Raw genomic sequence first — 177037 nt, 5'->3', positions numbered from 1 at the left:
GTGCAGATGGGGGATAACTTCTACCTTGACGCGATCAGCACGGGCAGTGGGCCCATCCTGAAGATTTCCGGCTCGCCGGTCAGTGCCATTGCATGTGGCACCTGGGCGCCGATCGCGGCCGAGCAGACCGCCGGCGGATATTATGTGGCCTGGAAGGACTCGGTGTCAGGTCACTACACTGCCTGGAGCACGGATAGCAATGGCAACTATATCAATAATATCGTTCCTGAGGTGACGGGTACGAATGCGTCGTTTCAGTCGCTGGAGACTACCTTCCAGCAAGACCTCAATGGTGATGGCAGCATCGGTGTCCCCGTCAAAACTGTTGAGATGCAGGGCTCCACCAAGTTGGTGCAGATGGGGGATAACTTCTACCTTGACGCGATCAGCACGGGCAGTGGGCCCATCCTGAAGATTTCCGGCTCGCCGGTCAGTGCCATTGCATGTGGCACCTGGGCGCCGATCGGGGCCGAGCAGACCGCCGGCGGATATTATGTGGCCTGGAAGGACTCGGTGTCAGGTCACTACACTGCCTGGAGCACGGATAGCAACGGCAACTATATCAATAATATCGTTCCTGAGGTGACGGGTACGAATGCGTCGTTTCAGTCGCTGGAGACCACGTTCCAGCAAGACCTCAACGGCGACGGCACTATCGGGATTCCTGCAGCGCCTGCTGTGGCCGACGCATCATCCCTACCAGATTTTTTCCCGCCTCCTCAGGAAGGTTTCGCTTTCCAACCTGAGATCAAGCCCATTGGGCAGTTCGAGGCGCGTGGCTCAATCGACAGCCGATCGCCGGATTTTTCAAACGACCTGCCGGGCGCCGGATTTCACTTCGATCTGCAAGCGTTCTTCTCTGATCATGGGTCTTGGGAAAACCAGCAGAGTGATCTGGCCTTCTCCCATGTTGATGATGCCAGCCTATCCCACATGACCGAACTTCTGACGCGAGCGTTCCTGATTCACTAAAGCGCGATGCGATTAGGATGAATCGTCATCTGCGCTTTAGCCTCTGAGCATGATCTTTTCGGAAAACCGCTGCACACTTTTCCGGATCACGCTCTAAGCTGAAGGGTTCACATGCCAAGCGGGGCTCGATCTGCGCTCGAGTTCCGCTGCGTCGCATTCCCTTGGCTGTTCAACGGGCGCCACATTTGCCAATCAGGCGAGTTCGAGGATACGCTTGAAATAGGCGATCGTCTCCTTAAGGCCGTCCTCGAGCGCAACCTTTGGCTCCCAGTTCAGTACTGCCTTCGCCTTGCTGAGGTCGGGCTGGCGCTGACGCGGATCGTCCTGCGGCAGCGGCTTGAACTCGAGCTTGGAGCGCGAGCCCGTGAGCTTGATGACGTTCTCGGCGAGCTCGCGGATCGTGAACTCGGAATTGTTGCCGAGATTGATCGGGCCGGTGACGTCTTCCCCAGTCACCATCAACCGCATGATGGCCTCGACGAGGTCGTCGACATAGCAGAACGAGCGGGTCTGGCCGCCGTCGCCGAACACGGTGATCGGCTCGCCCTTCAGCGCCTGCACGATGAAGGACGACACCACGCGGCCGTCATTCGGCTGCATGCGCGGGCCGTAGGTGTTGAAGATGCGCGCGACCTTGATCGGCAGGCCGTGCTGGCGCCAGTAGTCGAAGAACAGCGTCTCGGCGCAGCGCTTGCCTTCGTCGTAGCAGGAACGGATGCCGATCGGGTTGACGTTGCCCCAATAATCCTCGGTCTGCGGATGGATCAGCGGATCGCCATAGACCTCGCTGGTCGATGCCTGGAAGATGCGCGCCTTGAGCCGCTTGGCGAGCCCCAGCATGTTGATGGCGCCGTGCACCGAGGTCTTTGTGGTCTGCACGGGATCGCGCTGGTAGTGGATCGGTGAGGCCGGGCAGGCCAGGTTGAAGATCGCGTCGACCTCGATGTAGAGCGGGAAGGTGACGTCGTGCCGCACCGCCTCGAACAGCGGATTTGCGATCAGATGGGCGATGTTGCGTCGGCTGCCGGTGAAATAATTGTCCGCGGACACCACCTCGGCGCCGGCATCCAGCAGCCGCTCGCAAAGGTGCGAACCGATGAATCCGGCGCCCCCGGTCACGAGGATGCGGCTGTTCCTGTAGTTTTCAAACGGCATGATCGGTTCCAGATTGTCCGCGGCGGGAGCGCCGAGTGGTATCGGCAACGGCCGGACTCGCCAATAGCGAAATGGGGTTGGATGGAGGTGTCAAAATACCTCTACTGTGCATGGGGTTGTTTTGTTTCTTCAATCGGCTCCCGCCATACCTCTAGAACTCCCGCCGCTTCAGCCAGGCCCGAGCCCCCCAATGGGCAAAGCACCAGGCCGATCGCGGCAAAGAGAGCTGCTCGACATTGCGATAGATCTGCCAGACCCATTTGGCCGAGCGCAGCGGGCGACTGGAGACCGAGGAGCCTCTGACCCGGTAGCGCGCCAGATCCTCGTTGAGGCCGTAGGCGGTATGGCCGCGCTTGAGGATCGAGAGCCATAGGCAGAAATCGTCGTAGCCCTCGTTTTTCATCGCCACGGGACCTGCAATCTCGCGGTCGACCATCGCGGTCAGCGTCGCGATCGCAGTGTTCTTCAGGAGCTGCCCATAGGTGAGCGAGACCGGCACCCCGATCAGCCGTCCGGCCACCGTGTTGGTCTCGTTGATGCGTCGAAAGGCGGTGTAGCTGAGGGCGGCCTGCTTTTCTTTCGCGAAGGCGAGCTGCCGCTCGAGCTTCTCGGGCAGCCACAGATCGTCGCTGTCGAGGAAGGCGAGATAGCGGCCCGTCGCCTGGTCGATCGAGGCCTGACGCGCCAGCGCCGGCCCGCCGTTCTTCGCCTGTCGGATCAGCTTGACGCGCGGATCGCGTACGCCGATGCCGGCGATGATCTCAGGGGTCTTGTCGGTCGAGCAGTCGTCGGCGATCAAGAGCTCCCAATCGGTGAATGTCTGGCTCTGCACCGAGCGGATCGTCTCCTCGATCAAGCCTTCGACGTTCCAGGATGGCGTGATGATCGAAACGAGCGGCATGGCGGGTCCGTTCAGTTCGCGCGGGCAGGCGCGGCGGTTGCGGCACGCAAGGAGGCCGCAAACGTGTCGAGCAGCTTGGTGTCGCTGACATAGAGCTCGCCCGGATAAGACCGTCGCCAGGCCGACTCGAAATAGGGTGCGCCCTTGGCGGGATCGAACGGCCCGGCGGTGAGCGCCGCGCGCAGCCGTGCGGGGACATCAGCCAGACGATCGACCGCATAGACCAGCGGGCAGGAGCGGTAGAACGCGTCGCCCATCACCACCACGGGCTTGCCGAGCAGCAGCGCTTCGGCGCCGGACTTACTGTTGACGGAGACGACGGCAGCGGCGCGATCGAGCACGGTGTAATTGTTGGTTTGCGGAGGCAATAGCACGAAATTATCGAATCGTCGCGCGAGCTCGAACAGGCGGGCGGCTGAGATTGCACCGATCTGGGCAGGATGCTCCTTCACCACCAGCACATGCGAATCCGGGATCGTGCGCAGCAGGAAGTCGACGGTTGCGACCTGGTCGAGATAGTCCGGCGAGCGTAGCGTCAGCGCCATATCTGCCGGCACGTGGAACGGATAGTAGACGAAGGGCTTTTCGGGAAGCGGCTGGTAGAGCTTGCGCAGCCGCGTCGCGTTGAGCGCCATCGCAGCATGCACCTGGGCGTGACGCAGATTGTGCCCGAATTCCTGGTGTTTGCCGAGCGCGAACTGGTCCCAGAGCTTCTCGACGAGACGGTTGGCGTTGCGCAAATTGACGACCTTCTTGAAGGCCGCCGAATAATGATGCTGATCCTTCTTAGGAATCACGATCGCGCGCTGCGTCAGCGTGTCGTCAAGATAGGCGCGTACGTCAGGGGAGATGGATTCTGCGGGCTCCGCCATCATATCGGGAGCGGAAAAGCTGTCCGGCGTGAAGTACATGCGGCCGCGAAAGAACGACGGCTCGATGAACCAGTTGCGGATGTTGCGGCGCCGTGCCGCGTAGAAGCTTGCGATCACCGAAAGAAAGCCGCCGAGCTCCTGCACGAGCTCGGCGCGCTTGCCTTGCCGCTCCAGCCGGTCGAGCAGCGTCTCCATCGCGTTGGCATAGATCATGAAGCGCCGGCGTAAGGCGGCAGTATCGCGGATGCCGAAGGTGAAGCGCTCATGGCTGAACAGAAAATTGGTCCCGTCCAGCCCGTAGGCCGCGACACGCGCATCGAACGCGCCGCGATCATCGGGCGAGGGGCCGGCCTCGAGGCTTTCGCGATACATGTTCGTGACCGGCACGCCCTCGGCCGCCGACATCTCGGCGCTGCGATCGTCGAAGGCAAGCAGCTCGACCTCATGACCCGCCGCGCGCAAGCGTTGCGCAACCGGAATCCAGAACCGCGTCTGGTATTCCGCGAGAGTCGTGATCAGAATTGTCTTGTCGGCGGGCATAACTGGGGCAGGGTTACTCTGTTGCGGTTTCCGCATATAGGAGCCTTTGCGATAGCTCAAGGGAGATTGAACGGGGTTCCGCCATTGAATCGTGGTAAGAGTGCCATAGACCCGGCTGTCGGGAATCCCGGACAGGAGACTGGCTCGAACTCATGGATAAAGTGGTCGTCTTTCGCGTCGATGCATCGGTCGAGATGGGGCTGGGTCACCTGACGCGGTGCCTTACGCTTGCCAACGCACTCGCAGGCAGGGAGGTCAGGTCATACTTCCTCATGCGCAGTCATGCTGCAGGCCTTAGGCATATGGTCGCGCGGGCGGGACACGCGGTCCGGCTTCTGCCTGACCCGGCCGAGCCGGCCCCCGAGCCAGGCGATCACGCCCTCCCGCACGCGCATTGGCTGCCGACGACACGGCAAAAAGATGCTGAACAGACGTGCAGCGCCCTCGCGGAGATCGGTCGGGTCGAATGGCTCATCGTCGATCACTACGCGCTCGATATCCGATGGGAACGCGCCTGTCGGCGCGACGGTTTGCGCATTCTTGTCATCGATGATCTTGCTGACCGCGACCATGATTGCGAGATGCTGCTCGACCAGAACCTCATCTTCCAAATGGAGGTGCGCTATCGTGATCGCGTCCCAGCTGCCTGCGTGCAGTTGCTCGGGCCGGGGTACGCGTTGCTGCGGCCGGAGTTCGCCGAGCAGCGCGCACTCCTCACCCCGCGAAACGGTGAGATTAGCCGCATCTTAATTTGCTTCGGCGGCTCCGATCCGACCAACGAGACCGCGAAAGCGCTGACGGCGATTGCGATCCTTGCAACGTCGCAGCTTGCTGTTGACGTCGTGATCGGCCCGTCCAATCCGAACAGAGATTCGGTCCATGCGCTTTGCCAACAAATGCCGAACGTGGCGCTGCATCCAAGCGCGAGCAACATTGCGGAGTTGATGAGGGGTGCCGACCTGTCGATTGGAGCGGGAGGCGTAATGAACTGGGAGCGCTGTTGCCTGGGGCTACCCGTGCTGGCCCTCGACATTGCAAAAAACCAGGTGCCGTCTCTGACGAGGTTGGCAAAGGAGGGAGCGCTTGTCCATCTCGGTTCCGCGGCCAGTGTATCGGCAGATGATATTGCCGCCGCGGTGAAAGCGCTCGCGGCGGATCGGGCACGGACCAGGCGTCTGGGCGAAGTCGCAGCGACGCTCGTCGACGGCGACGGAGCGGAACGGGTCTGTCGCGCGATTTTTCCCTGATTTGCAAGGCAAAGCAAGTCCGAGATCCGGTCGATTCGGTTGACTAATTGGCGATGCGCGCCTATGTGGGTGCTGCTTTCGGGCTCGCATTGGGGCGTATTCGAGTACGTTCGGCTTTGAAACGAGGGCAGGTTTTGGCCAAACAAGCGAGGGGCTGGGTCGCTGCCTTAGTGCAGTGGCGCCGCGACCCGTGGCTATCAGGAGCAATCGATGACGGGCACGATCGCAATTGCTGGACGCCTAATCGGCCGGGCGCACCAGCCGTTCATCATTGCGGAGATGTCGGGCAATCACAATCAGTCGCTTGATCGAGCGCTGACCATCGTGGAGGCCGCGGCGAAAGCCGGCGCCCACGCACTGAAGCTGCAGACCTACACCGCCGACACCATGACCTTGGATCTGGATCACGGCGAGTTCGTCATCGATGATCCGGACAGTCTGTGGAAGGGCAACTCGCTGCACAAGCTTTACGAGCAGGCCTACACGCCGTGGGGATGGCACAAGCCAATCTTCGAGCGGGCCCGTGAACTCGGAATGATCCCGTTCTCGTCCCCATTCGATGCCACTGCGGTAGATTTCCTGCAAGAACTCGGCGTGCCCTGCTTCAAAATCGCCTCGTTCGAGAACACAGATCTGCCGTTGATCCGCAAGGTTGCGTCGACTGGCAAGCCGGTCATCATCTCGACGGGCATGGCGACGGTGGCGGAGATAGACGAGGCTGTGCGCGCCGCACGGGAAGCTGGCTGCAAGGATTTGATCCTCCTGAAATGCACCAGCACTTATCCGGCTGTTCCTTCTGATACGAACCTTCTGACGATCCCGCATATGCGTGCGCTGTTCGGTTGCGAGATCGGATTATCGGATCACACGTTCGGTATCGGTGCCAGCGTGGCCAGCGTGGCACTCGGTGCCAGCGTGATCGAGAAGCATTTCACGCTCGCGCGCGCTGAGGGCGGGGTGGACTCGACCTTCTCCATGGAGCCCGATGAGATGGCCTCGCTGGTCGTTGAGACCGAGCGCGCCTGGATGGCGCTGGGCGAGGTCCATTATGGGGTGACCGAGAAGGAAAAGGACTCGCGAACCTTCCGCCGCTCGCTCTACGTAGCCGAAGATCTCAAGGCAGGAGATGTCCTGACAGAGGAGAACCTGCGGATCATTCGCCCTGGTCTTGGATTGCCGCCGAAGTATTTCGCGACCCTGATCGGCAAGCGCATCGGACGCACCGTACGCAAGGGCACGCCGATGAGCTGGGATCTTCTGACGGCCATCGACGATCAGGTTGCCGAGCCGCGAGAGGCCGTGCCGAGGAACGTCCGTGCCTGACCAGTCGCATGTCTGTCTGATCGTCGACAATCCGCTACGCGATCTCGAGGGTTTGGTTCTGCTTGGGCGGGAACTCGCTACTCGAGGTGTGCAAGTCACGCTCGTTCCAATGTACGAGCAAGGATCCGATGTTCCGGCGCTCAAACCGGATCTGGTGTTGTTGAACTACACGCGGCCGAACAATGCCGACTTAATCAAGCTCTACAAGCGAGCAGGTATACTGGTCGGTGTACTGGATACTGAGGGGATTGGCGGCCACAATGCCGACCAGTTCGCCACGCTGGTCAAGAACGCAGGCTCGACCGCTCTGCTCGACCTCTACTGCGTGTGGGGGCAGGCGCAACGGGCGGCCTTTCTCAAGCACGGGACCGTGCCTGCGCATATCCTTCGTGCGACTGGATGTCCGCGTTACGATTTTTGTGCGGGGCCATGGCGCGCGGCACTGTCAAGGCCGGCTGCCAGTGCGGGCTATGTGCTCCTCAATACGAATTTCCCGAGTGTGAATCCTCAGTTTTCAAACGGGCCGGATGACGAGGTGGAGACCATCGTCAACGCAGGTTATTCTAGGGACTACGCAAATCAGGTCATCATCGAAGCCCGACATGCCTATCGATCGACACTCGAGATGTCGATGAAGTTGGCGGAGCGTTACCCCGACGTGCATTTCGTGCTGCGCCCGCACCCATTTGAAAACATCAGATCATACGATGCATTGGGCGTCTATCCGAATTTTGAGGTGCGGCAGGAAGGTACGTCGATAGAGTGGATCAACGGGGCGCGCCTGCTGATTCACCAGAATTGCTCGACAGCCATTGAGGCGATGATGTTGGATGTCGAGCCGCTGAGCATGGAATGGTTCAATACGCCCTCCTTGCGTGTTCAGGCAGCAGCACAAGTGAGCCGGCCTGTCGGGTCAGAATCGGATCTGATCGCGCTGGTAAAGCAGGGGCTGGAAGGGCGGATGCCACCGGTTGCCGAGGAAACCCTGCAGCTCCGCCGCCAGATCACCAGTGATCTATTTACAGCTGTCGACGGCGCAAGTTCGATCCGTGTTGCCGATGCTATACTCGAAACTATCGCGGCGGCCCGTGGCAAGGTGCGTGTCGGCACCCTGCCGCGACTTTCGTCCCGCGGCCGCGCAGTTGCCATGACCCGAGCCGCGCTGGGATACAAGGCAAGCTCCGCCATACGTCGTCGTCTTGGCTCGGCGGAGATCGAGCTACGCCGTCAAAAGAAAGCGTTCACAGTTGACGCGGTCGGCGCCGTACTTCAGAGGATAGATGCTGTTGCTGCGGACGGACGACAATTTTTTGTCCGCGAGGTCGTTGGTGACACGCGATGGATGGCTCGGGTTATCAGCGGTGCCAGCCTGCAATTGATCGAAGCGAGCTGACGCGCTTATCGAGAAAATGCAGTGCTACTTTAAGGGCCGACACCTGCCAGAAATGCCTTGATACTTTTACGAGTAACCGATGCCAAAATACCAATGCGTTCCCTCCTTGTATGGCCATTCAGCTGATCCGATGCCCACCATCGCGGAGATCGAGAAACACTATCGAGAATCCTATTATCAAGACCCGACAGGGCAATACAAGAAGGAGTATGATCAAGCGGAGCTGGACTATTTCGACGATCGCGCAAGCGTCGCATTGGACTTCGCGACGGCTCATGGCGTTTCCAAGGGAAATGCGATTGATCTCGGGTGCGGGGAAGGGTTCTTCCTGAAGTCGGCGCATCGACGCGGCTTCAGTATTTTCGGTGTGGACCACTCTCTCGTGGGCATTGAACGGCAAAATCGCGATCTGATCGAAAATAACGTGGACCATTTCCATGCCGGGGACATTGGATCTCAGCGCTACTTCGAACACGTTTCGTTTGACCTGGTTTATTGCAAGAACGTCATCGAGCACGTCATTGATCCAGACATCATCATGACGCGCGTCGGCTCCTACCTATCTCCCGGAGGGCTGGCAATTATCGAAGTTCCGAACGATTTCTCGACGCTTCATTCGATCATATTCGGCGATGTCAGCAAGGAAGAGCTTCCGATCTTCGTGCCACCGGTACACCTGCATTATTTCACGACCAAAACGCTACCTGAGCTTGGCAGGCGCAACGGCTTCTCCGTCGTCGATTGCTTTGGCGACTACCCAATTGATCATCTTTTGATGGAAGAAGCTTTCAACTACTACAACGACAGAAAGCTTGGTCCATTCGCGCATTCCTTGCGACGAAAGTTCTTTCGCTATGCATGTAGCGTCGACGTCGAAGCCAGGCTCGCGTTGTTCAGGTCGATATTCGCGGCGGGATTGGGTAGGGATATTTGTATCGTGGTGCGGTGGCCCTGATCTACCGGTCCTGAAACGCGCCTCCGTCAATCGATGATGATTTCATCCGCGCATCGGTACATCCGTTTGCCAGGAGACGGTGGATAATATGGTCCGATTGGAAGCCCACGTGAATCGAGCAAGGACCAGATGAAGTCCTGAAAGCCGAGTTTGTGACGGAAACGGACCGTGCTCGAAAAGCGCGGATTGATCTCAAACACTTTTGGGCCATCGGCCGTCAGTCGAAGTTGCACGTTAATCGAGCCATTGAGCTTAATCGCGTCCGCGATGCCATGGAGTTGTAGGCGGAACGGCGTACTGTCCGCGACCACGGCTGCGCCGGTTAGTCCGCCCTGCAGCCGACGGCGGAGCGCGATCATACGGGTTTCGCCCGAACGGCTGCGGTACAGGCCACAGGTATATTCCTGGTCGCTCGGCAACAGCAACTCCTGCCACAAGTCGCCGGCCCGTGTTCGCGTGGCGATTTCGACGTCTTCCTCCGTGTTGACCTGCTGCAGGTCTTTGCTGCCTTGGCCGCGCCTTCGCTTTAGAATGCACGGCAATGCGATGGGCGGCGCTTCTCCGACGATGCGGGTCCAGGGGACCCCAAGTCCGTGCTCGGCAAGTCGATTGAACGTTGCATATTTGTCGAGACCAGTTTCGACGGCGAGCGGGTTTGCGGCCAGAACCTGTACGCCGGCGAAGGCATCAAGGTGGCCAGCTGCCAGCAAGACTGCGATCTCTGCTTCCGACATGGGTGCGATCACATCCACGCGGTGGTCAACGACGATTCGTTGAAGTGCTTCGAGATATGAATGGTCGTTTGCCCGCGGCGCCACTTCGCATACATCGAAGAAGGCGAGCCCCGCGTGATCGGCATGGATGTCGCAGCCGATGAGCCGGCGCACGACGCCTGCTTCACGCGCAATGCGACACAGAGCCAACGCGATATCGCCGCCGCACCCAGTTATCAGCATCGTATCATAGATCATCTCGCGGCCCTGTCTTTGTCGAATCGGCTGTCGGATTGCTTCGCTCGAGCACCTCCGCAAGATAGGGCAGATGAGGATCGCGTCGACGCGCTTCTTCGGCGAGAGGACGCGTGTCGTACGGTGTGCGCTTGATCTCCATGGCGCGCGTTGACGTGTCGATGCTGCACCAGCACGCAAACCCTCCGCGGTCGCGCGCCTGACCCACTGAGCCAGGATTGAGGAGCACGGGGCGTGCTCCGGCATTAAGCATGGGATAGTGCGTGTGTCCCATCAGCACGAGATCCGCACCGGCTACTCGGCAGGCGTCCAGTGTGGCGGCGCTCGAATCGGGATAAACATACTCATCGGGATCGCGTGGCGAGCCGTGGCACAGCTCCAGTGCAAGGCCTCCCAGATGAATTGTCGCCCGGTCGGGCAAGCGGATCAACCAATCGCAATCTTGCGGCTCGAGCGTTGCTGCAGCTAAATCCAGCGCGCTGCCGTATCGTTCTTGGTATGTCTGCATGGCGCGGTCGCTCCTGAGAGCTTCGGCGAACATCCGTTCGTGATTGCCTCGGATCGCAACGAAAGGCCACTGCCGCAACTCTTCAAGCACTTCGCTTGCGGCATAGTAATAGCCAATGAGATCTCCCAGCACGATCAGATACTGAATACCGCTCTTACGCGCCTCGACAAGTGTCGCACGTAGAGCCCCAGCATTGCCGTGGATATCGGCGAGCACCGCAATCTTCATAGCAGCCCGGCTCGCGCAAGGATTTCACGGGCAACATCGCGTGGATGCCGTAGCTTGGCTTCGGCCTCGAAGCTCAAAAACATGTGTCGCACCGGCAAGGCCTGATCGGCAGCACTCCGTAGCACGATTTGCATGTCGGTGTTCAGTACGCCTGGATCGATGTGCTCGACAACAACGTCGAGTCGCTCGGCGGCGAAGCAATCAAAGATCATCGCGGCCGCGGCCTTGCTTGCGCAGTATGAAGCAAGTCCGGGCAACGCACGGTGCGCCGCTCCCGTGCTTATGTTGAGGACACGCAACCTGATCCCCTGCGCGTCGGCCACCGCGAGCAGCTTGCGCGCCAGGATCGCCGGCGCAAGGGCATTGACTTCGAAGGCCTTTACCAGCGCGCCGGAATCGATGAAGCCCAGCGTGCCGATCGGCTCGACCGTACCGGCATTGCTGATCAGGACGATCTCATCGACGGTTTGCGGCAAAGCACTGGCAAGATCGATTTTATCGAGGCTTGGCAACTCGGAAAAGTCCGCTGCCACGAAGGTGCAAGCGTTCTTGGCTGCGGCGGCCTCATGCCGCGGATCTAGACGCCGACCTAACGCCATCGGTCGTGCGTCAGCCGCAATAAGCAGGTCGAGCAATTCAAAGCCAAGACCACGTGAGGCTCCAGTAACGATGATCGCGCGCTGTTGCTCCATGAGGATCTTCTCTTCTTACATCCTTCGGTATTCACCGATAGGAGCTGCTTTGCAAGACTCGGTCGGGGGTGTCGCCAACGATCTGCGAGTGTCGCGCAAGAAGAAGGTGACCTGTGACTTCGTTCGCCCGCCGCCCCGGGGCAACCCGTCGCGGGGCTGTAAGCCAAATCGGGGTCAAACCATGCGTGCTAAATAAGTAGTATAATACCGTAAGCGAGCTGCGGAGTTGGCCGAAGGTGAGCACCTTGGAACGCAAGGCGAGAGGGTTCTAATCATTGCGGGCTCCCCCCGAATCCGGAATGGTGAATGACCTGCGTCTATGCTAGCTGCGGGCCCTTAATAAGCCGATGGCGAGGCGAATTGACGATGCTGCAACGTTTCTTGCAGAACACGGCTATTTCGGCTGTGGCTTACGGGTTTGCAGGCGTATTGGGGCTGCTGGCCGTCGGCTTGATTGCGCGGTCTTACAGTCTCAGCGTGCTGGGTCTAATTGTGCTCGCGCGGGCGTTCCTGCCGGGTGGGTTTTTGTCATTATTGGACTTCGGGTTTTCGGAAACGGCCACTCAAGCGATTGCGCGAGGGCGAGTCGGCGATTGGCGCGCCGCGAGTGAGAAGGTTTCGCTACTAACTGTAATCGCGGCGGTGACTGGAACCATTTCAGGCATTGCACTCTGGATTTCGAGTGAGTCGCTCGCGGCAATTTTCAAGGTTGTACCCAATGAGGTTGAAGCGTTCAATTCTATCCTTGAAGTTACTGCGCTGGTGCTTCCAATCGCCTTCTTGGGCCTCGTTACGGAAGGAGCGCTTAAGGGATTTGAGGAGTACGGCTGGTTACGGTTGACGGAAGTCGCGACCAACGTACTTTACGTCGCTTCGATCTATCTAGCCATTTGGCGCGGGGCGCCGTTTGAACTAATTGCGTACTCATACCTCGCCACCACGATCATCGCGAAATATTTGGTGCTGGCAGTTGTCGTATGCAGGCTTGCACTCCCGACGCCGCTACGGTTCGTCGCATGGGGAGGCGCTAGTCGCAGGGATATCCTTTATCGCAGCTGGCTAATGTTCAACGGCAGGATAGTCGGCGTGTTGCAGCATACAGCGGCACCGCTTGCTATTGGCATTCTATTCAGTCCTGCAGAGGTTGGGACTTTTGATCTGATTACGCGACTGCCTCGCTTCTTAAAGGCGATCATGGCCCCCCTTTACTCTGCAATCCTTCCGATTTCTGCTCGCATCGAAGAAGCGTCGGATTCGCGGCGCCTTCAAATCCTTGGACGGAATAGCCTAGTCTTTCCCGGTGCGATTGCGTTGCCCGTTCTGATTGTGATGGCTCTTTTGTCGAAGCAGATACTGTATCTATGGGTCGGGCCGCAAAATGCCGAGCGATGGCAATGGCTAGCGCTCTCGCTATGTGTTCCTGCGACGACCATTCTGCTTGGAGGAGGACAGGCCGCGCTGATGGTCAGATCGGACTTCCTCCGCTACAACACCCGGCTCTTGTACCTGCAGGTCCTGACCCAATATCTCTTGATAGGAATGACGCTCCTTTGGTTCCAGGAGCGTGCGTTCATTTTTGGATGGGCTGTCTCGCACATCTTATTCGTGCCAGTGTTTGCGCACTACATGCTGTCTGAAATGGACCTCCGTGGCTCTCTATTTTGGAGGCAGCTGGTCAGGCATGCGGCCGTGGCAGCTATACTTGCAGCCCTTGTGGTCGCGTGCAAATATATCCACTACCCTGGTAATCTTGCTGAACTCGTTATATTCGGCGCACTGGGCTGTTTGGCAGCCTGGAGCCTAAGCTTTATGATCATTCTAACGAGGGATGAGCGACTGATGCTCGGGCGATTTGTGCGAATAATGACGAACCGGTGAACTCTCTGGGGCAGCGTATGAGTTACGACCTGGATGCACCTGTGCAATGCCAAGTTGCTTCCTTTTGCTTTCCTAGCGTAAACAGACCTCGGGCGGGCAGGGCGACTAAGTCGTTGAGGGAGAAGAGATGTTAGTGAAGAATCCCAGGCCCATCAAGCGACGAGATGAATAGCTATGGAACTTGAAGTTGCCGAAGCGGTCGCGAGGGGATATCCCCCGTCGGTCCTGTACCTCCGCAACGATGATGTCGTTGAGACCGAGGTTTGTGCGTTCAACTATTTTTCCACATTCTTGAAGGGGTCTCGGGAAGCTCAGGTGCATGTGTGGTTGTTCGATAGGGACGGGACCCAGGTCGGGCACTTCGACGAAGAGCTCGGGTTGGATGGCCAGTTGCAGTTGAAGACCTCTCAATTGTGCTCGAGCATTTCCGGGACCGTAGCGGTCACTTTGATGCCGAAGGGCGAGGCAAAGGTCCGACCTGGAAAGAGAGTCACAACCGGGTATTATGCGCAGTACTATTCCCAGCAGGGCGCGATCAGTTTGTCGCATGAGCGAGAGCCGGTCACCTTGACAGAGTTCCCGACGCCGGCTTGGGCGCAGACATATCTGTCAAAGTTCGTCGAGCAATCAGGCGTCATCGTCATCAATCCCTGCATGGCACCGGGATGCGACGGTATGGGGACGGCGAGGTTGATTGCGCTCGATGGTGCTGTCCTTGCTGAGCAGAAGCTTCCTAAGATTCGACCGATGGGAGCTCGCCGCATCGATACACTTGAGCTTTTCCCGGTTGCCCGGCAACTTGTCGGATCTGCAGTTGCGTTTGCTCTTGAGATCAGCGGTGTCAACCTGGCAAGTCCATTCAGCTTCTACCAGTTCGCGAATGGCAAGTTCAGCTTGCATCATTTCTAGGATAGCGCAGTGAGCCGATTTCCGAAGCCGCCTTGGAAGCCCTACGAGCCGCGATTCATTCTCCCGACTTTCGCCGGGCTTGAATGCAGGCTTGGACTCTCTATACCGATCTGGTACCGGCCATTGACTCTGCGTTACATGCGGGACCTCGTTGCAGGCAGCTTGAAGAAGAAATTTGTCGAGTCCTTGAAGGATCTGGGGCCGGAGTTGACGAGTCTGGTCGCATCGGGATTCAGCCGGAAGCTGCGGTTCAGGCTGCACATATTGTCTCGCAGCGGCGACTATTTGACATCCTACGAGGTCCCATCAGCCTACGCGCCGAGGGCATCCTTTGAGATTGATCTGTCGAGGCTTCTGGCGGATCTAAAGCTGCCCGATGATGACTATCTCGTTGTTGCAGTGATGTCGCGGGGGCGGATGGACGGTAATCGCTCTTCGCCGGCTAGTTTTTCAATGACCTACGTCGATCAAGACAATGTGGCGATCTATCGGACAGGCGCATTCGCGCGGCCGTTGAATGAAGGTCGACTTAAATCCCACATCGGGTTCACCGGTATCAATCCGAAGGTGATCGCGACGAATGATGTGGTGAGCAGCCTTATGCTGATCAACCATTCTTCCGACCCGGAGTACGCCTTTGCGGCGAGCCCGAAAACTGTCTTGATCCGCGGGGACGGAGAACGGCTCGAAGGTGATTTTGGGGAAATCTCTCCGTTGGGTGCCCGTGAGATGTCTATTGCGGACATCTTTGGCAACAAGGTATTTGATTTCCTGAAGCCGTTTGGCGGCAGGGGGACGACCGTCACCACCTGCCTAGGTGTCACGCTGGCAAGTCTTCATCTGCAACGCTCAAATGACAATCGTCGAACCCTCCTAGGGATCGAACATTCCCGGCCCGCTCATATGAATCTTGCCGGGATTTTGCAGCATTGATCGCTTTGATCCGGTATCGTCCAAAACAGCAGTCGCCATTCCGGCGAACCATCTTCTTGCCTCTTTGGATGCCCCTTTTGGGATCCCCGGCTTTGGAATTCGTGTTCGCGCAATGGTTGTCGGAATGACAGGGCGCGCGAACGGTTCGGGTGCGGCTAGCGGAACGTTCGTCTCCGGCCTTTTTCCGAGCGCTATGGATGCTCAATGCTCCATATGTGTCTTATCGGACCTCAAGCGGTCGGCCAGGGGAATGGCTATGTCTATCGCGCATGAGCCGGAGACAGAGAGCTTCAACCCTTGAGCACGGAGTTCGTGATGTTTGCGCCACTGAGCGTGATTGCTGCCGGCACGATGCTGGCTGCGATGGCTTGGGTTGCGTTCAGGTGTCCGGCGCTCGCGATGATCTACTTCTTTCCACTTTTTGCGTTTGCAGGACGGCTTGTCTCGGTATTGTATGTCGATTTGTTCGGGCCGGTTTTCTCAGAGCAGTTGGAAACGGAGATTGGACCCGGCACGGCTGCGGTTCCGATTGCAATCTCACAGGGTCTCGTGATCGCAGCAATGCTGTTCTCGTTCCGCGGCCGGCGAGTGCAGAGACTCGTTGAGGCGACATCGCCGGTTTTACCGCCCGGAACACCTGTTCGGATCTCCGAACTGGCTTTTTGGTCCGTGGTTTTGTTCATGCTCGGGCTGTGGATTGAACTTGTGGTGAGGGGGCCCATCCCGCTATTCGTCGCGATGGAACGTTACGACTATTCCCAGCAATATGGTGGGCCCTTGCACGTACGTCTTATCGAGTGGGGAAACATGCTGGCATTCCAACTCGGCTCATTCTTCGTAGCGCCGGTGTTGAGCGGCAAGTCTTTTGATCGCAGATTCGCGTTTCTATTCGCGACCATGCTCTTGTACCTATTTCTGGTAGGGCACCGTTTCTCATCATTTTACGCCTCTACTTCGTTCTTTTTGATCCCGATCGGCGCTGTTCTTTTCATCGAGCAGGCATCCAGCCGATCCAAGGGCAAGCTATCGGGGGCTTCAGTCTTTCGCAAAATCGGAATTGCCGGCGGCGTTCTATTGGTGATGACGGTCATGGCCCTCGCTTATTCCTATGTTTTCGTTCGCGGATTCGAGGGGGCTACGCTGACTTCCAAGCTGTCGCAGCGGCTGTTGGTTCAGCAAGGTGAGATGTGGTGGGCGACGTTTGAGCGTGTGTTCGTGCAAGGTAGCTGGGACGGAGCTCTGGCCTTCCACAAGCTCTTCATCAACCCATTCGACCCGACCCGAAACTCGACCATGCAGTTTCTCATGGAACAGGCGCTGCCGCTTGAGCGCGCGCACTTCATCTTGCAGCAGGGCTCCGCCTATACTGGGGGCTGGCCTGAACTCTGTTTTGAACTCGGCGGCCCAATCGGCGGGTTCTTGCTGGTTTTGCTTTCTGCGATCGCATTTTCGGAGTTCATGTTTCTGCTCACGCGCTGTATCGTCCAGGAACGTTTCGTGACTTGCGTCTTCCTTACGCCGTTACTTTATGCGATGTCGATCGGTGTCGTGACGGGTATGGCGAATTCCTTCATTCAGTGGACCTTTGCGACAAAAGTTGCAGTCGCGTTGATCGTCTACGTAACCGAGGAAAGGTGGCGATCCAGCATGACACCGGATCCGCAGCCGCTTCGTCCAATTTACTGATTTCAGCTGGTTGGAGCCCTGAGAAATGAGCGAGCAGCGAATCTTGAACTTCGACCCGTACTTGGGCGGCTTGCTGCTGTTCTTCGTTCAGGCTGTCCGCAAGCGATGGTTGCTGCTGGTTGGCATGACGGCAGCAACAATCGTGCTAGCTTTCCTCGTTGCGAGCCGATTTCCTCCGGCGTATGAAGCGCAGGTGATCGTGCGGGGCGGCCGTCTCGACGGCGCCGAACCGATGAATTTGCAAGCTCTCGTTTCACAGGTCAATTCGTCGTCCTTCAAGCAACGTGTGGCGCAATCGATGGGCTTTCCGGACAAAGCTGACCGAAGCACTCGATTGATCTCCTCAAGCCTAGCGGCGCGGCCCGAAGGGGCGGATGCAATGCTGATCAGCGTCCAGGCCGCTGACGCCCAGGACGTGCAGCACGCGCTCGCCATCATCGTGCGTCTGTTGAATGAAGATCGGGAAGGAGTTCGTGCGTCGTTCTTTGCCAGTATCAATGCGCAGCTTGCCGCCATCGACGCGCACGTGAGCGATTTGCTTCAGACGCGGGAAAGGGTGGAGACACTGGTGAAGACGACGTCCGAGTCGAACTCCAGTGGTTCCGACGCATCTGCTCTACGCGCGGTTTGGCTGCTCAACCTGATGCAGCGTACGGGAGAGAGACTGGCTGCGTTGAGGGCTGAGCGGCTCGCGCTTGAGTCGCGGCTTGGCTCGTGGCGAACTTATCCCGCAGCTTTGATCGACGGTGCCTTCGTCACGCCCAGGCAGGTGTCGCCCCGACCGATCATGGCGATGTTCGTTTTCGGCGGGCTGACGCTCCTGGCGGGCTTGCTATATGCGCTCATACGCCAATCGCGGCCCGACTCTCCCAATCCCGTCCCGGGCGCAGACAAAACGCTCAGCCGAGGGGAGAGCGCCCCGTGCTGACGCAAGCTGTCATACTCGTTGGCGGCCTCGGGACCCGGCTGGGCGAGCGGACTCGCGCGGTCCCCAAGCCGCTGCTGGACGTCGGCGGCAAGCCTTTCCTAGAGTATATCCTCGATCAGGTCTCGCGCTATCCCACCATCGAGAAAATATTACTTCTGGCGGGACACCGTGCCGAGCAGGTGGTCGAGCGCTATCATGGCAGAACATGGCGTCGTGCTGCGGTCTCGGTGATATGTGAGCCAACGCAATTGGGCACCGGTGGGGCGCTGAAGCACGCGGCCGCTAAGCTGGAGCCGCAGTTCCTTCTCCTCAACGGTGACTCATTCTTTGACTTCAACCTGCTCGACCTCGCAGCCTTTGGCTCCGCGACGATGGTCCGAGTTGCCCTGAAGAAGGAGCATCCGGGCGATCGCTACGGCCGTGTCCTGCTTGAGCGGGGCAGCGTCAGGCGCTTTCAGGCACCGGGAACGCAACCGAACGGGCCGATCAACGCGGGTATCTATCGCATCGACCGCAGAATCCTCGATCTGATCGACCAGCTGCCGTGCTCGCTCGAACAGTCGGTGTTTCCCCGGCTGATCGAGATGGGGCAGTTAGAAGCAGCCGTCTATGAGGGCTTTTTTATCGACATCGGCATTCCCGAGGATCTGGAGCGGGCCCAGCGCGAGTTTCCAGCAAGAATGCGTCGCCCCGCCGTATTCTTCAGCGATGACGCGCTGAGCGTCGACAACGCGCATGTGCAACGGATCCAGGATTTCAACTGGATTTCCGGAGCGCGTGAAGCCATCAAGCTGTGCAATGATCGGGGCTATCTCACCTTCGTTGTGACCAACCAGTCGGGCGATGCGAGTAATTGTTATGGGGGCGATGCGGTTCATAAGCTCCACGACCGGATGAGCCACGAACTCGCAAAGATCGGCGCCCACATCGACGAATTCCAACACTGCCGGTACCATGAAGATGGAGCTGTGGAGCAGTGGCGTCGCGCCAGCGACCGGCGCAAGCCGGGCATGATCCTCGATTGCTTCGCCGCCTGGCCGTTGCAAATCGAATCGAGCCTCCTGGTCGGCAATCATTCTCACGAAGTCCAGGCGGCGGTTGCAGCCGGCATTGCGGGGCATCTGTTCAAGGGCCGCAATCTCGAGACATTCATTCGGCTGCTGCTCGGCAAGGGTCGGGATCAGGAGGTCGCCGGCGTCAGATCCCTCTGAGGGCGCGGAACATGAGTTCCGCTTGGTCCCAGTCCTCCAGCGTGTCGATGTCTTGTACCAGCACACGCGGGAGCACTATGCCAATAGATCTCGGCGAGAACACGGGAACGTCGTCGAGGAAGGCGCGCGCGGTGCCCCAGTAAAACTGTCCCGCGTCGTGGAAGGCCGGCTCGAGATCCTGGGAGCGGGTCAGACGGTGTTCAGGATAGAAGGCGTCTACCCGTCCTGTGCTCGTGATGCGCAGGGCCCTCTGAATCGGAAATGCGTAGCTGGTGACGGAAAAGGCAAAGGTCGCGTCCGAGCGGGTGAGGGCGTCGTGCCCCTCGCGCAGATAGCGCGGCTGAATCAGCGGAGCGGTGGCGTAGATGCAGCAGGCGTGGCTGATCTGACTTCCTCGTTCGAGAAACCAAGTGACGGCATGTTTGACGACTGCATTGGTGCCGGTGAAATCGTCGGCAATCTCCCTCGGCCGAATGAACGGCGTCGTCGCGCCCAGTTGGCGCGACAGGGCTGCGATCTCCTCGTCATCCGTGGACACGATGATCTCGTCGAACAGGCCGCTCTCGCGCGCTGCATCGATCGAGTACGAGATGATAGGTTTACCACAGAACGGACGGATGTTCTTGCGGGGAATCCGCTTGCTTCCGCCGCGCGCCGGAATGACCGCGATCTTCACGAGAGGATCTTCGTGAGTGCGCTGACGACGGTGTCCTGTTCTGCTTCCGTCATCTTCGAAAACAGCGGCAACGTAATGGCGTCGTGGTAGTAGCTTTCAGCTTCCGGAAACATGCCGGTGCGGAAGCCGAGGCGCTGATAATAGGGCTGGGTGTGCACCGGGATATAGTGCACGTTGACGCCGATGCCGGCGGCGCGCAATGCTTCGAAGACCTGACGTCGGGTGAGCTTGATCTCGTTTCGCCGCAGCCGGATCACGTAGAGGTGCCAGGCGGAATTTGTGTCGGGGTGTTGCCAAGGACAGGTCACCGGCAGCCCAGCGAGCAAGGTATCGTAGCGCGCGGCAAGTTCACGCCGGCGCGCGACAAAGGCGTCGAGGCGGGCAAGCTGGCTGGCGCCAAGTGCAGCCTGAATGTCGGTCATGCGATAGTTCAGTCCGAGCTCGATCTGCTCGTACGTCCAGGGGCCATGCCGGTCTTCGTTGGAGCGATCCGCTTCAGGCGGATCAGTCTGGACGGGGCGTACAATGCCGTGGGTGCGCAGATAGGCAAGTCGCTCCCCAAGCCTTGAGTCATTGGTGAGCGCCATGCCTCCTTCGCCGGTTGTGATGATCTTCACCGGATGGAAGCTGAAGATTGCAATGTCGCTGAGCTGCGCTGCTCCGATCTTCCGCCCCCGATATTCGCCGCCGACCGCGTGCGAGGCATCTTCGATGATGCGGAAGCCATAACGATCAGCGAGCGCGCGGATCTCCGCCATTTCGCAGGACTGGCCCGCGAAGTGGACGGGGATCACCACCTTAGGCAATTTCCCTTGGCTGCTTGCCTGCGCCAGCTTCTCCGTGAGTGCAGCCACACTCATGTTGTAAGTGCGCGGATCGATGTCGACGAAGTCGACGCTAGCACCGCAATAGAGCGCACAATTGGCCGACGCTACGAACGTGTTCGGGACGGTCCAGAGGATGTCGCCCGGACCGAGATCAAGGGCGAGACAGGCGATATGAAGCGCTGCCGTCGCATTCGAGACCGCGATCGCACTGCCAGCACCGCAGTATGCCGCCATCGCCTGCTCGAAGCGGGGCCCGGCCTGTCCTTGGGTCAGCCAGTCCGACTGCAGCACCTGCGTGACTGCGTCGATGTCCTCGGCGGAAATGTCCTGGCGCCCGTAGGGGATCATTGCAGAGCGATCTTGTTGAAGTCCCGGATCTCGGCGGGATCGAGGAAGTGGTCGTTTCGACCAGAATTGTACTCGAAGCCATCGGGAACCGGCTCGCCGCGTTCGCCGATCTGGTTCGTGAGATAGTCCACATCGCGACGGAAGAATTTGATCGTCGGCTTGATCACGAAATGATCGTGAAACTTCACCGTCAGATGCGAATCGTCGGTCGGGCACATGACCTCATGGAGCTTTTCGCCCGGACGGATGCCGATCATCCGGGTCGGCAGCGTTGGGGCCATTGCCGCAGCCAGATCCGGAATACGGACGGAAGGGATCATCGGAACGAAAATCTCGCCGCCCGACATGCGCTGGAAGCTCTTGATCACGAAATCAACGCCCTGCTGCAACGAGATCCAGAACCGCGTCATCCGCGGATCGGTGATCGGCAGATGATCCGTCCCTTCGGCGATCAGCTTGTTGAACAGCGGTACGATCGAACCGCGCGAACCGACGACGTTACCGTACCGCACCACGGCAAAAGCCGTACGATGGCCGCCAGCCATGTTGTTGGCGGCAATGAACAGCTTGTCCGAGGCCAGCTTGGTCGCGCCGTAGAGATTGATCGGCTGCGCAGCCTTGTCCGTGGAGAGCGCGATCACCTTCTCGACGTTCGCCGCGAGCGCGGCTTGAATCACGTTCTCCGCACCATGGACGTTGGTCTTGATGCACTCCATGGGATTGTATTCGGCGGCCGGCACCTGCTTCAAGGCAGCGGCGTGAACGACGAAGTCGATCCCTTCCATGGCCGAGCGGAGGCGCTCACCGTCACGGACGTCGCCGATGAAATAGCGCATTGCAGGCTGATCGAACTCCTGCTGCATCTCGTACTGCTTCAGCTCGTCGCGCGAATACACGACGACACGACGCGGCTTGAAGTCCCTCAGCAGGCAGCCGACGAACTTCTTTCCGAACGATCCTGTGCCCCCAGTGATCAGAATGGCTTTTTGATTGAACATGCTCGCTCTTGCGCCGGATCGTTGTCTGGAGTGGGGAGAATGCCGCTGGTTACCATACGCTCCTGCCGCCGTCCATCACCAGGTTCTGGCCTGTCATGTAGCTCGATGCATCCGAGCAGAGGAACTGCACGGCCGCACGGTATTCGTCCACTTTGGCCATGCGGCCCATCGGAATCAGGCGGGTCAGTCGTTCGACGAAGGCCGGGTCCTGGTTGTTGAACACGCCCCCGGGCGAGATCGCGTTTACGCGCACGCCGCGCTCGGCCCAGTAGGTCGCCAGGTATTTCGTCAACCCGATCAATCCGTGCTTGATCACCGAGTAGGTCACCGGCTTCACCGGCTGCTCCTCCTCGCGTGTCACCTGCGGCTGGCGGTACAGCCGCTGGTCCGGCGCGATCACGCCGAGATCGGAGGCGATGTTGAGGATCACGCCGCGGCCACGCGATGCCATTGCGCTGCCGAACACCTGGGCGCACAGCATCGCGCCGGTCAGGCCCACGGCGATCTCGGTCTGCCATTGCGGCACCGGAAACGCTTCGAAGCGGGAGGAATGCATCACGCCGGGTGCGGAGGTCACCTTGGGGTCGATCGCCGCGTTGTTGACGAGGATGTCGATGGAGACGCCGCGGCCGGAAAGCTGCTCGTGCGCAGCGTGCACCGAATCGAGTGTGGTGACGTCGATCGCAAGCGCGATCAGGTCGGCGGATGGCGCAGTCTGCTCGAGTGCGGCAACGGCGGCTTCGGCCTGCGCAAGCCCGACTTCGGTAACGACGACGCGCGCGCCGGCCTCGGAGAGTGCGACGACATGCTGCCGGCCGAGCAGGCCGCCTGCACCGGTCACGAGAGCTGTGCGGCCGGTCAGGTCATAGCGTGAGGACGGGCTTGCCATCGGGAGCTCCTGTTCAGCTGCGCAATTGGCCGCCGTCGGCGACCATGACGCTGCCGGTGATGAACGCCGCGCGCGGCGAGGCGAGAAACGAGACGAGGTCGGCGACCTCTTCCGGCTTCCCCAGCCGGCGCAGAGCCACCTCGCGAACAAGCATGTCCTCGACTGCGGCCCTGTTCTCGGCGAGCTTGCGCGCCCAGGTGCCGTCCGCTGCGAGGATGTTGCCGGGCGCGACCGCATTGATGCGGATGCCCTCGAGCGCCAGCGGTCGCGCCAGCCCGCGCACGGTCGCGTTCAGCGCCGCCTTCGCGGCATAGTAGGTGACGGGCGCGCCCAGCGCCGCCATGCCGGCGATCGAGGAGATGCAGACGATCGACCGGTCGCCGCTGCCGCGCGCCATCAACGGCCGTGCGGCCTCGATCATGTTGGTCGTGGCGAAGAGATTGAGGTCCATCACCCGCGACCATTCCGCAGCATTTTCCTGCCCGGGCGGCACGGAAGCGCCGCTGCCGACGTTGCAGACGAGGATGTCGAGGCGCCCCCACTGTCGTTCGACCTCGTGCAGCAGCCTTGCTGCGGCGGCCGCATCGGTGACATCAGCCACATGTACCGACGTGCTGCCGCCGACCGCACCCCGCGCGGCATCGAGCGCGTCTGCGCCGCGCGCCGCGAGCGCTACTCTGGCGCCTTCTGCGGCGAGCGTCGTCGCGATCGCGAGCCCGATCCCACGGCTGGCGCCGGTGACGAGCGCGACGCGATCATCCAGCTCGAGCTTCATCGCGTGGCATCCTCGATCCAGCGAACCGTCATGTCGCGATATTTCGCCAGCGCGCCGGCGTGGTCGTCATCGCCGGCCCGCGCGGTTTGCAGGATGTACTGTCCCTTGTAGCCGGAGCGCTCGATCAGCCGGATCGTCTTGGCGAGATCGGCGTTGCCGGTGCCGAGCGGCACGGTGGTGCCCCCGCGCACACGGTCCTTCACATGGACATTGAGAATGCGGGGCGCGTAGGCCTCGATCTCCTCGGCGCTGTCGTAGCCCAGCGAGGCACTGTTGCCGCTGTCGTAGTTGATGCCAAAGACTTCCGCCGGAAACGCCTCCATGAAGCGGGCGAGGTCGCGCGGCGGCAGATCGGACTCGAAGACGATCTTGACGTTCTGTCTCACCAGCTGTTCGCGGCGGGCGATCAGCACCCGCTTGAGCGTGTCGCTCTCGCTCTCGCGCTCGATCTTGCCGTTGTCGACCAGCGGGACCACGATGAACTCGATGCCAATGCGGCTGCAGGCGGCAATCAGGAGATCCAGATCGTTGACGAGGGCATCGCGCACGACCGCATCGACTTTCCAGAACGGCGCCTGCATGAAGCAATCGCCGGTCAGGCTCGGGATGCGAACGCCGTTCTCGCGTGCCAGCGTCTGAATCTCCTGTTGTCCCTGCTCGGTCATCAGCGGGTTCTCGCGCAGCCGCTCCTGGTCGATGGTCCATTCCATCCGCGTCAGGCCGAGCGCGTTAGCGCGGGGAAATTCCTCGCGCCATTCGTTCCACGGGAATGCCTGGATCTTGCCGTCGACCAAAGCCGACAGCCGTCCCTGCATGAAGCCGATGCGTTCGAGCGTTGCGGTCACGATGTGCTATCCGAACTGATGGAGAGGCCCTTGGCGATCCAACCGCCGTCGACGAAGATTTCCTGGCCGGTCACATAGGCGGAGGCTGCCGAGGCCAGAAAAACGGCGGCACCAACCATGTCGGCGGGCTGACCCCAGCGGCCGAGCATGGTGTGGCGGCGCCGATCCTCATGCATCACAGGATCGGCATGGCTCTTCGCGGTCATCTCGGTCGCGACGTAGCCCGGCGCAAGCGCGTTGACACGGATGCCGTCCGGTGCGTAGTCGGCAGCGAGAGCGCGTGTCAGCCCGGCAAGCCCCGCCTTCGCCGCGACGTAACCGGGATTACCAGGAAAACCGCGCACCGAATTGATGCTGGTGACGTTGACGATCGCCGCCGAGCCCGCATTCTTCAGGAGCGGATAGGCGGCGAGGATGGTGGCGTAGACGCCGGTGAGATCGGTTGCGACCGTGGCGCGGAAGCGTGCGAGCTCGCTTTCGCTGCCTTGGGCCGGAAGACTGATGCCGGCGGCATTCACGAGTGCGTCGATGCGATCGCTTTTTGCGGCGATGGTGCGAAATGCGGCTTCGATCGCGCCGTCGTCGGAGAGGTCGCAGGCAATCGCGGGCACGCCCTGCGGCGCGGTTCCGGATCGGCTGAGGCCGAACACGGCGGCTCCGGCGTCCTTCAGGCCGCTTGCAATCGCCGCGCCAATGCCGCGCGAGGCGCCGGTGACCACCGCGATCTTGCCTGCGAGAGAGAAGGCGCTGAGATCAGGCATAGCCGTAGCTGCGCATGATGGCGGCGCAAAGCTTGACGTCCTCGGGGCGGTCGATCTGGAACATCTTGTGACGATCCATCACGTGGAAGCCGATCTTGCCGCCGAGACGATTATTCTGCTCGCGCAGGAGGGATGGGATGAGGACGTAGAACGAGCCGTTCTCGAGGTACCGCTTCTCGATCTGCTGCCGCATACGGCGGTTGCGATGATCGTAATTGATCGGCTCCGGGCCGCTCGCGCCGATTCGCCAGTTGAAATAGTCCTCGACCTCGCAGACCGACAGCAGGCTGTCGAGATGGTCGCGATCGAAGGTTGCGAGCGCGTTCTCGATGTCGCTGGGCTCGCGGATCGGCGATGTAGCCTGAAGCGCGACGACACGCTCGAACCGGCCCATTTGCGCTTCGGTCGCATCGAGAGCATGTAGCCAGGCGGATTCGGAGGAGGCGAGGTCGCCCGAAATGTCGTCCGGACGCCGCACGCCGATGGCTCCTGCGACCTCGGCCGCGGCGAGAATGGCGTCGCTGTCCGACGAGACCGCCACCACGTCGACCCCGCGTGCGGCGCGGGCCTGTTCGACCGTCCAGGCGATCAGGGGCTTTCCGCAGAGATCGAGCAGGTTCTTGTGCGGGATGCCCTTGGAGCCGCCGCGCGCGGCGATCACGGCCAGCGTCTTGCGCGCCATCAGATGTGTCCCTCCAGACGCTCGAGCGCGGTCCAGAAGCCTTCGCCCATGTTCTTGTGGCCCTGCCATATCTCGGGAATGAATGACGCCGCCGGTGCATGCTTGCGCAGCACCTGTCCGATCTCGTCGAAATCGATTTCGCCTTCGCCGATCTGGAGACCTTCGCCGTCGAGGCCTTTGGCGTCCCCGAAATGCAGATGCGCGGTGTGCGGCCCGAGCTGGGCGAGGCCTTGCGCGAAGTCGAAGCCGAAGTGATTGGCGGCGAGCTTGGTGTGGGAGATATCGACGCACATGCGCAAACCATGCTTGGCGCAGAACGCGGCCGATTCCTCCGGGAAGATGAAGATGTTCTGGTGGCGCTGGCCGCCGAAATGCCAGGGGAACGGCGCCATGGTCTGCGGCGTCAGCTCGACACCGTCCATGTCGAGCTCGGTCAAGCTCTGCGCGAAGATGCGGTAGCGCTCGGCTTTCTCCTCCGGCGGCAGCGGCTCGTCCATGGTGAAGCCGCCGATATTGGCGACGATGGGCGGGCGCTTGGTCTTGGGAAAGAACTTCTTCAGGCCGCGCGTGATGTCGATCACCGCCTGGGTTTGCTCCAGCGAATAGCGCCGCAGCGCCTCGTCGGGGGTTGCGAGGTCCATCAGCTTGGAGCCGGCAAACAGCTCCGGCGCATGCACGACGAAGCCGAGATCATAGGTGCCCGACAGATAGGCCGCCGGATCGCGCTCCATGTCGCTGTAGCTGAGATGGAATTCGATGATGTCGGGCTCGCAAATCTCCAGGAAACGCTCGGTATCGTGATAGCGCACCGGCACGCCCCAGGGGCGGTCGAACTGGTAGCGCCGCGCCTTCGCGGCGCCTTCATTGAGATCGCTCCGGAAGAAATAGTCGTCGGCCGCCATTGTCCGCGTCAGCTTGCGGCCGAGCAGCGCCGGCATCTTCAGCGGCGACAGGCCCTGTCCCGGGCTCTTCACGGCAATGTCGCTCTCGGCGATCACGGTGCCGGCCGGCAGGTCGCGCGCGGCCACCAGGCTCTTGGCGAGGTTTTCGCGGTTGATCAGCTCACCCTGGCTCAGCGCGCGCTGGGCGAGCTTCTCGCCGCGCGCCGCTTCCACCTCGCGAATGCCGGAGACGAGCGCCTTGAACTCCTCCGGCTCGAGACTTGCGGCATGGTCCGGACCTTCCATCTCGCGATCGAGCGTGATGTGGCGCTCTATGACGACGGCGCCGAGTGCGACGGCGGCCGTCGAGACGGCAATGCCGCGCTCGTGGCCGGAATAGCCGACGACCGGATGGATCTCGCGCAGCGTTTCCATGAAACGCAAATGGATGTTGTGGAGTGCGGCCGGATAGGTGCTCTGGCAGTGGAGGAGCACATAGCTGGCATTGCGGTCGTCGAGGAACTTCGCCGCGGCCTTGATCTCGTCCGTCGTGCTCATGCCGGTCGAGACGATCAGCGTCTTGCCGGTGGCTGTGAGGCGGGCGAGCAGCGGCAGGTTGGTGAGATCGGCCGAGGCGACCTTGTAGGCCTCGACGCCGAAGCTTTCGAGCACAGCGACGCTCTTCGCGTCCCAGGGCGTGCAGAGGTACTCGATGCCCTTGGCTGCGCAATATTCGGCGATCTTCTTCTGCTGAGCGGTCGGCAGCTCGAAGCGGCGCAGAAGATCGAGCGTATATTCGACGGCGAGGTCGTCGTCTTTCCCGGACAGACTCGAGGCACGATAGACCTCGTCGAGCTTGCGCATCTGGAACTTGGCGCAATCGGCTCCGGCCGCGACCGCGGCGTCGACCAGCGCAATGGCGCGCTCGAAATCGCCATTATGGTTGTTGCCGATCTCGGCGATGACGTAGCAGGGTTCGCCATCGCCCAGAAGACGGTTGCCGATGCGGACCGGAGCAGGTTGTTTGGGCGATGTCATCAACATTCTCGTCTCATATGCGTCAGGCAAGTTGGGCGGGAACACGCGACTTCCACGTCCGCAGCCCGTTCTCCTCGAACATGATGCGCGAACAGCTGTGCCCCTGCTGTTCCAGCGCCGCGATCAGCTGGTAGCGCTCGAACGGGCGGACGAAGAACATGAAGTAACCGCCGCCGCCGGCGCCAAGCAACTTGCCGCCGACCGCGCCATGCTGCTTGGCAAAATCATAGATCGCGTCGATCGCGTCCGACGAGATCTTGGAGCTCAGCTTCCGCTTGGCGTGCCAGGCCTCGTCGATCAGCCGGCCGCATTCCAGCAGCTGGCCGCGCAGCAGATGCCGCCTTATGTCGCGCGTCACTTCCTTCTGCTTTGCAGCTGCGGCGACAGCGTCGCTGGTCCCGTGCTGAGCCTTCTGGTCGCGGTGAATGGCGCCGGAATCGCGCCCCGAGCCGACGTAACAGAGCACCAGGCTCTCCTCGAGCTCGGCGATGATGTTGGGATCGAGGCGAAGCGGCACGATGGTGTTCTGGTCGGAGAAGAACTCCATGTGATTGAATCCGCCGAACACGGTGGCGTACTGATCCTGCCAGCCGCCGGGAATGTTGAGCATCAACCGCTCGGCCTGGAAGGCCATCTCCGCGATCTCGTGGCGGTCCCACTGGTCGCTGCGAAATTCGTTGAAGCAGCCGATGATCGCCGACGAGACCACCGCGGAGCCGCCGAGTCCCGATCCGACCGGGAAGTCGGCGGACACTTCGAGCTCGAAGCCGTAAGTCGGCTTGATCAGGCGCACGACCGACTTGATCAGTGCGAGATCTCCGCCCGTTCCGAGCTCTGCGAGATTGTCGGTCTCGACCGTGCGGCGGAAGTCGTGCGAGTAGATCCGGATGCTGGGATCGCTCCGGCGCCGCAGCGTCGCGTGAGCGTACATCTTGATCGTGGCGCTGATGACTGCGCCTCCATCATTCGCCACGAAGTAATGCGTCAGGTCGGTGCCGCCGCCGGAGAAGCTGATCCGCACCGGCGAGCGGGCGCGCGCGAACACCTCGCTCTCTTCCGACAGGTTGAACAGCTCGCGGCTGAACACGTCGACCAGCCGCCCCTCGCCATCGAGGATCGGCACCACATGGACGCGCTGGTCGAGCAGTTTGAGGATCTGCTCGCGCGGACCGCCGCTCGGCGCCCAGACGAAGTCGCGATTGATGCAGGACACAACCCGGTCCTGGATCGTGATGCCGGTCAGCATGCGCCTTCGGATGTCGCCGTCCGTTACGGCGCCGACGATCCGCCCACTCGCGTCCTGCGCGAACAGGATGCCGAGCATGTTCGCGTTCAGGCGCCGGAAGGCTTCCTCAATGGTCTCTGTCTCGGCGATGGTGACGAGGGTTCGATCAAGCACGTTTTGGGGTCCAGAAAGGGCCGATTCCGGCCATATCGCAGCGGGGTCTGGTAATACGGGAGCGGCCGGGACGATGCAAGGTTCCTGCGCCCAGACGGTACTCGCCAAAATGACAGGCTTTAGATCGCTTCGGCGGCGCGGTAGCCCATTTTGCATCGTTGCAGTTTTTTTAGAAGGCCTGGAAAGGCGTCCACGTGACCGTATATGGTCGAGTCGAGCCCGGACAGGACAACGGTGCCGCGGCTGTCCCGGATCGAGCTGAGTGCAGTTGCGCACGGATCCCTCCGTCGCTAGGACTTCGAAGCTGACCGCGCCAGACTTGGCTTGGCCTTGATGCCGTGCCCGCAGGCTTCCTTGGCGTCCTCCGGCATGAGTGCCTTCACGGCGGCTTTAGCTGCCTCATGCTGTCCGTGCGCATCTCGGGTTCCAGATAAGTAGCCGCCAGCTCTGTCCATTGATTGGACGTGGACATGTCCACCACTCTGACGGCCTCCAGCCTTGGGCGCGGCGTTTCGATGTTGAAAAGGGCGGGTCGTTCACCGTTCTGGACGCACCGCCAGAACTTCTTCTCGGCGGTCAGGAGAAGATGCTGGTAGAGCGGGTCGTTTTTGTCGCAAGAATCGCTCTGGTCCTCGCGCGCTTACACCAATGAGACGGTAGGCTGACAGGCATGAAATGACAAAACGAAGCCAATTGTAACCCGAACCGCAAAGATCTGGACTGCAGATGGCGCGGCATAGAAGTCGCTCCTAGCCAAGCGCAATATGTTGAATTGAAGCGGTGGTTGTCGGAATATTGGGGGGAGTCTTCCAACGTGGGGTCAGTGAGCTTTGAGGCGTCCGGCAATTTTCTTTGATCGTGATGGCGTCCTCAATGAGGATGATGGCTATGCTTTTGATCCGGACAAGATCCGATGGGTGGAAGGAGCCCAACAGGCGGTAAAAGCGGTCAATGACGCCGGGTATTTTGCTTTTGTCGTAACAAACCAATCAGGAGTCGCGAGGGGATTTTATGAGGAGCGGCATGTTCGCGATTTGCACGAGTGGATGTCGCGTGAACTTGCGATCTTGGGTGCGCACATCGACGCGTTCGAGTTCTGCCCTCATCATCCCGAGGGGCTGATTGAGCGGTACCGGATCAATTGCAATTGTCGTAAGCCGCAGCCGGGAATGATTAGAGCCCTGCTCAAGCGGTACCCAGTGGATATCGATGCAAGCTTCATGGTCGGGGACAAGCAGAGCGACCTTGCTGCGGCGCAGGCGGCCGGCATCGCCGCCTATCTGTTCAATGGGTCTAATCTACATACCTTTATTGCGCCGATGTTGACAGCTAGGTCCCATGATCCTCGGCATCAACCGATATCGCATCCCGGAGACGAGAACTGAGGATGAGTGTGATCGACTCTTGCTGCAATAATCCAAAGGAGGAAAGTTGGCGTCAAAGCGACAAATCGAAGCCAATCGCGCAAACTCCGCGAAAAGTACGGGGCCGCTAACAAGTGTGGGAAAAGCCAAATCGAGCCGCAACGCATATCGGCATGGTTTATCGCGTTGGCATGATTCTGATTGTTCTGGTCTCGCCGGGTTCGATGCAGTTCTCGGGGAGGAGTTCAAAGGCGCGGGTATGGAGATAGCACTTCAAGGTTCAAGCCAGGAATAGACAGGATCGCCCGAACCGGCGTCGATCCCGGCCGGCCCGTGAAGTTGCTCACTGGCGCGATTCAAATCTGAGATAGGCGACTGAGCTACTTTGGTCAGCATTCTTAGTTGGCGACCACAGTATCAGGCGTCTATCGGCCGGCGACCCGCAGGGTATCGGGAAAGCCGAATTGGAGGTTGCAACGTTGGACATGACAGTCCACTCAGCTGCCCCTCATGCGGATCTTGTATTACCGAGATGGGCTTCACCGTGAAAGGACGTGGACCTCCCGACAGATTGCTTGGACTGGTCGGGGGCGGGCTCATTTGTAACGCAAGCCCGTCGTCGCAAGTAGACCTTTGTTTCGCGAGTTTTTTCAATTGAATAGAAAGGACTTTCAATCGGAATTGCGGGCTATATGCTTGGAGCGGTAGGAACCGCTGCGTTGGTTTAGAGGTATGCCCAAAGAGGTCCTCATAACACTGTGGTCCTTGGCTGCTGCATGCGTGGTGGCTTTCAGCCTAGCCGCACTCGTGTCATCGCACTAGGATTTGCACGTGCGCTTCCTTCAGGTCGTTCTGGTTGTATTTTTGCTGGCCGGCCCCGGGGGCGCGTTCGCCAAAAGCACGCCGCACGACGCAAAGCCTAAATCGCAGTGCCTCGTGCGTGCGTCCGAACTGCCGTCGGGAACGCCAAGAGTGGTGTGTCCGACACGCAGCTCGCCAGGAGGTTTTTGCGTCTGTCCCAAATTCTCGGAGGACGGCCAAGCCAACGGATATTTTGTTGGTACGGTAAGATAGCATCCGCGTAAGGCAGGTCCTCAGCGAGAGCTAGCCACGGCCGCAAAAAGGGGGCGCCTGATCATCTCCATCTTGCACGCTAAGCCTGCAAATTGCGATTTCCTCGCTTCGGATCTAGATCAAGTGTGCTGCCCGCGAAGAGCCTTTGATTCGCACCCAAAGGGAACAAACTCCGCTGCAGACATCTCTCGCCGAGCGCATCTGGTAAGCTGTTCCAGCGGTTTTTTCTCGATGCACCCTCCTGCAGGCCTATCGAAAAACCGAAATCTAACTTGCATCGTCGGGCAAAACAGTGGTTCATAGGGTGCTGGTCCGCCAAATGGAGCCCAGCCAATGGCCGACGAATGCAAGAGTTTGTCCGATCTGCCCGAAGTAGCCAAGCTTAACGGAGAATTCCGAAGGAATTATGGAAAGGTTCTCGGAGCCTTCCTGTACCTGCGCTCGATTAGCGCCGCCCGTGGACGTTCCTGGTTTTGGACAGCACTGGTTTCGGCCGCTTGCTCGACGGCGCTGGCTTGGCTTGGGAGGCGAATCTTGTCGTGAGCAGCCAAGGTGCTGCTTTGATAGCTTGGCCGGACCCCATGATCGATTTTGCTGAACTTGACGCACACAACTCTGGCGTGAGGCAAATGAGATTGCAACCACCTCGGTGGTCGCCGCTCAGCATAGCACGGCGGCTCGCCGGATTTAGCGGGGGCACTTGCCCGCATGCGTTTTTAGCTCGTGCCCCAGTCTGCGGCTCAAGATGGAGGCGTTGGAGGCCGAGCGGCGACCGGTTGATTGTTGGCCGGCAGGCTGCTCGTGGAGGTATACCGAAGCGCGAAAGGCTAGTTGCGATCGCGGCTCATGGCGGCGAAGTCACGCGCGGCAAGCTCTAGTTCAAGGTCGGTGATCCGCTCGAATATTCGAGCCGCGATCCGCTCCGACTCCTCCCGCGTCAGGGATCGGATGCCTACCGACGTGAGTTCGTCTCGTAGGATCTTCGCAACAATCGACCTAATACCCATAGTATGCTTTTCCTAAATGCGAACATCAAAGCCCACCCCCGAGCGCCCAGACAAGGTCTTAGAATGCGGGTTGCGCTCATCAGCGCTGCCGGTGGATGTTTGTGGTCTTGGAATGCGCTGCTTTCTGCCGCTTGCTTCTTGGCTTTGATGCGGCGTGAGGGGTAGAGTCCGGACCTGTCAATTGTCGGGTAATGGCTTGAACGAGGCCATTGATGGTCTTGAAACGTCTAATGCCTCTCCGCGCTCTCGCGGCTTCCGAAAAGCGGATTGTGCGTTTCACTTTGCCGTCGGTCGGCAACAATACGTAATCGAGTACTGTCTTGTTGTGCTCGGCCAAGCGGATCGCGGCGATCCAGCCGTCAGGGAGGCATGCCTCGCGCTCGATGCTCCAGTGCGGTGCATGGGTCGGCTTTTGGGGCGGTGTGTAACGGGCAGCCCTAACCGAAAGACAGGCCGACCCGTTCACGCGCAGGCAGTGGCTCCAGCCGCCTGAACTGATGCGTCCGCCTGCCGCCTTGATCGCAGCAGCGGCCTGGTCGACGAGCTTTGCCCTAAGCTCGGACCAGACAGGACGGGCGTCGAGAAATTCGTAATTTCGCTTCGGGGTATAGCCGAGCAATCGATAGAGATTTCGAAAATTGCCGAAATGGGTTTGGCAGGTCGCAGAGCAGGGCAGTCCCGGAGTTCGATCGATAATGGCCGGCGTCAAGCGGCCCTCTGTGAGAAGAGTTTTGCGCAGACGAGCCAACATCTCCGCCTCAGACAGATCAACGCGCCGGTTCTCTATGATGTTTCTTGCGGCGAAGAAGACGTCGCGATCAATGATGGGCTCGATGCACCCCTCGCTTCTGATCCATTGTTCGGGCGGGTTCTTCACCGCCGCCTGTCTAAGCTTTTGGGACTTTCGGTTGAAGATCAGATTTCCGATATAGCTCTCGTTTCTGAGAACAGCGCCCACCGCAGCCCGGGTCCACGCCGCGCCGGTACTCGAGACCAGCCCTTTCTGGTTGAGCTCCCACGCGATGACTGTCTCCGACTTAACCTCCAGGAACCTTTCGAACATCCACTTCACGGCCGCGATTTCCAAGGGGTCACCTGGTCGAATGCGGATGTGGTCGGTCAGAAGGTACTTCCGTTCCCCCTTTTTCATCACTCGTCTGGTTTGCATCCTTTCGTCGACGAGCTCCCGCACGAGCCCGTAGCCGGCACGTCCGCAGGGCTTGTAGCCCAGCCGCGCAAAGCGGCATTGACCGGCGTAGACCTTCGCTGACAGCTCGCGGCTATACTCGGCGGCCATTACGCGCTTGATGTTCTTGACGATGCTCGCGAGCATGCTTCCATCGTTCTCGAATTGCTCCGCGCAATATGCGACCTTGATGCCCGCGCGCCGACAAACGAACTCATAATGCGCGCTTTCGTCCACGTCCTGGAAACGGCCCCATCGGCTCACGTCGTAGATCAGCAGGTGACCAAAGTCGGCCTGGTTGCTTTCGACATCCTCAAGCAATTGCAGGAGACCGGTCCTCTTCTTGATAAGCAGCCCGCTCTCGCCCTCGTCCTTGTAGGTTCGCACCAGCGTGAGATTATGGGCGTGGGCGTAGGCCGCGATGACGGCCGCCTGATTTTGAATCGAGTACTGCTGGCGGTCGGTTGACATGCGGACATATTGCGCTGCCCGTATGCAGAGGAGCGATTTTGGCAGATGAGCTTTGTGAACGATGAGTGCGTTACTCATTTTCACCTCATCAGCACGCGAGCCACCAACACATAGAACAGCTTGAGCTGTCGCTCTTCAAGGATGAAACTCTTACGGTGTGGGTTGGATTGCTGCGCTTGCGAATGGCGTTCGTGGCTCTGATCCGCGCGATCAGCCGGTCAAGATGCGCCCGGTCCGCCTCGCAATGCGAATGTGCGTTGCGTGGCGCTTCCCGAATTGCTTGCTCCTGCCCCGGTCTCAGTGGCGTTGACGATCTAGCTCGATCTCCTTTAGAAGCGCCGCCGACGCATCGGTGCGCTTACGAAGCGCTGATGCCTGATCTCGCGCAGCAGCAACGTGCGTTTGGTTTGTGCGGCGTTGAGCAGGCCTTCGAACAGCACCAGGACCTCGCGCGCCTGGACGTAGACTTCGGTGGTGACGGCGTCTTGATCGAAACCGTAGGCGGCAAGCCGGGCCTCGATCTCGGTCGCAGCGATCGGGTCAGTGCGCCAGCTCAGGGCATTTTGCTGCGTGTAGTATTCGGCCTGGAGTTCGAAGGCGGGATCGATCCCGACCATGTCGATGCGCCGCAGCGCCGCTTCGATCGCCTTTTGCCGATAGGTCTCGAGCAATTTGTGCCGCAACATGCGGTAGCGTTGGATCTCCCAAGACAGTTCGGCGACATCGATGGCGAGCAGCCATTCGATGGCGGAGCGCGGCGCAAGGTCGGCGAAGATGGCCTGTCGCAGCGCCAGGTAATGGTCGAGATGTTCGCCGGGCAGCAGCAGGGGCGGCGGCGCCAAGGCCGCAAACTCGACCGGTAGCGCCGTGACGGTCAGTTCGCGCGGGGTTTGGAACAGGCCGTTCATGGCGCGACCTCCGAACCAAGGTTTGCGGCCAGCGGCGCGGTGGCGCCGGCCGGACCATGGAGCGGGCTCGCCGCCCACAGCGCGTGCGCGAGCGGCAGTGGGGCGATCTGCAGGTTGGCCCACCACGCCCGTTCGTTGCCGTGCCGATGCAGCTCCTCGTGATGGGCGCGGCACAGCGGCACCGTGAACTCATCGCTGACCTTGCGCCCGAGCGCCCGGGGCTGGGCGAAGGTCAGGTGATGGGCGTCGCACGGGGTTTGCCGGCACACCAAGCAGGGCTGCTCCCGGACAAACAACAGGTGCACCTTGCTGCGCTTGCGGGGCGGCTCCTTGGGATGGGCGAGGGCGGTCTCGGGCAGCGCCGGCTGCAGCGCGGCCTCGGTGTCCGCAGCAGACGCCGCTGGCCGGCCTGGGGCGCCATCCAGGAGGGCGGGTTGATCGGCCTGAGTCCGGGCCGCGCCCTCCAGCTTGGCCTGATAAGCGGCCTCGACGCGGCGGGCATCCGGCTCCTGCAGGCTGTTCTTCAGCGGCAGGCTCGCCATGGCCCAGCCGAGCAGATCGGTGCTGGCGGGCAGCGCTTCGAGCTGGCGCAACAGCTGCTCCCGGAGTGCGGCGGACTCGCCCGGCCGCAGCACCGGCGCACGGTTGAGCAGGCCCTTGGCCGGCTTGGGCGTCGCGCCAGCGCCGGCTTGCGGCCCCGGCGGGCTGGCCACCGCGTCGGGAGCGTCCAGATCGTCCTCGCCGGCAATTCCGACCAGCGCGAACAGGGCGTAGCGTCGGGCGTAGGTCAGCGCTGCGCCCATGCGATGCGGCGCCTCAATGTCCCGTGCGGCGCAGACCGGCCAGTCCGAGGAGATCCACTCGCCGGAGGAATGGACGAGCAGGGTGGTGAGGTGGACGTGGCCGGAGATAGCCTCGACCCGGGTGGTCTGGATGATGGCGATCTCCTGCTGGCTCAAGCTCTTGCGCACGATGTCGAGGCCGCTCGCCAGCGACGCGTAGCGAAAGCTGCGGTCGTTATCGCGCAGGAACGGCGAGCGGATCTGAGCGGTCAGGGTCTTGTCCGGGTTGGTCAGTGCGGCTTGGGCGCGGGCCAAGGCCGCTGCGATCGAGCCGATATGCTCACTGGCCTGATGCATGGACGGCCTCCATCTCAACCGGATCAAAGCTAACGGCGCCGGCCTTGGAGCGCTTGGCGCGAACGCCGTGGCCGAACGCCTCTTTGGCCTCCTCCGGCAGCAGCTTCTTGAGTTCGGTCTTGGCCAGTTCGTGCTCGGCATGGGCGTCGCGGGTGCGCAGATAGATCGCCGCGCACTCGGCCCACAGATTGGACGCGGTCATATCGACCACCTTGATCGCGGCAAGCCGCGGCCGTGGGGTCTCGATCCCGAACAGCAGCGGCGGCTCGCCGCTCTGCACGCAGCGCCAGAACTTCTTCTCCGCCGTCAGCAGCAGGTGCTGGTAGAGCGGGTCGGCATGCACGGTGATCTCGACCCATTTGCCGCCGCCGGTGATGACCGAGAGCACCGCCGAGCGCGCCGCGACCACCCACATGTTGTGCTGCAGCTGCGCCATGTGCTTCTCGGCCGCCGCCTCTTCGGTAAAGGCCCAGGGCAGCATGAACTTGGCCTCGAACACCGCGCCGGTCGGGGCGACGATGCCGTCGAGCGTGGCCGCCATCCAGCCATGGACGGAATGCCGCACCCGCTTCTGGATGTCGGTGATCGCGTGCCCTGTGGCCTGTTGGTACCAGCTGCGGTTGAGCGCCTCGGTGGCGATGCCGAGCTGAACCACCAGGTTGCGGGACAAATCTTGTGGCGCGACCTCGTCGCGCTTTTCCCGCCACAGACGCAGGAGCTCGTCCTGGTCCTGGCCCATGATGATGCGCGCGTCCGAGCCGCCGATGAAGGCGCGCCGGTCGTGGCGGTGAAAAGCGATGTTGGCGTGGGGCGCCGCAGCGCCGTCGGTTGCAATCGTGGTCACCGGTCTCTCCTTGGTTGACGCGGCTGGCCGCCGCACCACCAAAAGCCCCGCACCGGCGAGGAGAGAGACCGGGGCCAACGGCCCACGGCCCGGTGCACTGATTAACGCTCCTTTTGCGCCGGAATGCCAGTCCTTTCTGCAGCAAATTTGCTGTTCCTTCGGCGCAGAAACCCTTGATGTTTCAGGAGGTTGGAGTGAATTTTCGGGTGCCGCAACCCGCCCCGCCCGAGGAGCTCGGACATGACGTCAGTTCGACAAATCGAAGCCAATCGCGCCAACGCCACACGCAGCACGGGGCCGAAAACGGCGGGTGGAAAGGCGAGGTCCAGCCGCAACGCGCTGCGCCATGGGCTGGCGCGGAGCACGATCGGCGATCCGGCCGAGGCCGCGAATTGTGCCGGCGCGATCGCCGCGGGGCTCGGGCCTCAGGTCACGCGTGATGCGGCGATGGCGCTGGCGCGGTCCAAGCTCGCCTTGCTGCGGATCCGCAGCTTGCGGCAGGCGATGATGGCCGCGCTGTTGGCCGCCCCGACTCCGGCAGACCTAACACGGCTTCACGGGCTGGAGCGCTACGAGCGGGCCGCTTTGGTGCAGCAGAGGCGGACGCTCCGCTTGCTAGGTTTGGCACGCGAGTGAGGCAAGGTCGGTTGGCTTCGTTCTGGAAATTGGCCGCACCGCCTCGACGGCTGCGGCAACGCTCCTCGACGCGCACCGAAGGTGATGGGCTTAGCGCCTGGGCTGCTTCGGCGGCGAACCACGCGCCGACAGAAAGTCGCGGAACAGCTTCACGGGATCAACGCCCAGCGCTTGGGCGATCGCGACAAATTCCACGACATCGATCCGCCGTTCGCCGCCCTCGTATTTGGCGATGAAGGATTGCGGCCGGCCGAGCTTCTTGGCCAAAGCATGCTGGCGGATGCCGGCCTTCTGTCGCGCTGCGACAAGAAGTTCGATCAGGCGGGCATGTTCCGCGGATCTCAGGGATTTCTGCATGGCCGCCGGGGCTGGGACTGGGCGGCAGGCAATTTGATCCCAAGATTGGATTATCCCAAAAAAGGATAGTAGCGTCGTGCCCCAGCGAGGCACCTCACGGGACAGGCGGCATGGCACCGACGCGAGAGAACAGGGAAGCTGCCGAACGACGGGCCGCCTTGCAGGTGCAGACGAGCCTGGCATCGCACCTGCCCAACTGCCGCATCGAGCTCGGCCAGAGCTTGCTCTATAAGATCGAGGTTGCGCCCTCGGGCGAGGTCAGCCACCGAGATGGCGACAGTCCCATGCGCGGGCAGTACGCGTTTCAGACCGACGTTCTGATTTCGAAGCCATGCGGATCACCCAAGCAAATGGTGCCGCTGGTTGTGATCGAACTCAAAGCGACCTCGTTCAGCTCCCACGATGTCGTGCTGTATTCGGCCAAGGCGGCCAAACACAAGGCCATCTATCCTTATCTGCGCTATGGCTTTGTGGTGATTGGTCTCGAGGCACTGGGACGACGGTTTCTGATTCACAACGAGGGATTTGATTTCGCCATGGCCGTGCCGGACGCCGCGGCGATCGAAACCGCTCTCGTTCCTTTGGTGCGGCGGCAGCTGAAAAGCGCGCAGCGTCTGGTCAGTTTGACCAGCTCCGGCCGTATCCAATTGCGACGCTATGAGGAGACGATCGACATCGAGGCGTGACGCAACCTTGAGCCAAGCGGGGGGGCGGGTGCCTGCCGATCCGGGTCTGGCCTGCGATCTTCAATCGTAGGGACCTCCAAAAATTGGCAGCCCCGCCTCGATCCCGGGCTCCGACCATGGGTCCGACGCCCAATACAGGAACTGGCTGAGGCTATCGACCTGATCATCATGCCGGCCGTTGGGGAAGGCGAGGGCCTCGTTGAGAAAATCCGCCAGCCACGGCGCCTCGCCTGGGAGCACGACCTGGCCCGCCTCGATCTTCGCCGACTGCGCCGCCAGCCGGTCCTGCTTGTCGCCCTTGGGTACGATGCCGATCGGCGGGGGCATGCCGTGCGGTGGAGCAGTCCGGAGATCCTGCAACAGCGAAAGACCAAATCCGGCCTTCTCGATCAGGATCGTATCGGCGCCAAACTCGCGCGCCAGCTGCGGGATTTTGCGGCGCAGGTCGGGGTAGGCAAGGCGGGCGCGAAAGACATCGAGCAGATAATATCTGCTCCTACGCTTGAGCCAGGTGGTGCATACGGAATAGTCGTTGCTATCGCCAATCGCGGCCGCCACGTCCCAGCTGTGAACGATGCGGTCGCCAGGCTGCTGCACCGGGCACTGGTCATAGGTTGGGAACCACTCGCGCTTGAGGGCATTGCCGCCATCCGGAACTGGCTGCTGCAGGTATTGCGCCGCAAATCGTTGACTGCCAATCTCGCGCTTGATCGCCTCGAGAACCCGGGCGTCCTCGCGTTTCGGCTGGAGCGGCTCGCCGCGGCGCCAGTGCTTGACCCGGCCCGGTCCTAGCGGAATGGTGCAATCGTCCGGCGCGATGGCCGGCAAATTGAGGTGGCACCAGTCTCCGGTTCGAAGCAGGTGGCCGGACAAATCGTCGGGGTGCAAGCGTTGCATGACCAGGATGATCTGGCCCGATTGTTTATCGTCCAGACGCGACGCCAACGTACCTTGGTACCAATTGATGATCTTGGCCCGCGCCTTCGCCGAAAGGGCCTCATCCGCCTTGTGCGGGTCGTCAATGATGATGAGGTTGGCTCCGCGGCCGGTCAGTGAGCCCTCGATAGAGGTGGCGTAGCGACAACCGCCCTGCGTCGTCACCGCCTCAAGGCCGGTGTCCTTGGCCAGCCGCATGGCCGGAAAGGTCCGTTGGTACCAATCGGAATCGATCACCATCTTGAATTGCCGGTGCAGCTCAAGGGCCAGTTCGTTGGAGTAACTGACGACGACAATCCGGCATTCCGGATTATGGCCGAGCAGCCAGGCGGTATAGGCGACCGACACGCAGATCGATTTCAGCGCCCGCGGCGGCATGTTGACGAGGAGGCGCTGGATCTTGCCTTGCTGCACCTGTTGCAGGTGGTAGGCGAGGGACTCGATGTGCCAATTGTCGACATAGGTCGCGTCACGCGAGATGGTGTTGAAGCATTTCCAGACAAAGGAGCGGAAATCCGTGCGCAGTAACGCCGAGAAGACATGGGCGGTCATGATGCATAAACCTCGCTCTTGCGTCGGACATAGGCGTCGAGAATGGCTTGGTCGTCCGCTTCCAGCGCCGCATCGATCGCGCTGCTTGTGTCGTTGTATTTTTCTCCAAGGCGAACGAGTTGCTCGTTGGCCCGCTGGTTGCCTTTGAGCCCCTGCACGCGCATCGTCTCAAGGATGGCCCGCTGGGTTGTGACGTTGCGGACGCGTCCGTTCTTGGTGATTTTCACCGGACTCTGCAGCGTGGCCCGGACATCGGATTTGAAGTTGCGCGTTCCCTTCGGGCGGCCCTTGGGATTGCCGGATTGCCCTGGCTTAAATTGGCTATGCTTGGGTGGCTTGCCGTAGCCCACCCCGCCGCTGTCGGCACGAAGGTCCGCAGGACGAATGCGTTTGACCATGAGGTGTCTCCGACCGGTCAGTTTGAATTCGAGGCGGCGTTGGCAGAAAAAGGCCGGCCGGTTGCGGCGTAATAGGCCGTCTGCCCGGTTAAGCGCTGCCAGCGCTCGACCGTCACATCGACGTAGACTGGGTTCAGCTCCAGCAGCCGCGCGCGCCGGCCGGTCTTCTCCGCCGCGATCATCGTCGTGCCCGCGCCCCCAAACGGATCCAGAATGATGTCGCCCGGTTTGGAGCAGTCGCGGATGGCGTCGGCGACCATGGCGACCGGCTTGACGGTGGGATGTAGAGCGAGCTTGCTTTTCGTCGTCCCGCTGAGCGCGCTCTGGCTCACGTAATTCCAAACATTGGTTCGGTTGCGGCCATGACGGCCGAGCGCGATGTTGTTGATGTGCGGCGCGGTGCCGACTTTATAGACAAAAATGAACTCGTGCTGCGAACGGTACAACGAGCCCATGCCGGCATTGCTCTTGTTCCAGACGCAAATGTTCTTCAGCTCTTTGAAGATTGTGGCGCCCGCGGCAAGCAATTCCGGTGCATGACGCCAATCCATGCAGACGTAGTGGATGGCGCCATCGCGGGAGGACATTGCGACGTGGCTCAGGGCTGTCTCCAGGAAGGTCTGATACTCACGCGGTGAAAGCTCGCCCTTGGCCATAGGAAAGTCGTGGCGGGTCACAGACGTCGTCACGTGGCCGCCGATCTTCACGTTGTACGGAGCGTCCGTGAATCCCATTCCGGCCTGCTCTGCTCCGAGGAGTTTCGCAACGCTGTCAGGATGAAGCGCGTCGCCACATAAGATAATGTGGTCGCCGCATATGATTCGGTCGCCGACCTGACACCGGGGAGCAGCCTGCTCGTCCACCGATGGAAGTTCGTCCTCCTGATCGAGACCATCGTCGTGGAGGAGTGTATCAATCTCGGCGATCTCGAATGCGGTATCTTCCACCGTGATGTGAGGATCCGACTGGAAGATCTGGGCTAGCTCCTGCTTGAGCTCGGCCTCATCCCAAGTGGTGTAATCGGGCAGTTTGTTAAGCATCACCCTCAGCGCACGCTCTTTGGGCGCGGACAGAGCCGAGACGCGTACGACTGGAAAATCGCTATATCCGAGTTGCTTGGCAGCGAGCAGCAAAGCCCAGCCGTCGATCACGCTGTCGTCTTGACCGACCAGAACCGGCAGCACGACCCCATAGGTTTGCAGGCTATGCGCGATCTTTTGAATCTGTGCCGGCGAGTGCCGACGGATCTGGCGCCCACGCGGCGGCTTTAGCTCGGCGAGCGGCTTTAGGAAGGTCTTCAACTCGGGTGCGGGCTGCTTAAGTCTGTTTGCGGTCGGCATTCCGTCTCTCCACTGGTCGCAATTTGATTTGCGCGAGGATAAGACCGACGAGAGGCCGTTGTCGCTGAGCAGCTAAAGCAACGCCGTTGCTGCCGTAGTTGCACTGACGGAAGTGATGCTGGCAGAGGCGGACGCGCAGCTTGCGGACGCCTGATAGCGCATTCGCCGCCTGGTTCGAGCAGCGATCCAACGCCGATGGCGCTGCCGCGCTGGTGGTTTGCGTCAGCTAACGGGTCTGATTGAGGCAAAGCCGGACCGGCAGGAGGACAGGTCCGGGGGTACGGGCGCCGGTCGGCTAATCGCTCGCGGGAAGAAGCGCGTCGAGCAGCAACAGGGCAAAACGCGATGCCTTACTTGCGTCGGCCAGCGGCTCTCAAGGCCGTGTCACGCGACACTTCGAACCCACGTTGTCGTTTCAGCCAGCTGTTGAGTTGTCGATCCAGCAGATCGTTGGGTAACTCATGGGCGGGAGGCACGCCGTTGGGCCAAAGGGCGTCAATGGCCTTTTTCGCGGCCGTGCGCTTGGGGTTTTCGCGGAGTTTTCGCTTCGGCTGGTTCTCGGATCCTCGCGGGCTCGGACTCATCGTTGGTCCGATCTGGGGCAATATCTGCTCCGTGACGCTTCTGCTCGACACCTCAACGCTCGCCAATTGCCACGGCCCATGGTGATGGCGCGGCACGTCGCGGAGAAACCAAGGCTTAAATGGCCGCGACTTCTCCCAGTCAAAGTCCTCGGGCGTGAGGTCGGTCGGAATGCGAAGCTGTTTTTTGCCGACGACTTGGGTTGAGGTCGTGGGTCTGATCTGATGTTTCCGCAATTTGGCGCGGATTTCGATGACGTCATCCGAGATGGCGTCACAAAGAGCCGATCGGGCCTGGTCCTGCGAGCAGTCGGTCGCCTTCATGAGCCGCTCAGCCGCTGCGGACAGACTTTCCCACGCCGAGGTGTAGAGCACAGCGATGACTCCTCAATCCTATGATGGGCGGACGGCCGAGTAGCCGCCACCCAGCTGATGTGACGGGTGATGACATTTCGAGGGTTGTATAACTAACGTCAGGTGACGGAGAATCGTTGCAGTTGCGAACGGTGGCGATTCGCATCGCTCTAACTAATCCGTATTGGCGATACCCTGATACCATTGTTGGATCTGACATGTGGGCTCGCAATTGGAGCGCCGCTGGCACAGCAGCTGTGCTCGGCGTGTCCGGGTGCCACGTGCCGCAAAGCTTGGTGCTGCAATGGTTGTTTGGCACTCGGCGAGGTTGTTGGCGAGTTCAACGAGGCTCCGATTTGACGGAGAACCGTCGCGCCAACAGCTCCATGCGATTGTCGCGCCGCTTCCGCGGAGGATAGGGTTCGGTGCTCACGCGCGAGAGCGGCCCAGCCATGCCCCCAGCAAGAGCGCCAAGCACTTGCCAACGTTTCATACTGGGGACGTCGGGACCGCGCTAGCAACCTAGAGACTAGAGACCGGCAGATTCGCTGTTCCAGGAGCGCGCCTTCCCTGATGACTTCCGAAAATTTTCCCTGATCCAGTCTTTTCGCTCCGGCACCGCAACGCCTTATTTTCAAGGCATTTCTCGGCGGTTTCATAGCCGATCACAGGCTCGAGCGAACGTGTTTTCCCTGCAGAATTCGCTGTTACCAGGGAAATTGGGATTTGGGCTTACCGCTCGTCCGCGATGACCTTGCCGTCATTCGGCAGCGTGCCGGGACTGACCAGCTCGACGGCTCCGCCGAGTTTCGTTACCGCGCGCAAGCTGGCCGCAATTTCGTCGCGCAGCGCCTCGCTCGCGGTCGCGGCTTCCGCTCTCAACGTCATGGCGTCGGTCTCGCCTTGGCGCGTGACGACGAGGCGAAGTCTTCCAAGACCGGCGTGGCGCTTGCCGATCTCGGCGATCTGCTCGGGCCGGACGAACATCCCCTTGATCTTGGTAGTCTGGTCGGCGCGGCCCATCCAGCCCTTGATGCGCATGTTGGTACGCCCGCACGGGCTCGTGCCGGGCAAAGCCGCGGTGAGGTCGCCGAGCGCGAGCCGGATCCAGGGATGGTGCGGATCGAGCGAAGTCACGACGATCTCGCCGACGTCGCCCGGCGCGACCGGATCGCCAGTGCCGGGCTTGACGATCTCCAGGATCAGGTCCTCGTTCACGACCATGCCTTCGCGTGCCTCGGTCTCGAAGGCGATGAGGCCGAGATCGGCGGTGCCGAAGGCCTGGTAGGCGTCGATGCCGCGCCCCTTGATCTCGGCCTGCAGCGAGGGCGGAAACGCTGCGCCCGAGACCAGCGCGCGCTTGATCGAGGAAACGTCACGACCCGAGCTTGCCGCAGCATCGAGCAGGATCTTCAAAAAATCCGGTGTGCCGCTGTAGCCGACCGGTCGGTAGGCCTCGATCAGCTCGAATTGCTGTTCCGTGTTGCCGGGGCCGGCCGGGATCACCGCGCAGCCGAGCGCGCGCGCCGACGCGTCGAAGATGAAGCCCCCAGGGGTGAGATGGTAACTGAAGGTATTCAGGACGATGTCGTCGGGGCGAAACCCGGCTGCGAACAGCGCCCTTGCGCCGCGCCAGGGATCGGCCTGTCGCCCTTCCGGCTCGAAGATCGGGCCTGGGGAGGTGAAGAGGCGGGCGAACGAGCCGGGCGCCCCCGCCACGAAGCCTCCGAAGGGCGCAGAGGCCTTGTGCAGGGCGGGCAGTTCCGACTTGCGCAACACCGGCAAATCCGCCAGAGCCGCCCTGGAGGTCACGGCGGCGGGATCGAAGCCTTTGAGCCGCTCGGCATAGGCCGGGGCGGCCATCGCGGCCCGCAACACCTCCGGGAGACGGGCGAACAGGTCGGCCTCGCGCGCGGCTTGCTCACGCGTCTCGCGGGCGTCGTAATGGGCGGTCATGGCTGTTCTTTCCGTGTTGGCATCCGTTGCGCGCCGCCACCGGCATGGCTATCAGACCGCCATTGGCGAAGCTTGAAAGGGACCCGATGGCGGACGAAGGAATCATTGCGGCGGCCGAGGCGTCGAACGTTGTTGCGCGCCTGAAGCGCCGTATGATCGACGAGGCGCTGCCGCTGTGGTCGACGGTCGGGTGGGATCACGCCGTGGGCGGCTTCATCGACAGGCTGCACCGCGACGGTGCGGCGGATGCCGACGCGCCCCGGCGCGTGTTCGTGCAAGCCCGTCAGATCTGGTGCTACGCCAAGGCGGCACAGATGGGCTGGTATCCCGAGGGGCGCACGATTGCGCTGAAGGGGCTGGAGCACCTGCTGGCCAAAGCAAAGGCGCCCGATGGCCGGCCCGGCTATGTGCACCGGCTGACGCCGGACGGATCGGTGCTGGATGCCCGGCGCGATGCCTATGACCACGCCTTCATCCTGTTTGCGCTCGCCGGCGTCTATGCGCTCGACCAGGATGCGCAGGTCCGCGCCGAGATCGATGCACTGCTCGCCTTCCTCGACGGCCACCTGCGCTCGCCGCATGGCGGCGTTCACGAAGGCCTTCCGGTCTCGCTGCCGCGCCGGCAGAACCCGCAGATGCATCTGTTCGAGGCGATGATCGCGTGCTTCGAGGCGACCCACGATCTGTCGTTCCAGAACCGTGCCGGAGAATTCTTCGCGCTGTTCCTCGCCAATCTCTACGACAAGCAGAAGCACGTATTGTCGGAGTATTTCGAGGAGGACTGGTCGAAGATCGAGCCGGTCAGCGTCGAGCCGGGCCACCAAGCGGAATGGGTCTGGCTGCTGAAGGGTTTTGAACGGATCACAGGCTGCCCGACCGGCCAGCGGCGTGCGGAACTGCTTGAGACCTCGCTGCGCTATCGTGACGAGGCGACGGGCTGCCTCGTCGACGAGGGCGACGCAAGCGGCAATATCCGTCGCAGCACGCGCCGGCTGTGGCCGCAAACCGAGATCGCGAAGGCGTGGATCGCGCAGGCCGAATCCGGCGAGGCGGGAGCGGCGGACGAGGCGCGCGCGGCGCTGGTGCGGCTCGAACGGCATTATCTCAGCCATCCGGTCAAGGGCGGCTGGTACGACCAGTTCGATCGCGACGGCAAATCGCTGATCGACACCATTCCTGCTTCGTCGTTCTATCATGTTCTCTGCGCGGTCACGGAAGCCGAGCAGGTGCTCGGCTAGGCTCCTTGTGGATCACAGCCAGCGCTTGCGCCGCTTGAAGCTCTTGAGGTTCTTGAAGCTCTTGCGCTGGTCGCCGGCGCCGCCGAGGTAGAATTCCTTGACGTCCTCGTTGTCGCGCAACTCGTCGGCGCTGCCGTCGAGCACGACCTTGCCCTGTTCCATGATGTAGCCGTGGCTCGCCACGGAGAGCGCAGCGCGTGCATTCTGCTCGACCAGGAGGATGGTGACGCCGAGATCGCGGTTGATCTTCTGAATGATCGAGAACACCTCCTTCACCAGCAGCGGTGACAGGCCCATCGAAGGCTCGTCCATCAGGATCATCTTCGGGCGCGCCATCAGCGCGCGGCCGATCGCGAGCATCTGCTGCTCGCCGCCGGAGAGATAACCGGCAAGGCCGGTGCGCTCCTTCAAGCGCGGGAAATAGCTGAAGACCATGTCGAGGTCGGCATCGACCTCGCGGTCCCGGCGAGTGAAGGCGCCGAGCTTGAGATTCTCGAACGATGTCATGTCGGCGACGATGCGCCGGCCCTCCATCACCTGGAAGATGCCGCGGCGAACGATCTTGTCGGGGTCGATGCCGTTGATCCGCTCGCCCTCGAACAGGATCTCGCCGCGCGTCACCTCGCCGTCTTCGGTCTTGAGCAGCCCCGAGATCGCCTTGAGCGTCGTCGACTTGCCGGCGCCGTTGGCCCCGAGCAGCGCCACGATCGCGCCCTTGGGCACGTCGAGGCTGAGGCCGCGCAGCACAAGGATCACGTCGTCGTAGACGACCTCGATGTTGTGCACCGCGAGGAGGGGCGGTGCGGGGACGATGCTTGGCGAGGGACGAACGGCTTCTGCGGTCTCGGTCATAATTTGTTACTCCGCTGTCGTCGCCCAGCTTGACCGGGCGACCCAGTATTCCAGAGACGCCGGAGATTCATCGAGAAGCCGCGGCGTACTGGATCCCCCGCCTTCGCGAGGGATGACAGTTGTGTGAGGGGCGAAAGCGGGGGCTCACCACCCCAGCCATTCCGGCTTGCGCGGCAGTTCGATGGTCTTGACCTTCTCGAGCTTGATCGTGCCCTTGGCCATGAGGTCGTTGAGATCGCCATCGGTCGCACCTGAGACCTTGGTGCGATAGAGGTCGACCTTCAGCGTGCCGCGGTGGTCCTTGTCGGTCCAGGTCGAGGGATTGCAGACGCCTTCCATCCCGGCCGGCACCCAGTCCTTCTTCTGGTAGAAGCCCTTGGCGACGTTCTCCCCGGTGGCGCCGCCATTCTTGGCGGCCCAATCGAGCGCTTCCCTGGTGTAGAGCGCGCTACAGACGCCGGCAATGTAGTGCACCGGGCGATAGGCCTTGCCGCTCGCATCTGACATTTTTGAGATTTCCATCACCGTCTTCATGCCCGGCGCGTTGCCGCCCCAGGTCACCGCCGTGCGCAGGGGGAACACGACTCCGTCGGCCGCGTCGGCCGCTGTCTTGGCGGCATTCTCATCCATGCCCCAGACATTGCCGAGGAACTGCACGTCCACGCCGGCGGCCTTGCAGGCCTTCAGCACGGAGATGTTGGAGGCGGCGGTGTTGCCGAGATAGGCGTAATTGGCACCGGAGCTCTTCAGGCTGAGGCACTGCGCACTGTAGTCGCCGGGCGTCAGCGCGAACACGATCGGCGGCAGCACTTCGAAGCCGAGCTCGTTGGCGATCGCCTCGCCGGCCGCCTTCGGCGCATTCGGATAGGGATGATTGCCGCCCATATGGACGAATTTCGGCTTGCCACTCTTGCCCTTGGCCTTCCAATCCTCGGCGGCCCAGGTCACCAATGCGCGCATCGCATCCGAGTAGCTGGGGCCGTAGAAGAAGTTGTAGGGGGCGGGCTTGGCCTTTCCGCTCACGCCTTCCGGATCGGTCAGCGCCGCCGCGTAGGAGGCGGAGACATAGGGAATCTTGTCCTGTGCGACGAAGCCGGTCAGCGCTTCGGTGTCCGCGGTGCCCCAGCCCATGATCGCGGCAACCTTCTCGCCACCAGACCATTTCTTGTAGAGCGCGATCGCGCGCGGCACCTGGTAGCCGTAGTCGTTGGTGTCGAGATTGACCTGCTTGCCGCCGACACCGCCGTTCTTGTTGATCCAGGCAAACGTGTCGGCCACGGCTTGGCCATAAGGCGTGCCGACGTCCGAGGTCGCACCGGAATAGTCGGCGAGATGGCCAACCGCGATCTGCGCCTGCGCGCTGGCCGCAAAGCCTGCGATCGCAAACGCGAGGGAAGCGGTGCTCAAAAGGGATCTTGTCTTCATGGGTTGGTTCCTCCTGTTATCGTTAAAGTGAAGTCGCCCGCGCTCAATGCGAGAACGGGTAGAGTTTCCAGTACGCCTTGATCTGCCTCCAGCGATGCGCGAGCCCGTCAGGCTCGAACATCAGGAACGCGATGATGATCACTCCGATCGCGATCTCGCGCAGGAAGGTGATGTTGGTGTTGAGCGACAGCGCCTTGTCGATCGCGCCGCCCTTCAAATGCAGGCTGATCCATTCCATCGACTCCGGCAGCAGCACGACGAAGGCGGTGCCCATCAGCGTGCCCATGATCGAGCCGGTGCCGCCGATGATGATCATGGCCAGGAACAGGATCGAGCGCTCGATGCCAAAGCCTTCCTGGGAGACCACGAGCTGGTAGTGCGCGTAGAGCGCACCGGCGATGCCGGCGAAGAAGGCAGCAAGGCCGAACGACAATGTGCGGTACTTGGTGAGGTTGATGCCCATGATCTCGGCGGAGAGATAATGGTCGCGGATTGCCACCAGCGCGCGGCCGTCGCGCGTGCGCATCAAATTGGTGACGAGGATGTAGCTTGCGAGCACATAGGCCAGCACGACGTAGAAATACTGCCGGTCGCCCCGCAGCGTGTAACCGAAGATCGAGAACGGCTCGGCGCTAGCCGGTACCGAGCCGCCGGAGAACCATTCGGCGCGGGAGAAGAAGTCGAGCAGGATGTATTGTGCCGCGAGCGTCGCGATGACGAGGTACAGTCCTTTCAGCCGCGCCGCGGGGATGCCGAAGACCAGTCCGACCAGCGCCGTCACGAGCCCCGCGAGCGGGATCGCGAAGAACACCGGGATCGGCGCACTGTTGGAGATGTAGGCCGAGGTGAAGGCGCCGAGCAGGAAGAAGGCGGCGTGTCCGATCGAGATCTGGCCGGTGAAGCCGACGAGGATGTTCAAGCCCAGCGCCGCGATCGAGAAGATGCCGATCTGGATCAGGATGCTGAGCCAGTAGCCGCTGAAGAATTGCGGCGCGAGGCAGAGCAGCGCGACACCTGCTATCGCGAAGTTGCGGCTGGTGGTGGTCGGAAAGATCGTGGTGTCCGCGGCGTAAGTGGTGCGAAAATCACCAGCGGGGATGAGGGCAGGGCCGGCCATGGGTCAGATCCGCTCGATGTCGTGGGTGCCGAACAGGCCGTAGGGCTTGATCATCAGCACGATGATGAGGACGTAGAACGGCGCGATCTCGTAGAGATTGCCCCAGTGCAGATATTGGCTGTCGACATATTGGGCGACGTTCTCCAGCAGCCCGATGATGATGCCGCCCAGCACGGCGCCGCCGACGGAATCGAGCCCGCCGAGGATCGCCGCCGGAAACACCTTGATGCCGTAGGCAGCAAGGCCCGAGGACACGCCATTGACCACGGCGACGACGACGCCCGCGACCGCCGAGACGGTCGCCGAGATCGCCCAGGCCATCGCGAACACGCTCTTGACGGAAATGCCGAGCGACTGCGCCACCTGCTGGTTGAACGCCGTGGCGCGCATCGCAAGGCCGTACTTCGATGCGCGGAAGAACCAGGCCATGCCGATCATCATCGCGACCGACACGACGAGGCTCATGACGTAGACGGTCTGGATCTGGAGTCCGAACAGGTTGACCGACTGGCTTTCGAACACCCGCGGGAACGGCTGCGGATTGACGCCGAACATCCATTTTAGCGTCGCCTGCAGCACGGTGGAGAGACCGATCGTCACCATGATCACCGAGATGATGGGCTCGCCGATCATCGGCCGCAGGATCAGCACCTGCACCGCGATGCCGAACACGAACATGAACACCAGCGTGATCGGCATGCCGATCCAGAACGGCACCTGGTATTTTGCAAGCAAGGCCCAGCACACCCAGGCGCCGACCAGCAGCAATTCACCTTGCGCAAAGTTGACGACCTGCGTCGCCTTGTAAATCAGCACGAACGACATCGCGACCACACCGTAGAGCGTGCCGACCACGAGGCCGTTGACCAGGAGCTGGATGAGGAAGGCGGTGTTCATATCGGGTGACTCAGCTCGTCATTGCCGGGCTTGACCCGGCAATCCATCGATGCGGAAGGAAGACTGTTCGGAAGAGGATGGATGCGCGGGTCAAGCCCGCGCATGACGACTATCTGTATCACTCCGCAGCCTCCGCCATGTGCCCGTGCCCGCCGAGGTCCACCACGCGCAGCGTCGTTCGCACCCGCTGCGTGGTGCCGTCCTGGAAGCGGATCACGGTGTCGACGGGGATATCGGAATCGCCGCGGTAGATGGCGTCGATAATGCCGGCGTATTTCTCGTTGATGACGCCGCGGCGCACCTTTCGCGTCCGGGTGAGCTCGCCGTCGTCGGCGTCGAGCTCCTTATAGAGCAGCAGGAAGCGCGAGATGCGCTGGGCCGGCGGCAGCGTGGCGTTGACGGTCTCGACCTCCTTCTGAAGCAGCGCGTAGACCTCGGGCCGTGAGGCGAGGTCGCTGTAGGTCGTGAAGGAGAGGCGGTTCTTCTCCGCCCATTTCGAGATGATGGAGTAGCGGATGCAGATCATTGCCGCGAGCGCGTCGCGGCCGGCCCCAAGCACCACGGCTTCGGCGATATAGGGCGAGAATTTCAGCTTGTTCTCGATGAACTGCGGCGAGAAGCGCTCGCCGCGGGAGGTCTCGGCGAGATCCTTGATGCGGTCGATGACGACGAGCTGGTTGTCGGCGTTGAAATAGCCGGCATCGCCGGAGCACAGCCAGCCGTCCTTGATGTCGGCGACGCTGGCTTCCGGGTTCTTGTAGTAGCCGAGGAACATGTTGGGATGCCGTACGACGATCTCGCCGACACCGTGGATGTCGGCATTGTCGATGCGGATCTCGACGCTGTCGGCCATCGGCACGCCGGTGGTATCGGGATCGACCTTGCCCTCGGGATGCAGCGTGTAGGCACCGAGCAGCTCGGTCTGGCCGTAGAGCGTGCGCAGCGGCACGCCCATGGCCTGGAAGAACTTGAAGGTGTCAGGACCGAGTGCCGCGCCGCCGGTCGCGGCCGAGCGAAGGCGGGTGAAGCCGAGCCGGTCGCGCAGGGCGCGGAACAGGATCGCGTCGGCAAAGGCTGAGCGTTTGCCCTGCTCGAGCGCGGCAAGACCAGACTTCATGCCGACATCGAACAGGCGCTGCTTGAAGGGCGTTGCGTCCATCACCTTGGCGCGGACATCGGCGGCAATGGATTCCCAGACGCGCGGTGCGAACAGCACGAAGGTCGGTGCGATCTCGCGCAGATCGTTCATCATCGTGTCGGGCTCTTCGACGAAGTTGATCTTCATCCGGCAGAGCAGACCTTTGCCGAGCACGTAGACCTGTTCCATGATCCAGGGCAACGGCAGCACCGAGACATATTCGTCGTCGGGACCCTTGGGGTCGAATGCGAGATAGGTCGCACAATGGCCGAGCACGCGGCCGGCGGCGAGCATCGCGAGCTTGGGATGCGAGGTGGTGCCGGACGTGGTGCAGAGGATCGCGACGTCCTCGCCGTTGGTGGCATCGACCAGTCTGTCGTAGAGCTCCGGCTCGCGCGCGGCGCGGGCACGGCCGAGCTCGGCAAACTTCTCCGCCGACATCAGGCGCGGGTCGTCGTATTTCCGCATTCCGCGCGGATCGGAATAGATGATGTGCTTCAGCTTCGGCACCCGCTCGGCAAGGGTCAGCAGCTTGTCGACCTGCTCCTCGTCCTCGGCGAAGACGAGCTGCGCCTCGCCATAGTTGAGAAGATAGGAGGCTTCCTCGTCCAGCACGTCGCGATAGAGCCCGAGGCTGAGGCCGCCAATGGCATGCGTCGCCACTTCTGCCGCGACCCAGTCCGGCCGGTTGTCGCCGATGATGCCGATGACATCCCCGCGACCAAGGCCGAGCTCGACGAGACCCAGCGCGAAATCACGCACCCGGGCCTGATAGTCGTTCCAGGTGAAGATGCGCCAGAGCCCGAGATCCTTCTCGCGCATTGCGATCTCGTTGCCGTGCTCCCTGGCATTGAGCCGGAGCATCTTCGGATAGGTGTCGGCCTGCGCGACGCGAGCTGCATAATCCATCATGCCGCGCTCTCCTGCGCCGCAGGGGCATCATCGGGATCGACCAGCACCTCGTCCTCTTCGCCGAGATAGGCGCGCTTGACGTGGGGATCGGCGAGCACGGTCGCCGGATCGCCATCGGCGATCTTCTTGCCGAAATCCAGCACCATGACGCGGTGGGAGATGTCCATCACCACGCCCATGTCGTGCTCGATCATCACCACCGTCATCCCGAACTCCTCGTTGAGATCGACGATGTAGCGGGCCATGTCCTCCTTTTCCTCGAAATTCATGCCGGCCATGGGCTCGTCGAGGAGGATCAGGCGCGGCTCCAGGGCCATGGCACGGGCGAGCTCCACGCGCTTGCGCAGGCCGTAGGAGAGGGTGCCGGCGGTGGCCTTACGCACCGACTGCAGATCGAGGAAGTCGATGATCTCCTCCACCTTGCGGCGGTGCTCGAGTTCCTCCTTGCGCGCCCCGGTGAGCCAGTACAGCGAGCCCGTGAGGAAATTGTTCTTCAAGAGGTGATGGCGGCCGACCATGATGTTGTCGAGCACGCTCATGTGGTGGAACAGCGCCAGATTCTGGAAGGTGCGGCCGATGCCGAGCGAGGCGCGGGCATTCGGCGTCAAGCCGGTGATATCGCGGTCCTTGTAGAACAGCTGGCCTTCGGTCGGCTTGTAGCGGCCGGAAATACAGTTCACGATCGAGGTCTTGCCGGCGCCGTTGGGGCCGATGATCGAGAACAGCTCGCCTTCCCTGATGGCGAAGCTGACGTCGGTCAGAGCACGGACGCCGCCGAATCGCAGGGACACGCCGCGCACTTCGAGACTGGTAGCCACCAAACGAATCCCTCCCGGTGATGGCGCTTGACTGGCGCTCTTCGTCCGTTCCTGTCAGGCGATCCTAGTACGGTCGTGCCGGCCAGACCATGCAGCTATTGGTCTCGACCGGACCGGCGCCACCTTCGTTCCCGCGAGGGATCAAAAGCCGCATCGCCCGAGGTGGTCCTCAATAGGGGAAAGCGCTATTTTGAAATGTCTCCGGCCTGACAATTCTGCGACAAAGTTTGTCGGGCCGAGCGGGTCTTCATCTTTCGTCGGATGGATGGCCGAAGCGATTCTGTTGCAGTGCAACAGCGGCATGGGAGTGACAGAACGGTGCGGCTGGCTTCGAGATCATGATTTCAGAGGATCATCTGAAGCGCATTGCCGCCTGGTCGCGCGAGCTCACACCAGCCGAGATCGAGGTCGCGCGTGCCGGAATCACGGAGCGGTCCTACGGCACCGGCGAGAGCGTGTTCATGCGCGGCGATATCTTTGCCTATTGGGCCGGCATGGTGGGCGGCCTTGCCCGTATGGGCGGGGTCTCGCGCGACGGCAAGGAGACCAGCCTTGCCGGGCTGACGGCAGGGGCCTGGTTCGGCGAAGGCAGCGTGCTCAAGAACGAGCCGCGCCGCTACGACGTGGTCGCGCTGCGCGACAGCCGCGTCGCGCTGATGGAACGAAGCGCCTTCATGTGGCTGTTCGAGAACAGCGTCGGTTTCAACCGCTTCCTGGTGCGCCAGCTCAACGAGCGGCTGGGCCAGTTCATCGGCATGCTCGAGGTCAACCGCACGCTCGATGCCACCGCGCGCCTCGCCCGCAGCATCGCCTCGCTGTTCAATCCGATCCTCTATCCGGAATCGACCGCGCATCTGGAGATCACCCAGGAAGAAATCGGAGCCCTTTCCGGCATGTCCCGCCAGAACGCCAATCGCGCGCTGAACCGCCTGGAGAAAGAGGGGCTGCTGCGACTGGAATATGGCGGGGTCACCATCCTGGATATCGAGCGGCTGCGCGGGTATGGGGATTAGAAGTCTCGTCATCGTGCGTTGGCGGGCGCGTGCGCCGGCCACAGGTCGGCGCGCCAGCGGATCGCGATCGCCAGCATCGCGACGAAGCCTGCGACGGCATAGAGCGAGCCCGTCGCGGAATAGCCGATGACATCGATCAGGCTGCCGGCCGCGAGCAGTCCGATCGGCAAGCCGTAGATCACCATCATGCGCACGCCCATGACACGACCGCGCAGGTGTGCGCTCGCGGTGCGCATCAGGATGACGGCAGCCGAGATCATCGACATGCTCTGGGCGGTGCCGGCGAGGACGAGGCAGGCCATCGCCACCGGCATCGTCCGGACCTCGACGAACACCAGCAGCATGGCGTACCAGGCCAGCGTTGCGCCGATCAGAAGCCGCGCGATGCGCACGCCACTGACCAGGCTGAGCGTGATGGAGCCGATCAGCGAGCCGACGGCGAAGCTCGCCGAGAGATAACCGAGGCCGGTCTGGTCGGTATGAAAGATCTCCCGCGCAATGTAGGGCAACAATCCGCCCGTGTAGGGAAATGCGGTAAGATTGGCCAGGAAAGCGACGCACAGCGCCGCGCGCATTCCAGGGCCGTTCCAGGCATAGACGATCCCCTCTTTGAGGTCACCAAACAGCCGCGAAACGGTATGGCTGTTCGCGGGAAGATCGCTCGTCGTGACGGTCCTTTTCGGCCGGGTCAGGCAGAGCATGAGCAGCGCTGCCGTGAAGTAAAGGCAGGCGATCGCCACATAGACGAGGCCGATACCGAGGACGGCGAACAGCCCGGCGCCCGTCAACGCTCCGGCAATGCGCGCGCTGTCCTGAGTCGTGCGCGCAACGCTGATGGCGCCCACCAGCTGCTCGGCCGGCATGATCTCGGCCAGCAGCGCGCCGCGAACGCCGAGATCGGAGGGGCGGATCAGGCCCATGATCGTGACGATGATCATGACGCTCAGCGGCGACAAATGACCGCTCAGCGCCAGGACCATGATGGTCGACGAGAGCGCCGTATAGGCAAGGCGCATCGCGACCAGGAGATCGCGATGACCCATGCGGTCGCCGATCATGCCGAACGCGGGCGCGACCAGTGTTCCGACGAACTGGAGTGAAGCGAGCACGGTGAGCAGCAGCACCGAGCCGGTCTCGACCAGGATGTACCAGCCGAGCACCAGCGTCTCGACCTCGAACGCCCAGGAGGTGAGCAGGTCGGACGGCCACTGGAAGCGATAGTTGCGGATGCGGAATGGCGCGAGCGCGGAAGGTCGTACGGCTGTGCTCAAGATGCGATGACGGGTTTCACGGCGATTCCCTGCCCTTCTTATTCGTTCTTCTGTTCGTGAGCGTAGTACCGGCGACGCGCGTGTCAATTGACGCTACGGCATGCCGCCATGCTTGCCGACAATTTGCGCTGCGCCATGAATCACTGCGCGCTGCGGGCGGCTTTCGATCGCCAGTGCACCCGCAGCATTGCTTCGCGGTCCAATCCGCGACGCAGGGGGTAGACCAGTCGCAGCCGCTTGCTCTTCCGGTGCGCCGAGCCCATTCTGGTCCGCATCCTGGGCCCATGAGGTCGGGCCCAGCGGATAGCGCCATCGCGGCTCTCGCGAGGTATTGGGCCATGAACTGCTCGGGTTGCGGTTTCGAGGTTCAGAGCGGCTTTGCCTTCTGCCCGCACTGCGGCACGAAGCAGCCGAGCGCGTGCCCTGGTTGCGGTTTTCCATGCGCACCTGATTTCGCGTATTGCCCGAAATGCGGCACTCTCGTCGCTGCGGCCGCCAAAGGCGGCGGGCAGGCAGCGGTGCGGACGGACTCGACGGCGGTCCCAACGAGCTCCTCTTCGCCACCGCTCGTGCTCACTCCCGAGGCGCAACACGCATTTCGACCGCCGTCGGACAAAATCGATAGCGAAGCGAACCGCCGCACCATCACCGTGCTGTTTGCCGACCTCAGCGGCTTCACTGCGATGAGCGAGCGGCTCGACCCCGAGATCATGCAGACGCTTCAGAACGAATTGTTCGCGGAGCTGACGGCCGCGGTGCAGAGCTTTGGCGGCTTCGTGGACAAATTCATCGGCGATGCGCTGCTCGCACTGTTTGGTGCGCCAGCCGCGCACGAGGACGACCCGGAGCGCGCGGTTCGCGCAGCCCTCGACATGATCATCCGGTCGGCGCGACTTAGCGAGCGCGCGAAAGCCTATGCCGGTTCGCCGCTGCTGCTCCATGTCGGCATCAACACCGGACACGTCGTTGCGGGCGGGCTGGGCGTGGGCGTTGCCAAATCCTATTCGGTCACCGGCGACACCGTGAATACCGCCCAGCGACTGCAGTCGATGGCGCCTCCGGGCGAGGTGCTGGTCGGACCGTTGACCTACCGTCTGACGCGGCATGCGTTCGCCTACGATTCGCTTGGCGAGGTCTCGCTCAAGGGCAAGATGGGGAGCGTTCTGGTCCATCGTCTGAAGGGACCGCTCGAGACGCCCCGTGCGGCACGAGGCCTCGACACGCTGGGCCTCGATGCGCCGCTGATCGGACGTGACGCCGAGCTTGCGCGCGTGATCGGCAGCCTCGATCGCGCGTGCGGCGGCGCGGCCCAGCTGGTGCGGCTGGTCGGCGAGGCCGGCATCGGGAAGACGCGCCTGGTGAGCGAATTCGTCGCCCGTATCGGCGAGGAGGATCGCTTCGCAGGCGTGGCGATCCGGCAGGCGGTCTGCTCGCCGCTCGGCGAACGCGGTCGCCGCTGCTGATCATCGTCGAGGATCTGCATTGGGCCGATGCGGTGTCGCTCGAAGCTTTACGGTTCCTGATGGACCGGCTGGAGCGCTCGCGGCTGATGCTGCTGTTCACACATCGGCCGATGTTGGAGCTGGACCAGTTCGGTTCGAGCCGGATTAGTCACACCACTCTTCGGCTGGCTCCGCTTGGCGACACTGACGGACGAAGGCTGCTCGCGGCGTACTTCAGTCACGGCCTGCGTGAATCGCCGGGACATTTGTTCAGTCGTATCCTCGAGCGCGCCGGCGGCAATCCGCTTTTCCTCGAGGAGATCATCCGCGGCCTCATCGAAGCCGGCGCCCTCGTACGTGATGGCGCGCAGTGGCGGATGACGTCGGATGAAGCCGCCGCCGAAATTCCGGCGAGCATTCAGGCGTTGTTGCTGGCGCGCCTGGATCGGTTGCCGCATCAGGTGAGGCACCTGGCCCAGGAAGCCGCGGTGATTGGCCCGCGCTTCGATGCGGCCGTTCTCGGTGCGGCGGCAACCGAGCCGGCAAGGGTCGAGCCGGGGCTCGAACTTCTGTGCGACGCCGAGATCGTCGAGGAGGTCGCAGGCTCGAACTCAATTTCGCTGCGGACCTACCGCTTCACGCAGACCATGCTTCAGGACGTGATCTATCAGAACCTGCTTCTGCAGCGCCGGATCGAGCTCCACGGACGGATCGGCGCCGCGCTGGAGCGGCTCTATGGCGTCGAGCCCGAGCGGCTCGAAGATCTCGTCATGCTTGGACACCATTTCAGTCTCAGCGCAAGCAAGGCGAAAGGCGCGCGCTATCTGCGCGCGGCCGGCGATCGCGCACGCGCGAGCTATGCCAACGACGATGCCATCCGCTTCTATCAGCAGTCCCTCGCCGTGCTGCTCGCCGGCAGCGAACGGAACCCGGAATGCCTGGTCCTCTATGAGCGGATCGCGGATCTCTGTCGCGTAGCTGGCCGCCGAAGCACGGCCGAGGAGCACTACCGACGCGCCCTCGAGGAGCATCGCACGGCCGGGGATCGGATCAGCGAAGCGCGAATTCTTCGCAAGCTCGGCCGCTTGTTGTGGGACGCCGGCAAGCGCACCAGCGCGGAGACGCATTATGCCGAGGCGGCCGAGCGGCTTGGCGGGACCGACGCGCCGATCGAGTGGGCCCACCTCCTGGAGGAGCGCGGCCGTCTCGCGTTTCGTGTGGGGGATCACGTCGCCGCCGCGAGGTGGGCAGACGAGGCGCTCGGCTTCGCGCAGTCCGCGCCGGCGAACGGAGACGAGCAGGCCGGGAGCGAGGCGGCACGCGCCATTGCGGAGGCGCTCAACACCAAGGGGGTTGCGCTGGCGCGGCTTGGGCGACACCAGGAGGCGGTGCGCGAGGTGGAGCAAAGTGTCGCGGCAGCCGAAGCCGCCGGCCTCCTCAACGTGGCGTGTCGCGGCTACACCAACCTTGGCGTGCTCTACACGATCGTTGACCCGGCGAAAGCGATGGAGGTTTGCAGGCGCGGGCTCGATGTCGCGCGCCGTATCGGCGACCTCGGCTTCCAGGCGCGCCTGCTGGCCAATTTTGCTGTCGCCTGTTGCACCTTCACCGACAGATGCGCCGAGGAAGGAGTGCCGGCCGCCGAGAAGGCGATCGAAATCGACCGTGCGCTCGATCAGCGAGAGCATCTTCCGGTTCCCCTAATCGTGCTCGGGCAGATCCATCAATGCCACTTCCGCCCTGACCTCGCGGCGCGCTGCTACGACGAGGCCATTGAGGTCGCGACCGAGACCGGCGAGCCGCAGCAGCTGTTTCCGTGTTATGATGGTCTTGCGACACTGAGCCTTGATCGAGGCGACATGCCCGAGGCCGAGCGGTATTTCGCGTTGGCCCGTGATGTCTGCGCCCGGCACGACCTCGATCCCGCAGGGCTGATCGTACTGCCATTTCTTGACTAGCCAATGTGAGGGAGTTCAACCATGTCAGACCGCCACGTCGATGCACCACTTCAGCCAGGCGATCGCGCACCGAACATCGTGCTGGACGCCATCACGCGCGAAGGAAAGATCGCGCTCGAGGATTATCGCGGGCATAGTCCGATACTGGTCGGCCTGTTTCGTGGCCTGCACTGCCCGTTTTGCCGGCGCCATATCGCCGCGCAGGCACAGCTCGACGGTGTGTTGCGCACGAAGGGCATCGAAAGTCTTACGGTCGTCAATACGCCGATCGACCGGGCGCGGCTCTACTTCCGCTATCACCCCTTGCCCAATTTGCTTGCCGCGTCCGACCCCGACCGGATCTCGCATCGCGCGTTCGGCCTGCCCACCATCGAGTTCACGGAGAACGAGACCGAGTGGCCGCGCAAGGTGGGTATGGACGTGGTCATGAGCATGAACGTCGACATGCCCGGCGAACTGCCTCGCCCGATGAACCGGCCGGCGGCCGCCGAGTACCTCAATAACAAGGACGGTTACGAGATGACCGAAGCCGATCAGCGCATGGCGGCGGCTGGCACGGGCCAGCTGTTCGGCCAGTTCCTGCTCGATCGGGAAGGGATCGTGCGCTGGACGTTTACCGAGGTCCCTGACGGCGGCCAGCGCATGTTCGGAGCGCCGAGCCCACAGGAGCTGATGTCGGCCGCCTCGCAGGTGGCGAGCTAGGCGTCGCCGTCCGGCGACGAACCTGCCACGTGCGGCCGTTTCTCCGCGAGGGCGAGCGCCATCGCCGAGATCAGCGGGCGCATGAAATAGTGGTCCTCCACCGGCGAGATATCAGTGCGCAAGCCATGCGCGGCGAGCTCGCCGGAGACTGCGGGCCCCACTGAGGCGATCAGCGTCCGCTCGAATCCGGCGCGCAGGCGCGCTTCGAGGCCATGCGCCCTCGCGGTCTCAATCAGGCGGCGGACCTGACCGAGATTGGTCAGTGCGATGGAATCGATCCGCCCCTCAGCCATGGCTTCGATCGCGGCCACGATGTTGGCGTCCGCCGCCTTGGAATCGTAGACATAGGGCAGCACGGTATCGACCGCGGCGCCCTGCGCCGAGAGCGCGCTGGTCAGCGCGCTGTGGTCCTTGTCGGGATAGAGCTGCAAGCCGAGCCGGCGCCCTTTCAGGTCGATCTTCGCAAGCATCTCGATGACGCCCTCCGTCGTCGGCTTCTCCGTCGTCTGCTGCGCGTCGAGAGAGACCTCGCGCAGTGCCCTGCCGGGTTTCGGACCGCGGGTGAATTTTCGCGATCTGGCCAGCGACGTGACCAGGGCCTGGTCGAGCCCGCGGGTGCGCGCGAGCTTCATAATCCGCCGCAGGCCTTCGCCGGTCATCAGCACGAGGTCATCGAAGGGCTTGTCGATGGCGCGGCGGATCCAGGCCTCGACCGGGGCGGGGTCCGGCGCATCCTGGATGGTGAACATCGGGCATTGCACGACCTCGGCGCCTTGTTCGGCCAGCAGCTTCGAAAACTGCGCTTCCTCGCGCGTTTCCAGGATCAGGATGCGGGTGCCGTTCAGGCGGTCGGGCATGGGTATCTCCGGTCAGACAATCGCAATCGTCCGTTCATCCTGACTCTCCGCGTGGGATTGGCGCAAGGGCGGGGTCGGTGCTAGAGCAGGGCGCAATCGCGGATAGTTCCGCTGCACAAGCCTTCATCAAGAGCTAAGCCTGTTCATCAAGATGCCCGACCATCAATATGTCCTGACCCTGTCCTGTCCGGATCGTCCCGGCATCGTCTCGGCGGTGTCGACGTTTCTCGCTCATAATGGACAGAACATCCTCGACGCCCAGCAGTTCGATGACGTCGAGACCAAGAAGTTCTTCATGCGGGTGGTGTTCACAGCGGCCGATCTTGCCGTGGAGCTGTCGGCGCTCCAGACCGGCTTTGCCGCGATCGCCGAGCGTTTCGGCATGGAATGGCAGATGCGCGACCGCGCCGCGCATCGCAAGGTGATGCTGCTGGTCTCGAAGTCCGATCACTGCTTGGTCGACATCCTCTATCGCTGGCGCACCGGCGAATTGCCGATGGTTCCGACCGCGATCGTCTCCAACCACCCGCGCGAGATCTATGCCGGGCTCGATTTCGGCGGCATCCCCTTCCACCATTTGCCCGTCACCAAGGAGACCAAGCGCGAGCAGGAGGCGCAGATCATGGACCTCGTCGGCAAGACGAAGACCGATCTGGTGGTGCTCGCCCGCTACATGCAGATCCTGTCCGACGATCTCTCGGCAAGGCTGTCGGGGCGCTGCATCAACATCCACCACTCGTTCCTGCCGGGTTTCAAGGGCGCCAAGCCCTATCACCAGGCCCATGAGCGCGGCGTCAAGCTGATCGGCGCCACCGCGCATTACGTCACGCGCGATCTCGACGAGGGCCCGATCGTCGACCAGGACGTCGAGCGCATCAGCCATCGCGACACGCCGGAAGATCTGGTCCGCAAGGGGCGTGACATCGAGCGCCGCGTGCTGGCCCGGGCCATCCGCTACCATCTCGATGACCGCGTCATCCTCAACGGCCGCAAGACCGTGGTGTTCGTGGATTGACGGCATTGTCATTCCGGGGCGCCTCGAAGAGGCGAACCCGGAATCTCGAGATTCCGGGTCTGGTCCTTCGGACCATCCCGGAATGACGATTGTTTCTCACCGCACCGCACCAGCCGACGTCGTCCCCGTCGCGCCCTTCTGGCCTTGCTCTTCCTTCTCGCGATCGCTCGCCGGCATCAGCCGCTTGCGCTCGCGTTCCCTCATATAGGCGTCGTACTGCGGCGTGCCGGGTCGCGGCGGCGCATCAGCGGGCAGGCCGCCGGCCCATTGCGGGACGTAATCGCCCATGCCGGCGGAGAGCTTTTCGTTGACCGTCCCGCAGCCTGCGAGATTGGGAGCGAGCAGGGCGAGTGCGGCGGCGATCGAAAGCGAGCGGGAACGCATGAATATCTCTGGTCGTGCCCCGATCGGGCGCGGATGCTGGAGCCCCGGATCGGCGTGAGCGGCGAACCATAGCTCTCAATATGTAAAATTGGCCTATTCGAGGGTGCGCGAAGCTGTATACAAAGATGGTACTATAATAAGTAAAATTAGCGCTTGATAGGGTACCTGCAGTTGGTACGGTATACATCGCGTATTTGTCGTTCGATTGGCGTCGCCGGGTGGCTCGTCGCGAAGGCATTTGAGAATGTCCAGATTCTGCAAATGAGAGGCGGAATCCTCCATCCAAGGTGTGGTGCAGTCCTCCTAGACTGGCGCATCGACAAGCCATCGCCCTGCCGAGCGTCACAGGGCTTTTTCGTTGACAGGACCATTTTATTTGTACAATCGTACAAATCTCTCTCCCCGCCCTCGTTGAGGCAGATCACGCGGCTTGCGCCGAATGGTCGCCCAACGTTCGATTGACAACGGGGTTGTAGAGGACGCCATGTGGCCGCACGGCATGGCTTGTCCGTGAGTGGAGCGCGGCAAGGACCGGGTACTCGGTCCGGCGCACAAGAGGTGAGGAATGAAGGGGAGGGACATCTGATGTTCGAACGCAGGATTTTTTCACGCACCGCAGCGGTCGTTGCTATCGCGGGCCTTGCGGCCGTCGTGCCCGTCAAGGCGGAAGACACGGTCAAGATCGGGCTTATCCTGCCGATGACCGGCGGCCAGGCCTCGACCGGCAAGCAGATCGAGAACGCGATCAAGCTCTACATGCAGCAGAAGGGCGACACCGTCGCCGGCAAGAAGGTCGAGATCATCGTCAAGGACGACGCCGCAATCCCGGACAAGACCAAGACCGCCGCTCAGGAGCTGATCGTCAACGACAAGGTCAATTTCATCGCCGGCTTCGGCGTGACACCGGCCGCACTCGCCGCTGCGCCGCTCGCAACGCAGGCCAAGATCCCGGAAGTCGTGATGGCGGCGGGCACCTCCATCATCACCGAGCGTTCGCCCTATATCGTGCGCACCAGCTTCACGCTGGCGCAGTCTTCGACCATCATCGGCGACTGGGCGGTGAAGAACGGCATCAAGAAGGTGGCGACGCTGACCTCGGACTATGCGCCCGGCAATGATGCGCTGAATTTCTTCAAGCAGAACTTCACCGCGGGCGGCGGCGAGGTGGTCGAAGAGGTCAAGGTGCCCTTGCAGAACCCCGACTTCGCCCCGTTCCTGCAGCGCATGAAGGACGCAAAGCCGGACGCGATCTTCGTGTTCGTGCCGGCGGGCCAGGGCGGCAACTTCATGAAGCAATATGCCGAACGCGGCCTCGACAAGGCCGGCATCAAGGTGATCGGGCCGGGCGACGTCACCGACGACGACCTGCTCAACAACATGGGCGACGCCGTGCTCGGCACGGTCACCGCGCATCTGTATTCCGCGGCGCACCCGTCGCAGATGAACAAGGATTTCGTCGCGGCTTACAAGAAGGCCTTCGGCAACCGTCCGGGCTTCATGGCCGTGGGCGGCTATGACGGCATCCACCTGATCTACGAGGCGCTGAAGAAGACAGGTGGCGACACCGACGGCACCAAGCTGGTCGAAGCGATGAAGGGCCAGAAGTGGGAGAGTCCGCGCGGCCCGATCTCGATCGACCCCGAGACCCGCGACATCGTGCAGAACATCTACATTCGAAAGGTCGAGAAGGTCGACGGCGAGCTCTTCAACGTCGAGTTCGCGACCTTCGAGGCCGTTAAGGATCTCGGTAAGACCAAGAAGTGACGCGCGAAAGCGCGTCATCCCCGAGCGCGCTTAGCGCGCATCGGGGATCTCGAGATTGTTGAACGAGATTCCGGGTTCAGCGCTCCGCGCTGCCCCGGAATGACGAGTAATTACCAAGGTTCAGCCGCTTCCAATGACCGCAATCCTCACCAACTTGTTCGATGGCGTCGCCTACGGCATGCTGCTGTTCGTGCTCGCCTGCGGGCTCGCGGTCACGCTCGGTCTGATGAACTTCGTCAATCTCGCCCACGGCGCCTTCGCGATGGCCGGGGGCTATGTCTGCATGGTGCTGGTCAACCGGATGGGCTGGCCGTTCTTCGCCGCCCTGCCGCTCGCGTTCGTCTCCTCGGCTGCCATCGGCATCGCGCTCGAACGCATGCTGTACCGTCATCTCTACACCCGCAGCCATCTTGACCAGGTGCTGTTCACGATCGGCCTGACCTTCATGTCGGTTGCCGCCGTCGATTACATCCAGGGGTCCTCGCGGGTCTTCATCAATTTGCCCGCCGCGCTTCAGGGCCAGTTCGACCTGTTCGGAGTCGGCATCGGCCGCTACCGGCTGATGATCATCGTGATCTGCGGCCTGCTGACCATTGCGCTTCAAATGGTGCTGGCGAAGACGCGTTTCGGCAGCCGCCTGCGCGCGGCCGTCGATGACCCCCGGGCCGCGAGCGGTCTCGGCATTAACGTGCCGCAGGTGTTCGCCTTCACCTTTGCCTTCGGTTGCGGGCTCGCCGGCCTCGGCGGCGCCCTCAGCGCCGAGATCCTCGGCCTCGATCCGTATTTCCCGCTGAAGTTCATGATCTACTTCCTGATCGTGGTCACCGTCGGCGGCTCGTCCTCGATAACAGGCCCGTTCCTCGCCTCGCTGCTGCTCGGGATCGGCGACGTCGCCGGCAAATATTACGTGCCGAAGATGGGCCCCTTCGTGATCTACACCATGATGATCGTGATCCTGATCTGGCGCCCGAACGGCCTGTTCGGCCGCACGGCCGCGCGTTGAGTTCGCCGATGAGCACTGCTTCCGACGTCGGCTATCATGCCCAGCGCCAGGCGCGCTGGCACTACGGCGAGATCGCCTTCTGGCTGATCGTGCTAGCCTGCGGTTTCGCGTTTCCGTCGCGCTATCTCATCATGACCGACATCCTGCGCCTCGCGCTGTTTGCGATGTCGCTCGATCTCATCCTCGGCTATGCCGGCATCGTGTCGCTGGGCCATGCCGCCTTCTTCGGCGTCGGCGCCTATGCCGCGGGGCTGCTGGCGCTTCACGGCATCGTCAAGGAGCCCGTGCTGGCGCTGATCGTCGCCGGCCTTGCTGCCATGGTGCTCGGCTTTGCCACCAGCTTTCTGGTGATCCGCGGCGTCGACCTGACGCGCCTGATGGTGACGCTCGGCATTGCGCTGCTGCTGGAAGCGCTGGCCGAGCGCTTCTCCAATATCACCGGCGGCACCGACGGCCTGCAGGGCATCGAGATGCAGCCGATCTTCGGCGAGATCCCGTTCGACATGTTCGGCAAGACCGGCTTCTTCTATTCGCTGGCCGTGTTGTTCCTGCTGTTCCTGTTGGCCCGCCGCGTCGTGCATTCCCCGTTCGGCCTGTCGCTGCGCGCCATCAAGAACAATCCCCTCCGGGCCGCCGCCATTGGCATTCCTGTCAACCGTCGCCTGATCGCGATCTACACGCTGGCCGCGTTCTATGCCGGGATTGCGGGAGCGCTGTTCACCCAGACGACCGCGATCGCCTCGCTCGACGTGTTCGCGATGGAGCGCTCGGCGGACCTGATGCTGGTGCTCGTGATCGGCGGCACCGGCTATCTCTACGGCGGGCTGATCGGCGCGGTGATCTTCCGCATGCTCCAGGAATTGTTCTCGACCATCACGCCGCAATACTGGCAGTTCTGGATCGGCCTCGTGCTGGTCGTGATCGTGCTGGTCGGCCGTCAGCGCCTGCATCGCTGGGTGCTGTATGTGCCGAACCTGATCATCAGGCAGATTGCGGGCCGTAAGGCGATCGTCGCCGTGCCGGAGAGCGATTCATGACCATCGCGCTCGAAACTCAAAATCTCGAAAAGCAGTTCGGCGGCCTGCGCGTCACCCGCGATCTGTCCCTGAAGGTCGAGCAGGGCGCCCGCCACGCGCTGATCGGCCCGAACGGTGCCGGCAAGACCACGGTGATCAACCAGCTCACGGGCGTGCTGAAGCCGAACTCGGGCCGCATCCTGCTCGAAGGCCAGGACATCACCGATCTGCCCGTGCACAAGCGCGTGCTGCGTGGACTGTCGCGCACCTTCCAGATTAATCAGCTCTACCCGGACCTGACTCCCCTGGAGACCATCGGGCTCGCGGTCTCCGAACGTCTCGGCCATGGCGGCGACTGGTGGCGGCGGATGGGCACGCGCAATGACGTCAATGGCGAGATCGCCGATCTGCTCTCGCGCTTCCACCTGCTCGACGTCATGAACGAAGCGACCGTGACGCTGCCCTACGGCAAGCAGCGCCTGCTCGAGATCGCGGTCGCCATTGCGGCCAAGCCGCGCGTGCTGCTGCTCGACGAGCCCGCCGCCGGCGTGCCCGAGAGCGAGCGCCACGATATTCTCGCCGTCGTAGGCAGCCTGCCGCGGGACGTCACCGTGCTCTTGATCGAGCACGACATGGACCTCGTGTTCTCCTTTGCCGATCGCATTTCGGTGCTGGTCTCGGGCGCGCTCCTGACCGAAGGTCCGCCCGAAGAGGTCGCGCGCGATCCGCAGGTGAAGGCGGTCTATCTCGGCGAGGAGGCGGTCGATGTCTGACCTGCTCGCGATCGATTCACTTCGTGCCGGCTACGGCGAGGCGGTGGTGCTGCCGAAGATGACGCTCCGTCTCGCCGAAGGACAGGTTCTGGCGCTGCTCGGACGCAACGGCACCGGCAAGACCACGCTGATCAACTCCATCGTCGGCGTCACGCGCCGCTTCTCAGGCTCTATTGCGCTTGCCGGCACCGACGTCACGGCGATGCGGCCCGACCAGCGGGCGCGCGCCGGCATCGGCTGGGTGCCGCAGGAGCGCAACATCTTCCGCTCGCTGACGGTGGAAGAGAACATGACTGCCGTGGCGCAGCCCGGTCCCTGGACGGTCGAGAAGGTCTACGAGATGTTCCCGCGGCTGAAGGAGCGGCGGAGCAATTTCGGCAACCAGCTCTCCGGCGGCGAGCAACAGATGCTGGCGATCGGCCGCGCACTTACCCTCAATCCGAAAGTCCTGCTGCTGGACGAGCCGACCGAGGGCCTTGCGCCCATCATCGTCGAGGAACTCTTGAAGGCGATCGGGACCATCACCCGGTCCGGAGGTATTTGCTCGATCATCGTCGAGCAGAACGCCCAAAAGATTCTGGGGCTGGCCGACCGCGTTGTGATATTGGAGCGCGGAACGATCGTTCACGACGCTCCGAGCGCCGCGCTGAAGACCGACCCCTCTGTCCTGGAGCGCCATCTCGGCGTCGCCGGGGCGAGCGCCCACTAAGATGTCCAGGGAGTGACACATGCAGCGAACCAAAGCCCCCTTCCGCGCCGACGAAGTTGGCAGCCTCCTGCGTCCGCCCAAGATCAAGGAAGCCCGTAGCCGGCTGGAAAAGGGCGAGATCTCGGCCGACGATCTGCGCAAGATCGAGGACATGGAGATCGAGAAGGTCGTCCACAAGCAGGCCTCGATCGGGCTGAAGCTCGCGACCGACGGCGAATTCCGCCGCTCCTGGTGGCATTTCGATTTCCTGGCCAAGCTCACCGGCTGCGAGCTGTTTCACCCCGATACCGGCATCCAGTTCACGGGCGTGCAGACCCGTCACGATGCGGTCCGCGTCATCGGCAAGCTCGACTTTCCCGACAGCCACCCGATGCTGGACCACTTCCGCTTCCTGAAGAAGGTCGCCGACCAGGCCCACGTCACCGCCAAGATGACGATTCCCTCGCCAGCGGTGCTCCACTTCCGAGGTGGCCGCAAGTCGATCTCCAAGGACGTTTATCCCGATCTCGAACCTTTCTACGAAGATCTCGGCAAAACCTACCGCAAGGCCGTGAAGGCGTTCTATGACGCCGGCTGCCGCTATCTCCAGTTCGACGATACCGTGTGGGCCTATCTCTGCTCGCAGGACGAATTGCAGAAGGCACGCGAGCGCGGCGATAACCCGGATGGCCTGCAGCAGATCTATGCCCGCATCATCAACTACGCGCTGGCGGAGAAGCCGGCCGACATGGTGGTGACGACCCACGTCTGCCGCGGCAATTTCCGCTCGACCTGGATTTCTTCGGGCGGCTACGAGCCGGTGGCCGAGACCCTGCTCGCCGGCACCAATTACGACGGCTACTTCCTCGAATACGATTCCGACCGCGCCGGCGGTTTCGAGCCGCTGCGCTTCCTGCCCAAGGGCAATAAGGTCGTTGTGGTCGGCGTCATCACCTCGAAGTTCGGCGAGCTCGAGAAGAAGGACGACATCAAGCGCCGTCTGGAAGAAGCCGCCAAGTTCGCCCCGCTGGAGCAACTCGCGCTCTCTCCGCAATGCGGCTTCGCCTCGACGGAAGAGGGCAACATCCTCTCCGAGGAGGAGCAGTGGGCCAAGCTCCGCCTCGCGGTCGAGATCGCGAAGGAAATGTGGGGCAATTGAGGCTCACGCGGCGAGCCTCGCTCGTGTCCCGGACGCGCTGCAACGCTCTTGGCGTTGCTGCGCTGAGCCGGGACCCATGCTGCTAGACTTGCTCTTCGGTGATGTGGGCCCCGGCTCTGCAGCGCACCGCTGAAGAAGCGCTGCGCCCGCGGCACGAAACCATCTCACTTCTCCGCCAGATAGACCTCGCCCAGCAGCGACGAGTTCGACCACGGCACCTGCTTGTTCTTCGTGGTCGAGACCACCTCAGCCCGCACCCGCGTGAGCATCTGCTGCACCTCCAGCCCGGGCGTGCCGATATGGCGCGACAGCGCGGCGGAGAACGGCGAGTTGGCGCCTTCGCCGTCGAGCGCCACCTGGCCCGGCGCGGTGGCGAATGCGATCAGCGTGCCGGCCCCCAATGTCGCGCCGGTGCCGAGACTCGTCGGCGCGGCAAGGCCCGAGGCGCCCTCGATGCCGCGATTGTTTCCGGCAGATGCGACCTGCTGCGCCATCGGGTTGTTGCGGCAGGCATCGAAGATCAGGATGTTGGTGCGGACCTGGTCGTCGAGGCCGGCCATGATCGTGTCCATGTCGATCATCGCCTCCGTTAGGCTCGCGCCAGGCTTGAGCGCGACGTCGACCGGAATGAGATAGTTGCGGCCGTCGACCTGCACGCCATGGCCGGCATAATAGACCACCGCCACCTGCGCCCGCGCGGCCGCGCGCAGAAAGTCGCGTGTCACCTTCTGCATCGCGGCGCGATCGAGATCGACGCCCTCCGACACGCTGAAGCCGATGTCGCGCAGGCTCTTGGCGACCGCGCGCGCATCGTTGGGGGGATTGGGCAGCGCCTTGACATGGGCATAGGCGCCGTTGCCGATCACCAGCGCCATGCGCGTGCCGCGGCCGGCCGGGGCCGGCGACTGTGTCGGTGCCGCGTCGGTCTGCTGCGGAGCTGGGGCGGAGGTCGGCTGGGTCGTCGGTGAGGGCGCATCGCGCGGGATCGGCGCGCTCGCGTCCGTCAGCAGCGACAGGCGCACGCGTGCCGTGGCCTGGTTGGCCTTGCTGCCAGCGTCAGACGCCACGATCGCAAGCGTCGCCTTGTAGTCCTCGCCAGCGCGGGCGTAGTCGCCCTTGGCCTCATAGGCCAGCGCGCGATGGATGTAGCCGGAGATCAGCACGCTGTTGGGCGGCGTCATGATGTTGACCGGCGGCTTCTCCTTGGCGAGCCGGATCGCCTCGCTGCCGTCGGCGATGGCGCGATCGAGATCGCCCTTGGCGCGCCAGATCGCGGTGCGATTGATCAGCGGCTGCGGCAGCGAGGGATCGAGTCGGATCGCTTGGTTGATGTCGGCGATCGCGCCGTCGAGATCTCCGAGCGCTTCCTTGGAGATGCCACGGTTCTGAAACGAGAATGCCGATTTCGGATCGGCCTTGATCGCCATGTCGTAGTCGGCAATGGCCTTGGCATAATCCTGCTTGCCGCGCCAGGCGTTGCCCCGATTGTGGAAGATGGTGCCGCTGGGCGGGCCGAGCCTCAGCGCATCATCGAAATCGCTGATCGCGATATCGTACTCGCCCTTGTCGTAATAGGCCGAGCCCCTGAGGTTATAGACCGCCTGGCTCGGCTGCAGCCGGATCGCTTCCGTCGCATCGGCGATGACCTTGGCGTAGTCGCCCTTCTTGTTCCAGCCAACCGCCCGCCAGAAATAGACGGTGGCGAGTTGCTCGCCCTTGAAGACCTTCAGCGCGATGATCTTGGTGCAGGCGTCGACCATCTTGTCCGCCGGCGTGGTCTCGGTGGTGCAGAGCGGGCCGAGTTGGTTGCGCGGCTGCGCCACCGCCGGCCCCGACCAGTGCGCAAGAATGAGCAGGCAGAGCGTGGCGAGGAGGCGGCGCATAGTGGTGTCTCATGCAAAAGCAGGGGGTGCTTTTTAGTTGCCCGGCCAGCCGCAGGGGTTCAGCGCTCCCCGCGAGCACCTCGGCCCGCATCCGCTATTCCTTGAGTGGGCAGAATTTGCTAAGACGTGGGTCCCAACGCCTCCGCCCACCACCATCCCACTCATGAAGAACGACGAAATCCTGAGCCAGATCACCGAGTTCTGCCGCAAGGCGGACATGGCGGAATCGACGTTCGGCCGGCGCGCGGTGAACGATGGGAAGCTGGTGCATCGCCTGCGCGAGGGAAAGCGCATCACCGTCGACACGCTGGAGCGGATCCAGGCCTATATGGCGGCGTCGATGGCCGGCGGCGTACCGCCGCCGCGGGGCCTTCAGGTGCCCCCCGAAAAGCGCGATCCGCGCGGCAATTTCCGCTTCTTCGAGAACCGCCAGAAATACCTGCTGTTCGTCCACACCTGCAGCGAAAAGCGGGTGATCGCGGATCGCGTCGCGCTGGAGCTTGCCTCAATCCATCCGCGCCCGCCGGCGCTGCGCCTGTTCGATGCTGGCGTCGGCGACGGCACGGTGCTGGCGCGGGTGCTGCGCGCCACGCACCAGCGCTTTCCGCACATGCCGTTCTACGTCGCGGGCAAGGAGCTTAGCCTGGAGGACCTGCGCCTGACGCTGGAGAAGGTGCCGGACCGCATTTTCGAGCACCCGGCATCGGTGTTCGTGTTCACCAACATGTTCTACGCGGAGGCGCCCTGGCTGACGCCGGCTTCGCCTGCCGCCGCGGCCGCAACCGTCTGGCACGAAGTGCCGCTCCGCGGCGCTTCGTCGGGCGAGTTCGAGCAGCAGATCGCGGAGCTGAGGCCTTTTCTGGAGCAGAACTGGCGCGCTGCGATCAGCCCGCGCACGGCCATGCCGCTCTACGAGCGGCCGGTCGTCCTCGTGCTCTATCGCGAGGACCACAGGTTCCTGCTGGATTCGACCATTCCGCGGCCGGGCCAGACTGAGGCCAATTTCGACCTCGTCATCGCATCCCAGCCCTACCGGGCCCTGTCATCGGTCAATTTCCGGGCCAAACGGATCATTGCACCTCTGGCGCGGGCGCTTCGGCCGGGCGGCAGGCTGATCGGAATCCACTCCCACGGACAGGATCCGGGCATGGAAATGATCCAGGCGATCTGGCCTGGAGAAAATCCTTTCTCCGTCAGCCGTCATGAGCTACTGCGTGCGGTTAGGTATGAACTTGGATCGGTGGGCCGCGACTTAAATTTTAATGCATACGCGGATAACCGTTCGATCTTCAGGTATGATATGGAAGCGCTGCCCAACGAGGTCACCGGCACCATCGGGACCTCGACGGCCTTTGCAGCGTGGAATGCGGCGGTGTATGTCGCTCAGATTGAGGACGACCGATTGGCGGAAATGACTCAAAACGGCCGCACTCTGGATGCCGCCAGGGACGTGCTGCGAAAGTACAATGGGCTCTGGTTTCTCGACGAATCCTACGTCATCTCGCGCCGGCGTGATTGACATCATCAAAAGTAAACATCGCAAACGCCCGCCGGTTAGCGGCGGAACAAGGGGTTACTGATGCGCGCGTCCTATCTCTTCACCAGCGAGTCCGTGTCCGAGGGCCATCCGGACAAGGTCTGTGACCGGATCTCCGATGAGATCGTCGACCTGTTCTACCGTGAAGGGCCGAAGGCGGGCATCGACCCCTGGCAGATCCGCGCCGCCTGCGAGACGCTCGCGACCACCAACAAAGTAGTGATCGCCGGCGAGACCCGCGGCCCGAAGTCGGTGACCAACGAGCAGATCGAGAGCGTCGTGCGCGGCGCGATCAAGGACATCGGCTACGAGCAGGAAGGCTTCCACTGGAAGACCTGCGACATCGAAATCCTCTTGCATCCGCAGTCGGCCGACATCGCCCAAGGCGTCGACGCGCTGCAGCCGGGCGAGGTCAAGGAAGAAGGCGCGGGCGACCAGGGCATCATGTTCGGCTACGCCACCAACGAGACCCCCGATCTGATGCCGGCGCCGATCTTCTACGCCCACAAGATCCTGCGCCTGATCTCCGAAGCCCGTCACTCCGGCAAGGAGAAGGTGCTGGGTCCCGACTCCAAGAGCCAGGTCACCGTGCAGTACGAGAACGGCAAGCCGGTCGGCGTGCGCGAGATCGTGGTCTCGCACCAGCATCTGGTTCCGGACCTCACCTCGAACCAAGTCCGCGAGATCGTCGAGCCCTATGTGCGCGAGGCGCTGCCGAAGGACTGGATCACCCCGAAGACGATCTGGCACATCAACCCGACCGGCAAGTTCTACATCGGCGGCCCCGACGGCGATTCCGGCCTGACCGGCCGCAAGATCATCGTCGACACCTATGGCGGTGCGGCCCCGCATGGCGGCGGCGCGTTCTCCGGCAAGGATCCGACCAAGGTCGACCGCTCCGCGGCCTATGCCGCGCGCTATGTCGCCAAGAACATCGTCGCCGCCGGCCTTGCCGACCGCTGCACGCTGCAGCTTGCCTACGCCATCGGCGTGGCGCGTCCGCTGTCGATCTACATCGACACCCACGGCACCGGTAAGGTTTCGGAAGACCAGCTCGAGAAGGCCGCCGCCAAGGCAATGGACCTCACCCCGCGCGGCATCCGGACCCATCTCGATCTCAACCGGCCGATCTATGCGCGCACCTCGGCCTACGGCCATTTCGGCCGCACGCCCGATAACGAGGGCGGCTTCTCCTGGGAGAAGACCGATCTCGTCGAGCAGCTCAAGCGCGCGCTCTAGTCCTTGCGTCATTCCGGGGCGCCGCGACAGCGGCGAACCCGGAATCTCGAACCTTACGAATTCCGGGTTCGCTCGTTTGACGAGCGCCCGGAATGACGAGCCCAACAAACAGGAACCCCCCATGAACGCGAAGCCCGGCTTCACCGATTACATCGTCAAGGACATTTCGCTCGCCGATTTCGGCCGCAAGGAGATCTCGCTCGCCGAGACCGAGATGCCCGGCCTGATGGCCACCCGCGAGGAATACGGTCCGAAGCAGCCGTTGAAGGGCGCGCGCATCGCCGGCTCCCTGCACATGACCATCCAGACCGCGGTGCTGATCGAGACGCTCGCCGCGCTCGGCGCCGACATCCGCTGGGTCTCCTGCAACATCTATTCGACCCAGGACCACGCCGCGGCTGCGATCGCCGCCGCCGGCATTCCGGTGTTCGCCGTCAAAGGTGAGACGCTGACGGAATACTGGGACTACACGGCCAAGCTGTTCGATTGGCATGGCGGCGGCACGCCGAACATGATCCTCGATGACGGCGGCGACGCCACCATGCTGGTGCATGCCGGCGTCCGTGCGGAGAACGGCGACACCGCCTTCCTCGACAAGCCTGCTTCCGAGGAAGAGGAGATCTTCTACGCACTGATCAAGCGCCTTCTCAAGGAGAAGCCGAAGGGCTACTTCGGCGAGATCGCCAAGAACATCAAGGGCGTCTCGGAAGAGACCACCACGGGTGTGCATCGCCTCTACGAGATGGCCAACAAGGGCACGTTGCTGTTTCCCGCCATCAACGTCAATGACAGCGTCACCAAGTCGAAGTTCGACAACCTCTACGGCTGCCGTGAATCGCTGGTCGACGGCATCCGCCGCGGCACCGACGTGATGCTGTCGGGCAAGGTCGCGATGGTCGCCGGCTTCGGCGACGTCGGCAAGGGCTCGGCCGCCTCGCTGCGCCAGGCCGGCTGCCGCGTCATGGTCTCCGAAGTCGATCCGATCTGCGCGCTGCAGGCGGCGATGGAAGGCTACGAGGTCGTGACCATGGAAGACGCCGCGCCGCGGGCCGACATCTTCGTCACCGCCACCGGCAACAAGGACATCATCACCATCGAGCACATGCGCGCGATGAAGGATCGCGCCATCGTCTGCAACATCGGCCACTTCGACAACGAGATCCAGATCGCGTCTCTGCGTAATCTGAAGTGGACCAACATCAAGCCGCAGGTGGACGAGATCGAGTTCCCCGACAAGCACCGCATCATCCTGCTGTCGGAGGGCCGTCTCGTGAACCTCGGCAACGCGATGGGCCATCCGTCCTTCGTGATGTCGGCTTCCTTCACCAACCAGACGCTGGCTCAGATCGAGCTGTTCGCCAACAACAAGGACGGCAAGTACGACAAGAAGGTCTACGTGCTGCCGAAGACGCTCGACGAGAAGGTCGCCCGCCTGCACCTCGCCAAGATCGGCGTCAAGCTCACCGAGCTGCGTAAGGATCAGGCCGATTACATCGGCGTCAAGCAGGAAGGCCCGTACAAGTCGGACCATTACCGGTACTGAGACGCGGCGTCCGTCAGGAACGCAAGAAGCCCCGGGTGATCCGGGGCTTCCTTGCCGACAGCATGCGCGAGGCTGAATCCCTCGGCGAGACTACGCGGCGAGCACCTTAATCGTCGTCCTGAACACGTCCTTGTTGGGATTGACGACAACGATGACGAGTTCGCCGACGTTGCGGACGTCCTCTTCGAGCAGGGCGATCTTGCCCTCGGTTGCGCTGGATTTCTTGAAAGTTCTGTCCTTGCCGTTGACGGTCGCCTTGGTTTCGGTCTGGAAGCCGCTCCCGGTGACAGTCAACTCTTCCGGCTTCCCCTGGGTCAGCTTGGCCGGGGCAACCTTGAGCTCGGCGTCTCTCGCGGTGAGAGGGTTGTCGCGCTCGACGGGCTTCTTCATCGCGAAGACAGCGTCGAACACCGCGGCAAGCTTGTCCGTTGCCTGTTTGGAGAACATGCCCGCCAATGCTGCGAAAGCGGCCATACCGTAGGGATTCAATTGCAGAGTAGAATTGGTCGGCGCCGGCCCGCCCGGGGCCGAAAGAGTCGGAAGAAGAAGACCGCCTCGGACAATGAAGTAGAAGAGCACGGCGAGCGTCATGCCGATCGGCACGCGCAAGATCATGAACCACAGCCAATTCGTGCTGAGCTGGCGGTTGCCCACGTAGTCCCCGAACGACGTCATTGTGTGCGTGAGGCTGCCGAGTGCCCCGGCGACCATCACGGTGAACAGCATCTGCTTGTCGGGTTCCCAGGAATGACGCGAGAGGAAGATATGGAAGCTCTTGAATGAGTGGCCGTCGGATTCAAGGACAGGCCATGTCGCGACGAGCAGATAGAAAAATACGACGGTTATGATGAGGTAGAGCGCACCCATCAGGTTGACCGTGTGGATAGCGGGAGGCGTGATCAATTCAGCCTTAGCGTTACCGTGGTCGGAAGCGCCATCCGCGGTGAGATCTGTCATGACAACCTCAATCTGAATGAATTTGAAAGAGCAGCCTGAAATAGCTCTCGTTATAGTAGATATATCGCTTCGATGCAATTGCTGCCTCTGTTGTCGCTGTGATCGGGCTCTGGCCCTTCCAAGAAGTTTGCCGCGCTGCACCCGATCTGGCGAGACAGTGCCTTGTGGATTGACTGGCCAAGGAGCAGGTCGGACAATTCGCGCCGGCGGAGGAAGTCATGCAACAAGAACATTTCGACGTGCTGATCGTCGGCGCCGGCCTGTCCGGCATCGGCGCCGGCTATCATCTGCAGACCAAGTGTCCGGCCAAGAGCTACGTGATCCTGGAGGGGCGCGATTGCATCGGTGGCACCTGGGACCTGTTTCGCTATCCCGGCATCCGCTCCGACAGTGACATGTTCACGCTCGGCTATTCGTTCAAGCCGTGGACCGACCCGAAGGCGATCGCCGACGGGCCGCAAATCCTGAACTATGTGCGCGAGACCGCGGCCGAGAACGGCATCGACAAGCACATCCGGTATCATCATCGCGTCAAGCGCGCGGCGTGGTCGACGCCGGACGCGCGCTGGTCGGTGGAAGCCGAGCGCAGCTCTGGCGAGGGCGCGGCCGAGTTCGTGCGCTTCACCTGCAACTTCCTGTTCATGTGCTCGGGCTATTACAAATACGAAGCGGGCTACACGCCGGAGTTCAAGGGCGTGGCGGATTTCGCCGGCCGCATCGTGCATCCGCAGAAGTGGACCGAGGACATCGACTACGCAGGCAAGCGTGTCGTCGTGATCGGCTCGGGCGCGACCGCGGTGACGCTGGTGCCGGAGCTCGCCAAGAAGGCGGGCCAGGTCACCATGCTGCAGCGTTCGCCGACCTATGTGGTGTCACGTCCGGCGCAGGATCCCGTCGCCAACAAGCTGCGCCGCAATCTGCCGGCGCGGCTCGCCTATCATCTGATCCGCTGGCGCAACGTGATGTGGGGGATGTTCTTCTTCCAGCTCAGTCGGCGCCGGCCGGCGAAGGTCAAGGACCTCATCCTGAAGGGCGTGCAGATGGCGCTCGGCCCGGACTACGACGTCGCGACCCATTTCACGCCGCGCTACAATCCCTGGGATCAGCGGCTGTGCCTGGTGCCCGACGGCGACCTCTTCAAGGCGATCCGCGAGCAGCGCGCCAGCGTCGTCACCAGCGAGATCGACACCTTCACGCATGACGGCATCCGCCTCAAGGACGGCCGCGAGCTCGCAGCCGACATCATCGTGACGGCGACCGGGCTGGTGCTCCAGGTCGTGGGCGGCCTCGAGGTCAGCGTCGACGGCCACCCCGTGGATTTCGCCAACACGCTGACCTACAAGGGCATGATGTATGCCGACGTGCCGAACATGGCCTCGGCCTTCGGCTACACCAATGCGTCCTGGACGCTGAAATGCGACCTTACCTGCGAATATGTCTGCCGCTTGATCAACTACATGGACCGGCACAATTTCCGCCAGTGCATGCCGCACAATGACGATCCCACCATCACCGCGCAGCCTTCGCTCGATTTCACCTCGGGCTACGTGCAGCGCTCGATCGCCAAAATGCCGAAGCAGGGCTCGAAGCGTCCCTGGCGGCTCCATCAGAATTACGCGCTCGACATCGTGTCGTTGCGCTTTGGTCGGATCGACGATGGCGTGATGCAGTATTCGTGATCTCCGTGTCTTACGGGGAACCCGCCGCTTGCTTGAGGCGAATCGCGACTTGCGGTAGTGTATTTTCGCGGTGTGCAACTTTGTTCCGACCGCGTCCGAATTCCGCTTCGCTGCCATGGAGGGACGGCAGGACATGTACGTCCTCACTCTGGTTACGCAAAAGGGCGGCAGCGGCAAGAGCACGCTGGCCGCCGGACTTTCCGTCGCTGCGCTGAGGCACGCAGAGCGCGTCGCACTCATCGAAGCGGACGCGCAAGGAACGATCTCGAAATGGAAGGAGCGGCGAGAAAGCCGCTATCCTGTCGTCAATTGCGTTGCCGATCCCGCCGAAGTCGAGCCGGTGCTCGCGCGCCTCGAGGCGGACGGGACATGGCTCGCGATCATCGACACCCCCGCTACGAACAACAGCCTGTCGATGGAGGCGATTGCCAGGGCCGATCTGTGTCTGATCCCGGCGCGCCCTAGTCCGGCTGACATCGAGGCTGCCATCCCGACGCTGATTGCCATTCGCAAACTCAATCGCCGATTTGCCTTCGTGCTCAATCAGACGCCGCCGCGCGGCGGCCGGCTCAGCGAGGCCGCGACCTCGCTGAATTCGCTCGGCCTGCTGGCGCTTCCCTTCATCGCGCAGCGCAATGATCACCAGGATGCGCTCGGGGCAGGATTGGGCGTGAGCGAGTTTGCTCCGACGGGAAAGGCTTCGGCCGAAATTTCCGCCCTGTGGAGTTGGGTCGCTCAGCATCTGGGCATGGAGCCGATGGATCATGAGCAAGACGCGGTCAAGATCGCCTGCTAACGATGCGCGCGCCAAGCGGCGTTCACTCGTGGAACTGACGGCGGCGGCGAGCCGGAGCGCCGAGAAAAGCCTGCTGGGAATGTCCACGAGCGTGGAGGTAAGTTCTGGGCAAGATCGACCGTCCGTCGAACAAGCAGCGGCGCCGGCCTCGATTAGTGCGTCGGCCGCATCTGATGCGATAAGAGCGCACGTAGAACGTGCCAACGATTCCGACAATGCCGTCGACACCATCGATATGTCGGTGGAGATCGCCAAGGACATGCAGACCCGTGTCTTGGAAGGCCTGAAGCTCAGCATGCACGCCGCATTGGATTACACGAAGAACCTTACCCGCACGCAGCGGCCGACCGACGAGGACGCGAATGCGGCTGAAACAGCTGCCGGCGGAGGCGAGAAGCTGGACCCGCGCGGATCTGCAGCCGAGTGCCGTGCGGTTGTCCTCGAACTGATGAAGGTCAACGCGGGCGCGACCCTTGCGTATGTACGGGAGGTGGGGCAGGCGAAAACGCTGTCCGAATTCGTCGAACTGTCGAGCTCGCATGCGCGAAAGCAGTGCGAGCTGGTCCTCAAGCAAACCGAAGTGCTGAAATTACTTGCTCAGAACGTGGCCAAGCCTCGACCCGAATAGTTCGCGCGACAGCAGTGCCGAACCTGCCTCTCGCTCCGGCCGTTCAAGGACGGCCCTCGAATGGCCATGGGACCTGAACGGTTAACGGCGAATTAACTGAGCGGACCTAGCCTGTCTCGGCCGGGGTTACTCGCAAGGCCGAGGTGAGCCCAATGGAAGCCCAGAGAATAGCGGTCGACGCCGTCGTCGCGCTGACCGATTGCGACCGCGACGCCGTCATCGCCTTCATCCGCCGGCTTTACCTCGCCGGCGTCACCGACCCCAAGCGCCTGACCTTCAAGGGCCTGCAGGCCCTGTCGCGAGCCTGATTCGGCTCGGTTCGGCCGGTTTTGGCCCCAGTTCCATCCCCTTTGCTCTCCCCGGCGTGATTGCAACCCACCGGTGAATATCTTGCCGCTCGGGCCGGGTCGGGCTACACGACACCTCGGCTGGGTCACTTGGGATTGGGGAAATGCTGAAACAGCTTTTTGCGCCGCAGCTCGTCATTTTGTATGTGCTTGCGGCCTCGACCATTTACGTTCACTTCCGCGGCAAGCAGCGGCTGCGCTTCGCGCGCCAGCTCGGCGATCACTCGACCTATCTCGCACCTTACAATGTGCTGATGTATGCGGGCTCGGCGGTGCCGAACAAGCCGGTGATCTCGGTCGATCAGTTTCCGGAGCTGAAGCCCCTCAGCGAGAACTGGGAGACCATCCGCGACGAGGCCGTTCGCCTGTTCGATGAAGGTTTTATCCGCGCGGCGGCGAAGAACAACGACTGGGGCTTTTACTCGTTCTTCAAGAGCGGCTGGAAGCGGTTTTACCTGAAATGGTACGACGACTTCCTGCCCTCGGCGAACACGCTGTGTCCGAAGACGGTGGAGCTGCTCAAGTCGATCCCGAGCGTGCATGGCGCGATGTTCGCGATGCTGCCGCCGGGCGGCAAGTTAGGGGCGCATCGTGATCCCTTCGCCGGCTCTCTGCGTTATCACCTCGGCCTGGTCACGCCGAACTCGAACAAGTGCCGGATCCTCGTCGACGGCGTCGAATGCGTCTGGCGCGATGGCGAAGCCTTCATGTTCGACGAGACCTTCATCCACAGCGCCGAAAATGCGACCGACGTCAACCGCATCATCCTGTTCTGCGACGTCGAGCGCCCGATGAAGTACGGCTTCATGACCGCGATCAACCGCTGGGTCAGCCATCACATCGTCAAGGCGTCGGCGACCCAGAACGTCGATGGTGAGCACGTCGGCGTGCTCAACAAGGTCTTTGGCAAGCTCTACGAAATCCACCTCGCCAGCCGCAAGGTGAAGGAGTGGAACCGCAACGTCTACTATACGCTGAAATATTCGCTGACGGCGCTGATCCTCGGCCTGATCGTTTGGTCGGCAGTGCGGTGATCGGCGCGTCGCGATGAGCTCCTTGCCGACCGCGAATGCTGAGACCGTACAGTTCTTCCGTGAGTGGCTGGACACCTTCGCCGGCTATGTCCGCGAGGTCGATTACGCCTCGGCGCGGCCGCTCTTCCATCCGGACGTGCTCGCCTTCGGTACCCATAACGACGTCATCCCCGGCCTCGATCAATGGGTCAAGACGCAATGGGACAACGTCTGGCCGAAGACGGCCGACTTCCGTTTCGTCCTCGAGCAGATGTCCGTTCTGGCATCACCGGACGGCATGATGGCAACCGTGATCGCGCCATGGACGAGCACGGGCTATCGTCCCGATGGCAGCACGTTCGCGCGCCCGGGCCGGGCGACGATGGTGTTTTCGAGGAACGGCGATGGCTGGCTGTGCGTGCATTCGCACATGTCGCTCAATCGTGGTGTGCCGCAGGCGAGCCACGCCAATCGGCCGGTGAAGGCCTGGTAGCTCGACGGCGTGCACGATCGACATGCAAAAGGCCCCATTCAGGGGCCTTTTGAGTCCGAGCTGCAGCAAGCCTTATTCCGGCTGGCCGATCGAGACCTTCAGCGTGCCGATGCCGTCGACGCCGCATTCGAGCCTGTCGCCGGGTTGGAGCTGAGACACGCCGGCGGGCGTGCCGGTCATGATGATGTCGCCGGCGGCGAGCTTCACTTGCTGGGAGAGCTGCCAGATGATCTCGGGCACGTTCCAGATTAATTCGGTGAGGTCGCCCTTCTGCGCTTCCTTGCCGTTGACCGTCAGCCAGATCTTGCCCTTGGAGGGATGGCCGATCTTCGAGGCCGGCTGCAGCGCGGAGCATGGCGCCGAATAGTCGAACGACTTGCCGATCTCCCACGGGCGCTCCTTCTTGCGCGAGGCGATCTGGAGATCGCGCCGGGTGAGGTCGATGCCGACGGCGTAGCCGTAGACGTGGTCCAGTGCCTTGTCGGCGGGAATGTTCAGTCCGCCGCTCTTCATCGCGACGACAAGCTCGACCTCGTGATGCAGATCCTTGGTCAGCGGCGGATAGGGAATGGTGGCGCCGTCGGGCACCAGCATGTCGGCATGCTTGGCGAAGAAGAAGGGCGGGGCACGCTCGTCATTGCCCATCTCGCGGATGTGCTCGAGATAGTTGCGGCCGACGCACCAGATGCGGCGCACCGGATAGCGGCCGCTCTCGCCGACGACGGGAAGCGAAGCCTGGGGCGGAAGCGGGATGACGTAGGAGGCGGCATTCATGGAGCGGTCTCGCTGGTCTTGGGGTGAAGAAAACTCTAGGCGGTTGCACTGATCGGCGCCAGCCCGACAGGGCTGCTGTCGTGTTGCTGCAGCCGGAAGAACGAAGCATAGCGGCCGCCGCGGCGGAGCAGCTCGTCATGGCGGCCCTGCTCGACGATCTCGCCGCCCTCGACCACCAGGATGCTGTCTGCGTGCATGATGGTGTGCAGGCGGTGCGCGATCACGATGGTGGTGCGGTTCTGGCAGAGATGCTCGATCGCCTCCTGCACCTGCCGCTCGGATTCGGAATCGAGCGCTGCGGTGGCTTCGTCCAGGAGGATGATCGGCGCGTTCTTGAGCAGCGCGCGCGCGACCGCAATGCGCTGGCGCTGTCCGCCCGAGAGCTGCGTGCCGTGCTCGCCGACCGGCGTGTCGTAACCGAGCGGGAAGCCCATGATGAAATCGTGTGCGCAGGCGGCCTTCGCCGCTTCGACGATCTCGTCCTCGCTGGCCCCCGGCTTGCCGAAGGCGATGTTGTTGCGGATCGTGTCGCGGAACAGATAGACGTCCTGGCCGACATAGGCTGTCTGGGTGCGCAGCGATTTGCGCGAGACCGACGAAATCGACTGGCCGTCGATCACGATGTCGCCTTGCGTCACCTCGTAGAAGCGCAAGAGCAGCGCCAGCACGGTGGACTTGCCGCCGCCGGAGGGGCCGACCAGCGCGGTCACCTTGCCGGGCTCCGCGACGAAGCTCATGCGGTTGAGTACGGTCTCGCCATTGCGATAGGAGAAGCTGACGTCGCGCAGCTCGATGCGGGCATCCGTCAGCTCCAGCGCCGGCTTGTCGTCGTCGGAGTGCTCGCTCGCGGGGCTGTCGACGACCTCGAGCAGCATGCGGGCGCCGACGAGCTGGCTGTTGAGATCGATGTTGAGCCTGGCCAGCCGTTTGGCCGGCTCGGTCGCCATCAGGAACGCGGTCATGAACGAAAAGAACGCGCCGGGTGTGGCGTTGAGCGCGACCACGGCATAGCCGCCGTACATCAGGCAGCCCGCGACCGCAAAGCCGCCGAGCATCTCCATCAGCGGGTTGGAGCGGTTGGCGACGCGCGCCATCTTGTTGGCGTTGCGCTCGACGATGGCGATGTTCTCGTCGATGCGCTTCTGCATGGTCTCTTCGAGCGTGAACGCCTTGACGGTGCGGATGCCTTGCAGCGATTCCTGCATCGTCTCCATGATGTCGGCGGTGCCGGTGAACTGGTTGAAGGCGAGACCCTTGATGCGCTTGACCAGCTTGCGCAGCACCAGCATCGCCGGCGGCACCGCGACGAGGCCGATGAACGACATCAGCGGGTCCTGCCATACCATCACGCCGATCATGGCGAGCAGCATCAATAGATCGCGCCCGATCGCGTTGACCAGCATGTTCAGCACGTCCGTGATCGACTTGGCGCCGGCGGTCAGCCGCGCGAGAAATTCAGAGGAGTGCCGCTCGGAGAAGAAGCCGACGCTTTCGCGCATCAATTTTGCGAACAGCTGGCGCTGGTTGGTGGCGAGGATGGCGTTGCTGATCTTGGTCAGGATCACCATGTGGCCGTAGGTCGCCACGCCCTTGACGAACAGCAGAGCGACCGTCAGCCCTGAGAACATCGCGATGCCCGGGATGTTCTTGTCGACGTAGGCCTGGTTGATGACCTGGCCGAGGACGTAGGTCGCAGCAGCGGTCGCACCGGCCGCGAGCGCCATCAGCGCGAAGGCCACGAGGTAGCGTCGCCAATAGACGATTCCCTGTTCCGTGATCAGGCGGCGAATCAGGACCGCTGCCGCGTAGGGATCGTCGGTGATTTTCTTTGGAAACTGAGCCATCCGGTGTCCATTGACGGCGCAGGACAAAGCCTGCCCGCGCGTCAGGGATCGATGGGCCTCTGTGCCCGCTCAAGCCGGGCTTTTCAAGCCCAATTAAGGGCTTGCGCTTGGGATGATTCTAGGCCGAGGCGGCGTGACGAAGCTCGCCGTGACGCTCGCGGAACAGCTTGTCCTCCCAGGCCAGCGCATGGGCTGCGATGGTCTCGAGGTCGTCATATTGCGGCCGCCAGTCGAGCAGGCTGCGGATGCGGCTGGTGTCGGCGACCATGGTCATGATGTCGCCGGGCCGGCGCGGGGCGTATTGCACGGCGAAGCTGCGGCCCGAAACCCTTCGCACCGCGTCGATGGTCTCCAGCACCGAATAGCCGCGGCCATAGCCGCAATTCAGCGTCGTCGAGGCGCCGCCGCTGCGCAAATAGGCCAGCGCCGAGCGATGGGCCTGCGACAGGTCGGTGACGTGGATGAAGTCGCGGATGCAGCTGCCGTCCGGGGTCGGATAGTCGGTGCCGAACACGTCGATCTTGGCGCGCTGGCCGGTGGCGGCCTCGACCGCGATCTTGAGCAGGTGCGTGGCGCCGACGGTGGCAAGGCCGATGCGCGCCTGCGGATCGGCGCCGGCGACGTTGAAATAGCGCAAGGTCACGTATTGCATGCCGTAGGCGGCAGCAACGTCGTGCAGCATGATCTCCGTCATCAGCTTCGAGGAGCCGTAAGGCGACAGCGGCCGCGTCGGCGCGTGCTCGGGCACCGGCACCTGGTCCGGATTGCCGTAGACCGCAGCGGTCGAGGAAAAGATGAAGCGGCCAATGCCGCGCTTGACCGCCACGTTGAGCAGGTTGCGCGCGGTCGTGAAGTTGTTGCGGTAGTAGCCGAGCGGATCGCGCATCGAATCCGGCACGACGACGGAGCCTGCGAAATGGATGATGCTCTCGATGTCGTGCTGGGAGATCACGCCTTCGAGCAGGTTCTCGTCGCCGGCATCGCCGATGAACAGCGGCACGCCTTCAGGCAGGTAAGCCGAGAAACCGGTGGAGAGATCGTCGATCACGACCACGTCCTCGCCGGCTTCCGCCAGCGCAAGGACCGTGTGACTTCCGATGTAGCCGGCGCCGCCGGTGACTAGCACAGTCATGATCTCACCCGTCTTCGATCAACGCGCAAGGCTAGCGCTTGCGTGGTGAAGAGGGGGTATCGGCAGCCCTGAACTGGTCACTATGCTTAATGTTGCGTATAGGGACCTTGTGAATTGGAGCGTGTCGTGGCGAATTCCCAAGGCGATCTCGAGGTGATCGTGCCAAATCTGCACAGGCGCTATTCCGGGGTCACCGCGACCAACCGGATGGTGGCGCCGCGGCTGGCAAGGCTGTACCGCGCCGCCTGGTTCGGCTCGGATGCGCCGGAGGGGATCGCGCGCCTCGGCATTGCCGATTTTCTCAAGCTCTGGCGCCGCAAGGCGCCGCTGATCTGGCACGCGCGCCGCAATAACGAGATGATCGCCGGCGTTGGCTTGCGCGCGCTCGGCTGGCCGCTCAAGCTCGTGTTCACCTCGGCGGCGCAGCGGCATCACAGCTGGATCACGCGCTGGCTGATCCGGCGCATGGACGCGATCATCGCGACGTCAGATCTCTCGGCCTCGTTCCTGAAGGTGAAGGCGACGGTGATCCCGCATGGCGTCGACACCGACGCGTACGCGCCGCCGGCCGATCGCGCCGCGGCTTTTGCCGAAACCGGCCTGCCGGGACGCTACGCCATCGGCTGCTTCGGCCGCGTGCGGGCGCAGAAGGGCACCGATCTGTTCGTCGATGCGATGTGCCGTCTGTTGCCGCGCTATCCGGATTTCACCGCTGTCATCGTCGGGCAGGTTACGGCCGAGCAGACGCCCTTTGCGAGCGACCTGAAGAAGCGCATCGAAGCTGCCGGCCTGCAATCGCGCATCGTCATCACGGGCGAGCTGCCGATCGAAGCGGTGCAGCGCTGGTATCAGCGCCTGACGATCTACGCCTTCACCTCGCGCAACGAAGGCTTTGGGCTGACGCTGATCGAGGCGATGGCGGCGGGTAGTGCGCTGGTTGCCGCACGCGCCGGCGCGGCCGAGCTCGTGGTCGAGGATGGCGTGAGCGGCGTGCTGATCCCGACGGGAGATGCCGACGCGCTGGCGGCAGCGCTCGAGCCGCTGATGCGCGATGTGGCCGCGGCGAACGCGATGGGTGAGCGCGGGCGGACGCGGGTGCTCGAACGATTCAGCCTCGATGCCGAAGCGGCGCGCATCGGCGAGGTCTATCGGTCGCTGCTGTGAGCACGGCTCCTGGGGCGCAAAACAAAAACTGCGAAAACAACCCCATGCACAGTAGCCGGGGTCAGCAAAATCAAGGACTTGGCCGGAGGGTGATCGACTACGGATTTTTCGAATCGATTTTGACTCGTCGGGCAAATCACTGGCAGAATGCCATCATTGGCGCGAGCCGCGATCGCCTCAGCTCTTTGCCCTCGCTCCTGCCTCCCCCAGCACCCGCTCCGCAATCCCCACCACCTCCGCCGCCGCAATATTCCGCATGCAGCGGTGATCGTTCACCTTGCAGACCGTACTCTGGCAGGGCTGACAGGACAGCGCTTCCTTGTCCTGCACCAATGTCGCGGCGAGGCCGTTCAGCGGGGCCCAGAGATAGGGGCTGGTGGGACCGAAAATGCCCATGGTCGGCGTGCCCAAGGCGGCTGCGATGTGCATCAGGCCGGAATCGTTGGAGATCGCAACGCCGGCGGCGGCCATGGCGAGGACGCCGTTGCGCAAGTCCGTGCCGGTGAGATCGCGGACGCCGGGGCCGCCGGCGGCGACGATCTCCTGGGCGAGGCCCTTTTCGGCGGGGCCGCCGACCACCCAGACCTCGAGGCCGCGCTCGACCAGCAGGCGGGCGGCTTCGGGATAAGAGGTCCAGCGCTTGGAGACGCCGACCGAGCCCGGGGCGAGCGCCACCGCGGGGCCGGCGCCGAGACCATTGGCCTCGCGCCAGCGGGCGATCTCCTCGGCCGGGACGCGCAGTTGCGGCACCGGCCATTCCGCCGGCAGGGGCGCGCCGTCGGGCTGGGCGAGGGCGGCGTTCTTGTCGATGAAGCGGGACAGCTTCTTCTCACCCCAGCGCCAGCGGTTGAGCAGGCCGAACCGGAACTCGCCGACGAAGCCGATCCGTTCAGGAATACCGGCGAGCGCCGGCGCGATGGCCGCCTTCCAGGTCCGCGGCAGCACCAGGGCAGTGCCGTAGTTCCGTTTCCGCAGCAGCTCGGCCAGGCCGAACTGGCGTGCGATCGCCAGCCGGCTGCGCGGCATGTCCCAGACGATGCCGGCGCGGACCCCGGGCATGTAATCGACCAGCGGGGCGCACAGGGACGTGGTGAGGAGATCGACCGGCCGGTTCGGCCAGCGCTCCTTCAGGACCCGCACGACAGTGTGATTCCGCACGAAATCGCCGATCCACATGTAGGGAACGATCAGGATCGGGCGTGTGTCGTTCCGGTCTGCATCACTGCCAAGTTGCGAATCAATATTCATTCGTTATGAGGGCCGAGCGCGTGCCGATGTGGCGGTTCGGTTAGCTGTTCCGGGCCGGGACGTAAAGCCGGCAGAACAGCAATCCCAAAACCGCTTACACTTTGGCGGATCATGCGCTAGGGCAGGATCGGGCACCGAAAATCGGGCAGGTAGGTGAAATGTTGCTGGTGACCGGCGGGGCCGGTTTTATCGGATCGAATGTCGTGGCCGTGCTGAACGAAGCCGGTCGCAGCGACGTCGTGATCTGCGATCTCCTCGGAACCGAAGGCAAGTGGCGCAACCTCGCCAAGCGGCAGCTTGTGGATATCGTTCCCCCGGCCGAGCTGATGGACTGGCTGAAGGGCCGCAAGCTGGAGGCCATGATCCATCTCGGGGCGATTTCCGCGACCACAGCGACAGACGGCGATCTCGTCATCGAGACCAATTTCCGCCTGTCGATGCGCCTTTTGGACTGGTGCACGATGAACGCGGTGCCTTTCATCTATGCGTCTTCTGCCGCGACCTATGGCGACGGCACGGAAGGCTTCGACGACGATTCCTCACTGCCGGCGCTGAAGAAATTGCGGCCGATGAACCTCTACGGCTGGAGCAAGCACCTGTTCGATCTCGCGGTCGCCGGGCGCGCAGCGAACGGCGATCGCCTGCCGCCGCAATGGGCCGGCCTGAAATTCTTCAACGTGTTCGGCCCGAACGAATATCACAAAGGCTCGATGATGAGCGTGCTGGCGCGGCGCTTCGACGATTTGAGGGCAGGCCGCGCCGTGCAGCTGTTCAAGTCGCATCGCGAGGGCATCGAGGACGGCGATCAGCGCCGCGATTTCATCTATGTCGACGACGCCGTGCGCGTCGTCCTGTGGCTGCTCGCGACGCCGTCGGTGTCCGGCCTGTTCAACGTCGGCACCGGCAAGGCGCGCAGCTTCAAGGATCTCATGCTGGCTGCCTACGCGGCGCTCGGCACCGGGCCCAACATCGAATACGTCGACATGCCCGAGCAGATCCGGGGCGCTTACCAGTATTTCACCCAGAGCGAGGTCGATCGTCTGCTCGGCGCCGGCTATAACGGCGGCTTCACGACGCTCGAGGACGCGGTGAAGACCTATGTCGGGGATTATCTCGACAGGCCTGACCGCTTTCGCTGAGGCCTTTTCGACCATGCCGACGCCCATTCTCGATTTCGATTCCCTTGCGCAAGCCATCTCAGGCCGTACGGTGCTGTGCATCGGCGATATCATGCTGGACGAGTTCGTCTACGGCGAGGTGTCGCGGATCTCGCCGGAAGCGCCGGCGCCCGTCATTGCCGCCCAGCGCAGCGAGACCCACGTCGGCGGCGCCGGCAACGTCGCGCGCAACGTCGCTTCGCTCGGCGCGCGCTGCATCTTCGTCGGCCTCATCGGCGAGGACGACGCCGGTACGCGGCTCGAGGCCGCGCTCAATGATCAAGCCGGCATCGAAAGCGTGCTGGTCCGCGACGCCTCGCGGCCGACCACGCGAAAAGTCCGTTTCGTCTCCGAACATTTTTCCACGCACATGCTGCGCGCGGATTGGGAGCAGGCGCTGGCTGCGTCCGACGACGTCGAGACGAAGTTGATCGACGCGATCCTGCCGCAGATCGCGCGCGCCGACATCGTGCTGTTGTCCGATTATGCCAAGGGCGTGCTGACGGCGCGCGTGATCCGCCACACCATCGATGCCGCGCGCAAGCTCGGCAAGCCCGTCATCGTCGATCCCAAGAGCCTGAACTGGGCGATCTATCGCGGCGCCACGCTGCTCACGCCCAACCGCAAGGAATTCTCGGAAGCGACCCGCAGCCGCGCCGAAACGGTGCAGAGCATCGTCGAGGCCAGCGAGGACGTGATGCGGCTCGCCGATTGCGAGGCGATCCTGGTCACCCAGGGTGAGCACGGCATGACGCTGGTGCCGCGGAATGGCGGGGCCGTTCACGTGCCGGCCGTCCCGGTGAAGGTGCGGGACGTCTCCGGCGCCGGCGACACCGTCGCCGCTGCGCTTGCGGTGTCGCTCGCGGCCGGCGCGGACTGGGACACGGCGCTGCGCATGGCCAATGCCGCCGCCGCCGTCACCGTCGGCAAGCAGGGCACCGCCAGCGTGAGCGCGGCCGAGCTGCGACGCAAGATCCTGCCGCATGCCACGCTCGCCGCCGAGGAGAAGATCGTGCTCGATCCGGCCGCACTCGACGCGCAGCTCGCCGAATGGAAAAGGCAGGGCCTGCGCGTCGGCTTCACCAACGGCTGTTTCGACATCCTCCATCCCGGCCACGTCAAGGTGCTGACCGCGGCGCGCGCCGCCTGCGACCGCCTGATCGTAGGGCTCAACAGCGACGCCTCGGTGCGGCGGCTGAAGGGTGCCGATCGTCCGGTCCAGGACGAGCGCGCGCGTGCCGAGGTGCTCGCCGCACTGGAGGCCGTCGATCTCGTCGTCATCTTCGCGGAGGACACGCCGATCGACCTGATCACCAGGATCAAGCCCGGCGTGCTGGTGAAGGGCGGCGACTACACCCGCGAGCAGGTGGTCGGCCACGAGGTGGTCGAAGCCGCCGGCGGGGCGGTCGTGCTGGTCGACATTCTCCAGGGCTTCAGCACGACGGCGCTGGTGCATCGCGCCAGGGGAGGGAGCAAGTGACGGCGCTCGCACGCGAAACGACCAACGAAATGTTGCATCGCCGCCTGCGCAGCCCCGCGGCCTGGCGCGAGACCGTCGATCTGTTTGCGATCCTGACCGCGGCCTCGCTGCCCTGGTCGACCTCGCTCGCCGGCATCTTCAACGCGCTGATGCTGCTCTGCATGGTGCCGTTCCTCGACGTCCGCGCGTTCCTGCAATCGCTGAAGCGCCCGATCTGCATCGCGCCGATCGCGCTCGTCGTTCTTGCGCTGCTGGGGACGCTATGGTCGGACGCGCCCTGGGGTGCGCGCCTCTACGCAGTCAATCCGACCGTCAAGCTGCTCGTGCTGCCGGTCCTGCTCTATCATTTCGAGCGCTCGCCGCGGAGCAAGTGGGTCTTCGTCGCCTTCCTGGTGTCCTGCGCGCTGTTGTCGGTGATGTCCTGGCTGGTCGCCTTCTATCCGAACCTCACGCTCAAGACCGATGCCGCAGAGCGGGGCATTTTCGTCAAGAACTACATCGACCAGAGCCAGGAATTCACGCTTTGCGCGGTCGCGCTCGCCTATCCGATCGTGATGCTGTTGCGTGAGAAGCGCTATTGGCTCGCCGGCCTGCTGACGGCACTGGCGCTCAGCTTTTTCGTCAACATGGTCTTCGTGGTGGTGTCACGCACCGCGCTCGTCACCATTCCGATCATGTTCGGCGTGTTTGCACTGCTTCACCTCAAATGGCGCAGTATCGCGCTCATCTCTGTCGCTTTGCTCGTCGGCGCCGTTCTCGCCTGGCACGCCTCGCCGTATTTGCGCCATACCGCCGAGAGGTTTTCCGACGAGTATACGCGTTACATGGAAAGGGGCGAGCCGAGCTCGGCGGGCCTGCGCATCGAATTCTGGCGAAAGTCGCTCGGCTTCTTCGCGGAGGCGCCGATCGCGGGGCACGGCACCGGGTCCACGCGCGGATTGTTCGAGCGCGTCGCGACGCCCGCAGGCCAGTACAAGGCGTCCGCCGAAGTGATCGGCAACCCACACAACCAGACATTGAACGTCGCCGTGCAATGGGGGCTGATCGGCGTCGCAGTCCTCTATGCGATCTGGATCCTGCATCTGCTGCTGTTCCGGGGCGACGGGCTTACCAACTGGATCGGGCTCCTGGTGGTGGTGCAGAACGTCTTCACCTCGCTGTTTAACTCGCATTTGTTCGACTTCCACGAGGGTTGGATGTACGTCATTGGCGTCGGCGTCGCCGGCGGAATGGTGGTCCGGGAACAACAGCTCGGGACGAAGATGGGGAAGCCGGTTCCCGAGGGGCCACGCGGCTGGCAAGTCTTGTCCAGATAGGCTATCAGCGCGGTCAGGTTGTATTCAATCGGGGTTTCATCGGTCGGCGGATGACGCGTCTTTCGCATCTCACCAAGCGCAATTTCCTCATCGCGCTCCACGACCTGCTCGCGACCACGGCGGCGCTTTTTGCCGCCTTCTATCTGCGATTCGAGGGCGGCGACGGCTTCTTCGAGCGCCTGCCGCTGCTGTTCCAGATTCTGCCCTACTTCCTCGCCTTCAGCGTGATCGTCTTCTTCGTCCTCAACCTGACCACGACGAAATGGCGCTTCATCTCGCTGCCGGATGCGCTGAACATCATCCGCGCGGCGACCGTGCTGACGGTCGCCCTGCTCGTGCTCGACTACATCTTCGTTGCCCCCAACGTCCGCGGCGCCTTTTTCCTCGGCAAGGTGACGATCGTCCTCTACTGGTTCCTCGAGATCGCCTTCCTCAGCGCGCTGCGGATGGCCTACCGCTACTTCCGCTATACGCGGGTGCGCCGTGATGCGAGGATCGGTGATGCTGCGCCGACACTGCTGATCGGCCGCGCCGCGGATGCCGAGGTGCTGCTGCGCGGAATCGAGAGCGGGGCGATCAAGCGGATCTGGCCGGTCGGCGTGCTGTCGCCGTCGAGCGCCGACCGCGGCCAGTTCATCCGCACCGTGCCGGTGCTGGGGGGCATCGACGACGTCGAGGACGTCATCGCCGACTTCGCCAAGCGCAACAAGCCGATCGCGCGCCTCATCATGACGCCGTCGGCGTTCGAGCCGGAGGCCCATCCGGAATCGGTCCTGATGCGTGCGCGCAAGCTCGGCGTCATCGTCAACCGGATGCCCTCGCTGGAGAGCGGCGACACGCCGCGGCTCACGGCGGTTGCGGTCGAGGACCTCCTGCTGCGGCCGAGCGAGAAGATCGACTATGCGCGCCTCGAGGCCCTGATCAGGGGCAAGGCGGTGCTCGTCACTGGTGGCGGTGGCTCGATCGGTTCGGAGATCTGCGAGCGCGTCGTGGCCTTCGGCGCCGCGCGGCTCCTGATCGTGGAGAACTCGGAGCCGGCGCTCTATGCGATCTCCGAAGCGCTCGCCGCCCGCCAGGCGGCAGCCGCGATCGAGGCGCGGATCGCCGACATTCGCGACCGTGAGCGCATCATGCGCGTGATGGCGGAGTTCAAGCCGGACATTGTATTCCACGCCGCGGCGCTCAAGCACGTTCCGATTCTCGAACGCGACTGGAGCGAAGGCGTCAAGACCAACATCTTCGGCTCGATCAACGTTGCCGATGCCGCGGTGGCGGCCGGCGCCGAGGCGATGGTGATGATCTCGACCGACAAGGCGATCGAGCCGGTGTCGATGCTCGGCCTGACCAAGCGCTTCGCGGAGATGTACTGCCAGGCGCTGGATCACGACCTCGCCGCCGGCGCGCGCGGGGCCAAGCCGCCGATGCGGCTGATCTCGGTGCGGTTCGGCAACGTGCTGGCCTCGAACGGATCGGTGGTGCCGAAGTTCAAGGCCCAGATCGAGGCCGGCGGCCCGGTGACCGTGACGCATCCCGACATGGTTCGCTACTTCATGACCATCCGCGAGGCCTGCGATCTCGTGATCACCGCGGCCACGCATGCGCTCGGAACCCAGCGTCCCGACGTCTCCGTCTACGTGCTCAACATGGGCCAGCCGGTGAAGATCGTCGATCTCGCCGAGCGCATGATCCGCCTGTCCGGCCTGCAGCCCGGCTACGACATCGACATCGTGTTCACCGGCATGCGCCCGGGCGAACGCCTGCACGAGATCCTGTTCGCCTCGGAGGAGCCGACCCGCGAAATCGGCGTCGCCGGAATCATGGCGGCGCAGCCGAACGAACCGCCGATGCAGACGCTGCGCAAATGGATCGTGGCGCTGGAGCAGGCGATCATACGCGACGATCGCGCCACCATCAGGACCATCCTGAAGGACGCCGTCCCCGAATTCGGGTCGACCGCGGCCTGATCATTGTTGTGCAATTTCGCGCTCGAGGATCAACGATGAGCGAACGTAAGCCAGTCGTGCTGGTGACGGGAGCGAGCGGCTTCATCGGCCGTCATCTCGGGCAGGCGCTGGCGTGCGAGGGATGGTCGGTCCGCCCCGTGGTCCGCAAGCGGCAGGGCATCGACGGCGAGGTCGTGATCGAATCGATCGGCCCCGACACCGACTGGCGGGCCGCGCTCGAGGGGGTGGAGGCGGTCGTCCATCTTGCCGCGCGCGTGCATCACAGGCGCGAGGAGCATGCAGCCCAGCTCTACCAGGATGTCAACACCGCCGGCACCGTGCGCCTGGCGCGCAGCGCGGCGATGGCGGGCGTGCGCCACTTCATCTTCATCAGCACCGTGCTGGTGCATGGCCGCAGCAACGAGGGCAGGGCCCCGTTCAGCGAGAACGACGTCCCGACGCCGCGCGGCCTCTACGGGACGTCCAAGGCCGCGGCCGAGGCGGGCCTGAGGACGCTCGCGCGCGAGAGCGACATGAAGATCTCCGTGATCAGGCCGCCCATGGTCTATGGCGCGAGTGCCAAGGGAAGCTTCGCTCTGTTGATGCGCGCGATGAACCTTGGGGTGCCGCTGCCGTTCGCCGCGATCCGCAATCGCCGGGCCTTCCTTGCCGTGCAGAACCTGTCGTCCTTCATCCTGCATCGGCTCACTCATCCAGATGCGGCCGGCCATTTCGAGATATTCCTGCTCGCCGACAGCGAGCAGTTCTCAACGCCCGAATTCATCGCGCGTCTGGCGAAGGCGTCCGGCAAGAGCCCGCGACTGTTCGGCATGCCGCCGGGCCTGCTCAGCGCGCTTTTCCGCGTGATCGGCCGGCAGGACATGCATGACAGCCTGATCGGCTCGCTCGAACTCGACGTCTCCAAGGCGCTCGCGACCGGCTGGCGGCCGGAGGTTTCCCTCGACGAGGGGCTGCGGCTCGCCGTTTCGGCTCAAGTCACCTGAGCGCCGGCGAAACGCCGCAGGACGAATGCGACGGCAGCCGCCCCTGCGATGAGGCAGACGATCGTGATCGCCATCGAGCCGGAGCGAACGGTGGCGATGGCGAGCACTGCCAGTAAGAGATTGAGCGCGAATGCCTCGCCGACCACGCGCTTCACCGTGAACCCGTTGTCGGTCGCACGCTGATAAAAGTGGGTGCGGTGCGCCGACCAGAACGGTTCGCGCCGGATGATGCGCCGAAACAGCGTGATGGTGGAATCGGCAAGATAATAGGCGGGCAACAGCAGCGCCGCGGCCGGCTGCCCCCGAAACGCAAGCTCCAGAAGGCACCAGCCGAGCAGGAGGCCGATCGGCAGGCTGCCGACATCGCCCAGGAAGACTTTTGCGACCGGACGGTTGAACGGCGCAAAGCCGAGCACGGCGCCGCACAGCGCGGTGGCGATCAGCACGGCTGGCCATGAGAGATCCCCGAGCATTCCCAGCAGCAGCAGCGCAGCGGTGACCGGAACGACTTCCGCCACCGTCATCAGGTCGAGCCCGTCCATGAAGTTGACGAGGTTCACGAACCAGACGCCGGCAAGGACGATGAGGCCGCGCTCCAGCGCAAGCGGCAGCGCCGGCACGATGCGCGCGGTCTCGGGAGCGGTGAACACCACGGCGCCGACGCAGGCGGCCTGCAGCACCAATCGCACCAACACGGGCAACGACACGATGTCGTCGGCGAAGCCGACCAGCGCGATCACGAGGGTCGCAGCGACCAGGGCCGGCGGGATCGCGACATTGGCGGAGGCCCCCCACAGCGAGGCAACGATCAGCGTCGCGGCGATCACCGCGATGCCGGCGCCCTGCGGGGTCGGGACGCGATGGGAGGACCGCGCATTCGGCCGCGCCAGCGCGTAGCGCTGCAGCAGCGGGCGGCTGGTCCAGGTGACGAGCGCCGAGATCAGCGCGGCGGCCGCAACGCCAAGCAGCAGGGCCGCGCCCGCGAGCGCATCGGCAGCCGAGCTCACTCCGGCACTCCGATCGGGGCCGACCCTTGCGCGGCTTTCTCGGCGCTGAGGATCCAGACCAGGCCGCCGACTGCGCCGACGATGAAGTACACGGCGCCGAACAGCAGCGAGATGTTGACGCCCTCGTTGGCGGCAAGTCCCGCGAAGCCGAACGCAAGGCTCATCGTGGCCTCACGCACGCCCCAGCCCGCGATCGAGATCGGCATCATCGTGATCAGCATCACCGGCGGCACGAGCAGAAAGACGTCGCTGAAGCGAACCGGGGCCGCAATCGACTGCACGACGCACCAGGCGATGAAGACGGCGAGCACGTGAACGAGGATCGATAGGATTGCGATGACGGGGCCGCGGGTGCGGCTGAAGATCACGCGATTGGCGATGACGGCGCAGGCGTGGATGTGATGCGTTGCCCACCAGGTCTTCAGCCAGCGCCATTTCAGGGCGCCGAAGATCAGGAAGCCGATGCCGCCGGCGAGCGCCAGGAGGTCGACGAGCAGCAGCGCCGAGCGCCCGTGCGGATCGGTGATGAGGGTGTAGCTCCAGGGCAGGCTGGCGACGATCAGAATCGCGAGCGCGATGAGGCCGATGGCACGGTCGACGAAGATCGAGTAGGTCGCCGTGCGCCAGCCGGCGCCGGCGCGGGCGACCAGCCACAGCCGCACCGCATCGCCGCCGATCGCCGACGGCAGTGTCTGGTTGAAGAACGAGCCGATCACGTTGTATCGCATGGCGCGGCCGAGCTCGAGCGGCGCGCCGCAGGCGGCGCTGATCTCGCGCCAGCGCAGCACGCCGACGAAGATCTGCAGGAACGCGACTGCGATCGCCACACCGATCCAGACCAGGCTGCTCACGGTGAACCGGGAAAACAGCTCGGACAGGTCGACCTTGCGCAGCGCCAGATAGAGCAGCGCCGCGGAAATCAGGATTTTGGCCGTCGACAACAGGATTCGGCGCATCTCGTCCGCATGAACAGGGTTTGCGAGGATTTGAGGCAACCCGACGCGAGGCGCCGAATTCGGCCGCTTTGGTATGGTTTTGGCGCCGATCTTGCAATAGCCGTCATTAGAGCCGTCATTAGAGCCGTCGTTAAGGACGCCACGACGAGACCTCGCGCAGGAGCGGTGGGCCTATTGCGGCCCCGTCGAGGTGGCGGCTAAACAGGATCGGGCGAGCGATCCCCAGGGAACAGGATGACGGATCAGGCGATTTTGGTCACGGGTGCGGCCGGCTTCATCGGCTTCCACGTCGCCCGGCAGCTGCTGGGCGAAGGCCGCGCCGTCGTCGGGCTCGACAATCTCAACAGCTATTACGATCCGGCGCTGAAGAAAGCGCGCCTTGCTCTGCTCAGGGACGAGGCCGGTTTCTCGTTCGTCGAGGCCGATCTCGCCGATCGCGAGACCATGGCGACACTGTTCGCGCAACATCGTTTTGCCAAAGTCGTCCATCTCGCCGCGCAGGCCGGCGTGCGCTACTCGATCGAGCAGCCGCAGACCTACGCCGATTCCAATCTCGTCGGCTTTCTCAACGTGCTGGAGGGCTGCCGCAACAATGGCTGCCGTCATCTGGTCTACGCCTCGTCATCCTCCGTTTACGGCGCCAACACAAAACTGCCATTTGCGGTTGCGGACCGCACCGACCATCCCGTCAGCTTCTATGCCGCGACCAAGAAGGCGAACGAGGTGATGGCGCAGTCCTACAGCCATCTCTATCGCCTGCCGGTCACGGGGCTGCGGTTCTTTACCATTTACGGACCGTGGGGCCGCCCTGACATGGCCATGTTTCTGTTCGCGAGCGCCATCATGGCCGGCAAGCCGATCCGGATCTTCAACCATGGCAAAATGCGCCGCGATTTCACCTATATCGACGATGTGACGCGCGTCGTGTCCAAGCTGATCGATCGCGTGCCTGCGGACGATCCGGCTGCCGCAAATGCGCCGTTTAAGCTCTACAATGTCGGCAATCATCATCCGGAGGAACTGATGCACGTCGTCGGTCTTCTGGAGCGGGAGCTGGGCCGGACGGCGATCAAAGAATTGCTGCCGATGCAGCCGGGAGATGTGCTGGAAACGTTCGCGGATGTCGAGGATCTGATGCGCGACACCGGCTTTGCACCGTCAACGCCGATCGAGCATGGGGTCCATAAATTCGTCACCTGGTATCGGGACTACTTCAAGGTTTGAGATCACGATGGACAAACGCATAATCCCCCTGATCATGTGCGGCGGTGCCGGCACGCGGCTGTGGCCCGCTTCGCGCGAGGTTCGGCCCAAGCAGTTCCTGCCGCTGTTCGGCACGCGCTCGACGTTCCAGGACACGCTGCTGCGCGTGTCCGATCCCTCCCTGTTCGACCGGCCGATCGTCATCACCAACGCGTCCTATCGCTTCATGGTGCTGGAGCAGCTCGCCGAGATCGGCATCGAGGCCGACGTGCTCCTCGAGCCGATGCGGCGCGATTCCGGCCCTGCGATCGCCGCCGGCGCGGTGTTTGCGCAGAACCGCGCCAGTGAAGCGATCGTGCTCGCGCTCGCCGCCGATCACGTCGTGCAGAACAATGCCGCCTTCGTCGCCGCCTGCCGCGAAGGCCTCACCGCCGCGAATGCTGGGCGCATAGTCACCTTCGGCGTCAAGCCGGAGCGGCCGGCGACCGAATACGGCTACATCAATCCGGGCGAGGTGATCTCGGGCGAGGTGCATGCGGTCGCACGCTTCGTCGAGAAGCCGGATGCGGTGAAGGCCTCCGACTACGTCAATTCGGGCTATCTCTGGAACAGCGGCAACTTCATGTTCCCGGCGAGCGTGCTGCTCGACGAATATCGCAAGGTGGACGCGGCCAGCGTCGAGGCGGTCACCAATGCAGTCAACAATGCCGGCCGCGATCTCGGCTTCGTCACGCTGGAGCCCGAAGCGTTCGGCGCGGCCAAGGCGATCTCGATCGACTATGCGGTGATGGAGAAGACTTCGCGCGCCGCCGTGGTGCCGGTGTCGTGCGGCTGGTCCGACGTCGGCTCCTGGCATGCGGTGTGGGAGCTGTCGGAGAAGGACGCGCTGGGCAATGCCGCGCACGGCACCGCCGTGTTCGAGGACTCCCGCAACTGCAACGTCACCACCGATTCCGCGCTGGTCGCGCTCGAAGGTGTCGACGATCTCGTCGTGGTCGCCACCGCGGACGCGGTGCTGGTCTCGCGGCAGAAGGATGCCAACGGGCTGAAGCGCCTGGTGACGAAATTGAAATCGGTCGCGCCGAAGGTCACCGAGGAGCATCTCAAGGTGCACCGGCCCTGGGGCAGCTATCAATCCGTCGACAATGGCGAGCGCCACCAGGTCAAGCGCATCGTGGTCAAGCCGGGCGGGCGGCTGTCGCTGCAGAAGCACCATCATCGCGCCGAGCACTGGATCGTGGTCCGCGGCACGGCCCAGGTCACCGTCAACGAGACGGTGAAGACGGTGCACGAGAACGAGTCGATCTACATCCCGATGGGCGCCGTCCACCGGATGGAGAATCCGGGCAAGATCCAGCTGGAGCTGATCGAGGTCCAGACCGGCTCTTATCTCGGGGAAGACGACATCATCCGGATTGAAGACGACTATCAAAGGTCGTAACCACCAAGCTCCGAATCACGCGCCCCGGGCCGAGAAACGGTATCTTTTTCGGCCTAAGGCCCGGGGAACGTGTAACTTTTTGAATCAAATCGTGTCCGGCCCGCGAGGGCGGCATTCGCCACAAATGTGGCGTCCGTGCTAGAAGCGGCCCGGGGATTTGGGTTGAATCGGGGTTTGCTCAGATGAGTTCCAAAGGGTCTGCACCGGCAAGAGCCGGCTTGCGCGTCGGTGTCATTGGTGCCGGCGTGATGGGCAGCAACCATGCGCGCGTGCTCAGCGGCCTGCCGGGCGTCAGCCTCGTCGGCGTCGTCGATCCATCGCCGGCACATCGCACGCGGGCCACCGAACTCGCCAATTGCGAAAGCTTCGAGACGCTCGACCAGCTGTTCAGCGCCGGGGTCGATGCCGTCACCATCGCGGCGCCGACCCATCTGCATCACGAGGTCGCGCTCGCCTGCATCGCCAACAACATCCACGTGCTGGTCGAGAAGCCGATCGCATCCACGGTGGCGGAGGGCCGCGAGATCGTCGCCGCCGCGCATAAGGCGGGCGTCACGCTGATGATCGGCCATGTCGAGCGCTTCAATCCGGCGGTCGCCGCGGTCAAGCAGGCGATCGCGGGCGAGGACATTCTCTCCATCGCGATCACCCGCGTCGGCCCGTTCCCGCCGCGCATGTCCAATGTCGGCGTCGTCATCGACCTTGCCGTGCACGACATCGACTTGATCCGCTGGTTCACCGAATCCGACATCGTCGAGGTGCAGCCGCAATTGTCGAGCGCGGTCGCCGAGCGCGAGGACATCGCGCTCTTGCAGTTCCGCACCGAGAGCGGCGTGCTCGCCCACATCAACACCAACTGGCTGACGCCGTTCAAGGCGCGCAGCGTCACGGTGGCAACGCGCGGCAAATACGTGATGGGCGATCTCTTGACGCGCCAGGTCACCGAATGCTTCGGCTTCAAGCCGGACGGCAGCTACTCGATGCGGCATCTTCCGGTCGGCCATGACGAGCCGCTCCGCGCCGAGCTGATCGCGTTCCTCAAGGCGGTGCGCAACGGCGAGACGCCGGCGGTGACGGGCGACGAGGGCGTTGCCAGCCTCGAGATCGCCACGCAGTGCCTGGAGACGCCCTCGCGTCCTGCCGCCGCGTCACCCGCGCGCAAGGGGCCGCGCCGCGTCGCCGGCTGATCCCTTTCCATGTCGACCGCTCAAACGTCACAAGGCGCCAAGAATCAGGTCATGAACCAGCACTTACGTTCCGAACCCATTCCCTTCATCGACGTCGCCTCGCAGCGCCGCCGGCTTGGCGCCTCGCTCGATGCCGCCGTCAAGCGCGTGATGGACCACTGCCAGTTCGTCAACGGGCCGGAGGTCTTCGAGCTCGAGAAGCAGCTCGCGGCCTATTGCGGTGCCAAGCACGCGATCGGCTGCGCCAGCGGCACCGACGCCATCCTGATGGTGATGATGGCGAAGAATTTCGGGCCCGGCGATGCCGTGCTGTGTCCATCCTTCACCTTCATCGCGACCGCCTCGCCGGTGGCACGGACCGGCGCGACGCCGGTTTATGTCGACGTCGACGAGACCACCTTCAACATGAGCCCGGAATCGCTCAGGCGCGGCATCGCCACCGCCCGCAAGGCCGGTCTCAAGCCCGTCGCCGTGATTCCGGTCGACTTGTTCGGCCAGCCCGCCGATCACGACGCCATTGCCGAGATCGCCCGGGCCGAAGGCCTGTTCGTGCTCGACGACGCCGCGCAGGGCTTTGGCGCGAGCTACAAGGGCCGCAAGCTCGGCACCTTCGGCCACGCCACCGCGACCAGCTTCTTTCCGGCAAAACCGCTCGGCTGCTTCGGCGACGGCGGGGCGATCTTCACCGACGATGACGAGCTCGCCGCCACCTTGCGCAGCATCCGCGTGCACGGGCAGGGCGTGGACAAATACGACAACGTCCGCCTCGGCCTCACCGGCCGGCTCGACACCATGCAGGCCGCGGTCCTGATCGAGAAGCTGAAGATCTTCGACGATGAGATCGCCGCCCGCAACAAGGTCGCCGAGCGCTATGCGCGCGGGCTGTCTAATGTTGTGACCGTGCCGCGCCTTGCGCCCGGCAACACCTCGGTCTGGGCGCAGTACACCATTCGTCTGCCGAAGGGGACAGACCGCGACGGCTTTGCCGCCGCGCTGAAGACCCAGGGCGTGCCGACCGCGATCTATTACGGCAAGTCGATGCACCAGCAGACCGCCTACAGGCACTATCCGGTCGCCGAGGGCGGATTGCCTACTTGCGAGAGCCTGTCGCAGGACGTCATCAGCCTGCCGATGCATGCTTATCTGACCGAAGCCGACCAGGAGCGAATCATCGCCGCCGTCCGCGGCGCGCTCGCCGGCTGAAGGTGCTTTCTTCACCTCTCCCGCTTGCGGGAGAGGTCGGCGCGTCCGGGCGATGCGAAGCATCGTCCCGCGCGCCGGGTGAGGGCTCTCTCCTCTGGGGGAATCTTCGTCGTCGAGACACCCTCTCCGCCCCTCCCCCGCAAGCGGGGGAGGGGGCGCACCTATGCTGCGGCTAGCACCTAGACCTAATCCTGCCATGCTCTAAAACAGTCCGCATGCTCGGACGCATCTTCACGGTCGGTGGTTACACGCTGCTGTCGCGGCTGACGGGATTTGCCCGCGACATCATGCTCGCGGCGATCCTCGGCGCCGGTCCGGTGGCCGATGCCTTTTTCGTGGCGCTGAGGCTGCCCAATCATTTCCGCGCGATTTTCGCCGAGGGCGCCTTCAACGCCGCCTGGGTGCCGGCCTATGCCCATGTCCATGGCGAGAAGGGCGAGGCGGCGGCACACCTGTTCGCCGACCGCATCTTCACGCTGCTCTTGGCCTCGCAGGTGGTGCTGCTGATCGTCGCCTGGCTGTTCATGCCGCAGGCCATGAGCATTCTCGCGCCCGGCTTCAGCGACGATGCCGAGCAGCGCAAGCTCGCGATCGAGCTGACCCGGATCACCTTTCCCTATCTGCTCTTGATCACGCTGGTGACGCTTTACGGCGGCATGCTCAACGTGATGCAGCGCTTTGCCAGCGCCGCGGCCGCCTCGATCTTCCTCAACGTCGCCATGATGATGACGCTGGCGGTTGCCGTCTGGTTTCCGACCGCGGGCCATGCCGCGGCCTGGGGCGTGCTGATCTCCGGCTTCCTGCAATATTTCCTGCTCGCCGGCGATCTCGCCCGTCATGGCGGCCTGCCGCGCTTTGCCCCGCTGAAGCTCGACGAGGACGTCCGCGGCTTCTTTAGGGCACTAGGGCCGGCGACGCTGGGCTCGATGGGGACGCAGGTCGCGCTGTTCGCCGACACCATCATCGCGACGTTCCTGCCTGCGGGCGCGCTGTCCGCGCTGTATTACGCCGACCGCCTCAACCAGCTCCCGATCGGCGTGATCGGCATCGCCATCGGCACGGTGCTGCTGCCGGAGATGTCGCGGCGGATCACGGCCAACGACCATGACGGCGCGCTGAAGGCGCAGCGCCGCGCCTTCGATTTCACGCTGCTGTTCTCGATCCCGTTCGTGGCTGCGTTCATCACCGTGCCCGATGCGATCATGCGCGCGCTGTTCGCCCGCGGTGCGTTCTCCAAGGCCGATGCCGCAGCCGCCGGTGCGACGCTCGCGGCCTATGCCATTGGCCTGATCCCGTTCGTGCTGATCCGCAGCGCGGTCGCGACCTTCTACGCGCGCAAGGACACCGCAACGCCGGTCCGCGCGTCGCTGACGGGCATCGCGGTCAATGTCGCGCTGAAGGTCGCCTTGATGGGATCGCTGGCCCAGATCGGCCTGGCGCTGGCCACCGCCGTCGGCGTCTGGACCAATCTGCTGCTGGTGCTGTTCTTCGCCGTGCGGCGAGGCTTTCTCGTGCCGGACCGCGCCTGGCTTATGTCGCTCGGCAAATTCCTGCTGACCGGATTGATCCTCGCCGCGGCGTTCTGGCTGATTGCGCGCTTCAGCGGCCCTGCGCTGGGCGCGATGCACTTCCGGGATGAAGCGACGCTGGTCCTGCTCGCCGTCGGAGGCACGATCGTCTACGCGCTTGCGATCCTCGTGTTGTTCGGACGCAAGTGGCTGGTCTCGCTGGTGCGCGGCTAGGGTCGCATCCAGATTTATCCACCTACCGCTGCCTCCACGGCGGGCATCGGCGACCGGAATCCTTCATAAGGTCCGCCGATCGTGATACGATTTTCCGATATTCGGGTGCCCTGCTCACGAGACGAGGCAGCTACCATGCCATTCCGCTCACCCTGGTCCACGCGGATCGACGAGTTCGCCACCAGCAACGCCGACCTGCTCATCCTCATCGGTCGTGTCCTGCTTGCATGGGTCTTCGTTGGAAGCGCCTATGGAGCACTCACCAACTTCAGTGGCTCGGTGAGTTATTTTCGGTCGCTGAACCTCCCGGTGCCCCAGCTGTTCACGACGATCAACGTCGTGCTGGAAATCGTGATATCGGTTGGCTTGATACTCGGCATCGGCACGCGCTACTGCGCAATTTTGACGTTTCTGTTCGTATTGTCGGCCACTGCGATCGCACATCGTTACTGGGAGTATCCCGCCGGTCCGCAACAGATTGGCCAGTACAATAACTTCTTGAAGAACATCTCCATCATGGGAGGCGCTCTGTTGATCCTGGTCACCGGAGGAGGCCGGTTCTCCCTCGACCGGAGGGTGGGACGCTAGAGCATGATTCGGAAAAGTGCTTAGCGGTTTTCCGAAAAGATCATGCTCAAACAATGACCTAAAGCGCGATGACGATTCATTCTAATCGCATCGCGCTTTAGCAGCTTCACTGCACCCGCTGAGCCACGAAACAGTGCGGCCGCAGGATGCGCGCGGCTGGTCCGTTCGCTTCACGCCAGCAACAACGTGACGAGCAGTTCTTCCAGTTTGACAGCTGCCAAGCCGCGCCGAGGCCGTTTTGCGTCACTTCGTCCTGAGCCTGAAAGCAACCGCAATCAGATGGCCGAGGTGTTTCGAGAGGGGCTTCAGGTGTTCACCTAGGATCCTGGAGAAGAGCATCAGCCACGTCGCGAGCGCGGCACACCACAACAGGCTTTCCAATGCTTCGGGCATGAGGTCACCCTTCCAAACAATTACTTGAAATGCGACGAGTGTGGCCGAACGGGAGCCGTGCGACAAGCCCTCCAGAAAGTGGCAAGCCGCCGAAATGCTCGGAAGCGCGTTAGCTCAGCGGAAGCAGCGAATTGAAGGCGAACGGGCTATCGTGCCGCCATTGTGCGCGGCGCCGACAGAGCTGCCTACATAATGGGCGGACGCGCATATCACGGGTCGCGACTGTCGCCGTTCGGTCAGCCGCCGCTCTAAACGATCGCGCGCCTCAAGCGCTCTTCGCGGAGCTGGTCCGTTGTGCGCGGTTGGCGCAAACCTCCTTCGTCGTGTCAGCTTGAACGACGAATTGGCCGGCGTGACGGTTCGCCTCGAGGATGCAAACAGGCTCCATGCATCTCTTGATTTTGCGACGTCGTCGTGCTACAGGCGCCTCATGATCAAATCCGTGCGCAACGTTAACCACTCGGACATGACCCGCTTCGGCTGGGCCGTGGAAGGAGTCGCGCGCTAGGAATTCGACGACGACATCTTTTCCACCAGGCCCCGCCGGCATCGGACGGGGCCTTTTCATTGGCCACGCTCCCTGCCGGCACAACAGCAGGAGCGTCCGATGCCACCACAATTGACGAAGATCTCATCCGAGGCCGAGCACGATGCCGCGGAGCTTCGCCTCGACTTCTCCATCGCCTTGAGTCGGCTCGGGCGATACTGGCGCGCGTTTTGGGAGCAGTGCCGGAGCGCACGAGTCACCCTGCACGATCTGAGCGACAGGGAGCTGATGGACATCGGCCTGACGCGTGGCGAGATCGACCACATCGCGCCTGAGCGCGCTATCGAAAGGCTGCGAGATCGGACGATGGATCTATGGAGGCGCAGTGGGATGTAACTTTTTAAGGTGGGCGGCGTCTTCGCGGCCGATCCTTCGAGACGCCCGCCTTTGGCGGGCTGCTCAGGATGAGGTCTTGTTTCGCGGCGCAATCTGGACGGCATGGTGACGGGGGCGCGGCGCTTTCCCCGCCCGCGACCCATGCGCATGCCTAAACCCGTTTGCCTTGCCACTTTTTCCACGGCAATATGGCCCGCAAAACAACCATGAGAACGGGATAGACAATGGCGGCTCCCATCAAGTTCGGCGTTGGCCAAAGCGTGCTGCGCAAGGAGGATGACGCGCTCATCCGCGGCAAGGGCCGCTATACCGACGATTATGCGCCCCAGGCCGCGCTTCGCTGCCTGGTGCTGCGCTCGCCGCATGCGCATGCCAAATACACTATCGATGCGGGCCGCGCCCGCGGCTTGCCGGGCGTTGCGCTGATCCTGACGGCGGACGACGTCAAGGATCTCGGCAATCTGCCCTGCCTGTTCAACCTCGAGACCGATCCGTTCACCGGCCCGCCTTACCCGATCCTGGCTAGGGGCGAGGTGCGTCATGTCGGCGATGCCGTCGCTTTCGTGGTCGCCGAGACCATCGACCAGGCCCGCGACGCGATCGAGGCGATCGAGGTCAAATGGTCGCCGCTGCCCGCCGTGACCGGCGTCGTCAACGCCGTGAAGAAAGGCGCGCCGCAGGTCTGGCCCGACAAGCCCGGCAACGTGCTGTTCGACGTCTCGATCGGCGACAAGGCGGCGGTGGAAGCCGCCTTTGCCAAGGCGCATGCGGTCGCCGAGATCTCCATCGTCAATCCGCGCGTGGTTGCGAGCTTCATGGAGACGCGGGCGGCGGTCTGTGAATACGATGCCAAGCGCGACCATCTGACGCTGACGGTCGGCAGCCAGGGCAGCCACCGCCTGCGCGACATCCTGTGCCAGAACGTGCTCAACATTCCCACCGACAAGATGCGGGTGATCTGCCCCGATGTCGGCGGCGGGTTCGGCACGAAGCTGTTCCCCTATCGGGAATATGCCCTGATGGCGGTCGCCGCGCGCAAACTGAAGAAGGCGGTGAAGTGGGCGGCCGACCGCTCCGAGCACTTCATGGGCGATGCGCAGGGCCGCGACAACGTCACCACCGCCAAGATGGCGCTGACCGAAGACGGCAAGTTCCTCGCGATGGATTGTGACCTCATGGGCGACATGGGCGCGTATCTGTCGACCTTTGGGCCCTACATCCCGCATGGCGGCGCCGGCATGCTGCCGGGCCTCTACGACATCCAGGCCTTCCACTGCCGGGTGCGCACCATCTTCACCCACAGCGTGCCGGTCGACGCCTATCGCGGCGCGGGCCGGCCTGAAGCTGCCTATGTCATCGAGCGCCTCGTCGATGCCTGCGCGCGAAAGCTCGACATGACGCCGGATGCCATCCGCCGCAAGAACTTCATCCCGCCGAAGGCGCTGCCCTACAAGACCGCCACCGGCAAGGTCTACGATTCCGGCGATTTCGCCGCGCATCTGAAGCGCGCGATGGAGATCGCGGAATGGAAGGAATTTCCCAAACGCGCCAAGCTCGCCAAGAAGCAGGGGCTTATCCGCGGCATCGGCCTTGCGAGCTATGTCGAGATTTGCGGCGTCATGGGTGAGGAGACGGCCAACGTCCGCCTCGATCCCAATGGCGACGTCACCGTGCTGATCGGCACGCAATCGAGCGGGCAGGGCCATCAGACCGCCTATGCGCAGATCGTCGCGGAGCAGTTCGGCCTGCCGCCGGAGCGCGTGCATGTTCGCCAGGGCGACACTGACGAGATCGCGACCGGCCTCGGCACCGGCGGCTCGGCCTCGATCCCCACGGGTGGCGTCTGCGTGGAGCGTGCTGCGGGCGATCTCGGCAAGAAGCTGAAGGAGCTTGCAGCGCAGGCGCTGGAGGCGAGCGCGGGCGACCTCGAGATCACCGACGGCGTGATCCGGATCGCCGGCACCGACCGCTCGATCTCCTTCGCCGATCTCGCCAAGCGACCCGGCGCCGATCCGTCGAAGCTGAACGGCAGCGCGACCTTCGCCAGCGCCGACGGCACCTATCCAAACGGCACGCATCTGGCGGAGGTCGAGATCGATCCGGCGACCGGCATCATCAAGATCGTCAACTACGTGATCGTCGACGATTTCGGCAAGACGCTCAATCCGCTGCTCTTGGAGGGCCAGGTGCATGGCGGCGCCATGCAGGGCATCGGCCAGGCCTTGATGGAGCAGGTGGTGTACGGACCGACCGACGGCCAGCTCATCACCGCCACCTACATGGACTACGCGCTGCCGCGCGCAGCGGATGGCCCGGCCTTCGTGTTCGAGACCCACAATGTCCCCTGCAAGACCAATCCGATGGGCGTGAAGGGCGCCGGCGAGGCCGGCGCGATCGGCTCCTGTCCGGCCGTCGTCAACGCCATCGTCGATGCGCTCTGGCGCGAATACAAGATCGACCACATCGACATGCCGGCAACGCCCGAGCGGGTGTGGGTTGCGATCAGCGAGCATCACCGCCGTCACAGCCTCTAAACCCGATCTCCGCGGCACGGGAATAAACGCGCCGCGCGGGGTTCTACCTATGATGGGTCCCGGCTTCCCGTGAAGCCGGCGAAGTCTCATTCCCTGAACGTCTCGAGAGCCGGAGAAACGAACCAATGAAACGGACGATGATTGTCGCGGGCGTCCTCGTGCTGGGCGCGGGTGCCGTGATGGCGCAACAGGAGATTGCCATCCAGCAGGACAATCTGATGCGAGCGATCGCCAAGAATCAGTATGGCGTCCTTCAGAAGATGAGCAAGGGCGATATTCCCTTCGACAAGAAGGCTGCCGATGAGGCCATCGCCAACATCGAGGCCGATGTTGCCAAGATCGCCAAGACTTTCGAGGTCAATCCCAAGCAGGATGTCGTCAACGCGACCTATGGCTCCTCCCCGAAGGTCTGGCAGAACAAGGCCGATTTCGATTCCAAGATCCAGCCGGTGCAGAAGGCGATCGCCGACGTCAAAGGCAAGATCACCAATGTCGCGAGCCTGAAGGCCGCCTACACGGCGATCAACGACCGCTGCAATGATTGTCACGAAACCTATCGCGTGAAGTTGAAATAACGGGGCGCAGTTAAGTTTGTAGCCCGGATGGAGCGCAGCGCAATCCGGGAAGACTGCGTGACTTGATGGACTTGTCCCGGATTGCGCTGCGCTCCATCCGGGCTACCGAAATCAAGCAAGGGCGGTTGCGAAAGCAGCCGCCCTTTTTCTATCTGCAAGGTCTGACGGATCGGTGCCGAAGCAGTTATCTTCCCATCAACGACCGCGGCGTTAAGGCGATAAGGCGCATCTTTTCCCCAACTGCCTCATGACATCATGGGAGCCAACGCGCGGCGAGCACCTGAATCAACAGCGAGACAGGCCATGGCAAAACCGTTCCCGTCCAAGACCCATATCGGCAATCATATGTTGCATCCGGAAACCCTGATGCTGACCTATGGCTATGATCCGCAATTGTCGGAGGGCGCGATCAAGCCGCCGGTGTTCCTGACCTCCACCTTCGTGTTCAAGACCGCCGAGGACGGCCAGGACTTCTTCGATTACGTCGCCGGCCGGCGCGAGCCGCCGGAAGGCATGGGCGCGGGCCTGGTCTATTCGCGCTTCAATCATCCCAACAGCGAGATCGTCGAGGACAGGCTTGCGATCTACGAGCGCACGGAGAGTTGCGCGCTGTTCTCCTCCGGCATGGCGGCGATCGCAACCACGATCCTCGCCTTCGTTCGTCCCGGCGATGTCATCCTGCACTCGCAGCCGCTCTATGGCGGAACGGAGACGCTGCTGACGAACACGCTCGCGCGTCTGTCGATCGGCGCCGTCGGCTTTGCCGACGGCATCGATGAGACGGCCGTCAAGCAGGCTTCGGAAGAGGCGATGCGCAAGGGGCGGGTTTCGATGATCCTGATCGAGACGCCTGCCAATCCGACCAACGGCCTTGTCGACGTCGCGATGATCCGCCGCATCGCCGAGGCCATCGGCAAGGCGCAGGGACACACGCCGATCATCGCCTGCGACAACACGCTGCTCGGGCCGGTGTTTCAGCGGCCGATCGAGCACGGCGCGGACCTGTCGTTGTATTCGTTGACCAAGTATGTCGGCGGTCATTCCGACCTGATCGCGGGCGCGGCGCTCGGATCGAAGGCGATCATGAAAGGCATCAAGGCGCTGCGCGGCGCCATCGGCACCCAGCTCGATCCGCATTCCTGCTGGATGATCAACCGCTCGCTCGAGACGCTCAGCCTGCGGATGGAGAAGGCCGACGCGAATGCGCGGCTCGTGGCGGACTTCCTGCGCGACCACCCGAAGGTCGCCAAGGTGCACTACCTCGGTCACCACGAGCAGGGCTCGCTCTCGGGGCGCGTGTTCGCGCGGCAATGCCTCGGCGCGGGGTCGACTTTCTCGTTTGACATCGTGGGCGGCAAGGAGGCGGCGGTAAAATTTCTCAACGCGCTGCAGATCCTCAAGTTGGCGGTCAGCCTCGGCGGCACGGAGTCGCTCGCAAGCCTGCCGGCGACGATGACCCATTCCGGCGTTCCCGCCGACATCCGCCAGAAGATCGGCGTGCTCGATTCCACGATCCGGCTGTCGATCGGCATCGAGAACCCGTCGGACCTGATCGCCGACCTGGCGCAGGCGCTGAACGCGGCTTGAGCACGGTCAGAGTCGTAGATCGTGTAGCCCGGATGGAGCGCAGCGAAATCCGGGGGGCCTGTCCGCACGCGCAGGCTCCCGGATTGCACCAACGGGCGGCGCTTCGCGCCGACCGTTGGCTCCATCCGGGCTACGAAGTTCAGCCGCCTTGGAATCGAAAAGGCCGAACGCTCCCTCCTTGCGTCCGGCCTTTCCGCGACGAAGCCTGCGTTTTCGTTTTTACTTCGTCACCTGACCGCGGATCTCGCCGCCCGGGTTCGCGGCGGTATGGATGTTGATGTAGTACTTGCCGCCGAGCAGATCGGCGGCCTGCGCGTCCGTGAGGGTGGCTTCCCCCTTGACCGGGCTCGAGGCTGCATTCGGGATCGGGACCGCGACGCCGGCGTTCTTGCCGGCTTCGGCCGGCCCGTGGAAATGCGCGGCGGTGGCGGGGCCCGAGAGACCGGAATAAGTGACGGTCCAGGACAGCTTCTTGCTGGCGGCGTCATAGTCCAGGTCGGCCGTTCCGGTGGCGCTGCTGGTGTTGGCGGGGACTTCGGATTTGCCGTCTAGCGTCGCCTTCAGTTTCTCCGCGCCCGCGGGGGCGGCGAACGCAACGGCGGCTCCGAGTGCCAGTATGGCAAAAACGGCTTTGGTCATGGCTCTCTCCCTGTTGACGCCTGATTGCTCTTCAAACAGTGCGTCATGCGGTTTATTCCGGCATTACAGCCGGACCGCCTAAAATATTCGTGGTTGGATCGGGGACGGCATGACCCTTAAGTTCGCGCGCTCAACATGGAACGATTGAATGCTGCGACGAATGCTTCTTGCCGCCCTGATCGCCGCCGCCGCGGCGTTCGCCCTGCATTGGTGGTTGACCGCGCCGGCCGCGCTCGCCTTGCCGGCGCCGACCCGCAACCCGAATCTTGCCAACGGGCAGGCGTTGTTCAACGCCGGCGGCTGCTCGTCCTGTCATGTCACCCCCAATCAGCCCGATCGCCTGCGGCTCGGCGGCGGGCTGGCGCTCGGCTCGCCGTTCGGGACGTTCTACGCCCCCAATATTTCTCCCGATCCGGCCGACGGGATCGGCCGCTGGAGCGAGGCTGATTTCGTCAATGCCGTGATGCGCGGCATCTCGCCTGCGGGCGCGCACTATTTCCCCGCGTTTCCCTACACGTCCTATCATCTGGCAAGCATCGAAGATGTTCGCGACCTCTTTGCCTACCTGAAGACGCTGCCGCCGGTGTCGGGCAAGGTGCGCGACCACGCGCTGCCGTTGCCGTTCAACATCCGCCGCAATGTCGGCATCTGGAAATTGCTGTTCATGGACTCCGCGCCGTTCGTCGCGGACGCTGCGCGCTCGCCGCAATGGAATCGCGGGGCCTATCTCGTGAACGGTTTCGGCCATTGCGCCGAATGCCACAGCCCGCGCAATGCTCTCGGCGGCATCATCGCCGGCCAGCGCTTTGCCGGTGGGCCCAATCCGGAAGGTGAGGGCTGGGTGCCCAACATCACGCAGAAGCGCCTTGGTGAATGGAGCGCGAAGGATATCGCCTATTTCCTCAAGACCGGCGAGCTGCCGGACGGCGACAGCGTCGGCGGCGCGATGACGCGCGTGATCAAAAATACCTCGCAATTGTCGGACGAGGATCTCGCGGCGATGGCGGAGTACCTCAAATCGCTGCCGCCGGTCGACGGACCGACGCCGCCGAAACGCAAGCAGGGCTGAGCCGCAACGCTAAAGCGCGATGCGATTAGGATGAATCGTCATCGCGCTTTAGGTTATTGTTTGAGCATGATCTTCTCGGAAAACCGCTACACACTTTTCCGGGTCGTGCTTTAGCCGGTGCCGAACGCCTTGAAGGTGATGATGGTGAGGGTGTCCTGGATGCCCGGCAGCACCTGCACCTTCTCATTCACGAAGTGGCCGATGTCGGTGTCCTTGTCGACGTAGAACTTCACCAGGAGGTCGTATTGGCCGGCCGTGGAGTAGATCTCGGAGGCGATCTCGGCTTCGGCAAGCGCATTGGCCACCGTATAGGACTGGCCGAGCTTGCATTTGATCTGAACGAAAAAAGGAACCATCGCAGGCACTCCGAAAGCGGATTCTTCCGGCTAATAGGCCAAAACCGGCCGGATTTAGCAAGCGAACTTGGTGGACCGGCCGAAGCGCATTCGGGCGCGACGCTAGGACGGGACCACTGCTGCGGCCAATGCATCCCTCAGGCGCTGGGCGAGCTCGACCTTGCGGTAGGGCTTGGTCAGGACGATCGCTTGCGCCTGCGCGCGACCCTGCTCGACCAGCGTCTCCAGCGCGTAGCCCGAGGTGAACAGGACCGGCAGCCCGGGACGCACCCGCCGCGCCTGATTGGCGAGCTCCCAGCCACTCATGCCGCCGGGCATCACGATATCAGTGAACAGCAAGTCGATGCCGGGATCGCTCTGCAGCTGCCGCAGGGCATCCCTGCCGTTGACCGCGGCAACGACGCGATATCCGAGCGCTTCCACCCTGCGAATGACGGAGGAGCGGACGAACGGATCGTCCTCGACGATCAGGATCGTCTCGTAGCCTCGCGGCGCCGTGTCCTCGCCGTCGGGAAGTTCGGCTTGCGACCTGCCGGTGTTCGCGCGCGGCAGGTAGATCCTGACCATGGTCCCAAGGCCAGCCTCGCTGTAGATCGAGACATGGCCGCCCGATTGCTTTGCAAAGCCATAGACCATGCTGAGGCCGAGGCCCGAGCCCTTGCCGACCTCCTTGGTGGTGAAGAACGGCTCGAACGCGCGTGCGGCGACCTCGCGCGTCATGCCTTCGCCGTCATCGGTGACCGCGATCAGGGCGTAGCTGCCGGGGGCGACCTCCGGATGAGGGGCACCGTCATCAGCGTCGATCGTGACCAGGTCCGTGGCCAGCGTGAGGTGGCCTCCCGACGGCATGGCATCCTGCGCGTTGAGCGCGAGATTCAGCACCGCGGATTCGAGCTGGGCGCGGTCGGCAAAGGCCAGGATCGTGCCGGGCCCGGAGCTCGTCCTGATCTCGATGTCTTCGCGCAAGGTGCGCTTGAGCAGCTTGAACATGGAATCGAGCAGGCTTCGGCAATCGATCGTCTGAGGCCGCAGCAATTGGCGGCGACTGAAGGCGAGCAGGCGCTGCGTCAGCTCGGCGCCCCGTTCGCCCGATTGGCAGATGTCGTCGGCAAAGCGCCTGAGGTCGGGACTCGCCTTGAGCTGCTCGCTCAGGTGCTCGGCATTGCCGATGATGACGGTCAGCAGATTGTTGAAGTCGTGCGCGATGCCGCCGGAGAGCTGACCGACCGTCTCCATCTTCTGCGCCTGCTGAAGCTGCTGCTCGGTCAGCTTGCGCGCGGTCAGGTCGTGGACGATCCCGACGAAGATCAATTCGCCGTCCTGTCGTGCCTCGCCGACCGACAGGTCCATCGGAAACGTCGTGCCGTCCTTGCGCAGGCCGACGGCCTCGCCGCCGGTCGCGAAATGCCGCCCCGGGCGCTCGGGCGCCGCATCCGCCTCGGGCATCAGCATGCCGACGTTCTGGTTCATCACCTCGTCGGCACGATAGCCGAACAGGCGCTCGCAGGCCGGATTGAACAACAGGATGCGGTCCTGTGCGTCGAGCAGGATGACGCCGTCGACCGCGGTCTCGACGATCGCGGTGAGGCGCGCCACGCTCTCGCGCATCGCGCGCTGGGCGTCGCGGACCTGCTGCAGCAGCAGCGTGGCGTCGCGGCTCCTGATTTCCTCCTCCTCGAGCGCGGCCTGGACCTGCCGCAGCTCGAACGGCGAGGGGATCGTCAGGATCTTCGGCAACAGCGGCCAGAGCGCAGCGGCGGTAAAGACCGACGCGACCGCCGTGGCCGCCTTGACGATGCCCTCGATGCCATAGATCGGAACCCACAGCGTGTAAATCGACAGCACGTGAGTCAGGCCGCAGGCCAGGATGAAGATCGCGAATGCCCAATAGACCCAGCCGAACTTGAGGTCGCGCCGCTTGGTGACGAGGATGGCGAGGGCAAACGGGATCGAGAAATAAGCGGCGGCAATACAGGCGTCGGAAACGACGTGAAGCCAGATCAGCTCGGGCTCCCACAACAGGCAGATGCCGTGCGGCGAAAACATCGACGAATCGAGGAGACGTTCGAAGAAGGCCCACATGGTTCCCACCCCAGGAGATTCTTGTCCAGGTGGCTGTCCGGGCGGCCCACAACATGGGGTCGCTGGACGGTTCCACCACCTGACGTCATGCATCACCGGCGAAGCACGCTAAGGTACGCGACTATACCAAGGGTCCGGCGCCATTGCATTTTCAAGCGCGCATGATTGCGGGCCTTGGCGGCGCTGTGTCCGACTGATTCGCAAGGCGCGCAATTGATTCGCGAATCAGGCTTTGGCGGCGGCCCGGCGCGCTTGCTGACGTTCCACGGTCGCGCTAGGACAGGCCATGGCGGCGTCCTCAAGCACATGTCTCCCGCGATGACGACCCCGGTCGCACTCACCATCGCCGGTTCCGATTCGAGCGGCGGCGCCGGCATCCAGGCGGACCTGAAGACCTTTGCCGCACTCGGCGTCTACGGCGCCTCCGCGATCACGGCGCTGACGGCGCAGAACACGCGCGGCGTGACCGGCATTCACGCGGTGCCGGTCGGGTTCGTCACCGAGCAGATCGACGCGGTGTTCTCCGACCTCGACGTCGGCGCGGTGAAGATCGGCATGGTGGCCCAGGTCGCCAGCATCGATGCCATCGCGGCCGCGCTGTCGCGCTGGTCGCCGGGGCGTGTCGTGCTCGACCCCGTCATGGTGGCGACCACCGGCGACCGCCTGCTCGCCGCTGAAGCCGTCGATGCCCTGCGCACCAGGCTGATGCCGCTGGCCACCGTGATCACGCCGAACCTGCCGGAGGCTGCGGCCCTGCTCGACGAGCCGGTGGCGGCGAGCGAGGCCGAGATCGAACGTCAGGGACGACGCCTGCTGGGACTGGGCTGCCGCGCCGTCCTGATCAAGGGCGGGCACGGCGAAGGCGCCGAGAGCACCGACTATCTCATCACTGCCGAGACCGCGATCGCGCTCGCCGCGCCGCGCGTGGCCACCCGCAACACCCATGGCACCGGCTGCTCGCTGTCCTCCGCCATCGCGGCGGGGCTGGCCAAGGGCGATGGCCTGGAAGACGCCGTGCGCAACGCCAAGGCCTGGATCAGCGCCGCGATCGGCGCCGCCGACAGCTTCAGCGTCGGCCACGGCTACGGGCCGATCCATCATTTCCACAAGTTCTATTGAGGCGGGGGTCCTGCGGAAGCGTGGCCGTTCATCTGTTCAGCACCACCTGCGTAGGGCTAGTTCACCCTCCCCTGGAGGGGGAGGGTCGGCTCACATTGAGCGCAGCGAGATGTGAGACGGGGTGGGGTGACGGTCTTTCCGCGGATACAGTGCCCGTGTGGAGAGATCACCCCACCCCGCTCGCGCTGCGCGCGATCGACCCTCCCCCTCCAGGGGAGGGTAAGAGTTCAACTTGGCCTTTGGGGTCTTGCGCCCCTGCGGCGCGATGTCGCCTGATTGTCGCATGCGACTGATATTCGCGGGAGGGCGAGGCAAGGCGTGATTCGTATTTGAAGGTGCCTCAAGGGTTCAATCGGTCATCCCCCTGTCACGGGACATTGTTACAGGCTGGCGCATGGGAAGTTACGATGTGAGTGACGAGAGCCCGGAGCGGCGCTTTCGCACGTTGTTCATCTCCGACGTCCATCTCGGAGCCCGCGGTTCTCAAGCCGATCTTCTGCTCGATTTCCTGCGCTACCATGATGCCGACACGATCTACCTGGTCGGCGACATCGTCGACGGCTGGGCGCTGAAATCGAGCTGGCACTGGCCGCAATCGCACAACGACCTCGTCCAGAAGCTTTTGCGCAAGGCGCGCAAGGGCGCCAAGATCATCTACATCCCCGGCAATCACGACGAGTTCCTGCGGAACTATTACGGCACGCATTTCGGCGGCATCGACGTGGTCGAGAACACGGTCCACACCGGCGTTGACGGCAAGCGCTATCTCGTCATCCACGGCGACATCTTCGACCTCGTGGTGCAGAACGCGCGCTGGCTCGCCCATCTCGGCGACAAGGCCTACGACTTCGCGATCCAGATGAATCGCCTCGTCAACTTCTTCCGCCGCCTGTTCGGTGTGCCCTATTGGTCGCTGTCGCAATGGGCCAAGCAGAAGGTCAAGAACGCCGTCAACTATATTGGCGCGTTCGAGCAGGCGCTCGCCGCCGAAGCGCGGCGCCACGAGGCCGACGGCGTGATCTGCGGCCACATCCACTACGCCGTGATCCGCGACGAGGCCGGCATCCGCTACATGAATTGCGGCGACTGGGTGGAGAGCTGCACCGCCCTGGTCGAGCATGACGACGGCCATTTCGAGATCATCACCTGGGCGGATCAGTTGAAGAAGCCCGCGCAGGTGCCGCAGGTCGCGGCAAGGGCGGCCTGATGCGCATCCTGGTCGCGACCGACGCCTGGCACCCGCAAGTCAACGGTGTGGTTCGGACGCTGACCAAGCTCGCTGACGCCGCCAAAGGGCTCAGCATTGAGGGTATTGGCGTCGAGTTCACGTTCCTGACGCCGCAATCGTTCCGCACCTTTGCGATGCCGAGCTATCGCGACGTGCGCCTCGCCATGCCGCGCCCGGCCCGGATCGCCAGGCTGATCGAGGAAGCGCGTCCCGACAGCATCCACATCGCGACCGAAGGGCCGATTGGCCTCATGGTCCGCCGCTATTGCCGCCAGCGCAAGCTGCCGTTCACGACCAGCTTCCATACCCGCTTCCCCGAATATGTCCGCGCCCGCGTGCCGGTGCCGGGTTCGCTGATCTGGCGGGCGCTGCGGCGCTTCCACAGCGCCAGCCGCGCCGTGATGGCAGCGACGCCGGCGCTCGCACGCGAACTGACCGAGCGCGGCTTCGACAATGTCGTGCTGTGGCCGCGCGGCGTCGACACCACGTTGTTCCGTCCCCGCGTCATCGATCTCTGCCTGCCGGCACCCGTGTTCCTGTCGGTCGGCCGGGTGGCGGTGGAGAAGAATCTCGAGGCGTTCCTCGACCTCGACCTGCCCGGCACCAAGGTGGTCGTCGGGGACGGCCCGGCGCGCGCCTCGCTGGAAGAGGCCTATCCCGATGCGATCTTCCTCGGCGAGAAGCACGGCGAGGAATTGGCGGATATTTACGCGGCCGCCGATGTGTTCGTGTTCCCGAGCAAGACCGACACCTTCGGTCTGGTCCTGCTGGAGGCGCTGGCGAGCGGCCTGCCGGTCGCGGCCTTCCCCGTGAAGGGTCCCCGCGACGTGATCGGCGATGCGCCGGTCGGCGCGCTCGATCACGATCTGCGCAGTGCCTGCTTCGCCGCACTCGACATCTCCCGGCAGGACTGCGTCGCTTTTGCCGCCAATTACACCTGGGAAGCCTCGGCGCGCGTCTTCATCGGCAGCATTTTGGCGGTCGGGGCGGTGCTGCCCGGCCGGACCGGCGCGGAACAGCCGCGCCAGGTCGCCTAGAGCTATCTCGATCTGATGGATCGAAATAGCTCTAGATTCTTGTTTTGACGCGTTTTCTTCACGCGAACCGGGATCCACTTCGCTCGAAAACGCTATGGGGGGAATCCTCTCGCGGAGGTGTCTTGCCCGGGCCTGATCGGCCGCGATAACATTCCGCCATGACCGAACAGGCCCTTCCGGTCGGCCCTGCCGACATCGATGCAGCAGCGCGCGTAATCGCGCCTTACGCCATCCGCACCCCGCTGTTGTCCTTCCCCGTGCTCAACGAGCGCGTCGGTGCGAAAGTGTTCTTGAAGCCGGAGATGCTTCAGCGCACCGGCTCGTTCAAGTTCCGCGGCGCCTTCAACAAGGTGTTCTCGATCCCGCAGGACAAGCGCGCCGGCGGCGTCGTCGCGTTCTCCTCCGGCAACCACGCGCAGGGCGTGGCGGCGGCGGCAAAAATCCTGGACATGCAGGCCACCATCGTGATGCCGGCGGATGCGCCGCTGTCGAAGCGCGAGCGCACCAAATCCTACGGCGCCGAAGTCGTGCTGTACGACCGCGACAAGGACGACCGCGAGGCGATCTCGCGCGGCATCGCCGAGAAGCGCGGCGCGACGCTGGTCAAACCTTATGACGATCCCTTCGTGATCGCAGGGCAGGGCACCGCCGGCCGCGAGATCGCCGAGGACATGGCAACGCTCGGCCTCAGCCCCGACATCGTGGTAGCGCCGGCCTCCGGCGGCGGCCTGATCGCGGGCGTCGCCACGGCGGTGAAGGCGCGCTATCCGCAAGCCGAGATCGTGGTCGCCGAGCCCGAGGCCTTCGACGATCACGGCATTTCACTCAGCGCAGGCCATCGCGAGCCGCATCCACCGGCCGGCCGCACCATCTGCGATGCGCTGATGGCCTTGATGCCCGGCGAGATGACGTTTGCGATCAACAGCAAGCTGCTCGCGCGCGGCGTCACGGCTTCCGATGCCGAAGTCGGCGCGGCCGTCGCCTTCGCCTATCGCGAGCTGAAACTCGTGGTGGAGCCCGGCGGCGCGGTGGGTCTTGCTGCGCTGCTTGCCGGACGCCTCGACGTGACGGGGAAGAACGTCGTCATCGTGCTGTCCGGCGGCAATGTCGACGCCGATCTGTTTGCCGAGCTGGTGGCCTAGTCGTCATTCCGGGGCACGCGTAGCGTGAGCCCGGAATCCATTTCTCCACCGTCTCTGCTGCACAATGGATTCCGGGCCTGCGCCTCGCGGCGCATCACGGAATGACGAGGTTCAAGCGCTGACATAATGAAGGGGCAGAGCAATAACGCTTCCGCCCCTTCTGCGTGTTTGTTGATCTTGAGATCGAACTATCCGCTCGCTCGGTGCAACCTCTCTCGCTTGCGGGCCCGCTTGCGGGAGAGGTCGGCACGCAGTGCCGGGTGAGGGCTTTTTCCTCTTGGGGATTGTCCCGTTGTGGAGAGACCCCTCTCCCCAGCCCTCCCCCGCAAGCGGGGGAGGGAGCGCACCGTCTTCGCGGCGATCAGTGCATGAAGCCGCGGTGGTTGTTGCCGCCGCCCATCGGCGCCTGGTTCATCGACTGCCGGAAGTTGTTGTTGCTGCTGACCATGCGGTTCGGCGTCGTGTTGAGCTGCGGACGGTTGGTCTGCACGTTGGTCTGCACGTTAGTCTGTACTTGCACCTTGTTCACGGGGATAGTGTTGGGCTTCACGATGCCGGTGTTGCCGGTGTTGACGCGGATCGGCTGGTTCTGCGTCTGAACGTTGACCGGCTTCACGTCGATCTTCGTGCCGCCTTTACCGACATTCACCGGCATGCTCACGATCTTGGGCGGAACACCGTTGGGTGTGCCGGCATTGTTGCCGCCGTTCTGCGGATTGTTGGTCGCCGGCAGCGTCACGATCTTGCCGATGCCGACCTTGCCGTTGATGGTATTGGTCGGCGCGGGCAGGGTGACGATCTTGCCCGGGGTCTGCGACGGCGTGCCGTTCTGCTGGTTCGGCTGGTTGTTGCCGGCAGGCAGGGTGACGATCTGACCGCCATTGCCGAGCTTGCCGATGACGTTGCCGTCGAGCGGCTTCTGCATGACCGGGAGATTGCCGTTCACCTGCGCGCCGTTGCCCTGCTGCATCAGCGGCATGTACTTGGGCTGGCCGAGATTGCCGATCTTGATCGTCGGAGCGATGTTCTGCGGCGCCAGGAACTTGGTCGCCTGCATCAGGGGGATCTGCTTCGGCTGCGCCTGCAGCTTCAGCGCGACCTGCGCATAGGGGCTGTTGCCGTAGCTGTCGTAGAAGCTCTTGTAGGCGAGCGGCGAGTTGGCGAGCACCGCCTTGTGCCAGGCCTGCGAGATCAGGAGGTTCTTGAGCAGCCAGCGGATGTGGTCGCACAGCGGGTCGTGCGGATACATCTGGATGAACTCCTGATAATATTCCGGACGGCCCTCGGACACGACGTAATCATATGCCTGGCGCGTCGAGCGGCTCGGCAGATTGGAGGCCATCTGCACGACCGGCGTATTCACCGGCGCGCGGTTGGCGGCAATTGCAGTGTCGCCGAAGAAGGTGAAGTCGCTCGTCAATGACGAGCTCTCCCACGGAATCTGCGCGCCGCTGGTGGTCTGGTTGACCTGCAGGCGCACGCGCTTGAACAGCTGCTCGATCGGCACGTTGGGCTCGCGCGCGATGTTCAGGAACGCCTGCGTGTAGGGGCTGTGACCATTGGTGCCGTCGAGCGCCTCAGTGCCCGGCGCCGTCGAGTAGCCGACGATCGAGCCGTTCGGCGCATCGACGATTGCCAAGCCTCGGCCCGCGTCGTTGACTTCAGGGAACGGGTTGTTGCGGCAGGCATCGAGGATGACGATGCGCATCCGGCTCGGGATCGTCTCCAGCGTCGACATCACGTCGACCAGGCGCAGCGAATTGTTGACGAGCTCGGTCGGGCTGGTCACCTTGGCGTCGACGGGCACGAGATAGTTCTCGCCGGCGAGCTGCACGCCGTGGCCGGCGTAATAGACCATCGCCACCGTGTTCGGACCGCGCGAGGCGACCTTGGCGGAAAAGTCCTGGACGACGCGGAGCATGTCGTTCTGGGTCAAGTCGGTCGCGGCGACCACTTCGAACCCGGCGGAGTTCAGGAACTGCGCCATTGACTGCGCGTCATCGTCGGGGTTCGCAAGCTGCGGCGCGTTCTGGTACTTCGCATTGCCGATCACCAGCGCCACCCGCTGCTCCGGACCTTGCAGCGCGGTGGGGGCAGGCTGCACCGGGGCAACTTGCGCGGAAACGGGCCCGCAGGCGAAGCCGAACAGGCTTCCCAACAGGCTCGCTGTCATGAAGAAGGGCTTTAGGCGGAACATGGCGTGCTCCTTTGGCACTCATCTCGATGCGAGATTGGTTGCGCGCAAGCTTGGCAGCGTTCGACCCTTGCGGTCCGTGATCCCTGTCACCATGGTCGCCTCCGTGATCTGAATCACGCTCGGAACCTGCTATGGTGAGCGATGGGAGGGAAGTCCGTCACATGCTGAAATCGATCGATCCGATCCTCACCCCCGATTTGCTCTGGCTGCTCGCCGCGATGGGCCATGGCGACGACCTCGTCTTCGTCGATGCCAATCATCCCGCCACCCGCATCGCGCAGAGCACCTCGTCGCAACGCCTGATCCAACTGCCGGGCATGACGATGGAGGTCGCCATCCGCGCCATCATGTCGGTCTATCCGCTCGACGATTTCGATCCCGATCCGGTGCGTGTGATGAGGCCGGTCGACGATCCCGACCGCGTGCCCGAGGTGCAGCGCGCCGTGCTCGCGGAGATCGAGCGGGCCGCTGGCCGGCCGGTCACGCCCGCCAGGCTCGCGCGTCCCGATTTCTATCGCGCGGCAGCGGCAGGCTTTGGCGTCGTGCAGGTCGGTGACAGCAGGGGCTATGGCTGCTTCCTGATCAGGAAGGGCGTGATCGGTTAGGGGCTGCGTTCGATCGACGCAACGTATGATGCAAAGCGGCCTGCCTCTTCGTGTGCGATGTTTCCACGCAAGGCGGACGTTGCCAGCACTCGAATTTGAATGGCCTTCGAGCAGGCGAGCGTCTATCGTCGATCCATGTCTCGCCTTCTGTGTCTCTTCGTTGCTGTCGTCCTGTCGCTGCTGCCCGCTGTCGCATCCGCCGAACCCGTGCAAAAGCGTCCCAAGCCGGTCTGGCATGGCTACGGCTTTCTGCCGGGCTATCGGCAACCGCTCAGCAACAGCATCCCGCTCTACAAGCAGAAGGACGCGATGCGGCGCCTGTCGCGCGCCGACCGGCGCCATTGGTACATCGACCCGGTTCCGCAATATTATCGCTGGGACGGCGAGTGGCACTATTTCGGCCGCCCGGGCTTCAACGGCGGCCGCTACAACGGCGGCAGCTTTGGCCCGTGCTGGACGCGCACGCCGATCGGTCCGATCTGGAATTGCGGGTGAGTGCGCTGACGGCGCCTACGTGTCATTGCGAGCGCAGCGAAGCAATCCAGAATCCCTCCGCGGAAAGACTCTGGATTGCTTCGCTGCGCTCGCAATGACGACGTGGAGAAAGTGCGCGCGTCGTTTCGCTCGCCCGTGCCCCGGACGCAGCGCAGCGCTTCCCCGGCGATGCGAAGCATCGTCCGGTGCGGTGCGCTGCTGAGCCGGGGGCCATGTTGCAGAGGAGTTCGTGGCTCTGGGGCCCGGATCTTCGCTTCGCTCGTCCGGGACACGGGCGCCGAGCCCTTACGAGAAGAACGCGATCTTCTCGGCTTGGGTCATGCGGCGGATCGGGGCGAGCGGGTCGTTGGCCGGTGCGCGGGGTTTTTGCAGGATGCCGCTGGCGAGGATGGTGGCGCCCAGCGATGTGTCGGACATGGACGCGGGCATGGACGCAGGCAGGGGCGAGGGCATCGGCAGCGTCGCGGTCGGGGCTGCCGCCGATGATGCTGCGGCTGCCATGGCCGGCGCCTGCTGCTCCATCACTTCGGCGGCGGCTTCCGCAATGGCGTCGGTGAGGCGCGCGAGCGAGTCCAGCGCGATCGGCGCATCCGCGGCGGGCTCTTCGGCGATGGCTGCGAGGACCGGCTCGGCTGCGGCCGGCTCCGGATGCTCGGTGGCAATGGGCGCGACGACATCCGCGTGCACCGGCTGCGGTGTTGCGCCCGCCATCTCGACTGGCTCGATGATTTCGTCGAAGTCGGGATCGGGCGCGGCCATCTCCATCGCGATGGCCTCGAGGATGGCTTCGTCCTCGGCCTCGGCTGCGGCATCGAGCGAGAACTCCTCGCTTGCGTCCGTCAAGGCCTCCGGCTGAGCGGCCGGCTCATCAAACGCGACAGCTTCGAGCTCGGCATCATCAGGCGCGACGTTTTCAAGCGCCGCGCTTTCGGCAGGCATCTGGTTTTCGGCCGCGATTTCCCGTGCGGCGCCTGCGTCCATCGCCTGCTCGGCCATGACGGCAGTTTCAGCGACGGCCGCAGATTTGACGGCTGTAACGAGTTCCGGAGCTGCCGCGAACTCTTCGCGCGTCTCCGTAAAAGCCACGGGTGCATCGCCCGCCATCGCCGCTGTCGCCGTCTCGACGGGCGAGGCTTCTGCCACCGATGACGGCGCCTCCTGCGCCGGAGCGGGCGCGGCCTGCGGCGTTGCCTCGCCGTCGAGCTGCTCGACGCGGTCCTTCAAGAGATCGAACGCAGCCTTGAGCTCGATGCGGGGATCGAGGGTCGAGATCTGCCCGCAGGCGGCCTCGATTGAGGCCAGCTGCGAATCAATGAGGTCGCAGATTCGCCCGTCGGCGCCGATTTCGCGCCAGCGCCAGGAGATCTCCTTGATGATGCGCACCCCGCGCGGGATCGGCGCGAGACAAGCCTCGATCGCGCCGGGATCGAATGCGGCGAGTGCGATCGTCTCGGCCTCGCGGATGGCGCGGCGGATCTCGACCAGCGCCTCGGGCAGGCGGTCCTCGACGACCGGTTGCCGCTGTGCCGCAAGGGTTTCCTCGATTTTGGCGACCGCATCCAGCACCATGCGCGTGTCGGCATTGCGGTTGCGCTTGGCATACTCGCCGAGGAACCAGCGGCCGCGCGCGGTCTCCATGAAGGCTTCGCGGATCGCTTCGTAATCCTGCTCGTTCGGCGCGGCCGCGCGGGCAGACATGGGCGAGAGGGCGAATGCTTCGTTGGCCATGACAATCTCGTCGCGCAAATCAGTGCGCGTTACTGTAACGATCACCACGATATCGACCGAATCGCAATTGGTTTGATGCAGTCCGAATCACAAATCCCCATCGCGGTAGCGACGAAGCGGCGATTCGCCGTGAGCCTCGCCGTGTTCTATTCGGCCTTCTTTGCGGTTCTGGGCACGCATATGCCGTTCTTCCCGGTCTGGCTGAATGCGATCGGGATCGACGCGGCCTGGATCGGCATCATCAACGCGCTGCCGGCGATCACGCGTTTCACCACGCTGCCGCAAGTGACCGCCTTTGCCGAAAAGCGACAGGCCATTCGCGCCGCCATCATGGTATCGGCGCTGGCGACCGCGATCGGATTTACGGCGATCGGCCTGCAGCAGCAGCCGCTGGTGCTGTTCCTGTTCTACGCGCTGACCTGCATGATGTGGACGCCGACGATGCCGCTGACCGATGCCTATGCGCTGCGCGGCGTCGCCCGCTACGGGCTCGACTACGGACCGCTGCGGCTGTGGGGGTCGGCGGCGTTTGCCGCCGGCTCGCTCGCCTGCGGCTATCTCGTCGACGTCATTGCTCCGCGCGACCTGATCTGGGTCATTGTGGCCTGGGCCGTCGTCGCGGTCGCAGCCAGCCTGCTGCTGCAGCCGCTCGACGATCTCAGGCGGAGGACGCCGGAGCGGCACGCCGGCAAGCCGCTGCTACGCGATGCAGCCTTCTGGGCCGTGATCGCATCGGCGGCGCTGATCCAGAGCAGTCACATCGCCTTCTACACCTTCTCGGCCATCGCCTGGCAGCTCCATGGCATCAGCGGGCTGACCATCGCGGTGTTGTGGACGCTGGGCGTGATGGCAGAGATCGTCGTGTTCGCGCTGTCGCCGCGCTTCTCGCTGCATCCGTCCACGCTGATGGCGATCGGCGGCGTGATCGCCGTGCTGCGCTGGATCATCACCGCGAGCGAGCCTCCGTTGGTGCTGCTCGCGATCGCCCAGCTCGGCCATGGCTTCAGCTTCGGCCTCACCATCCTCGGCACCATGAACCTGCTGGTGCAGCGCGTGTCTTCGCATCAGATCGCGCGCGGGCAGGGCTATTACGCCGCCTGCAACGGGCTTTTGGGCGCGGCGACCTCGATCGCATCAGGCGCGATCTATGCCCGCATCGGCGACGCCGTCTATTACGTCATGGCCGCGATGGCCGCTGCCGGTGCCATCCTGATCTGGTCGGCGCGGCATCGCCTCACCGCTCAGCCCCAGAGCGAAGCGTCCGGCGGGTAGACCAGGCTGCCGTCATAACGCAGGCCGTGGTCGCGGTCGCGCGCCAGCAGCAAGGGACCGTCGAGATCGACCAAGCGCGCCTGCGGCGTCACCAGCATCGCCGGCGCCATCGAGAGCGAGGTCGCGACCATGCAGCCGATCATGATCTCGAAGCCGAGCGCCTGGGCAGCATCGGCCATGGCCAGCGCCTCGGTGAGGCCGCCGGTCTTGTCGAGCTTGATGTTCACGGCGTCGTAGCGTTCGCGCAAGGGCGCGAGCGAAGAGCGGTCATGCACGCTCTCGTCGGCGCAGACGGCGAGCGGGCGCCTGATGCGCGCCAACGCTTCGTCGCGGCCTGCCGGCAGCGGCTGCTCCACCAGGGTGACGCGGGAAGCGGCGCAGGCAGCGAGATTGGCTTCGAGATTGGCCTCGGTCCAGGCCTCGTTGGCATCGACGATCAGTTCGGCTTCAGGGGCGGCCTTGCGTACGGCCGCGATGCGCTCCGGATCGCCGTCGCCGCCGAGCTTGATCTTGAGCAGCGGACGGTGTGCCGCCCTAGCGGTCGCGGCGGCCATGGCCTCGGGATCTCCTAACGAAATCGTGTAGGCCGTGGTGCGCTCGGTAGGCGCCGGGCGGCCCAGCAGGTTCCAGGCGCGCAAGCCGGCCGCCTTGGCCTCGAGGTCGATCAGGGCGCAATCCAGGGCGTTGCGGGCCGCGCCTGATGGCATGGCGGCCTGGAGGGCCTCTCGGGTCAGCCCGCCCGCGACCGCCTCCTGCATGGCCTGGATCGCGGCCAGCGTCGCCTCCGGCGTCTCGCCGTAGCGGGGATAGGGCACGCACTCGCCGCGGCCGGTCAGGCCGTCCCGGCTGACCTCCGCCACGACCGTGGCGGCCTCGGTCTTGGCGCCCCGGCTGATGGTAAAGCTGCCGGCGATCGGGAAGCGCTCGATTCGCGTCGCCAGGGAAGCAAATTTCATGGAAGTCATTTTGAACTCTGGCGAAATCTGAACCTGCTGGTTACCTCTAGCAACTAACATTAACCCCTTGGGGATACCTTCTCTGGGTAAGGGCGCGTGCGCAACCATCTGATTTTCTCCGCCCCGGCACGGGAGCGGACATGAGTGGCGATCCGAAGCTGGAACGGATTGCCAAGGGCAACGCGCTGGCATTGTGCGCCACCGGCACCTGGACCGCGAGCTTTGCGCCGGTCCTGGAGCGGATGGTGACTGAGGCCGAGAAGCTCGCAGGCACCCCGCAAAGCATCTTCATCGACGTCTCCGAGGTCGCCAAGCTCGACACGTTCGGCGCCTGGCTGATCGAGCGGTTGCGCCGCAGCCTGACCAAGGGACCCGTCGAGGCGCAGATCGCGGGCCTCTCCGCCAATTATTCCAGCCTCGTGGACGAGGTGCGGCGGGTCAGGGCGACCGCCGTGGTCGACAGCAACCCGATCACCATCTCCGGCATGCTGGAGCAGATCGGACGGGCCGTGGCCGGCGTCGCCGGCACGGTGGCAGGCCTCGTCGACATGCTGGGCGCCGTGCTCGCGGCGTGGTTTCGCGTCCTGGTCCATCCGCGCTCGTTGCGCCTGACCTCGACCGTGCACCACATGGAGCAGGTCTGCTGGCGCGCGGTGCCGATCATCGTGCTGATCACCTTTCTGATCGGCTGCATCATCGCGCAACAGGGCATCTTCCATTTCCGCCGCTTCGGCGCCGACATCTTCGTGGTCGACATGCTCGGCGTCCTGGTGCTGCGCGAGATCGGCGTGCTCCTGGTCGCGATCATGGTCGCCGGCCGCTCGGGCAGCGCCTACACCGCCGAGCTCGGCTCGATGAAGATGCGCGAGGAGATCGACGCGCTGCGCACCATGGGGTTCGACCCGATCGAGGTGCTGGTGCTGCCGCGCATGATGGCGCTGGTGCTGGCGCTGCCGATCCTGGCGTTCCTCGGCGCAATGGCCGCGCTCTATGGTGGCGGTCTGGTGGCCTGGCTCTATGGCGGCGTGCAGCCCGAGGCGTTCCTGCTGCGCCTGCGCGATGCCATCTCGATCGACCATTTCATCGTCGGCATCGTCAAGGCGCCGGTGATGGCCGCCGTGATCGGCATCGTCGCCTGCGTCGAAGGGCTCGCCGTGCAGGGCAGCGCGGAATCGCTGGGGCAGCACACCACCGCGTCGGTGGTGAAGGGCATCTTCTTCGTCATCGTCATGGACGGCGTCTTCGCCATCTTCTTCGCCTCGATCGGGATGTGACGATGGCTGGCGAGATTCAAAATCCGATCATCCGCGTCCGCGACATCACCGTGCAGTTCGGCGCAACGCGCGTGCTGGACGGGCTCAACCTCGACGTCAAGCGCGGCGAGATTTTGGGATTTGTCGGTCCGTCCGGTGCCGGCAAATCCGTGTTGACGCGAACGATTATCGGCCTCGTGCCGAAGGTCGCGGGCTCGATCGAAGTGTTCGGCGTCGACCTCGATTCCTCCAGCGCGTCGCAGCGGCGCAATGTCGAGCGGCGCTGGGGCGTCTTGTTCCAGCAGGGCGCGCTGTTCTCCTCGCTGACCGTGCGGCAGAACATCCAGTTTCCGATGCGCGAATATCTGCGCGTCTCGCAGCGGCTGATGGACGAGATCACCATGGCCAAGCTCACCATGGTCGGCCTCAAGCCCGAGGTCGCCGAGCGTTTCCCGTCCGAGCTCTCCGGCGGCATGATCAAGCGCGTGGCGCTCGCCCGCGCGCTGTCGCTCGATCCCGACCTCGTCTTCCTGGACGAGCCGACCTCCGGTCTCGACCCGATCGGCGCCGGCGATTTCGACGAGCTGGTCCGGACCCTCCAGCGCACTTTGGGGCTGACGGTTTTCATGGTAACGCACGACCTCGACAGCCTTTACACAGCTTGTGATCGCATCGCCGTTTTAGGGAACGGTAAGATCATTGCCGCAGGGTCGATCGCCGACATGCAGGCCTCGCAGCATCCCTGGCTGAGGCAGTATTTTCATGGCAAGCGCGCCCGCGCGGTCATGGGTTGAATAGCTGGGTTGAGTAGCCGGAGCACCTGATGGAAACGCGGGCGAATTACGTTTTGATCGGCTCGTTCACGCTGGCGGTGATCGCCGCGGCGATCGGCTTCGTGCTGTGGTTTCAGTCGCTGCACACCACCAAGCAGCGCAGCCCTCTTCGCGTCGTGTTCGAGGGGCCGGCGGCGGGCCTGCGCAACGGCGGCAGCGTCAATTTCAACGGTATCAGGGTGGGCGAGGTGGTCTCGGTGAAGCTGGACAACCCGCGGCGGGTTGTCGCGCTCGCCATGATCGAGAACAACGCCCCGATCCGCAAGGACACCCTGGTCGGCCTGGAATTCCAGGGCCTCACCGGCGTTGCCGCGATCTCGCTCAAGGGCGGCGAGGAGGCTGCGGCCCCGCCGCCGCTCGACCAGGACGGCATCCCGACGCTCACGGCCGACCCCAACAAGCTGCAGGACGTCACCGAGGCGATCCGCGCCACGCTGCAGAACATCAACAAGATCGTCGCCGACAACCAGGAATCGGTGAAGAACTCGCTGAAGAACCTCGAGACATTCACCAACTCGCTGGCGCGCAATTCCGAGAAGATCGACGGCGTGATGGCCAAGGTCGACGGCGTCATGTTCAAGGCCGACAACCTCATGCTCGGTCTCAACACGCTGGCCGGCGGCAAGGATGGCGGCGAGCTGTTCCAGGCGGTGAAGTCGATCCGCGAGCTCGCCGAGGATTTCGACAAGCGCTCCGGTGCATTGATGGCCGATGGCCGCCGCACCCTCGGCGACATCAGCCGCGCCGTGAACAATTTCGACCGCAACCCGACCCGCGTCCTGTTCGGCGCCAGCAATTCATCGCAAGCAGCCCCGCCGCCCGAGCCGCCGAAGCCGGCGGCAGCGCCGAGACGGCAGTAGGCTCCGACCCTCCTAGCTTCCGCTCATCCCGTGTACCGGTATCCATCGGAAGTCGATATCATTGGCTTCGATCACCCATACGAACGCTTTGCATTGGGCGCGATAAGCCCACTCAATCTCGTGGATCAAGTGGCCGCGATCCGAGATACGAAACTCGTCGTAGCGCCAATCGCCGTGCGACGGCGCATCTCGCGAAAGCTTCTGGAGTGAGTAGGCGTATACGGTCGGATATGTGATCTCGATGTGCCCGTCGTGGTAGGCGCCGAGTAGACGCAGCGCGATCGAGCAGGATCGCTGACGAGGCTGAGCGCTGGGCTTTTCCGATATTTGCAGCGATTCTAGCCAAGCATCGTGGGGGCAGCGGTGGTCTCGCGAATTGTAGAACCAGTTGGAGGTCGCAAGTTCGTAGGCGCGAGGCGGGAAAGCGGTTTGGTTTTCGGCCAGATAGGCTTCGTACCGTTCGAATGCGCGTTCTGCTGCGGGATATTCGTCGTCGCGCCCATCATCCGAGAGAATGAAGACCATCGGCGGTTCCTGTTGGTTGACTGAACCTTGTAGCCTCGATTGAGCGAAGCGACGCCTCGCCCAAAGCAAAAACGGAGGCCGGTGAGGCCTCCGTTTTCCTATTTGTATCTATCGGCGTCTCACCCCAGCCGCCCCGCCGCGTGGGCGAGCAGGGTGTACACCAGACCCGTCTCCGAGATCAGGTGGCTGCGTAGCTCCTGTGGGCCGCGGCCGTCGCGGGCGACTTCGTCGAGCAGGCGCTCGAACTCGGCGACGTAGCGGTCGACCGTGCCCTTGAAGTTGCGGTCGGCGCGGTACTTGCGGGCGACCTCGTCGAAGGCCTTCTGGCCGGCGGGCGTGTAGAGGCGCTTGGTGAAGGCCTTGTTCTCGCCGCGCTGGTAGCGGTCCCACATCTCGGCCGCGAGGTTGCGGTCCATCAGCCGGCCGATGTCGAGCGACAGCGATTCCAGCGGATTACTGCCTCCTTGCGGAGCCTGCGGCTGCGGCGCGAGGGCCGCGCGGCCACGGGGAGCCTGACCGGCCGGCGTGCCCTGACTGGCGTCGGTGCGGTTGAGCAGATCCGACAACCAGCCGTCGCGGCCCTGGTCATTGTTGGCGGGCGCGACCGACGGCGCTTCGGTGCGGCGCGCGGCCGGCAGGCCGAGGTCCGGCGGCGGCAGCGTCGAGGCGCTGCCGATGTCGCGCATGCGGGTCTCGGGAGCGCGGCCGCCGACGGCGGCCAGCACCGGCTCGTCCTGGCGCTGCACGCTGGCGCGGCCCGCCGTGGTGACGTCGAGCCCGCGGCCGTGCTGGGCCACAATGCGGTTGAGCTCGGCGAGCGCCTCGATCTGGTCGACGATCACCTTGCGCATCTGCGCCGTGCTCTCGGCGGCCTCCTGCGGCATCTCGAGCACGCCGCGGCGCAGCTCGTTGCGGGTGGCTTCGAGCTCGTTGTGCATCTCGAGAGCCATCTGCTTCATGCTGGCGACGAGGTTGGTGAACTTCTCGGTCGACTGCTTGAACATCGCATCCGCCTCGTCCGTGGTCTGGCGGTAGATGTCGTGCATGGCCTCGATGGTCTGCCGGTGCTCCTCTTCGGATGCCGCGCGCACCGCCTCGAACTGGCGGGTGATCGCGGCCGAGCCGGCGCCGGCGGTCTCGGCGACGACGCGGGCGATGTCGCGGGCGCGCTCTTCGGCCGCGGCCAGCGATTCATCGAGCAGGCCGGTGAAGCGCGACAGCCGCTGGTCGAGATCGGCCGTGCGCAGGTCGATCGTGGTGACGAGCGATTCCAGCGCCTGCTTGCGCTCGGCGAGCGAGGCGGTGGTGTTCTTGTTGCTCTGCTCGACGACCTGCGCGGCCTCGACCAGCGCCTGGCCATGCTTGTCGAACTGGACCGACAGCTCGCCGAGATCCTGCAGCGCCTTCGTGGTCTTGCTGTTGAAGACGTTGAGCTGCTCTTCCAGGTTCTGCGTCGCCGCGCCGTTGCGCGAGGTGACGTCGTTCATCGCCGAGACGAAGTCGGCGACGCGGGTCACCAGCGCCCGCTCGAGCGAGTTGAGGTTGTCGTGCGCACCAGTCAGCACCTCCTGCAGCAGGATGTTGCCTTCGCGCAGGCGCTCGAACAGGGCGACGGTGTCGGTACGCAGGATCTTGCTGGTCTCCTGCATCTCCGTGACCGCCGCGATCGAAACCTGGCGCGACTGGTCGATCGCCGAACGCGAGGACTGCTCGAGGTCCTTGAGCGACTTGGCTACCGCGCTGGTGGCGACCTCGCTCGCCGCGTTGATGGTGCGGGCGACTTCCGAGCCGTTGCCCATCATGGTCTGCGAGAAGGCCTGGCCGCGCGTCTCGATCGACTTCAGCGCGTCGGAGGTGACGCGGTCGATGTCGAGCGTGAGCTGGCTGGTCTTCGAGCCGATCGCATCCACCAGCGCGCCGCGCTTGGCGTCGATCATGTTCGACAGACGGTCGGCCTGCTGCTGCACGTAGGTGACGATCTCGTCGGTCTTGCCGGTCATGGCCTGGCCGAAGCTGGAGCTGGCGGCGAGCACCGAACGCTCGACGTCGGCCGAGCTCGACTTGACGCGCGAGCTCGCCTCGTTGGAGGCGGAGATCAGCGCGTTCTGGGCGTTGAGCGCGCTGGTCTGGATGTCGTTGGTCGCGTTGGCGGTGGCCGCGCTCAGCGTGCGCTCGATCTCGGTCGAGATCGTGCGGATCTGGCTCGCGGCGTCGGCCGAGGTCGAGGTCAGCGAGATCTGGGCCTCACGCGCGCTGTTGAGGATGGTCGAGGCAGTGTCGGCGCCGACCGCGGTCAGCGTGCGCTCGATGTCCGTCGTCAGCGACTTGATCTGGCTCGCCGCATCGGTCGAGGCGGAGATCAGCGTGCCCTGGGCCTCGCGGACGCCGCTGGTGAGCGCCTCGATGGTGGCGCCGCCGGCGGTCGCCAGCGCGCGCTGCATTTCGGCCGCGAGCGAACGGACCTGGCTGGTTTGTTCCGCGGAGACAGCAAGAAGCGTGCTCTGGGCGTCGCGGGCGCTGGTCGTAATCGTCTCGGCGGTGGACTGGCCGACCTGCGAGAGCGAGCGATGCACTTCGGCCGCGAGCGACTTGACCTGGCTCGCCGCGTCCGAGGATGCCGTCACCAGCGTGCTCTGGGCCTCGCGGGCGCCGCTCATGATGGTCTCGGCCGTCGAGGTGCCCGCCATCGTCAGCGAGCGCTGCACGTCCGAGGACAGCGCCTTGATCTGGTTGGCGGTCTCGGTCGAGGCCGCGATCAGCGTGCTCTGCGCATCGCGGGCGCCGGCAGTGATCGACTCCGCCGTGGCGGTGCCGGCCATCGACAGCGAGCGCTGCACGTCGGCGGTGAGCGTCTTGACCTGGCTCGCCGCATCCGAGGACGCGGTGACGAGGGTGGTCTGCACCTCGCGGGCGCCGGCCAGGATCGAGGCCGCCGTGGCCGAGCCGGCCGCCGACAGCGTGCGTTCGATGTCGGCCGCGAGCCCCTTGATCTGGTTGGAGGTTTCGCCCGAGGCCGCGACCAGCGTCGACTGCGCTTCGCGGGCGCTGGTCAGGATCGAGTTCGCAGCGCCGGTGCCGACCGCGGTCAGCGCCTGCTCGACCTCGGCCGAGGTCATCTTGAGCTGGGCGTTGACGTCGGAGGAGACCGTCAGCAGCGACTGCTGAGCGGTGCGCGCGCCGGTCTGGATCGTCTCGCTGGTGTTGACGACGAGGTTGGTGAGCGAGCGCTCGGCGTCCTCGACATGCGAGCGGATCGCGGTCGAGATCATCTCGGCGCGGGACATCATGTCCTCGCTGGCCTGGCGACCGCTGCTTTCGATGCGGCCGGCAACGGCCTCGACGCGCGAGCCGAGCAGGTCCTCGAACTGCGCCACGCGCACGTCGATGTCGCTGGCGACCGAGCCGACCTTGGTCTCGATGGCCTGCTGGATCTCCTGGAAGCGCGCCGTGACCGTGTCGGTCAGATGCGTGCTGCGGCCGTCGATGATCTCGGCGACGCCGGTGATGCGGCGGTCGACCGCCTCGATCGCCTGCGCGGTGCCGTCGGTGAGCGTCGAGGTCAACAGCGTCAGTCGCGTGTCGATCGACTGCACGGCCTGCGATGCGCCGTGGGTCACGGCGGTGGTCAGGTAGGTGAGGCGGGAGTCGATGGACTCGAGTGCCTGCGTCGCATTGCCCGTCAGCGTCGTCGTGAGGTGCGTCAGGCGCGTATCGATCGTCTGGATGGTCTGCGATGCGCCGTCGGTCAGGGTGCTGGTGAGTTGGTTGAGGCGCGCATCAATGGTTTCGATGGCCTGCGAAGCGCCGCCGGTCAGCGAGGAAGTGAGGTAAGTGAGGCGGGAGTCGATCGACTGGATCGCCTGCGCGGCACCGTCGGTCAGCGACGTCGCCAGCGTGTTGATGCGTCCGTCGATGGTTTCGGTCATCGACTTCGCGCGGCTGTCGAACGACTGCTCGAGCTCGGCGACGCGGCCGACGAGCCGCTCGTCGAAGGTCCTGATGTGGCCTTCGATGGTGCCGTCCAGGCTGGCGATCTTGCCGTTCAGCGAGGCGTCGATATGGCCGACGCGTTCGCCGATCGTGGTCTCGAACTGCGCGAGGCGCTGGTCGAGCACCGCCGTGATCTGGCCGCCGTTCGACGTGAAGCGGGTGTCGAAATCGTCGACATAGGTCTTCAGCGTCTCGGCGATGTCCTGCGTGCGCTGGCCCATGCGCTCGACGATCTCGCCGCCGAAGGTCTTCACGGTGCGGTCGAACTCGGAGATGTGGCGGGTGATCAGCGCGCCCAGCGTGCCGGAATCGCGGGCGAACTTCTCGACCAGCTCGGTGCCCTGGTTCCTCACCAGCTCGTCGAACGCGCTCATCTGCAGCGACAGCGAATCGTGCGCGGTCTCGGTCTGGCTGACGACCTTGGCGACCAGGGCGTTGACGGTGGCGTCGAGCGCCTCGCTGGCCTTGTCGCCGCTCGTCATGATCTGGCCGGCGAGGCGGTTGCCGGCGTCGTCGATCTTGGCGGAGAGGTCGTTGGAACGCAGCTCGAGCTCGAGCAGCAACGAGTCCGACGAGTTCTTCAGGCTATCGTGCACCTGCTCGGTGCGCTCGGAGATGCCGTCGACGATCGCGGCGGAGCGCTGCTCGAACTCGCCGGTGATGCGGTCGATGCGCTCGTTCAGCATCTCGTGGACGCGGTCGGCGAGGTCGACAAACTCGTCGTGGACGTGGCCGGTCTTGAAGTTGAGGCTGGTGGTCAGCCGCTCGCTGGCGTCGAGCACGGCGCGCGTGGTCTCGTTGCTGGCTTCCTCGAGGCGGTCGAGCAGATCGCCGCCGCGCTCGCCGAGCGCCAGGATCATGTTGTCGCCGGCATTGCTCAGCGCCTGGGTGATGTGGGCGCCGCGCTCTTCCAGAGCGCCGGTGATGGACTTGGCCACCTCGTCGACGCGGGAGGCGATCGCGTCCGAGATCAGCGCGATGTCGTGGCGCAGGTCGATCTGCACGCCGGAAATGGCGCTGCGGACCTGCTCGGCCTGGCCGACCAGGTTGTCGCGCTGATGCGCGATGTCCTGGAGCAAGGCGCGGATGCGCACCTCGTTGTCGGAATAGGCGCGTTCGAGCGCGGCGACCTCGTTGGCCACCAGCGTCTCGAGCTCGCCGGCGCGCGCTATCGCACGCTCGATGCCGTCGCCCATCGCCGCAACCTCGCGGCGGATGGCCTGGCCGACGGTGACCATGGAATCGGCGGCCGAGCCTTCCGGCTCGGAGAAGCGGATCGCAACCTGCGCCATCGCCTGCGCGATCATGCGCATTTCCTGGCCGCGCCAGACCAGGCTGGCGAGGAAGTAGAACAGCATGATCGGCGCGAAGAACATCGCGACGAGGCCGGCGATCACGAGCACGCCGCCGCTCTGGCCCATGGCGGCCTGGATCGAGGGCAGGAAGCCGACGGTCAGCGCGGCGCAGGCGGCGAGCCAGATGCCGGCGAAGATGGTGGCGAAGGTGTAGACACTGCGGGCAGGGCGGCCCTTCTGCAGCGCCTGGAGCAGCTGGCCGATGGTCTCGCGGTCGTCATTGGCGGCGCGGCGCGCGGTGCGCGGCTCCTCGATCGGGTCGAACACCGTCGACCGTTCGTTGGCGGCGGGGCGCGGCTCGAAGCTCGGCTCGTCGAAGACCGGGGGCGCGGCCGGCGGCACCGGGGGCGCCGTTTCGTTGCGCATCGTGGCGTTGCGGCTGGTATCGGCCGCCGTGTCGCTGATGTTCAGGGCTTCCTGGATCGCAGAAAGCGCAACTTCTGTAGGGTCTTTGACCTTTTTCGGAGTGTTCGCCATGTTCAGTCCGAGCCCTCGTTACTTGTACGCGTCCCCCCGCGAGCCCTGCGCACGGCGCAAGCCCACAGACCGGATCATGCCGCTTGCGCGGATCTCCGAGCCGTCCCCACCCGGACGGCTTGTCCGCCAATTTCTGCAACATCCTATTGGCAGAGCGTCGCGAATGAAATGCCCGCGATTAAGACATTCTTAATCATCGTTAACAGGATCGCGCCGTAACGCCTTAGCAATCAACGCAATTCTCAGTCGGACCAGGCCAATTACGGCAACTTTTCGTCAATAAACGGGCGGATCTGCGTCAAATCCCCCAAACATTTCGTTAACCATTTCCATGCTTGGGTGAGAGGAACCTGACCGCCGGACCGGCGGCCGTCGCGCGATGCCGGGGCCTGCGCCATGACGCCTGAACTGCAAGGGATGGACTGGATGCCTTCGCCCCCGCTTGCGCCCATCGACTGCCCGCTCGACCTCGATCACCTCTCCCGGATGACGCTCGGCGACGCTGAGCTGGAGCAGGAAGTGCTGGCCATGTTCGCGGAGCAGGCCGCCCGTCTGCTCGCGACGATGACGGCATTGCCGGCAGAGACCGGCGCGCTCGCGCACAAGCTCAAGGGCTCGGCGCGGGGGATCGGCGCCTTTGCGGTCGCCGATGCCGCTGCCAGCCTGGAGACTGCGATCCGGACCGGCCATGGCCGGCCCCACGCCTTCGCCGCGCTGAAAGAGGCGGTGGCCGAGGTCCGCGCTGCCATCGCAGCGATGCTGAAGCGTTAAGCCGATACGGCCCGAGCTGGGCTCTAGTCGCTTGTTTTGACGCGTCTTCTTCCCGCAAAGCAGGGATTCAATTCGTCACAAAACGCTATGGCGCCGGGCTGACCGACCCGTTATAGGACAGCCGGGACCCTCCTTCATTCAAAGCACCGCGGCAGCACGAGCACACATGGCCAAGATTCACTTTGTCGACCACAAGGGCGAAACCCGCACGGTGGAAATCGAGAACGGCGCAACCGTGATGGAAGCTGCGATCCGCAACAGCATTCCCGGCATCGAGGCCGAGTGCGGCGGCGCCTGCGCCTGCGCAACCTGCCATGTCTATGTCGACGAAGCCTGGCGCGAGAAGGTCGGCAGCCCGACGCCGATGGAAGAGGACATGCTCGACTTCGGCTTCGACGTGCGCCCGAATTCGCGCCTGTCTTGCCAGATCAAGGTCTCCGACGAACTCGACGGCCTCGTCGTGGCGACGCCCGAGCGCCAGGCCTGATCCGTCTCCGAGTAGATTATGAAAGTAGACTAGATGCTCGGCGGCGCGACCTCGATGCCGCGCTTGTGCCAGGGTCTGAGCTTCTCGATCACCTCTGCGGTCAGCGGCGCCGGTCGCCGCGTGGCCTCGTCGAGCAGGACGCCGACCGACGTCGCCGACGCGATGCACGTGCCGTTCGAGAACACGACCTGCTCGAATGTCACCGAGGTGCGCCCGAGCTTGACCACGCCGAGGCCAAGCTCGATCGTGCCCGGCCAGTGCAGCTCGGCGCGAAAGTGCATGTCGAGCCGCACCATGATCCAGGCGAGCCCCGGCGGGGTCAGCCCGTATTCGGGAAGCTTCATCAGCGTGACACGGCCGGTCTCGAAATAAGTGGCGTAGACCGCGTTGTTGACGTGCTGGTTCGGGTCTAAGTCGCCGAACCGGACGTTGTCGCTGAGGCGAAACGGAAAGTCCTCGAGGCGCGGGGTCGTGTCGAGGCGGGCTGGTGCATTCACCGATTGATCTCCGTCATATCCATCCTCGTTACAGCCCAGTTATTCTGGCCCGGCAAGTGGGCGCGGCTGCGGGGCGATCCCGCTTTTATGCCTTCCCTGTTCCATCCCCGTTGGCTAGACAGGCAGGGTCACCTCTGCCCAACGGGCGCCGTCCAACCGATAACGACCGATAAAGAGACGACATGAGCGACGTGATCAAAACCGATGTGCTGATTATTGGCGCCGGCCCGTGCGGTCTGTTCGCCGCCTTCGAGCTCGGCCTTCTCGACATGAAGGCGCATTTCGTCGACATCCTCGACAAGGTCGGCGGCCAATGCGCCGAGCTCTATCCGGAAAAGCCGATCTACGACATTCCCGGCATTCCGCAGGTTTCGGGGCAGGGACTCACCGACGCGCTGATGGAGCAGATCAAGCCGTTTCACCCGACCTTCCATCTCGGCGAGATGGTCGAGACCGTGGAGAAGATCGGCGATCCCTTGTTTCGCTGCACCACCGATGCCGGCAAGGTGTTCGAATGCAAGGTGGTGGTGATCGCGGCCGGCGGCGGCTCGTTCCAGCCCAAGCGTCCGCCGGTGCCCGGCATCGAGGCTTATGAAGGCACCTCGGTGCATTACGCGGTGCGCAAGATGGAGACGTTCCGCGACAAGAACGTGCTGATCGTCGGCGGCGGCGATTCCGCGCTCGACTGGACCCTCAATCTGCATCCGATTGCCAAGCGCATCACGCTGCTGCATCGGCGCGACGAGTTTCGCGCCGCGCCCCACAGCGTCGAGCAGATGCGCGCGCTGGTTGCCGGCGGCAAGATGGATCTGCGGCTCGGCCAGGTCACCGCGCTCTCCGGCGCCGACGGCAAGCTCACCGGCGCGACCGTCAAGGGCAACGACAACAGCGTCACCGAAATCGCCTGCGACACCATGCTGCCGTTCTTCGGGCTCACCATGAAGCTCGGCCCGGTCGCGAACTGGGGCATCGCGCTGGAAAACAATCTGGTGCCGGTGGAGACGTCCGCGTTCGAGACCAATGTATCAGGCATCTTCGCCATCGGCGACATCAACACCTATCCCGGCAAGATCAAGTTGATCCTGTGCGGCTTCCACGAGGGCGCGCTGATGTCGCAAAAAGCCCATCGCTACGTGTATCCGGAGAAGCGGCTCGTGTTCCAGTACACGACCTCCTCCTCCAGCCTGCAAAAGAAGCTCGGTGTCAACTGACGGAAGCCTTGCGGGGCAGCGATGCCCCATGTTTCTGGTGCTGGAACCGTTCGCGAAATCGCCGTAGTCTGCGGCCATTCCGGTCGTGGAATAGCAAGGTGATCTGATGCGGAATTTCTCCAGTTCTCGGCTGCTCTCCTTCGTCGTGCTCGCATTGTCGCTCGCGGCGGTGAGGCCGTGCGCCGCGCAGACCGCCGAGCCCACGGCGGCGGGGCTCTGGCAAAAGGTCGAAGACGGCAAGACGGTCGGATGGTTTCTCTTCATCGACCGCAACGGCGTCTTCGAAGGCGTGATCGCCAAGACCTTCCCGAGGCCGACCGACAATCCGAACGAGGTCTGCTCCAAGTGCACCGACGATCGCAAGAACGCGCCGGTGCTCGGCATTTCCTTCGTCCGCAACATGAAGCGCGAAGGATTGAAGTACGAAGGCGGCAACGTGCTCAATCCGCGCGACGGCCAGATCTGGAAGGCCAACATGCGGGTCAGCCCCGACGGCCAGACCCTGACACTGCGCGGCTATCTCGGCATCGCGCTGCTCGGCAAGGACGAAACCTGGACGCGCCTGCCGGATGCCTATATCGCCCAGGTCGATCCGGCCATCGTCGCAAAATACTTGCCCGCGCAGGCTGCAGCCGCCAAGCAACCGGCGCCCGCGGCGAAGAAGGGCGGCGCGATGATGGCGCCGGCAAAGCAGTAAGGGCGCAAGCCGCGCGCTGCGCGGCCTCAAAAGCTCTCGCCCTGGCGCAGGGTCTCCAGCCTGTGTGGCCACCTTCGCCGATGAGCGAACGCGCCTCGGACCCCCTCCAGTAGTTCCCCGGAATGCGCGCTGGCGCCGGATTTGCATAGCTGTCGGCAAAGCTGCTGGGGGAGCGAGTCGCCGTCTCCACGCCTGCCGCGCACCATGCGGACGGCGGACGGTAGCGTTTGCCCCGCGGTGATCACTTCGACCGCGGAGACCACATGAGACCTGCAAAACAGTGTGCCGCCGTGCTGCTGGGGCTGACGGTTCTAACGCATTCGGCGCTGGCGCGCGACGACGGCCGCTTCGCCAACTCGCCCCTGAAACCCTGGTTCGAGAGTCTGCGTAGCGAGTTCGGGCAATGCTGCTCGGATGCGGACGGCTACGTCATCGCCGACGTCGATTGGGAGTCCGATCGCGGTCGCTACCGCGTGCGCATCGACGACGAGTGGGTCGTGGTGCCCGACGGCGCGGTGATCACCGTGCCGAACAAGATCGGCCGCACCATGGTGTGGAAGCACTATATCGACGGCCATCCGCGCGTGCGCTGCTTCATGCCGGGCAGCATGACGTAGACGCCCGTCATTCGCGTGAGGTGGAAGAAGCCGTCATGCCCGGGCTTGTCCCGGGCATCCACGTTCTTGGTGCCGCCGAGTGAGACGTGGATGGCCGGGACAAGCCCGGCCATGACGTGGTGGAAAATTCAGCGCGCAAGAAGTGATCGTTGTCGGTTGACGAGCCAAGCTTAGTGCGCCTGGCTATTCGAACCCGTGCTCGCGAGCTGCTTGATCCGCGGCGACAGCACGGAGACCTGCACGGGCGAGGCCGGCATGCCGGCGACGATCATTGCAGGGCTCGCAGACTGCTCCTCGACGCCGGCGCCGCCGAGCACCTGCACTTGCGTTGTCGTGATCGGAAACGACGTCACTTCGTAGCGGGGAAGCTCGCTGGCGAACGCGGCGGCCGAGCTCGCAATCATGGCGCCGGCAACGGCAATCATCGAGAGAACACGCATTGGAAAGTCTCCGGGGAAGATGTCAATCGATGGTTTGGTCGCCGCGATGGCGGCACAGGTTCGCTCGTGTGCGAACATTCCCGTTGTCTTCGGCGCAGATATTGATTGCTTGATGCGAAGGGACGAAACGCGGAAGAAGTTTTCCGCGCCAATGTTTCCGGACGGTTTCGCGGAAGGCGCCGATGGGCACCGCTCAATGCTCTTGCAGATCGAGCTGCGGAGATCTCGCCGGCGCGGCGGCCGCGGCAAAGCGCAGGCGCATCGTCGTGCCGCAGCCGGGCGCGGAAGCAACGATCAGCTCCCCGCCATGGGCCGCCATGATCTCGCGGACGATCGACAGGCCGAGACCGGCGCCTTCACCTGCGGCACTCCCGGTCTGAAACGGCTCGGTCAGCCTGTGTTCGGCGCCACCGGGCAGGCCGGCACCATCATCGTGAATCGACACGCCATCGCAGCCGATCGTGGCGACGATGCGCCGCGCGCCATGGGCGTGGATGAGCGCGTTGCCGACGAGATTGGCAAGTGCACTGCGGATCGCAGCGTCCACGCCCTGCACCACGAATGGACCCCTTCCATCGTGCTCCAGCGCAAGCTCGATCCCGGCGTCCAGCGCCGACGGGCTGAAATCGGCCAGCACGTCCAGCGTGATCTGGGCAAGATCGATCGGCCGCTTCTCGATCGCATGATTTTGCAATCGTGCCAGGTCCAGCATGGCCGAGACCAGCGAGGTCAGCCGGCGGACGTCGCGCACCAGCTCGGCCTTCAGGGTCGGATCAGGCACATCGTCGATCTTGGCGCGCAGCAGCGTCAGTGGCGTGCGGAGCTGATGGGCGGCATTGCCGAGGAAGCGGCGCTGCATCCTGATATAGGCGTCGATCTCGGCGAAAGCGCGGTTCAGCGCCTCCACCAGGGGCTTCAACTCGCGAGGGACCTCGGACAGCGATATCAAACCTTGTGGCGCCGAAGGATCGATCGCGAGCGCGCGGCGTGCCACCCGCTCGATGCCGCGCGAGACGAAACGGGCGGCCAGCGCTGAACCGATCGCGACGGTCGCCGCAAAGGCCAGCGCCACCAGGGTGATCGAAAAGATCCTGTTGATAAGGAAGTTCCCGGCCATTCGTCCGAAGCGGACCTGAGGCTCGCCGACCATCGTCGTGAGCTGCAAGGAGCCCCTTTGCGCAACGGCGAGACAGAACGTGCTCTTTTGGTCGTGTGTGCTGAAGACGGACAGGCCGACCGGCCCGCGATAGGGAAAGGCGAAGGGGAGAGGCGGCCGGTGCTCGCCACCGTACTCGCTGACGAGATCGCCCATGGACACGACGTACCAGAGGTTTGGACTATCCGCCTTCAATTCCTCGAGGGCGGGAGTCGGACGTATCGTCAGGTTTTGCCCATCGATATCTGTGGCACGATCGAGAACGGCGGCCACGACCCGGCAGGCCCTGAACTCGCGTTCCTCCAGCGGGTACCTCGAGACGAAGATCACGACCATGATCACGAAGATCGTCGTCGCAGCGATGCCGAGCGACAGCGCAAAGGTCCTAGCGATCGACTTCATTGCGGCGTCGCCAGCCGCAGGATGTAGCCGATGCCCCGCATGCTGCGGATCTCGACGTCGCCGCCGAGCTCGGCCAGTTTCTTGCGCAGGCGCGAGACCTGTGCCTCGAGCGTGTTGGACTCGATCTCGTCGTCGAAGCCGTAGATCTCCTCGATCAGCGCGGCGCGGGTGATGACGCGGTCGCGCCGCATCAGCAGCGCCCCCAGGATCAGCGCCTCGCGCCGGCGCAGCAGGATCCTGGTGTCGGCGACGACCGCCTCGTTGCTGCCGAGGTGCAGCTCGACGTTGCCGAGCGACAGCACCGATGGAGCGAGCGGCCGGGGCCGGCGCAGCACCGCACGCACCCGCGCAAGCAGCTCCTGCGGCTCGAACGGCTTGCCGAGATAGTCGTCCGCGCCGCCGTTGAGCCCTTCGACGACATCTTCCTTGGCATCCTTGGACGTCAGCATGATGATTGCGGGCCGTTTCGGTGATTGGCTCAGCGCCGTGACCACCTGGAGTGCATCTCCGTCGGGCAGCATCCGGTCGACGATCGCCAGATCATACTTGAAATTGTCCAGTGCCTGGCGGGCATCGGCGATCGAGCCGACGAGGTCGACGATGCCGTGCAATTGCCCGAGCAGCCGGCTGACATAGGCACCGATCTGTGGTTCGTCTTCGATCACGAGGGAGCGCACGCGGCTCGTCCTTGACTCTGCTGGGTAACAAACCCTGACCGTGACGCTCCCTGGCCGAATTCTGACGTTTCGGCTCGTGCGCGAGGGTTCCCTTTAAGGCAGCGAGCTTGGCGAATAAAAGGCAGGAACGGGTGAGCGCGCGGGCATGGCCGGTCAAGTTTTGAGCGCGTGATCGCGGCCGTGCAATGTTGGGGCAATCTTGATCCGGTGACGCGCCTTGTTGGCGCCGGACGTATCCCCGAGGCATGGATCGCTCCTTGCAATCTTGGGGCAATTTTGCCGGACCAGATGCTGTGGCTCCTAACCACATCAGTCGACTCGGCCTGCAAGGCCGGTCCGGGGCCCCGCAATGAATGATTTCGAAGAAGCCGCTCTCCGCCTCACGGCGATTATGCGGCGGACGACCGCCTGTCTCGCCACGCTCGGTGCGATCATGGCAACTGCGCCATCAGTATCGGCGCAGACCGCGTTCACGCTGCCAGCGCCGCCATTCGAGCTGCCGATGCTGCCCTCGCCATCCGGAAACTGGACCGTCATGGTTGGCATCGGCGGCGAATACAGGCCTGACTTCGTGGGATCGAACAACGGGAAGTTTGTTCCGATCCCGATCTTCTCCATCCGCCGCGCCGGATCGATCGACCAGTTCCGTGGACCGCGCGACAGTGCCAGCATTGCGCTGCTCGACATCGGCAATTTTCGCGCGGGCCCCGCGTTCAAATACGTCGCCTCGCGCAAGAGCAGCAAGTATGCGGAGCTGACCGGGCTCGGCGACGTCAAGGCCGCCTATGAGCTCGGCGGCTTCGTCGAGTACTATCCGGTCGACTGGCTGCGCCTGCGCAGCGAGTTGCGCCAGGGCATGGGCGGTCATACCGGCACCGTGGCGGATGTTTCTGCGGACGTCATCGTGCCGCTGATTCAAAGGCTCACGATCTCCGCCGGCCCGCGCTTCACCTGGAAGAGCACCAAGGCCACCGCGCCGTATTTCGGCATCGATGCCGTGCAGGCGCTGGCATCGGGGTTGCCGACATACAATGCCAGGGGCGGCGCGCACTCGGTCGGCTTCGGCAGCCAGATCTCCTACCGCATCAATCCGCAGTGGGAGGTCCACGCCTATGTCGAATACGAGAAGCTGCTCGGCGATGCCGCGGATAGCCCGCTGGTGAAGCTGCGGGGATCCTCGAACCAGACCACCGTCGGTCTCGGTGCGTCCTATTCGTTCGATTTCAGGATCCGATAGACCATGCGCGGCAAGATCATAATTCTCGCCTGCGCGATCGCTTGCGTCGCGCTCGGCGCCGCCGCGGCGTTCGAGACGCGTGCGGGCCGGCTCCAAGCGATCAAGACCGTCGGCATCATCTCGGCCATCGGCGAGGAGATCAGCCTGACGCGAGCCGGCCTGACCGGGCTCGACAACGTCGCGCAGACCGCCTCGATCAGCGCATGGGGGCTGGACGAGCTGATCGTCCAGCAGGCGACGAAGCTGCTGAGCGGACGGTTTCATGTGCAGCCGGTCAGCTACCGCCGCGCGGCCTTTGCCGCGATCAGGGATTCGGCGGTCGCGCCCGTCAATCTCTTGCGCAGCGATCCATTCAAGGAGCTGGTTCGCAGCGATGTCACGCCGCAGGGACTGGATGCGTATATCGTCATCACCCGGGCGAGATCGAAGCTCGGCAACGGCCGCAACGTCGAGGGCGTCGGGCTCGCCGAATATCGGACGCTGCTTGCGGATTACGGGCTGATCCACGCCCTGTACGAGGTTCGCCTCATCGAGGGCAAGTCGTTCGACGTGATCGAGAAGCGAGCGGCCGCGCCGCTCGACAACACCGGAACGGTGCGGATCGCCGGCCCGAGCGGGCCGATCGAAGCGACGTTCGACGGGGCGGGTTCGAGCGAACGGCTGCGCGCAGCGATCGCGGACCTCATCGCCCGCAGCCTGCCGCTCACGCTGGGCGACATGCACCTGATCGAGGGCCAGTGACGGTTCTGTTTTGATGCGTTTTCTTGAGGCGAACCGGTATCCACTTCGCTCGAAAGCGCTCTAGGTCACCGGCGCCGGATTGAACAGCGTGAGGTCGTTGTGGATGCCCCAGCGGTCCGACCACGGCTTGGTGCGGCCAGAGGCGACGTCGAGGATCAGGCGGAACAGGTCCCAGCCGGTCTCCTCGATGGTCTTCTCGCCGGTTGCGATCTTGCCGGCATCGAAATCGATCAGGTCCTTCCAGCGCCGCGCGAGCTCGCTGCGCGTTGCGACCTTGATCACCGGTGCTGCCGCAAGGCCGTAAGGCGTGCCGCGGCCGGTGGTGAAGACTTGTAGCGTCATGCCGGAGGCGAGCTGGAGCGTGCCGCAGATGAAGTCAGAGGCGGGCGTCGCGGCGAACAGCATGCCCTTTTGCGTCGCCTTCTCGCCGGGCGAGAGCACGCCGGTGATGGCGGAGGAGCCGGACTTGACGATCGAGCCCAGCGACTTCTCGACGATGTTGGCAAGGCCGCCCTTCTTGTTGCCGGGCGTGGTGTTGGCGCTGCGGTCGGCGCCACCGCGGGCGAGATAGGAATCGTACCAGGCCATTTCGCGCACCAGCGCGCGGCCGACGTCCTCGTTGATGGCGCGCCGGGTGAGCAGCTGGATCGCGTCGCGCACCTCGGTGACCTCCGAGAACATCACGGTGGCGCCGGCGCGCACCAGGAGGTCTGCGGCGAAACCGACGGCGGGATTGGCAGTGACGCCGGAGAAGGCATCGCTGCCGCCGCATTGCAGCCCGATCACGAGATCGGACGCCGGGCAGGTCTCGCGCTTGCGGGTGTTGAGCACCTTCAGCCGCGCCTCGGCCTGGGTCATGATCGCCTCGACGATCGCGCCAAAGCCGTCGAAAGCCTCGTCCTGCATGCGGACGATGGCGTTATCCACGCCTTCCGGCACCAGGCGTTCCGGCGCGAGCTTCTCGCAGCCGAGGCCGACCACCAAAATCTCGCCGCCGAAATTCGGATTGAGCGCGAGGTTCTGCAGGGTGCGGATCGGCACCACCGCGTCGGGCGCGGTGATGGCGACGCCGCAGCCATAGGCGTGCGTCAGCGGCACGACGTCGTCGACGTTGGGATATTTCGGCAGCAGCTCGGCGCGGATGCGCTTGACCGCATATTCCATCGTGCCCTTGACGCATTGCACGGAGGAGGAGATGCCGAGGATGTTCTTGGTGCCGACCGAGCCGTCCGGATTGCGATAGCCCTCGAAGGTGAAGCCTTCGAGCGGCGGCAGCGGTGCCGGTACGGCGGTCGAGATTTCGAGCTTGTCGAGCGCAGGAGCGTCCGGCATGCGGATGCGCGCCTCGTCCACCCATTCGCCGGCCAGGATCGGCGACAGCGCGTAGCCGATGATCTCGCCATAACGGACGATCGGTTCGCCTTCCGCGATGTCGACCAGCGCGGTCTTGTGTCCCTGCGGCACGAAGGCGCGCAGCGTCAGGCCGCTGGCAAAGCGCGCGCCAGCGGGTAGCCCGAAATCATTGACCACGATCGCGACATTGTCGCGCTCGTTGAGCTTGATGTAGCGGGGCTGCTCTTTCGCTGCGACGTCCTGGTCCATCTACGCCTGCCTCAAGAACGGAAGAAGTTTCGTTCACCTCTCCCCGGAGGGGAGAGGTGGGCACCTGCGCCGCGGCACGAACATCGCTCGTCAGCCCGGGAACGTATAAGCCGTCTTCACCGTGGTGTAGAACTCACGCGCGTAGGAGCCCTGCTCGCGGGCGCCATAGCTCGAGCCCTTCCGGCCGCCGAACGGCACGTGATAGTCGACGCCGGCGGTCGGCAAATTGACCATCACCATGCCGGACTCGCTGTTGCGCTTGTAATGCGAGGCGTATTTCAGGCTGGTGGTGCAGATGCCGGAGGCGAGGCCGAACTCGGTATCGTTGGAGATGGCGAGCGCCTCTTCGTAATTCTTGGCACGAATGACGGCGGCGACCGGGCCAAAAATCTCCTCGCGCGCGATGCGCATGTTGTTGTTGGCCTCGGTGAACAGCGCTGGCTGCAGGTAGTGGCCGGGGTTCTCGCGCTTCAGCAGCTCGCCGCCGAACGCGAGCTTGGCACCTTCGTCCTGGCCGATCTTGATGTAGCGCAGGTCCTGGTCGAGCTGGTTCTGGTCCACCACGGGACCGATATGCACGCCGGCCTTGAGCGCATCGTCGACGGACAGGCTGTTCAGGCGCTCGGCCATGGCGGCGACGAAGCGGTCGTGGATGCCTTCGGTCACGATCAGGCGAGACGAGGCGGTGCAGCGCTGGCCGGTCGAGAAATAGGCGCCGTTGACGGCGACCTCGACCGCGGTCTTGAGGTCGGCGTCGTCGAGCACCACCAGCGGGTTCTTGCCGCCCATCTCGAGCTGGAACTTCTTCATGGGGTTCGAGAGCACGCAGGCCTGCGCGATCTTGCGTCCGGTCTGCACCGAGCCGGTAAAGGAGATCGCTGCTACGTCCGGATGCTCGAGCAGGGTCTGGCCGACCACCGAGCCGGAGCCGACCACGAGGTTGAACACGCCGGCGGGAATGCCGGAACGGGTGATGATCTCGGCGAGCGCATGTCCGGAGCCCGGCACCAGCTCGGCCGGCTTGAACACCACCGTGTTGCCGTAGCAGAGCGCGGGCGCGATCTTCCAGGCAGGAATCGCGATCGGGAAATTCCAGGGTGTGATCATGCCGACGACGCCGACCGGCTCGCGGGTGAGCTCGACGTCGAGGCCGGGACGCACCGAGGCGCCCTTCTCCCCGATCAGGCGCAGCGCCTCGCCGGCAAAGAACGCGAAGATCTGGCCGGCGCGCGCGACCTCGCCGATGCCTTCCGGCAGGGTCTTGCCTTCCTCGCGGGCGAGCAGGCGGCCGAGCTCTTCCTTGCGGGCGAGGATTTCAGTCGAAATCTTGTTCAGCGCGTCGTAGCGCACCTGCGGGGTCGACTGCGCCCAGGCGGGGAAGGCGGCCTTGGCGGCGGCGATGGCCTTCTCGGTCTGCGCCTTGTCGGCCTTGGCGTATTCGCCGACGAGATCGTTGGTGTTGGAGGGGTTGATGTTCCTGGTGACGCCGGAGCCGTCGACCCATTCGCCGCCGATGAAGTTCTTCAGGATCGCTGTCATCTTTTTCCTCCAGGGGAACGTTTCTAACGCACGAGGCAGGGACGCTTGTCGTCAAACGTCCAGCCGGGGATCAAGTCCTGCATGGCCATAGCGTCATCCCGCCCCCCAAGTCCATGCTTCTTGTAGAGCTCGTGCGCGGCCTCGATGGCGGCGCGGTCGATCTCGATGCCGAGCCCGGGGCGGTCCGGGACGGCGATCTTGCCGCCCTTGATCTGAAGCGGCTCCTTCGTCAGCGCCTGGCCGTCCTGCCAGATCCAGTGCGTGTCGATCGCGGTGACCTTGCCGGGAGCGGCGGCGCCGACATGGGTGAACATGGCGAGGGAAATGTCGAAATGGTTGTTGGAGTGCGAGCCCCAGGTCAGGCCGTTGTCACGGCAGGTCTGGGCCACGCGCACCGAGCCTTGCATCGTCCAGAAATGGGGATCGGCCAGCGGGATGTCCACGGCCCCGAGCCGCAGCGCATGGGAGAGCTGCCGCCAGTCCGTGGCGATCATGTTGGTGGCCGTCGGCAGGCCGGTGGCACGGCGGAACTCGGCCATGATCTCGCGGCCGGAGAAGCCGGCCTCGGCGCCGCAGGGGTCCTCGGCATAGGCGAGGATGCCGTGCATGCCCTTGCAGAGGCTGATCGCCTCATCCAGCGACCAGGCACCGTTCGGGTCGAGCGTCACGCGTGCGTTCGGGAAACGCTTTGCGATGGCCGTGACGGCCTCGATCTCCTGCTCGCCGCGGAGCACGCCGCCCTTGAGTTTGAAGTCGGCGAAGCCGTAATGGTCGTGGGTAGCCTCTGCGAGCCGCACCACGGCCTCGGGCGTCATCGCCTCCTGGTGGCGCAGGTTGAACCAGTCGGGCTTGCCGGTCTCGCCGGTGACATAGTCGAGCTTCGACTTGCGGCGGTCGCCGACGAAGAAGAGATAGCCGAGTGTCTCGACGCTGGTGCGCTGCTGACCTTCGCCGAGCAGGGCTGCGACAGGCAGACCCAGATGCTGGCCGAGCAGGTCGAGCAGCGCGGCCTCAACGGCGGTGACCGCATGGATCATCACGCGAAGATCAAAAGTCTGCTTGCCGCGCCCGCCGGCGTCGCGGTCGGCGAAGGCGGTGCGGATGTCGGCCAGGATGTTGTTCATCGCACCGACCGTCTTGCCGATCACGAGGTCGCGGGCGTCCTGCAGCGTCTGCCAGATCTTCTGCCCGCCCGGCACCTCGCCGACGCCGGTGTGGCCGGCATTGTCGGTGAGCATGACGATGTTGCGGGTGAAGAACGGCGCATGCGCGCCGCTCAGGTTGAGGAGCATGCTGTCGCGGCCCGCGACCGGAATGATCTGCATCGCCGTGATAACAGGTGCGCCGGCGACTGACACGCCGGCGACTGACGCGCCGGGAATCTCGGTCTGGGCCATTGCACGCTCCTCCCTGTTGTCCAGTTATTCTGCAGCCTGTTGTGACGATCGTGCGGCGGGCAGCTTCTGCACCAGCGCGGTCAGCTCCGCCAACTCCTGCTCGGTGAGATCGGTCAGCGGCGGACGGACCGGGCCGGAATCGCGGCCGATCACCTTCATGCCGGCCTTGATGATCGAAACCGCGTAACCCTTCTTGCGGTTGCGGATCGCGATCAGCGGCAGGATGAAATCCTTCAGGCCGGCCTGGATCGTGGCGTGGTCGCGCTTGCGCACCGCGGCGTAGAAGTTGGTGGCGAATTCCGGCACGAAGTTGAACACGGCCGAGGAATAGGTCGTCACGCCCATGTCGAGATAGGGCAGCGCGAAGGTCTCGGCGGTCGGCAGGCCGCCGACATAGGTGAGGCGGTCGCCGAGCTTGGTGTAGACGCGGGTCATCAGCTCGATGTCGCCGATGCCGTCCTTGTAGCCGACGAGGTTCGGGCAGCGCTCGGCAAGGCGCGCGAGCGTGTCGGGCTGCAGGATGGCGTTATCGCGGTTGTAGACGATGACGCCGATCTTCACGGCGGCGCAGACGGCCTCGACATGGGCGGCAAGGCCTTCCTGCTCGGAATGGGTGAGGTAGGGCGGCAGGAGCAGGAGGCCATCGGCGCCGGCCTTTTCCGCACCGATCGCGATCTCGCGGGCGACGGCGGTGCCGTAGCCGGTGCCGGCGAGCACGGGCACGCGGCCCTTGGTCTCGTCGACGGCGACCTTGACGACCTCAGGAACCTCCGATGGCGTCAGCGAGAAGAACTCGCCGGTGCCGCCGGCGGCGAAGAGACCTGCGACCTCATAGCCGCACAGCCAGTCCATGTTGGCGCGGTAGGTCGCCTCGTCGAAGGTATAGTCAGCCTTGAACGGCGTGACGGGGAAGGACAGGAGGCCCGATCCGATCTTCTGGGCCATTTCCTGCGGGGTCATCTTGCTCATGGGCGCTCCCTTGTCGTGTTGCGGAGGACGCAAGCAGAAGCCGCACGTCCATGCGCCGTGGTTTAGGAGACGGTTCGATGCGCGTCCAAGCCAAAGCCTATATCGACCGATGCGGATTGAGCATCAATCCTCCGCCAGCTCCGCGGAGGACAATTCGCCGGCGATTTTGACCAGCGCCGACAGCAGCGGGTTCTCGTCCTCGCGCCGCCACACCATGAACAGCTCGACGGGCACGCGGGTGCGCAGCTTCAGAGGACGCAGGCGGACGTCGGAGATCTTCAGGCTCGCTGCCGCCGCCGGCACGATGGCAAGGCCGAGGCCGGCGCGCACCATGGCGAGGATCGAGTGGATCTGGCTGAGATGCTGGACGTAGCGCGGCAGCACGTCGGCGCGGGTGAACAGCGCCACCAGGAGGTCGTGGAAGTAGCGGCTCTCATAGGGCGAATACATCACGAAGGGCTGGTCGTCGAAATCCTTGATGGTGATGCCGTCTGCGTTTGCCAGCGGATGCTTCTTCGGGATCGCCGCGAGCAGCGGCTCGGCGACGACGCGGCGGCTGGCAAGCTCGGGCCGCGCGATCGGCGGCCGCAGCAGCCCGGCATCGATCTGGCCGGAAGTCAGCGCCTCGAACTGGTCGCCCGACACCATCTCCTTCAGGGAGAAGTCCACCTCTGGCAGCTTGGCGCGACAGGCGGCGATGAGCTCGGGCAGGAAGCCATAGGCCGCGGCCGCGGTGAAGCCGATCTTGAGCGAGCCGGTCTTGCCGAGCGCGATGCGACGGGCGACCTGCGAGGCGCTTTCGGCAAGCTTGAGGATGCGCCGCGCCTCCGGCAGGAAGCTGCGCCCGGCCGGGGTCAGACGCACCGAGCGGCTGGTTCGCTCGAGCAGCGGCGCGTCGATGATGTGCTCGAGCACCTGGATCTGCCGGGATAGCGGCGGCTGCGTCATGTTCAGCCGCGCGGCGGCGCGGCCGAAATGCAATTCCTCCGCCACCGTGACGAAACAGCGGAGCTGGTTGAGGTCGAACATCGATACATGCCTTAGATGGATAAGGCGTTTCCCTGGCATTTCTAGCATCGATCACCCCCAAAACAAAGACGGCGGCTTTGGGGGCCGCCGTTGAGTTGCCTGGTCAAGCTCCTACGGGAGCCCTCAGGAGGAACAGTCTGATGCGCGACCGCCTCACGTCCGCTGCGGACACCACTGCGCTCATTGCGCGCCTCTCTCAAATCTCGCCCGTTTCCCCGACACGAGTCCTAGAGGCGCGCGCGGCGGAGTGTCCAAGTTCAAGGCAGCATCGATCGATGCCGTTTTTGGATTGATGGAACGGCAGGAGTGGCGGCACGATGCCGGCGCGTGAGAGAGGGTGATGCGGCGAGATGATTCCACCCACACCGCTGTCATTCCCCGCGAAGGCGGGGAATCCAGTACGCCGCGGCGTCTCGATTCAATCACTGCTGCCGCGGAGTACTGGGCGGTTTCGCCCGGTCAAGCCGGGCGATGACAGTGAGGGTGTGGGAAGTGCACGCCACAAAACTCGTCATTGCGAGCCCAGCGAAGCAATCCAGAATCTTTCGGAGGAGGGACTCTGGATTGCTTCGCTGCGCTCGCAATGACTGTGGAGAGGGCCGCGTTTGCTTCTACTGCTGTGCGCTGGGCAGCAACCGCGGCAAAAATCCGCGCGTCACGTTCGGCGGCACGGCATCCAGCCCGAGCGCGGCGCTCGCCGCTGGCAGTGCCGCATCGGCCATCGCGGCGTGGCCCTCGGCGCTCGGATGCACTGCGCCGCCATAGACGGCGGAGAGCACGCCCCAGGTCGCGTCGTGAATGTCGGTCGGCTGGCTCGCCGCCGGCAGGCCTTGCGGATAGGTCATGGCGGCGAAATAGCTGTCGTTGGCGTCCCGGATCCAGCGTGCGCGGGGCAGGTAGGCGCGGTACTCCGAGGCGCCGCGGCCGCACAGCATCGGCTGACTCGCCGCGCTGACGATATCGGGATCGAAGCTCTGGCCGTTCTCGGCAAAGCAGCTGCGGTCGAATTCGGGATCGTTGCCGGAACGGGCGCAGAAGCCGTGGTCGGCGAACGCGGCCTGGTGGGCGTCGACGAACGTCATGCGGTCGGCTTCGGGATCGCGGCACAGCGCGCCGCGGGTGCAGGTGGCGAGCCCCTTCAGCTGTGGCAGGAATTCGGCGTCGACGAAGGCGGAGACGCGGGCGAGACGCTGCGGATCGGTGTTGAAGGACGGGTGGATGTCGAAGCCGGCCCGGCCGCCGCGGCAGGGCGCCCCTCCGTCCGCGAGCGCTGGATTGGCGTAGGAGACGTAGACCACGTGCGAGAGGTCGCCGCCGACCAGCGGCTTCAGCGCCTCGCGCAGCTTGACGAAGCTCTGCGGCAGTTCGCGCTGGAGCGCATCGCGGGAATCCTCGACGCTCGCCATCACGCCGGAGCGGCGGAACAGCGCGCGCTCTGTCGCAGTGTCGACGATGACGTCCGCGACGAGACCGGAGAAATAGACGTCGTTGGCGCCGACCGAGAGCAGCACGAGATCGAGCGTGCGCTCGGGCTGGCGCTTCCTCGCCGCGGTGACGGCTTCCCGCAGCTCGGCGACTTGCGCATTCACGCTGGTGCTGCAGACGCCGGTCTTGCCGGGTGGGCATTCGCGGGCGCGCTGGGAGCCGAGCAGTCCGTCGCCGATGCTGGCACCGGTGCAGGCGAGCGGCAGGAAGGTCACGGCGATGTGGGTGTAGCGCACCGCGAGCGCCAGCGCGGTGCGCGCCTGATAGCTGTAGAGCGATCGATGGCACGGCGCATTGAACCAGAGCGCGCTGTAGCGTTGCCAGTTGGCGAGCGTGTCCGGCGCCTCGCAGGCGCGGCCGCCCTTGAAGCCGTGGCGGCTCGGCCGGTAGTACTGCGCGCTGGCGGTGCCGAGATAGGAGCGGAAGCAGAATCCTTCGTCCGACAGCGCCAGCGGCCGGTCCGGGTTGCCTTCGCCGGAAGCGATGCTGTCGCCCAGACCGGCGATGAAGATGTCGCGGACCTGGATCTCGGTCTGGACCCGCTGGGTCGGATCGGAGCCGGCGGAGACATCGACGGTCGCGACCGTCGGCTTGCCGTAGCGGACGCGCAAATTGATCGGCTCGGCGCAGTCGAAGGTCGAGGTCTGCGGCCCGTCGCCGTCATCGAAAGACCAGGCGCAGGTGGCGCCGACCGGCACCGCGCCGGTCAGGCGCACCGTGACCGGATGGTCGATCGGCGTGATGTAGTTCTCTTTGACATTGTCGCGGGTGCAGGGCTGGTTGACCCGGCCCTGCAGGTCGATGCAGAGCCGGTTGACCATGTTGCGGGCCCAGCCGCGGCCCTCGCTCTGGAGCTCCAGGGATTGCTCGGCGGCGAGAATGCTGCGGTTACGCGCGTTCTCGACATGGAGCAGGAAGTCGCGCTCCTCGCGGAATAGCCGGAAGCGGTTACGCACCTCCCAGCTGATCTGCATGGTGCCGGCGTCCTGCGCGGCGGCACGCTCGGGCAAAGCAAGGATGCCGGCAAGCAGCACGGCGCCGGCCGAGAGGGTGCGAAGGAATACGGAAATCATGGCCCGCGTCTTCAACGGCAAAGTTGAGGCGGAAATAAGAGAGGATTGCGCCCCGGCCTGCAACCTTTGCCTGACGATTTCCGGCGGCGCCCTTGGCGGCTCAGCGCTTGCTGGCCTGCCGCAGCAGTCGTTCGCGCTCCATCGGCGCCACCTCCTTGGGCAGGTTGGCCTGCGCGCAGGCCTCCGCCAGCCGCCGCCGCTCCTGCCACGGCGCGACCACATTCATCCAGAGCTCGCGCGTGCCCATGATGGAGATGGCAAGGCCGAACGGGATCACGAAATAGAGAATACGGAACACCAGCAGCGTCGCCAGAAGCTCCTCGCGGCTGAACTGGGGCAGCGCCACCAGCATGGCGGCATCGAACACGCCGATCGAGCCGGGCGCGTGGCTGGCAAAGCCGATCAGGGTCGCCAGGATGAACACGACCGCAAGCGACATGAAGTCGATCGGCGGATTGGCCGGCATCAAGAGGTACATTGCCGTCGCGCAGAAGCCGAGATCGACGACGCCAATCAGGATCTGCACCAAGGTCAGCGGCGCCGAGGGCAGCACCACCTTCCAGCCTTTCTGACCGAGCTCGCGGCGCTTCTCGCCCATGCAGAGCCAGACCAGATACGCGCCGATCGATGCGAGTCCGCCGAGGGCGATCAACCGGTTGAGCGAGGAGGGGAGCTGATCCATCGAGGAGGCCGCATCCGGATGGATGGCCATGCCGATCGAGAGCACGAAGATGTTACCGAGCCAGAAGGTCAGGCCCGACAGGAAGCAGATCTTCGCGACGTCGATCGCGTTCAGCCCGTAGTCCGAATAGATCCGGAAACGGATCGCGCCGCCGGTGAAGACCGTGGCGCCGATGTTGTGGCCGATCGAGTAGGACGTGAAGCTGGACAGCGCCGCGATGCGATAGGGCACATGCTTCTTGCCGATCGTTCGCAGTGCAAAAAAGTCATAGAAGGTCAGCGTGCAGAACGCAAAGAAGACGCAGACCGCCGCCAGCCCGATGTTGCCGCGCGGAATCTCGGTCAATGCGGTCAAGATGACCCCGGCATCGATGCCCTTGAGGGTCCGCACCAGCGTGGTGATCGCGAAGGCGATGATGAAGACGCTCGCGGCAATTCCGAGCCGTCGCCAGCCGATCCATCTCTTGAAGCCGCGTTTCAGCGCGGGCAGCAGTCCGTGCATTCATCCTCCCGGCGGGGGGCAAGACCGATCGGGCCAGGCATTGGCCGGTCGGGTGCGATCATGGCCAAAGGCAGGCATTGATCGCTCGGCATGATCCAGCTCATTTAAGGCAAAAACAGTGGCTTGTGCAGCCCTTGACAACAATAGGTTCTGCGTCGGACCGGCCACTTCTGTCATATGCGGTTCACATCGGCGGCGCGTTAAGCATATGAGTCGCGAAACCGCCCCGGCACGCGCGTTTCGTATGTCGGCATGATTTCAGATGCCGGCGCGGTCCGCATTGTTCCAGCGCAAGCGATGCGGTCTTTTTGGAACGTCGATGCCGCGCACTCGTTGTGGCCCCATCAGCAACCGAACATGGCGGAATCTGCGGCTTTTCGTGCGAGCCGGCGCCTCCGTGTTCCCAAGACGGAAGAGGATCGGAACGATGGGACTGTTCACAAAGGACATCAAGACGATGAACGATCTGTTCGTGCATCAGCTCCAGGACATCTATTACGCCGAGCAGCAGCTCACCAAGGCGCTGCCGAAAATGGCGAGCAAGGCCACTGATCCGCAGCTGAAACAGGGCTTTTTGACGCACCTCGAGGAAACCAGGCAGCACGTTTCGCGGCTGGAGGAGGTGTTCAAGATGCACGGCGTCGCCGTGAAGGCGGTCGACTGCCCGGCCATCGACGGCATTATCGAGGAAGCCGACGACACCGCCGGCGAAGTCGCCGACAAGGCGGTGCTCGACGCAGCCTTGATCAATGCGGCGCAGGCCGCGGAGCATTACGAGATCGCCCGCTACGGCAGCCTGATCGCCTGGGCCAAGCAGCTCGGCCGCAATGACTGCGCCAGCGTGCTCGCCAAGACGCTGGAGGAGGAGAAGGCGACCGACAAGAAGCTGACGACACTTGCCGAGAGCAAGGTGAACCTGCGCGCGGCGAGCTGAGACGAGGAAATCATGAGCGCTGCGCGAGGTCCGCGCGGCGCTTTTGCTTGCCCACCTCCCACTGTCTTGTGCTGCTTCGGAGCGCCGTGGCCAGGATCAGCAATGTGAGCGAACTCGCTCATCTTCCATTCACCACTTCCGGAGCAGCTTTGTAGCCGGTTACCGATCGTCCACCACTGTCGGCTCAAGTGCGGGTCGATAGGGGCTGGCAATGTATCAAGTTTTCTACTGTCTAACCGACGAGCATGACTGGCGACTGGTCGCCCTTGGGGGCGCAGTGTGCCTGCTCGCCAGCGCTGCGGCGATCAGCCTGTTTCAGCGCGCACGCGCGACGCACGGAGCCGCGCGTCTGGCCTGGATCGCCTTGGATGCGGCCGTCAGCGGATGCGGCATCTGGGCGACGCATTTCATCGCGATGCTCGCCTACGGCCCGGGGAGCGCCGGCGCCTACAACATCCCGGTGACAATTCTGTCGTTGATGCTTGCGATCTCCTTGACCTTCGTGGGCCTGGGCATCGCCGTGGCGTCCTCGCGCCCGGTGTGGATCGTCGTCGGCGGCGCCATCGTCGGCCTGGGTGTCGCGGCGATGCATTACACCGGCATGGCGGCGCTGGAGATGCCGGCACGGGTGGATTGGATCGGAAGCACGGTTGCCGCCTCGGTGCTGTTCGGCGTCGTCTTCGCAGCGCTCGCGCTATTCGTCGCTGCCCGAGGTGACGGCATTCGGCCTGCGCTGAGTGCGACTGCTCTGCTGACGCTCGCGATCGTCGCGCATCATTTCACCGCGATGGGCGCGGTGCTGCTGACGCCGGACCCGACGCTCGCGATCAGCGGGCTCTCGATCCCGCCGGCCTCGCTGTCGTTCCTCACTGCCAGCGCCGCCGTCGCGATCATCGCGATTGCGCTCGTGGCCGCGCTGCTCGACCGCCGCGCCAAGGGCGAACTGGGCCGTCAGCAGATCGTGCTCGACAGCGCGCTGGAGAACATGTCGCAGGGGCTGTGCATGTTCGACGCCGACGGCAAGATCATCCTGTTCAACGAGCGCTATGCGACGATGCTCCGTCGTACCGACGTGCCGCTCACCGGCCGCTTGCTGGTCGACGTGCTCAGGGAAGAGCAGGCCAAGGGCCTGTGGCAGGGCGATGCGGACGAATTCTTCGCCCGCCTCGTCGCCGACGCCCGCGAGGGCCGCACCACGACCGACGTCGTCAACCGGTTCGGCCGCTCGATCCGGGTCGTCAACCAGCCGATGCAGGGCGGCGGCTGGGTCGCGACGTTCGAGGACATCACCGAATGGCTGGAGGCGCAGGCCAAGATCTCGCACATGGCGCGCCATGACGCGCTGACCAGCCTGCCGAACCGGGTGCTGTTCCACGAACAGCTCGAGCAGGGGCTGCGCCAGACCAGGTCGGGCGACCAGCTCGCGGTGCTTTGCCTCGATCTCGATCACTTCAAGGACATCAACGACTCGCTCGGCCATCCCATCGGCGATGCGCTGCTCAAGGAGGTCGGCCGCAGGCTCGAGGCCACCGTCGGCGAACAGGACACCGTGGCGCGGCTCGGCGGCGACGAGTTCGCGGTGGTCCAGATCGGACGCTCCGAGGAGATCGCCGCGCGATCACTTGCCGGGCGCCTCGTCGAGGTGATCTCGGCGCCTTACCAGATCGACGACCATCAGATCGTGATCGGCGTCTCGATCGGCATCTCGCTGTCGCCGCAGGACGGCAGCAATCCGGACGAGCTGTTGAAGAACGCGGACCTGGCGCTCTACCGCGCCAAGGCGGACGGCCGCGGCACCTATCGTTTCTTCGAGACCGGCATGGATGCGCGCGCGCAGGCGCGGCGCCTTCTGGAAATGGATCTGCGCGCGGCGCTGCAGCGCGACGAGTTTCAGGTCTATTACCAGCCGATCCGCGAGGTCGCCAGCAGTCGCGTGGTCGCCTTCGAGGCGCTGCTCCGCTGGAACCATCCGCAACGCGGGCTGATCGCGCCCATCAGCTTCATCCCGCTCGCCGAGGAGACCGGGCTCATCGTTCAGCTCGGCGAGTTCGTGCTGCGCTCCGCCTGCACCGATGCGGCCACCTGGCCCGACGATGTCGACGTCGCCGTCAATTTGTCGCCGGTGCAGTTCAAGAGCCCGAACCTGATCGCATCCGTGACGGAGGCGTTGGCCGCCTCGGGACTCGGTGCGCGCCGTCTCGAGCTCGAGATCACCGAATCCGTTCTGCTCCAGAACAGCGAGGCGACGCTGACGACCTTGCACGAGCTGCGCGCCATGGGCGTGCGGATCTCGCTCGACGATTTCGGCACCGGCTATTCGTCGCTGAGCTACCTGCGCAGCTTCCCGTTCGACAAGATCAAGATCGACCGCTCCTTCGTGTCGGAGTTGGCGACGCGCGACGATTCCATGGCGATCATTCGCGCCGTGACCGGCCTCGGCCGCAGCCTCGGCATCGTCACCACGGCGGAAGGCGTCGAGAACGACGCGCAGCTCGAGCTGCTCCGGCGCGAGGGCTGCACCCAGGCGCAGGGTTATCTGTTCAGCAAGCCGCGGCCTGCCTCGGATGTCGCGATCATGCTGGAACAGCCGCGACTGCGCGCCTCGGCTTGAAAGGTCAGCTTCGGCGCAGCGCGAAGTGCGCGCCGCAGAACGCCATCACGGCGCCGAGGCAGAGGGCGGCAAGCCCTGCGAGCACGCCCGAGACGGTCGGAATCGGGCTCGGCGCCGACGCCGCCTGACCCGCTCCCGCAAGCAGGAGCACGCCGACCGCGATCAGGAATTGCCGCATCCGCTGCGGGATCTGTCCGGAGACGGCGCTCTGCATCAGGCTCGCCGTGAAATAGCCGCCGGAGAAGCCGACCGTGGCGATCAGCCACCAGGCGATCGCAGCGCCCGCCGGAATGAACTCGTGCGTGTCGGAGCGCCAGAGGCCGCCGAGGTCGAGACCGTAGCGCGCGCCCAGCATGTGTACCGCGAGCGCGAGCAACACACCGGAGATCATTGCGGCGCCGAGAATCAGGTGGCGCGGAAAAAAGGTCGTCTCAGCCATGCCTCGCTTGTAGGATGGCCGGGGGCGATCGCGCAAGCCGATCGCCGATGGGATCATTGATCGACATGCCGGGAGCTGAAGCTGGCTCGGCCACGAGCTACGCCTACAAGGCCTCGCTGATCGGCTCGGCACATCGATTCGAGCTGACGGAGCAGGGGCTGTCCTGGCACATCGCCGGCCGCTCCTCGCTGTGGCGCTATGACGAGATCTCGGCGATCCGGCTGTCGTTCCGCCCGGTGTCGATGCAGCAGCACCGCTTCCGCGCCGATATCAGCCGCGCCGGTGGTGGCCGCATCGCCATCCTGTCGACGAGCTGGCAGACCGCGGCACTGATGGCGCCGCAGGACAACGGCTTTCGCGATTTCCTGATCGAGCTGCATGCGCGGATGGCGAAAGCGGGCAGCCGCGCCGAATTGTCCGGGGGCCTCAGCCGCAAGACCTATGCAGCGGTGCTGGCGTTCCTGGCCGTGCTCGCAGTGGCGATGGCGGGGCTCCTGATCCGTGCGCTTCTGACCGGCGAATTCGCCGGCGTGCTGTTCATCCTCGGCTTCGCCGCGCTGTTCGCCTGGCAGGTCGGCGGCTTCGTCCGGCGCAACCGGCCGCAGAGCTACAGTTTCGACCGCGTGCCGGAGGCGCTGTTGCCCTAAAGCGTTTTCGAGCGAAGTTGGGTCCGGTTCGCGTGAAGAAAACGCGTGCCCTACTCCGTCGAATCGAAATCGTCCTCCTTGGTGCCGAGCAGCGAGACGATGGTGCGCAGGCCGGAGTCGAGCTGCTCGGGCGAGGGTGGGGCGAGCGCGAGGCGCACCGCGTTCGGGGCATGACCGTGCGCGATCGCGAAGGTCGAGGATGGCGTCAGTGCGATGCCGCGCCGCGCTGCCGCCGCGACGAACGTCTGCGAGCGCCAGTGCGGCGGCAGCGTCAGCCAGAGATGATAGGCGCGCGGATCGGCGGCGAGCTGGTAGCCGGCGAGCAGCCGTGCGGCGGTCTGCTGGCGGCGCGCGGCGTCGATGCGTTTCAGCCGGGTCAGTTCGGCGACGGTGCCGTCGGCCATCAGCCGCTGCCCGGCCGCGAGCGCGTAGCCCGAAGCGATCCAGCCCCCGGTGCGCACCGCGCCCATCACGCTTTCGCGCATGTGAGGTGGCGCGACCAGCATGCCGAGCGCGAGCCCCGGCGCGACCTTCTTGGACAGGCTGTCGATCACGAAGCAGCGGTCGGGCCCGAGCGCCGCCAGCGGTGTGTCGTCGGCGAGGAAGCCGTAGACGGTGTCCTCGACGATGGTGAGATCGAGCTTCTCGGCGACGCGCATGATGTCGGCGCGCCGCGTTGCGTTCATGGTGACGCCGAGCGGGTTCTGGATGATGGGCTGCAGATACAGGGCCGACAAATGCGCCTCGCGATGGGCCTTCTGGATGGCGTCGGGCCGCGCGCCGAATTCGTCCATGGGAATCGGGACCAGCGTCACACCGAGCCGCGCGGCGATGCTCTTGACGTAGGGATAGGTCAGCGCCTCGACGCCGCAGCGGCCGCCGGTGGGCACCAGCGCGGCAAGCGCGGCCGCGAGCGATTGCTTGCCGTTGGCGGTGAAGAAGATCTGCTCGGGCTCGGGCGCAAAATCCTTGCGCGCGAGATAGGCAGCGGCGGCAACGCGCGCACTCTTGGTGCCGGTGCTGGTCGAAACGCGCAGCGCGGATTCGAGCGCGTCGATGCGCTCGAGCCCCGCGAGGCTCTTGGCGATCATCGCCCATTGCTGCGGCAACAGCGGGTAATTGACCTCGAGATTGATGCGCGCGTCGGCCGGCTCGCGCATGGTCTCGACTTCGCGCCTGACGTCGCCGGAGATGAACGTGCCGCGCCCGACCTCGCCGACCACGAGGCCGCGGCGGAGCAATTCCGTATAAACCCGGCTCGCGGTCGAGACCGCGATGCCGCGGTCATAGGCAAAATTGCGCTGCGGCGGCAGCCGGTCGCCGGGCCTTAACGTGCCGTTAGTGATATCGGCCGCAATGGCATCGGCAAGCTTCACGTACTCGAACTTGGACATATTGCACCGAGAGCAATGTTTTGCTTGCTCCGAGGAGTGTACTGGAGCATTTAAGTTCCATCAAGTTCCGCGATTGAGCCGAGGAGAGCAAGAGCAATCCGACGGCAAATGAGGTGCAGGCGTCCACAAGCGCCCGCGCCAACGGTACCTGCTTCGCCGCGCGGGACGAAAGGCCGGAGAAGAAGAATGACCACGATCTCGCAAACTGCCGGGCGGACTTTGCGCCCATCCTCGTCGGGCGGATTTTTCAGTGCACTCGCCCACGGCGTCACCGCGCTGTTCGACCGCCTGGAGCGCCGCTCCGCCGTCAAGACGCTGAACGAGCTCGACGACCGCGCCCTGCGCGACATCGGCATCACGCGCAGCCAGATCGAGGATGCCGTGTACGGGCAGTTCAAGGCCGAGCTGTCGCGGTATCTGTGAGCCGTTCCTATCGCTCGTTGCTTCCGTGTCCCGGACGCGGCGCAACGCTCTTGGCGTTGCGTCGCAGAGCCGGGACCCAGGAGCCACAGCGCGTGCTGCCACATGGGCCCCGGCTCTGCAGCGCTTCGCTGAAGTAGCGCTGCGCTGCGTCCGGGGCACGAGAGCGGTGTTTTCATAAACAGCTGTCCAACGTCGTCATTGCGAGCCAACAGGTCCGCGCGGCGCGCGGCCCATCACAGGCTCCGCGAAGCAATCCAGACTGTCGCCGCGGAAAGATTCTGGCTTGCTTCGCTGCGCTCGCAATGACGGAGTGTGGGGAGACGACGCCGTTCCTCAAATTCGTAGGATGGGTAGAGCGAAGCGAAACCCATCAACGCTTTCCGTGTTGAATCCTGATGGGTTTCGCAAGTGCTCTACCCATCCTACACGCTCTCTGCTGTCGCGGTATTTGTGAGCGAATGCGGGATCAGGCGATCGCGACCTGATCCCACGCTCCGCCGAATGCTCGATCGTCTTCAGTTCTGCTCGGTTTGCGGTGAGGCCTTGAGGCACTGCGTTGGCGTCCATGTCGGACGTCCAGTCGCTGCAGGCGTGAAGCAACGTTGCTCGTGAATGCAGCAATCGCTGCCGCTGCCTGTTTGACGGCGAACAGGATCGTGGTGACGCGGCTCATCACGCCGAGCAGGATCAGCGCCGAGAAGATGTCGATATAAGCGAGGAAGTCGCCGACCAGCATGAGTTCCGGGGGAATCGGAATCCTGTGATAGTAGGCAAGCACGATGATCGCGACGGGGACGACGGCGATCACCTTCCGCACCGTCAGTCGATCCAGCTGCTCCGCCAGCTGGACGACCAGCACCTCCCATAGCGCATCACTGATCGCGAGCGGGACCTCGTAGGTCCATCTCCGCCACCATTGCTTCATGGCATTGCTCCGAGTTCAATGCCTTACCACCAGCACCGAGCACTTGGCGTAACGCACGACGTGGCCGGCGTTGGAGCCGAGGAAATAGGTGCGCATCGCCGGCCGGTGCGAGGTCATCACGATCAGGTCGGCCTTCATGTGCGCGGCTTCCTCCAGGATCTCGTGGTAGATGCCGCCCTGGCGCACCACGCTGGAGATGCGGGAAGGCTCGATGCCGGATTCGCGGGCGACGATGGCGAGGGCCTCTTCCGAGGTCTGGCGCTGCTGCTCGTCGAAATCGGCCGGGACATATTCGGCCAGCATCACCGGCGTCATCGGCAGCACGTTGAGCAGGCGTACATTGCCGCTCCAGGTCTGCGACAGCGTCGCTGCGGTCGCGATCGCCGGCTTGGCGAGATCGGTGTCGGCGAGGTCGATGGGCACGAGGATGGACTTGAACATCTGCGCCTCCAGTCTTCCGGCCAGGAAGTCTAGAGCGATTTACGTTGCGATGGAATCGGAACGGGGCTCTAGCTTCCTGTTTGGACGCGTTTTCTTTACGCGAACCGGTACCCACTTCGCTCGAAAACGCTGACGTGAACCAGGCTGGATCGACCGGTCGAGACGGCGCCCGCGCGTCTCTAGCCCGATCGAAGCAGCTTGGGGCTCACGAACAGCACGAGCTTGCCGCGGCGGTAGGCCACGTCATCCCAATCCTTGACGTCAAAGTCGAAGATCGCAAGCCCTGCGGTGGGCAGGTTGTGGGCGAGCGCCTTGGCGCCATGGTGATGATCGCCGCCGCCGATCAGCATCAGGGCGACCTCGTGCATGCCGGGATTGTGGCCGATCAGCAGCAGCCGCTTCGGATCGGCCGGGGCAGTTGCGGTGCGAATGGTCTCCAGGATCTGCGCGGGATCGGCGCCGTAGAGCTCCGGCAGGACCTCGACCTGCGGCGCCGGGACGCGGTCCTTCATGGCCTTCCAGGCGATGTCCCAGGTCTGCCGGGCCCGCACGGCGTGCGAGACCAGCACGGTATCGGGGAAGGGGGGATGGGCGGCGATCCAGTCGCCCATCTGCGCGGCATCCCTGTGGCCGCGGTCATCGAGCCGGCGGTCCTGGTCACGGCCGCTCGGTGCGTCGGTCTCGGTCTTGGCGTGACGCAGCAGCATCAAACGGCGCATGGCATTCTCGAATCGTTACGCGTCCAGGATAATCTACAGGCGCCGGTTGAGGACAAGGTGACAAGCGCCCGCACAGTCCTCTAAGAAAACTGCATGAGCGAGACTTTCACAAGCGTGCCCCAGCAAGAAGCCGGCCTTCGCGATCGCATGCGGCTGTCGTTCGATCTCGATGCCGACATTTGTGTGATCGGGGCGGGCCTTGCCGGGCTTTCCATCGCGCTGGAGGCGGCCCGGCTCGGGGCCAGCGTCGCGGTGCTCGAGGGCCGGCATATCGGCTGGAACGCCTCGGGCAACCAGCTCGGCACCGTGATGCCGGGCTTTGCGCTGCCGCTTAACGACCTTATCGAGCGCATCGGCTTCGAGGACGCCCGCGAATTGTGGGCGCTGTCGAAGGAGGGCGCCGAGTTCGTCCGGGCCATTGCCAGCGAAGAGAACATGCCGGGGATCGGTCTCAGCGCGGGCGTGCTGGAGGTCTCCAACGTCGATGCCGGCGACCGGCTGATCAGCCGGTTGCAGATGCTGAACGAGGATTTCGACACCGAGGTCGAGGGCTGGCAGGTCGACCGCGTGCGCGAGGCGCTCAAGACCGAGCATTACTTCCACGGCGTGTATTATCCAAAAGCGTTCCAGGTCGACGGCCGCAAATACGTGCACGGCCTTGCGGCGCTGGCACGGCGGGCAGGCGCCCGCATCTTCGAGGACACGCCGGTCGTCAGCATCGATCATTCCGGCATCCGCAAGCGCATCGTCACGCCCTCGGCGCGGCTGCGCGCGAGCCAGATCGTGCTCGCCGGCAACATTCATCTCGGCGCGCCCTCGAAGCGCTTGTCGGAGACGTTGCTGCCGGTCTGGCGCTATGCCGGCGTGACCGCGCCGCTCGGCGAGCGCCTGCACGAGATCATCGCCTTCAAGGAATCGGTGATGGATTCCGACGGTGTCGACCATTTCCGGATCGTCGACGGCGACCGGCTGATGTGGGAGAGCCCGGAGACCACCTGGGCCGCGCGTCCGCAGCGCTTCGCCGGCGCCGTCAGGCGGCGGATCCGGACGATCTTTCCCGAGCTCGGCAATGTCGAGGTTACCGAGATGTTCGGCGGCGCCACCGGCCACACCGTGCACGGCATGCCGCAGATCGGCCAGTTGCGCAAAGGCCTGTGGGTGGCGAGCGGGTTCGGCCGCCAGGGCATGAACACCTCCGCCATGGCCGGACAGATGATCGCGCGCAGCATTTTGTGGGGCGATGAGCGCTGGAAGCTGTTCTCGCCATTCGAGCTGGTCTGGGCGGGCGGCGCCGCGGGGCGCGTCGCCGGGCAGCTGGTCGGGATCTGGGGCAGGGCGAGCTCCGCCGCCGCAGGTGCGCTCGCGCGCTATCGCGAGCGCGCCAGGGTCAAGGACAGGCAACGCGAGGCCCGCCTCGCCGAAGCCAACCGCGCCGCCGGCACCAGTCCTCGCCGTGCCGCGCCCGGCGCGCGGCCGCGGCCGGCGCCGAAGGCTGCGGTCGAAGCCGCGGAACCGGTCGCGCACGATGACCGCGTCTCGCAATAAGTTGAGCGAAATTCCGCCCGGACGTGTAACGTCGGCCGACAGAAGCCCGTATCTCAGGCCATGGACTTCCCGCCCACGGAGAATGACATGCTTGACCGCCGCATCCTGCTCACGACTGTCGCCGGCCTGTTCGGCCTTTCCGCCTCCCGCTGGCTGCGAGGAACACCTGCCGAGGCCGGCGAGAAGGCCGCGGAAAAGTTCGAGATCACGAAGACCGAGGCCGAATGGCGTGCCCAACTCACGCCGCAGCAATATGAGATCCTGCGCAACCACGGCACTGAGCGGCCCGGCTCCAGCCCGCTCCTGAAGGAGCACCGCAAGGGCATCTTCGCCTGCGCTGGCTGCGACCTGCCGCTGTTTTCGTCCGAGACCAAGTTCGAGAGCGGCACGGGTTGGCCGAGCTTCTATGCGCCGATCGAGGGCAATGTCGGCAAGACCGAGGACCGCACCTACGGCATGGTCCGCACCGAAGTGCATTGCCGGCGCTGCGGCGGCCATCTCGGCCATGTCTTCGACGACGGCCCGAAGCCGACCGGATTGCGCTATTGCATCGACGGTTTCGGGCTGGTCTTCCACCCGGCTGCGGCGTCGGCGACGTAGGCAATCAAGCCGTCATTCCGGGATGGTCCGAAGAGACCAGACCCGGAATCTCGAGGTTCCGGATTCGATGCTTTGCATCGCTCCGGAACGACGCTCGCCCCGGCAATTGTTGCCGGTCCCGGCAATTGTGCCCCGGTCATCAGGCCGGGGCGTTTTCATTAAGTCGTTGATTTCCTGAAGATACCAGCATTGGCATAGGCCTTGCGACGTCTCTTTCCGATTGCGGCCATGGTCGACCGGCCGCCGAGATCGGATTTGGAGACAAAGTTATGGGTATCTTCGATGCAATGAACACCTCGGTGGGTGGCCTGCAGGCGCAGTCCTTCGCGCTGCAGAACATTTCCGGCAATATCGCGAACTCATCCACCACCGGTTACAAGGGCATCGGCACCAGCTTCGTCGACCTCATTCCGGACTCCTCGGTCCCGAGCAAGCAGGTCGCAGGCGGCGTGACGGCCAACGCCAAGGCCACCATCACCACCCAGGGCACGATCTCGTCCTCCAGCGTCGCCACCAACATGGCGATCACCGGCGACGGCTTCTTCTCGATCCAGAAGGCGAGCGGCGTCGTCGACAACGTGCCTGTCTTCACCGGAGTGACCTATTACACGCGGCGTGGCGACTTCCAGCTCAATGCCAACGGCAACCTCGTCAACGGCGCCGGCTATTACCTGATGGGCGTCACGGTCGACCCGAAGACCGGCAACCCGACCGGCAGCGTGGCGAGCGTCCTGCAATTCCAGAACAACTTCATCCCGGCGCAGGCGACCACCTCGATCCAGTACGCGGCGAACCTGCCGACCCAGCCGAACACGGTGGCGAAAACCACGGCCTCGAGCGGCACGCTGCTGGCGGCCGGCGGACTCAACCCGTCCGATTTCGCCGCCAACCCACTGCCGGTCGGCACGCCGCCGGCGCCCTACGCCAATGCGACCGTGTCGGGCGCGGCTGCAACCGGCAACATCCGCTCGGCCTATTCGTCAACGACGGCCACGGGCACGGTTGCGCTCCAGAACAATTCGTCTGCGGTGGCGTCCACCACCACCTCGCTCGACAACACTGCCGGCACGCATCTCGCCTCCAGCATTCTGACGGCATTGAGCGGCCAGACACTGACCATCAACGGCAACACCATCACGTTCAACGCCGGCACCACGGTCTCCACCGTCGGCAGCAACACCACGATCGGTCTCGGTGCGGGTACGACGGCGACAGTGGCCGACATCCTGAACGCGATCCAGACTGCCGGCGGCGCCGGCGTCACCGCTTCGCTCTCGGTGAGCGGCAATATCCAGATCTCGACCGGCACCGGCACCGACGTGGCGGTCGGCAGCGGTACGGCCGCCACCGCGCTTGGCATCAGCAGCGTGACGCGCGGCGGCAACGTGCTGTCCTCGCCACCGATCTCGGGCGCAACGGTGCTGAGCGGCACGGCGACCGCCGGCGGCGCCCAGGTGCTCACATCGGGCTTCTCGGCGGGCCCGCCCGCCGACACGATCACCGTCAATGGTCAGACGCTGACCTTCGTCGCCTCGGGTGCCTCGGGCCCGAACCAGATCAACATTACCGACAACATCACCACCCTGCTCGGCAAGATCGACGCGCTCTCCGGTGCCTCGGGCTCGTCGGTCAGCAGCGGAGGCGTGATCACGCTCAACACCGGCACCGTCTCCAACCTCGTGGTGTCCAGCTCCAACAGCGCCGCCTTCGCCGCACTCGGCTTCACCTCGACCATCACCAAGAATCGCGACGGTGGCGGCACCGCCGGCACCGGCGGCGTGATCGGCAACGACATCGCGACCTTCACCAAGGAATCGATCAGCGGCGGCGCGGTGACGGCCTACAACGCCGCCGGCACGCCGGTGAACCTGCAATTGCGCTGGGCCAAGACCGACAGTGCCTCGCTGGGTGCGGGCCATTCGGACAGCTGGAACCTGTTCTACCAGACCGACCCGAACGCGACCGGCACCACGGTCGGCTGGGTCAACACCGGCCAGACCTTCACCTTTGCCGCCGACGGCTCGCTGACCTCGCCGAGCGGCTCGGGCATCACCATCAACAACGTCACCGTCAGCGGCCAGTCGCTCGGCTCGGTCGCCTTCAACATCTCCTCGGGCGGACTGACGCAATATGCCAGCACCAGCGGCGCGGTGACGATCAACACCATCACCCAGAACGGCTATGCCGCCGGTCAGCTCCGCTCGGTCGCTGTCAACAACAACGGCACCGTGGTCGGCACCTTCTCCAACGGCCAGAACCTCAACCTCGCCCAGGTGCAGCTGTCGCATTTCAACGGCACCAATTATCTGAAGGCGCTCGATGGCGGCGCCTATGCCGCGACCGAACAGTCGGGAGACGCCATCGACGGCGCCTCGGGCACCATCAGCGGTTCGTCGCTGGAGGGATCCAACACCGACATCGCCGACGAATTCACCAAGCTGATCGTGACCCAGCAGGCCTATTCGGCCAACACCAAGGTGATCACGACGGCAAATTCGATGGTGCAGGATCTCCTCAACGTGCTGCGCTGATCGGCGCGTGACGTAACCAAAGGCGGGCCAGTGATATGGGTTTGAGTTCAGCGCTCGCCAGTGCGATGAGCGGTCTGCGTGCCAACCAGGCCGCGCTCTCGATCGTCTCCTCGAACGTCGCCAATGCGCAGACGCCGGGTTACGTCGTCCAGACGCCGAACCAGATCGAGGTCACCACCGGCGAGTTCGGCTCGACGGCGATGACGACCGGCGTCAGCCGCGAGCTCGACGCCTATGTGCTGAACCAGCTGCGGACCGAGACCGGCGGCAGTGGTTACGCCGACCAGATGGCCAACATCCTGAAGCAGCTTCAGAATGTCTATGGCACGCCCGGCAACAGCGGCACGCTCGAAACCGCGCTGAACAAATTCACCACGGCGCTGCAGGCGCTGTCGACGAGCTCGGGGGCATCGTCGGCGCAAACGGTCGCGCTCGGCGCGGCGCAGGCGCTGGCGACGCAGCTCAACGTCACCACCAAGGGCATCCAGTCGCTGCGTTCCAACGTCGAGCAGGATCTCGGCAATTCGGCGCGGGCCGCCAACGCGGCGATGCAGCAGATCGCCGCCATCAACACCAAGCTGCAGGGCCTGTCGCCCAACGATCCCTCGGCTGCCACGCTGATGGACCAGCGCGACCAGGCCATCAACACGCTGTCGAAATATGTCGACGTCCGCGTCACCACCGACGGCTCGAACCAGACCAACATCTACACCACGACCGGCATTCAGCTGGTCGGCGCGGGGCTCGCCTCGGAATTCTCCTTTGCCTCCGCCGGCGCGCTGTCGGCGACCTCGCTCTACAACATCGACCCGGCCAAGTCGGGCGTCGGCGCGCTCAACATCAAGCTGCCGAACGGCTCGCAGGTGGACGTGGTCGCCAACAACGTGGTCTCGTCGGGGCAGATCGCGGCCGATCTGAAGCTGCGCGACGAGACGCTGGTGCAGGCGCAGAACCAGATCGACCAGCTCGCCGCCACGATGGCGAGCGCTTTGTCCGACAAGACCACCGCCGGCAGCACCGTCTCCGGCCCGCCGGCTGGTTTCGACCTGGAGCTAGCCGGTGCGTTGCCGGGCAACACCGTCAACATCACCTACACGGACAGCGCCACCAACACGCAGCGCCAGATCACGCTGGTCAACGTCACCGACCCCGCCGCGCTGCCGCTCCAGAACGCCACGAACGCCAATCCGATGCGGATCGGCGTCAACTTCGCCGGCGGCATGGGCGCGATCGCCTCCGCGCTGAACACCGCGCTGTCGGGCACGCATCTGTCGTTCTCCGCAGCCCCGTCCCCGGCGACCGCGACGACATTGCGGGTGACCGACGACAACACCGGCCTTGCCAAGATCAACTCGGCCTCGACCACCAAGACGATCTCGTCGCTGACCTCGGGCAATCCGCAGCTGCCGCTGTTCACCGACGGCGGGCAGGCGCTCTACACCGGCGCGATCACGGCATCGGGCTCGCAGATGACCGGCCTTGCCGGACGCATCGCCGTGAACACGCAGCTGGTCGCCGACCCGACCAGGATGTCGGTCTACAACACTTCGCCGGTGACGCCCGCGGGCGACACCACGCGTTCGGACTATCTCTATTCCCAGCTCACCAGTGCGGTGTTCTCCTATTCGCCGCAGAGCGGTCTCGGCTCGGCGACCCAGCCGTTCACCGGCAGCGTCTCGAACTTCCTCCAGCAGTTCCTGAGCGTGCAGGCCAATGCCGCGACCCAGGCGACGCAGCTTCAGCAGGGCCAGAGCGTGGTGGTCTCGACGCTTCAGGCCAAGTTCGACTCGACCTCCAAGGTCAACCTCGACGCGGAGATGTCGAACCTGATCCAGCTGCAGAATGCCTACGCCGCCAACGCCCATGTCATGTCGGTGGTGCAGAGCATGATGAACACGTTGATCCAGGCTCAATTGTAAACAGTAACAGGGCTCTGAAACATGTCGATCGCCAGCATCAACTACTCCTCGTCGATTCTCGGCGCCCAGATTCGCAACATCAATCAGCAGCTCACCGACCTGTCGACGCAGCTTTCGACCGGCAAGCTGTCGCAGAACTATTCCGGCATGGGCACCAACGAGGGCTTTGCCATCGCCGGCCGCGCGCAGCTCTCCAACATCGCCGCCTATACCGACACGATCACCAACGTCAACGTCAGCATCAACCTCGCCAATACCGCGCTGCAATCGCTGACCAAGATCCGCAGCACGGTGCAGACGGGTTCGGCCAACACCGCGCAGGACCTCAACGTCAATGGCCAGACCGTCGCGCAGAACACCGCGGCGGCCCAGTTCGGCTCGATGGTCGGCGTCCTCAACACGCAGACCGGCAACCGCTATCTGTTCTCCGGAACGGCCGTCAACACCCAGTCGGTGACCGATGCCGGCGACATTATCAACGGCACCACGACGCAAGCCGGCTTCAAGACCGTCATGGCCGAGCGCCAGGCCGCGGACTTAGGGGCCAGCGGCATGGGCCGCCTGGTGCAGACGCAGCCGACGGCAAGCTCCGTGCAGGTGTCGGAGGACGTCGCCGGATCGCCGTTCGGCCTGAAGATCAAGACGGTGTCCTCGACGCTATCAGGCGCGACCGTCACCGGCCCGAGCGGCTCGCCGGTGTCCTTCTCGGTCGATCTCAACGGCGTCAATCCGAACAACGGCGACAAGCTCAGCATTCAGTTCACCCTGCCGGACGGCACGACCGAGCAGATCGACCTGACGGCGTCCTCGGCGACGCCGACGCCGCTCGGCAGCTTCGCGATCGATGCCAGCACGCCCGTCAACCCGAACAACACCGCCGCGAACCTCAACACGGCGCTGAACACCGCGATTCAGAAGCTCGCCAACACCTCGCTGGTGGCGGCGTCGGCGATCGTTGCGGGCGACAATTTCTTCAACACCGCGAGCTCTGCGATCGGCACGCCCGTGAACAATCAGGCCGCGACGCCGGCGGCGATCAGCGGCGCGACGGCGCTGTCCGGCGCGAGCCCCTCGGACTCGATCTCGCCGGGGTTCGTCACGGGCGATACCATCACCGTCAACGGCACCACGTTGACCTTCGTGGCCTCGGGCGCGACTGGCAACCAGCTCAACGTCACCGACAGCATCCAGACCCTGCTGAGCAAGATCGATGCGATCACCGGGACCTCGAAGCCCTCGACGGTCCATGGCGGCTCGATCACGATCAACACCGACGATGCGGCGAGCCTCAACATCACGACGTCGAACACCGGCGCGCTGAGCGCGCTCGGCTTCGGTTCGACGCCGGTGACCGCCACGCAGCCGCCGCTGCGCGTCGGCTCCTCGCCGGCGAGCGCGGCGACGACGCTGGTGAACGGCTCGGCCACCACCGTGAAGTGGTACCTCGGCAATGACGGGCCGGGCTCGCCGCGCTCGACCGCGATGGCGCGGGTCGACGATGCCGTGACGGTGCAGTACGGCGCCCAGGCGAACGAGGATGCGATCCGCCGGCAATTGCAGGCGATCGCGGTGTTCGGCACCTTCTCGACCTCGCCGACCGGGCAATATTCGGGCGGGCAGGTCTCGGCGCTGAGCCTGCGCGTGACCCAGGCGCTGACCCAGCAGCCCGGACAGCAGCGCATCGAGGACATCCAGACCGACATCGCGATGGCCCAGAACACGATGAAGGACGCGAGCACGCGCCAGACCCAGGCCAAGGCGCAGCTCCAGGCCATCATCGACCAGGCGGAATCGGCGTCGCCCGACCAGGTCGCGAGCGAGATCCTGGCGCTGCAGAACGCTTTGCAGGCGTCCTACCAGGTGACCTCGAACCTGGCACAGCTCTCGCTCGTCAAGTTCCTGTAAGGAGGCGTTAAGACGCCGTTAACCATGCCTGTTTACCTCTTGGTGAGGATTGCGGCGGGGCGGAGCGATCGATGTCGGACATGATGCAGCTGGTGGTGGCGACGCCTTGCTTCGGCGGGCAGGTGTCGAGCATCTATGCGAGCTCGATCTTCGCGCTGCAGCGGGCGGTGCACGGCATGTCCAATCTCGAGCTCAAGGTTCTCTTGCGGGACGGCGATGCGTTGATCACCCGTGCGCGGGCCAATCTGGTCGCGATGTTCCTGGACGACCCCGGGGCGACGCACTTCCTGTTCATCGATGCCGATATCGGCTTCAAGCCGGAGCAGGTGTTCCGCCTCATCGAATGCGGCGCGGACGTCGTCGCCGGCTGCTATCCGATCAAGCGGGTCAACTGGGACAAGGCCGCGCGGGCGATCCAGTCAGGCCGCACTGACGTGCCGGCGGCCTCGCTCGACTACGTGCTCGAGATCGAGGATCCCGACCGCATCGTCGTCGTCAACGGTTTTACCCGCGTGCGTTATGCGGGGACGGGTTTCCTGATGATCCGGCGCCATGTGCTGGAGGCGATGTGCCGGCATCCGGACTACGCGAACCTCCAGTTCTTCCGCGAGCATTCTCATGATGCGCTGGCGGCGAGCCGGAACCGGTTCGCGCTGTTCGAATGCATGATCGATCCGGCGACCGGCACGTATCTGTCCGAGGACTTCGCCTTCTGCAAGCGCTGGACCGACATCGGCGGCGAGATCTGGGCCGACATTCAGAGCCCGCTCGACCACGTCGGGCCGTCGGTGTTTCACGGCGAGATCGCCTCGCAATTCGCAGCGGCGCCTGCGGCGGCGGCCGATGCCGCGGCGTGAGCCTTTCGGGATGAGCGACGGCGCATCCCCTCGGCGGGAGATGCGACGCGCCGCCGACGGCGGCTCGCGCTATCGCCTGCGCGATCTCTTCACGCCGCTCGACACGCTGCTCGTTGCCGGCGGAGATCCGCGCCTGGCGCTCGATCTCACGGGCCGCGTCAACGCCTATGGCTGCGCGGCTTCACCGGAGCCGGAGATCTGGAATTTCGCCTCCTCGACCGCGTCGACGATCTCGCAGGCGGCCTATGACCGCGCCGCGCTGGCGCGCGAAGAGCTGATGCACAAGTGCCTGCTCGACGAGATCGAGCTCGCTTTCGACGCACGCTGCGAGGATATGCGTCACGAGCTGCGCGGTCATCTCCAGCTCTCGCCGCGCGTCGACGTGGTGTTCTCGCCCTCAGGCACGGACTCCCAGCTCCATGCCCTTTTCCTGGCGCGCACGATGCTCGGCGCGCAGCCGGTGACGATCGTGGTCGGCGGCGACCAGACCGGCAGCGGCACGACCCATACCGCGCGTGGACACCATTTCAGCGTCTTGACGGCGAGCGGCTTTGCGGTTCGCAAGGACGGCGCGGTGGCGGGGCTGGCCGGCGCCAGCATCTCGCTGCCGTTGCGCGCGCCGGGGGCCGGGATCGCAATGCGCACTGATGCCGATGAAGCGGTGCTGCATGCGGTCGAGGCCACGATCGCGCAAGGCGCGCCCGTGCTGCTCCAGATCATGGATTGCTCGAAGCTCGGATGGCGTGCACCGAGCTCGGCCTGCCTCGACGAGATCGCGCGGCGTTGGCCGCGCAAGGTCCAGATCGTCGTCGACGCCTGCCAGGCCCGGCTCGGCCGCCGGCGGCTGCGCTCCTATCTCGACCACGGCTATATGGTGCTGATCACCGGCTCCAAATTCTTCGGCGGACCAGCCTTCAGTGGTGCGCTGCTGGTGCCGAAGGGCCTGTCGCGGTCGCTCGACCGCGTCGAGGGGATCGCGGCTGGAATCCTTGATTACGCCGGCCGCTGCGATTGGCCGATGGCCTGGACGGCGCTGCGTTCGCGCTTCGAACGCCGTCCGAATTTTGGTCAATGGCTGCGCTGGGAGGCGGCGCTGGCCGAGATCGGCAGCTACTACGCCGTGCCCGGGGCCTTCCGCGCCGGGATGCTCGCCGAGCTCGCTGCCGGCATCGATAGCATGATCGCTTTGTCGACGTCGTTGCGCTCTGTTTCGGCCGCGACCCACGTGGCCGGCATCGACGACGAGGAATTCGCGCAACCGACCATCTTTCCGCTCACGCTGCTGCGCGACGGCAAGCCGGTGTCTGTTGCCGACACCACTTCTGTTCATCGCGCGCTGGCGCGTGACGTCAGCGCAGAGATCAACGGCAGCGCGGAGGACCGTCAGGTCGCTGCGCAGCGCTGCCTGATCGGCCAGCCGGTGCGGCTGGAGCGGCAGGACGAAACGCCGCAAGCCGTGCTGCGCCTCTGCGTCGGCGCGCGGCTGGTGACGGAGGCCTGGTCGCCGGACAGGGCGGAAGCGCAACGCAACGTGCAGCACCTTCTCGACCAGATCGCCCACGTCCTGGTGAAGATCGAGCTGCTGCTCGCCCGTGGCGCAGCGACGGCCGTACCCGTTAAATCCGCGTTCGAGGTGTGAGATGCAGCATCCGGTTTGCGCGCCGATCGGCCTCGCCGCAGCGAATTACGCCGACCGCATCGGCTTTGCGGAGCTGACGCGCCGGGCCTTCGAAGGCGTCGATCTGCATCCGTTGCGCGACCAGCTCGTCGCGCGCATCGCGGCAGGCACCGCGCTGGCGGGCGAGGGGCTGGACCTGTCGTTGGTCACCCAGCTGCTGGGTGACAAGGATCGGGGGCTTGCGATCCAGTCCGAGGTGCTCGCCTTCCATCAATTGTTCCGAACGCCCGGCGCAGGCCCGAAGCCAGGCTTGCGCCTGCTCGCGCTTGCAGCCGACATCGACATGGGCGGCAACACGCCGATCGATTTCCTGCTCGAAGGCTCGGATGTCGAGCTGTTGACTCTCTATGTGATCAAGGGCATCGGTCTGCCCGAAACCTTGCCGGAGCACGACGTGGCCATCGTGGTCGCGTCCGATTCCGAGGAATGCCGTGAGGCGCTCGCCCTGATCGACAAGGCCGCACCGCATTGGCCGCGGCCGCTGCTCAATCGCCCCGATCGCATCGGCAATCTCGATCGCGACAAGCTGTATCGGCTGCTGGCGGACGTGTCCGGCCTCGACATTCCCGCGACCGTCCACGCAACGCGCGCGCAATTGTCGGACCTCGCGCAGGGACGGATCGCGTGCGCGGACATCGCAGGCGAATTGCACTTTCCGATGATCGCGCGGCCGCGCGGCTCGCATGCCGGTGTCGGGCTCGCGAAGCTCGACGATGCGGCGGCGCTCGCGGTCTATCTCGCTGAACGGAAGGAGCAGGACTTCTTTGTCGCACGCTTCGTCGATTATGTCAGCCCCGATGGCCTCTACCGCAAGTATCGCCTCGCCATGGTCGACGGCAAGCCGTACGCGTGCCACATGGCGATCGCCGACCGCTGGGACATCTGGTATCTCAACGCCTACATGGCCTTCAGCGAAGAGAAGCGGACCGAAGAAGCCGTCTTCATGCGCGACTTCGATCATGCTTTCGGCGAGCGCCACAGAAGCGCGCTCGAGGAGATGAGCCGGCGCGTCGGCCTCGACTATTTCATCGTCGATTGCGCCGAGAACGCGAACGGCGAGCTTTTGGTGTTCGAGGCCGACAACACCGCCGTCGTGCACAACATGGATTCGCCGCTCGTGTTTCCCTACAAGCCGCCGCAGATGCGCAAGATCTTTGTCGCCTTCACGGCGATGCTGTCGCGGCATGCAAGGACGGGCAGGGAGAGCGCAGCATGAACGAGATCATCCGCAATACGCAAAGCTCCGTCGCGAACACTTCGCTCGATCCGCAGGACTGGAGCGAGTTTCGCGCGCTGGCCCACCTCATGCTGGACGAGACGATCGATGGCATCGCCAACGTTCGGGCGCGACCCGTCTGGCGGCCGATCCCCGATGGCGTCCGCGCGGCATTCAGGGCGGACGTGCCGCGCGAGGCGAGCGACCTTGCCGAGGTCTATCGCGAATTCTCCGAGCATGTCGCGCCCTATGCGACCGGCAACCTCCATCCCGGCTTCATGGGCTGGGTGCATGGCGGCGGCACCGCGGTCGGCATGCTCGCGGAGATGCTCGCCGCCGGCCTCAACGCCAATCTCGGCGGACGCGACCACATGCCGATCGAGGTGGAGCGCCAGATCGTCGACTGGATGCGCCGCCTGTTCCTGTTTCCCGAGAGCGCAAGCGGCATCTTCGTCACCGGCACGTCGATGGCCAATCTGATGGCCGTGCTGGTCGCGCGTACCACTGCGCTCGGCACGCTGGCGCGGCAGCACGGCATCGGCAATGACGGTGCGCTGCTCACGGCCTATACGTCGCAGGCGGCGCATGGCTGCATATCGAGGGCGATGGACATTGCCGGGCTCGGCACCGATGCGCTGCGCAAGATCGCCGTCGATGCCGATCATCGCATCGACGTTGCCGCATTGCGCGCGCAGATCGCCGTCGATCGCGAGGTCGGCTTCAAGCCTTTCCTGGTGGTCGCATCCGCCGGCACGGTCGATATCGGTGCGATCGACGACCTCAGGGCGGTCGCCGAGCTGTGCCGCGAGGAAGGACTCTGGTTTCACGTCGACGGCGCTTTCGGTGCGCTCGCAATCCTGTCGCCGGAGCTTGCGCCGCTGCTCGGCGGCATCGAGCTTGCGGATTCAATCGCGCTCGATTTCCACAAATGGGGGCAGGTGCCGTACGACGCAGGCTTCCTGCTGGTGCGCGACGGCGAGCAGCATCGGCAGGCCTTCGCGCAGCCGGCGGCCTATCTGAGCCGCGAGGCGAGGGGGCTTGCGGCGGGCGCGGTCTGGCCCTGCGATCTCGGTCCCGATCTGTCGCGCGGCTTCCGGGCGCTGAAGACCTGGTTCACGCTGAAGACGTTCGGCACCGACCGGCTGGGTGCGGCGGTTGCGCGAAGCTGTGCGCTCGCCAAGTATCTGGAGACGCGCGTGCTGGCTGAACCGCGGCTGGAATTGCTGGCGGGCGTCAATCTCAACATCGTCTGCTTCCGCTATCGCAGCGGCGATGCGGTCAATCGCGAGATCGTCGCCGACATCCAGGAGTCCGGCATCGCCGCGCCATCGAGTACGATGCTGGACGGAAAGTTCGCGATCCGCGCCGCGATCGTCAATCACCGCACCGAGGAGGCGGACATCGATGCGCTGGTCGCAGCCGTGCTGGAGTTCGGCGGACGTCGGAGCGGCGGAGTGATCGAGGTCGACGCGCCGCCGCTTGCGGCCCACTAGAATCGATGCATGCTGAAACGACAACGGCCCCGGAGGCGATCCGGGGCCGTTGTCGTTGGCGGGAACGCCTGTATCAGGCGGCGGTGCTGACGTCGTCCTTGTCCGCGGCCGCCTCGGGATGAGTGGCCTCGAACTGGTTGCGCAGCTTCTCCTCATAGGCGATCAGCTTGCGGGCCTCCTTCAGCGCCCGGTAGAGGTCGCCGTTCAGGATGTTGTTGTTGATGCCTTCGATGATCGGCCAGGAGCTCGGCACCGCGGTGACGATGTCCCGCACCAGGTTGAAATAGGTGCCGTGCTGGGTCTGCGGATCCGGGGAGATGTACATGAGCTGGACCGCCAGATAGACGAGCTTGGCGGGCGTGTCGGCGGTCTCCGGCGTGAGGATGTCGCGCTCGCGCAGGATCGGCACGTTCTCGCCATCGATCAGGAGGCGGGCGCGCTGGTCGGTGTTGGTGATCACGGAATTACCGACGATGATGCGTTCGTGCGGCTTGAGCTCGACCTTGAGGGCCATTCCTGTTCTCCATTAACCCACTTGTAACGAGCGGCGCGCGCTTCCCGGAACAACGGCTGCCGGTCCTGATTTGGGTCCGATCCTTGCTGAATGTGGTTAACGGGTCGTAAACATTTGGGCGGCGGCTGAAAAACGATGCGCCGTCAATATCTTGTGCTCTTGCAAAAGAGTCGGCCGGAACTCTGCGAGTGAGCGTTTCGGGTTCGACGCGGAGAAACTGGCGGTTTCATTTCACGGATTGTTAGAGGCTCGAAGGCACCGTCCGCCGGTCGTTTGATCAATCTCGGTCAAACAGGACGCGTAGCTACCAGAAAGGTAACAGTATGTCCGGTATCGTTCTCTCTGCGTCGGTTCGTCAGAACCTGCTCTCTCTCCAGTCCACCGCCGATCTCCTCGCCACCACCCAGTCGCGTCTGTCGACCGGCAAGAAGGTGAACTCGGCGCTGGATAACCCCACCAACTTCTTCACCGCCCAGTCGCTCGACAACCGCGCCAGCGACATCAACAACCTGCTCGACGGCATCGCCAACGGCGTGCAGGTGCTGCAGGCCGCCAACACCGGCATCACCTCGCTGTCGAAGCTGCTCGACTCCGCCAAGTCGATCGCCAACCAGGCGCTGCAGACCACGGTCGGCTACTCCACCAAGTCGAACGTCTCCACCACGATCGCCGGCGCGACCGCGTCCGACCTGC

General features: G+C 64.1%; 148 protein-coding genes and 2 pseudogenes. 82 read left to right on the top strand and 68 right to left on the bottom strand.

All coding sequences use genetic code 11. The features are described from left to right. Nucleotides 1–972, top strand: a pseudogene (locus tag HZZ13_RS26045) (hypothetical protein); the annotation flags it as partial. A 192-nt stretch (nt 973–1164) separates the two neighbouring features. On the opposite strand, the gene HZZ13_RS26040 reads toward HZZ13_RS26045, so the two are convergent. From HZZ13_RS26040 to HZZ13_RS26030, 3 genes are all read right to left on the bottom strand, one after another. Next, a complete protein-coding gene (locus HZZ13_RS26040) occupies nt 1165–2127 on the bottom strand; it encodes a UDP-glucuronic acid decarboxylase family protein (RefSeq protein WP_197962353.1) in 963 nt (320 codons plus the stop codon). A 151-nt stretch (nt 2128–2278) separates the two neighbouring features. Then, a complete protein-coding gene (locus tag HZZ13_RS26035) occupies nt 2279–3028 on the bottom strand; it encodes a glycosyltransferase family 2 protein (protein ID WP_197962352.1) in 750 nt (249 codons plus the stop codon). Nucleotides 3029–3039: 11 nt separating this feature from the next. Beyond that, nucleotides 3040–4440, bottom strand: a complete 1401-nt coding sequence (locus HZZ13_RS26030) for a capsular polysaccharide export protein, LipB/KpsS family (RefSeq protein WP_197962351.1) — start codon at nt 4438–4440, stop codon at nt 3040–3042. Between the two features lie 152 nt (nt 4441–4592). Here HZZ13_RS26030 and pseG point away from each other — a divergent pair, with 152 nt between their 5' ends. The 4 genes from pseG (at nt 4593) to HZZ13_RS26010 (ending at nt 9358) form a co-directional block, all read left to right on the top strand. Continuing rightward, the gene (gene pseG / locus HZZ13_RS26025) at nt 4593–5687 is read left to right on the top strand and encodes a UDP-2,4-diacetamido-2,4,6-trideoxy-beta-L-altropyranose hydrolase (RefSeq protein WP_197962350.1); all 1095 of its coding nucleotides are present in this window, start codon (nt 4593–4595) and stop codon (nt 5685–5687) included. Nucleotides 5688–5897: 210 nt separating this feature from the next. Continuing rightward, entirely contained in the window at nt 5898–7010 is a 1113-nt protein-coding gene (gene pseI / locus HZZ13_RS26020) for a pseudaminic acid synthase (protein ID WP_197962349.1), read from the top strand. Then, nucleotides 7003–8403 carry a surface carbohydrate biosynthesis protein gene (locus tag HZZ13_RS26015; RefSeq protein ID WP_197962348.1) on the top strand — a complete coding sequence of 467 codons (1401 nt, stop codon included), beginning with the start codon at nt 7003–7005 and terminating at the stop codon, nt 8401–8403. The genes pseI and HZZ13_RS26015 overlap by 8 nt, the downstream gene beginning before the upstream one ends. 79 nt (nt 8404–8482) lie before the next feature. Beyond that, a complete protein-coding gene (locus HZZ13_RS26010; RefSeq protein ID WP_197962347.1) occupies nt 8483–9358 on the top strand; it encodes a class I SAM-dependent methyltransferase in 876 nt (291 codons plus the stop codon). 26 nt (nt 9359–9384) lie between these two features. On the opposite strand, the gene HZZ13_RS26005 is transcribed toward HZZ13_RS26010, so the two are convergent. Genes HZZ13_RS26005 through HZZ13_RS25995 form a run of 3 tightly spaced genes read right to left on the bottom strand, consistent with a single transcriptional unit; the run spans nt 9385 to nt 11754 of the window. Beyond that, complete coding sequence (locus HZZ13_RS26005) at nt 9385–10329, bottom strand: ATP-grasp domain-containing protein (protein WP_197962346.1); 945 nt, start codon at nt 10327–10329, stop codon at nt 9385–9387. Beyond that, a complete protein-coding gene (locus HZZ13_RS26000) occupies nt 10319–11062 on the bottom strand; it encodes a metallophosphoesterase family protein (protein ID WP_197962345.1) in 744 nt (247 codons plus the stop codon). Before HZZ13_RS26000 ends, HZZ13_RS26005 begins: the two co-directional genes overlap by 11 nt. Continuing rightward, nucleotides 11059–11754, bottom strand: coding sequence for an SDR family NAD(P)-dependent oxidoreductase (locus tag HZZ13_RS25995; protein ID WP_197962344.1), 696 nt, complete (start codon nt 11752–11754; stop codon nt 11059–11061). The genes HZZ13_RS26000 and HZZ13_RS25995 overlap by 4 nt, the downstream gene beginning before the upstream one ends. Nucleotides 11755–12120: 366 nt before the next feature. Between HZZ13_RS25995 and HZZ13_RS25990 the strand changes: the two genes are divergently transcribed. From HZZ13_RS25990 to HZZ13_RS25965, 6 genes are all read left to right on the top strand, one after another. Continuing rightward, nucleotides 12121–13632, top strand: coding sequence for a lipopolysaccharide biosynthesis protein (locus HZZ13_RS25990; protein ID WP_197962343.1), 1512 nt, complete (start codon nt 12121–12123; stop codon nt 13630–13632). Between the two features lie 174 nt (nt 13633–13806). Continuing rightward, entirely contained in the window at nt 13807–14541 is a 735-nt protein-coding gene (locus HZZ13_RS25985) for a hypothetical protein (RefSeq protein ID WP_210349476.1), read from the top strand. 9 nt (nt 14542–14550) lie between these two features. Further along, the gene (locus tag HZZ13_RS25980; protein ID WP_197962342.1) at nt 14551–15474 is read left to right on the top strand and encodes a hypothetical protein; all 924 of its coding nucleotides are present in this window, start codon (nt 14551–14553) and stop codon (nt 15472–15474) included. A 315-nt stretch (nt 15475–15789) separates the two neighbouring features. Further along, nucleotides 15790–17160 carry a DUF6418 domain-containing protein gene (locus HZZ13_RS25975; protein ID WP_197962341.1) on the top strand — a complete coding sequence of 457 codons (1371 nt, stop codon included), beginning with the start codon at nt 15790–15792 and terminating at the stop codon, nt 17158–17160. A 25-nt stretch (nt 17161–17185) separates the two neighbouring features. Further along, the gene (locus tag HZZ13_RS25970; RefSeq protein WP_197962340.1) at nt 17186–18088 is read left to right on the top strand and encodes a GumC domain-containing protein; all 903 of its coding nucleotides are present in this window, start codon (nt 17186–17188) and stop codon (nt 18086–18088) included. Next, the gene (locus HZZ13_RS25965; RefSeq protein ID WP_197962339.1) at nt 18082–19299 is read left to right on the top strand and encodes a sugar phosphate nucleotidyltransferase; all 1218 of its coding nucleotides are present in this window, start codon (nt 18082–18084) and stop codon (nt 19297–19299) included. The genes HZZ13_RS25970 and HZZ13_RS25965 overlap by 7 nt, the downstream gene beginning before the upstream one ends. Here the strand turns inward: HZZ13_RS25965 and pseF are convergent. Genes pseF through HZZ13_RS25915 form a run of 10 tightly spaced genes read right to left on the bottom strand, consistent with a single transcriptional unit; the run spans nt 19286 to nt 29418 of the window. Further along, the gene (gene pseF, locus HZZ13_RS25960; protein ID WP_197962338.1) at nt 19286–19975 is read right to left on the bottom strand and encodes a pseudaminic acid cytidylyltransferase; all 690 of its coding nucleotides are present in this window, start codon (nt 19973–19975) and stop codon (nt 19286–19288) included. The two genes, HZZ13_RS25965 and pseF, sit on opposite strands and share 14 nt — an antisense overlap. Further along, nucleotides 19972–21150: a UDP-4-amino-4,6-dideoxy-N-acetyl-beta-L-altrosamine transaminase gene (pseC, locus tag HZZ13_RS25955; RefSeq protein ID WP_197962337.1), complete on the bottom strand. Its 1179-nt coding sequence runs from the start codon at nt 21148–21150 to the stop codon at nt 19972–19974. The genes pseF and pseC overlap by 4 nt, the downstream gene beginning before the upstream one ends. Then, nucleotides 21147–22148: a UDP-N-acetylglucosamine 4,6-dehydratase (inverting) gene (gene pseB / locus HZZ13_RS25950; protein ID WP_197962336.1), complete on the bottom strand. Its 1002-nt coding sequence runs from the start codon at nt 22146–22148 to the stop codon at nt 21147–21149. The genes pseC and pseB overlap by 4 nt, the downstream gene beginning before the upstream one ends. A gap of 49 nt (nt 22149–22197) precedes the next feature. Further along, complete coding sequence (locus HZZ13_RS25945) at nt 22198–23037, bottom strand: SDR family oxidoreductase (RefSeq protein WP_197962335.1); 840 nt, start codon at nt 23035–23037, stop codon at nt 22198–22200. A 13-nt stretch (nt 23038–23050) separates the two neighbouring features. Then, the gene (locus HZZ13_RS25940; RefSeq protein ID WP_197962334.1) at nt 23051–23812 is read right to left on the bottom strand and encodes an SDR family NAD(P)-dependent oxidoreductase; all 762 of its coding nucleotides are present in this window, start codon (nt 23810–23812) and stop codon (nt 23051–23053) included. Then, complete coding sequence (locus HZZ13_RS25935; RefSeq protein ID WP_311972753.1) at nt 23809–24657, bottom strand: sugar phosphate isomerase/epimerase family protein; 849 nt, start codon at nt 24655–24657, stop codon at nt 23809–23811. The genes HZZ13_RS25940 and HZZ13_RS25935 overlap by 4 nt, the downstream gene beginning before the upstream one ends. Next, nucleotides 24654–25418, bottom strand: a complete 765-nt coding sequence (locus HZZ13_RS25930; protein ID WP_197962333.1) for an SDR family oxidoreductase — start codon at nt 25416–25418, stop codon at nt 24654–24656. Before HZZ13_RS25930 ends, HZZ13_RS25935 begins: the two co-directional genes overlap by 4 nt. After that, nucleotides 25411–26100, bottom strand: coding sequence for an acylneuraminate cytidylyltransferase family protein (locus HZZ13_RS25925; RefSeq protein ID WP_197962332.1), 690 nt, complete (start codon nt 26098–26100; stop codon nt 25411–25413). The genes HZZ13_RS25930 and HZZ13_RS25925 overlap by 8 nt, the downstream gene beginning before the upstream one ends. Next, nucleotides 26100–28019, bottom strand: coding sequence for an N-acetylneuraminate synthase family protein (locus HZZ13_RS25920; protein WP_246504560.1), 1920 nt, complete (start codon nt 28017–28019; stop codon nt 26100–26102). The genes HZZ13_RS25925 and HZZ13_RS25920 overlap by 1 nt, the downstream gene beginning before the upstream one ends. 22 nt (nt 28020–28041) lie before the next feature. Next, complete coding sequence (locus HZZ13_RS25915; protein WP_197962330.1) at nt 28042–29418, bottom strand: GHMP family kinase ATP-binding protein; 1377 nt, start codon at nt 29416–29418, stop codon at nt 28042–28044. Nucleotides 29419–30248: 830 nt separating this feature from the next. Between HZZ13_RS25915 and HZZ13_RS25910 the strand changes: the two genes are divergently transcribed. Continuing rightward, entirely contained in the window at nt 30249–30803 is a 555-nt protein-coding gene (locus tag HZZ13_RS25910; RefSeq protein WP_197962329.1) for a D-glycero-alpha-D-manno-heptose-1,7-bisphosphate 7-phosphatase, read from the top strand. A 2139-nt stretch (nt 30804–32942) separates the two neighbouring features. Here HZZ13_RS25910 and HZZ13_RS25905 read toward each other — a convergent pair. The 4 genes from HZZ13_RS25905 to HZZ13_RS25890 form a co-directional block, all read right to left on the bottom strand. Then, the gene (locus HZZ13_RS25905) at nt 32943–34598 is read right to left on the bottom strand and encodes a recombinase family protein (RefSeq protein WP_197962328.1); all 1656 of its coding nucleotides are present in this window, start codon (nt 34596–34598) and stop codon (nt 32943–32945) included. 251 nt (nt 34599–34849) lie between these two features. Further along, entirely contained in the window at nt 34850–35428 is a 579-nt protein-coding gene (locus HZZ13_RS25900; RefSeq protein ID WP_197962327.1) for a hypothetical protein, read from the bottom strand. Beyond that, on the bottom strand, nt 35425–36567 hold the full coding sequence (locus tag HZZ13_RS25895) for an ERF family protein (RefSeq protein ID WP_197962326.1): 1143 nt from the start codon (nt 36565–36567) through the stop codon (nt 35425–35427). The genes HZZ13_RS25900 and HZZ13_RS25895 overlap by 4 nt, the downstream gene beginning before the upstream one ends. Beyond that, nucleotides 36551–37402 (bottom strand): YqaJ viral recombinase family protein, encoded by an 852-nt coding sequence (locus tag HZZ13_RS25890; protein WP_376707079.1) that lies wholly within the window; start codon nt 37400–37402, stop codon nt 36551–36553. The genes HZZ13_RS25895 and HZZ13_RS25890 overlap by 17 nt, the downstream gene beginning before the upstream one ends. Nucleotides 37403–37651: 249 nt before the next feature. Between HZZ13_RS25890 and HZZ13_RS25885 the strand changes: the two genes are divergently transcribed. Continuing rightward, nucleotides 37652–38047, top strand: a complete 396-nt coding sequence (locus tag HZZ13_RS25885; RefSeq protein WP_197962324.1) for a hypothetical protein — start codon at nt 37652–37654, stop codon at nt 38045–38047. 90 nt (nt 38048–38137) lie between these two features. Here HZZ13_RS25885 and HZZ13_RS25880 read toward each other — a convergent pair whose 3' ends face one another. Next, entirely contained in the window at nt 38138–38404 is a 267-nt protein-coding gene (locus tag HZZ13_RS25880) for a helix-turn-helix domain-containing protein (RefSeq protein WP_197962323.1), read from the bottom strand. Nucleotides 38405–38514: 110 nt separating this feature from the next. Between HZZ13_RS25880 and HZZ13_RS25875 the strand changes: the two genes are divergently transcribed. Then, on the top strand, nt 38515–39090 hold the full coding sequence (locus HZZ13_RS25875) for a hypothetical protein (RefSeq protein WP_197962322.1): 576 nt from the start codon (nt 38515–38517) through the stop codon (nt 39088–39090). A 60-nt stretch (nt 39091–39150) separates the two neighbouring features. Here HZZ13_RS25875 and terL read toward each other — a convergent pair whose 3' ends face one another. The 5 genes from terL to HZZ13_RS25850 all read right to left on the bottom strand — a co-directional run bounded on the left by terL (nt 39151) and on the right by HZZ13_RS25850 (nt 45207). Next, nucleotides 39151–40578 (bottom strand): phage terminase large subunit, encoded by a 1428-nt coding sequence (gene terL / locus HZZ13_RS25870; RefSeq protein ID WP_197962321.1) that lies wholly within the window; start codon nt 40576–40578, stop codon nt 39151–39153. After that, complete coding sequence (locus HZZ13_RS25865; protein WP_197962320.1) at nt 40575–40976, bottom strand: DUF5681 domain-containing protein; 402 nt, start codon at nt 40974–40976, stop codon at nt 40575–40577. The genes terL and HZZ13_RS25865 overlap by 4 nt, the downstream gene beginning before the upstream one ends. A gap of 17 nt (nt 40977–40993) precedes the next feature. Beyond that, on the bottom strand, nt 40994–42316 hold the full coding sequence (locus HZZ13_RS25860) for a site-specific DNA-methyltransferase (protein WP_197962319.1): 1323 nt from the start codon (nt 42314–42316) through the stop codon (nt 40994–40996). A 350-nt stretch (nt 42317–42666) separates the two neighbouring features. Further along, nucleotides 42667–43221: a hypothetical protein gene (locus tag HZZ13_RS25855; RefSeq protein WP_197962318.1), complete on the bottom strand. Its 555-nt coding sequence runs from the start codon at nt 43219–43221 to the stop codon at nt 42667–42669. A 762-nt stretch (nt 43222–43983) separates the two neighbouring features. Continuing rightward, complete coding sequence (locus HZZ13_RS25850) at nt 43984–45207, bottom strand: phenylacetate--CoA ligase family protein (RefSeq protein ID WP_197962317.1); 1224 nt, start codon at nt 45205–45207, stop codon at nt 43984–43986. 86 nt (nt 45208–45293) lie between these two features. Here HZZ13_RS25850 and HZZ13_RS25845 point away from each other — a divergent pair, with 86 nt between their 5' ends. Further along, complete coding sequence (locus HZZ13_RS25845; RefSeq protein WP_197962316.1) at nt 45294–46445, top strand: AGE family epimerase/isomerase; 1152 nt, start codon at nt 45294–45296, stop codon at nt 46443–46445. 12 nt (nt 46446–46457) lie between these two features. Here HZZ13_RS25845 and HZZ13_RS25840 read toward each other — a convergent pair whose 3' ends face one another. The 6 genes from HZZ13_RS25840 to HZZ13_RS25815 all read right to left on the bottom strand — a co-directional run bounded on the left by HZZ13_RS25840 (nt 46458) and on the right by HZZ13_RS25815 (nt 53604). After that, nucleotides 46458–47297, bottom strand: coding sequence for an ABC transporter ATP-binding protein (locus HZZ13_RS25840; protein ID WP_197962315.1), 840 nt, complete (start codon nt 47295–47297; stop codon nt 46458–46460). Nucleotides 47298–47441: 144 nt separating this feature from the next. After that, complete coding sequence (locus tag HZZ13_RS25835; protein WP_197962314.1) at nt 47442–48722, bottom strand: ABC transporter substrate-binding protein; 1281 nt, start codon at nt 48720–48722, stop codon at nt 47442–47444. A 43-nt stretch (nt 48723–48765) separates the two neighbouring features. Then, nucleotides 48766–49839, bottom strand: coding sequence for a branched-chain amino acid ABC transporter permease (locus tag HZZ13_RS25830; protein WP_197962313.1), 1074 nt, complete (start codon nt 49837–49839; stop codon nt 48766–48768). A gap of 3 nt (nt 49840–49842) precedes the next feature. Continuing rightward, nucleotides 49843–50736: a branched-chain amino acid ABC transporter permease gene (locus tag HZZ13_RS25825; RefSeq protein WP_197948674.1), complete on the bottom strand. Its 894-nt coding sequence runs from the start codon at nt 50734–50736 to the stop codon at nt 49843–49845. Nucleotides 50737–50854: 118 nt separating this feature from the next. Next, nucleotides 50855–52786, bottom strand: a complete 1932-nt coding sequence (locus HZZ13_RS25820; RefSeq protein ID WP_197962312.1) for a long-chain fatty acid--CoA ligase — start codon at nt 52784–52786, stop codon at nt 50855–50857. Further along, a complete protein-coding gene (locus HZZ13_RS25815) occupies nt 52783–53604 on the bottom strand; it encodes an ABC transporter ATP-binding protein (RefSeq protein ID WP_197962311.1) in 822 nt (273 codons plus the stop codon). The genes HZZ13_RS25820 and HZZ13_RS25815 overlap by 4 nt, the downstream gene beginning before the upstream one ends. Before the next feature lie 338 nt (nt 53605–53942). Here HZZ13_RS25815 and HZZ13_RS25810 point away from each other — a divergent pair, with 338 nt between their 5' ends. Further along, entirely contained in the window at nt 53943–54617 is a 675-nt protein-coding gene (locus HZZ13_RS25810) for a Crp/Fnr family transcriptional regulator (protein WP_197948671.1), read from the top strand. 8 nt (nt 54618–54625) lie between these two features. Here the strand turns inward: HZZ13_RS25810 and HZZ13_RS25805 are convergent, their stop codons facing one another. Continuing rightward, complete coding sequence (locus HZZ13_RS25805) at nt 54626–55888, bottom strand: MFS transporter (RefSeq protein ID WP_197962310.1); 1263 nt, start codon at nt 55886–55888, stop codon at nt 54626–54628. Nucleotides 55889–56226: 338 nt separating this feature from the next. On the opposite strand from HZZ13_RS25805, the pseudogene HZZ13_RS25800 reads away from it, so the two are divergent. After that, a pseudogene (locus HZZ13_RS25800) lies at nt 56227–59288 on the top strand (adenylate/guanylate cyclase domain-containing protein). A 21-nt stretch (nt 59289–59309) separates the two neighbouring features. Continuing rightward, the gene (locus HZZ13_RS25795) at nt 59310–59990 is read left to right on the top strand and encodes a redoxin domain-containing protein (protein WP_197962309.1); all 681 of its coding nucleotides are present in this window, start codon (nt 59310–59312) and stop codon (nt 59988–59990) included. Here the strand turns inward: HZZ13_RS25795 and HZZ13_RS25790 are convergent. Continuing rightward, nucleotides 59987–60847, bottom strand: coding sequence for a uroporphyrinogen-III synthase (locus tag HZZ13_RS25790; RefSeq protein ID WP_197962308.1), 861 nt, complete (start codon nt 60845–60847; stop codon nt 59987–59989). The genes HZZ13_RS25795 and HZZ13_RS25790 overlap by 4 nt on opposite strands. Before the next feature lie 151 nt (nt 60848–60998). On the opposite strand from HZZ13_RS25790, the gene purU reads away from it, so the two are divergent. Next, nucleotides 60999–61862 carry a formyltetrahydrofolate deformylase gene (gene purU, locus HZZ13_RS25785; RefSeq protein WP_197962307.1) on the top strand — a complete coding sequence of 288 codons (864 nt, stop codon included), beginning with the start codon at nt 60999–61001 and terminating at the stop codon, nt 61860–61862. A gap of 96 nt (nt 61863–61958) precedes the next feature. Here purU and HZZ13_RS25780 read toward each other — a convergent pair whose 3' ends face one another. Continuing rightward, on the bottom strand, nt 61959–62246 hold the full coding sequence (locus tag HZZ13_RS25780) for a hypothetical protein (protein WP_197962306.1): 288 nt from the start codon (nt 62244–62246) through the stop codon (nt 61959–61961). Nucleotides 62247–62831: 585 nt separating this feature from the next. Between HZZ13_RS25780 and HZZ13_RS25775 the strand changes: the two genes are divergently transcribed. From HZZ13_RS25775 to HZZ13_RS25750, 6 genes are all read left to right on the top strand, one after another. Next, on the top strand, nt 62832–64010 hold the full coding sequence (locus HZZ13_RS25775; protein WP_197962305.1) for an ABC transporter substrate-binding protein: 1179 nt from the start codon (nt 62832–62834) through the stop codon (nt 64008–64010). A 133-nt stretch (nt 64011–64143) separates the two neighbouring features. Continuing rightward, nucleotides 64144–65013 (top strand): branched-chain amino acid ABC transporter permease, encoded by an 870-nt coding sequence (locus HZZ13_RS25770; protein ID WP_197962304.1) that lies wholly within the window; start codon nt 64144–64146, stop codon nt 65011–65013. A gap of 8 nt (nt 65014–65021) precedes the next feature. Continuing rightward, nucleotides 65022–66050, top strand: coding sequence for a branched-chain amino acid ABC transporter permease (locus tag HZZ13_RS25765; RefSeq protein WP_197962303.1), 1029 nt, complete (start codon nt 65022–65024; stop codon nt 66048–66050). Beyond that, a complete protein-coding gene (locus tag HZZ13_RS25760; RefSeq protein ID WP_197962302.1) occupies nt 66047–66802 on the top strand; it encodes an ABC transporter ATP-binding protein in 756 nt (251 codons plus the stop codon). The genes HZZ13_RS25765 and HZZ13_RS25760 overlap by 4 nt, the downstream gene beginning before the upstream one ends. Continuing rightward, complete coding sequence (locus HZZ13_RS25755) at nt 66795–67511, top strand: ABC transporter ATP-binding protein (protein WP_197948662.1); 717 nt, start codon at nt 66795–66797, stop codon at nt 67509–67511. The genes HZZ13_RS25760 and HZZ13_RS25755 overlap by 8 nt, the downstream gene beginning before the upstream one ends. Nucleotides 67512–67530: 19 nt before the next feature. Further along, nucleotides 67531–68649 (top strand): cobalamin-independent methionine synthase II family protein, encoded by a 1119-nt coding sequence (locus HZZ13_RS25750; RefSeq protein ID WP_197962301.1) that lies wholly within the window; start codon nt 67531–67533, stop codon nt 68647–68649. A gap of 164 nt (nt 68650–68813) precedes the next feature. Here HZZ13_RS25750 and HZZ13_RS25745 read toward each other — a convergent pair whose 3' ends face one another. Continuing rightward, nucleotides 68814–70532, bottom strand: a complete 1719-nt coding sequence (locus HZZ13_RS25745) for a caspase family protein (RefSeq protein WP_197962300.1) — start codon at nt 70530–70532, stop codon at nt 68814–68816. Between the two features lie 163 nt (nt 70533–70695). Between HZZ13_RS25745 and HZZ13_RS25740 the strand changes: the two genes are divergently transcribed. The 3 genes from HZZ13_RS25740 (at nt 70696) to ahcY (ending at nt 74851) form a co-directional block, all read left to right on the top strand. Next, complete coding sequence (locus HZZ13_RS25740; RefSeq protein ID WP_197962357.1) at nt 70696–72051, top strand: hypothetical protein; 1356 nt, start codon at nt 70696–70698, stop codon at nt 72049–72051. A 60-nt stretch (nt 72052–72111) separates the two neighbouring features. Then, the gene (metK, locus tag HZZ13_RS25735) at nt 72112–73308 is read left to right on the top strand and encodes a methionine adenosyltransferase (protein WP_172785319.1); all 1197 of its coding nucleotides are present in this window, start codon (nt 72112–72114) and stop codon (nt 73306–73308) included. 121 nt (nt 73309–73429) lie between these two features. Next, on the top strand, nt 73430–74851 hold the full coding sequence (ahcY, locus tag HZZ13_RS25730; RefSeq protein WP_197962299.1) for an adenosylhomocysteinase: 1422 nt from the start codon (nt 73430–73432) through the stop codon (nt 74849–74851). A gap of 90 nt (nt 74852–74941) precedes the next feature. Here ahcY and HZZ13_RS25725 read toward each other — a convergent pair whose 3' ends face one another. Further along, nucleotides 74942–75808, bottom strand: coding sequence for a choice-of-anchor Z repeating domain-containing protein (locus HZZ13_RS25725; protein WP_197962298.1), 867 nt, complete (start codon nt 75806–75808; stop codon nt 74942–74944). A gap of 218 nt (nt 75809–76026) precedes the next feature. Here HZZ13_RS25725 and HZZ13_RS25720 point away from each other — a divergent pair, with 218 nt between their 5' ends. The 6 genes from HZZ13_RS25720 (at nt 76027) to HZZ13_RS25695 (ending at nt 80764) form a co-directional block, all read left to right on the top strand. Next, nucleotides 76027–77487 carry a flavin-containing monooxygenase gene (locus tag HZZ13_RS25720; RefSeq protein ID WP_197962297.1) on the top strand — a complete coding sequence of 487 codons (1461 nt, stop codon included), beginning with the start codon at nt 76027–76029 and terminating at the stop codon, nt 77485–77487. A 133-nt stretch (nt 77488–77620) separates the two neighbouring features. Next, nucleotides 77621–78283 (top strand): nucleotide-binding protein, encoded by a 663-nt coding sequence (locus HZZ13_RS25715; protein ID WP_197962296.1) that lies wholly within the window; start codon nt 77621–77623, stop codon nt 78281–78283. Further along, complete coding sequence (locus HZZ13_RS25710; protein WP_197962295.1) at nt 78252–78911, top strand: phasin family protein; 660 nt, start codon at nt 78252–78254, stop codon at nt 78909–78911. Before HZZ13_RS25715 ends, HZZ13_RS25710 begins: the two co-directional genes overlap by 32 nt. A gap of 152 nt (nt 78912–79063) precedes the next feature. Then, nucleotides 79064–79219, top strand: a complete 156-nt coding sequence (locus HZZ13_RS25705) for a hypothetical protein (protein WP_007612486.1) — start codon at nt 79064–79066, stop codon at nt 79217–79219. A gap of 143 nt (nt 79220–79362) precedes the next feature. Further along, a complete protein-coding gene (locus tag HZZ13_RS25700) occupies nt 79363–80292 on the top strand; it encodes an aspartyl/asparaginyl beta-hydroxylase domain-containing protein (protein ID WP_197962294.1) in 930 nt (309 codons plus the stop codon). A gap of 13 nt (nt 80293–80305) precedes the next feature. Beyond that, nucleotides 80306–80764: a YybH family protein gene (locus tag HZZ13_RS25695; RefSeq protein WP_197962293.1), complete on the top strand. Its 459-nt coding sequence runs from the start codon at nt 80306–80308 to the stop codon at nt 80762–80764. A 72-nt stretch (nt 80765–80836) separates the two neighbouring features. Here HZZ13_RS25695 and HZZ13_RS25690 read toward each other — a convergent pair whose 3' ends face one another. The 3 genes from HZZ13_RS25690 to galE form a co-directional block, all read right to left on the bottom strand. Continuing rightward, nucleotides 80837–81538, bottom strand: a complete 702-nt coding sequence (locus tag HZZ13_RS25690) for a fumarylacetoacetate hydrolase family protein (protein WP_197962292.1) — start codon at nt 81536–81538, stop codon at nt 80837–80839. A 35-nt stretch (nt 81539–81573) separates the two neighbouring features. Next, on the bottom strand, nt 81574–83382 hold the full coding sequence (locus HZZ13_RS25685) for an ABC transporter ATP-binding protein (RefSeq protein WP_197962291.1): 1809 nt from the start codon (nt 83380–83382) through the stop codon (nt 81574–81576). A gap of 118 nt (nt 83383–83500) precedes the next feature. After that, nucleotides 83501–84514, bottom strand: a complete 1014-nt coding sequence (gene galE / locus HZZ13_RS25680) for a UDP-glucose 4-epimerase GalE (RefSeq protein ID WP_197962290.1) — start codon at nt 84512–84514, stop codon at nt 83501–83503. Between the two features lie 126 nt (nt 84515–84640). On the opposite strand from galE, the gene HZZ13_RS25675 reads away from it, so the two are divergent. Continuing rightward, the gene (locus tag HZZ13_RS25675) at nt 84641–85678 is read left to right on the top strand and encodes a glycosyltransferase family 4 protein (protein WP_197962289.1); all 1038 of its coding nucleotides are present in this window, start codon (nt 84641–84643) and stop codon (nt 85676–85678) included. A 177-nt stretch (nt 85679–85855) separates the two neighbouring features. Here HZZ13_RS25675 and waaF read toward each other — a convergent pair whose 3' ends face one another. Continuing rightward, nucleotides 85856–86926, bottom strand: coding sequence for a lipopolysaccharide heptosyltransferase II (gene waaF / locus HZZ13_RS25670; RefSeq protein ID WP_197962288.1), 1071 nt, complete (start codon nt 86924–86926; stop codon nt 85856–85858). A 158-nt stretch (nt 86927–87084) separates the two neighbouring features. Here waaF and rfaD point away from each other — a divergent pair, with 158 nt between their 5' ends. The 5 genes from rfaD to HZZ13_RS25645 are packed head-to-tail and all read left to right on the top strand — an operon-like array spanning nt 87085 to nt 93826. Further along, nucleotides 87085–88065 carry an ADP-glyceromanno-heptose 6-epimerase gene (gene rfaD / locus HZZ13_RS25665; RefSeq protein ID WP_197962287.1) on the top strand — a complete coding sequence of 327 codons (981 nt, stop codon included), beginning with the start codon at nt 87085–87087 and terminating at the stop codon, nt 88063–88065. Nucleotides 88066–88078: 13 nt separating this feature from the next. After that, nucleotides 88079–89563, top strand: a complete 1485-nt coding sequence (gene rfaE1, locus HZZ13_RS25660; protein WP_197962286.1) for a D-glycero-beta-D-manno-heptose-7-phosphate kinase — start codon at nt 88079–88081, stop codon at nt 89561–89563. After that, nucleotides 89560–90879, top strand: a complete 1320-nt coding sequence (locus HZZ13_RS25655; RefSeq protein WP_197962285.1) for an O-antigen ligase family protein — start codon at nt 89560–89562, stop codon at nt 90877–90879. The genes rfaE1 and HZZ13_RS25655 overlap by 4 nt, the downstream gene beginning before the upstream one ends. Before the next feature lie 50 nt (nt 90880–90929). Continuing rightward, complete coding sequence (locus HZZ13_RS25650) at nt 90930–92843, top strand: SDR family NAD(P)-dependent oxidoreductase (RefSeq protein WP_197962284.1); 1914 nt, start codon at nt 90930–90932, stop codon at nt 92841–92843. 35 nt (nt 92844–92878) lie between these two features. After that, entirely contained in the window at nt 92879–93826 is a 948-nt protein-coding gene (locus HZZ13_RS25645; protein WP_197962283.1) for an NAD-dependent epimerase/dehydratase family protein, read from the top strand. Here HZZ13_RS25645 and HZZ13_RS25640 read toward each other — a convergent pair. Together HZZ13_RS25640 and HZZ13_RS25635 are read right to left on the bottom strand one after the other, a co-directional pair. After that, complete coding sequence (locus HZZ13_RS25640; RefSeq protein ID WP_197962282.1) at nt 93814–94833, bottom strand: MraY family glycosyltransferase; 1020 nt, start codon at nt 94831–94833, stop codon at nt 93814–93816. The genes HZZ13_RS25645 and HZZ13_RS25640 overlap by 13 nt on opposite strands. After that, nucleotides 94830–95789, bottom strand: coding sequence for a lysylphosphatidylglycerol synthase transmembrane domain-containing protein (locus HZZ13_RS25635; protein ID WP_197962281.1), 960 nt, complete (start codon nt 95787–95789; stop codon nt 94830–94832). Before HZZ13_RS25635 ends, HZZ13_RS25640 begins: the two co-directional genes overlap by 4 nt. Nucleotides 95790–96023: 234 nt before the next feature. Here HZZ13_RS25635 and HZZ13_RS25630 point away from each other — a divergent pair, with 234 nt between their 5' ends. The 10 genes from HZZ13_RS25630 (at nt 96024) to HZZ13_RS25585 (ending at nt 109125) form a co-directional block, all read left to right on the top strand. Beyond that, nucleotides 96024–97013, top strand: coding sequence for an SDR family NAD(P)-dependent oxidoreductase (locus HZZ13_RS25630; protein WP_197962280.1), 990 nt, complete (start codon nt 96024–96026; stop codon nt 97011–97013). Between the two features lie 7 nt (nt 97014–97020). Next, a complete protein-coding gene (locus HZZ13_RS25625) occupies nt 97021–98433 on the top strand; it encodes a mannose-1-phosphate guanylyltransferase/mannose-6-phosphate isomerase (protein ID WP_197962279.1) in 1413 nt (470 codons plus the stop codon). A 182-nt stretch (nt 98434–98615) separates the two neighbouring features. Beyond that, on the top strand, nt 98616–99620 hold the full coding sequence (locus HZZ13_RS25620) for a Gfo/Idh/MocA family protein (RefSeq protein WP_197962278.1): 1005 nt from the start codon (nt 98616–98618) through the stop codon (nt 99618–99620). 51 nt (nt 99621–99671) lie between these two features. After that, entirely contained in the window at nt 99672–100823 is a 1152-nt protein-coding gene (locus tag HZZ13_RS25615) for a DegT/DnrJ/EryC1/StrS family aminotransferase (protein ID WP_197962356.1), read from the top strand. A 215-nt stretch (nt 100824–101038) separates the two neighbouring features. Next, complete coding sequence (gene murJ / locus HZZ13_RS25610) at nt 101039–102565, top strand: murein biosynthesis integral membrane protein MurJ (protein WP_197962277.1); 1527 nt, start codon at nt 101039–101041, stop codon at nt 102563–102565. Nucleotides 102566–102700: 135 nt separating this feature from the next. After that, nucleotides 102701–103153: a DoxX family protein gene (locus HZZ13_RS25605; RefSeq protein WP_197962276.1), complete on the top strand. Its 453-nt coding sequence runs from the start codon at nt 102701–102703 to the stop codon at nt 103151–103153. Between the two features lie 1000 nt (nt 103154–104153). Next, nucleotides 104154–104429: a DUF1127 domain-containing protein gene (locus HZZ13_RS25600; RefSeq protein ID WP_197962275.1), complete on the top strand. Its 276-nt coding sequence runs from the start codon at nt 104154–104156 to the stop codon at nt 104427–104429. A gap of 224 nt (nt 104430–104653) precedes the next feature. Continuing rightward, entirely contained in the window at nt 104654–106963 is a 2310-nt protein-coding gene (locus HZZ13_RS25595; protein WP_197962274.1) for a xanthine dehydrogenase family protein molybdopterin-binding subunit, read from the top strand. A gap of 125 nt (nt 106964–107088) precedes the next feature. Continuing rightward, nucleotides 107089–107538, top strand: coding sequence for a c-type cytochrome (locus HZZ13_RS25590; RefSeq protein WP_197962273.1), 450 nt, complete (start codon nt 107089–107091; stop codon nt 107536–107538). Between the two features lie 303 nt (nt 107539–107841). Beyond that, on the top strand, nt 107842–109125 hold the full coding sequence (locus HZZ13_RS25585) for a cystathionine gamma-synthase family protein (RefSeq protein WP_197962272.1): 1284 nt from the start codon (nt 107842–107844) through the stop codon (nt 109123–109125). A 219-nt stretch (nt 109126–109344) separates the two neighbouring features. On the opposite strand, the gene HZZ13_RS25580 is transcribed toward HZZ13_RS25585, so the two are convergent. Continuing rightward, nucleotides 109345–109764, bottom strand: coding sequence for a CHRD domain-containing protein (locus tag HZZ13_RS25580; protein WP_197962271.1), 420 nt, complete (start codon nt 109762–109764; stop codon nt 109345–109347). Between the two features lie 148 nt (nt 109765–109912). On the opposite strand from HZZ13_RS25580, the gene HZZ13_RS25575 reads away from it, so the two are divergent. Next, nucleotides 109913–110833, top strand: coding sequence for a c-type cytochrome (locus HZZ13_RS25575; protein WP_197962270.1), 921 nt, complete (start codon nt 109913–109915; stop codon nt 110831–110833). Nucleotides 110834–110943: 110 nt separating this feature from the next. Here the strand turns inward: HZZ13_RS25575 and HZZ13_RS25570 are convergent, their stop codons facing one another. Beyond that, on the bottom strand, nt 110944–111189 hold the full coding sequence (locus HZZ13_RS25570) for an Lrp/AsnC ligand binding domain-containing protein (protein WP_018642903.1): 246 nt from the start codon (nt 111187–111189) through the stop codon (nt 110944–110946). Nucleotides 111190–111291: 102 nt separating this feature from the next. Then, complete coding sequence (locus HZZ13_RS25565) at nt 111292–113271, bottom strand: hybrid sensor histidine kinase/response regulator (protein WP_197962269.1); 1980 nt, start codon at nt 113269–113271, stop codon at nt 111292–111294. A gap of 318 nt (nt 113272–113589) precedes the next feature. Between HZZ13_RS25565 and thiD the strand changes: the two genes are divergently transcribed. From thiD to HZZ13_RS25545, 4 genes are all read left to right on the top strand, one after another. Further along, nucleotides 113590–114390, top strand: a complete 801-nt coding sequence (gene thiD / locus HZZ13_RS25560; protein WP_197962355.1) for a bifunctional hydroxymethylpyrimidine kinase/phosphomethylpyrimidine kinase — start codon at nt 113590–113592, stop codon at nt 114388–114390. A gap of 394 nt (nt 114391–114784) precedes the next feature. Next, entirely contained in the window at nt 114785–115597 is an 813-nt protein-coding gene (locus HZZ13_RS25555; RefSeq protein ID WP_197962268.1) for a UDP-2,3-diacylglucosamine diphosphatase, read from the top strand. After that, entirely contained in the window at nt 115597–116655 is a 1059-nt protein-coding gene (locus HZZ13_RS25550; RefSeq protein ID WP_197962267.1) for a glycosyltransferase family 4 protein, read from the top strand. Before HZZ13_RS25555 ends, HZZ13_RS25550 begins: the two co-directional genes overlap by 1 nt. A gap of 158 nt (nt 116656–116813) precedes the next feature. After that, complete coding sequence (locus HZZ13_RS25545; protein ID WP_197962266.1) at nt 116814–117797, top strand: threonine/serine dehydratase family protein; 984 nt, start codon at nt 116814–116816, stop codon at nt 117795–117797. 361 nt (nt 117798–118158) lie between these two features. Here the strand turns inward: HZZ13_RS25545 and HZZ13_RS25540 are convergent, their stop codons facing one another. Continuing rightward, the gene (locus HZZ13_RS25540) at nt 118159–119994 is read right to left on the bottom strand and encodes a caspase family protein (RefSeq protein WP_197962265.1); all 1836 of its coding nucleotides are present in this window, start codon (nt 119992–119994) and stop codon (nt 118159–118161) included. A 161-nt stretch (nt 119995–120155) separates the two neighbouring features. Between HZZ13_RS25540 and HZZ13_RS25535 the strand changes: the two genes are divergently transcribed. Both HZZ13_RS25535 and HZZ13_RS25530 read left to right on the top strand, forming a co-directional pair. Further along, entirely contained in the window at nt 120156–120599 is a 444-nt protein-coding gene (locus tag HZZ13_RS25535) for an RbsD/FucU family protein (RefSeq protein WP_197962264.1), read from the top strand. 135 nt (nt 120600–120734) lie between these two features. Continuing rightward, nucleotides 120735–121094 carry a hypothetical protein gene (locus HZZ13_RS25530; protein WP_246504558.1) on the top strand — a complete coding sequence of 120 codons (360 nt, stop codon included), beginning with the start codon at nt 120735–120737 and terminating at the stop codon, nt 121092–121094. A 285-nt stretch (nt 121095–121379) separates the two neighbouring features. Here the strand turns inward: HZZ13_RS25530 and HZZ13_RS25525 are convergent, their stop codons facing one another. Next, nucleotides 121380–122822, bottom strand: coding sequence for a hypothetical protein (locus HZZ13_RS25525; RefSeq protein WP_197962262.1), 1443 nt, complete (start codon nt 122820–122822; stop codon nt 121380–121382). Nucleotides 122823–122897: 75 nt separating this feature from the next. Between HZZ13_RS25525 and HZZ13_RS25520 the strand changes: the two genes are divergently transcribed. Further along, a complete protein-coding gene (locus HZZ13_RS25520) occupies nt 122898–124094 on the top strand; it encodes an MFS transporter (RefSeq protein WP_197962261.1) in 1197 nt (398 codons plus the stop codon). Here the strand turns inward: HZZ13_RS25520 and dgcA are convergent. After that, nucleotides 124064–125059, bottom strand: a complete 996-nt coding sequence (dgcA, locus tag HZZ13_RS25515) for an N-acetyl-D-Glu racemase DgcA (protein ID WP_197962260.1) — start codon at nt 125057–125059, stop codon at nt 124064–124066. The two genes, HZZ13_RS25520 and dgcA, sit on opposite strands and share 31 nt — an antisense overlap. Before the next feature lie 131 nt (nt 125060–125190). Between dgcA and HZZ13_RS25510 the strand changes: the two genes are divergently transcribed. Genes HZZ13_RS25510 through HZZ13_RS25500 form a run of 3 tightly spaced genes read left to right on the top strand, consistent with a single transcriptional unit; the run spans nt 125191 to nt 127996 of the window. Continuing rightward, nucleotides 125191–126324, top strand: a complete 1134-nt coding sequence (locus HZZ13_RS25510) for an MlaE family ABC transporter permease (RefSeq protein WP_197962259.1) — start codon at nt 125191–125193, stop codon at nt 126322–126324. Nucleotides 126325–126326: 2 nt separating this feature from the next. Continuing rightward, nucleotides 126327–127097: an ABC transporter ATP-binding protein gene (locus HZZ13_RS25505; protein ID WP_197962258.1), complete on the top strand. Its 771-nt coding sequence runs from the start codon at nt 126327–126329 to the stop codon at nt 127095–127097. Nucleotides 127098–127126: 29 nt separating this feature from the next. After that, nucleotides 127127–127996 carry an MlaD family protein gene (locus HZZ13_RS25500; RefSeq protein ID WP_197962257.1) on the top strand — a complete coding sequence of 290 codons (870 nt, stop codon included), beginning with the start codon at nt 127127–127129 and terminating at the stop codon, nt 127994–127996. A 12-nt stretch (nt 127997–128008) separates the two neighbouring features. On the opposite strand, the gene HZZ13_RS25495 is transcribed toward HZZ13_RS25500, so the two are convergent. Next, nucleotides 128009–128521 (bottom strand): hypothetical protein, encoded by a 513-nt coding sequence (locus tag HZZ13_RS25495; protein ID WP_197962256.1) that lies wholly within the window; start codon nt 128519–128521, stop codon nt 128009–128011. A 119-nt stretch (nt 128522–128640) separates the two neighbouring features. Then, nucleotides 128641–134343, bottom strand: a complete 5703-nt coding sequence (locus HZZ13_RS25490; RefSeq protein WP_197962255.1) for an apolipoprotein A-IV repeat region-like domain-containing protein — start codon at nt 134341–134343, stop codon at nt 128641–128643. A gap of 396 nt (nt 134344–134739) precedes the next feature. Between HZZ13_RS25490 and HZZ13_RS25485 the strand changes: the two genes are divergently transcribed. Then, nucleotides 134740–135114, top strand: coding sequence for an Hpt domain-containing protein (locus HZZ13_RS25485; protein WP_197962254.1), 375 nt, complete (start codon nt 134740–134742; stop codon nt 135112–135114). Nucleotides 135115–135280: 166 nt separating this feature from the next. Further along, the gene (locus HZZ13_RS25480) at nt 135281–135601 is read left to right on the top strand and encodes a 2Fe-2S iron-sulfur cluster-binding protein (RefSeq protein WP_008143731.1); all 321 of its coding nucleotides are present in this window, start codon (nt 135281–135283) and stop codon (nt 135599–135601) included. Between the two features lie 29 nt (nt 135602–135630). Here the strand turns inward: HZZ13_RS25480 and HZZ13_RS25475 are convergent, their stop codons facing one another. Continuing rightward, entirely contained in the window at nt 135631–136098 is a 468-nt protein-coding gene (locus HZZ13_RS25475) for an acyl-CoA thioesterase (protein ID WP_128264443.1), read from the bottom strand. 182 nt (nt 136099–136280) lie between these two features. Here HZZ13_RS25475 and HZZ13_RS25470 point away from each other — a divergent pair, with 182 nt between their 5' ends. The 3 genes from HZZ13_RS25470 (at nt 136281) to HZZ13_RS25460 (ending at nt 138623) form a co-directional block, all read left to right on the top strand. After that, a complete protein-coding gene (locus tag HZZ13_RS25470) occupies nt 136281–137309 on the top strand; it encodes an NAD(P)/FAD-dependent oxidoreductase (protein WP_197962253.1) in 1029 nt (342 codons plus the stop codon). Nucleotides 137310–137415: 106 nt separating this feature from the next. Continuing rightward, nucleotides 137416–138006, top strand: a complete 591-nt coding sequence (locus tag HZZ13_RS25465) for a DUF2147 domain-containing protein (protein ID WP_197962252.1) — start codon at nt 137416–137418, stop codon at nt 138004–138006. Nucleotides 138007–138269: 263 nt separating this feature from the next. Beyond that, a complete protein-coding gene (locus tag HZZ13_RS25460) occupies nt 138270–138623 on the top strand; it encodes a hypothetical protein (protein WP_197962251.1) in 354 nt (117 codons plus the stop codon). A gap of 170 nt (nt 138624–138793) precedes the next feature. Here HZZ13_RS25460 and HZZ13_RS25455 read toward each other — a convergent pair whose 3' ends face one another. The 3 genes from HZZ13_RS25455 to HZZ13_RS37425 form a co-directional block, all read right to left on the bottom strand. Continuing rightward, nucleotides 138794–139063 (bottom strand): hypothetical protein, encoded by a 270-nt coding sequence (locus HZZ13_RS25455; protein ID WP_197962250.1) that lies wholly within the window; start codon nt 139061–139063, stop codon nt 138794–138796. 193 nt (nt 139064–139256) lie between these two features. Continuing rightward, nucleotides 139257–140621 (bottom strand): sensor histidine kinase, encoded by a 1365-nt coding sequence (locus tag HZZ13_RS25450; protein ID WP_197962249.1) that lies wholly within the window; start codon nt 140619–140621, stop codon nt 139257–139259. Further along, nucleotides 140618–141298, bottom strand: coding sequence for a response regulator transcription factor (locus HZZ13_RS37425; RefSeq protein ID WP_197962248.1), 681 nt, complete (start codon nt 141296–141298; stop codon nt 140618–140620). Before HZZ13_RS37425 ends, HZZ13_RS25450 begins: the two co-directional genes overlap by 4 nt. Before the next feature lie 349 nt (nt 141299–141647). Between HZZ13_RS37425 and HZZ13_RS25440 the strand changes: the two genes are divergently transcribed. Together HZZ13_RS25440 and HZZ13_RS25435 are read left to right on the top strand one after the other, a co-directional pair. After that, nucleotides 141648–142535, top strand: a complete 888-nt coding sequence (locus HZZ13_RS25440) for a MipA/OmpV family protein (RefSeq protein ID WP_197962247.1) — start codon at nt 141648–141650, stop codon at nt 142533–142535. Between the two features lie 3 nt (nt 142536–142538). Further along, the gene (locus HZZ13_RS25435) at nt 142539–143276 is read left to right on the top strand and encodes a hypothetical protein (RefSeq protein ID WP_197962246.1); all 738 of its coding nucleotides are present in this window, start codon (nt 142539–142541) and stop codon (nt 143274–143276) included. A 60-nt stretch (nt 143277–143336) separates the two neighbouring features. On the opposite strand, the gene garD is transcribed toward HZZ13_RS25435, so the two are convergent. The 7 genes from garD to HZZ13_RS25400 form a co-directional block, all read right to left on the bottom strand. Next, complete coding sequence (gene garD, locus HZZ13_RS25430) at nt 143337–144878, bottom strand: galactarate dehydratase (RefSeq protein ID WP_197962245.1); 1542 nt, start codon at nt 144876–144878, stop codon at nt 143337–143339. A 90-nt stretch (nt 144879–144968) separates the two neighbouring features. Continuing rightward, complete coding sequence (locus HZZ13_RS25425; RefSeq protein ID WP_197962244.1) at nt 144969–146417, bottom strand: aldehyde dehydrogenase family protein; 1449 nt, start codon at nt 146415–146417, stop codon at nt 144969–144971. Between the two features lie 23 nt (nt 146418–146440). Beyond that, nucleotides 146441–147814: a glucarate dehydratase gene (gene gudD / locus HZZ13_RS25420; RefSeq protein WP_197962243.1), complete on the bottom strand. Its 1374-nt coding sequence runs from the start codon at nt 147812–147814 to the stop codon at nt 146441–146443. A 24-nt stretch (nt 147815–147838) separates the two neighbouring features. Then, a complete protein-coding gene (gene kdgD / locus HZZ13_RS25415; RefSeq protein ID WP_197962242.1) occupies nt 147839–148783 on the bottom strand; it encodes a 5-dehydro-4-deoxyglucarate dehydratase in 945 nt (314 codons plus the stop codon). A gap of 123 nt (nt 148784–148906) precedes the next feature. Beyond that, entirely contained in the window at nt 148907–149812 is a 906-nt protein-coding gene (locus HZZ13_RS25410; protein ID WP_197962241.1) for a LysR family transcriptional regulator, read from the bottom strand. 611 nt (nt 149813–150423) lie between these two features. Further along, nucleotides 150424–152370, bottom strand: coding sequence for an SGNH/GDSL hydrolase family protein (locus HZZ13_RS25405; protein WP_197962240.1), 1947 nt, complete (start codon nt 152368–152370; stop codon nt 150424–150426). Nucleotides 152371–152470: 100 nt separating this feature from the next. Next, nucleotides 152471–153553 (bottom strand): lysylphosphatidylglycerol synthase transmembrane domain-containing protein, encoded by a 1083-nt coding sequence (locus HZZ13_RS25400; RefSeq protein WP_197962239.1) that lies wholly within the window; start codon nt 153551–153553, stop codon nt 152471–152473. A gap of 427 nt (nt 153554–153980) precedes the next feature. Between HZZ13_RS25400 and HZZ13_RS25395 the strand changes: the two genes are divergently transcribed. Together HZZ13_RS25395 and HZZ13_RS25390 are read left to right on the top strand one after the other, a co-directional pair. Then, nucleotides 153981–154487 (top strand): YciE/YciF ferroxidase family protein, encoded by a 507-nt coding sequence (locus HZZ13_RS25395; RefSeq protein ID WP_197962238.1) that lies wholly within the window; start codon nt 153981–153983, stop codon nt 154485–154487. A gap of 211 nt (nt 154488–154698) precedes the next feature. Beyond that, the gene (locus HZZ13_RS25390) at nt 154699–157098 is read left to right on the top strand and encodes a bifunctional diguanylate cyclase/phosphodiesterase (protein ID WP_197962237.1); all 2400 of its coding nucleotides are present in this window, start codon (nt 154699–154701) and stop codon (nt 157096–157098) included. A 4-nt stretch (nt 157099–157102) separates the two neighbouring features. Here the strand turns inward: HZZ13_RS25390 and HZZ13_RS25385 are convergent, their stop codons facing one another. Continuing rightward, nucleotides 157103–157537 (bottom strand): hypothetical protein, encoded by a 435-nt coding sequence (locus HZZ13_RS25385; protein ID WP_197962236.1) that lies wholly within the window; start codon nt 157535–157537, stop codon nt 157103–157105. A gap of 47 nt (nt 157538–157584) precedes the next feature. Between HZZ13_RS25385 and HZZ13_RS25380 the strand changes: the two genes are divergently transcribed. Then, the gene (locus HZZ13_RS25380; RefSeq protein ID WP_246504557.1) at nt 157585–158184 is read left to right on the top strand and encodes a hypothetical protein; all 600 of its coding nucleotides are present in this window, start codon (nt 157585–157587) and stop codon (nt 158182–158184) included. 50 nt (nt 158185–158234) lie between these two features. Here the strand turns inward: HZZ13_RS25380 and HZZ13_RS25375 are convergent, their stop codons facing one another. Beyond that, nucleotides 158235–159578 (bottom strand): aminotransferase-like domain-containing protein, encoded by a 1344-nt coding sequence (locus tag HZZ13_RS25375; protein WP_197962235.1) that lies wholly within the window; start codon nt 159576–159578, stop codon nt 158235–158237. A 186-nt stretch (nt 159579–159764) separates the two neighbouring features. Here HZZ13_RS25375 and HZZ13_RS25370 point away from each other — a divergent pair, with 186 nt between their 5' ends. After that, entirely contained in the window at nt 159765–160001 is a 237-nt protein-coding gene (locus HZZ13_RS25370) for a DUF1127 domain-containing protein (RefSeq protein ID WP_197962234.1), read from the top strand. Between the two features lie 466 nt (nt 160002–160467). Here HZZ13_RS25370 and HZZ13_RS25365 read toward each other — a convergent pair whose 3' ends face one another. From HZZ13_RS25365 to HZZ13_RS25355, 3 genes are all read right to left on the bottom strand, one after another. Further along, nucleotides 160468–160860, bottom strand: coding sequence for a hypothetical protein (locus HZZ13_RS25365; protein WP_311972752.1), 393 nt, complete (start codon nt 160858–160860; stop codon nt 160468–160470). An 81-nt stretch (nt 160861–160941) separates the two neighbouring features. Continuing rightward, nucleotides 160942–161367, bottom strand: a complete 426-nt coding sequence (locus HZZ13_RS25360) for a universal stress protein (RefSeq protein WP_197962232.1) — start codon at nt 161365–161367, stop codon at nt 160942–160944. Nucleotides 161368–161546: 179 nt separating this feature from the next. Then, the gene (locus HZZ13_RS25355) at nt 161547–162086 is read right to left on the bottom strand and encodes a SixA phosphatase family protein (protein ID WP_197962231.1); all 540 of its coding nucleotides are present in this window, start codon (nt 162084–162086) and stop codon (nt 161547–161549) included. A 93-nt stretch (nt 162087–162179) separates the two neighbouring features. Here HZZ13_RS25355 and HZZ13_RS25350 point away from each other — a divergent pair, with 93 nt between their 5' ends. The 9 genes from HZZ13_RS25350 (at nt 162180) to HZZ13_RS25310 (ending at nt 175830) form a co-directional block, all read left to right on the top strand. Then, nucleotides 162180–163631, top strand: a complete 1452-nt coding sequence (locus HZZ13_RS25350; RefSeq protein WP_197962230.1) for an NAD(P)/FAD-dependent oxidoreductase — start codon at nt 162180–162182, stop codon at nt 163629–163631. Nucleotides 163632–163718: 87 nt separating this feature from the next. Further along, entirely contained in the window at nt 163719–164231 is a 513-nt protein-coding gene (gene msrB / locus HZZ13_RS25345) for a peptide-methionine (R)-S-oxide reductase MsrB (protein WP_197962229.1), read from the top strand. 269 nt (nt 164232–164500) lie between these two features. Next, nucleotides 164501–166762, top strand: a complete 2262-nt coding sequence (locus HZZ13_RS25340) for a flagellar hook-basal body complex protein (RefSeq protein ID WP_197962228.1) — start codon at nt 164501–164503, stop codon at nt 166760–166762. Between the two features lie 35 nt (nt 166763–166797). Beyond that, nucleotides 166798–168681: a flagellar hook-associated protein FlgK gene (flgK, locus tag HZZ13_RS25335; protein ID WP_197962227.1), complete on the top strand. Its 1884-nt coding sequence runs from the start codon at nt 166798–166800 to the stop codon at nt 168679–168681. A 21-nt stretch (nt 168682–168702) separates the two neighbouring features. Beyond that, nucleotides 168703–170586, top strand: a complete 1884-nt coding sequence (locus tag HZZ13_RS25330; RefSeq protein WP_197962226.1) for a flagellar protein — start codon at nt 168703–168705, stop codon at nt 170584–170586. Between the two features lie 71 nt (nt 170587–170657). Further along, nucleotides 170658–171443 carry a methylenetetrahydrofolate reductase gene (locus HZZ13_RS25325; RefSeq protein ID WP_197962225.1) on the top strand — a complete coding sequence of 262 codons (786 nt, stop codon included), beginning with the start codon at nt 170658–170660 and terminating at the stop codon, nt 171441–171443. A gap of 10 nt (nt 171444–171453) precedes the next feature. After that, nucleotides 171454–173082 (top strand): hypothetical protein, encoded by a 1629-nt coding sequence (locus HZZ13_RS25320; protein WP_197962224.1) that lies wholly within the window; start codon nt 171454–171456, stop codon nt 173080–173082. Nucleotide 173083: 1 nt separating this feature from the next. Next, nucleotides 173084–174337 (top strand): ATP-grasp domain-containing protein, encoded by a 1254-nt coding sequence (locus tag HZZ13_RS25315; RefSeq protein ID WP_197962223.1) that lies wholly within the window; start codon nt 173084–173086, stop codon nt 174335–174337. Further along, complete coding sequence (locus tag HZZ13_RS25310) at nt 174334–175830, top strand: pyridoxal phosphate-dependent decarboxylase family protein (protein WP_197962222.1); 1497 nt, start codon at nt 174334–174336, stop codon at nt 175828–175830. Before HZZ13_RS25315 ends, HZZ13_RS25310 begins: the two co-directional genes overlap by 4 nt. 73 nt (nt 175831–175903) lie before the next feature. Here HZZ13_RS25310 and flbT read toward each other — a convergent pair whose 3' ends face one another. Further along, complete coding sequence (gene flbT, locus HZZ13_RS25305; RefSeq protein WP_197962221.1) at nt 175904–176344, bottom strand: flagellar biosynthesis repressor FlbT; 441 nt, start codon at nt 176342–176344, stop codon at nt 175904–175906. Nucleotides 176345–176667: 323 nt separating this feature from the next. Here flbT and HZZ13_RS25300 point away from each other — a divergent pair. Next, nucleotides 176668–177037: flagellin N-terminal helical domain-containing protein (locus tag HZZ13_RS25300; RefSeq protein WP_446471684.1), on the top strand; the 370-nt coding region annotated here is incomplete at its 3' end.

Origin of the sequence: Bradyrhizobium agreste, from assembly GCF_016031625.1 — a bacterium.
In the GTDB taxonomy this organism is placed as follows: Bacteria; Pseudomonadota; Alphaproteobacteria; order Rhizobiales; family Xanthobacteraceae; genus Bradyrhizobium; species Bradyrhizobium agreste.
The sequence above is the reverse complement of the archived record's forward strand: the minus strand, read 5'-3'. Positions and strand labels throughout refer to the sequence as shown.

What these genes read in the sequence shown, in the direction of transcription:
- HZZ13_RS26040 (WP_197962353.1), bottom strand. Translation starts at nt 2,127, where the DNA reads ATGCCGTTTGAAAACTACAGGAACAGCCGCATCCTCGTGACCGGGGGC.
- HZZ13_RS26035 (WP_197962352.1), bottom strand. Translation starts at nt 3,028, where the DNA reads ATGCCGCTCGTTTCGATCATCACGCCATCCTGGAACGTCGAAGGCTTG.
- HZZ13_RS26030 (WP_197962351.1), bottom strand. Translation starts at nt 4,440, where the DNA reads ATGCCCGCCGACAAGACAATTCTGATCACGACTCTCGCGGAATACCAG.
- pseG (WP_197962350.1), top strand. Translation starts at nt 4,593, where the DNA reads ATGGATAAAGTGGTCGTCTTTCGCGTCGATGCATCGGTCGAGATGGGG.
- pseI (WP_197962349.1), top strand. Translation starts at nt 5,898, where the DNA reads ATGACGGGCACGATCGCAATTGCTGGACGCCTAATCGGCCGGGCGCAC.
- HZZ13_RS26010 (WP_197962347.1), top strand. Translation starts at nt 8,483, where the DNA reads ATGCCAAAATACCAATGCGTTCCCTCCTTGTATGGCCATTCAGCTGAT.
- HZZ13_RS26005 (WP_197962346.1), bottom strand. Translation starts at nt 10,329, where the DNA reads ATGATCTATGATACGATGCTGATAACTGGGTGCGGCGGCGATATCGCG.
- HZZ13_RS26000 (WP_197962345.1), bottom strand. Translation starts at nt 11,062, where the DNA reads ATGAAGATTGCGGTGCTCGCCGATATCCACGGCAATGCTGGGGCTCTA.
- HZZ13_RS25995 (WP_197962344.1), bottom strand. Translation starts at nt 11,754, where the DNA reads ATGGAGCAACAGCGCGCGATCATCGTTACTGGAGCCTCACGTGGTCTT.
- HZZ13_RS25990 (WP_197962343.1), top strand. Translation starts at nt 12,121, where the DNA reads ATGCTGCAACGTTTCTTGCAGAACACGGCTATTTCGGCTGTGGCTTAC.
- HZZ13_RS25985 (WP_210349476.1), top strand. Translation starts at nt 13,807, where the DNA reads ATGGAACTTGAAGTTGCCGAAGCGGTCGCGAGGGGATATCCCCCGTCG.
- HZZ13_RS25975 (WP_197962341.1), top strand. Translation starts at nt 15,790, where the DNA reads ATGTTTGCGCCACTGAGCGTGATTGCTGCCGGCACGATGCTGGCTGCG.
- HZZ13_RS25970 (WP_197962340.1), top strand. Translation starts at nt 17,186, where the DNA reads ATGAGCGAGCAGCGAATCTTGAACTTCGACCCGTACTTGGGCGGCTTG.
- pseC (WP_197962337.1), bottom strand. Translation starts at nt 21,150, where the DNA reads ATGATCCCCTACGGGCGCCAGGACATTTCCGCCGAGGACATCGACGCA.
- pseB (WP_197962336.1), bottom strand. Translation starts at nt 22,148, where the DNA reads ATGTTCAATCAAAAAGCCATTCTGATCACTGGGGGCACAGGATCGTTC.
- HZZ13_RS25945 (WP_197962335.1), bottom strand. Translation starts at nt 23,037, where the DNA reads ATGGCAAGCCCGTCCTCACGCTATGACCTGACCGGCCGCACAGCTCTC.
- HZZ13_RS25940 (WP_197962334.1), bottom strand. Translation starts at nt 23,812, where the DNA reads ATGAAGCTCGAGCTGGATGATCGCGTCGCGCTCGTCACCGGCGCCAGC.
- HZZ13_RS25930 (WP_197962333.1), bottom strand. Translation starts at nt 25,418, where the DNA reads ATGCCTGATCTCAGCGCCTTCTCTCTCGCAGGCAAGATCGCGGTGGTC.
- HZZ13_RS25925 (WP_197962332.1), bottom strand. Translation starts at nt 26,100, where the DNA reads ATGGCGCGCAAGACGCTGGCCGTGATCGCCGCGCGCGGCGGCTCCAAG.
- HZZ13_RS25920 (WP_246504560.1), bottom strand. Translation starts at nt 28,019, where the DNA reads ATGACATCGCCCAAACAACCTGCTCCGGTCCGCATCGGCAACCGTCTT.
- HZZ13_RS25905 (WP_197962328.1), bottom strand. Translation starts at nt 34,598, where the DNA reads ATGAGTAACGCACTCATCGTTCACAAAGCTCATCTGCCAAAATCGCTC.
- HZZ13_RS25900 (WP_197962327.1), bottom strand. Translation starts at nt 35,428, where the DNA reads ATGAACGGCCTGTTCCAAACCCCGCGCGAACTGACCGTCACGGCGCTA.
- HZZ13_RS25895 (WP_197962326.1), bottom strand. Translation starts at nt 36,567, where the DNA reads ATGCATCAGGCCAGTGAGCATATCGGCTCGATCGCAGCGGCCTTGGCC.
- HZZ13_RS25885 (WP_197962324.1), top strand. Translation starts at nt 37,652, where the DNA reads ATGACGTCAGTTCGACAAATCGAAGCCAATCGCGCCAACGCCACACGC.
- HZZ13_RS25880 (WP_197962323.1), bottom strand. Translation starts at nt 38,404, where the DNA reads ATGCAGAAATCCCTGAGATCCGCGGAACATGCCCGCCTGATCGAACTT.
- HZZ13_RS25875 (WP_197962322.1), top strand. Translation starts at nt 38,515, where the DNA reads ATGGCACCGACGCGAGAGAACAGGGAAGCTGCCGAACGACGGGCCGCC.
- terL (WP_197962321.1), bottom strand. Translation starts at nt 40,578, where the DNA reads ATGACCGCCCATGTCTTCTCGGCGTTACTGCGCACGGATTTCCGCTCC.
- HZZ13_RS25865 (WP_197962320.1), bottom strand. Translation starts at nt 40,976, where the DNA reads ATGGTCAAACGCATTCGTCCTGCGGACCTTCGTGCCGACAGCGGCGGG.
- HZZ13_RS25860 (WP_197962319.1), bottom strand. Translation starts at nt 42,316, where the DNA reads ATGCCGACCGCAAACAGACTTAAGCAGCCCGCACCCGAGTTGAAGACC.
- HZZ13_RS25855 (WP_197962318.1), bottom strand. Translation starts at nt 43,221, where the DNA reads ATGAAGGCGACCGACTGCTCGCAGGACCAGGCCCGATCGGCTCTTTGT.
- HZZ13_RS25850 (WP_197962317.1), bottom strand. Translation starts at nt 45,207, where the DNA reads ATGACCGCCCATTACGACGCCCGCGAGACGCGTGAGCAAGCCGCGCGC.
- HZZ13_RS25845 (WP_197962316.1), top strand. Translation starts at nt 45,294, where the DNA reads ATGGCGGACGAAGGAATCATTGCGGCGGCCGAGGCGTCGAACGTTGTT.
- HZZ13_RS25840 (WP_197962315.1), bottom strand. Translation starts at nt 47,297, where the DNA reads ATGACCGAGACCGCAGAAGCCGTTCGTCCCTCGCCAAGCATCGTCCCC.
- HZZ13_RS25835 (WP_197962314.1), bottom strand. Translation starts at nt 48,722, where the DNA reads ATGAAGACAAGATCCCTTTTGAGCACCGCTTCCCTCGCGTTTGCGATC.
- HZZ13_RS25830 (WP_197962313.1), bottom strand. Translation starts at nt 49,839, where the DNA reads ATGGCCGGCCCTGCCCTCATCCCCGCTGGTGATTTTCGCACCACTTAC.
- HZZ13_RS25825 (WP_197948674.1), bottom strand. Translation starts at nt 50,736, where the DNA reads ATGAACACCGCCTTCCTCATCCAGCTCCTGGTCAACGGCCTCGTGGTC.
- HZZ13_RS25820 (WP_197962312.1), bottom strand. Translation starts at nt 52,786, where the DNA reads ATGATGGATTATGCAGCTCGCGTCGCGCAGGCCGACACCTATCCGAAG.
- HZZ13_RS25810 (WP_197948671.1), top strand. Translation starts at nt 53,943, where the DNA reads ATGATTTCAGAGGATCATCTGAAGCGCATTGCCGCCTGGTCGCGCGAG.
- HZZ13_RS25795 (WP_197962309.1), top strand. Translation starts at nt 59,310, where the DNA reads ATGTCAGACCGCCACGTCGATGCACCACTTCAGCCAGGCGATCGCGCA.
- HZZ13_RS25790 (WP_197962308.1), bottom strand. Translation starts at nt 60,847, where the DNA reads ATGCCCGACCGCCTGAACGGCACCCGCATCCTGATCCTGGAAACGCGC.
- purU (WP_197962307.1), top strand. Translation starts at nt 60,999, where the DNA reads ATGCCCGACCATCAATATGTCCTGACCCTGTCCTGTCCGGATCGTCCC.
- HZZ13_RS25780 (WP_197962306.1), bottom strand. Translation starts at nt 62,246, where the DNA reads ATGCGTTCCCGCTCGCTTTCGATCGCCGCCGCACTCGCCCTGCTCGCT.
- HZZ13_RS25775 (WP_197962305.1), top strand. Translation starts at nt 62,832, where the DNA reads ATGTTCGAACGCAGGATTTTTTCACGCACCGCAGCGGTCGTTGCTATC.
- HZZ13_RS25770 (WP_197962304.1), top strand. Translation starts at nt 64,144, where the DNA reads ATGACCGCAATCCTCACCAACTTGTTCGATGGCGTCGCCTACGGCATG.
- HZZ13_RS25765 (WP_197962303.1), top strand. Translation starts at nt 65,022, where the DNA reads ATGAGCACTGCTTCCGACGTCGGCTATCATGCCCAGCGCCAGGCGCGC.
- HZZ13_RS25760 (WP_197962302.1), top strand. Translation starts at nt 66,047, where the DNA reads ATGACCATCGCGCTCGAAACTCAAAATCTCGAAAAGCAGTTCGGCGGC.
- HZZ13_RS25755 (WP_197948662.1), top strand. Translation starts at nt 66,795, where the DNA reads ATGTCTGACCTGCTCGCGATCGATTCACTTCGTGCCGGCTACGGCGAG.
- HZZ13_RS25750 (WP_197962301.1), top strand. Translation starts at nt 67,531, where the DNA reads ATGCAGCGAACCAAAGCCCCCTTCCGCGCCGACGAAGTTGGCAGCCTC.
- HZZ13_RS25745 (WP_197962300.1), bottom strand. Translation starts at nt 70,532, where the DNA reads ATGCGCCGCCTCCTCGCCACGCTCTGCCTGCTCATTCTTGCGCACTGG.
- HZZ13_RS25740 (WP_197962357.1), top strand. Translation starts at nt 70,696, where the DNA reads ATGAAGAACGACGAAATCCTGAGCCAGATCACCGAGTTCTGCCGCAAG.
- metK (WP_172785319.1), top strand. Translation starts at nt 72,112, where the DNA reads ATGCGCGCGTCCTATCTCTTCACCAGCGAGTCCGTGTCCGAGGGCCAT.
- ahcY (WP_197962299.1), top strand. Translation starts at nt 73,430, where the DNA reads ATGAACGCGAAGCCCGGCTTCACCGATTACATCGTCAAGGACATTTCG.
- HZZ13_RS25725 (WP_197962298.1), bottom strand. Translation starts at nt 75,808, where the DNA reads ATGACAGATCTCACCGCGGATGGCGCTTCCGACCACGGTAACGCTAAG.
- HZZ13_RS25720 (WP_197962297.1), top strand. Translation starts at nt 76,027, where the DNA reads ATGCAACAAGAACATTTCGACGTGCTGATCGTCGGCGCCGGCCTGTCC.
- HZZ13_RS25715 (WP_197962296.1), top strand. Translation starts at nt 77,621, where the DNA reads ATGTACGTCCTCACTCTGGTTACGCAAAAGGGCGGCAGCGGCAAGAGC.
- HZZ13_RS25710 (WP_197962295.1), top strand. Translation starts at nt 78,252, where the DNA reads ATGAGCAAGACGCGGTCAAGATCGCCTGCTAACGATGCGCGCGCCAAG.
- HZZ13_RS25705 (WP_007612486.1), top strand. Translation starts at nt 79,064, where the DNA reads ATGGAAGCCCAGAGAATAGCGGTCGACGCCGTCGTCGCGCTGACCGAT.
- HZZ13_RS25700 (WP_197962294.1), top strand. Translation starts at nt 79,363, where the DNA reads ATGCTGAAACAGCTTTTTGCGCCGCAGCTCGTCATTTTGTATGTGCTT.
- HZZ13_RS25695 (WP_197962293.1), top strand. Translation starts at nt 80,306, where the DNA reads ATGAGCTCCTTGCCGACCGCGAATGCTGAGACCGTACAGTTCTTCCGT.
- HZZ13_RS25690 (WP_197962292.1), bottom strand. Translation starts at nt 81,538, where the DNA reads ATGAATGCCGCCTCCTACGTCATCCCGCTTCCGCCCCAGGCTTCGCTT.
- HZZ13_RS25685 (WP_197962291.1), bottom strand. Translation starts at nt 83,382, where the DNA reads ATGGCTCAGTTTCCAAAGAAAATCACCGACGATCCCTACGCGGCAGCG.
- galE (WP_197962290.1), bottom strand. Translation starts at nt 84,514, where the DNA reads ATGACTGTGCTAGTCACCGGCGGCGCCGGCTACATCGGAAGTCACACG.
- waaF (WP_197962288.1), bottom strand. Translation starts at nt 86,926, where the DNA reads ATGAATATTGATTCGCAACTTGGCAGTGATGCAGACCGGAACGACACA.
- rfaD (WP_197962287.1), top strand. Translation starts at nt 87,085, where the DNA reads ATGTTGCTGGTGACCGGCGGGGCCGGTTTTATCGGATCGAATGTCGTG.
- rfaE1 (WP_197962286.1), top strand. Translation starts at nt 88,079, where the DNA reads ATGCCGACGCCCATTCTCGATTTCGATTCCCTTGCGCAAGCCATCTCA.
- HZZ13_RS25650 (WP_197962284.1), top strand. Translation starts at nt 90,930, where the DNA reads ATGACGCGTCTTTCGCATCTCACCAAGCGCAATTTCCTCATCGCGCTC.
- HZZ13_RS25645 (WP_197962283.1), top strand. Translation starts at nt 92,879, where the DNA reads ATGAGCGAACGTAAGCCAGTCGTGCTGGTGACGGGAGCGAGCGGCTTC.
- HZZ13_RS25635 (WP_197962281.1), bottom strand. Translation starts at nt 95,789, where the DNA reads ATGCGCCGAATCCTGTTGTCGACGGCCAAAATCCTGATTTCCGCGGCG.
- HZZ13_RS25630 (WP_197962280.1), top strand. Translation starts at nt 96,024, where the DNA reads ATGACGGATCAGGCGATTTTGGTCACGGGTGCGGCCGGCTTCATCGGC.
- HZZ13_RS25625 (WP_197962279.1), top strand. Translation starts at nt 97,021, where the DNA reads ATGGACAAACGCATAATCCCCCTGATCATGTGCGGCGGTGCCGGCACG.
- HZZ13_RS25620 (WP_197962278.1), top strand. Translation starts at nt 98,616, where the DNA reads ATGAGTTCCAAAGGGTCTGCACCGGCAAGAGCCGGCTTGCGCGTCGGT.
- HZZ13_RS25615 (WP_197962356.1), top strand. Translation starts at nt 99,672, where the DNA reads ATGAACCAGCACTTACGTTCCGAACCCATTCCCTTCATCGACGTCGCC.
- murJ (WP_197962277.1), top strand. Translation starts at nt 101,039, where the DNA reads ATGCTCGGACGCATCTTCACGGTCGGTGGTTACACGCTGCTGTCGCGG.
- HZZ13_RS25605 (WP_197962276.1), top strand. Translation starts at nt 102,701, where the DNA reads ATGCCATTCCGCTCACCCTGGTCCACGCGGATCGACGAGTTCGCCACC.
- HZZ13_RS25600 (WP_197962275.1), top strand. Translation starts at nt 104,154, where the DNA reads ATGCCACCACAATTGACGAAGATCTCATCCGAGGCCGAGCACGATGCC.
- HZZ13_RS25595 (WP_197962274.1), top strand. Translation starts at nt 104,654, where the DNA reads ATGGCGGCTCCCATCAAGTTCGGCGTTGGCCAAAGCGTGCTGCGCAAG.
- HZZ13_RS25590 (WP_197962273.1), top strand. Translation starts at nt 107,089, where the DNA reads ATGAAACGGACGATGATTGTCGCGGGCGTCCTCGTGCTGGGCGCGGGT.
- HZZ13_RS25585 (WP_197962272.1), top strand. Translation starts at nt 107,842, where the DNA reads ATGGCAAAACCGTTCCCGTCCAAGACCCATATCGGCAATCATATGTTG.
- HZZ13_RS25580 (WP_197962271.1), bottom strand. Translation starts at nt 109,764, where the DNA reads ATGACCAAAGCCGTTTTTGCCATACTGGCACTCGGAGCCGCCGTTGCG.
- HZZ13_RS25575 (WP_197962270.1), top strand. Translation starts at nt 109,913, where the DNA reads ATGCTGCGACGAATGCTTCTTGCCGCCCTGATCGCCGCCGCCGCGGCG.
- HZZ13_RS25570 (WP_018642903.1), bottom strand. Translation starts at nt 111,189, where the DNA reads ATGGTTCCTTTTTTCGTTCAGATCAAATGCAAGCTCGGCCAGTCCTAT.
- HZZ13_RS25565 (WP_197962269.1), bottom strand. Translation starts at nt 113,271, where the DNA reads ATGTGGGCCTTCTTCGAACGTCTCCTCGATTCGTCGATGTTTTCGCCG.
- thiD (WP_197962355.1), top strand. Translation starts at nt 113,590, where the DNA reads ATGACGACCCCGGTCGCACTCACCATCGCCGGTTCCGATTCGAGCGGC.
- HZZ13_RS25555 (WP_197962268.1), top strand. Translation starts at nt 114,785, where the DNA reads ATGGGAAGTTACGATGTGAGTGACGAGAGCCCGGAGCGGCGCTTTCGC.
- HZZ13_RS25550 (WP_197962267.1), top strand. Translation starts at nt 115,597, where the DNA reads ATGCGCATCCTGGTCGCGACCGACGCCTGGCACCCGCAAGTCAACGGT.
- HZZ13_RS25545 (WP_197962266.1), top strand. Translation starts at nt 116,814, where the DNA reads ATGACCGAACAGGCCCTTCCGGTCGGCCCTGCCGACATCGATGCAGCA.
- HZZ13_RS25540 (WP_197962265.1), bottom strand. Translation starts at nt 119,994, where the DNA reads ATGTTCCGCCTAAAGCCCTTCTTCATGACAGCGAGCCTGTTGGGAAGC.
- HZZ13_RS25535 (WP_197962264.1), top strand. Translation starts at nt 120,156, where the DNA reads ATGCTGAAATCGATCGATCCGATCCTCACCCCCGATTTGCTCTGGCTG.
- HZZ13_RS25530 (WP_246504558.1), top strand. Translation starts at nt 120,735, where the DNA reads ATGTCTCGCCTTCTGTGTCTCTTCGTTGCTGTCGTCCTGTCGCTGCTG.
- HZZ13_RS25525 (WP_197962262.1), bottom strand. Translation starts at nt 122,822, where the DNA reads ATGGCCAACGAAGCATTCGCCCTCTCGCCCATGTCTGCCCGCGCGGCC.
- HZZ13_RS25520 (WP_197962261.1), top strand. Translation starts at nt 122,898, where the DNA reads ATGCAGTCCGAATCACAAATCCCCATCGCGGTAGCGACGAAGCGGCGA.
- dgcA (WP_197962260.1), bottom strand. Translation starts at nt 125,059, where the DNA reads ATGACTTCCATGAAATTTGCTTCCCTGGCGACGCGAATCGAGCGCTTC.
- HZZ13_RS25510 (WP_197962259.1), top strand. Translation starts at nt 125,191, where the DNA reads ATGAGTGGCGATCCGAAGCTGGAACGGATTGCCAAGGGCAACGCGCTG.
- HZZ13_RS25505 (WP_197962258.1), top strand. Translation starts at nt 126,327, where the DNA reads ATGGCTGGCGAGATTCAAAATCCGATCATCCGCGTCCGCGACATCACC.
- HZZ13_RS25500 (WP_197962257.1), top strand. Translation starts at nt 127,127, where the DNA reads ATGGAAACGCGGGCGAATTACGTTTTGATCGGCTCGTTCACGCTGGCG.
- HZZ13_RS25495 (WP_197962256.1), bottom strand. Translation starts at nt 128,521, where the DNA reads ATGGTCTTCATTCTCTCGGATGATGGGCGCGACGACGAATATCCCGCA.
- HZZ13_RS25490 (WP_197962255.1), bottom strand. Translation starts at nt 134,343, where the DNA reads ATGGCGAACACTCCGAAAAAGGTCAAAGACCCTACAGAAGTTGCGCTT.
- HZZ13_RS25485 (WP_197962254.1), top strand. Translation starts at nt 134,740, where the DNA reads ATGACGCCTGAACTGCAAGGGATGGACTGGATGCCTTCGCCCCCGCTT.
- HZZ13_RS25480 (WP_008143731.1), top strand. Translation starts at nt 135,281, where the DNA reads ATGGCCAAGATTCACTTTGTCGACCACAAGGGCGAAACCCGCACGGTG.
- HZZ13_RS25470 (WP_197962253.1), top strand. Translation starts at nt 136,281, where the DNA reads ATGAGCGACGTGATCAAAACCGATGTGCTGATTATTGGCGCCGGCCCG.
- HZZ13_RS25465 (WP_197962252.1), top strand. Translation starts at nt 137,416, where the DNA reads ATGCGGAATTTCTCCAGTTCTCGGCTGCTCTCCTTCGTCGTGCTCGCA.
- HZZ13_RS25460 (WP_197962251.1), top strand. Translation starts at nt 138,270, where the DNA reads ATGAGACCTGCAAAACAGTGTGCCGCCGTGCTGCTGGGGCTGACGGTT.
- HZZ13_RS25455 (WP_197962250.1), bottom strand. Translation starts at nt 139,063, where the DNA reads ATGCGTGTTCTCTCGATGATTGCCGTTGCCGGCGCCATGATTGCGAGC.
- HZZ13_RS25450 (WP_197962249.1), bottom strand. Translation starts at nt 140,621, where the DNA reads ATGAAGTCGATCGCTAGGACCTTTGCGCTGTCGCTCGGCATCGCTGCG.
- HZZ13_RS25440 (WP_197962247.1), top strand. Translation starts at nt 141,648, where the DNA reads ATGAATGATTTCGAAGAAGCCGCTCTCCGCCTCACGGCGATTATGCGG.
- HZZ13_RS25435 (WP_197962246.1), top strand. Translation starts at nt 142,539, where the DNA reads ATGCGCGGCAAGATCATAATTCTCGCCTGCGCGATCGCTTGCGTCGCG.
- garD (WP_197962245.1), bottom strand. Translation starts at nt 144,878, where the DNA reads ATGGACCAGGACGTCGCAGCGAAAGAGCAGCCCCGCTACATCAAGCTC.
- HZZ13_RS25425 (WP_197962244.1), bottom strand. Translation starts at nt 146,417, where the DNA reads ATGACAGCGATCCTGAAGAACTTCATCGGCGGCGAATGGGTCGACGGC.
- gudD (WP_197962243.1), bottom strand. Translation starts at nt 147,814, where the DNA reads ATGGCCCAGACCGAGATTCCCGGCGCGTCAGTCGCCGGCGTGTCAGTC.
- kdgD (WP_197962242.1), bottom strand. Translation starts at nt 148,783, where the DNA reads ATGAGCAAGATGACCCCGCAGGAAATGGCCCAGAAGATCGGATCGGGC.
- HZZ13_RS25410 (WP_197962241.1), bottom strand. Translation starts at nt 149,812, where the DNA reads ATGTTCGACCTCAACCAGCTCCGCTGTTTCGTCACGGTGGCGGAGGAA.
- HZZ13_RS25405 (WP_197962240.1), bottom strand. Translation starts at nt 152,370, where the DNA reads ATGATTTCCGTATTCCTTCGCACCCTCTCGGCCGGCGCCGTGCTGCTT.
- HZZ13_RS25400 (WP_197962239.1), bottom strand. Translation starts at nt 153,553, where the DNA reads ATGCACGGACTGCTGCCCGCGCTGAAACGCGGCTTCAAGAGATGGATC.
- HZZ13_RS25395 (WP_197962238.1), top strand. Translation starts at nt 153,981, where the DNA reads ATGGGACTGTTCACAAAGGACATCAAGACGATGAACGATCTGTTCGTG.
- HZZ13_RS25390 (WP_197962237.1), top strand. Translation starts at nt 154,699, where the DNA reads ATGTATCAAGTTTTCTACTGTCTAACCGACGAGCATGACTGGCGACTG.
- HZZ13_RS25385 (WP_197962236.1), bottom strand. Translation starts at nt 157,537, where the DNA reads ATGGCTGAGACGACCTTTTTTCCGCGCCACCTGATTCTCGGCGCCGCA.
- HZZ13_RS25380 (WP_246504557.1), top strand. Translation starts at nt 157,585, where the DNA reads ATGGGATCATTGATCGACATGCCGGGAGCTGAAGCTGGCTCGGCCACG.
- HZZ13_RS25375 (WP_197962235.1), bottom strand. Translation starts at nt 159,578, where the DNA reads ATGTCCAAGTTCGAGTACGTGAAGCTTGCCGATGCCATTGCGGCCGAT.
- HZZ13_RS25370 (WP_197962234.1), top strand. Translation starts at nt 159,765, where the DNA reads ATGACCACGATCTCGCAAACTGCCGGGCGGACTTTGCGCCCATCCTCG.
- HZZ13_RS25360 (WP_197962232.1), bottom strand. Translation starts at nt 161,367, where the DNA reads ATGTTCAAGTCCATCCTCGTGCCCATCGACCTCGCCGACACCGATCTC.
- HZZ13_RS25355 (WP_197962231.1), bottom strand. Translation starts at nt 162,086, where the DNA reads ATGCGCCGTTTGATGCTGCTGCGTCACGCCAAGACCGAGACCGACGCA.
- HZZ13_RS25350 (WP_197962230.1), top strand. Translation starts at nt 162,180, where the DNA reads ATGAGCGAGACTTTCACAAGCGTGCCCCAGCAAGAAGCCGGCCTTCGC.
- msrB (WP_197962229.1), top strand. Translation starts at nt 163,719, where the DNA reads ATGCTTGACCGCCGCATCCTGCTCACGACTGTCGCCGGCCTGTTCGGC.
- HZZ13_RS25340 (WP_197962228.1), top strand. Translation starts at nt 164,501, where the DNA reads ATGGGTATCTTCGATGCAATGAACACCTCGGTGGGTGGCCTGCAGGCG.
- flgK (WP_197962227.1), top strand. Translation starts at nt 166,798, where the DNA reads ATGGGTTTGAGTTCAGCGCTCGCCAGTGCGATGAGCGGTCTGCGTGCC.
- HZZ13_RS25330 (WP_197962226.1), top strand. Translation starts at nt 168,703, where the DNA reads ATGTCGATCGCCAGCATCAACTACTCCTCGTCGATTCTCGGCGCCCAG.
- HZZ13_RS25325 (WP_197962225.1), top strand. Translation starts at nt 170,658, where the DNA reads ATGTCGGACATGATGCAGCTGGTGGTGGCGACGCCTTGCTTCGGCGGG.
- HZZ13_RS25320 (WP_197962224.1), top strand. Translation starts at nt 171,454, where the DNA reads ATGAGCGACGGCGCATCCCCTCGGCGGGAGATGCGACGCGCCGCCGAC.
- HZZ13_RS25315 (WP_197962223.1), top strand. Translation starts at nt 173,084, where the DNA reads ATGCAGCATCCGGTTTGCGCGCCGATCGGCCTCGCCGCAGCGAATTAC.
- HZZ13_RS25310 (WP_197962222.1), top strand. Translation starts at nt 174,334, where the DNA reads ATGAACGAGATCATCCGCAATACGCAAAGCTCCGTCGCGAACACTTCG.
- flbT (WP_197962221.1), bottom strand. Translation starts at nt 176,344, where the DNA reads ATGGCCCTCAAGGTCGAGCTCAAGCCGCACGAACGCATCATCGTCGGT.